The sequence below is a fragment of the Knoellia pratensis genome, from assembly GCF_042666395.1.
Classification (GTDB): domain Bacteria; phylum Actinomycetota; class Actinomycetes; order Actinomycetales; family Dermatophilaceae; genus Knoellia; species Knoellia pratensis.
The window spans coordinates 1-226,425 of the sequence record NZ_JBHTDJ010000001.1; the positions used below are offsets into that span (position 1 = coordinate 1).

At 68.8% G+C, this 226,425-nt stretch carries 211 protein-coding genes, 4 tRNA genes, 1 pseudogene and 1 riboswitch (1 of these 217 only partly in view); of the genes and pseudogenes, 97 read left to right on the plus strand and 119 right to left on the minus strand.

All coding sequences use genetic code 11. The features are described from left to right. The first annotated feature begins 121 nt into the window (after positions 1–121). From ACFQRE_RS00005 to ACFQRE_RS00015, 3 genes are all read left to right on the plus strand, one after another. Positions 122–1,081, plus strand: a complete 960-nt coding sequence (locus tag ACFQRE_RS00005; protein WP_380117487.1) for a carbohydrate ABC transporter permease — start codon at positions 122–124, stop codon at positions 1,079–1,081. Then, positions 1,078–1,941: a carbohydrate ABC transporter permease gene (locus ACFQRE_RS00010; RefSeq protein ID WP_380117489.1), complete on the plus strand. Its 864-nt coding sequence runs from the start codon at positions 1,078–1,080 to the stop codon at positions 1,939–1,941. Before ACFQRE_RS00005 ends, ACFQRE_RS00010 begins: the two co-directional genes overlap by 4 nt. 99 nt (positions 1,942–2,040) lie before the next feature. After that, a complete protein-coding gene (locus ACFQRE_RS00015) occupies positions 2,041–4,566 on the plus strand; it encodes a beta-glucosidase family protein (RefSeq protein WP_380117491.1) in 2,526 nt (841 codons plus the stop codon). Positions 4,567–4,931: 365 nt separating this feature from the next. Here ACFQRE_RS00015 and ACFQRE_RS00020 read toward each other — a convergent pair whose 3' ends face one another. The 4 genes from ACFQRE_RS00020 to ACFQRE_RS00035 form a co-directional block, all read right to left on the minus strand. Further along, positions 4,932–5,756 (minus strand): nitrilase-related carbon-nitrogen hydrolase, encoded by an 825-nt coding sequence (locus tag ACFQRE_RS00020; RefSeq protein ID WP_380117493.1) that lies wholly within the window; start codon positions 5,754–5,756, stop codon positions 4,932–4,934. A gap of 2 nt (positions 5,757–5,758) precedes the next feature. Continuing rightward, a complete protein-coding gene (locus ACFQRE_RS00025) occupies positions 5,759–6,967 on the minus strand; it encodes a hypothetical protein (protein ID WP_380117495.1) in 1,209 nt (402 codons plus the stop codon). A 31-nt stretch (positions 6,968–6,998) separates the two neighbouring features. Further along, positions 6,999–7,997, minus strand: a complete 999-nt coding sequence (locus tag ACFQRE_RS00030; RefSeq protein ID WP_380117497.1) for a nuclear transport factor 2 family protein — start codon at positions 7,995–7,997, stop codon at positions 6,999–7,001. Positions 7,998–8,180: 183 nt separating this feature from the next. Next, positions 8,181–9,182, minus strand: coding sequence for a LacI family DNA-binding transcriptional regulator (locus ACFQRE_RS00035; protein ID WP_380117500.1), 1,002 nt, complete (start codon positions 9,180–9,182; stop codon positions 8,181–8,183). A gap of 148 nt (positions 9,183–9,330) precedes the next feature. On the opposite strand from ACFQRE_RS00035, the gene hisD (ACFQRE_RS00040) reads away from it, so the two are divergent. Genes hisD (ACFQRE_RS00040) through ACFQRE_RS00050 form a run of 3 tightly spaced genes read left to right on the plus strand, consistent with a single transcriptional unit; the run spans position 9,331 to position 12,160 of the window. Continuing rightward, complete coding sequence (gene hisD / locus ACFQRE_RS00040; protein WP_380117502.1) at positions 9,331–10,665, plus strand: histidinol dehydrogenase; 1,335 nt, start codon at positions 9,331–9,333, stop codon at positions 10,663–10,665. Continuing rightward, the gene (locus ACFQRE_RS00045; RefSeq protein ID WP_380117504.1) at positions 10,617–11,417 is read left to right on the plus strand and encodes an SDR family NAD(P)-dependent oxidoreductase; all 801 of its coding nucleotides are present in this window, start codon (positions 10,617–10,619) and stop codon (positions 11,415–11,417) included. The genes hisD (ACFQRE_RS00040) and ACFQRE_RS00045 overlap by 49 nt, the downstream gene beginning before the upstream one ends. Beyond that, positions 11,414–12,160 carry an HpcH/HpaI aldolase family protein gene (locus ACFQRE_RS00050; RefSeq protein ID WP_380117506.1) on the plus strand — a complete coding sequence of 249 codons (747 nt, stop codon included), beginning with the start codon at positions 11,414–11,416 and terminating at the stop codon, positions 12,158–12,160. The genes ACFQRE_RS00045 and ACFQRE_RS00050 overlap by 4 nt, the downstream gene beginning before the upstream one ends. 68 nt (positions 12,161–12,228) lie before the next feature. On the opposite strand, the gene ACFQRE_RS00055 is transcribed toward ACFQRE_RS00050, so the two are convergent. The 6 genes from ACFQRE_RS00055 to ACFQRE_RS00080 form a co-directional block, all read right to left on the minus strand. Next, positions 12,229–12,954, minus strand: a complete 726-nt coding sequence (locus ACFQRE_RS00055) for an alpha/beta fold hydrolase (protein WP_380117508.1) — start codon at positions 12,952–12,954, stop codon at positions 12,229–12,231. Between the two features lies 1 nt (position 12,955). After that, positions 12,956–13,861, minus strand: a complete 906-nt coding sequence (locus ACFQRE_RS00060; RefSeq protein WP_380117510.1) for a carbohydrate ABC transporter permease — start codon at positions 13,859–13,861, stop codon at positions 12,956–12,958. Further along, positions 13,861–14,727 carry a carbohydrate ABC transporter permease gene (locus ACFQRE_RS00065; protein ID WP_380117512.1) on the minus strand — a complete coding sequence of 289 codons (867 nt, stop codon included), beginning with the start codon at positions 14,725–14,727 and terminating at the stop codon, positions 13,861–13,863. Before ACFQRE_RS00065 ends, ACFQRE_RS00060 begins: the two co-directional genes overlap by 1 nt. Positions 14,728–14,772: 45 nt before the next feature. Next, entirely contained in the window at positions 14,773–16,086 is a 1,314-nt protein-coding gene (locus ACFQRE_RS00070; protein ID WP_380117514.1) for an ABC transporter substrate-binding protein, read from the minus strand. 61 nt (positions 16,087–16,147) lie between these two features. Then, positions 16,148–17,467, minus strand: coding sequence for a histidinol dehydrogenase (gene hisD / locus ACFQRE_RS00075; RefSeq protein WP_380117516.1), 1,320 nt, complete (start codon positions 17,465–17,467; stop codon positions 16,148–16,150). Positions 17,468–18,011: 544 nt separating this feature from the next. Continuing rightward, positions 18,012–18,084 (minus strand) — tRNA-Arg (locus ACFQRE_RS00080). Positions 18,085–18,213: 129 nt separating this feature from the next. Here ACFQRE_RS00080 and ACFQRE_RS00085 point away from each other — a divergent pair. Beyond that, complete coding sequence (locus tag ACFQRE_RS00085) at positions 18,214–18,756, plus strand: DapH/DapD/GlmU-related protein (RefSeq protein WP_380117518.1); 543 nt, start codon at positions 18,214–18,216, stop codon at positions 18,754–18,756. Positions 18,757–18,781: 25 nt separating this feature from the next. Here ACFQRE_RS00085 and ACFQRE_RS00090 read toward each other — a convergent pair whose 3' ends face one another. Continuing rightward, positions 18,782–19,150 (minus strand): DUF4267 domain-containing protein, encoded by a 369-nt coding sequence (locus tag ACFQRE_RS00090; protein WP_380117520.1) that lies wholly within the window; start codon positions 19,148–19,150, stop codon positions 18,782–18,784. 83 nt (positions 19,151–19,233) lie between these two features. Here ACFQRE_RS00090 and ACFQRE_RS00095 point away from each other — a divergent pair, with 83 nt between their 5' ends. Next, entirely contained in the window at positions 19,234–19,809 is a 576-nt protein-coding gene (locus ACFQRE_RS00095) for a TetR/AcrR family transcriptional regulator (RefSeq protein WP_380117522.1), read from the plus strand. 29 nt (positions 19,810–19,838) lie between these two features. Here ACFQRE_RS00095 and ACFQRE_RS00100 read toward each other — a convergent pair whose 3' ends face one another. Next, on the minus strand, positions 19,839–20,411 hold the full coding sequence (locus ACFQRE_RS00100; RefSeq protein WP_380117524.1) for a cupin domain-containing protein: 573 nt from the start codon (positions 20,409–20,411) through the stop codon (positions 19,839–19,841). Between the two features lie 408 nt (positions 20,412–20,819). Here ACFQRE_RS00100 and ACFQRE_RS00105 point away from each other — a divergent pair, with 408 nt between their 5' ends. Beyond that, on the plus strand, positions 20,820–22,649 hold the full coding sequence (locus tag ACFQRE_RS00105; RefSeq protein WP_380117526.1) for a phosphoenolpyruvate carboxykinase (GTP): 1,830 nt from the start codon (positions 20,820–20,822) through the stop codon (positions 22,647–22,649). A gap of 320 nt (positions 22,650–22,969) precedes the next feature. Here ACFQRE_RS00105 and ACFQRE_RS00110 read toward each other — a convergent pair whose 3' ends face one another. After that, entirely contained in the window at positions 22,970–23,656 is a 687-nt protein-coding gene (locus tag ACFQRE_RS00110) for a response regulator (RefSeq protein WP_380117528.1), read from the minus strand. Between the two features lie 320 nt (positions 23,657–23,976). Beyond that, positions 23,977–24,555, minus strand: a complete 579-nt coding sequence (locus tag ACFQRE_RS00115; RefSeq protein WP_380117530.1) for a TetR/AcrR family transcriptional regulator — start codon at positions 24,553–24,555, stop codon at positions 23,977–23,979. 114 nt (positions 24,556–24,669) lie between these two features. Here ACFQRE_RS00115 and ACFQRE_RS00120 point away from each other — a divergent pair, with 114 nt between their 5' ends. From ACFQRE_RS00120 to ACFQRE_RS00135, 4 genes are read left to right on the plus strand one after another with little or no spacing between them, the layout of a single operon-like run. Further along, complete coding sequence (locus ACFQRE_RS00120) at positions 24,670–25,890, plus strand: acetyl-CoA C-acetyltransferase (RefSeq protein ID WP_380117532.1); 1,221 nt, start codon at positions 24,670–24,672, stop codon at positions 25,888–25,890. Between the two features lie 37 nt (positions 25,891–25,927). Then, the gene (locus tag ACFQRE_RS00125; protein WP_380117534.1) at positions 25,928–28,114 is read left to right on the plus strand and encodes a 3-hydroxyacyl-CoA dehydrogenase NAD-binding domain-containing protein; all 2,187 of its coding nucleotides are present in this window, start codon (positions 25,928–25,930) and stop codon (positions 28,112–28,114) included. Positions 28,115–28,152: 38 nt separating this feature from the next. Beyond that, the gene (locus tag ACFQRE_RS00130) at positions 28,153–28,977 is read left to right on the plus strand and encodes a CoA transferase (RefSeq protein ID WP_380117536.1); all 825 of its coding nucleotides are present in this window, start codon (positions 28,153–28,155) and stop codon (positions 28,975–28,977) included. Between the two features lie 43 nt (positions 28,978–29,020). Beyond that, positions 29,021–30,205, plus strand: coding sequence for an acyl-CoA dehydrogenase family protein (locus tag ACFQRE_RS00135; protein ID WP_449274542.1), 1,185 nt, complete (start codon positions 29,021–29,023; stop codon positions 30,203–30,205). Between the two features lie 3 nt (positions 30,206–30,208). Here the strand turns inward: ACFQRE_RS00135 and ACFQRE_RS00140 are convergent, their stop codons facing one another. Further along, entirely contained in the window at positions 30,209–30,580 is a 372-nt protein-coding gene (locus ACFQRE_RS00140; RefSeq protein WP_380117538.1) for a hypothetical protein, read from the minus strand. Between the two features lie 252 nt (positions 30,581–30,832). Between ACFQRE_RS00140 and ACFQRE_RS00145 the strand changes: the two genes are divergently transcribed. The 3 genes from ACFQRE_RS00145 (at position 30,833) to ACFQRE_RS00155 (ending at position 33,459) form a co-directional block, all read left to right on the plus strand. After that, positions 30,833–31,567, plus strand: a complete 735-nt coding sequence (locus ACFQRE_RS00145) for a response regulator transcription factor (protein ID WP_380117540.1) — start codon at positions 30,833–30,835, stop codon at positions 31,565–31,567. After that, positions 31,564–33,003: a sensor histidine kinase gene (locus tag ACFQRE_RS00150; RefSeq protein WP_380117542.1), complete on the plus strand. Its 1,440-nt coding sequence runs from the start codon at positions 31,564–31,566 to the stop codon at positions 33,001–33,003. The genes ACFQRE_RS00145 and ACFQRE_RS00150 overlap by 4 nt, the downstream gene beginning before the upstream one ends. A gap of 78 nt (positions 33,004–33,081) precedes the next feature. Then, entirely contained in the window at positions 33,082–33,459 is a 378-nt protein-coding gene (locus tag ACFQRE_RS00155) for a helix-turn-helix domain-containing protein (RefSeq protein ID WP_380117544.1), read from the plus strand. 45 nt (positions 33,460–33,504) lie between these two features. Here ACFQRE_RS00155 and ACFQRE_RS00160 read toward each other — a convergent pair whose 3' ends face one another. Further along, positions 33,505–34,113 carry a ClpP family protease gene (locus ACFQRE_RS00160; RefSeq protein ID WP_380117546.1) on the minus strand — a complete coding sequence of 203 codons (609 nt, stop codon included), beginning with the start codon at positions 34,111–34,113 and terminating at the stop codon, positions 33,505–33,507. Further along, complete coding sequence (locus ACFQRE_RS00165) at positions 34,110–34,730, minus strand: ClpP family protease (RefSeq protein ID WP_380117548.1); 621 nt, start codon at positions 34,728–34,730, stop codon at positions 34,110–34,112. Before ACFQRE_RS00165 ends, ACFQRE_RS00160 begins: the two co-directional genes overlap by 4 nt. 149 nt (positions 34,731–34,879) lie before the next feature. Here ACFQRE_RS00165 and ACFQRE_RS00170 point away from each other — a divergent pair, with 149 nt between their 5' ends. After that, the gene (locus ACFQRE_RS00170) at positions 34,880–37,018 is read left to right on the plus strand and encodes an ArnT family glycosyltransferase (protein WP_380117550.1); all 2,139 of its coding nucleotides are present in this window, start codon (positions 34,880–34,882) and stop codon (positions 37,016–37,018) included. Next, positions 37,015–38,289 carry a glycosyltransferase gene (locus ACFQRE_RS00175; RefSeq protein WP_380117552.1) on the plus strand — a complete coding sequence of 425 codons (1,275 nt, stop codon included), beginning with the start codon at positions 37,015–37,017 and terminating at the stop codon, positions 38,287–38,289. Before ACFQRE_RS00170 ends, ACFQRE_RS00175 begins: the two co-directional genes overlap by 4 nt. Here the strand turns inward: ACFQRE_RS00175 and ACFQRE_RS00180 are convergent. Next, positions 38,206–38,742: a hypothetical protein gene (locus tag ACFQRE_RS00180; protein ID WP_380117554.1), complete on the minus strand. Its 537-nt coding sequence runs from the start codon at positions 38,740–38,742 to the stop codon at positions 38,206–38,208. The two genes, ACFQRE_RS00175 and ACFQRE_RS00180, sit on opposite strands and share 84 nt — an antisense overlap. A 110-nt stretch (positions 38,743–38,852) precedes the next feature. On the opposite strand from ACFQRE_RS00180, the gene ACFQRE_RS00185 reads away from it, so the two are divergent. The 3 genes from ACFQRE_RS00185 (at position 38,853) to ACFQRE_RS00195 (ending at position 39,800) form a co-directional block, all read left to right on the plus strand. After that, positions 38,853–38,941: transfer RNA gene (locus ACFQRE_RS00185), tRNA-Ser, on the plus strand. A gap of 71 nt (positions 38,942–39,012) precedes the next feature. Beyond that, complete coding sequence (locus ACFQRE_RS00190; RefSeq protein WP_380117556.1) at positions 39,013–39,222, plus strand: hypothetical protein; 210 nt, start codon at positions 39,013–39,015, stop codon at positions 39,220–39,222. A 50-nt stretch (positions 39,223–39,272) separates the two neighbouring features. Then, positions 39,273–39,800 carry a methylated-DNA--[protein]-cysteine S-methyltransferase gene (locus tag ACFQRE_RS00195; protein WP_380117558.1) on the plus strand — a complete coding sequence of 176 codons (528 nt, stop codon included), beginning with the start codon at positions 39,273–39,275 and terminating at the stop codon, positions 39,798–39,800. A 16-nt stretch (positions 39,801–39,816) separates the two neighbouring features. Here the strand turns inward: ACFQRE_RS00195 and ACFQRE_RS00200 are convergent, their stop codons facing one another. The 5 genes from ACFQRE_RS00200 to ACFQRE_RS00220 form a co-directional block, all read right to left on the minus strand. After that, positions 39,817–41,352 (minus strand): LCP family protein, encoded by a 1,536-nt coding sequence (locus ACFQRE_RS00200; protein ID WP_380117560.1) that lies wholly within the window; start codon positions 41,350–41,352, stop codon positions 39,817–39,819. A 278-nt stretch (positions 41,353–41,630) separates the two neighbouring features. Next, on the minus strand, positions 41,631–42,020 hold the full coding sequence (locus ACFQRE_RS00205; RefSeq protein WP_380117562.1) for a universal stress protein: 390 nt from the start codon (positions 42,018–42,020) through the stop codon (positions 41,631–41,633). Then, entirely contained in the window at positions 42,017–42,859 is an 843-nt protein-coding gene (locus ACFQRE_RS00210) for an ATP-binding cassette domain-containing protein (RefSeq protein WP_380117564.1), read from the minus strand. The genes ACFQRE_RS00205 and ACFQRE_RS00210 overlap by 4 nt, the downstream gene beginning before the upstream one ends. Beyond that, positions 42,856–43,878, minus strand: a complete 1,023-nt coding sequence (locus ACFQRE_RS00215) for an ABC transporter permease (RefSeq protein ID WP_380117566.1) — start codon at positions 43,876–43,878, stop codon at positions 42,856–42,858. The genes ACFQRE_RS00210 and ACFQRE_RS00215 overlap by 4 nt, the downstream gene beginning before the upstream one ends. Before the next feature lie 2 nt (positions 43,879–43,880). Further along, positions 43,881–44,975 (minus strand): substrate-binding domain-containing protein, encoded by a 1,095-nt coding sequence (locus tag ACFQRE_RS00220; RefSeq protein ID WP_380117568.1) that lies wholly within the window; start codon positions 44,973–44,975, stop codon positions 43,881–43,883. Between the two features lie 143 nt (positions 44,976–45,118). Here ACFQRE_RS00220 and ACFQRE_RS00225 point away from each other — a divergent pair, with 143 nt between their 5' ends. Then, positions 45,119–46,141 carry a LacI family DNA-binding transcriptional regulator gene (locus tag ACFQRE_RS00225; RefSeq protein ID WP_380117570.1) on the plus strand — a complete coding sequence of 341 codons (1,023 nt, stop codon included), beginning with the start codon at positions 45,119–45,121 and terminating at the stop codon, positions 46,139–46,141. 66 nt (positions 46,142–46,207) lie between these two features. Here the strand turns inward: ACFQRE_RS00225 and ACFQRE_RS00230 are convergent. Continuing rightward, positions 46,208–46,295, minus strand: a tRNA-Ser gene (locus tag ACFQRE_RS00230). A gap of 123 nt (positions 46,296–46,418) precedes the next feature. Between ACFQRE_RS00230 and ACFQRE_RS00235 the strand changes: the two genes are divergently transcribed. Beyond that, positions 46,419–46,769: a protoporphyrinogen oxidase gene (locus ACFQRE_RS00235; protein ID WP_380117572.1), complete on the plus strand. Its 351-nt coding sequence runs from the start codon at positions 46,419–46,421 to the stop codon at positions 46,767–46,769. Here the strand turns inward: ACFQRE_RS00235 and ACFQRE_RS00240 are convergent. Genes ACFQRE_RS00240 through ACFQRE_RS00255 form a run of 4 tightly spaced genes read right to left on the minus strand, consistent with a single transcriptional unit; the run spans position 46,719 to position 51,338 of the window. Then, entirely contained in the window at positions 46,719–48,047 is a 1,329-nt protein-coding gene (locus ACFQRE_RS00240) for a lanthionine synthetase LanC family protein (RefSeq protein WP_380117574.1), read from the minus strand. The two genes, ACFQRE_RS00235 and ACFQRE_RS00240, sit on opposite strands and share 51 nt — an antisense overlap. Beyond that, positions 48,044–48,943, minus strand: a complete 900-nt coding sequence (locus tag ACFQRE_RS00245; RefSeq protein ID WP_380117576.1) for a T3SS effector HopA1 family protein — start codon at positions 48,941–48,943, stop codon at positions 48,044–48,046. The genes ACFQRE_RS00240 and ACFQRE_RS00245 overlap by 4 nt, the downstream gene beginning before the upstream one ends. Further along, on the minus strand, positions 48,940–49,878 hold the full coding sequence (locus ACFQRE_RS00250; RefSeq protein ID WP_380117578.1) for a phosphotransferase family protein: 939 nt from the start codon (positions 49,876–49,878) through the stop codon (positions 48,940–48,942). Before ACFQRE_RS00250 ends, ACFQRE_RS00245 begins: the two co-directional genes overlap by 4 nt. 2 nt (positions 49,879–49,880) lie before the next feature. Beyond that, on the minus strand, positions 49,881–51,338 hold the full coding sequence (locus ACFQRE_RS00255; RefSeq protein WP_380117580.1) for a hypothetical protein: 1,458 nt from the start codon (positions 51,336–51,338) through the stop codon (positions 49,881–49,883). Between the two features lie 248 nt (positions 51,339–51,586). On the opposite strand from ACFQRE_RS00255, the gene ACFQRE_RS00260 reads away from it, so the two are divergent. The 4 genes from ACFQRE_RS00260 to ACFQRE_RS00275 all read left to right on the plus strand — a co-directional run bounded on the left by ACFQRE_RS00260 (position 51,587) and on the right by ACFQRE_RS00275 (position 56,831). Further along, positions 51,587–53,167, plus strand: coding sequence for a S8/S53 family peptidase (locus tag ACFQRE_RS00260; protein ID WP_380117582.1), 1,581 nt, complete (start codon positions 51,587–51,589; stop codon positions 53,165–53,167). Further along, complete coding sequence (locus ACFQRE_RS00265; protein WP_380117584.1) at positions 53,164–53,796, plus strand: RNA polymerase sigma factor; 633 nt, start codon at positions 53,164–53,166, stop codon at positions 53,794–53,796. Before ACFQRE_RS00260 ends, ACFQRE_RS00265 begins: the two co-directional genes overlap by 4 nt. Then, positions 53,793–54,296: a hypothetical protein gene (locus ACFQRE_RS00270; RefSeq protein ID WP_380117586.1), complete on the plus strand. Its 504-nt coding sequence runs from the start codon at positions 53,793–53,795 to the stop codon at positions 54,294–54,296. The genes ACFQRE_RS00265 and ACFQRE_RS00270 overlap by 4 nt, the downstream gene beginning before the upstream one ends. A 117-nt stretch (positions 54,297–54,413) precedes the next feature. Continuing rightward, positions 54,414–56,831, plus strand: a complete 2,418-nt coding sequence (locus ACFQRE_RS00275; RefSeq protein WP_380117588.1) for a CHAT domain-containing protein — start codon at positions 54,414–54,416, stop codon at positions 56,829–56,831. Here the strand turns inward: ACFQRE_RS00275 and cysE are convergent. Both cysE and cysK read right to left on the minus strand, forming a co-directional pair. Continuing rightward, a complete protein-coding gene (gene cysE / locus ACFQRE_RS00280; RefSeq protein ID WP_380117590.1) occupies positions 56,824–57,432 on the minus strand; it encodes a serine O-acetyltransferase in 609 nt (202 codons plus the stop codon). The genes ACFQRE_RS00275 and cysE overlap by 8 nt on opposite strands. Positions 57,433–57,451: 19 nt before the next feature. Beyond that, positions 57,452–58,390, minus strand: a complete 939-nt coding sequence (gene cysK, locus ACFQRE_RS00285) for a cysteine synthase A (protein WP_380117592.1) — start codon at positions 58,388–58,390, stop codon at positions 57,452–57,454. 239 nt (positions 58,391–58,629) lie between these two features. On the opposite strand from cysK, the gene ACFQRE_RS00290 reads away from it, so the two are divergent. Further along, a complete protein-coding gene (locus ACFQRE_RS00290; protein ID WP_380117594.1) occupies positions 58,630–62,325 on the plus strand; it encodes a heterodisulfide reductase-related iron-sulfur binding cluster in 3,696 nt (1,231 codons plus the stop codon). 214 nt (positions 62,326–62,539) lie between these two features. Then, on the plus strand, positions 62,540–63,937 hold the full coding sequence (locus ACFQRE_RS00295; RefSeq protein ID WP_380117596.1) for an HNH endonuclease signature motif containing protein: 1,398 nt from the start codon (positions 62,540–62,542) through the stop codon (positions 63,935–63,937). Between the two features lie 63 nt (positions 63,938–64,000). On the opposite strand, the gene ACFQRE_RS00300 is transcribed toward ACFQRE_RS00295, so the two are convergent. From ACFQRE_RS00300 to thiC, 4 genes are all read right to left on the minus strand, one after another. After that, a complete protein-coding gene (locus ACFQRE_RS00300; RefSeq protein WP_380117597.1) occupies positions 64,001–64,672 on the minus strand; it encodes a thiamine phosphate synthase in 672 nt (223 codons plus the stop codon). Beyond that, positions 64,663–65,499 carry a hydroxyethylthiazole kinase gene (locus ACFQRE_RS00305; protein WP_380117599.1) on the minus strand — a complete coding sequence of 279 codons (837 nt, stop codon included), beginning with the start codon at positions 65,497–65,499 and terminating at the stop codon, positions 64,663–64,665. The genes ACFQRE_RS00300 and ACFQRE_RS00305 overlap by 10 nt, the downstream gene beginning before the upstream one ends. Then, positions 65,492–66,901, minus strand: a complete 1,410-nt coding sequence (locus ACFQRE_RS00310; RefSeq protein ID WP_380117601.1) for an MFS transporter — start codon at positions 66,899–66,901, stop codon at positions 65,492–65,494. The genes ACFQRE_RS00305 and ACFQRE_RS00310 overlap by 8 nt, the downstream gene beginning before the upstream one ends. Next, positions 66,898–68,682 carry a phosphomethylpyrimidine synthase ThiC gene (gene thiC, locus ACFQRE_RS00315; RefSeq protein ID WP_380117603.1) on the minus strand — a complete coding sequence of 595 codons (1,785 nt, stop codon included), beginning with the start codon at positions 68,680–68,682 and terminating at the stop codon, positions 66,898–66,900. The genes ACFQRE_RS00310 and thiC overlap by 4 nt, the downstream gene beginning before the upstream one ends. Continuing rightward, positions 68,680–68,787: riboswitch (TPP riboswitch) on the minus strand. It overlaps the preceding gene by 3 nt. A 29-nt stretch (positions 68,788–68,816) precedes the next feature. Here thiC and thiD point away from each other — a divergent pair. Then, on the plus strand, positions 68,817–69,731 hold the full coding sequence (gene thiD, locus ACFQRE_RS00320) for a bifunctional hydroxymethylpyrimidine kinase/phosphomethylpyrimidine kinase (RefSeq protein WP_380117605.1): 915 nt from the start codon (positions 68,817–68,819) through the stop codon (positions 69,729–69,731). A 117-nt stretch (positions 69,732–69,848) separates the two neighbouring features. On the opposite strand, the gene ACFQRE_RS00325 is transcribed toward thiD, so the two are convergent. From ACFQRE_RS00325 to ACFQRE_RS00340, 4 genes are all read right to left on the minus strand, one after another. Next, entirely contained in the window at positions 69,849–70,763 is a 915-nt protein-coding gene (locus ACFQRE_RS00325) for an ABC transporter substrate-binding protein (protein WP_380117607.1), read from the minus strand. Positions 70,764–70,886: 123 nt separating this feature from the next. Continuing rightward, a complete protein-coding gene (locus ACFQRE_RS00330) occupies positions 70,887–71,681 on the minus strand; it encodes an ABC transporter permease (RefSeq protein WP_380117609.1) in 795 nt (264 codons plus the stop codon). Then, on the minus strand, positions 71,678–72,325 hold the full coding sequence (locus ACFQRE_RS00335) for an ABC transporter permease (protein WP_380117611.1): 648 nt from the start codon (positions 72,323–72,325) through the stop codon (positions 71,678–71,680). Before ACFQRE_RS00335 ends, ACFQRE_RS00330 begins: the two co-directional genes overlap by 4 nt. Beyond that, positions 72,322–73,440, minus strand: coding sequence for an ABC transporter ATP-binding protein (locus tag ACFQRE_RS00340; protein ID WP_380117613.1), 1,119 nt, complete (start codon positions 73,438–73,440; stop codon positions 72,322–72,324). The genes ACFQRE_RS00335 and ACFQRE_RS00340 overlap by 4 nt, the downstream gene beginning before the upstream one ends. Before the next feature lie 218 nt (positions 73,441–73,658). Between ACFQRE_RS00340 and ACFQRE_RS00345 the strand changes: the two genes are divergently transcribed. The 3 genes from ACFQRE_RS00345 to ACFQRE_RS00355 are packed head-to-tail and all read left to right on the plus strand — an operon-like array spanning position 73,659 to position 76,892. Continuing rightward, positions 73,659–74,570, plus strand: coding sequence for a carbohydrate ABC transporter permease (locus ACFQRE_RS00345; RefSeq protein WP_380117615.1), 912 nt, complete (start codon positions 73,659–73,661; stop codon positions 74,568–74,570). Beyond that, positions 74,567–75,445, plus strand: a complete 879-nt coding sequence (locus ACFQRE_RS00350) for a carbohydrate ABC transporter permease (protein ID WP_380117617.1) — start codon at positions 74,567–74,569, stop codon at positions 75,443–75,445. Before ACFQRE_RS00345 ends, ACFQRE_RS00350 begins: the two co-directional genes overlap by 4 nt. A 19-nt stretch (positions 75,446–75,464) precedes the next feature. Continuing rightward, complete coding sequence (locus ACFQRE_RS00355) at positions 75,465–76,892, plus strand: ABC transporter substrate-binding protein (RefSeq protein ID WP_380117619.1); 1,428 nt, start codon at positions 75,465–75,467, stop codon at positions 76,890–76,892. On the opposite strand, the gene ACFQRE_RS00360 is transcribed toward ACFQRE_RS00355, so the two are convergent. Then, positions 76,885–78,330, minus strand: a complete 1,446-nt coding sequence (locus ACFQRE_RS00360; protein ID WP_380120370.1) for an amidase — start codon at positions 78,328–78,330, stop codon at positions 76,885–76,887. The two genes, ACFQRE_RS00355 and ACFQRE_RS00360, sit on opposite strands and share 8 nt — an antisense overlap. A 32-nt stretch (positions 78,331–78,362) precedes the next feature. Between ACFQRE_RS00360 and ACFQRE_RS00365 the strand changes: the two genes are divergently transcribed. Further along, positions 78,363–79,802, plus strand: a complete 1,440-nt coding sequence (locus tag ACFQRE_RS00365) for an MFS transporter (protein ID WP_380117621.1) — start codon at positions 78,363–78,365, stop codon at positions 79,800–79,802. 22 nt (positions 79,803–79,824) lie between these two features. Here the strand turns inward: ACFQRE_RS00365 and ACFQRE_RS00370 are convergent, their stop codons facing one another. From ACFQRE_RS00370 to ACFQRE_RS00385, 4 genes are all read right to left on the minus strand, one after another. Beyond that, on the minus strand, positions 79,825–80,340 hold the full coding sequence (locus ACFQRE_RS00370) for an alpha/beta hydrolase (protein ID WP_380120372.1): 516 nt from the start codon (positions 80,338–80,340) through the stop codon (positions 79,825–79,827). Positions 80,341–80,449: 109 nt separating this feature from the next. After that, on the minus strand, positions 80,450–80,800 hold the full coding sequence (gene cutA / locus ACFQRE_RS00375) for a divalent-cation tolerance protein CutA (RefSeq protein WP_380117623.1): 351 nt from the start codon (positions 80,798–80,800) through the stop codon (positions 80,450–80,452). A 10-nt stretch (positions 80,801–80,810) separates the two neighbouring features. Then, on the minus strand, positions 80,811–81,386 hold the full coding sequence (dcd, locus tag ACFQRE_RS00380; RefSeq protein WP_380117624.1) for a dCTP deaminase: 576 nt from the start codon (positions 81,384–81,386) through the stop codon (positions 80,811–80,813). A gap of 9 nt (positions 81,387–81,395) precedes the next feature. Further along, positions 81,396–82,892: an MFS transporter gene (locus ACFQRE_RS00385; protein WP_380117626.1), complete on the minus strand. Its 1,497-nt coding sequence runs from the start codon at positions 82,890–82,892 to the stop codon at positions 81,396–81,398. Positions 82,893–82,954: 62 nt separating this feature from the next. Here ACFQRE_RS00385 and ACFQRE_RS00390 point away from each other — a divergent pair, with 62 nt between their 5' ends. Beyond that, positions 82,955–83,923, plus strand: coding sequence for a helix-turn-helix transcriptional regulator (locus ACFQRE_RS00390; protein ID WP_380117628.1), 969 nt, complete (start codon positions 82,955–82,957; stop codon positions 83,921–83,923). 12 nt (positions 83,924–83,935) lie between these two features. Here the strand turns inward: ACFQRE_RS00390 and ACFQRE_RS00395 are convergent, their stop codons facing one another. Further along, positions 83,936–84,550: a DedA family protein gene (locus tag ACFQRE_RS00395; protein WP_380117630.1), complete on the minus strand. Its 615-nt coding sequence runs from the start codon at positions 84,548–84,550 to the stop codon at positions 83,936–83,938. 198 nt (positions 84,551–84,748) lie between these two features. Here ACFQRE_RS00395 and ACFQRE_RS00400 point away from each other — a divergent pair. Further along, positions 84,749–84,822 (plus strand) — tRNA-Gly (locus ACFQRE_RS00400). Positions 84,823–85,186: 364 nt separating this feature from the next. Here ACFQRE_RS00400 and ACFQRE_RS00405 read toward each other — a convergent pair. Next, entirely contained in the window at positions 85,187–85,774 is a 588-nt protein-coding gene (locus tag ACFQRE_RS00405) for a helix-turn-helix domain-containing protein (protein ID WP_380117632.1), read from the minus strand. Between the two features lie 80 nt (positions 85,775–85,854). Here ACFQRE_RS00405 and ACFQRE_RS00410 point away from each other — a divergent pair, with 80 nt between their 5' ends. Both ACFQRE_RS00410 and ACFQRE_RS00415 read left to right on the plus strand, forming a co-directional pair. After that, entirely contained in the window at positions 85,855–86,790 is a 936-nt protein-coding gene (locus tag ACFQRE_RS00410) for an NAD(P)/FAD-dependent oxidoreductase (RefSeq protein WP_380117634.1), read from the plus strand. A gap of 56 nt (positions 86,791–86,846) precedes the next feature. After that, a complete protein-coding gene (locus ACFQRE_RS00415) occupies positions 86,847–87,134 on the plus strand; it encodes a hypothetical protein (RefSeq protein ID WP_380117636.1) in 288 nt (95 codons plus the stop codon). A 443-nt stretch (positions 87,135–87,577) separates the two neighbouring features. Here ACFQRE_RS00415 and ACFQRE_RS00420 read toward each other — a convergent pair whose 3' ends face one another. From ACFQRE_RS00420 to ACFQRE_RS00440, 5 genes are all read right to left on the minus strand, one after another. Next, positions 87,578–88,339, minus strand: coding sequence for an SDR family oxidoreductase (locus ACFQRE_RS00420; RefSeq protein WP_380117638.1), 762 nt, complete (start codon positions 88,337–88,339; stop codon positions 87,578–87,580). A 94-nt stretch (positions 88,340–88,433) separates the two neighbouring features. Beyond that, positions 88,434–89,057 carry an antibiotic biosynthesis monooxygenase gene (locus ACFQRE_RS00425; RefSeq protein ID WP_380117640.1) on the minus strand — a complete coding sequence of 208 codons (624 nt, stop codon included), beginning with the start codon at positions 89,055–89,057 and terminating at the stop codon, positions 88,434–88,436. A 208-nt stretch (positions 89,058–89,265) separates the two neighbouring features. Continuing rightward, positions 89,266–89,607 carry a TfoX/Sxy family protein gene (locus ACFQRE_RS00430; protein WP_380117642.1) on the minus strand — a complete coding sequence of 114 codons (342 nt, stop codon included), beginning with the start codon at positions 89,605–89,607 and terminating at the stop codon, positions 89,266–89,268. Positions 89,608–89,696: 89 nt separating this feature from the next. Then, positions 89,697–90,677, minus strand: a complete 981-nt coding sequence (locus tag ACFQRE_RS00435) for a polysaccharide deacetylase family protein (protein ID WP_380117644.1) — start codon at positions 90,675–90,677, stop codon at positions 89,697–89,699. A 322-nt stretch (positions 90,678–90,999) separates the two neighbouring features. Continuing rightward, a complete protein-coding gene (locus ACFQRE_RS00440) occupies positions 91,000–91,989 on the minus strand; it encodes a serine/threonine-protein kinase (protein WP_380117646.1) in 990 nt (329 codons plus the stop codon). 262 nt (positions 91,990–92,251) lie between these two features. Between ACFQRE_RS00440 and ACFQRE_RS00445 the strand changes: the two genes are divergently transcribed. Both ACFQRE_RS00445 and ACFQRE_RS00450 read left to right on the plus strand, forming a co-directional pair. Then, positions 92,252–93,001, plus strand: a complete 750-nt coding sequence (locus tag ACFQRE_RS00445; RefSeq protein ID WP_380117648.1) for a phosphatase PAP2 family protein — start codon at positions 92,252–92,254, stop codon at positions 92,999–93,001. Next, positions 93,001–93,705 carry a phosphatase PAP2 family protein gene (locus ACFQRE_RS00450; RefSeq protein ID WP_380117650.1) on the plus strand — a complete coding sequence of 235 codons (705 nt, stop codon included), beginning with the start codon at positions 93,001–93,003 and terminating at the stop codon, positions 93,703–93,705. Before ACFQRE_RS00445 ends, ACFQRE_RS00450 begins: the two co-directional genes overlap by 1 nt. On the opposite strand, the gene ACFQRE_RS00455 is transcribed toward ACFQRE_RS00450, so the two are convergent. Continuing rightward, on the minus strand, positions 93,690–94,481 hold the full coding sequence (locus ACFQRE_RS00455; RefSeq protein ID WP_380117652.1) for a DUF1206 domain-containing protein: 792 nt from the start codon (positions 94,479–94,481) through the stop codon (positions 93,690–93,692). The two genes, ACFQRE_RS00450 and ACFQRE_RS00455, sit on opposite strands and share 16 nt — an antisense overlap. Positions 94,482–94,540: 59 nt before the next feature. Between ACFQRE_RS00455 and ACFQRE_RS00460 the strand changes: the two genes are divergently transcribed. Next, positions 94,541–95,488, plus strand: a complete 948-nt coding sequence (locus ACFQRE_RS00460; RefSeq protein ID WP_380117654.1) for a diacylglycerol/lipid kinase family protein — start codon at positions 94,541–94,543, stop codon at positions 95,486–95,488. A 14-nt stretch (positions 95,489–95,502) separates the two neighbouring features. Here the strand turns inward: ACFQRE_RS00460 and ACFQRE_RS00465 are convergent, their stop codons facing one another. Beyond that, positions 95,503–96,063 carry a hypothetical protein gene (locus ACFQRE_RS00465; protein WP_380117656.1) on the minus strand — a complete coding sequence of 187 codons (561 nt, stop codon included), beginning with the start codon at positions 96,061–96,063 and terminating at the stop codon, positions 95,503–95,505. Positions 96,064–96,239: 176 nt separating this feature from the next. Between ACFQRE_RS00465 and ACFQRE_RS00470 the strand changes: the two genes are divergently transcribed. Beyond that, complete coding sequence (locus tag ACFQRE_RS00470) at positions 96,240–98,126, plus strand: acyl-CoA dehydrogenase (protein WP_380117658.1); 1,887 nt, start codon at positions 96,240–96,242, stop codon at positions 98,124–98,126. 244 nt (positions 98,127–98,370) lie between these two features. On the opposite strand, the gene ACFQRE_RS00475 is transcribed toward ACFQRE_RS00470, so the two are convergent. From ACFQRE_RS00475 to ACFQRE_RS00490, 4 genes are all read right to left on the minus strand, one after another. Further along, positions 98,371–98,631: a DUF6458 family protein gene (locus tag ACFQRE_RS00475; RefSeq protein ID WP_380117660.1), complete on the minus strand. Its 261-nt coding sequence runs from the start codon at positions 98,629–98,631 to the stop codon at positions 98,371–98,373. Between the two features lie 102 nt (positions 98,632–98,733). Continuing rightward, the gene (locus ACFQRE_RS00480) at positions 98,734–100,122 is read right to left on the minus strand and encodes an FAD-binding oxidoreductase (protein ID WP_380117662.1); all 1,389 of its coding nucleotides are present in this window, start codon (positions 100,120–100,122) and stop codon (positions 98,734–98,736) included. Positions 100,123–100,208: 86 nt separating this feature from the next. Beyond that, entirely contained in the window at positions 100,209–101,657 is a 1,449-nt protein-coding gene (locus tag ACFQRE_RS00485; RefSeq protein WP_380117664.1) for a zinc-dependent metalloprotease family protein, read from the minus strand. A gap of 157 nt (positions 101,658–101,814) precedes the next feature. Beyond that, positions 101,815–102,183 (minus strand): MerR family transcriptional regulator, encoded by a 369-nt coding sequence (locus tag ACFQRE_RS00490; protein WP_380117666.1) that lies wholly within the window; start codon positions 102,181–102,183, stop codon positions 101,815–101,817. Between the two features lie 155 nt (positions 102,184–102,338). Between ACFQRE_RS00490 and ACFQRE_RS00495 the strand changes: the two genes are divergently transcribed. Genes ACFQRE_RS00495 through ACFQRE_RS00505 form a run of 3 tightly spaced genes read left to right on the plus strand, consistent with a single transcriptional unit; the run spans position 102,339 to position 103,857 of the window. Further along, positions 102,339–102,659: a DMT family transporter gene (locus ACFQRE_RS00495; protein WP_380117668.1), complete on the plus strand. Its 321-nt coding sequence runs from the start codon at positions 102,339–102,341 to the stop codon at positions 102,657–102,659. Beyond that, a complete protein-coding gene (locus ACFQRE_RS00500; protein WP_380117670.1) occupies positions 102,656–102,997 on the plus strand; it encodes a DMT family transporter in 342 nt (113 codons plus the stop codon). The genes ACFQRE_RS00495 and ACFQRE_RS00500 overlap by 4 nt, the downstream gene beginning before the upstream one ends. A gap of 56 nt (positions 102,998–103,053) precedes the next feature. Further along, positions 103,054–103,857 (plus strand): PIG-L family deacetylase, encoded by an 804-nt coding sequence (locus tag ACFQRE_RS00505; RefSeq protein WP_380117672.1) that lies wholly within the window; start codon positions 103,054–103,056, stop codon positions 103,855–103,857. Positions 103,858–103,878: 21 nt separating this feature from the next. On the opposite strand, the gene ACFQRE_RS00510 is transcribed toward ACFQRE_RS00505, so the two are convergent. Next, positions 103,879–104,688 (minus strand): carbon-nitrogen family hydrolase, encoded by an 810-nt coding sequence (locus tag ACFQRE_RS00510; RefSeq protein WP_380117674.1) that lies wholly within the window; start codon positions 104,686–104,688, stop codon positions 103,879–103,881. After that, positions 104,688–106,679 carry a cytochrome c oxidase assembly protein gene (locus ACFQRE_RS00515; RefSeq protein ID WP_380117676.1) on the minus strand — a complete coding sequence of 664 codons (1,992 nt, stop codon included), beginning with the start codon at positions 106,677–106,679 and terminating at the stop codon, positions 104,688–104,690. The genes ACFQRE_RS00510 and ACFQRE_RS00515 overlap by 1 nt, the downstream gene beginning before the upstream one ends. A gap of 82 nt (positions 106,680–106,761) precedes the next feature. Here ACFQRE_RS00515 and ACFQRE_RS00520 point away from each other — a divergent pair, with 82 nt between their 5' ends. Genes ACFQRE_RS00520 through ACFQRE_RS00535 form a run of 4 tightly spaced genes read left to right on the plus strand, consistent with a single transcriptional unit; the run spans position 106,762 to position 110,248 of the window. After that, positions 106,762–107,184, plus strand: a complete 423-nt coding sequence (locus ACFQRE_RS00520; RefSeq protein WP_380117678.1) for an SRPBCC family protein — start codon at positions 106,762–106,764, stop codon at positions 107,182–107,184. A 9-nt stretch (positions 107,185–107,193) separates the two neighbouring features. Next, positions 107,194–108,045: a maleylpyruvate isomerase family mycothiol-dependent enzyme gene (locus ACFQRE_RS00525; protein WP_380117680.1), complete on the plus strand. Its 852-nt coding sequence runs from the start codon at positions 107,194–107,196 to the stop codon at positions 108,043–108,045. Between the two features lie 59 nt (positions 108,046–108,104). Beyond that, positions 108,105–108,578, plus strand: a complete 474-nt coding sequence (locus ACFQRE_RS00530; protein WP_380117682.1) for a MarR family winged helix-turn-helix transcriptional regulator — start codon at positions 108,105–108,107, stop codon at positions 108,576–108,578. Then, positions 108,575–110,248: an MDR family MFS transporter gene (locus ACFQRE_RS00535; RefSeq protein ID WP_380117684.1), complete on the plus strand. Its 1,674-nt coding sequence runs from the start codon at positions 108,575–108,577 to the stop codon at positions 110,246–110,248. The genes ACFQRE_RS00530 and ACFQRE_RS00535 overlap by 4 nt, the downstream gene beginning before the upstream one ends. A 110-nt stretch (positions 110,249–110,358) precedes the next feature. On the opposite strand, the gene ACFQRE_RS00540 is transcribed toward ACFQRE_RS00535, so the two are convergent. Genes ACFQRE_RS00540 through pdhA form a run of 4 tightly spaced genes read right to left on the minus strand, consistent with a single transcriptional unit; the run spans position 110,359 to position 115,283 of the window. Further along, positions 110,359–111,561, minus strand: a complete 1,203-nt coding sequence (locus ACFQRE_RS00540) for an MFS transporter (protein WP_380117686.1) — start codon at positions 111,559–111,561, stop codon at positions 110,359–110,361. Positions 111,562–111,612: 51 nt separating this feature from the next. Continuing rightward, on the minus strand, positions 111,613–113,103 hold the full coding sequence (locus tag ACFQRE_RS00545; RefSeq protein ID WP_380117688.1) for a dihydrolipoamide acetyltransferase family protein: 1,491 nt from the start codon (positions 113,101–113,103) through the stop codon (positions 111,613–111,615). A 30-nt stretch (positions 113,104–113,133) separates the two neighbouring features. Further along, entirely contained in the window at positions 113,134–114,120 is a 987-nt protein-coding gene (locus tag ACFQRE_RS00550) for an alpha-ketoacid dehydrogenase subunit beta (RefSeq protein WP_380117690.1), read from the minus strand. Further along, complete coding sequence (gene pdhA / locus ACFQRE_RS00555) at positions 114,117–115,283, minus strand: pyruvate dehydrogenase (acetyl-transferring) E1 component subunit alpha (protein WP_420192056.1); 1,167 nt, start codon at positions 115,281–115,283, stop codon at positions 114,117–114,119. Before pdhA ends, ACFQRE_RS00550 begins: the two co-directional genes overlap by 4 nt. 271 nt (positions 115,284–115,554) lie before the next feature. On the opposite strand from pdhA, the gene ACFQRE_RS00560 reads away from it, so the two are divergent. Next, complete coding sequence (locus tag ACFQRE_RS00560; protein WP_380117692.1) at positions 115,555–116,214, plus strand: hypothetical protein; 660 nt, start codon at positions 115,555–115,557, stop codon at positions 116,212–116,214. Positions 116,215–116,319: 105 nt separating this feature from the next. Here ACFQRE_RS00560 and ACFQRE_RS00565 read toward each other — a convergent pair whose 3' ends face one another. Together ACFQRE_RS00565 and ACFQRE_RS00570 are read right to left on the minus strand one after the other, a co-directional pair. Further along, positions 116,320–119,745 carry a S8 family serine peptidase gene (locus ACFQRE_RS00565; protein ID WP_380117694.1) on the minus strand — a complete coding sequence of 1,142 codons (3,426 nt, stop codon included), beginning with the start codon at positions 119,743–119,745 and terminating at the stop codon, positions 116,320–116,322. A gap of 154 nt (positions 119,746–119,899) precedes the next feature. Further along, on the minus strand, positions 119,900–120,802 hold the full coding sequence (locus ACFQRE_RS00570; protein ID WP_380117696.1) for a LysR family transcriptional regulator: 903 nt from the start codon (positions 120,800–120,802) through the stop codon (positions 119,900–119,902). Between the two features lie 72 nt (positions 120,803–120,874). On the opposite strand from ACFQRE_RS00570, the gene ACFQRE_RS00575 reads away from it, so the two are divergent. Further along, the gene (locus ACFQRE_RS00575; RefSeq protein ID WP_380117698.1) at positions 120,875–121,846 is read left to right on the plus strand and encodes an EamA family transporter; all 972 of its coding nucleotides are present in this window, start codon (positions 120,875–120,877) and stop codon (positions 121,844–121,846) included. Between the two features lie 211 nt (positions 121,847–122,057). On the opposite strand, the gene hisC is transcribed toward ACFQRE_RS00575, so the two are convergent. Then, the gene (gene hisC / locus ACFQRE_RS00580; RefSeq protein ID WP_380117700.1) at positions 122,058–123,167 is read right to left on the minus strand and encodes a histidinol-phosphate transaminase; all 1,110 of its coding nucleotides are present in this window, start codon (positions 123,165–123,167) and stop codon (positions 122,058–122,060) included. Between the two features lie 95 nt (positions 123,168–123,262). Here hisC and ACFQRE_RS00585 point away from each other — a divergent pair, with 95 nt between their 5' ends. The 9 genes from ACFQRE_RS00585 to ACFQRE_RS00625 all read left to right on the plus strand — a co-directional run bounded on the left by ACFQRE_RS00585 (position 123,263) and on the right by ACFQRE_RS00625 (position 133,228). Continuing rightward, positions 123,263–123,652 (plus strand): phage holin family protein, encoded by a 390-nt coding sequence (locus tag ACFQRE_RS00585; protein ID WP_380117702.1) that lies wholly within the window; start codon positions 123,263–123,265, stop codon positions 123,650–123,652. A 61-nt stretch (positions 123,653–123,713) separates the two neighbouring features. Continuing rightward, positions 123,714–125,402, plus strand: coding sequence for a substrate-binding domain-containing protein (locus ACFQRE_RS00590; RefSeq protein WP_380117704.1), 1,689 nt, complete (start codon positions 123,714–123,716; stop codon positions 125,400–125,402). Between the two features lie 200 nt (positions 125,403–125,602). After that, positions 125,603–127,069: a cytochrome ubiquinol oxidase subunit I gene (locus ACFQRE_RS00595; protein ID WP_380117706.1), complete on the plus strand. Its 1,467-nt coding sequence runs from the start codon at positions 125,603–125,605 to the stop codon at positions 127,067–127,069. Positions 127,070–127,108: 39 nt separating this feature from the next. Next, complete coding sequence (gene cydB / locus ACFQRE_RS00600; RefSeq protein WP_380117707.1) at positions 127,109–128,149, plus strand: cytochrome d ubiquinol oxidase subunit II; 1,041 nt, start codon at positions 127,109–127,111, stop codon at positions 128,147–128,149. 16 nt (positions 128,150–128,165) lie between these two features. Next, positions 128,166–129,809 carry a thiol reductant ABC exporter subunit CydD gene (gene cydD, locus ACFQRE_RS00605; RefSeq protein ID WP_380117708.1) on the plus strand — a complete coding sequence of 548 codons (1,644 nt, stop codon included), beginning with the start codon at positions 128,166–128,168 and terminating at the stop codon, positions 129,807–129,809. After that, positions 129,806–131,392: a thiol reductant ABC exporter subunit CydC gene (gene cydC, locus ACFQRE_RS00610; protein WP_380117710.1), complete on the plus strand. Its 1,587-nt coding sequence runs from the start codon at positions 129,806–129,808 to the stop codon at positions 131,390–131,392. The genes cydD and cydC overlap by 4 nt, the downstream gene beginning before the upstream one ends. Positions 131,393–131,397: 5 nt before the next feature. Beyond that, on the plus strand, positions 131,398–131,793 hold the full coding sequence (locus tag ACFQRE_RS00615; protein WP_380117712.1) for a BlaI/MecI/CopY family transcriptional regulator: 396 nt from the start codon (positions 131,398–131,400) through the stop codon (positions 131,791–131,793). Positions 131,794–131,808: 15 nt separating this feature from the next. Beyond that, positions 131,809–132,678: a M56 family metallopeptidase gene (locus tag ACFQRE_RS00620; RefSeq protein WP_380117714.1), complete on the plus strand. Its 870-nt coding sequence runs from the start codon at positions 131,809–131,811 to the stop codon at positions 132,676–132,678. 13 nt (positions 132,679–132,691) lie between these two features. Further along, on the plus strand, positions 132,692–133,228 hold the full coding sequence (locus ACFQRE_RS00625) for a low molecular weight protein-tyrosine-phosphatase (protein ID WP_380117716.1): 537 nt from the start codon (positions 132,692–132,694) through the stop codon (positions 133,226–133,228). Positions 133,229–133,370: 142 nt separating this feature from the next. Here ACFQRE_RS00625 and ACFQRE_RS00630 read toward each other — a convergent pair whose 3' ends face one another. Then, the gene (locus ACFQRE_RS00630) at positions 133,371–133,790 is read right to left on the minus strand and encodes a hypothetical protein (RefSeq protein ID WP_380117718.1); all 420 of its coding nucleotides are present in this window, start codon (positions 133,788–133,790) and stop codon (positions 133,371–133,373) included. A 62-nt stretch (positions 133,791–133,852) separates the two neighbouring features. Here ACFQRE_RS00630 and purB point away from each other — a divergent pair, with 62 nt between their 5' ends. After that, positions 133,853–135,262: an adenylosuccinate lyase gene (purB, locus tag ACFQRE_RS00635; RefSeq protein WP_380117720.1), complete on the plus strand. Its 1,410-nt coding sequence runs from the start codon at positions 133,853–133,855 to the stop codon at positions 135,260–135,262. Positions 135,263–135,305: 43 nt separating this feature from the next. Here the strand turns inward: purB and ACFQRE_RS00640 are convergent, their stop codons facing one another. Then, positions 135,306–135,740, minus strand: a complete 435-nt coding sequence (locus ACFQRE_RS00640; RefSeq protein ID WP_380117722.1) for an Rrf2 family transcriptional regulator — start codon at positions 135,738–135,740, stop codon at positions 135,306–135,308. 96 nt (positions 135,741–135,836) lie between these two features. Between ACFQRE_RS00640 and ACFQRE_RS00645 the strand changes: the two genes are divergently transcribed. After that, positions 135,837–136,571 (plus strand): hypothetical protein, encoded by a 735-nt coding sequence (locus ACFQRE_RS00645; RefSeq protein WP_380117724.1) that lies wholly within the window; start codon positions 135,837–135,839, stop codon positions 136,569–136,571. Positions 136,572–136,689: 118 nt separating this feature from the next. Here the strand turns inward: ACFQRE_RS00645 and ACFQRE_RS00650 are convergent, their stop codons facing one another. The 16 genes from ACFQRE_RS00650 to ACFQRE_RS00725 all read right to left on the minus strand — a co-directional run bounded on the left by ACFQRE_RS00650 (position 136,690) and on the right by ACFQRE_RS00725 (position 152,610). Further along, positions 136,690–137,325, minus strand: coding sequence for a VOC family protein (locus tag ACFQRE_RS00650; RefSeq protein WP_380117726.1), 636 nt, complete (start codon positions 137,323–137,325; stop codon positions 136,690–136,692). Positions 137,326–137,411: 86 nt separating this feature from the next. Continuing rightward, positions 137,412–138,227 (minus strand): RNA methyltransferase, encoded by an 816-nt coding sequence (locus tag ACFQRE_RS00655; RefSeq protein ID WP_380117728.1) that lies wholly within the window; start codon positions 138,225–138,227, stop codon positions 137,412–137,414. 41 nt (positions 138,228–138,268) lie between these two features. Then, entirely contained in the window at positions 138,269–139,060 is a 792-nt protein-coding gene (locus ACFQRE_RS00660) for a DUF1206 domain-containing protein (RefSeq protein ID WP_380117732.1), read from the minus strand. After that, the gene (locus tag ACFQRE_RS00665; RefSeq protein ID WP_380117734.1) at positions 139,057–139,854 is read right to left on the minus strand and encodes an HAD family hydrolase; all 798 of its coding nucleotides are present in this window, start codon (positions 139,852–139,854) and stop codon (positions 139,057–139,059) included. The genes ACFQRE_RS00660 and ACFQRE_RS00665 overlap by 4 nt, the downstream gene beginning before the upstream one ends. A gap of 35 nt (positions 139,855–139,889) precedes the next feature. Next, positions 139,890–140,744 carry a siderophore-interacting protein gene (locus ACFQRE_RS00670; RefSeq protein WP_380117736.1) on the minus strand — a complete coding sequence of 285 codons (855 nt, stop codon included), beginning with the start codon at positions 140,742–140,744 and terminating at the stop codon, positions 139,890–139,892. Then, a complete protein-coding gene (locus ACFQRE_RS00675; protein WP_380117738.1) occupies positions 140,741–141,538 on the minus strand; it encodes an ABC transporter ATP-binding protein in 798 nt (265 codons plus the stop codon). Before ACFQRE_RS00675 ends, ACFQRE_RS00670 begins: the two co-directional genes overlap by 4 nt. A gap of 2 nt (positions 141,539–141,540) precedes the next feature. Then, a complete protein-coding gene (locus ACFQRE_RS00680) occupies positions 141,541–142,596 on the minus strand; it encodes a FecCD family ABC transporter permease (RefSeq protein ID WP_380117740.1) in 1,056 nt (351 codons plus the stop codon). 58 nt (positions 142,597–142,654) lie between these two features. Then, positions 142,655–143,638, minus strand: coding sequence for a FecCD family ABC transporter permease (locus tag ACFQRE_RS00685; protein ID WP_380117743.1), 984 nt, complete (start codon positions 143,636–143,638; stop codon positions 142,655–142,657). 89 nt (positions 143,639–143,727) lie between these two features. Next, a complete protein-coding gene (locus ACFQRE_RS00690; protein WP_380117745.1) occupies positions 143,728–144,783 on the minus strand; it encodes an iron-siderophore ABC transporter substrate-binding protein in 1,056 nt (351 codons plus the stop codon). A gap of 123 nt (positions 144,784–144,906) precedes the next feature. After that, positions 144,907–146,139 (minus strand): ABC transporter permease, encoded by a 1,233-nt coding sequence (locus ACFQRE_RS00695; protein ID WP_380117747.1) that lies wholly within the window; start codon positions 146,137–146,139, stop codon positions 144,907–144,909. After that, positions 146,136–147,041: an ABC transporter ATP-binding protein gene (locus tag ACFQRE_RS00700; protein ID WP_380117749.1), complete on the minus strand. Its 906-nt coding sequence runs from the start codon at positions 147,039–147,041 to the stop codon at positions 146,136–146,138. Before ACFQRE_RS00700 ends, ACFQRE_RS00695 begins: the two co-directional genes overlap by 4 nt. Before the next feature lie 35 nt (positions 147,042–147,076). Further along, the gene (locus tag ACFQRE_RS00705; RefSeq protein ID WP_380117751.1) at positions 147,077–147,814 is read right to left on the minus strand and encodes a response regulator; all 738 of its coding nucleotides are present in this window, start codon (positions 147,812–147,814) and stop codon (positions 147,077–147,079) included. Next, positions 147,807–149,225: a sensor histidine kinase gene (locus tag ACFQRE_RS00710; RefSeq protein ID WP_380117753.1), complete on the minus strand. Its 1,419-nt coding sequence runs from the start codon at positions 149,223–149,225 to the stop codon at positions 147,807–147,809. The genes ACFQRE_RS00705 and ACFQRE_RS00710 overlap by 8 nt, the downstream gene beginning before the upstream one ends. A 59-nt stretch (positions 149,226–149,284) precedes the next feature. Further along, positions 149,285–150,553 carry a serine--tRNA ligase gene (serS, locus tag ACFQRE_RS00715; protein ID WP_380117755.1) on the minus strand — a complete coding sequence of 423 codons (1,269 nt, stop codon included), beginning with the start codon at positions 150,551–150,553 and terminating at the stop codon, positions 149,285–149,287. Positions 150,554–150,766: 213 nt separating this feature from the next. After that, the gene (locus tag ACFQRE_RS00720; protein WP_380117757.1) at positions 150,767–152,092 is read right to left on the minus strand and encodes a cation:proton antiporter domain-containing protein; all 1,326 of its coding nucleotides are present in this window, start codon (positions 152,090–152,092) and stop codon (positions 150,767–150,769) included. Continuing rightward, positions 152,089–152,610: a DinB family protein gene (locus ACFQRE_RS00725; RefSeq protein ID WP_380117759.1), complete on the minus strand. Its 522-nt coding sequence runs from the start codon at positions 152,608–152,610 to the stop codon at positions 152,089–152,091. The genes ACFQRE_RS00720 and ACFQRE_RS00725 overlap by 4 nt, the downstream gene beginning before the upstream one ends. Positions 152,611–152,676: 66 nt before the next feature. On the opposite strand from ACFQRE_RS00725, the gene ACFQRE_RS00730 reads away from it, so the two are divergent. Then, positions 152,677–153,867, plus strand: a complete 1,191-nt coding sequence (locus ACFQRE_RS00730; RefSeq protein ID WP_380117761.1) for a diacylglycerol/lipid kinase family protein — start codon at positions 152,677–152,679, stop codon at positions 153,865–153,867. A 39-nt stretch (positions 153,868–153,906) separates the two neighbouring features. On the opposite strand, the gene ACFQRE_RS00735 is transcribed toward ACFQRE_RS00730, so the two are convergent. Further along, on the minus strand, positions 153,907–154,308 hold the full coding sequence (locus ACFQRE_RS00735; protein ID WP_380117763.1) for a hypothetical protein: 402 nt from the start codon (positions 154,306–154,308) through the stop codon (positions 153,907–153,909). Between the two features lie 131 nt (positions 154,309–154,439). Here ACFQRE_RS00735 and ACFQRE_RS00740 point away from each other — a divergent pair, with 131 nt between their 5' ends. From ACFQRE_RS00740 to ACFQRE_RS00750, 3 genes are read left to right on the plus strand one after another with little or no spacing between them, the layout of a single operon-like run. Continuing rightward, on the plus strand, positions 154,440–154,745 hold the full coding sequence (locus ACFQRE_RS00740) for a hypothetical protein (protein WP_380117765.1): 306 nt from the start codon (positions 154,440–154,442) through the stop codon (positions 154,743–154,745). 6 nt (positions 154,746–154,751) lie between these two features. Beyond that, entirely contained in the window at positions 154,752–155,468 is a 717-nt protein-coding gene (locus tag ACFQRE_RS00745) for a hypothetical protein (protein WP_380117767.1), read from the plus strand. After that, the gene (locus tag ACFQRE_RS00750) at positions 155,465–155,833 is read left to right on the plus strand and encodes a hypothetical protein (protein ID WP_380117769.1); all 369 of its coding nucleotides are present in this window, start codon (positions 155,465–155,467) and stop codon (positions 155,831–155,833) included. Before ACFQRE_RS00745 ends, ACFQRE_RS00750 begins: the two co-directional genes overlap by 4 nt. Positions 155,834–155,860: 27 nt before the next feature. On the opposite strand, the gene zwf is transcribed toward ACFQRE_RS00750, so the two are convergent. The 8 genes from zwf to ACFQRE_RS00790 all read right to left on the minus strand — a co-directional run bounded on the left by zwf (position 155,861) and on the right by ACFQRE_RS00790 (position 167,750). Further along, positions 155,861–157,345, minus strand: coding sequence for a glucose-6-phosphate dehydrogenase (gene zwf, locus ACFQRE_RS00755; RefSeq protein ID WP_380117771.1), 1,485 nt, complete (start codon positions 157,343–157,345; stop codon positions 155,861–155,863). Then, positions 157,342–158,439, minus strand: a complete 1,098-nt coding sequence (locus ACFQRE_RS00760) for an esterase/lipase family protein (protein WP_380117773.1) — start codon at positions 158,437–158,439, stop codon at positions 157,342–157,344. Before ACFQRE_RS00760 ends, zwf begins: the two co-directional genes overlap by 4 nt. Then, positions 158,436–159,770, minus strand: a complete 1,335-nt coding sequence (efeB, locus tag ACFQRE_RS00765; protein ID WP_380117775.1) for an iron uptake transporter deferrochelatase/peroxidase subunit — start codon at positions 159,768–159,770, stop codon at positions 158,436–158,438. Before efeB ends, ACFQRE_RS00760 begins: the two co-directional genes overlap by 4 nt. Continuing rightward, positions 159,767–160,900: an iron uptake system protein EfeO gene (gene efeO, locus ACFQRE_RS00770; RefSeq protein WP_380117777.1), complete on the minus strand. Its 1,134-nt coding sequence runs from the start codon at positions 160,898–160,900 to the stop codon at positions 159,767–159,769. Before efeO ends, efeB begins: the two co-directional genes overlap by 4 nt. Then, positions 160,897–161,769: an iron uptake transporter permease EfeU gene (efeU, locus tag ACFQRE_RS00775; protein WP_380117779.1), complete on the minus strand. Its 873-nt coding sequence runs from the start codon at positions 161,767–161,769 to the stop codon at positions 160,897–160,899. Before efeU ends, efeO begins: the two co-directional genes overlap by 4 nt. Before the next feature lie 360 nt (positions 161,770–162,129). Continuing rightward, a complete protein-coding gene (locus tag ACFQRE_RS00780) occupies positions 162,130–165,429 on the minus strand; it encodes a DEAD/DEAH box helicase (RefSeq protein ID WP_380117781.1) in 3,300 nt (1,099 codons plus the stop codon). A gap of 211 nt (positions 165,430–165,640) precedes the next feature. Further along, a complete protein-coding gene (locus ACFQRE_RS00785) occupies positions 165,641–167,035 on the minus strand; it encodes an HAD-IB family hydrolase (protein WP_380117783.1) in 1,395 nt (464 codons plus the stop codon). A gap of 79 nt (positions 167,036–167,114) precedes the next feature. Beyond that, positions 167,115–167,750, minus strand: a complete 636-nt coding sequence (locus ACFQRE_RS00790; protein ID WP_380117785.1) for an isochorismatase family protein — start codon at positions 167,748–167,750, stop codon at positions 167,115–167,117. A 108-nt stretch (positions 167,751–167,858) separates the two neighbouring features. On the opposite strand from ACFQRE_RS00790, the gene ACFQRE_RS00795 reads away from it, so the two are divergent. The 3 genes from ACFQRE_RS00795 to ACFQRE_RS00805 all read left to right on the plus strand — a co-directional run bounded on the left by ACFQRE_RS00795 (position 167,859) and on the right by ACFQRE_RS00805 (position 170,783). Further along, positions 167,859–168,812 (plus strand): GlxA family transcriptional regulator, encoded by a 954-nt coding sequence (locus ACFQRE_RS00795; protein ID WP_380117787.1) that lies wholly within the window; start codon positions 167,859–167,861, stop codon positions 168,810–168,812. 56 nt (positions 168,813–168,868) lie between these two features. Then, positions 168,869–169,681 (plus strand): patatin-like phospholipase family protein, encoded by an 813-nt coding sequence (locus ACFQRE_RS00800; protein ID WP_380117789.1) that lies wholly within the window; start codon positions 168,869–168,871, stop codon positions 169,679–169,681. Between the two features lie 85 nt (positions 169,682–169,766). After that, positions 169,767–170,783: a 1-acyl-sn-glycerol-3-phosphate acyltransferase gene (locus ACFQRE_RS00805; protein ID WP_380117791.1), complete on the plus strand. Its 1,017-nt coding sequence runs from the start codon at positions 169,767–169,769 to the stop codon at positions 170,781–170,783. Between the two features lie 131 nt (positions 170,784–170,914). On the opposite strand, the gene ACFQRE_RS00810 is transcribed toward ACFQRE_RS00805, so the two are convergent. The 3 genes from ACFQRE_RS00810 to ACFQRE_RS00820 form a co-directional block, all read right to left on the minus strand. Beyond that, positions 170,915–171,187: a hypothetical protein gene (locus tag ACFQRE_RS00810; protein WP_380117793.1), complete on the minus strand. Its 273-nt coding sequence runs from the start codon at positions 171,185–171,187 to the stop codon at positions 170,915–170,917. A gap of 115 nt (positions 171,188–171,302) precedes the next feature. Beyond that, positions 171,303–172,235, minus strand: a complete 933-nt coding sequence (gene pheA / locus ACFQRE_RS00815; protein WP_380117795.1) for a prephenate dehydratase — start codon at positions 172,233–172,235, stop codon at positions 171,303–171,305. Next, positions 172,232–172,648 (minus strand): DUF4446 family protein, encoded by a 417-nt coding sequence (locus tag ACFQRE_RS00820; protein WP_380117797.1) that lies wholly within the window; start codon positions 172,646–172,648, stop codon positions 172,232–172,234. The genes pheA and ACFQRE_RS00820 overlap by 4 nt, the downstream gene beginning before the upstream one ends. 101 nt (positions 172,649–172,749) lie before the next feature. On the opposite strand from ACFQRE_RS00820, the gene ACFQRE_RS00825 reads away from it, so the two are divergent. After that, entirely contained in the window at positions 172,750–173,367 is a 618-nt protein-coding gene (locus ACFQRE_RS00825) for a TMEM165/GDT1 family protein (RefSeq protein WP_380117799.1), read from the plus strand. A 387-nt stretch (positions 173,368–173,754) separates the two neighbouring features. Here ACFQRE_RS00825 and ACFQRE_RS00830 read toward each other — a convergent pair. Next, positions 173,755–174,567 (minus strand): annotated as a pseudogene (locus ACFQRE_RS00830) (glycosyltransferase 87 family protein); the annotation flags it as partial. A 217-nt stretch (positions 174,568–174,784) separates the two neighbouring features. On the opposite strand from ACFQRE_RS00830, the gene ACFQRE_RS00835 reads away from it, so the two are divergent. After that, positions 174,785–176,986 carry a hypothetical protein gene (locus ACFQRE_RS00835; RefSeq protein WP_380117801.1) on the plus strand — a complete coding sequence of 734 codons (2,202 nt, stop codon included), beginning with the start codon at positions 174,785–174,787 and terminating at the stop codon, positions 176,984–176,986. Here ACFQRE_RS00835 and ACFQRE_RS00840 read toward each other — a convergent pair. The 5 genes from ACFQRE_RS00840 to ACFQRE_RS00860 all read right to left on the minus strand — a co-directional run bounded on the left by ACFQRE_RS00840 (position 176,913) and on the right by ACFQRE_RS00860 (position 181,590). Next, positions 176,913–178,403, minus strand: coding sequence for a hypothetical protein (locus ACFQRE_RS00840; RefSeq protein ID WP_380117803.1), 1,491 nt, complete (start codon positions 178,401–178,403; stop codon positions 176,913–176,915). The two genes, ACFQRE_RS00835 and ACFQRE_RS00840, sit on opposite strands and share 74 nt — an antisense overlap. Beyond that, entirely contained in the window at positions 178,384–179,193 is an 810-nt protein-coding gene (locus ACFQRE_RS00845) for a glycosyltransferase (protein ID WP_380117805.1), read from the minus strand. Before ACFQRE_RS00845 ends, ACFQRE_RS00840 begins: the two co-directional genes overlap by 20 nt. Then, positions 179,193–180,089, minus strand: a complete 897-nt coding sequence (locus tag ACFQRE_RS00850; RefSeq protein ID WP_380117807.1) for a DUF5926 family protein — start codon at positions 180,087–180,089, stop codon at positions 179,193–179,195. The genes ACFQRE_RS00845 and ACFQRE_RS00850 overlap by 1 nt, the downstream gene beginning before the upstream one ends. A gap of 186 nt (positions 180,090–180,275) precedes the next feature. Then, positions 180,276–180,749 (minus strand): ATP-binding protein, encoded by a 474-nt coding sequence (locus ACFQRE_RS00855; protein ID WP_380117809.1) that lies wholly within the window; start codon positions 180,747–180,749, stop codon positions 180,276–180,278. Between the two features lie 10 nt (positions 180,750–180,759). Beyond that, a complete protein-coding gene (locus ACFQRE_RS00860) occupies positions 180,760–181,590 on the minus strand; it encodes a glycerophosphodiester phosphodiesterase family protein (protein ID WP_380117811.1) in 831 nt (276 codons plus the stop codon). A 76-nt stretch (positions 181,591–181,666) separates the two neighbouring features. Between ACFQRE_RS00860 and ACFQRE_RS00865 the strand changes: the two genes are divergently transcribed. The 3 genes from ACFQRE_RS00865 (at position 181,667) to ACFQRE_RS00875 (ending at position 183,713) form a co-directional block, all read left to right on the plus strand. Then, the gene (locus ACFQRE_RS00865; protein WP_380117813.1) at positions 181,667–182,146 is read left to right on the plus strand and encodes an RNA polymerase sigma factor; all 480 of its coding nucleotides are present in this window, start codon (positions 181,667–181,669) and stop codon (positions 182,144–182,146) included. Continuing rightward, positions 182,143–182,742 (plus strand): methylated-DNA--[protein]-cysteine S-methyltransferase, encoded by a 600-nt coding sequence (locus ACFQRE_RS00870; RefSeq protein WP_380117815.1) that lies wholly within the window; start codon positions 182,143–182,145, stop codon positions 182,740–182,742. The genes ACFQRE_RS00865 and ACFQRE_RS00870 overlap by 4 nt, the downstream gene beginning before the upstream one ends. A gap of 65 nt (positions 182,743–182,807) precedes the next feature. Beyond that, the gene (locus ACFQRE_RS00875) at positions 182,808–183,713 is read left to right on the plus strand and encodes a MerR family transcriptional regulator (RefSeq protein ID WP_380117817.1); all 906 of its coding nucleotides are present in this window, start codon (positions 182,808–182,810) and stop codon (positions 183,711–183,713) included. Positions 183,714–183,867: 154 nt separating this feature from the next. On the opposite strand, the gene ACFQRE_RS00880 is transcribed toward ACFQRE_RS00875, so the two are convergent. The 4 genes from ACFQRE_RS00880 to ACFQRE_RS00895 all read right to left on the minus strand — a co-directional run bounded on the left by ACFQRE_RS00880 (position 183,868) and on the right by ACFQRE_RS00895 (position 186,076). Then, entirely contained in the window at positions 183,868–184,236 is a 369-nt protein-coding gene (locus ACFQRE_RS00880; RefSeq protein ID WP_380117819.1) for a tetratricopeptide repeat protein, read from the minus strand. A 70-nt stretch (positions 184,237–184,306) separates the two neighbouring features. Continuing rightward, positions 184,307–185,494: an acyl-CoA dehydrogenase family protein gene (locus ACFQRE_RS00885; RefSeq protein WP_380117821.1), complete on the minus strand. Its 1,188-nt coding sequence runs from the start codon at positions 185,492–185,494 to the stop codon at positions 184,307–184,309. Then, a complete protein-coding gene (locus ACFQRE_RS00890) occupies positions 185,494–185,616 on the minus strand; it encodes a hypothetical protein (RefSeq protein ID WP_380117823.1) in 123 nt (40 codons plus the stop codon). The genes ACFQRE_RS00885 and ACFQRE_RS00890 overlap by 1 nt, the downstream gene beginning before the upstream one ends. A 10-nt stretch (positions 185,617–185,626) precedes the next feature. Then, a complete protein-coding gene (locus ACFQRE_RS00895) occupies positions 185,627–186,076 on the minus strand; it encodes an EVE domain-containing protein (protein ID WP_380117825.1) in 450 nt (149 codons plus the stop codon). A gap of 78 nt (positions 186,077–186,154) precedes the next feature. Here ACFQRE_RS00895 and ACFQRE_RS00900 point away from each other — a divergent pair, with 78 nt between their 5' ends. Further along, entirely contained in the window at positions 186,155–187,879 is a 1,725-nt protein-coding gene (locus ACFQRE_RS00900; RefSeq protein WP_380117828.1) for an ABC-F family ATP-binding cassette domain-containing protein, read from the plus strand. A gap of 65 nt (positions 187,880–187,944) precedes the next feature. On the opposite strand, the gene ACFQRE_RS00905 is transcribed toward ACFQRE_RS00900, so the two are convergent. Further along, a complete protein-coding gene (locus ACFQRE_RS00905) occupies positions 187,945–188,748 on the minus strand; it encodes a VOC family protein (RefSeq protein ID WP_380117830.1) in 804 nt (267 codons plus the stop codon). 116 nt (positions 188,749–188,864) lie between these two features. On the opposite strand from ACFQRE_RS00905, the gene ACFQRE_RS00910 reads away from it, so the two are divergent. Further along, on the plus strand, positions 188,865–189,386 hold the full coding sequence (locus ACFQRE_RS00910; RefSeq protein ID WP_380117832.1) for a GNAT family N-acetyltransferase: 522 nt from the start codon (positions 188,865–188,867) through the stop codon (positions 189,384–189,386). 8 nt (positions 189,387–189,394) lie between these two features. On the opposite strand, the gene ACFQRE_RS00915 is transcribed toward ACFQRE_RS00910, so the two are convergent. Beyond that, positions 189,395–189,694, minus strand: a complete 300-nt coding sequence (locus ACFQRE_RS00915) for a GNAT family N-acetyltransferase (protein WP_380117834.1) — start codon at positions 189,692–189,694, stop codon at positions 189,395–189,397. Between the two features lie 10 nt (positions 189,695–189,704). Between ACFQRE_RS00915 and ACFQRE_RS00920 the strand changes: the two genes are divergently transcribed. The 9 genes from ACFQRE_RS00920 (at position 189,705) to ACFQRE_RS00960 (ending at position 199,333) form a co-directional block, all read left to right on the plus strand. Continuing rightward, on the plus strand, positions 189,705–190,628 hold the full coding sequence (locus ACFQRE_RS00920; RefSeq protein WP_380117836.1) for a pirin family protein: 924 nt from the start codon (positions 189,705–189,707) through the stop codon (positions 190,626–190,628). 59 nt (positions 190,629–190,687) lie between these two features. Next, the gene (locus tag ACFQRE_RS00925; protein WP_380117838.1) at positions 190,688–192,247 is read left to right on the plus strand and encodes an ABC transporter substrate-binding protein; all 1,560 of its coding nucleotides are present in this window, start codon (positions 190,688–190,690) and stop codon (positions 192,245–192,247) included. Continuing rightward, the gene (locus tag ACFQRE_RS00930; protein WP_380117840.1) at positions 192,244–193,218 is read left to right on the plus strand and encodes an ABC transporter permease; all 975 of its coding nucleotides are present in this window, start codon (positions 192,244–192,246) and stop codon (positions 193,216–193,218) included. The genes ACFQRE_RS00925 and ACFQRE_RS00930 overlap by 4 nt, the downstream gene beginning before the upstream one ends. Then, positions 193,215–194,045, plus strand: a complete 831-nt coding sequence (locus tag ACFQRE_RS00935; RefSeq protein WP_380117842.1) for an ABC transporter permease — start codon at positions 193,215–193,217, stop codon at positions 194,043–194,045. The genes ACFQRE_RS00930 and ACFQRE_RS00935 overlap by 4 nt, the downstream gene beginning before the upstream one ends. Then, positions 194,042–195,490, plus strand: a complete 1,449-nt coding sequence (locus ACFQRE_RS00940) for an ABC transporter ATP-binding protein (protein WP_380117844.1) — start codon at positions 194,042–194,044, stop codon at positions 195,488–195,490. The genes ACFQRE_RS00935 and ACFQRE_RS00940 overlap by 4 nt, the downstream gene beginning before the upstream one ends. A 94-nt stretch (positions 195,491–195,584) precedes the next feature. Then, positions 195,585–195,893, plus strand: coding sequence for a metal-sensitive transcriptional regulator (locus tag ACFQRE_RS00945; RefSeq protein WP_380117846.1), 309 nt, complete (start codon positions 195,585–195,587; stop codon positions 195,891–195,893). A 95-nt stretch (positions 195,894–195,988) separates the two neighbouring features. After that, complete coding sequence (locus tag ACFQRE_RS00950; protein ID WP_380117848.1) at positions 195,989–196,198, plus strand: heavy-metal-associated domain-containing protein; 210 nt, start codon at positions 195,989–195,991, stop codon at positions 196,196–196,198. Next, positions 196,195–197,112: a hypothetical protein gene (locus ACFQRE_RS00955; RefSeq protein WP_380117850.1), complete on the plus strand. Its 918-nt coding sequence runs from the start codon at positions 196,195–196,197 to the stop codon at positions 197,110–197,112. Before ACFQRE_RS00950 ends, ACFQRE_RS00955 begins: the two co-directional genes overlap by 4 nt. Next, complete coding sequence (locus tag ACFQRE_RS00960) at positions 197,096–199,333, plus strand: heavy metal translocating P-type ATPase (RefSeq protein ID WP_380117852.1); 2,238 nt, start codon at positions 197,096–197,098, stop codon at positions 199,331–199,333. Before ACFQRE_RS00955 ends, ACFQRE_RS00960 begins: the two co-directional genes overlap by 17 nt. Positions 199,334–199,453: 120 nt before the next feature. Here ACFQRE_RS00960 and ACFQRE_RS00965 read toward each other — a convergent pair whose 3' ends face one another. Further along, positions 199,454–199,909, minus strand: a complete 456-nt coding sequence (locus ACFQRE_RS00965; RefSeq protein ID WP_380117854.1) for an SRPBCC family protein — start codon at positions 199,907–199,909, stop codon at positions 199,454–199,456. Between the two features lie 54 nt (positions 199,910–199,963). Here ACFQRE_RS00965 and ACFQRE_RS00970 point away from each other — a divergent pair, with 54 nt between their 5' ends. Continuing rightward, positions 199,964–200,350: a hypothetical protein gene (locus tag ACFQRE_RS00970; protein WP_380117856.1), complete on the plus strand. Its 387-nt coding sequence runs from the start codon at positions 199,964–199,966 to the stop codon at positions 200,348–200,350. Positions 200,351–200,352: 2 nt separating this feature from the next. Here the strand turns inward: ACFQRE_RS00970 and ACFQRE_RS00975 are convergent, their stop codons facing one another. Both ACFQRE_RS00975 and ACFQRE_RS00980 read right to left on the minus strand, forming a co-directional pair. Beyond that, a complete protein-coding gene (locus ACFQRE_RS00975) occupies positions 200,353–200,997 on the minus strand; it encodes a mobile mystery protein B (RefSeq protein WP_380117858.1) in 645 nt (214 codons plus the stop codon). After that, on the minus strand, positions 200,963–201,445 hold the full coding sequence (locus tag ACFQRE_RS00980) for a mobile mystery protein A (protein ID WP_380117860.1): 483 nt from the start codon (positions 201,443–201,445) through the stop codon (positions 200,963–200,965). The genes ACFQRE_RS00975 and ACFQRE_RS00980 overlap by 35 nt, the downstream gene beginning before the upstream one ends. A 219-nt stretch (positions 201,446–201,664) precedes the next feature. Between ACFQRE_RS00980 and ACFQRE_RS00985 the strand changes: the two genes are divergently transcribed. After that, a complete protein-coding gene (locus tag ACFQRE_RS00985; RefSeq protein ID WP_380117862.1) occupies positions 201,665–203,029 on the plus strand; it encodes a cryptochrome/photolyase family protein in 1,365 nt (454 codons plus the stop codon). Between the two features lie 87 nt (positions 203,030–203,116). On the opposite strand, the gene ACFQRE_RS00990 is transcribed toward ACFQRE_RS00985, so the two are convergent. The 3 genes from ACFQRE_RS00990 to ACFQRE_RS01000 form a co-directional block, all read right to left on the minus strand. Then, positions 203,117–205,021 carry a penicillin-binding transpeptidase domain-containing protein gene (locus ACFQRE_RS00990; protein WP_380117864.1) on the minus strand — a complete coding sequence of 635 codons (1,905 nt, stop codon included), beginning with the start codon at positions 205,019–205,021 and terminating at the stop codon, positions 203,117–203,119. Positions 205,022–205,133: 112 nt separating this feature from the next. After that, positions 205,134–205,775: a DedA family protein gene (locus ACFQRE_RS00995; protein WP_380117866.1), complete on the minus strand. Its 642-nt coding sequence runs from the start codon at positions 205,773–205,775 to the stop codon at positions 205,134–205,136. 20 nt (positions 205,776–205,795) lie between these two features. Next, positions 205,796–206,209, minus strand: a complete 414-nt coding sequence (locus ACFQRE_RS01000; protein WP_380117868.1) for a VOC family protein — start codon at positions 206,207–206,209, stop codon at positions 205,796–205,798. 154 nt (positions 206,210–206,363) lie between these two features. Between ACFQRE_RS01000 and ACFQRE_RS01005 the strand changes: the two genes are divergently transcribed. The 4 genes from ACFQRE_RS01005 to ACFQRE_RS01020 all read left to right on the plus strand — a co-directional run bounded on the left by ACFQRE_RS01005 (position 206,364) and on the right by ACFQRE_RS01020 (position 210,734). Further along, positions 206,364–207,251, plus strand: coding sequence for a DinB family protein (locus tag ACFQRE_RS01005; protein WP_380117870.1), 888 nt, complete (start codon positions 206,364–206,366; stop codon positions 207,249–207,251). Further along, the gene (locus ACFQRE_RS01010) at positions 207,248–207,829 is read left to right on the plus strand and encodes a mycothiol transferase (protein WP_380117872.1); all 582 of its coding nucleotides are present in this window, start codon (positions 207,248–207,250) and stop codon (positions 207,827–207,829) included. The genes ACFQRE_RS01005 and ACFQRE_RS01010 overlap by 4 nt, the downstream gene beginning before the upstream one ends. Positions 207,830–207,870: 41 nt before the next feature. Next, on the plus strand, positions 207,871–209,058 hold the full coding sequence (locus ACFQRE_RS01015) for a DUF2207 family protein (protein WP_380117874.1): 1,188 nt from the start codon (positions 207,871–207,873) through the stop codon (positions 209,056–209,058). Positions 209,059–209,282: 224 nt separating this feature from the next. Continuing rightward, entirely contained in the window at positions 209,283–210,734 is a 1,452-nt protein-coding gene (locus tag ACFQRE_RS01020) for an FAD-dependent monooxygenase (protein WP_380117877.1), read from the plus strand. Here the strand turns inward: ACFQRE_RS01020 and ACFQRE_RS01025 are convergent. The 4 genes from ACFQRE_RS01025 to ACFQRE_RS01040 all read right to left on the minus strand — a co-directional run bounded on the left by ACFQRE_RS01025 (position 210,727) and on the right by ACFQRE_RS01040 (position 214,320). Further along, on the minus strand, positions 210,727–211,443 hold the full coding sequence (locus ACFQRE_RS01025; protein ID WP_380117879.1) for an ANTAR domain-containing protein: 717 nt from the start codon (positions 211,441–211,443) through the stop codon (positions 210,727–210,729). The two genes, ACFQRE_RS01020 and ACFQRE_RS01025, sit on opposite strands and share 8 nt — an antisense overlap. Positions 211,444–211,492: 49 nt before the next feature. After that, on the minus strand, positions 211,493–212,230 hold the full coding sequence (locus tag ACFQRE_RS01030; protein ID WP_380117881.1) for a GAF and ANTAR domain-containing protein: 738 nt from the start codon (positions 212,228–212,230) through the stop codon (positions 211,493–211,495). Between the two features lie 110 nt (positions 212,231–212,340). After that, the gene (locus ACFQRE_RS01035) at positions 212,341–213,156 is read right to left on the minus strand and encodes an ANTAR domain-containing protein (RefSeq protein WP_380117883.1); all 816 of its coding nucleotides are present in this window, start codon (positions 213,154–213,156) and stop codon (positions 212,341–212,343) included. A 195-nt stretch (positions 213,157–213,351) separates the two neighbouring features. After that, positions 213,352–214,320 carry a cation diffusion facilitator family transporter gene (locus tag ACFQRE_RS01040; protein WP_380117885.1) on the minus strand — a complete coding sequence of 323 codons (969 nt, stop codon included), beginning with the start codon at positions 214,318–214,320 and terminating at the stop codon, positions 213,352–213,354. A 97-nt stretch (positions 214,321–214,417) separates the two neighbouring features. On the opposite strand from ACFQRE_RS01040, the gene ACFQRE_RS01045 reads away from it, so the two are divergent. The 3 genes from ACFQRE_RS01045 (at position 214,418) to ACFQRE_RS01055 (ending at position 216,970) form a co-directional block, all read left to right on the plus strand. Further along, complete coding sequence (locus ACFQRE_RS01045; protein ID WP_380117887.1) at positions 214,418–215,305, plus strand: PhzF family phenazine biosynthesis protein; 888 nt, start codon at positions 214,418–214,420, stop codon at positions 215,303–215,305. An 88-nt stretch (positions 215,306–215,393) separates the two neighbouring features. Beyond that, complete coding sequence (locus ACFQRE_RS01050) at positions 215,394–216,356, plus strand: DMT family transporter (protein ID WP_380117889.1); 963 nt, start codon at positions 215,394–215,396, stop codon at positions 216,354–216,356. A gap of 131 nt (positions 216,357–216,487) precedes the next feature. Continuing rightward, positions 216,488–216,970: a hypothetical protein gene (locus ACFQRE_RS01055; RefSeq protein WP_380117891.1), complete on the plus strand. Its 483-nt coding sequence runs from the start codon at positions 216,488–216,490 to the stop codon at positions 216,968–216,970. On the opposite strand, the gene ACFQRE_RS01060 is transcribed toward ACFQRE_RS01055, so the two are convergent. Beyond that, complete coding sequence (locus tag ACFQRE_RS01060; RefSeq protein WP_380117893.1) at positions 216,967–217,407, minus strand: VOC family protein; 441 nt, start codon at positions 217,405–217,407, stop codon at positions 216,967–216,969. The genes ACFQRE_RS01055 and ACFQRE_RS01060 overlap by 4 nt on opposite strands. A gap of 164 nt (positions 217,408–217,571) precedes the next feature. On the opposite strand from ACFQRE_RS01060, the gene ACFQRE_RS01065 reads away from it, so the two are divergent. Next, a complete protein-coding gene (locus ACFQRE_RS01065; RefSeq protein WP_380117895.1) occupies positions 217,572–219,017 on the plus strand; it encodes a M4 family metallopeptidase in 1,446 nt (481 codons plus the stop codon). A gap of 76 nt (positions 219,018–219,093) precedes the next feature. Here the strand turns inward: ACFQRE_RS01065 and ACFQRE_RS01070 are convergent, their stop codons facing one another. After that, positions 219,094–219,570: a DUF4234 domain-containing protein gene (locus ACFQRE_RS01070; RefSeq protein ID WP_380117897.1), complete on the minus strand. Its 477-nt coding sequence runs from the start codon at positions 219,568–219,570 to the stop codon at positions 219,094–219,096. Positions 219,571–219,687: 117 nt separating this feature from the next. Between ACFQRE_RS01070 and ACFQRE_RS01075 the strand changes: the two genes are divergently transcribed. Further along, entirely contained in the window at positions 219,688–220,329 is a 642-nt protein-coding gene (locus tag ACFQRE_RS01075) for a dihydrofolate reductase family protein (protein ID WP_380117899.1), read from the plus strand. A gap of 296 nt (positions 220,330–220,625) precedes the next feature. Then, positions 220,626–226,425, plus strand: partial view of a GH92 family glycosyl hydrolase gene (locus ACFQRE_RS01080; protein WP_380117901.1) — the 5' portion only. Its footprint extends 188 nt past the window's final position; only the first 5,800 of its 5,988 coding nucleotides appear in the window; its start codon is at positions 220,626–220,628; its stop codon lies off the right edge, out of view.

Sequence of the window (226,425 nt, forward strand, 5' to 3'; positions counted from 1 at the left end):
TCGCAGTCGCTCACCGTCTCGGAGTGAGCAGACGACGTCGCGTCGGTCGGCGAGGTCACTCCTCGCCGACCGACGGCGTGCCCGCGCGCGTGGGCCGCCCGGAGCAGGAGGGAGCAGCGACATGACGGTTCCGCCGCAAGTGGTGACCGAGATCGACCCGCACGGCACGGCGGTGGGACGCCCACGTCGTCTCCAGAAGAGCTCCGGCGTCGGCATCCGCACCAGCCGCCGCCGAGCCGCATTGGGGTTCCTGGCCCCATTCGTGGTGGTCTTCTCCCTCTTCTACCTGGCGCCCATCGGCTACGCGGCCTACCAGTCCTTCCTCAAGGTCGAGCGTGAGGGCACGTTCGGTGCACCCCGCGACGTGTTCGGGGGCGTGAGCCAGTACGCCGAGGTCTTCACGAGCGGGCCGTTCTGGTCAAGCATCGTCAACGTCGGTCAGTTCTTCCTCATCTCGGTTCCCCTGCAGCTCGGCCTGGCGCTGCTCTTCGCGCTCCTGCTCGACTCGCCGGCCTTGAAGGGCAAGCGCTTCTTTCGGCTGGCACTCTTTGCGCCGTACGCGGTGCCCGGAGTGATCGCGGCCCTGATGTGGGGGTTCCTCTACTCCCCCGGCACCACGCCGTTCCCCGGGATTGTCGAGCGCTTCGACCTGCTCGGCCCCGGTGCCGTCATCTTCACGATCTCCAACGTCGTCAACTGGGTCTACACGGGCTACAACATGCTGATCATCTATTCGGCTCTGAAGGCCGTTCCGACCGAGGTCCTCGAGGCGGCCACCGTCGATGGCGCCGGGCAGTTCCGGATCGCCTGGTCGATCAAGATTCCGCACGTGGCACCTGCACTGGTGCTGACCGGGGTGTTCTCGATCATCGGGACCCTGCAGCTGTTCAACGAACCGCAGGTCTTCCGGACGATCTCCAGCGCGGTCAGCAGCACCTACACCCCGAACATGGTCGTCTACGCCACGTCCAGCATTCCCGACTACCACTTGGCGGCGGCCTACTCCGTGGTGCTTGCCCTGCTGACCTGTGCGCTGTCCTTCCTGTTCCTCAAACTCGCCCAACGAAGGGCCTTCCAATGAGCACGTCCTCACCGGCACGTCTGCGGTCGCGTCGCGTCTCGGTCCTCGCCGCGACCGGCTTCATGGTGGTGTGCGTCGCCTACTTCCTCATGCCGCTGTGGTGGCTCGTGGTCGCGTCGAGCACGACACGCGGAGGGCTCACCTCGACGAGCCTGTGGTTCGACGGCAACTTCGAGCTGTTCACCAACATCAAGAACGTCCTCACCTACCAGGACCAAGTTTTCGTGCGTTGGCTGCTCAACAGCGCGCTGTATGCCACGCTCGGGGCCTCCGTGGGAACCCTGTTCGCGAGCATGGCCGGCTACGCATTGGCGAAATACGTCTTTCCGGGGCGCGAGGTCGTCTTCAACATCATCCTGGCCGGCGTGCTGGTCCCGGCTACAGCGTTGGCGTTGCCGCTGTTCCTGCTGTTCAGCAAAGCCGACCTGACCGACTCGTTCTGGTCGGTGCTGCTGCCCAGCACCGTGTCACCGTTCGGCGTGTACCTGGCTCGGATCTATGCCGCCGGGGCTGTCCCCGACGAGCTCTTGGAGTCGGCGAGGCTCGACGGGGCCAGCGAGCTGCGGTCGTTCTTCACCATCTCGTCCCGCCTCATGGCACCGGCTCTGGTCACGATCTTCCTGTTCCAGTTCGTCTCGATCTGGAACAACTACCTGCTTCCACTGGTGATGCTGCAGGACACCCGCCTCTATCCCGTCACCCTGGGACTGGCGACGTGGAACAGCCAGAAGGCTCAGGCGGGCGACTTGCAGCTGTACGTCGTTGTCGGCGCCATGCTGTCCATCCTGCCCTTGATCCTGGCGTTCCTGCCCCTGCAGAGGTTCTGGCAGAGCGGCCTGAGCGAAGGCGGCGGCAAGTAGATCCGCGCAGTCGCGACAGCCCTCTCGACGGGGTGGTGGTGACTGCGCACCTAACCCGCGGCCTCGCGCCGCCCACCCCCAACGCCCGGGAGCCCAGACATGCCCCTGTCCGACCCTGTCACCATCGCCACGACCACAGCAGAGACGTCGGGTACACCGGTCCCGCTCGATCTGAGCGCCCTCCTGGGGCGGCTCAGCCTTGAACAGAAGGTCCGGCTGCTGACCGGCGGACACTTCTGGTCCCTCCACGAAGAACCCACGATCGGGTTGCGCCGGATCGTCATGTCGGACGGTCCCGCCGGGGTGAGAGGCGAGCTGTGGGACGAGCGGGACCCGTCGGTCAACATTCCCTCACCCACCGCAGTCGCGGCAAGCTGGGACCCGCGGCTGGTCGAGGAGCTCGGCAGCCTGCTGGCGTACGAGGCGCGGCGCAAGGGAGTCGACGTCGTGCTGGCCCCCACCGTCAACCTGCACCGCTCCCCCTACGGCGGGCGGCACTTCGAGTGCCTCAGCGAGGACCCACTCCTGACGTCAAGCATCGGAGCGGCGCTCGTGATCGGTCTGCAGGCGCAGGGTGTCGCGGCCACCGTCAAGCACTTTGCGGCCAACGACTCCGAGACCGACCGCCTGTCCGTGGACGTCCAGGTCGACGAGCGCACCTTGCGCGAGCTGTACCTCGCGCCCTTCGAGTCACTCGTCAGGGACGCGGGCGCGTGGTCGGTCATGGCGGCATACAACGGCGTGAATGGCTTCACCATGACGGAGAGCCCGCTGTTGCAGACGGTGCTCCGCGAGGAATGGGGCTTCGACGGCGTCACCATGACCGACTGGTATGCCGGTCGGTCGACGCAGGCAGCCGGGCGCGCAGGTTTGGACCTGATGATGCCCGGTCCCACCGGTCCTTGGCGGGAGGCGTTGGTGGCGGCCGTACGCGCCGGCGAGGTCGCCGAAGCCGACGTCGACGAGAAGGTGATCCGCATCCTTCGGCTGGCACTGCGGGTGGGTGCCCTGGCCTGCGGGCCGGCGAGCCAGCAGGCGGCCGAATGGTCGACATCGCAGAGCAGCGAGCTCGTCCGGCGGTCGGCGGCTGCGGGCTTCGTCCTGCTGCACAACGACACCGTGGAAGGTGCCCCGGTCCTGCCCCTGCACGCCTCTGGCCTTGGTCGCGTGGCTGTCATCGGCCCGAACGCCCGGCAGGCTCGCTATCTCGGTGGAGGTAGTGCGCTGGTGTTCCCTCCTGCGACCGTCTCCCCGCTCGAAGGCATCGGTACGGCTCTCGGTGCGGACGTGGAGGTGACCTACTCGGCCGGCGCTCGTGGGCAGGACCGTGTCACTGCGGCATCCCCGGCCTCACTGAGCACCCCGGACGGTGAATCAGGCATCCTCGTGGAGTTCTGCGGCGCCGAGGGGGAGGTGTTGGGCACGGATCGCCGGTTGGGATCGGCGTTCAACTGGAACAACGCGTTCAACGGGGTCGACCCTGCCCAGCTTACGACGATCACGCTGCGGACCAGTTTGACCGCGGATACCCAAGGTGACTACCGCATCGGCGTATCTGGCGTCGGGCAGTTCACCCTCCACCTCGACGAGGAGCTGGCGTTCGACACCCTGCTCGAGCTGCCCGCGCACGCCGACCCTGTCGAGAGCCTGATGCGGCCTCCGCAGGAGTGGTCCGCCGTGGCCTTGGACCAGGGCCAGTCCGTCGACATTTCCCTGACGCACGTGGTCAAGGACCGGGAGCCCGGTCAGGACCTGATCGTCGCGCTCCAGCTCGTCGCCGACTGCATTGTCGAGGACGATGAAGCAGCCATCGGGCGGGCAGTGCGCGAGGCAGAGCGTTCTGATGTCGCGATCGTGGTCGTGGGCACGACCGAAGAGGTCGAAAGTGAGGGCTTCGACCGCCGCGATCTCACCCTGCCCGGACGCCAGGACGAGCTCGTTCGGCGGGTGGCCGCGGTGTGCCCCAGGACTGTGGTGGTCGTCAACGCGGGGGCACCGGTGCTGATGCCGTGGCAGGGCGAAGTCGCAGCGACGCTGCTCACGTGGTTCCCAGGCCAAGAGTTCGGTGCGGCGCTGGCGGACGTGCTGCTCGGTGTCGTCGAGCCCGGCGGTCGGCTACCGACCACCTGGCCGGCAGCGGAAGGCCCGGCACTGCCCACGACTGTCCCCGAAGCGGGCAAGCTGCTTTACGACGAGGGCCTGCACATCGGATACCGGCGGTTCCTGCGCGACGGCGTCGAGCCCGCGTTCTGGTTCGGCCACGGACTGGGCTACACCCAGTGGTCGTGGGACGCAGCCTCGGTCTCAGAGCCGGATGAGCAAGGAGATGTCGACGTCGTGGTCAGGGTGAGCAACGTCGGCCAGCACCGTGGTCGGGAGCTGGTGCAGATCTACCTCTCTCGGGCAGACAGCCGACTGGAGCGGCCGGTGAGGTGGCTGGCGGGGCACAGGTGGATCGACGCCCCGACCGGCACAACGCACGAAGTCGTTGTGACCCTCCCTTGGCGAGCATTCGCCCACTGGGACATCGATGCCCACATGTGGGCTGTCGAGACAGGGCGCTTCACCGTTGAGGTGGGTCGCTCCGCGGGAGACATCATTCTGCGAGCCCCTGTCGACCTGTGATGCGTCCGCTCACCACATGTTCGGACAGACCACGGTGAAGCCTGCGCTCGCGAGGCGGGGCGACTTTGTGCCAAGTGGCGTCGGTGCGTGGGTGCCCGTCACCGGAAGCGACGAAGGTCCGGCCGGAGGTGGTCGGCGACGCGCGTCAGAACTCCTTTCAAGCACGTCGACCGTGCGCGAGCCATGTGGCGTTGGTGTCGTACAGGGCGTTGATCGTTTCAGGGCGATCAACGCGACGTGACGAGGAACGACTCTCGACCAGCCGCTCGACGGAGGGCCCGGCCCCTGCGGGCCTGGGCTCTCTTGTCCCCAGAGGGCCACGTCTCACCGGTGGAGCATCACCGAGGGTCACGATGGCGCGGACCTCATGTCGCGGAGTAGAGGTCCGGCCGGCGGTCGCGCATCAGGTGGTTGTGGGTGCTGACCTGCTTGTCGTCGGCAGCGCCGAGGTCGACCTCGGCGAGGACGATCCCTGGCCGCGCCAACTCGCCGGGCGGCGTCGCTGGACCGGCGAGCAGGTAGCCGGTGCTCTCGCACACGAGGCTCCCCCCGACCCAGTCGACGCCCCGCTCGGTGCCGCAGCGGTCGGCGACGACGACATGCACGCCGTAGGCTGCGGCGACGGCCTGCGCCTTGGCTACCTCGATCGCCGGCACCCCCTCGGGTCGCGGCAGCAGCGGCCAGTTCACGGGAACCGCGAGGAGCTGCGCTCCGGCCTCGACGGCCATCCGCCCCCACTCCGGGAACTCGAGGTCGTAACAAATCATGACGCCGACGCGACCCAGGTGGGTGTCGACGACGAGGGGCGGGCCGTCGCTGGGGACGAATCCTTGGTGCTCGGCGTCCCACAGGTGCACCTTGCGGTAGACACCCAGCACCTCGCCGCGGTCGGCGATGACGGCGGCGTTGTGCACCGATTCCCCTGCCAGCAGTGCGAACCCAGCAACGACGACGATGCCGAGCTCACCCGAGAGCCGCTGCACGAGCTGCGCCGTGCGACCGTCCTCGAACTCGGCATGGGTGCGAGCCTCGGCGACGTCGGCGAAGCACGACCCGCCAAGGGCGAGCTCGGGGAGCACGACGAGCCGTGCTCCGGCGCGCGCTGCGGCGACTACCGACGCGGCGAGCGCGTCCTCGTCAGGACCAGCGTCGACGTCCGCGCTCAGCTGGCAGGCTGCGACAGTCACCATGCTCAGTCGTCGTCCGTCGCTGTCCGGACCACTGACGCCGGAGCGACGTAGCCGTTGGCGTCGAGGACCTGGCCGAAGGCCGCGGCCTCTCGCACGACCGCGGGGCTCCACTCCAGGCGCACGCGGTCGTCGCCCGCCGCGACGACGAGCAGCTCGGCGTACTCGGGGTCGGCCGACTGACCAGCCTGCGTGTCGATCACCTCGAGGGCGCGCCAGGCGCCGGCGGGGACCGAGAAGGAGTCGAGGGGACCGAGGTCGACGTGGGTGGCGTTCGCCCCCTCGTTGAGGTGCACTCGCCACGTGCCGGACTTGGCGGTGACGACCTGCGGCCGGTCGTGACGGTGGCTGAGCATGCCGTCACCGCTGCGGCCGCGCAGCCACGCGACGCTGAAGCCGTGCTGCTCGTGCAGCTGCGGAGTCGCGCGACGGTCCTCGACCATGCCGTAGCCGATGACGGGTGCGAGGTGCACGCCGCCTCCGGAGAGGCCGGAACAGAGGAACGGGTGCTCGACGAAGCGCCGGTCCGCGGGGGTGATGGCCCGTCCGCGGAACTCGTCAGGGGTGTAGACGTCGAGCTTGTCGATCGCGACCTGGTCCATCGGGGTGATGAGCTGGACGTCGTCAGGGATGACGTCACCCGCCACGGTGTCGATGAGGCGGTTGTCGGCCGAGAGGTACAACCCGTGAGTCGCAGCCTCCTTCAGCACCGACGGTCCCCAGATGATGCCGCCGGTGTCATCATGTCCGAGGATCGTCAGCAGGATCCCGTCGTCGGCTCCCTCGTTGGTGAACCCGCGGAAGATCCAGGTCGGCACCGAGATGATGTCGCCGTCGTACGTGACGAACTCGCCCTGCTGGCCGTCTGCACCCCATCGCAGCCGATAGGTACCGCCGAAGTTGATGAACACTTCCGCGGTGAAGTGGAGGTGGAGGTTGTTGGTCACGCCCTTGGGCATGCCCGCTGCTCCCAGGTTGAACCCGTGGGGGTCCTCGAGGTTGACGAACTGCTCGGCATTCTGCGAGACGCCGGTGCCGATGAACGAGTAGTTGTCCTTCTTGTCCGAACCCGGGGTGCGGCAGTCGATGAACGCCGCCTTGCAGGGCACCCAGTCTCTGCGCAGGATGGTGCGTCGGCGGAGCTCGTCAGGGGTGACGTCGGTGGACCCTGTGTCAGCGGGTTCGTCGGTAGTGGTGGCGTCGGTGGAGGTCATGGTCCTTCTTCCTCGGTGCTAGCCGCAGCGGTCAGTAGATGTTCTTGGTGACAGTCGAGTCAGGGGTGCGACCGGCGTCGATCTGTGCACGCAGTGCGATGTCGTCATAGACGCGCACCTCGCGGACGATGCGCCCGTCCTGCACGAGGAACTGCGAGACACCCATGAGGTTGACGAGCGCTCCCGTGCTCGGACCGTAGGCTTCCGTGCCGCGGTAGGTGCCCTTCATCTGCCAGAGCACCGCGATCCGCAACCCGGCGTAGCGGACGTTGTCGTTGGTCTGTATGTCCCTCACGGAGAAGTGCGCGTCTGGGAAGGGCGCGACGAGGCTGAGGAGGTCCCGCTGGTAGCCGTCGGGTCGCACGACGGTCTGGTCGCCGACGGTGTGCAGGAAGAGGTCGCGGACCATGTAGTCCTGCACCTTGTTGAGGCGGCGCTCGTTCCACACCTCGTCGATGAAGTCCAGGACGAACTCGCACTCCTTGCGGAAGTCGTCGGGGCGAGGGCCGCTGTCGCCGACAGCGAGGACGTCGCTCGGGGGGTCCTGGGTCCAGGATCCGGTGAAGCCCTGGAACTGGACGTCCTTGGCTGCCTCTGCTGGGTCGATGCCGAGCTGGAGCGTCTGGGCGAGGGTGTCGCGTACGACCCACTCCTCGACCATCCGGCCCCGGCGGTAGAGGCAGTTGGCGACGGTGCGGCTGCGCACCCGACGGGTGCGGCCGTCGACGAGGTGCTCGTCGGAGCCGAAGACAAGGTGTGAGCTGAGGAAGGCGTCGTCGCCACGCTGCTCCCAGATGACGTCCTCAGCCTGGCCCACGTGCTGGGGCGTACTCGCGATGCGCATGAGGCTGCCCTCGATGACGCCGTCGCGGCCGACCGTCGTCCCGAGCCCCCCGTGGACGATGGAGTCCGGCTCGTAGTTGTCGACGATGTGGGAGATGTCGCGCTGCACCCAGATGAGATCAGTGACCTCACGGATGAAGTCATCGGGGTCACTCCAGGGTTCGTAGGCGACGGGGTCGAGCGACATACGGTTCCTCCTCGTGGCGACGGTGGCCCGGACAGGCCGACGACCGCGCTCGATCGAAAGTGTATGCGTATGCACAAGAGGGTGGCAAGAGCTGGGCGAGGGCACGGGTCGGTGAGACTGGGAGTGCAGCCCTCAACAGTCGAGCGAGGTGGGCGTGCGAGCGAGAGGGAGGGAAGTCGCGCCTCAGCCCCGCGGCGCCAGGCCGAGGGTGCCGCGCACGACGAGGCGCGAGGTGAGGACCTCGTGACGAGGAGGCGCGTCGGCGCCACCCGTGACGCGCGAGACGATCTGTCGTGCCGCGGCCCGGGACAGCTCCTCGATGTCATAGGCCACGGTGGTGAGGTCGAGCAGGGGCCAGCGCGAAAGGGGCAGGTCATCGAAGCCGACGATCGACACGTCGCCCGGCACGTCGAGACCCAGCTCGGCAGCGCCGTTGAGGGCACCGAAGGCGACAACGTCGTTGGCGCACACGATCGCGGTCGGAGGGTTCTTGGCCGCCATGAGCTCTCGGCAACCGGCGTGTCCGGCCTCGCCGTCGAACGCGCCGTAGCGCGTCAGCCGACTGGGAAGGACGATCTCGTGCTCCTCGAGAAGGGAGCGCAGGACCTCCTCGCGCTGCTGCCCAGTGCTCGTGTTGCGCGGGCCGAAGAGAGCACCCACGGTGCGGTGCCCATGGCCCACCAAGGCATCGACGAGCTCACGCATGCCGGGCTCGGGGTCGGTGGTGACGGAGTCGGCCATGACCGAGGCCGCGACCCGGTTGAAGTACACGAAGGGCACACCGCGGTCGCGAAGCCGGACCGGAACCACGGAGTCGATCGTCGTCGTCGCCAGCACCGCACCACACAGCCCGTTGGCGACGATGTGGTCCGCGACCTGGGCGCCCTCGGAGCTCTCCGTCACGAGGACGAGCTCGTAGCCGAGCTTCTCGAGCTCATCGTGCATGGGCGCGATGAGGTGGGAGTAGAACTGGTTGCGCAGGTCGGTGACGACGAGCCCCACGCGGGTCGAGTGCCCCACCGACAGGGCTCGCCCGATCGGGTCCGGCGAGTAGCCCAGGGCGCGAGCGGCCGTCTGCACCCGCTCACGCGTGGCCTCAGCGATCCGAGAGTCCCCTCGCAGCGCTCGCGACACGGTCGGTTGCGAGACACCAGCGAGTTTGGCGACGTCACGACTGGTAACCACATGGACCTCCGTTCCTGCGGGCCACGCCAGCCCCCACGCAGCATTTCACAACCGGCAACTCGTCCCGCGACATGTCGAGGACTTGACGAATCATACGCGCAGCGCTTCACTTGTGCATACGTATTCGCTACCAGTGATTGGACCCGCCATGGCCCGGATGCTCAAGTCCGCCACCTCGAAGACCTTCCAGGACGGCGCTCAACTCGACGTCTCGAGCCGCGTGCGCGAGATCATCCAAGATATCCGTAGCCACGGCGACGAGGCGGTGGCTGCCTACTCCCGCGAGTTCGACAAATGGGACCGCGAGGCCTACCGCCTCGGCGACGACGAGATCGCCGAAATCATCGCCAGCCTGCCCCCGCAGGTCATCGAGGACATCGAGTTCGTGCAGGCCCAGGTGCGCAGGTTTGCGCAGGCCCAGCGCGACTCGATGACCGATATCGAGATCGAGACCCTCCCCGGCGTCCACCTCGGACACCGCCACGTGCCCATCGACGCCGTGGGTGCCTACATCCCCGGCGGCCGCTACCCACTCACCGCCTCCGCCCACATGACGATCATCACCGCCAAGGTGGCCGGCGTGCCCCGCGTCGTCGCGTGCACGCCGCCGATCAAGGGTGAGATCCCGGCCGCCACCGTGGCTGCGGCCAAGCTCGCCGGTGCGGACGAGATCTGGATTCTGGGAGGCGTTCAGGCGGTCGCGGCGATGGCCGTGGGCACCGACTCCATGGCCAAGGTCAACCTCCTCGCCGGGCCCGGCAACGCCTACGTCGCTGAGGCCAAGCGCCAGCTCTTCGGCGAGGTGGGCATCGACCTCTTCGCGGGTCCGACCGAGATCCTGATCCTCGCCGACGACGACGCCGACCCCTTCACCATCGCCGTCGACCTGCTCTCGCAGGCCGAGCACGGCCCCGACTCGCCCGCAGTGCTGGTCACGACGAGCGAGGCGGTCGCGACCCAGGTCATGGAGCTCGTCGACCGCATCCTTCCCGGTCTGTCGACCAACGACCTTGCGGGCCCCGCATGGCGCGACCACGGCCAGGTCGTTGTCGTCGACGACCTGGACGAACTCTGGACGGTCGGCGACTCCTACGCCTCGGAGCACGTCCAGGTGTTCACGGTTGACCCTCGCCAGGCCCTCGAGCGGATGCAGAACTACGGCGCGCTCTTCCTTGGCGAGAACACCTGCGTCTCCTACGGCGACAAGGTCATCGGGACCAACCACGTCCTGCCCACCCTCGGAGCGGCCCGCTACACCGGCGGCCTCTGGGTCGGGAAGTACCTCAAGACCGTGACCTACCAGGAAGTCACCGACACCGCGAGCAGCTCCGAGCTCGGGCTTGTCTGTGGCCGTGCGGCACGCGTCGAGCTCTTCGAGGGCCACGCTCGATCCGGTGATGTCCGCGCATGGCGACACGGCAACAAGTCCTTCGAGTGGATCGAGGCGGCGACGGCGTCCTCGTCGTCGTCGGTGTTGGCATGACCCTTGCTGGTCGCACCGCGGTCGTTACCGGTGGTGGCACCGGGCTCGGCGCCTCGATCAGCCGCCATCTGGCCGACAACGGTGCGCGCGTCATCGTCGTCGGCAGACGGATCGAGCCGATCACCGAGCTCGCGGCGAGCCTGTCGGTCGAGGCTCGTGCAGAGGTCTGCGACGTCGCCGACCCTGCCTCAGTCGACCTCCTTGTCGGTTCCCTGGCAGGCGAGGAGGTCTCCGTCCTCGTCAACAACGCCGGGATCGCGGGCCCGGTCGCCCCACTCGTCGACGTCGTGCCCGACGAGTGGGACGAGGTCTTCGCGACCAACGTCCGCGGCACCTATCTCATGTGCCGTGGCTTCCTTCCGGCGATGTGCGAGCGCGGGGACGGTGATGTCGTCAACGTGGCGTCGGTCTCCGGCAAGCGCCCGCTCGAGCGGCGCACGCCCTACGTCGCGTCGAAGATGGCGGTCATCGGCCTCACGAGCACGCTGGCCTTCGAGGTCGGCGACGCGGGAGTGCGGGTCAACGCCCTGTCGCCCGGACCGGTCGAGGGGGAACGCATGCACCGCAACTTCACGTTGGAGGCCGAACGCACCGGAACCTCGTATGCCGGGGCGCGCGCAGCCTTCGTGGGCCGGTCCGCCCTGGGGCGGATGGTCACCGAGGACGAGGTCGGCGCCGCTGTGGTCGCCATGCTCGCCATGCGCGGCATGACGGGTGCCGACGTCGACCTCTCCGCGGGGATGATCGCGTGAGTGGCGCGCCCAGTCTGAGGTCACGACTGCTCGCGGGCGAGCAGGTCGTCACGGCCCTCGTGCGCATCCCCAGCGCCGAGATCGTCGAGATGCTCGCCGTGGCCGGCTTCGACGCCGTCGTCATCGACTGCGAACACGGCCCGGTCGACATCAGCGCACTGCGCGAGCACATCGCCCTCGCGCAGCTGCACGGCATGGAGGCTCTCGTCCGACCGGGTCACGCCGACCCGTCGACGGTGCTCCGCGCGCTCGACCACGGCGCCACCGGGATCGTGGCGCCCCACATCGACTCGGCCGCCGAGGCACGCGCCCTCGTCGAGGCGTCGCACTACCCCCCACTGGGGAACCGTGGCTTTGCGACCTACTCCCGCGCCGGCCGGTTCGGAACCTTCGACGCGGCCGAGCATCGCCGCCGCGCGCAGGAGAACACGCTCGTCCTCGCGATGATCGAGTCCCCGTCTGCAGTCCTGGCGACCGCCGACATCCTCGCGGTCGAAGGCATCGACGGCTTCCTCGTCGGGACCTCCGACCTCGCCGCGAGCTCCGGGCCCGATGACCCAACTCTCGACGACGCTCTCGCGGCCGTCCGCGCCGCGGGCCGTGCCTGTGGCGCCGTGCGCGCAGATCTCGCTGGAGGCGCTGAGCAGGCGAGCGCCCTTCTCGCAGACGGCTCCTCGATGGTGGTCTACAACCTCACCCAAGTGCTCATGGGCATCTTCAAGGACCTGCGCGTCCACCCCTGACCCCACAACCGACTCATAACCTCGGTGGGTCTGACCACACGGGCAGTATGTCGGAGTTGGTGGCCTCGTCAGGGGTGGACCGCGGCGGTGACGCGTTGCATCCACCGGCCCAACGCTCCCGCGACCTCGTCCGGGCGCTCCAACGGGGACAGATGACCCGTCGCGGGCAGCACCGTGAGCTCCGATGGCTCTCCGACCAACTCATGGATGAGCTTCTGACGCTCGACGGGACAGAGCAGATCGCTGTCGCCCACCACGACGGCCGTCGGAACGGACACCGACGGCAGAGTCACCCGTTCGTCGACCCGCGTGGACTGCAGCCGGAGCTGGTCGGCCAGTGCGCCGTCGCCCACCTGGTCGGCCATGTCCAAGGTAGCCTCGCGCAGCGCGGGCAACGCGTCCGGATGCAGCAGGCTGGGCAGCAGCGTCACCTGGACCTCGCGGGCAGTCATACCCTCGGCCAGCTCGCGCAGGGTGCGTGACCACGACTCGTGCTGAGCCGGCGTCGGGGGAAGCGGGCTCGTCGCCACGAGCCCCAGTCCGAGGACCCGCTCGGGGGCCATGCGGTGCAGGGCCATGGCGACGATGCCACCGAGGCTGAGACCGGCGATGGCGAAGCGCGGCGGCAGCCGGTCGAGCAGCAGCTCGACGCAACTCACGAGATCGGGACCGTCGAGCGGCACCTGCGTGACGGCATACCCCTGCTTCGCGAGTTGTGACTGCACTGCTCCCCACAGGAGTGGGGAGCAGTTCATGCCCGGCAGCAGGACGAGCGGTGGAGGAGGGCTGGACACCTCAGCCCTTGACGGAGCCGGAGGCGAGCCCGGCGACGAGGTACTTCTGGGCGATGAAGGCGAAGGCCACCACGGGGATGGTGAGCAGCATCGCCGCAGCGCCAGCCTGCTGGAGCATGGGCAGGGTCTGTCCGAGCTGGGTCGCGATGAACACCGGGACGGTGCGCGCCTCGACATCGGTGAGGATCAGCGCGGTGAGGTACTCCTGGAAGGCGAAGAGGAACACGAAGATCCCCGCCGTGAGGATGCCCGGCCCCATGAGCGGGATCATGACGCGTCGCAGCACCTGGAAGCGGGTGCATCCGTCGAGCATGGCCGCCTCGTCGAGCGAGGTCGGGATCTCCGCAAAGAAGTTGCGCAGCAGCCAGATGCTGAATGGCTGGTTGATGGCCACCAGGGCTGCGGCCACGGCGAAAGTCGTGTCATAGATGCCGAGCGCCCGGGAGATGTCGTACATCGGCAGGACCACCGCGAACCGCGGCAGCGCACGGAAGATCAGCGCCAGGATGAGCAGCGCGGCCGAGATCCAGCCCGGCATACGAGAGAGGGCGTATGCCGCCGGGAGACCGATGACCAACGCCGCCACCGTGCTGAGGAGGGCAACCACGAGCGTGTTCATGAGGTACTGGTAGAAGTTCGTCGTCTGCCAGAGGTTGACGAACGCATCGAAGTTCGGCGTCCAGCTGAAGACGGGCGGGTCGAGGAAGGCGACATCGGTCGGCTTGCTCACCGCGGCCGCCGTCCACAGGACCGGCAGCAGCATCGCAAAGCAGATCAGGACGAGCATGCCGCCGATGAAGAACGACTTCGAGGTCGTGATGGAGCCACGACCTCGAGGGGTGCGTGCCGACTTCGACACGTCGCCGGGTCGCACGACGTCCACGATCTCGGGTGTCAGAGCAGTCATCAGCTGTGTCCTTCCTTGGCGGCGTCCCGGATGAACGGGAAGAGCAGGACGACGATGAGACCGATGAGCAGCACATTGATGGCGCTGCCGAGGCCGAGGTCCTGCCCCCCATCCCGGAACGCCGCGTTGTAGATGTAGAGCATGATCGACTCATTCCCGATCTGGACGGCCTGCGGGGAGAGTGGGACAAGGCTGTCGAATACCCGCAGCACGTCCATGATCGAAATGAGGGCGACGAAGCCGAGGACGCCGCGGATGCTCGGGATGATGACGTTCCAGTGGATGCGCCATCCGCTCGCGCCGTCCATGACCGCCGCCTCCATGATCTCCTCGGGCACGCCCTGGAGTCCGGCGAGGATGACGAGCATCGCGAACGGCAGCATGTGCCACACGGTGTTGGCCGCGATGAGGAGGCGGTTGGGCCACACATCGGTGAACCAGAGGATCTCGGCGCCGGTGAGCTCCGAGAGCGCGTAGCTGACCACTCCCCCGAAGTTCGAGTCGAAGAGCCACGCGAACATCGAGGCTCCCACGAGCTGGGGCACGACGTAGGAGACGAGCAGGATCCCGAGGACCCAGGGGCGCATGCGTTTCAGCCGGTTGACCATCACGGCGAGCCAGTAGCCGGCCACGACCATGAAGGCGACCACGGCTGCGGTGAGGCCGACGGTGAAGATCACCGAGTCGTGAAACCTGCTGTCGGACAAGGCCTGGGTGTAGTTCGCGAACCCCACCCAGGTCCCGGCCTCGCCGTAGTTGACATCTTGGAAGCTCCACTGGACGGTGCGGTAGAGCGGGATGGCGAGCAACCCGACCATGACGATCACACTGGGCGAGACGAGCGCCCAGAAATGGCGTCGCGTCATTGCGTACTCCTCAGGTCGGGAACGGGGACAGGAAGCCCGGAGCGGCTACTTGTACTCGGAGAGCACCTTGTCAGCCGCAGCCTGCATCTGCGCGGCGCCGGCCTCTGGCGTCAGCTTGCCGAGGACCACCGAAGCGATGATCGGCGTGATGGCGTTGCTGACCTTGGCGGTCCAGGCGTGCGGCTCAGCCGGGGGCGCCTTGGCGATGGACTCGTTGGCCGCGGCTGCGTAGGGGCTGCTGCCCTCGGTGACCATGCCCTCACGGGCGGGGTATGCCGCGGGGAGAGCCGCCTTGGACGCCTCCTCGCTCACCGAGGAGGAGATCATCTCGAACAGCGTGGACTTGTCGGCCACCGCGTTGGTCGGGAGGGACCAACCGTCGACGGAGAGGGCGTTGTAGAGCAGGTCGCCGTCCTTGACCACCGGCGGCGCCGCGAACGCGAAGTTCGGTGCGAACTTGGTGTTGGCCGTCTGGGTGAGGTCGTTCATGCGGCCGCTGAACATGATCGCGATGGCGGCCGAGCCGTTGTACATCTGCTGCTGCACGGCCGGCTGGTCGAAGGTCGTGACCTCCGGATCCATGAACGGCTTGAGCGCCAGCATGGCCTTGAGTGCCTCGATGGTCTCGGGCTTGTCGAAGTTGGCCGTCTTGTCGTCCGGGTTGGTCAGCGGCATGCCGAGGCTGCCGAGCGTGGCGTCGAAGCTGGTGACGATGTCGCCGCTGGCCAGCCACGGCAGGGCCACCGGGTGCTTGATCTTGCCGTCGGCCTGGATGGCCTTGGCAGCGGTGGCGAGCTCCTCGAAGGTCGTGGGTGCCTTGAGGCCGAGCTTGTCGAAGACGTCCTTGCGGTAGGCCATGACATACATCTGCGCCTGCATCGGCAAGGCGTAGAGCTTGCCCTCGTAGGACATCGCCTCGCGCATGGGCTCGCTGATCTGGTCGAGCTTGTACTCGTCGCTGAACTGGGAGAACAGCTGGTCCAATGCCTGGATCTTGCCCTCCTGTGCCAGCTGTGGGATGACGAAGCCATAGGTCTCGACGACGTCGTAGGTCCCGGTCTCGCCCGCCAGGGTGGCGGTGGTCTTCTGGACCTGGCCGCCGAAGTCGATCGGCTCGTGCTTGAGGGTGACCTTGCCCTTGGTGCAGCTTGTCACCATGGTGTTGGTGAACGGGTCGATCGCGGACGAGTTGTAGGCCAGGACGTTGACGGTCAGGTCCTTGTCGGGCTGGGGCACGTCACAGGCGACCTTGGTGGCGGTGTTCGCAGCGGTCTTGCTGCCAGCGCCGCACCCGGCGAGTGCCAAGGCGAGGACGAGGCTGCCAGCCGTCGCCGTGAGGGTGGTGGTACGACGCGTCATTGCGTTCTCCTTGGTTGATGGTCAACGGATGTAATACGTATGCATTTTGCTCTGGAGAGGGTCAGCGGTCGAGCAGGTCCATCCGCAACTGGGCGCTGTCGCGATGGGCGTCCAGCTCTTCGAAGTCGGACATCGTGATGACCGGCAGAGCCTGAGCCTTGGTCGACTCGACCGTCGCTCGCTGGTAGGTCAGGGCCTTGAGGAAGCCGGCCACGGAGAGGCCACCGGTGAACCGGGCGTTGCGGCCGGTGGGGAGCACGTGGTTGGTGCCCGACATGCCCTTGTCCGCGTAGGCGACGGTCGACCACGGCCCGAGGAAGAGCGAGCCGTAGTTGGTGAGGTTCTCGAGGTACCAGTCGAGGTCGTCGGTGAGGACCTCAAGGTGCTCAGGGGCGAGCAGGTCCATGATCGCGACGGCGGTCTCACGGTCCTCGGCGAGGTAGATCGAGCCGTAGTCCTCCCAGGCCGGGCCGGCGATGTGGTTGGTGGACAGGCCCTTGAGCTGCCGCTCGATCTCGGGTCCGACCTCGTGCGCGAGCCGCGCGGAGGTGGTGACCAGGCTTGCGGGCGAGGTCGGGCCGTGCTCGGCCTGGCCGAGCAGGTCGGCGGCAACCATCTCGGCGGTCGCGGTGTCGTCGGCGATGACCGCGACCTCGGAGGGACCGGCGAGCACGTCGATACCGACGCGGCCGTAGAGCTGGCGCTTTGCCTCGGCCACGTAGGCGTTGCCCGCACCGACGAGCAGGTCGACCTCGGGTCCGTCGAGCAGCCCGAACGCCATCGCGGCCAGGGCCTGCACGCCACCGATGGCATAGACACGCTCAGCGCCGGAGGCGCGGGCGGCATACAGAACGGCAGGGTGAGGGGCGCCGTTGAGGCTCGGCGGGGTGCAGCTGATGATGTCGCTGACCCCGGCCACCTTGGCCACCCCCACCGTCATGAAGGCGCTGGCGAGGAGGGGGAAGCGGCCCGCGGGCAGGTAGGCACCCACGCGCGCCACGGGCACGTAGCGGGTACCGCAGATGAGACCGGGAAGCACCTCCTCCTCGTGGTCGACGAGGCTGCGTCGCTGGATTTCGGCGAAGGTCCGGGTGCGCTCGGCGCCGGTGTCGAGGGCCTCGCGAAGGTCGGCGGGCAGGGTGCGCGCGGCGTCCTCGAAGGCCGACTCGGGCACCTCGAGGGAGTCACCAGTGAAGCCGTCGAGCTGCTCGGCGTAGCGGCGGACGGCGTCGAGCCCACCCCGCTCGATCTTGCCGAGCATCTCGGAGACGGTGGCGACGACCTTCGGGTCACGCTGCGCGGGGAGGTCAGGCGTCGGCGGCTCCTTGACGACGGTGAAGGGGCCGGGGATGTGCGGGAGGTCAGAAGAGCGCAAGTGCATACGCATACATTGACATAGGGTTGAGAGGTGCGCAAGAGGCGATCCGTGCCTGCTGGGAAGCGTCTGCGAAATGATGACGCGGTGGCCGGCGACCTAACGATGATCGACCACGCTGGTGAGGCAGGAACGCACATGCCGTACTTTCTGCGTGCGACTGGTCCGGCCACGCTGCGGCCGGCGACTCGCAGGAGGCCCGCCCGGGGCGGCCACCTCGTGGTACCACCCACCCAGCCGACCAGGCACCAGCTGGCGCTGTGCCGCCTCTTCCGTGAGGACGGCCACCTTGAGCCACCGGCAGAACGGCCGCAGGCCGCCTGAGCGCAAGCAGCCTCCAAAGTGGCCTCAGGCCCGAGGTGATCCTCGGGCCCACTCCGGCAAACTGCGGCGGCTCGTCGCCGCGCACCTGCCGGCGGCAGGCTGAACCTGGCGGAGGGACGCCACGAGGGACGAGGGGCGCCTCGTCGGTGTCGCACCGGCCGGGACGAGCAAGGCCCTGACGGCGTTTCCGCTGGTCAGGGCCCATTTCGTCTGTCTCAACACAGAGTGCGCCCGAAGGGATTCGAACCCCTAACCTTCTGATCCGTAGTCAGATGCTCTATCCGTTGAGCTACGGGCGCATGTCGCGCACTTGGCGCAACGATCGGCAAGCATACGCGAGCACCTGCCCACCTGAGAAATCCGTTGTATGCCGTCCGCTCCCCTGTCGTTCCCGGGCGCCTGTCACACCGGGCTGGGAGGGTCGCGGCATGCCGAGCGAGAACCTCCTGCGGATCCACAGCGACGAGTTCCGGGCCATGTCCGAGCGGGTTCTGCGCGCCACCGAGCTCACCTCGCGCCTCAACGTCCTGCCGTTCGACGACGAAGTCGGCAGGGTGGCGCTGTTCGAGCAGATCCTGGGCCGCCCCCTCCCCGTAGGCGTCACGATCTACCCGCCCTTCTACACGGACCACGGACTGAACCTCGACCTCGGTGAGCGCGTCTTCATCAACCAGAACTGCACGTTCCTGGACTACGCCGGCATCCGGGTCGGCGAGCGCACGATGATCGCCCCCAGGGTCACGTTCATCACCATGGGTCACCCGGTCGACGTCGACGAACGCCGCGAGTGGCTGACCGGCGCCCCGATCGACGTCGCCGAGAACGTCTGGATCGGGGCCGGCGCCACGATCCTTCCGGGCGTCAGCATCGGGTGCGATGCCGTCATAGCGGCGGGAGCGATCGTGGCCGACGACGTGCCCGCTGGCGCGCTGGTGACCGGCATCAAGGCGGCCGTCCACGGACATCACTGACGAGGCGCCGCACAACGATGAGGCGTCAGATCAGCAGCATTGCCGCGGCCAACATCATCGCGACAGACGTCGCTCCGTGGACGCCGAAGGCCACGCTCCGCCGCCCACCGTTGGCGAGGACGAGGACGGCGTCGCCGAGCGGGATGATCGCCTCGACCAGGATGACCCAGCCCAGAGCTGCCGGTGCGGCAAAGATCATCACGATGACGATGAGCCCGCTCCCGATGTCGCGAATCCCCTTGACCTGCCACCAACCTCTCGCCTCGGGATGGGGCAGCACGGGGAGGCCGAACCCCACGGCGTTCGATTCACTGCGCCTCCAGTAGGCCATTCCGATCCCGATGATGCCAAGGCTCACGATCCAGCTGATGACAAGTCCGACGGTGTGCAACACGGCGCCTCCAAAGCGGTTGATCTAGCAGTGCTAGAAACCTAGCGGTGCTAGATCCGAATGTCTAGCGGTGCTAGATTTGGCGCATGCGTGCACGGACACAGAAGAGCGTCGAACGCCAGGAGCGCGCGGAGCAGATCATCGGGCGCGCTCGCACGATCGCCGAGGCCGAGGGGTGGGGTGCGGTGACGACGCGGCGACTGGCCGACGAGATCGGACGCAGCCAACCCGTGCTCTACGGCCACTTCGAGGACGGGAAGACCGGCATCGTGCGGGCCGTGGCGCTGCGAGGATTCGTCGATCTCGGCGTGTCCATCAGACAGGCACTCGGCAAGACGCGCGAGGACGAGAGAGTCCTCGCGGTCGTCACCGCCTATCTCGACTTCGCCCGTCATCACCCAGCGGTCTACGAGGCGATGTTCTCGATGCCGCTCGGCCTGTCGTTCGGGGAGCGCACGGCGCCTCCGGAGCTTCGCGAGTCCTTCATCGCCCTTTCCGACGGGTTGGCGAGTACGAAGAAGCTGGGCGACTCAGACCAGGAGACGCGCACAGAGGTCGCGTGGAGCGCCATGCACGGACTGATCACACTGTCCCGCGACGGCCGGCTACGCCCTCGCGCACGTGCGGCGCGGATCGCCGCGCTGGTCGCACTACTGACCTGACGGGTATGCCGTCCGCTCACCTACCGCGCTCAGCAGCCCTCTCCCGCACCGGCTTTCGCGGCAAGGTCGACCTCGGACCAGTCCAGTCCTTCGAGGTTGACGACGATGGCTTCCTGGGTGGTGCGGGCGATGACGACGACCGCCTCGCAGTCCGGGTCGGGGTTCTCCTCGCGGTGCGGCACCCACGGCGGGACGAAGACGTAGTCGCCGGGACCGGTCTCGATTCGCCGCTCCACGGGTTCGTCGCCATCGACCTCGAGGAAGACGAACACCGGCGCCCCGGACACGACGTAGATCGCCGTCTCGGAGGCACCGTGGTGGTGGTTGCCCGAGTTCGTGGAGGCGGGCACATGGGTCTGTCCCATCCACAATCCCTGCGCTCCAACGGTTTTGCCGCTGATCGCCTCACGCCTGGACATCCCGGTCGTCTGGCTCGTCTCGGTGATCAGCGAGCCTGGTGCGATGTGATGCAGCGCCCGATGGAAGGGGTCGATCACGGCCGGGACGAGGACACCGCTCGGGGTGCGGATGAACTCGCCCTCGGCGGTCTCGACCCGGGCGCCGGGCTCGGCGGAGTCAGCGGGGACGTGGAGGGCGGGCATCAGGCTCCTTCGGCAAGGGACAGACGGGCTGCCAGTCCAGTGTGGGCGCTGACCAGCAACGGCCGCAGGGCGTCGCACGCCGTGCGCGCGTGAGTGGGCCGGGTGGTGCGGTTGACAACGGAGGCGGGCGGACGGCATACCCGCAGGTAGGGCTGCGTGTGAGAGACCTCATAGGTGCGGAAAGGTTTCCACCGCCGTCCCTGTCCACCAGACCTCCTACGGTGGACAAACGGTTCCCTCAGGAACCTCGATCACGGTGCTCACCGACGAGACAAGACCCGTCTCAGCATGCGAGTACCGTGGTCACATCCAGCAGGTCAGTCGTCGGATCCACTTCCGAGGTGGCTCCGGCATTGGCCGGGCCCACAACCGAGCACTCGCTCGGAACCGGAAGGACAACGGACGCAGATGACCGCACCCGCCGCACCCGTTCAGGGCACCACGCACGCAGGCCTCCAGGCCTGGGTCGACGAGGTCGCCGCGATGACCACCCCCGACGAGGTCGTGTGGGTGACGGGGTCCGACGAGGAGTGGACCCGCGTCACCGACAAGCTCGTCGCTGCCGGCACGTTCATCAAGCTCAACGAGGAGAAGAAGCCCAACAGCTTCTATGCCGCCTCCGACCCCAGCGACGTCGCCCGTGTCGAGGACCGCACCTACATCTGTTCTCTCGATGAGAAGGACTCGGGGCCCACCAACAACTGGATGGAGCCCGAGGAGATGAAGGACATCATGCGCGGGCTCTACGCCGGCTGCATGAAGGGCCGCACCCTCTATGTCATCCCGTTCGTCATGGGTCACATCGAGTCCGAGCACCCGATGTTCGGCGTCGAGATCACCGACTCCGAGTACGTCGTCGCGTCGATGCGCGTCATGGCCCGCTGTGGCACCGCGGTCCTCAACCGCATCGAGGAGCTCGGCGAGGACGCGAAGTACGTCCCCGCGCTCCATTCGCTCGGCGCCCCCCTCGAGGAGGGCCAGGCCGACGTCAAGTGGCCCTGCAACCCCGAGAAGTACATCGTGCAGTTCCCCGAGGAGCGCACGATCTGGTCCTACGGTTCCGGTTACGGCGGCAACGCCCTGCTCGGCAAGAAGTGCTACTCGCTGCGCATCGCCTCGGTCATGGCGCGCGACGAGGGCTGGATGGCCGAGCACATGCTCATCCTCAAGCTCACCTCGCCGGAGGAGCAGGTCTACTACATCGCGGCCGGCTTCCCGAGCGCCTGCGGCAAGACCAACCTCGCCATGCTCAAGCCGACGATCCCGGGCTGGAAGGTCGAGACCCTGGGTGACGACATCGCCTGGATGCGCTTCGGCAAGGACGGTCGTCTGTATGCCGTGAACCCGGAGTTCGGTTTCTTCGGCGTCGCGCCCGGCACCAACGAGCACACCAACCCCAACGCCATGTCGACGATCAACAAGGGCAACTCGGTCTTCACCAACGTTGCACTCACCGACGACGGCGACATCTGGTGGGAAGGGCTCGAGAACATGCCCGACCACGCCACGTCGTGGAAGGGCGAGGACTGGACCCCGGCCGATGGTGAGGCCGGCGTCCTGTCGAGCCACGCGAACTCTCGCTACTGCACCCCGATCAAGCAGTGCGACATCCTCGCGTCGGAGTACGACGACCCGCAGGGTGTGCCGATCTCGGCGATCTTCTTCGGTGGCCGGCGCAAGACCACCGTGCCGCTCGTGACCGAGTCCCGCGACTGGACCCACGGCACGTTCATGGGTGCCACGCTCTCGTCAGAGACGACTGCTGCTGCGACGGGTCAAGTCGGCGTCGTCCGCCGCGACCCGATGGCGATGCTGCCCTTCATCGGCTACAACGCCGGTGACTACTTCCAGCACTGGATCGACATCGGCAAGGGCGCCGACGCGTCCAAGCTGCCGAAGATCTTCTACGTCAACTGGTTCCGTCGTGACGAGGAGGGCAACTTCGTGTGGCCCGGCTTCGGCGAGAACGCTCGCGTCCTCAAGTGGGCCATCGAGCGCATCGAGGGCAAGGCTGCCGCGGTCGAGACCGCCATCGGTCACGTCCCCACACCGGAGTCGATCGACACCGAGGGCCTCGACATGGACCTCGACGAGCTCGCCAAGGCACTCACCGTCGACAACGACGAGTGGAAGGCCGAGATCCCGGAGATCGAGGAGTGGTTCGCCAAGTTCGGCGACAACCTCCCGACCGCCCTGCAGGTCGAGCTCGACGGCCTGAAGGCTCGCCTCGGAGTCTGAGTCCAAAAGAACGCCGACGAGGCGCCGCTTCCCTTCCGGGGAGCGGCGCCTCTCGCGTTGTGCACCTGCTGCGGCGGGTATGCCGGACGGTGACGTGGCGATGACGGTTCGGACACGTTGGGGTGAGCAGGGCGCTCCGGGGGCGGGACGGCATACTCCGGGATTCACTGAAGGGCATGAAGGCGACCAGGTCGGGACGTGGGCACGGATGCTCGCGGCACTGACAGCGGCGACCACTTGCACCTGGCGACGCGGGCCATGAGGCCATGGCGAACGCCGTCGACCTCAAGGCCCTGGACTGCCGCCCCTGACCCGTCCGTTCAGTCCTCCGCCTCGGCGAACCCGTTTTGCAGGCCGAACAGCGCGACCTCGACCCGGGAGCTGACCTGCAGTTTGGACGTCAGGGCGCGCACGTGGCCCTTGACCGTGTTCTCGCTGATGCACAGTCGGGAGGCGATGTCCTTGTTGGCCCTGCCACCGGCCACGAGCCGCAGGACGTCGAGCTCACGTTCGGTGAGCAGCCCGGACGGCGCCTCGAAGCGTGCGCGCTCTCGCAGGCTCGCCAGCTCGGCGTGGAGCAGGCTGGCCATGTGTGCCGGGATCACCGACTGACCGCCGCGCAGAAGACGAACGGACTCGACGACCTGCGGGGCCGGGGTGCCCTTGAGCATGTAGCCGGTGGCGCCTGCCTGCAGCGCGGCAAACAGGTCGTCGTCGTCGGCAGCGAGGACCAGGATCTTGGTGTCCGGCGACCTCCTCGAGATCGCCTCGCACGCCCCGATGCCGGCGGTGCCGGGCATGCGTTGGCCGAGAAGCACGACGTCAGGCGTGAACCTGATGCACTTCTCCACGGCTTCGACGGCGGACCCGGCCTCGGCCACGATCTCGAAGTCAGTCTCGAGTTCAAGGACGACCTTCATGCCCTGACGGTAGAGATCGTGGGCATCAGCGATCACGACGCGGATCCGCTCGCGAGGGTCCATCACCCTCGATGGCATCGCCGCCATCCGCGCTCGCTTCTCGTCCAGACGCGTTCCTCGTCGCAGACCTGGGGCCCCGGCCCAGGAAGCAGGCTCTTCGCCAACGGCTGGTCGAGGCAGGGAATCTGGCGTGGCGACAGAGTCAAGCATCAGGAGAACCCCACGTGAGGGCCGTCTGACGACTCGACAGGTGTGCGAGCGCGGCGCTGGTGGCGGGGGGTGATCCCCGACGTTGGGCAGTTCACTCTTCTTGTTCGGAGACCTTCGCAATACGGATTGGGGTGCAAGGCAGTGAGCACGCCCTCAAGGACACTTGCCGGGGTCGAGGCTGACGAACGGGAGCGAGGTCAGTCGTTGTCGCGCTGCAGGCTGACCCGCACCGTCGGCACGGGTGACGGCGCCTGCGCCTGGGCCCACAGCCGTTCCAGGGCCGGTTGCAGCAACAGCGTGCCCAGCTGTCGGATGAAGACAGCCACCGCCTGCTCCTCGACGGGGATCCGGCTGCGGGCGATGCCGTGGTCACGCAGCGTCTGGGTCCGCCGAATCGTCTCTTCCATGAGCAGGCGCGCCAGCCCCTCGGCACCCGGGTCGGGCGTCACGACGGCTCGGCGCAGGTAGTCGACCGCGTGCGGGTTGGCCTCGAACATCTCCGCCGCCGCGTGATCTCGCGCCGCGACCACTTCGTCGGCGGGCCCCTCGAGCGGCACGGAGTCGACGGCCACCCGGAAGAGGTCGACCACGGAGTCGTCCACGGCCGCGCGCAGTCCGTCCTTGCCACCGAAGTGATGGACGACGAGCCCGGGTGCGACGCCTGCCGCACGCGCCACCTCACGCAGGCTCGTCGCCGCAGCGCCCTGGGCAGCGAAGAGTCGGAGCGCGGTCGTCAGGATGCGCGAGCGGGAGTCGATCGTCGTCGAGGCGGTCATGGTGGGTGACAGTCAACACGCGACCCCGCCATTGCACAAGTGTTCAATGCGTGCGTATCGTGCCAAGGAGAAGCGAAATCGCTCACCTGCGAACACCTCAGAAGGAGCCGGTCCATGCCCGAGCAGCCCCAGGCGGTCATCTATGACGCCCTCCGCACCCCCCGAGGAAAGGGCAAGTCGTCCGGCTCCCTCCACGAGGTGAAGCCGATCGACCTCGTCGTCGGACTGATCGACGCCGTCCGCGAGCGCAACCCCGGCCTCGACTCCGCCCAGATCGACGACATCATCCTGGGCATCGTGTCGCCCGTCGGCGACCAGGGTGCGGTCCTCCCGCGTGTGGCGGCGATGTATGCCGGCCTGCCCGAGCCCGTGGCCGGCGTCCAGGTCAACCGCTTCTGCGGCTCCGGTCTCGAGGCCGTCAACCAGGCCGCCTCGCGCGTCCGCTCCGGCTTCGAGGACCTCATCCTCGCCGGTGGCGTCGAGTCGATGTCCCGCGTTCCGATGGGCAGCGACGGGGGCGCCTGGGCCATGGACCCTGCCACCGCACTCGCGACCGACTTCGTGCCCCAGGGCATCGGGGCCGACCTCATTGCCACGCTCGAGGGCTACGACCGCGCCGAGGTCGACCGCTTCGCCGCGCAGTCGCACGCCCGCGCCGCTGCGGCCTGGGAGGCCGGCCACTTCGGCAAGTCGGTCATCGAAGTCAAGGACAAGAGCGGCCTGACGATCCTCGACCGCGACGAGACGATCCGCCCCGGCACGAGCGTCGAGTCCCTCTCGGCCCTCAAGCCCTCGTTCGCCGGCATCGGCGAGGCTGGCGGGTTCGACTTCGTCGCCCTGGAGAAGTACACGCAGGTCGACCAGATCAACCACATCCACCACGCCGGCAACTCCTCGGGCATCGTCGACGGGGCCGCCCTGCTGCTGATCGGGAACGAGCAGATCGGCAAGGAGATGGGCCTCACGCCTCGCGCGCGCATCATCTCCACGGCCGTCATCGGCTCCGAGCCGACGATCATGCTCACCGGCCCGGCTCCCGCCTGCCGCAAGGCGCTCGATCGCGTCGGCATGACTGCTGCGGACATCGACCTCGTCGAGATCAACGAGGCCTTCGCCGCCGTCGCCCTCAAGCTCATGCGCGACATGGGTTGGAACGAGGACCAGACCAACGTCAACGGTGGAGCCATCGCCATGGGTCACCCGCTCGGCGCCACCGGCGCGATGATCCTCGGCACCCTCGTCGACGAGCTCGAGCGCCGCGACCTCGAACGCGGCATCGCCACCCTCTGCATCGGCGCCGGCATGGGCATCGCCACTGTCGTCGAACGCATCTGAACGCGCATCTGAGACACGGACAGGAACCCCACAAGCCATGAGCGACAACATCATTCATTACGAGCGCGACGACGAGGGCATCGTCACCCTGACGATGGACGACCCCAGCGCGGGCGCCAACACCATGAACGCGGCATACAAGGCCGCCATGGGCGAGACCATCGATCGGCTCGAAGCCGAGCGCGACGACATCACCGGCGTCGTCCTGACGTCGGGCAAGAAGACCTTCTTTGCCGGCGGCAACCTCGCCGACCTGCAGAAGATCACGGCCGAAACCGTCGGCGACTCCTTCCGGGAGGTCGAGGACATCAAGGCCCAGCTGCGTCGCCTCGAGCAGTTCGGCAAGCCCGTCGTGGCCGCCATCAACGGCGCCGCGCTCGGTGGCGGACTCGAGATCGCCCTCGCCTGCCACCACCGCATCGCCGTCGACGACGACAAGATCAAGCTCGGCCTCCCCGAGGTCAGCCTCGGCCTGCTTCCCGGTGGCGGCGGCGTCACCCGTCTCGTGCGCATGCTCGGCATCACCGAGGCCCTCATGAGCTGGCTGCTCCAGGGCCAGCAGCGCACGCCGTCCGAAGCGCACGCCAAGGGAGTCATCGACGAGCTCGTCGCCACCCGTGAGGACCTGGTCCCGGCCGCCAAGGCGTGGATCCTCGCCCACAAGGACGACGCCACTGCCGCCACCAAGCCGTGGGACGTCAAGGGCTACAAGATCCCCGGCGGAACCCCCACCACCCCGGCGTTCGCGGCCAACCTCCCGGCGTTCCCGGCCAACCTGCGCAAGCAGCTCAAGGGCAGCCCGATCAAGTCGCCGCGCGCCATCATGTCGGCAGCGGTCGAGGGCGCCCAGGTCGACTTCGACACCGCGAGCCGCATCGAGTCGCGCTACTTCGCCGAGCTCACTGCCGGACGCGAGTCCACCGCGATGATCCAGGCGTTCTTCTTCGACCTGCAGTCGATCAACTCCGGTGCGCTGCGCCCGGCCGGCATCGAGCGCTCCAAGGTCAACAAGGTCGGCATCCTCGGCGCCGGGATGATGGGCGCCGGCATCGCCCACGCCTGCGCCACCTCCGGCATCGAGGTCGTCCTCAAGGACGTGTCGATCGAGGGCGCCGAGAAGGGCAAGGCCTACACGGCCAAGCTGCTCGACGCCAAGGTGGCCAAGGGTCGGTTGTCGCAGGAGGACCGTGACGCGACCCTCGCCCGGATCACTCCGACCGCCGACGCCGCCGACCTGGCCGACGTCGACGCCGTCATCGAGGCCGTCTTCGAGGACCACGAGCTCAAGAAGAAGGTGTTCGCCGAGGTCGAGGCCGTCGTCGGACCCGACACCCTCCTCTGCTCCAACACGTCGACCCTGCCCATCACCGGCCTGCAGGGCTTCGCCACCCGTCCCGCGGACTTCATCGGGCTGCACTTCTTCAGCCCGGTCGACAAGATGAAGCTCGTCGAGATCATCCGCGGCGAGCACACCTCCGACACCGCCGCGGCCCGGGCGATCGACCTCGTCCAGCAGATCCGCAAGATCCCGGTCGTCGTCGGCGACGGACGCGGTTTCTACACGAGCCGCGTCTTCGGCACACTCATCATCGAGGGCGCCCAGCTCCTCGCCGAAGGTGTCGACCCGCAGACCATCGAGCGGGCCGCGACGTCGGCCGGCTTCCCGGCCCCGCCGCTCGCCATGCTCGACGAGGTCTCGCTCACCCTGACGCAGCACATCCGCTCGGAGGCAGCGAAGGCTGCCGCCGCCGAGGGGCGCGAGCTCGCGTCAACGCCCGGCGAGGAGGTCATCGACAGCCTCGTGGCGCTCGGCCGCAAGGGTCGGGCTGCGGGCGCAGGTCTCTATGACTACCCCGAAGGTGCGCCCAAGGTGCTGTGGCCCGAGCTGCGCCAGCGCTGGTCCAAGAACACGCAGATCCCGTTGCGGGACCTGCAGGACCGCTACCTCTTCCGGATGGCGCTCGAAACGGCCACGTGCTTCGAGGAGGGCGTGCTCACCGACGCCCAGTCGGCCAACATCGGCGGCATCTTCGGCATCGGCTTCCCGCCGCACACCGGTGGCCCGGCGACGTTCATGACCAACTACGAGGGCGGCCTCGCCGGCTTCGTGGCCCGCGCCAACGAGCTCGCCGACACCTACGGTGAGCGGTTCCGTCCGTCGGCGTGGCTCTCCGAGCGCGCCGCAACCGGAACGCTCGTCGACGCGAGCGCGCCGGCAGCCTGATGACCGCGCCGCTCGGAGTCCCTGGACCACTCAGCGGCGTGCGCGTCCTCTCGATCGCGATCAACCTCCCGGGGCCAGCCGCCGTTGCGCGGCTGGCCTCGTGGGGCGCAACCGTGACAACCGTGCTCCCGCCGACGGGCGACCCCCTGGAGCATTTCGCCAAGGCCTACTTCGACGAACTGCACGAGGGGCAGACCATCGAGCTCGCCGACCTCAAGAGCGACGAGGGTCGCGCGCGTCTGGATGAGCTGCTCGCCGAGACCGACATCTTCTTCACGAGTTCTCGCCCCTCTGCCCTGGCGCGGTTGGGACTCGACCACGCATCGGTGAGCGGGCGGCATACCCACGTCTGTCAGGTCGACATCGTCGGCCACCCCGGCGACGGCGCCGAGATCGCCGGGCACGACCTCACCTACCAGGCGGGGACCGGTCTCGTTCGAGACGGGCGTATGCCGACCACGACAGTTGTCGACCTCGCCGGCGCTGAGCGCGCGGCGGCCGAGGCTGCCGCGGCTCTCGTCGAACGCGCCCGCACCGATCGTGGCTCACGACGCGAGGTCGCCCTGTCGGACCTCGCCCACGCCATGGCGCGTCCGGTCGTGCACGGGCTGACCGTGCCGGGCGGACTTCTCGGTGGCGGACTTCCCGTCTACGACGTGTATGCCGCGTCGGAAGGTCACGTGGCGCTCGCCGCGCTCGAACCGCACTTCACTGAACGGCTGCTCACGGCGCTGGAGCTGGACCCCGACAAACTCAGCCGGGACCGTCTCGCGGAGGTCTTCGCGACGCGCACTGCCCTCGAGTGGCAGGCGTGGGCCGACGAACACGACATCCCGCTGGCCGCCGTTGCTGCCCCTGCTTGATCGTTCTGCCTGATCCTCAGCTCGACCCGACAAAGGAGTCACCGTGCCCGAGATCGTCCCTCCCCCGACCTATGTGTCCCCCTGGATGGAGCACGACGAGGTCTCCGATGTCCTGACCCTGGCCCGCACCTTCTTCGAGCGCGAGGTGACGCCGAACGTCGAGCGCTTCGCCGAGCAGCACCAGGTCGACAAGGAGACGTGGCTCGCGGCGGGCGCGGCCGGGCTGTTGTGCATCTCGATCCCCGAGGAGTACGGCGGCGGTGGCGGTTCGTTCGCCCACGAGGCCGCCGTGATGTGGGAGCAGGGGCGGGCCGCCGACGACTCGCTCGGCTACTCGGTGCACTCGTCGATCGTCGCGCACTACCTGCTCAACTACGGGTCCGAGGATCAGAAGCAGCGGTGGTTGCCGCGCATGGCCACGGGCGAGCTCGTCGGCGCCATCGCGATGACGGAGCCGTCGACCGGGTCCGACCTGCAGCGCATCCGCACCACCGCCAAGCGCGACGGTGACCACTACGTCATCAACGGCAGCAAGACCTTCATCACCAACTCGTCGCACGCCGGGCTCGTTCTCGTCGTCGCGCGCACCGGAGGTGAAGGGGCACAGGGGGTTTCGCTCATCGTCGCGGAGGTTGGTGGCACTTCAGAGACGCCGGGACCCGAAGGCTTCGAGCGAGGTCGCGTGCTGCAGAAGATCGGGCAGCACGGACAGGACACCCGCGAGCTGTCGTTCACGGACATGTTGGTGCCGGTCGGCAACCTGCTCGGCGACTCCGAGGGGCAGGGCTTCTATCAGCTCATGCTGCAGCTGCCACAGGAGCGCCTGGCCATCGCGGTCGGTGCCGTTGCCTCTGCCGAGAAGGCGGTCGAACTGGCCATCGCCTACTCGAAGGAGCGCGAGGCGTTCGGGAAGCCGATCGGCTCGTTCCAGGCCCTGCGCTTCACGCTCGCGGAGGTCAGCACCGATGTGTTGGCGGCGCGCACCTTCCTCGACTACTGCATCGGGCTGCACGTCGAGGGTCGGCTCGATGCTGCGACTGCCTCACGGGCGAAGTACTGGACCACCGATGTTCAGTGCGATGTCATCGACCGGTGCCTGCAGGTGTTCGGCGGCTACGGCTACATGCTCGAGTACCCGATCGCCCGCATGTATGCCGGCGCGCGCGTCCAGAAGATCTATGGCGGGACCAACGAGATCATGAAGGAACTCATCTCCCGCACCCTCTGACGCTCAGGTGGTGGTGGCGCCCGGCTGGCTCGACTGGCCGGGCACCTGCTGGTTCTGCTGGCCGGGCTGGAACTGTTGGCCCATCTGCCCCTGCTGGCCCTGCTGGCCCTGCTGGCCCTGCTGTCCGGGGAAGCCACCCTGTCGCCCGTCCTGCGTCGAGGCGGACGAGCCTCGCTCGTGGGCCGCGGCCGCGCCGACGGCACCGATCGAGGAGAGACCGAGTGCCAGGGCTGCGGCGACGGCGGTCTTCTTGCCCGACCAGCGCACCGGGTGCACGGTCGGGGCCGTTGCGCTCTCGAGGGTGCGCGGGGACTCGGGGGCAGCGGACCCCGACCAGTCCACTGAGGTGCTCGATGTGGTGTCATCAGTCGTCATGAGAGCGACCGTGCCCGGCGCCCCTGTGGCGAACCTGTGGTCAACATGTCGAGCGGCTACGACCAGGCACTACGACGAGCCGGGCGAAGTGCGACTTCGTGCCCCGCACGGACACGCTCCCTCGGCCGAAGGCCTCGTCGGCGTGTCCGTGCGGGGCACGAAGTCGAAGCGGGGTTGGAGTTGCTCCTGTTCACAGGAGTCGCACAGCCAACACATGGGCAACACTGAAGGCATGACGGTCTACTGGATGTCATGAGCACAGCCCCGACCTCGTCCGCCAGGCTGCAGCGCCCCGACGGGAGCCCTGTCCGAGTCCTGGTCGTCGACGACGAGTCCAACCTGACCGAGCTGCTGTCGATGGCGCTGCGCTACGAGGGTTGGGAGGTCCGCTCGGCGGCCACCGGGCTCAAGGCGGTCAAGGCGGCGCGTGAGTTCCAGCCCGACGCAGTCGTGCTCGACATGATGCTGCCCGACTTCGACGGCCTCGAGGTGCTGCGCCGGATGCGTGCCGACGACGATGCCGTTCCCGTGCTCTTCCTCACGGCGAAGGATGCCGTCGAGGATCGCGTCGCCGGTCTCACCGCGGGTGGTGACGACTACGTGACCAAGCCCTTCAGCCTCGAGGAGGTCGTGGCCCGGCTGCGTGCCCTCATGCGTCGCACCACGGTGGTCGCCGACCAGTCGTCATCGGTCATCGCCGTCGGCGACCTCACGATGGATGAGGACAGCCACGAGGTGACCCGTGGAGGCGACGAGATCCACCTCACCGCAACGGAGTTCGAGCTGCTTCGCTATCTCATGCGCAACCCCAAGCGAGTCCTGTCGAAGGCGCAGATCCTCGACCGCGTGTGGAACTACGACTTCGGCGGGCAGGCCAATGTCGTCGAGCTCTACATCTCCTACCTGCGCAAGAAGATCGACGCCGGGCGCACCCCGATGATCCACACGATGCGCGGCGTCGGCTACGTCCTCAAGCCAGCGGAATGAGCACGGCGCAGCGCTCCCGCCTCGATCCCGCCGGCTGGTCGCTCACGACCAAGCTCGTCGCCGCCGTCGTCGGTCTCTTCCTCGTCATCACGGCGGCGACGTCGGCCTTCACCGTCATCGCCCTGCAGAACCACCTCGTCAACCAGATCGACCAGGACGTGACCTCTTCCCTGTTCCGCGCTGGCGGACCGCGCGGTCCCGGCGGCGGCGGAGGCCCCATCCCCGGCGGTGGAGGCGAATCCCTCCTCCTCGTGCTGCGCGACGGGGACGTCGTGCGCAACCAGGTCGAACACGGCCGCGAGATCGGCGAGCTCAGCGCGGCCCAGATCGCCGCGCTCCAGGATGCCGGTATCGGTTCGACGCCCACGACGGTCGAGGTGGAGGGGTTGGGCGAGTACCGCGTCGCGTCAGCTCTCGGCAACGCCGGCAACACCGTCATCTCGGGCCTGCCGATGAGCGGCATCAGCCGCATCGTCGATGCCACCATCGGTCTCGTCGTCGGCACGGCCATCGCCGGTCTGGCCCTGGTCGCACTGGGCGGGCAGTGGATCATCCGCCGCAACCTCGCCCCACTGTCACGCGTCGCCCACACCGCCACTCAGGTGAGCCAACTCAAGCTCGACTCCGGTGCCGTGGCACTGGCGCAACGCGTGCCCGCTGCCGACACCGACGCACGGACGGAGGTCGGGCAGGTGGGACTCGCCCTCAACAACATGCTCGACAACGTCGAGGGCGCGCTCCGGGCACGGCACGAGTCGGAGACCCAGGTGCGCCAGTTCGTCGCCGACGCCTCGCACGAGCTGCGGACGCCGTTGGCGTCCATTCGTGGGTATGCCGAGTTGTCCCGCCGCGAGCGAGAGCCCGTTCCCGCTTCGGTCACCCATGCGCTGACCCGGGTCGAGTCAGAGGCGGTTCGGATGCAGGGCCTCGTCGAGGACCTCCTGCTGCTTGCTCGCCTCGACGCGGGACGTCCCCTGGACCGCGAGCCGGTCGACCTGTCCCTGCTGGCCATGGACGCGGTGTCGGACGCGCACGCCGCGGCGCCCGGTCATCACTGGGAGCTGGACCTGCCCGACGAGCCGGTCGAGGTGACGGGGGACCAGGCCCGGTTGCACCAGGTCGTGGCGAATCTCCTGGCCAACGCGCGCACGCACACCCCCGAGGGCACCCGCATCGTCACGTCACTCCGGCAGGAGGACGGCTGGGTGCGACTGGCTGTCAGGGATGACGGCCCAGGAGTGCCAGAGGAGCTGCAGGAGAACGTTTTCGAGCGATTCACTCGCGGCGACGAGGCGCGCAACCGAGCGAATGGGTCGACCGGCTTGGGACTGTCGATCGTCGACGCGGTCGCGAAGTCCCACAGAGGCAGCGTCGACCTCGACAGCCGCCCGGGCCGCACGACGTTCACCGTCTCACTCCCCACGCCGCCCGCCTGAGCGTGACGCCCCCGGTTGCTTGTGCGCGCTGAGCGAACACGAGGGCTCACTGCCATGAGCGTGGCTAGCATGCAGAGCATGGCCAACGTGGTTCCTCTCTTCCCCTCAGGTGGGCCTTCGCGGCCCAGATCGAGCACGAGCGGTGACAAGGGCACACGGGAGCGTCGGCCCAGCCCTCAGGCGGCAGCCCCGCTGTGGCGGCAGATGCTCGGCCAACAGCTGCGCACGGAGCGTCAGGCCCGGCGGGCCCGCATCAGCGACGTCGCCGGACGGGCAGGCGTGTCGCCCCAGTATCTGTCCGAGATCGAGCGAGGGCTCAAGGATCCCTCGTCCGAGATCCTCGATGCACTGGCGGGTGCTCTCGATCTGCCGGTCGCCGACCTCACCGGGCGAGCGGCCCGCCACCTGCGGGCGGCCCCCACCGACCCCGGCACTCCCCTCTGCCTGGCCGCGTAGCCGCCCGACCCGCCCTCATCTCGGCTGTCCCAACAGCGGGCCGCGTCACGAGGCCATGGGGGCGGCGGCGCGAGAGCTGATCACGGAGTCCACGACGCCGTAGTCCACGGCCGCCTCCGGGGCAAGGATGAGGTCTCGCTCCATGTCGATGCGCAGCTGGTCCGGTGTGCGCCCGGTGTGCGCGGCGAGAATCGCCTCCTGCAGGGCCCGCACCCTCTCGACCTCATCGGCTTCGAGAATGAGGTCGGGGATCGTGCCCCGCCCTTCCGCGGCCGGAGCATGGATGACGACTCTCGCGTGCGGAAGGATCGTCCGATAGCCCGCGTCGCCTCCGGCCAGGAGCACTGCTGCGGTCGCGACTGCCTGCCCGACGCACGTGGTCTCCACGCGCGGGCGCACGAACTGCATGGCGTCATAGATCGCGAGCGTCGCAGGGATCGAACCACCGGGTGAGTTGATGTAGAGGGAGACGGGCCGGTCCGGGTTCTCGTTCTCGAGGTGCAGCAGCTGGGCGATGACGGCGTTGGCGACCCCGTCATCGATGCCTGTGCCGAGGTAGATGATCCGCTCGGCGAGCAGGCGACTGTAGATGTCCACGGTCCGCTCCCCCGCAGAAGTGCGGGTCGTGACGTAGGGGATTGCGTAGGTGCTCATCGACCGACGCCCAATCCCATGGGACCTCGACGCGTCGGCAGGACGTCATCGATCGAGCTCACGATGCCGTCGATGAATCCGTAGGCCATGGCCTGCTCCGCCGTGAACCAACGATCCCGACGAGAGTCCTCCTCCACCTGCGCGAACGGCTGTCCGGTGTCCTCCGCGATGCAGCTCAGAACCGTGTCCCGTGTGTGTCGTAGGTCGTCTGCCTGGATCGCGATGTCCATCGCGGTGCCGCCGATGCCGGCAGAACCCTGATGGAGCAGAACCTTGGAATGCGGCATCGCGTAGCGCCTCCCCTTCGTCCCGGCCGACAGCAGGAACTGGCCAGCGCTGTAGGCCATCCCCACGTTGATGGTTGCCACGTCGTTGGAGATCATCCGCATCGTGTCGCGGATGGCCAGCATCCCTGGCACGGACCCGCCCGGGGAGTTGATGAGCAACCTGATGTCCTCAGTCGGGCTGTTTGCGGACAGCACGAGGAGCGCGTTGCACAGACGGTTGCTGTTCCAGTCCTCGAGAGGTTCGCCGAGGAGAAGCGTCCGGCGCTCGAACAACGCCCGATAGAGCTCCTGGTCGAGCCCGTGGGCGGAAGGGGTGGTCGTTTGCGTCATGCATCCACGATGGGGGGCCCACGACCGCTACGGAAGCCAGGGCTGCCCGGGGCAGCGCTGCTCTGAGCAGCCCGAGCAAAGCCGGCGCTCACTCCCCTGCAACAGGAGCGTCACAGCAGCGGCACAGCCGGCGGCTCGACGGTGGAGCCATGAACGCGATGACCTTCTCCCCCGGCCCCGCTGGCTCCTCCCCCTCGCCCAGCTCGACCAGTTCGGCCAGCCCGGCCAGCCCGGCCAGCCCGGCCAGCCCGGCCACCGAGCCCTACGCGAGCACACCCACGGGGAGCCCGCACGCCCGGACCTCGCGCCTCCAGCGGTTCGTCCGCGGGAACGCCGAGGACCCCAGGTGGGCTCGACCCGCGCTGCTGGTGCTGTTGGCCGTGACTGCGGTGCTCTACACCTACGGGCTCACGAGCAACGGCTGGGCCAACAGCTTCTACTCGGCGGCCGTCCAGGCCGGGAGCGAGTCGTGGAAGGCGTTCTTCTTCGGGTCCTCGGACGCGGGCAACTCGATCACGGTGGACAAGCCGCCCGCAGCCCTGTGGGTGATGGCGCTCAGCGTCCGCGTGTTCGGGTTGAGCTCGTTCGCGATCCTGTTCCCCGAAGTCCTCATGGGCGTCGCGACCGTCGGTGTCGTCTACGCGACCGTGCGCCGCTGGTGGGGCGCTCCGGCCGGGCTCATCGCCGGCGCCGTCATGGCGCTCACCCCCGTCGCCGTCCTCATGTTCCGGTTCAACAACCCTGATGCCCTGCTCGTCCTCCTCATGGCGCTCGGCGCCTGGGCGACGATGCGGTCCATCGAGCGCGGCTCGGCCCGCTGGATGGCCCTCGCCGGTGTCTTCATCGGCCTCGGCTTCCTCACCAAGACCCTCCAGGTCCTCCTCGTCGTGCCGTTCTTCGGCATCGCCTACCTCGTCGCCGCCGACACCACCCTGCGCCGCCGCATCGTCGGTGCGGCCGCGGGCGTCGGCACGATGCTGCTCTCGGCCGGTTGGTGGGTCGCCATCGTCGAGCTCATCCCCGCGAGCAAGCGCCCCTACATCGGGGGCAGCCAGACGAACTCCTTCCTCGAGCTCACCTTCGGCTACAACGGGCTCGGCCGCATCAACGGCGAGGAGACCGGCTCCGTCGGCGGCGGGAACGGTTGGGGCTCAACGGGTCTCGGCCGCATGTTCAGCAGCAGCATCGGTGGCCAGATCTCCTGGCTCATCCCGAGCGCCATCATCCTGCTCGCCGTCGGCCTCTGGCTGCGCGGCCGGGCGCCTCGCACCGACATCCGTCGGGCCGGCTACATCGTCTGGGGCGGCTGGCTCGTCGTCACGATGCTCACCTTCTCGCTCATGGCTGGCATCTTCCACGAGTACTACACCGTCGCCCTCGCTCCCGTCGTCGCCGCACTCGTCGGCATGGGCTCCGCCGAGGCCTGGGAGCGCCGCAACTCCTGGCTCGGCGTCGGAGCCCTTTCGCTCGCAACCCTCGCCGCAGCGATCTGGAGCTTCGTCCTGCTGAGCCGCACCACGGCATACGGCGACTGGTTGCGGGTCAGCGTTCTTGCCCTCGGCATCACCGCGGCCCTCGGCTTCCTCATCCTCGATCGGCTCCACCGCCGCGCCGTCCCGGCCGTCATCGCAACCGCACTCATCGCAGCGCTCGCCGGCCCCGCGGCATACAGCGTCACGACCGTGGGCACGAGCTACACCGGATCGATCATCACTGCGGGCCCGAGCACCGGCGGCATGGGCGGGCCCGGAGGCGGCGGCATGCCGGGCGGCACGATGCCCACCCTGCCCGGCGGGACGATGCCCACTCTGCCCGGCGGAGGCGGCGCACCGACCGGTGGTGGCGGGATGGGCGGTCTGCTCGACGCCAGCACCCCGAGCACCGAGGTCGTCGCAGCACTGTCCGAGGGCGCGAGCAACTACCGCTGGGTGGCAGCCGCCATCGGCTCGCAGAGCGCCGCAGGGCTCCAGCTCGGCTCCGGCCTGCCCGTCATGGCGCTCGGTGGGTTCAACGGGTCCGACCCGAGCCCGACGCTGGTGCAGTTCCAGGAGTACGTCGACCAGGGCCTCATCCACTACTTCGCGTCCAGCGGCAACGGCGACGGCCGGGGAGGCGGTGGCATGGGCGGCAGCGGCAGCGGCAGCGGCACCGCCTCCGAGATCTCCGCGTGGGTCCAGGCGAACTTCACCGCCGTCACCATCGGCGGCACGACGTTCTACGACCTCACGGCGCCGGCAGGGAGCGCGACGACGACCGGATCCACCACCAGCACGGCGACGACGGTATGACCACCACCGTCCTCGACGTCGTCATCCCGGTCTTCAACGAGCAGGGCACGGTCGGGGCGTGCGTGCGCCGACTCCATGCGCACCTCGTCGCGACCTTCCCCTACCCGTTCCGGATCACGATCGCCGACAACGCGAGCACGGACGCGACGTGGGCGACCGCGCAGGCGCTCACCACCGAGCTGCCGGGCGTCCGAGCCCTCCACCTCACCGAGAAGGGTCGCGGTCGCGCCCTGAAGCAGGCGTGGCTCAGTTCTGACGCTCTCGTCCTCGCCTACATGGACGTCGACCTGTCGACCGACCTCGACGCACTGTGGCCGCTCGTCGCACCGCTCATGTCAGGCCACTCGGACGTCGCCATCGGGTCCCGTCTGGCCCGGGGTTCCCGGGTCGTGCGCGGCGCCCAGCGTGAGGTGATCTCGCGCTGCTACAACCTCGTCCTGCGCGTAGCGCTCCGTGCCCGGTTCACCGATGCCCAGTGCGGCTTCAAGGCCATCCGCGGCGATGTGGCGCGCGAGCTCCTGCCGCTCGTCGAGGACCCGACGTGGTTCTTCGACACGGAGCTCCTCATCCTGGCCGAACGCGCCCAGCTGCGCATCCACGAGGTACCCGTCGACTGGTACGACGACCCCGACAGCCGCGTCGACGTCGTCAGCACCGCGCGCGACGACCTGCGCGGAGTATGGCGAATGCGTCGCACCCTCTCGGCGTCGTCCGCGCCCGTCGCCGCCATCGCGGAAAAGATGGGCCGGCGTATGCCGGGTGCTCGCGTCGCGCGTCAGGCCGCCAGTTTCGCGGTGATCGGCGTCGCCTCGACGGTGTTCCACCTGGGGCTCTTCGCCCTCCTGCGACAAGGCCTGGCGTCGGCCACCCTCGCCAACGCCCTCGCCCTGCTGGTTGCCACGATCGCCAACACGTCCTGGAACCGGCACTGGACGTTCGGCCTGCGCGGACGTGAAGGTGCCGGGCGACAGCAGGTGCAGGCCCTCGTCGTCTTCGTCATCTCGCTGGCCCTCACGACGGCGGGCCTGGGCCTGCTGCACAGCGTCGCCCCGCGAGCCCCCACGTGGCTCGAGACCACTGCCGTGGCGATCACGACGGCTCTGTCGACCGCGGTGAAGTTCGTCCTCATGCGGACCTGGATCTTCGCGTCCGCGTCGACCTCCACCCCAGCGCCACCGAAACCGCCCTCAGTACAGGGTGGCGAGATACCCACCGTCGTCGTCAAGGAAGAACAGCACGACCGTCGAGTCCAGCTCGTCGACCAGGGCTGAGCAGGTCGCGACCGTGTCCTTCTTCGGCGCGGGAAGGGGCTCACAGAAGACCTCTTCGACGGGGATGCCATCTTCGAGTCCGTCGACAAGAGCCTCGGTCACGCTGTTGGTCAGGGCGAGCTCGGTCGCGGCACCGGAAGGCGCCAGGTCGACAGAGCCCCAGGACGGCATACCGGCGTCATAGAAGAAGTCCTCGCTGGACCCCGACCCACCCAGTCGCTCCACGGCATAGATGATCCCGATGCTCATCGTGATGAGGAACGTCAGTGCGCTGAGCGCCAACGCCGTCCACGCCACCCACGAGGGGTGTGCACGACCAGCGGTGGGAGGCGCCTGGGGCGGGCCCGACCACGGCGAGTCGGCTGCGGCTGCGGGAGGGGACGGGACGGCATACGCCGGAGGTGCCGAAGGCACGCGGTACGGATCGCCTGCGGACGGCGGGGTGAGGGTCATGACGGACTCCTGGAGGAGGGCAAGGGCAGCGGCTCATTGTGTCCTGCGAAGCCTCTGCAGGCGGCCGCTTTGCTCGGCGCGGTGCAGGACGGTTACCCTGATCCGGCTGAGGAGGCGTCGCCTAGCCCGGTTTATGGCGCCGCACTGCTAATGCGGTTTGGGTTCACACCCATCGGGGGTTCAAATCCCCCCGCCTCCGCACACCGGACTGGCCCTGGGAGCTTCATGCGCCCAGGGCCTTTCCCGTACTCGTCCGGCACACTGGCGCACATGCTCGAGTTCCTCAAGCGACCCCGCTCGCCGCGCGTGCTCATCGGCACTCTGGTCCTGGCCTGGGTCGTGATGATCACGACGAGCCAGGTGGGTTCGCCCGACCAAGGACTTCTGATGACCGTGGCGCTGGTGGTCGTGGTCGGCATCGGACTGCTGGTCGTCGCGTTCTGCCTCGTCAAGCTCGCCCTCCACGCCCTGCGGCGCTGAGGGGCGGGCGTGACTCACAACCGTCGGTGCTGCGTCGTTCAATGGGCATCATGACGACGACCCAGCCCCCACGGCGCCACACGACCCTGACCACAGACCTGGGCGATCTCCTCGCAGTGGCCGAGGGGGACGCCCTGGCCGGCCTCTACTTCCCCGCCCACTGGCACCCACCCGCGGCGGACGCGATCGGCCCGCAGGTCTCACCCACCGGCGACGCGGTCTTCGAGAACACGGCGCGCGAGCTCGCGGAGTACCTCCGGGGCGAGCGGACGACGTTCACCGTCCCCACCGTGACGCACGGGGACGCCTTCTCGGAGCGCGTGTGGGACCACCTCGCGACGCTCGACCACGGCACGACGACGACCTATGGCGCGATCGCCCGCGACTTCGGCAACCCCGGGCTCGCCCAGCGCGTCGGGCAGGCGGTGGGACGCAACCCCATCAGCATCCTGATCCCGTGTCACCGGGTCGTCGGTGCCGACGGTTCACTGACCGGGTATGCCGGTGGGCTGGATCGCAAGGCCCGTCTCCTGGCGCTGGAGGAACCACCTGAGGTGGTCGAGTCCCGGCTCTTCTGAGCGTACGAGTCAGGCCTCAGGAGCAGAGGTCGGCGTCGGCCTTGCGGGTCTGGATCGTCCCCGACGAGGTCGGCGTCGACGACAGGGTCGGGGTGGGGATGGGTTGGGTGCCGAGGCGGTTGGGGACCGCGACGACGTCGGGCGCACCGACTCCGAGAGTCACCCGGATCCGCTGACCGAGGTCGACTGCGGACTTCTTCACCGTGGCTCCGGGGAAGGCCGCGGCGACGGTACGGGCGGCTTCCGCGCGGTCGCCGGAGAACTCGATCGTGGCGCCCTTGGCCGCACCGTCTCCGTTGACCGACGTGGGGTGGTCGAAGCCCTGCACCGCCAGCGCCGCCACTGCCTGCTTGGCCAGGCCGGACACCCCGGATGCGTTGACGACCCGGACCTGGATCTTGTCGGGCGTCACGGTCAGCGGGACGGTCGAGGTGGGGCTGGGGGCGGGGGCCGGAGCGCTGAGGTCACGATCCGTGCGGATCGCCTCCCACAGCTCGTCGGCCGCGGGTGCCCACTGGACCCGGTTCTCGTCCTCGGGGTAGACCTCGGTGGGCACGGTGACGAACTGGATCTTGTCGACGCCGATGTTCTTGACGCTGGCTGCGATGTCCTTCATCGGCCCCAGGCCGAAGTCCTCGTCCATCTGCAGCGAGCTCGTCGCCGCCCCGAGGAAGCGCAGCAGCTTGTCGGGGCGCAGCAGGAGTTTGGAGTCCGTGGCCTGTTGCGCCACCGAGGACAGGAAGGCCTGCTGACGCTTGATGCGGCCGATGTCGGAGCCGTCGCCCACCGAGTAGCGGGTCCGGACGTAGCCCAGGGCCTGCTCACCGTCGAGCGTGTGTCGGCCCGCGGAGAGCGTGAACTTGGCCTTCGGGTCGTCGATGGCCTCAGGTGTGCAGACGGGGACGCCACCGAGGGCGTCGACCATGTCCTTGAAGCCGCTGAAGTCGACCACCGCGAAGTGGTTGATGAAGATGTCGGTGTTGCCCTCGAGGGTGCGGATCACGCAGCCGGGGCCACCGGTGTTGAAGTTCTGGTTCCACTGGTGGACGCGCCACGCCTGCGTGGGCGCGGCAGCGTCGCAGTCCACCGGCGACGGGACCATCGAGTCGCGCGGGATCGACACCATGGTCACGGACTTCCGGTCACCGGAGATGTGCATCACGATGTTGGTGTCCGAGTGCTGGCCCGGCTCCCAGTTGCCGGTGCCGTAGTCCTCGTTGCCGTCGCCCTCGCGGACGTCGGAGCCGATCAGCAGGATGTTGAGTGGGCCAGTGGCGAGGTTGCCTGCCGGCGTCGGCCGGTTCGTGCCGACCATCTTGGAGACGTCGATGCGGTCGATGTTGCCGTTGAGCCTCAGATACGTCCCCACCATGGCGATGACGAGCAGTGACGCAACGGCACCCACGATGACGAGGACGCGTCGGCGTCGGGAACGTGGACGATCGCGAGGCCCCGTGCGCAGGGCCGCCCTCCACTCGGCTCTGCGGCGGGCGACGCTTCGACTCAGCTCGGTGTCGTCGACACCAGTCTGGTCGTCAGGCTCGAACTGCACGGAGTCCTCTTCATCCGGGGGCATCATGAGGCGGCGCCCCACCCCCGTACGACGCCGCAGATGGCCGAGTGTAATGGCCCACCCTGAGAGGTCTCTGAGACCCAGGGGTGCCCGGGTCGGGTCCTGGACCACCGGGTGTTCACGAAGCGAAGGAACGACGAAAGGCGGCGTATGCCGGGTGCGCACCACCCGGCATACGCCGCCTTCTCGTCCGGTCGCCCTTGCGTCTGCGGATGTGGCGGCTAGAACGACCACATCCGCAGACGCAAGGAGGGAAGTCAGGCCTTGACCGCCAGGACGGCGCAGGTCGCGTCGAGGAGCACCTGTTGAGCGGTGCTGCCCGTCACGAGCTTGCCCAACGGTGAACGCTTGCGAACTCCGATGACGATGAGCTCCGCGTCGACCTCGGCGGCGACCGCCAGGATCTCGTCGGCCGGAGCCAGGCCACGCGTCATCTGCCGGACCTCGTGCTCGATGCCTCGCTCGGTGAGCTGGGCATCGAGAGCATCGAGGTCCTGCGGCTCCGCGAAGCTCGGCCCGGAGTAGTCACCCAGGACCCCGGAGTTCACGACGACGAGCCGTGAACCACGTCGCTCGGCCTCCTCGATCGCGACATCGACCGCAGCGAGTCCCGGAGGGCTCGGAATGTAGCCGACGACGATGGTCACGGTGCGTCCTGGCTGAGCTTCGTGGCGCCGGTCATGATTGCCACGCCCTCACCCATGTCGTGGGAATCGGGGGTGATGACCCCGGCCCGACCACCGAGCCGCTGGATGTGGATCCGGTCGGCGACCTCCCACACCTGCGGCATGTTGTGCGAGATGAGGATGACCGACAGCCCCTTGTCGCGCAGCTGCTTGACCATGTTCAGCACCATGCCGGACTCCTTGACGCCCAGGGCAGCGGTGGGCTCGTCGAGGACGATGACCTTGCTGCCGAACGCCGCGGCACGGGCCACGGCCACCGCCTGGCGCTGACCACCGGAGAGCGTCTCGACGGCCTGGGACATGTTCTGGATCGTCTGGATGCCGAGGTTCTGGACCGACTCGCCGGCCCGGCGCTCCATGCCCTTCTTGTCGAGCATCCGCAGCACCGACCCCAGGGGGCCCTTGCGCCGCTCCTCGCGGGCGAGGTAGAGGTTGCTCGCAATGTCGAGCGCCGGGATGACCGCAAGCTGTTGATACACCGTCTCGATACCGGCTTCTCGCGAGTCCTGCGGCTTCTTGAACGCCACCGGTTGGCCGTTCAGCGTGATCGTCCCCGAGTCCGGGACATAGGCCCCGGTGAGGCACTTGATGAGGGTCGACTTGCCGGCACCGTTGTCGCCGATGACCGCGAGCACCTCGCCCGGGTACAGGTCGAGGTCGACACCGTCGAGTCCGACCACTCGGCCGAAGGTGATGACGAGGTTCCGGGCCGAGAGCACCGGGTCCTGCTCGTAGATGTGCTCCTTGCCCACGGGGACGCCGCCGTGGGCGACCTCGAGGTCGGATGTGGTGGTGCTCATGCCTTCACCTTCCTGATCCACTGGTCGATGGCGACCGCGACGATGACGAGGACACCGGTGGCGAGCACGCGCCACTGCTGGTCGACTCCCATCTGGGAGAGCCCGAACGCGAACGTCTGGACGATGAGGGCACCGATGAGCGTCCCCACGAGCCGTCCGCGTCCGCCGAACAGGCTCGTGCCACCGATGACGACGGCGGTGATGCTGGCCAGGTTGGCGTCCGGAGCGGCGTTCGGCGTCGCAGCGCCGGCACGTCCGATGAGGATCCAGGCGGCAATGCCGTAGATGAGACCGGCCACGGTGTAGACCGCGAGCAGCATCCGCTTGCTCGGGACGCCGGAGAGGCGAGCCGACTCGGCGTCGTCGCCGACGGCATACACATAGCGGCCCCACGCGGTCTGCGACAGGACGAAGCCCATCACCACATACAGGAGGATGACGACAACGATCCCCCACGTGAGCCGGAACTGACCGATCCCGAATCCCTCACCGAGGAAGTTGAGGATGTCCGGCATGCTGTCGGCCTGGATGCTCGAGCCACCCGAATAGAGGAGCGCGATCGCCGTGAAGATGCTCAGCGTCCCCAGGGTCACGATGAACGGCGGGAGGTTGATCCGGGTGACCAGGAAGCCGTTGAGGAACCCAGCCGCCGTGGCCAGGGCGACGCCGATGAGGATGGCGAGGATGCCCGGCATACCGTCGTCCCGAGACAAGGTGCCCATGACCATCATCGACAACACCATGATCGCGCCGACCGAGAGGTCGATGCCGGCGGTGAGGATCACCAGGGTCTGCCCGACGGCAAGCGCCGCGACAACAGCTGTCTGCTGGAGCAGGATGCCCATCGAGTTCGCCGTGAGGAAGGTCGGCGTCGCGACGAAGAACACGAGGAACGCGACGAGCAGGAGGAAGAGCGGGCTCAGCCACGGCTTGCCGTGGAGCTGGTGCTGCAGCCTCTGCACCGGCGACTGCTGCCGCCGAGCGAACTCGGCGGCAGCAGACGTGACGTCGGCACTCATGGTCACTTGCCCCAGCAGATCTTGGAGCCCTCGTCGGCGGTGATGCTCTCGACGCCATCAACCTTCTTGTCGGAGACCAGCGCGACACCGGTGTCGAAGAAGTCGAGGCCCTCACTGGGCTTCGGCTTCTCGCCACCGCGAGCGATCTTGGCGATGGCCTCCATGCCGAGCGTTGCCATCTTCAGCGGATACTGCTGGGCGGTGGCCCCGATGACCCCGCTCTTGACCGACCCGACGCCCGCGCAGCCACCGTCGACCGAGACGATCGTGGCCGTCTTGCCTGCAGCCTTGAGGGCGGCGTTGGCGCCGACAGCGGTCGGCTCGTTGATCGTGTAGACGACGTTGATGCCGGGGTTCTTGGCGAGGCACTTCTCCATGGCCGAACGGCCACCTGCCTCCTCGCCGTTGCCGGCCTCGTTGCAGACGATGGTGTAGTCGCCGCCACCGGCCGCGGTGTACTTGCCGGTCTTGGCCTCGTCACCGTTCTTCTTGCCGTCGGCGACGTCGATGCCCATCCCCTCGAGGAAGCCCTGGTCGCGGTTGTAGTCGACCGAGACGATCTTGTCGCTGAAGAGGTCGATGAGGGCGATCGTGGCCGGCTTGCCTGCGACCTGCGCCGCGGCCCACTGGCCGATGAGCTTGCCGGCCTGACGGTTGTCGGTGGCGAAGGTGATGTCGACCGTGTCGGCCGGGTCGGGCGGGGTGTCGAGGGCGATGACGAAGAGACCGGCGTCGCGGGCCTTCTTCATGGCGGCGTTGACGCCGGTGCTCATCGGGGTGATGAGGATGCCCTTGTCGCCACGGGCGATGGCGTCCTCGATGGCGGTGATCTGGCCCTGGTCGTCACCCTCCTGCTTGCCGGAGGCGATGGTGAGCTTGACGTTGTTCTTCGTCGCGTCGGCCTTGCCACCTTGCTGCATGGCGACGAAGAACGGGTTGGTCGAGTCCTTGGTGATGAGGGCGACGCCGACCGCGGCCTCGCCGCCGGTGCTACCACTGTCCGAATCGCTCGAGCGGTTGCAGGCTCCGAGACCGAGGGCCGTCGATGCGGCCACCGCACAGACGAGGGCGCGGGATGCACGAGGGGGAATGCGCATGAGGTAACTCTCCTTTGAGTGTCCGATGACAACGTTGTCAAAGCCATTAATACGCCTCTCTTGCGCTCAGGTCAAGGGATAGCGTAGAACTCGGTACATGTCCGTGACATCGTTGTCAGCGTCGGCGCCCACTGCCGGTCACCATGAGTGACCAAGGTGGACGCGCGACGATGCGCGATGTCGCGGCCCTGGCAGGCGTGAGCATCAAGACCGTTTCCAGGGTCGTCAACGCCGAGCCCGGAGTCGCCGATGGCGTGCGGGCCCGAGTCCAGGACGCCGTAGGGCGCCTGGACTACCGGCACAACCTCGGCGCGAGCAACCTGCGTCGCGGCAAGGGTCGCAGCGGCCTCATCGGCGCCCTCCTCCAGGACGTCAGCAACAGTTTTTCCGCCGCGCTGCTCCGCTCGCTCGAGGACGCGGCTCGTGACCGTGGGACAGCCATCCTCGCGGCCAGTCTCGACGAGGAGCCAGCTCGCGAACGATCCCTCGTCCACAACCTCGTGACCCGGCGCGTCGACGGGCTCGTGCTCATGCCATCCACCGACCGGCAGGACTACCTGTCGTCGGAGGTACGAGCCGGATTGCCGGTGGTCTTCGTCGACCGCGAACCCCGCGGAGTGGCTGCAGACTCCGTCACCGTCGAGAACTTCGAGGGCGCGCAGATGGGCGTCGAACACCTTCTCTCGCAAGGGCATCGACGCATCGCGTGCCTCACCGACCTCGGTGAGATCTACACCGCTCGCAACCGACGCGACGGCTTCGTCGAAGCGTTCCGGGCGCGCGGCATACACCCCGATGACAGCCTGGCTGTCTCGGGACTGCGTGGACCCGGGGCCGCCGAGGCTGCGGTGCTCCACCTGCTCGATCTCGCGAAGCCGCCGACCGCGGTCTTCGCCGGACGCAACGACCTCACCCAGGGCGCGGTCCGGGCTCTGAGGCAGCGTGGCCTCAGCGATTCCGTGGCGCTCGTGGGCTTCGACGACTTCCCGCTCGCCGACCTCGTGACGCCGGCTCTCACCGTCGTTCGTCAGGACGTCGGTCGCATCGGCCGACTCACCGCCGACCTGCTCATGGCCCGCCTCGACGGCGACACGTCGCCACCGCAACGCATCGTCGTCGAGCCGACGCTCGTCGTGCGCGGCTCCGGCGAGATCCCACCTGGCTGAAGCTCGACCTACCGCACCGTAGGAGGGGCGATCACCCCACCTACGGTGCAGTAGCCGCCACACATGTGGCGGCGGGTGTGGGATTTGAACCCACGAGAGCTCTCACTCTGGTCGCTTTCAAGGCGACTGCACTAGGCCACTATGCGAACCCGCCAGGCGCATCGGCATGACCGATGACCGAGAGACAGGGTATGCCGGGAGTGCCCCGGATGCGGAACCCGGACTCCCGCTTCCGACAGGTAGGGTCGGGGGGGCCTGAACGGAAGGGACACTCCCCATGCCCAAGTTGAGCTTCATCGTCGGCCTCACGGCTGGCTACGTCCTCGGCGCTCGCGCCGGCAAGCAGCGTTATGCCCAGATCAAGAAGGTCTCGGGCAAGGTCTGGCAGAGCAAGCCCGTCCAGAAGCAGGTCGCTGCCGTCAAGGAGAGCGCCCGCACCAAGGCCGCCCCCGTCGTCGCCGACTTCGTGGCGGACGCCGCCAAGGCAACGAGCGAGAAGCTGCGCGCCTCCAGGACCATCCCTTCCCAGGTCAGCAACGGGCGCGACCGCTCCACCGCTGGCGACCCGTGGGTGGCGTCACCCACGACCCGCGGCGACGACCCCTGGGCCACGGCCACCAAGCGCTGACGCTTCACCCCTCGGCCTGACGCCCCCGAGGCCGAGCAGCACGAGCGAAGGCACGGTCCCGGGCCGGGCCAGGTCGGCGAGCAGCATCGCGGTGCCCGCGACACCCGTGGCGAGCGAGACGTCCCCGTCGGCGCCCTGCAGCCCGGACGGCCACTCCTCGGGGTCGGTCGGCGCGACCCGGACCTGGGCAGCGGCAGCTGCGACGGCGCCTTCGCGGTGTTCAGGTACCCCGAAGACGTCCGCCGCGAGCGCGACGACGCCCGCAGGTCCGCCGACCCCGTGACAGAGCGTCCAACCCCCAGCGACAGCATCCACCCCGTGTGACACCGCCCGGTCGGTCGCCTCGTGCATGGCAGCTCCGCACCTCTGCACGGCCATCTCGGCCTCGGCCCGGGTCGTGTCGAGCGACCACGGCACCTCGAGACCCGCGGCCGCGAGTTCGAGGATGCGCAGCCTGACCGCACCGGCCCCCGCCGCGCCATGGCACCACAGGTCGGGCCAGGTCACGTCTCCCTCGCGCAGGTCGGGCCACCCGCCGCGGGCCGGATCCGACCAGGACGACTCCCACGCCAGCGCCTCGCCTGCGAGCTCGAGGGCCGCCGGCGCGACTCGAGGCCACACGACGGCCGCCTCGACCAACGCCCACGCGATCCCTGACGCGCCGTGGGCCAGACCGCACAGGGGCCGGCCGGACTCGCCCGGCAGCCGCGGGTCGGGCCAGCTGCGACCCCACCCCTCCTCGCGCGAACGGTGGCGCAACTCGGCGACGATGCTGGCCGCGTGACTCCCGTGGCGGCGGACTCGGGCCAGCGAGAGCAGGATCCCGGCAAGACCGTCGGTGAGGTCGCTGCCCCCGGACCATCCGGCCGCGACCCGATCCCCCGCACGGGCCAGGACGTCCACACCTGCCTCCCCCACGAGGAGACCTGCAGGCGCGTCCCGGTCGGTGGGGCGCGCCTGCAGGAGTGTTCGGGCTCCGGACGCGGCGAGCTCACTCGCGTCCGGGCGGTGAAGGGCGGTGCCGAGATGGGTCAGAGCCCACACCACCCCGGCATCGCCGTCATAGAGGGAGCGTCGCCCCGCGACCACCCCCATGGCGTGGCCGTCAGCGCCGAGCTCCCACGCTGGCCACGTCGGACCCGCCCGGTCGATGACCGCAGTCCGCACGAGGAGATCGACGCACCGGTGGGCGGCATCGAGCACCCGCTCGCGATCCTGTGAACCTGGGCCTGTCGACATGGCGCTCCCAAGCTCTCGGTCGTTCGTGGCGGCGCTCATGGCGACACCCCAGCGGTCAAGGGCGATCGGTGCGGGCCAGCGGGGTCGAGTCCGCGACGACCGAACTCGGCCGCGACAGCGTCGAGCCACACCCCTTCGGTGAGTGCGTTGCCTTGCAGACCCGCGTATGCCGCCGCGATCGCCGCACAGCGCACCTCACCGAAGCTTTCTCCCGTCCCGGGATCATCGGCCCACGCGACGCCGTCGGCGAGGCGTTCGGTGAGCGGGGGCGGCGTCCCACCGGTGAGTCCGACCACGGCGGCCACCACGCTGTCGCGGTCCATCTCGCGCGTTGGGCCGGCGATGTAGGTGACGACGGCATCGGGGCGGGCGAGCCCTTCGGGCGTGGGTGCCAACTTGAGCAGCCACGAATCTGCCTCTGCGAGAACGCTGGTCACGGCATGGACGAGCGGTGCCCCAGCTCCGGGAAGGGGCCGGAGGTAGACGCGCACGAGCGGATCCGGGTGGTGTTGCGGATCCCACCCAGCCCCCCACGTGCGCCACCACCCATCCTGGACAACGGCACCGAGCCGGCGCGGGCAGCGCACCCTGTCCCCGACCCGGGGCGGGAAGCCGGGGCGACCGCTCGTCGTGACGTACTCCCCACGACACAGTGCCCTTCGACCGCGCGCTGTCGCCACGACGACGACTCCGGCGATGCCCGTCGCGAGCACCTCGACCTCGTCCCCGGCCCAGTCGGACAGGCCGCGGTGGGCCGCCCGGGCAGCCGAAGCGGCCGGCGGATCCCAGCGACGGGACGCGGAAGTGTGAGGCGAGCCGACGGCATACCACTGGCGGTAGAGCAGTTCGGCGGGTGCGCAGTCGTCGGATTCGTGACGAAGGACGGCGTATGCCGCGAGCAATTGATCGGCGTGGTCGCGCCGCCATGCGCTCATGGCGTGACCTCCGAGGCTGCCGCGACGGCCCGCGCCAGGAGACGGGTCACGTCGGGAGCCCCGTCCTCACCGTGGGTGAGCGCGACCTGCCAGGCCGTGAGCAGAGCGCGCACGCACCGCCACGGTGCGGTCACCGCAGCGGGTCCACACGCGGCCCAGTAAGCATCGAGGCAGAGCTTGGCAAGGTCGTCCCCGACCGGCGAGAGCTCGCCGAGCAGGGCCGCCGCGGAGGCCAGATCCATGTCCGGACAACCCTTCCCGCCGAGCTCGAAGTCGACCAGCCCCACTCGCACGTCCCCCGACGGCGAGATCCGCACGATGACGTTGCCGGGCGAGACGTCGCCGTGGATGAGGTGCGTGGGGCGCCACTGCCTGCGCGCCGCATCGAGGGTTCGCCGGACCGTGGGTTCGGCAAGAGTGTCGAGGATCGGGCGGGTTTCGGCGCGCTGCTCCCCGCCCTCCATCGACGTCGGGAGCCGGTCGAGCAGCGGCCACGGGCGTGGGGCGTCCGGAACTCCCGCACCCCCGCCCCCCTCGGCGACCTGGTGGCAGTGCAACCGTGCCAGGGCACGGCCCAGGTCGACTGCAGCCGGCCGGAGAACCGCCGGGTCGTGGACCGTCGCAAGCTCCACACCGGGCAGTGGAGTCATCCACACCGACCCCGATCCCCCCTGAAGGATCGGGGTCGGTGCGAGCTGGAGGGGCGCGATCGCGCCCAGGAGTGCCGCCTCGACCGCGACGGTGTCGTCACCGTCGAGGCGGGCGGCTGCCCCGGCCTGCTTGACGTAGCCCACGGGGGCACCCTCGTGCTCGATGACGTGCACAGCGTTGCTGCGCGACACCGCGCGCACGCGGACCCGTCCGGCGCGGACGTCCGCCACGGGCACGAGCCCGTGACGGACGGCCGCACCGAGCAGGCTGGGGGAGGAAGCCACGGTCAGGCCCCTCCGCCAGGGGTGCCGGACCCGGGGCCGCCGGATCCTTCTGAGTCGAGTGCGTCGATCTCCTCGAGGGCGGCAAGGTAGCCGCCCCAGTAGGCCTCGTCGGCCGCGGACTCGATCTCGGCAGCGGACGCTCCATAGCCGCCGCCACCACCGCGGAACCACTCCTCAATCGGGGGTCGCTCCCAGTCGCCACCACAGGCACGGGTCGGCAGGTTGCAGCCCGGCCGCGTGTACTGGAGGTCGCAGATCGGGATTCGAGTGACGTCGCACGTCGCCGGTCGCGTGATGAAGTCGCAGATCGCCGGCTTCGTGACCAGCGTCGGGCACAGGGCCGGGATCCTGGTCTTGATCGTCGGACAGCTGAGGTCGACGCGCGTCTTGAGGCAGATGACGATGCGCGAGTTGAGACAGGTGCTGATGGGTCGCGTGATCGGCACGACAGCCGGGACGAGCAGGTCCACGCCGAGTTCGTCGAGGACGGCCTGCACCGGGTTCGCGAAGGTCATCGACCCGTCGTTGCTGCCGGCGAAGAGGAGCCCGACGACGTTGCGCGAGTTGTCGAGGACGACCGACCCGGAGTCACCGTGGTCCGAGAAGCGCGGGTTGCGCGCCGTGTCGGTGTCGATACGGATCTGGTGGCGGAGCGTCTGCGACCCCACGTCACTGCCGTAGTTGATGGTGACGGTGAAGTCGGTCGACGCGACGGTTCCGAAGGTGTGCTCGGTGGTGCGTCCGCGCTTCTGCACGGCCATGCCGACGGTGGCCGGCGTGCTGCCGGCGACATCACCCACGCCCGTGACCGTGGCGGTCCAGGGCTCGGTCGTGTCGACCGTGATGACGGAGCCATCGACGTTCTCGGAGAGGACTGCTCGCGTCAACGACCCGAACTCTCCCGTCGGTGCGCCACCGTCCACGAGGGACGGCTGGACCTGGCGGTCGCCGACGCTCCACGTGTTGTTGACGCAGGCGACGTGGAAGTTCGTCAGCGCCATGGTGGCCCCGCTGGCCCGGTCACGAACCATCGCGCCGAGGGTGCCGACAAAGACATAGTTGCCGGGCGCGGGTACGTCCGGCGGAGAGAGGAAGACACTGCGACGCGGCCCGATGCCGATGCCACCGGCCAAGGTCGGGTAGTCGGCCGGGTCGACCTGCAACTCCCCGTCGACGAGCTGGCGGTAGGCCGGTTGCAGCTCGATGACGAGCTCTTGGACGTCGGTCTTGATGCCGTCGATCTCCTTGGGGATCACAGCACCCTTGGCAAGCTTGGACGTCGGCTTCTTCTGCTCGACGAAGACGACGATGCTCAGCTCGCCGGTCTTCTTGCCGTCGGTCTCCTTTTCCGCGATGTCGACGGCGACGACTCCCGGCTTGGCGATGAGCTGGTCCTCGACGGACTCCTTCACCGGCCTGATGGCCGCGCGCTGTGCGGCCTGTTCGTGCTGTGTTGCCATGGCGTGCTCCTAGAGGTGATGCGGAGCCGCCCCTGCGCGGCCCCGACGCAGACAAGGAGTGCGCCTGCCCCTGCCAGATACGTCCTGGCCCAAAGTTTTGGCGGCCGAGAAGGTCCGCAGAAGAAGTTCTGGCAAACGTGTATCTGGATCGCTCCCCAGAACTCCTTTCCCTGTGACCGGACCAGTCCCTACGCTGAGTCGACGGCACCAGCCGACGGGGTTCAGCAGCGAGCTCACGGAGCATCCACATGGCACATGACGACCGTCGCGAGCAGAAACCGCGACGCATCCCGCCCCTCTTCATCCCCGACACTGCTGTGCGACGTCTTGGGGCGCGGGTCCTCGACCCGGCCACTGCCGCAAGGGTCACGGGTGACGCGATGCCCGAGCCCACGGCATACATCGGAGACGTTCTGATCGTCCCCGGCATCGTGGGGCGCTCCGCGGACCGCGGACTCGGGGTCCTCGAGGGTGTTGCCAAAGAACGTGGGTATGCCGTCGTGCCCCAGGACGATCCGTCCCTCACCTTCGCGACCAGGAACGAACTGCTCGACCTGCTCGACAAGGTCGGGCACACGGTGGTGCGCCTCATCCCGCTCGACGAGGGCGACCGGGATCGCCGGGTTTCCACCACCCCCGTGGACGCATGGGAGGTGCTGCAGGCAGCGCGGGCAGCCGATCAGGCCGCCGTGGCCGGCATCGGCCTGTCCCACGTCATGACCGCCAGCGGCTGGGGTCAGGGCGTCGGTTGGGGTCAGGGTGTGGGCTGGGGTCAAGGCGTCGGCTGGGGTCAGGGCGTCGGTTGGGGTCAGGGCGTGGGCTGGGGTCAGGGCGTCGGTTTCGGTCCGGGCGACCGCATCCCGGTGGTCTGGTCGGCTCCGCCTCCGGCGCGATCCAAGGGCGGCCCCGTGGTCGCGACACTCGACACCGGACTGGGGGAGCACGAATGGTTCGTCGAGGGCGACGGTGCGGAGCGCCTGCCCGAGCCCCTCGGAATGCCTCACGAGGACGACGGCGTGACGATCGACCTTGTCAACGGTCAGCTCGACCCGCTCGCGGGTCACGGCACCTTCATCGCCGGAGTGGTGCGCCAGCACTGCCCGGACGTCACGATCCTCTCGGTTCCGGTGATGTGGGGTGACGGGGTCGCCGATGAGACTCAGGTGGTGCAGGCCCTCGCCGGTCTGTGTCTGCGCCAGGAGCTTGCACTCCGCGCGGACGGCGATCCGAGTTCAGCGATCGACGTCGTAACCCTCTCCCTCGGCTACCGGCACGAGACCCCGGGAGCCTTCGACGACGAGCAGGCCCTCTTCCGGGTCCTGCGGGGTCTTGCCGAGCTCGGGGTGACGATCGTGGCGGCGGTCGGCAACGACGCGACCGACGTCGAGTTCTACCCTGCGGCCCTGGCCTCCCAGATCACGACGGGCGCACCGATGGTCAGCGTCGGCGCGCTCAACCCCGACCGCCGCACGGTGTCCATCTACTCCAACACCGGGGCGTGGGTGCTGGCCTACGCTGCCGCGACCTCGGTCGTGAGCACCATGCCGACCACGTTCAACGCGTCCCGCCACAGCGAACTGCTCCGGCAGGCCAATCCGGCCGTCTTGCCCAAGGTGCCCACCCGTGGTGCCCCCGACTCCGACGACTACAGCGGTGGTTTCGGTCTGTGGAGCGGGACGTCCTTCGCCGCACCGGCCCTCGCCGGTGACATCGCCTCACGGCTTGGGACCGACCAATCTGCTCCGGCTGACAAGCGCAGTGAGCGGGCCCGCGAGATCGTTGCTGCAGCTCTTGGGTCCGCGGCAAAGGCCATCGAGGATCGGCCATGAACGCCGGCAGGGTGGAGCGGACGGATCGCGCCGGACACACCGCTCCCAGTCTCGCGGCCACCGCGGCAAAGGCCTTCTCGCTGCATCGTTCCGGCGACTCGAGTGCCATGGCTGGCCTGGTCGACAAGGTGACGCCGCTGCTCTGGCACACCGCCCGATCGCAGGGTGCCGACGCCGCGACCGCCGAGGACGTCGTGCAGACGACCTGGCTGCGGCTCGTCGAGCACACGGACGACATCAGCGATCCGCAGGCGGTGCTCCAGTGGCTGCTCATGACCACGAAGCGGGAGGCCTGGAGCTCCGTGCGACGCGGGCGCCGGACAGTGCCCCAGGAGCCGTGGGAGGAATCCCCACCGACCGACCCGACGGGGCCCGCCCCGGTCATCGACCCGGTGCTGGCCACCGAGGACGCCGAGTCGGCACGGACCGTCTGGCGTCACGTCGAGAGCCTGCCCGAGCGCTGCCAGCAGCTGCTCCGCCTCGTGGCCTTCGTCGACCGCCCGGACTACGGGGTCGTGAGCGCTGCGCTCGGCATCCCCGTCGGCAGCATCGGACCAACCCGCGGTCGCTGTCTGGCGAAACTACGGTCGGCCCTCATGTCCGACCCGACGTGGGAGGTGACGGCATGAACGCCCCCCAGAACCGCGACGAGGCCCTCGCCGCGCAGCCGTTCGACCCCACCGACGAACGCACCCTCGCGCTCATCCGCACGCACCTCGAACTCACCGACCCCGTTCCGGTCGACCTCACCGAACGCGTGAAGTTCGCGATGACGGTGGCCAGCCTGGAGGCCGAGATCGCCCACCTCATGAACGACAGCGCCTTGGCTGGTGCCACCCGCACCACGGAGTACGACCGCGCATCGACGGTCACCTTCGAGAGCGCCGGCCTGAGCATCATGGTGACGCTCGAGCCCGTGGGGAACGACCTCACCCGGGTGCGTGGCTGGGTCACGGCACCCGGCGCAGACGTGGAGCTCCGCGAGCGCTCGCGCACCCAGGAGGCGACCTCCGACGACGAGGGACGTTTCGTCTTCGAGCGGGTCGAACACGGCACCGTGCACCTCGTCATCCGGCGGACCGATGAGCCGGGCGCCCGCCCGGTCATCACGCCGGGGATCGAGATCTGAGAGGACGTCTCGACGACACTCGACGCAGCTCGCGAACTCCACGCCCGGGGCCGGTCAGAGAACACTGCCGGTCACTACCGGCGAGCCGATGCTGCCCTGACCCGTGCCCTGGCGGCGTTGGAGAGCCCCGACGCGGAGTGGCTGGACACCTCGGAGGTGCTGCCCCTGCGCGCCAGGATCCACATCACTCGGGCCATGTCGCGCTTCGGCATCGATGGCCCTGAAGCGGGGTTGGCCGTGCTCGATGACGTCCACCGGATGCTGGAGGGGAAAGCCCCGACGGTGCTCGGGGCCATTGCCCACATCCAGGCCGGGGCGATCAACGTCATGGCGTCGAACTGGGGCGCCGCCCTGACGGACCTCGCCCAGGTCGAGCCCCACCTTCACGAACTGGCCCCGCACGAGCAGTGCGCGACGTTGATCAACCGAGGGTTGGCACATGTCTCGCTCCACCACCTCGACCGCGGCCGTGAGGATCTGGAGGCTGCGGTGGCCCTGGCCGTGGCGCACTCCCTGCCCATGGAGGAGTTCAAGGCACGGCACAACCTCGGCTGCCTCGCCTATCTCGCCGGAGACATCCCCGGCGCGCTGCGCCTCATCGGCGAAGCAGCCGAGATGGACGTCGGCATCACGAGCGCGCGCGGCCACCTGGACCACGGCAAGGTGCTGCTGGACGCGGGACTGGTCGACGACGCCGAACTGGTGCTCACCCGTGGTTTGGACGCGGCCCGCCACGACCAGCAGCCCATCGAACGCGGCGAGATCCAGCTCGACCTCGCCCGGGCGGCCCTCCTGCGTGGAGAGCTGAGTCAGGCACGCTCCTGGGCAGGGCGCGCCGCCCGAACCTTCCGGACGAAGCACGCGGCCAGTCGCGCGGACGAGGCCGAGCTCCTTGGCGCAGCGATCGACATCGGTTTGGGGCGCAACCTCACTCGGGCCGCCTCCGTCGCGGAGCGCTGGTCGACTCCGGTCCCGGTCCTGCCCAACGAACGACTCGGCACCCGCATCCGCGCCGAGATCGCTTTTGCGAGGCACGACCTCGAGACGGCTCGACGCGAAGTGTCCAGCCTCGCGGGCACGACGTCCGTGCCTCTCGGAGTCTTCCTCCACGAGCAGCTGCTCGCGGCGCGCATCGCCACAGCGGACGGTGACCGCGACCGCGCCGCGTCCCTGCTCTCGGCGGCGGCCCAGAGGTTGGCCCGCGACCAGGGCTCCGTCCACAGCCACGAGATGCGGGCCGGGCTGGCCCTTCACGCGGCCCGCATCCGCGACGCGGACGTGGCGATCGCCACCGACTCGGGTTCCCTGGAGGAACTCTTCGACGCCACCGAGCGGTGGCGCGCCGCGTCGTTGCGGTCGGCCCCCATCCGCCCGCCCGACGATCCCGAAGTGGCCGAGCTGGTCGGGCGACTTCGCCAGTTGCGGCGCCGACCGGGCGCGAGCGACGTCGCGGCCGGTGACACACAGGGCACCTCCTTCGAGGTCATCCGGCTCCAGGGCAAGATCTCCGAACGCCTCCGACGGACGGCCGGCCCCCGCGCCGACGCCGACGTCCAGGCCATGACCCTCATCGACACGCACGCCCTCGTGAACCGACGCCGAGTCACCGTCGTGACGTTTCACGAGGTACGCGGGACGGTCGTGCGACTGGTCGTGGGCGAGAGGGTCCACCAGAGCGTCATCGGTCCAGCGGTGGACGTGGCTGCCGCGACCAGTCGGGCCGTCGCCGATGGGCGGGCCGTCGCGCTGGCTCGCCCGTCGATGGCCACCTTCCTCGCCAGGGCCCGCGCATCCTCCTTGGTTCGGGTCGACGAGATGCTTCTGGCCGGTCTCGAGCTCGACCGACCCGTCGTCATCGTGCCGACGGTCGGCCTCGCCTCGATCCCGTGGCGGGCGCTGCCCTCGCTCGCGGACGTCGCGGTCATCGCAGCACCGTCGGTCACCGCGTGGGCACGCCGCAGCACCACCGCCGTCCGTGTCCCCGACGTCGTCGCCCTCGCCGGGCCGGGCCTCCACCGGGCCCACGAGGAGGTGAGCGGTGTCGAAAAGGCGTGGGGGCGGCATACGCGAACAGCTTCCGGAACCACCAATACGGCGTATGCCGGCAGCGCAGACGTGCGCACCTCGCTCGCCTCCGCGAGTGTCGTGCACCTTGCGGCGCACGGACACCACGTCGACCAGAGCCCTCTGTTCTCCAGCCTCGACATGGGCGACGGGCCCGTCTTCGCCCACGAACTGACGGCCCCGCTCGCCGCGGAACTGGTCATCCTTTCGGCCTGCGACGTGGGCCGAAGCCGCGGACGCGTCGGCGACGAGCCCCTCGGGCTGGCCGCTGCGCTCCTCAGCCTCGGCGTGCAGACCGTGGTGGCCGCGACGAACCCCGTGCCCGACGACGTCGCAGCCGCGTCGATGACCGACCTGCACCAGCGGCTCGCGGCCGGCACGGACGTGGCGACGGCGCTGCAGCAGACAGCGGCGAATGTCGCTGGCGCAGAGGCGTTCTGCGCCTACGGCAACACGTGGTCGATCAGATGAAGAGGGCGGGCTCGTTGAACAACGCCTCGTAGGGGTCCTCGCCCGGATGGTGCGGGAAGCGGATGACGGCGGGGATGCCCGTGGCGATGGCTCCGTCCGGGATGTCCTTGACCACAACGGAGTTGGCGCCGATCTGCACGTCGTCGCCGACCTCGATGGGTCCGAGGATGCGAGCGCCGGCGCCAATCGTGACGCGGTTCCCTACGGTGGGGTGGCGCTTGATCTTGGCCAGCGAACGACCGCCCAGTGTGACCCCGTGATAGAGCATGACGTCGTTGCCGACCTCAGCCGTCTCGCCGATGACGACACCCATGCCATGGTCGATGAAGAAACGCTTGCCGATGGTCGCCCCGGGGTGGATCTCGACGCCGGTGACCGCCCGAGTCACGGTCGACAGGCTGCGTGCGACGGGCTTGAGGTGCTCACGCTTCCAGAGCTTGTGAGCGAGCCGGTATGACCAGATCGCGTGCAGGCCAGGCGAATTCAGAACGAGGTCCGAGCGGGACGCCGCAGCCGGATCGCGGGCGATCGCGGCGTCGACGTCCTCCCGAACGCTCGCCGCGGCCCGCTGGACGCGGGACCGGAGGCGAGCGAACGGCATACTCGAAAGCTTCGGAAGGTCAGTCAACGAGTCCCTCGAAGAGGATCGTCGAGAGGTAGCGCTCGCCGAAGCTCGGGATGATGACGACGATGGTCTTGCCCGCATTCTCGGGGCGCGTGGCCACCTGGTTCGCGGCGGCGAGGGCGGCACCGGACGAGATGCCGACGAGGAGGCCCTCCTGGGTCGCGGCCTTGCGCGCCCACTCGACTGCAGTGCCGGCGTTGATGTCGATGACCTCGTCATAGACGCTCGTGTCGAGGATCTCGGGGACGAAGTTGGCGCCGATGCCCTGGATCTTGTGCGGGCCGGGGGTGCCGCCGTTGAGGATCGCGGACTCCTCGGGCTCGACGGCGATGATCTGGACGTCGGGCTTGCGCTCCTTGAGGACCTGGCCGACGCCGGTGATCGTGCCGCCGGTGCCGATGCCGGCGATGACGATGTCGACCTTGCCGTCGGTGTCGCGCCAGATCTCCTCGGCGGTCGTCTTGCGGTGGATCGCCGGGTTGGCCTCGTTGGCGAACTGACGGGCGAGGACAGCGCCTTCACGCTCGGCGACGATCTCGTCGGCCTTGGCGACGGCGCCCTTCATACCCGTGGACGGGTCGGTGAGGATCAGCTCTGCGCCGTAGGCCCGCAGCAGGGCGCGGCGCTCCTTCGACATCGACTCGGGCATCGCGAGTACGACCTTGTAGCCGCGGGCCGCGCCGACCATCGCCAGGGCGATGCCGGTGTTGCCCGAGGTGGCTTCGACGATGGTGCCGCCCGGGGGAAGCTCGCCCGACGCCTCGGCAGCGTCGACGATCGCGACACCGATGCGGTCCTTGACCGAGCTGGCCGGGCTGTAGAACTCGAGCTTCGCGGCCACGGTCGTGCCCGAGTCACCGGTGTCGATGATCCGGTTGATGCGCACGAGGGGCGTGTTGCCGACTGCCTGGGTGACGTCGTCAAGGATGGGCATGAGTTCTCCGTGTCGGTATCGGGGGGCCGCCCCAGCAGGGCCGCACTTATGACTATTCAAACATTGAGTTATCAATCAGCACAAGCAATGGGTGGGGCCGCTCGTCGCCGGCGAAAATGCGCAGCTGTCGAACGAGCACTTCAGCGGCTCGCGCAGCGCCTCGTGAGTCGCGACACAACCGCTGCGAGAGGGGTCACTGAACGGTATGCGCGCGCTTAGCCGTCAGTAGAGTTGCCGCCATGTCCGCGCTCCAGATCGTCGCCTCCGCCATCTGTTTCCCGCTGATGCTCGTCGGGTGGGCTCTGCTCTTCCGACAGATCGGGCGTTTCGTGGCGCTCTACCGTGTGGGACAGGCGGATCCGCGCCGCACGGATGCACCGCTGGCGCGCTCCTGGACGCTGGCCAAGGAGTTCCTCGGCCACACCCGGATGTCACGTCTGCCTGTCGTTGCGGTCGCTCACTGGTTCACGGCCCTGTCGTTCATGTTGCTCTTCGGGACGCTCGTCACCGCGTTCGGCCAGCTCATCCAGCCCGACTGGCAGCTGCCGATCATCGGCCACTTCGCGCCCTATGAGTGGGTGACCGAGTTCTTCGCGTGGACCGGACTCGTCGGCATCGTCGTGCTCATCGCCATCCGCCAGCTCAAGCACCCGCGCTCGGCGGGCGGCGACGACGGGCGGCGTTCGCGCTTCTTCGGGTCGACCTGGTGGCAGGCCTACTACGTCGAGTTCACGATCCTCGGCGTCACGCTCTGCATCCTGGCCCTGCGGGTCCTCGAGGCTGCACTGACCACGCTCGAGCAGCCGGGCGAGGGTCTGGCGCTGCACTTCCCGCTCACCGGGTGGCTGTCCGGGATCTTCTCCGGTCTCTCCGCCGACGGCATCGAGACGGTCATCGTCATCGTCGCGACGATCAAGATCATCATCTCGTTCGCGTGGATGATCACCATCTCGCTCACCCCGACGATGGGGGTCGCGTGGCACCGGTTCCTTGCCTTCCCCAACATCTGGTTCAAGCGCGAGTCGTCAGGTCGCACCGCTCTGGGCAACCTCAAGCCGATGACCATGGGTGACGGCCAGCCCTTCTCGATGGAGGCCATGGAAGCCGCGTCGGAGAACGAGGACGAGTCTGCTGCCGAACCCGTGCTGGGCGTCGGCAAGATCGAGGACTTCACCTGGAAGGGCCTGCTCGACTTCTCCACCTGCACCGAGTGCGGTCGCTGCCAGTCGCAGTGCCCGGCCTGGAACACCGACAAGCCGCTCTCCCCCAAGCTGCTCATGATGACGCTGCGCGACCACGCCAACGCAAAGTCGCCGTGGCTGCTCGCGTCCGAGGAGACGCGCGCGTCACTCCCCGCAACCACGACGGCACTCGCGGAAGTTCCCCTCGTCGGCGAGACGGGCTACGACATCAGGAACCCCCTCACGGCATACAACCCGCATGGTCCGGACGCCGTCATCGACCTGGACGTGCTCTGGTCGTGCACCACCTGTGGCGCCTGCGTCGAGCAGTGCCCCGTCGACATCGAGCACGTGGACGCGATCGTGGACATGCGCCGCTACCAGACCCTCATCGAGTCGGCGTTCCCGTCCGAGCTCGGTGGCCTCTTCAAGAACCTCGAGTCCAAGGGCAACCCGTGGGGCATGGGCTCGCGCGCCCGCCTCGACTGGGCCAAGGACCTGCCGTTCGAGGTGAAGATCCTCGGCAAGGACATCGAGTCCGCCGAAGAGGTCGACTACCTCTTCTGGGTGGGTTGCGCCGGCGCCTATGAGGACCGCGCCAAGAAGACCACCCGCGCTGTGGCCGAGCTGCTCGACACGGCTGGCGTGACCTTCGCCGTCCTGGGCGATGGCGAGACCTGCACCGGCGACTCGGCCCGCCGCGCGGGCAACGAGATCCTCTTCTCGATGCTCGCCCAGCAGAACATCGAGACGTTCGGCGAGATGGGCGTCCAGAAGATCGTCGTGACCTGCGCCCACTGCTTCAACACCATCAAGAACGAGTACCCCGACCTCGGAGGCAAGTTCGAGGTCGTCCACCACACGCAGCTGTTGAACCGGTTGGTCCGGGACAAGAAGCTCGTGCCCGTGGCTCGTCCTGCCGATGCGCCTGGCTTCTCGTCGGCCAAGAACGCTGCGTCGACGGCCGCGACCGTGACCTATCACGACCCGTGCTACCTCGGCCGTCACAACAACGTCTACGCCCCGCCGCGTGAACTCCTCGGCGCCCTCCCCGGTGTCGAGCTGCGCGAGATGGAGCGCTCCAAGGAGAAGTCGTTCTGCTGTGGCGCCGGTGGTGCCCGCATGTGGATGGAGGAGAAGCTCGGCGGTCGCATCAACATGAACCGCACCGAAGAGGCTCTCGCGACCGGTGCCGAGCGCATCGCCATCGGCTGCCCGTTCTGCCGCGTCATGATCTCCGACGGTCTGACGTCCAAGCAGGCCGAAGGCATCGGGGAAGACGTCGAGGTCGTCGACGTCGCCCAGATGCTGCTGGCGGCCGTGCGCCGTGGGCAGGATTCCGATGGTGAGTCCGGTTCCGTGGACGAGGCGGCTGCCGCTTCGGTCGCCTCCGAATCTGCCGCGTATGCCGCAGAGTCACCTACCGCGCCCGCCGCCGGCGCCGCTGCGGCTGGCGCCGGCGCCGCCGGAACTGCGGCTGTCGCTGGATCTGAACCCGCAGCCGACGAGGCCTCAACGGGTACCGCCCAGGAAAGTGCCTTTGCTTCAGATGGTGAAGCAAACCCGGCGGAAGCTTCGTCTGTCGGATCCGACCCGTGGGACGAGCCCGCAACCGCAGCACCCGCCGCCGAAGCCAAGCCCACCGAAGCCCCAGCTGAACCTGCCACTGAAGGCGACCCGTGGGACGAGCCTACGACTGCGGCACCCGCAGCCGAGGCCGAGGCCGAGACCAAGCCCGCCGAGGTTGCCGCTGCTCCGGCTGAAGCCGACCCGTGGGACGAGCCTGCAACCGCAGCACCCGCCGCCGAGGCCGAGGCCGAGACCAAGCCCACCGAGGCTGCCGCTGCTCCCGCGCCCGAGGCAGACCCGTGGGACGAGCCTGCAACCGCAGCACCCGCCGCCGAAGGCCCAGCTACACCTGCCACTGAAGGCGACCCGTGGGACGAGCCCGCGACTGCGGCACCCGCAGCCGAGGGCGAGACCAAGCCCGCCGAGGCTGCTGCTGCTCCCGCGCCCGAGGCAGACCCGTGGGACGAGCCCACGGCAGCAACTCCGGCAGTGCCCGCCGCGGAAGCAACGGCACCTGTCGACGCACCCCCAACAGAGGAGCCGTCAGCCGCCGCAGAGGAGCCCGCCGCACCGGCAGCGACCGACGACCTCGACCCCTGGGACGAGCCCGCCGAAGCAACCCCCGCAGCGCCAGCCGGCAAGGAAGCAACCGCACCCGTCGAGGCACCAGCCGCAGCGCCGGTCGCTGAGGAGGCGGCGGTGACCGAGGAGGTTTCGGACGACACGGCGACGCCAGTGCCGACCGAATCTGCATCGAGCGAGTCGACATTGCCTGTTGCGGACGACGTGCTCTCCGCACCCGACCCGTGGGACGAGGTCGACACACTGTCCGAGCGTTCCGCCGTGACGACGGATGCGGCCACCGAAGCAGCCCACACAGACGACGAGTTGGCGACGACTGAGTCCACCGAGGGGCCCGAGACAGCGGCTGAGCCCGAAGACAGCGTCGAGTCCAGTCAGGAACTCGCGAATCCAGAGTCAGAAGCCAGCCCTGATCTCGAAGGTCCCGAGCCCCACGAGAGCAACGAATCCAAGGCTGCCACGCCCGACGCCGCCGACGATGCCGCGACAAAGGTCCCGTCGAGCGACGAAGCCGAGGAGAAGTCGGCTGCGCCCGAGGCGTCCACGCCTGCCAAGCCCGCCAACGCGGACGAACTGCTCAACGCCCCCGACCCCTGGGACTGAGCAGCCCCGCCCTGATGAGCCCCGCCGACATGACTGTCGGCGGGGCTCAATGAATTTCCATCCAGTTTCATACCGGATCTTCCCGGGTGAGGCGCAACCCACGGGGTCTGTTGTGACAGGCGTGACGGTCAGCATGCAGTCAACCGAATAGTGTTGCAGCGCAGCCCAATTCAGCCCTCGATGGCTGTCAGTCGTGGTCCGTAGCGTTCCTTCCATGACAACGGCACCGGTGCTGAGCTACGCGGACTGCGTGGACCGGTTGCGTGCTGCCCAAGAAGCCGCAGCCGCGTTACCTGCCGTGCTGTGGCAAGCCACCGGGGCGGAACTGGCCAAAGGCCTCGAGGTGTTGGGTGAACTCTCTGCCGTCGCCGAAGGCGCCGAAGCCGCCATCACCATCAACGCGTTGGACCGGGGCGAACCCGCAACGACCACCCCACCGGTCAACGCCCGCGAATGGGTCGCCCAGCACCACCGCCGCTACGCCCAAGCCGGCGCCGGACAGGTCGCAACCGTCGCGCAAGCGTGCCAGGAGCCCCGCCACACGATCCTGCGCGACGCTGTCGTCACCGGTCGGGTCAGCATCGCGACCGCCCACGTCATCCTCAAAGAAATGCGCCTGCTCAAACCCCACCTGAACCCCGACGCCATCGACACCATCTGGCACGCGTACATGACGTTGGGCGAACGCCACGACGCCCGCACCATCCGCCGCCTACGCGACGAACTCCTGTCCCGCCACGGCCTCGACGGCGAGTTCGACGACACCGAAGACCGCGCGACGAAGGGCGAGTCCCTGACCCTGGGCAAGGAGATCGCCCCGGGACTGTGGGAATACGTCCTACGGATCACCCGCGAGGGACGCGCAAGCCTGGAAGCCGCGATCGGACCCCTGTCCGCACCCACCCCCACCCCCGCCGACGAGCACGGACCCGCCGAACCCGACCTGCGCCCCCACGACCTGCGCCGAGCCCACGCCCTGCTCGCCCTCATCGGCCGCGCCCAAAAAGCCGGAGACACAACCTGGTCATCCACCAAGGCGCAGATCTTCGTCCAGATCAGCCTGCAAGACCTCCAAGCCCGCGCCGGAGCCGGATCCCTGCTCGGCGGCCTGACCACCGGCGAACTCGTCACCCCCGACACCGTGCGCAAATGGGCCTGTGACGCCACGATCATCCCCACCATGCTCAACTCCTGCGGCGAAGCCGTCGACCTCGGCACAGCCGAACGGTTCTTCACCCCCGCCCAGATCAAACACCTCTGGCTACGCGACCGGCACTGCACCTACCCAGGCTGCGACGCCCCCGCCGCATGGACCGACGCCCACCACCTCATCCACTGGGCCGACGGCGGACCCTCCAACCTCACCAACGCCGCCCTGCTCTGCCAAAGACACCACACGATCGTGCACACCCAGCGCTACCACGGATGGATCGAACCCGACCACCAAGGACGCCAACACGTCGTCTGGGACCGCACCCGCGGCGCCTACGACCACGCCCTCTCCCGACTCGACTCCGCCCAAGGCCGCACGGGAACAACAACGGCACCCGGCCACAGCGACCACCAACACCGCCGAGCTTCCGGCGACCCCGACCTCTGGCACCGATCATGACACCGCCCCCAGACCCGGATACCACCACGGTGACGGGGTCAGAGGGCTGTCGCCCGCCAGCGGTCAGCGCACCCCGGTATCCCATGCGTCCAGACAAAGCGCAGCAACAGCACCCGGGTCGGGCGCAGTCATCACGGCACGTACGACCGCAACCCCGGCCACACCGGTCGCAGCCAGATCACCGACGTCACCCAGCTGCACGTCACCGATGGCGATCAGAGGGAGCGAGGTCAGCCCGGCGAGTACGGGATAGCCAGCCAAGCCAATCGGTGGTCGGCCAACGTCCTTCGTGGGAGTCGGACGGAAGGGCCCGCCGCCGAGGTAGTCCGGCCTGCCCGGCCCCCGACGCGCTTCCGCTTCAGCAACGAGCTCGGGCGTGCCCGCGGTCAATCCGATGAGCACGTCCGGCCCGAGGACGGCCCGCGCGTGCTCCACCGGGAGGTCCCGCTGACCGAGGTGCACGCCATGGACCCGCGCACCCCGTCGGCGCGCTGCGTCCGCGACATCAACCCGGTCGTTGACGATGACCTTCGTGCGGGAGGTGACGGCGGCAACGGCGTCGGCGACACGGCATACGAGCTCGAGAAGATCCGCCGCCAGGAGCTCCTTGGCGCGGACCTGGACGATGCCGGCGCCAGCCCGCGCGGCTCCGGCTGCTGCGGTCACGGTCGCGGCCCCGGATCCGGACGTCACCACGTGGAGCCGCCAGTCGATCGACTCCGACATCAGCCCCATGTCAGCCTCACCCGGGTTGCCACCTCATCGGCGCTCACGGCATTGAGCGCATCGAGGAGGCCGATGCGGAAACTCCCCGGCCCCTTCGCCGAAGCCACCGCCCGCTCAGCGGCAACCGTCAGCAGGGCCGTCGCCGCGACGACCGCTCCGAACGGACTGACCCGGGCGGCGCCCGGACCAGTCCGCACGCCGAGGTGTGCCGCCGTGAGCGCACCCAAGAGGCACCCGGTCCCGCTGACCTGCGCGAGCCACGGATGCCCGTTCGCCACTCGCACCAGAACGTCACCGTCGGTGATGGCATCCACCTGGCCAGAGACAGCGACGATGCAGCCCTGCGCCACCGCCAGGTCACGGGCGGAGTCGACGGCTGTGTCCGGGCCGACCGTGCTGTCCGCGCCACGACCGCTCTGCCCGGCTTCCGACCCAAGGTGCAGGGTCAGTACCTCAGAGGCGTTTCCTCGCACGGCGTCTGGCCCGAGCGCAAGGAGCTCGGCAGCCAGAGGAGTCCGTACAGGAGCCAGCCCGATCGCGGCCGGGTCAAGCACCCACGGGATGCCGTGTGCCGCCGCTGCCCGAGCCGTGGGCACTGCGCTGGCCCGGGCGTCACTGGCGAGCGATCCGACGTTGACGAGGAGGGCACGGGCCGCGCTCGCCAACGTGGGGGACTCATCCGGCGTCGCCGTGAGCATCGGTCTGGCACCGGCAGCCAGGAGCCCGTCCGCGACGAGCCCCTGGGTCGCTGTACCGGAGATTCCGAGGACGAGGGGCAGCTGCGAACGGACGGCCGCCACTGACCCGGCGATCTCGGCCCGCAGCGCCTCAGCCACCGACGCCGATGGTCACGGGCTTCGCGGGGTTCGTTCCCTCCTCCGGCACCGCAGCGTGAGAGTCCGGACCTGTCGTGGACTCCGGGTACGGCTCGCGGGCCCCCGCCTCAGCCGGTAGGTCGAGATCCTCGGGTGACAGCCGTGGCCCGACGGCACCCCACCCGGCAACAAACAGTCCACCCGTGACGAGGACGGCCATGACGGACCCGTTGTGACCGAGAAGGCGCTCGAGCTGCGGCAGCCAGAACGGCCAGAGCGCAGGCCCGACGATGGACAGCGAGTATGCCGTTCCGTAGCCGGTTGAGCGGACGTGTGCCGGGAAGCGTTCGCACAGGTAGGCGCCCACCGGTCCGTAGCCACAGACGGTGAGAATCTGGAGGAGGGCGGTGCCCACGATGACGGGGATGACCTGGGTGGCGATGGTGCCCATCCACAGCACTGGCGCGGCCACTGCGGCCACCCCGCCCCAGATGACGAAGAACCGGCGACGGCCCAGCAGGCTCGACACGTGACCGGTGACGGCCATGACGACCGCCTGGGCGATGGCCGCGACACCCATGACGACGCCCACCTCACCACCGGTGAGTCCCAGTTCACGAGCGAGCCGCCCGGCGAGGACGATGACGACCATGTTGGTCATGAGCCACAGGCCGGTCATGAGCCCGAACACCTGCCAGAACGCCCCGGCGTGGGTACCACCGAGGACACCTCGCAGACCACAGGACCTCGTGTTGTCGACCACCCTGGCCACCTCGCGACCGCGCACGACGTCGGGGGCGTCGGTCACCTTCGACGAGTAGTAGGCCAGCAGCGCCAGACTCGCCGCGCCACCGATGACAAAGGTGACGCGCCAGCCCCACGCCGCGTAGGCGGGCAGTCCCAACACGGCGATGAGACCGGCCGTGGCGAAGGCGATGGTCGCCTGAGCCGAGGGCGCCATCGACATGATCAGCCCGGACACCAGTCCGCGACGGCGAGGCCGCGACCACTCCATGGCGAGCGGGATGGCCGAGGTGTACTCACCAGCGAGGAAGGCCCCGGCAACGAACCTCAGCGCGATGACGACGGTGATCGCCCACGCACCGATGGAGCCGTGGTCGGGAACTGCGGCGATCGCAAAGCTGGTGGCCGCTGTTCCCGCGATGGCGATCTTCGTCGTGGCTGTGCGACCGAGACGGTCGGAGACGCGGCCGAAGATCATCGATCCCACCGGGCGGCCGAGGAGAGTCGCCACGATGACGAGGGCGCCACCGGTCACCCCGGCGTGCGGTCCCGCGAGCGTCGCCAGAGCGGGTGCGAGGGCGACGACGGGCAGGAAGATGTTGAACTGGTCGACGTAGTTGCCGATGACACCAGCCCGGACCGCCGCCCGCCCTTCAGGGGGCAACGTCGCCGTGCTCACCGCGCCACCTCGACGCTCTCGACGCTCTCGACGCTCTCGACGCTGTGAGGACCTTCGGGCAGGTAGACACTCGACCCGAGCTCGACGAACTGGCGTGACTTCTCCGCCATGCCCTGCTCCACGACCTCGCGTTGCTGGGCCGCGGAACCATACGCGTCACGAATGTCCTGGCTGATGCGCATCGAACAGAACTTGGGGCCGCACATCGAGCAGAAGTGCGCCGTCTTGGCGGGCTCGGCAGGCAGCGTCTCGTCGTGGAACGCCATCGCCGTCTCCGGGTCCAGGGACAAGGCGAACTGGTCGTGCCAACGGAACTCGAACCGGGCCTTGCTCAGCGCGTCATCACGCACGCGCGCTCCCGGGTGACCCTTGGCGAGGTCTGCGGCATGGGCGGCGATCTTGTAGGTGATCACGCCGGTCTTGACGTCATCACGGTTGGGCAGACCGAGGTGCTCTTTGGGTGTGACATAGCAGAGCATGGCCGTTCCATGCTGCGCGATCGTCGCCGCGCCGATCGCCGAGGTGATGTGGTCGTAGCCCGGCGCGATGTCGGTGACGAGCGGCCCGAGCGTGTAGAACGGCGCGCCGTGGCACCAGTCCTGCTCGAGGTCGACGTTCTCCTTGACGAGGTGCAGCGGGACGTGACCGGGCCCCTCGACCATGACCTGCACGTCGTGCGCCCACGCCCGCTGGGTCAGCTCGCCAAGAGTGCGCAGCTCGGCCAGCTGGGCCTCGTCGTTGGCGTCGGCGATCGACCCGGGACGCAGCCCGTCGCCCAGGCTGAAGGCCACGTCGTAGCGCGCGAAGATCTCGCACAGCTCGTCGAAGTGCGTGTAGAGGAACGACTCCTCGTGGTGCGCCAGGCACCAACCGGCCATGATCGACCCACCGCGCGACACGATCCCGGTGACCCGGTCGGCAGTCAGTGGCACGAACGCCAGCCGCACCCCCGCGTGGATCGTCATGTAGTCCACGCCCTGCTCACACTGCTCGATCACGGTGTCCCGGAACACATCCCACGTGAGAGCAGATGCCTCACCGTCGACCTTCTCGAGCGCCTGGTAGATCGGCACGGTGCCGATGGGCACGGGGCTGTTGCGGATGATCCACTCACGGGTCGTGTGGATGTCGTCGCCGGTGGACAGATCCATGACGGTGTCGGCACCCCAGCGCGTGGCCCAGGTGAGCTTGTCGACCTCCTGCGCGATCGAGGAGGTCACGGCCGAGTTGCCGATGTTGGCGTTGATCTTCGTGAGGAACGCCCGCCCGATGATCATCGGCTCGGACTCGGGGTGGTTGATGTTGGCCGGGATGATGGCGCGGCCGGACGCCACCTCGTCGCGGACCAGCTCGACGCTGCAGCCCTCACGCAGCGCGACGAACCGCATCTCCGCGGTGATCTCGCCCCGCCGTGCGTAGTGCATCTGGGTGACGTTCGCCCCGTCTGAAGATCGCAGTGGCGCCCTCACCTCGCCCCGCCAGAGGCTGCTCGCCTCACCACGACGCATCGCGGCACGCCCGTCGTCAGCGAGGTCGCGCGGCCTCCCGTCATACGTCTCGACGTCACCGCGCGCCGCGATCCACTCGGCGCGAGCCGAGGGCAGCCCCACCTCGGGGTCGCCACCCGGGCCGGCCGTGCGATAGACGAGAACGTCCTCGTTCGGGCTGCCGTCCGGGCTGGCGGCCAGGCTGATCGCCGTCACGGGGACGACGATGTCGCCATCGCCGACGGTGGTCACGCGATGCTGCGGGTGGACTTCGGACGGGTGATGGGTACGCACGGAGGCGCCTCCTCTTCCTTCGCCGGCATGATCCGGACAGGTTCAGACGGTCCGGACAGCATCAGTCCGATCTCAGCCCGTGCTCGGGCCCCCGTGGGGTGCGCCCACCGTAGCGTCCCCATTAGGTTTGCGCCATGTCGCCCTCCGCCCGACCCGTTCCCGCAGAAGCGGCCAGTGATGCGTATGCCGTTGCGAGACAGGGCAATTCACCCCAGACCGTGGTCCTCTCGATCGCCGGAAGCGACCCCTCTGGTGGTGCCGGCATCCAGGCCGACCTCAAGACCTTCGCCGCATTGGGCGCCTACGGCACGTGCGTCATCACGGCGCTGACGGCGCAGTCGACCACCGGAGTGACGGGGGTCCATGCCGTGCCCGCGGCCTTTGTCGCGGAGCAGCTCGAGACCCTCCTGGCCGACGTCAGGATCGACGCCGTGAAGATCGGGATGCTCGCCAACGCCGAGGTCGTCGACGCCGTGACCCGCGTGATCCGCGAGCACCCAGCACTCGTGGGAGTGCCGACCGTCCTCGACCCCGTCATGGTCTCGAGCGCGGGCTCACGCCTGCTCGCCGACGACGCGGTCAGTGCCCTGCTCGAACTCATCCCACACGTCGACGTCATCACACCCAACGCTCCAGAAGCGGCTGTCCTGCTCGGCACCGATGGGGCCGTCGATGTTGCCGATCTGCGCACTCAGGCAAGAGCACTGCACGGCCTCGGGGCTCGTCGGGTCCTGCTCAAGGGCGGCCACCTCGACGGTGGCGAGTCGGTCGATGTGTGGAGCGAGGGCCCGGGTGCCGACGCCGTTGACCTGTCGGCGCCGCGCGTTGCGACCACGAACACCCACGGCACCGGCTGCACCCTCAGCTCCGCCATCGCCGCCCTCCGCCCACATCACGACGACTGGCTCTCAGCGGTCCGCGCCGCCAAGGACTACGTCACGGGCGCCCTCGAGCACGCCGACGAACTCAGCATCGGCCAAGGCCCCGGCCCCCTGAACCACGCCTGGCCCCAGACACATGTCTCACTCAGGCTGAGCGACCACGACTGAGCCAGCGGCAAACCTCAGCCGGAATGCGAAATAGTGCCGTGCGTGCGTTTGCGACGAAGGAGCAACTGAGCGCACACGGCACTATTTCGTATTCGGGCGATCCGGGTATCGGGGCGATCAGCCCAGGTTGTTGGACTTGAGGAACTCGGCCGCCACGTCCTTGGCGTCCTTCTTGTCGGTCACCGTCTGCTTGAGCAGGCCGGAGATGACCTCGGTCGTGAGGGCCTTCGACACCGCGTTGAGCGTCGGCGCCAGCTCCTCGGAGCGGTCCTTCGCGACGAGCGGCACGATGTTCTGCGAGCCGAAGAGCTTCTTGGTGTCCTCGAGGGAGACGAAGCCGTTCTCGGCGATCGACGGGTCGGTGGTGAAGATGTTGGCCGCGTCGACCTGACCGTTCTTGAGCGCCTGGACGAGGCCCTGACCCGTGAGCGCACGGAAGGACTTGAACGTCACTCCGTAGGTCTTCGTCAGTCCGGGCACACCCTGCGGACGCGCCTTGAACTCCGGCGGGGCCCCGAGCGACAGCTCGCCAGCGACGGCCTTGAGGTCGTCGATGGTCTTGAGCGACTTGGAGTCGGCCGTCTCCTTGGTGACGACGATGGAGTCGTTGTCCTCGGCCGCAGACTTCTCCAGGAGGGCGAACTTGGCCGGGATGAGCGACTGGATCGCGGTGTAGACCTTCTCGGGATCGGTTTCCTTGAAGTTCTTGTCGTAGAAGAAGCCGAGCGCGCCGGTGTATTCGGGGATGGCCTGGATGGAGCCGTCCTCGAGGGCCTTGAGGTAGATCTCGCGCGAGCCGATGCGGGGCTTCGTCGTGGCGTCGATGCCCTTGGCCTTGAGCGCACCGGCATAGATCTCGGCGAGCAGCTCGGACTCGGGGAAGTCGGCGGAGCCGATGACGACGGCGCCGCCACCTGCTGAACCGCTTGCGGAAGGCGAGTCCGAGGACAGCGGGTCGCCTCCGCCGCCGCAGGCAGACAGGCCGAGGATCGCAGCGGTGGTGAGAGCGAGTACGGAAGTCATGCGCTTCATGAGGACGTCCTTCGGTTGCGATCGCTCGTGCGATCGGTCGTGCGTTCGGGCTGGGCAATGACGAGCTGAGCAGTGAAAGCAGGGACAAGTCGTGGCAGGTCGAGCATGCGACATCGCCGGAGGTCAGGCCGCATCAGGATCAACTCCACCACGGCCCACCGACATTCCGGCCTGGGGCAACGAGTCGGTCTCGGCCGCGACGACATCCGGGCTGGCGCGCCCCCGCAGGGCCCGTCCCTTGCGCCCGCCCGTGAGCCCGGGCGAGACGACGAGACGCTGCACGATCGCGAGGATCCCGTCAACGATCAGCGCGAGGAGGGACACGACGAGCGCTCCGCCAGCCGTCGAGACGTAGTCACCGGTCTTGATCCCGTCGACGAGATACCGGCCCAAACCACCCAGACCGACGTATGCCGCGACGGTCGCCGTGGCGATCACCTGCAGGAATGCTGAGCGCAGGCCAGAGAGAATGAGCGGCAAGGCGTTGGGGATCTCGACCTGCCGCACCACCTCGAAACCCCGCATACCCATGCCGCGGGCAGCGTCACGGGTGGCGGGATCGACAGCCTCGACGCCGGCATACACGCCGGAAAGGATCGGCGGGATGACCAGGACGACGAGGACGACGATGCTCGGGATGAGGAAGGCGAGGTCCGACTGGAACTTCGGGCTCAGCCACAGGGCCACAGCGAAGAGCAGACCGAGGGTCGGCACGGCTCGCAGGGAGTTGGCCAGGGTGACGAGCCACTTGGCCCGACCGGTGTGACCGACCCACAGACCCAACGGGATCGCGATGACGGCCGCGATGACGACGGCGAGCAGGGAGTACCAGATGTGCTGCACGAGACGAGCACCCAGACCGGTGTCACCGGACCACGTTGCCGACGAGGTCAGCCACTGGAAGATGTTGTTGATCATGACCGGCCTCCCTGCGCTCGCAGCCACGGAGTGAGAAGTCGTTGGCCCAGGAGGATGACGCCGTCGAAGAGGAGCGCGAGGACGACGCACGAGACGATGCCGATGACGATCTCCGGCGTGATGAAGCGGTCATAGCCATCGGTGAGCAGGTTGCCGAGCTGGGAGACGCCGATGAGTGAAGCGACCGAGACGATGCTGACGTTGCTCACGGCGGCAACCCGCAGCCCGGCAGCAATGACCGGCACGGCGAGTGGCAGCTCGATGCCGAAGAAGCGCCGGAAGCCGCGATAGCCCATGGCCCGAGCCGCCTGGAGGACGGGATCCGGAACGGAGCCCAGGCCATCAGCCACGGTGCGCACGAGCAGCGCGACGGTATAGACCGTCATCGCCACAACCACGTTGACGCGATCCAGCACTCGAGTGCCGAGGATCAGCGGCATCAACACGAACAGGGCCAGACTCGGGATCGTGTAGAGCAACCCCGACGCCGAGATGAGCACCGGATAGAGCCGCGACCAGCGTCGGGCCGCCCACCCGAGCGGCAGGGCGATCAGCAACCCGAGGACCAGCGGGACCCCGGCGAGCCACACGTGGCTGCGCGCCAGCGTGAAGATCTCGCTCCAGTGGTCGTTGATCCAGGTCATGGGGAGGGCTCCGCGAACTCCTCCGCCAGGTCGACGTCGGGCCGGTCAGCCGATTCGATGAGGGACAGCACCTCGTGGGCGCGCACCGTTCCCACCAGGGACCCCGAGTCGTCGACGATGACGCCACGTCGCGAGGGTGATGACAGGGCGGCATCGAGAGCGCCACGCAACGACCCAGAAGCGCGGGCCACGGTGCCACCGCGGTGCAGCGCCTTGGATGTCACCTCACCGCCGACGCGCTCCGGCTCCACCCAGCCCAGCGGCCGACGCTCGTCATCGACGACGAGCACCCAGTCACCGGACACCCCGGCCGTGGACTCCCCGACGACCAACGTGCGCTCGGCAGCCAGCGGCAGCTTGGGGGCGGGCTGGAACTGCAGCGACCGGTAGCCGCGGTCGCGACCCACGAAGTCCGCGACGAAGTCATCGACCGGGTGCGCCAGCAGGAACGCGGGGTCGGAGATCTGGGCGAGCGTGCCGCCCACGCGCAGTACCGCCACCTGGTCGCCGAGCTTGATGGCCTCGTCGATGTCGTGGGTGACGAAGATGATCGTCTTGCCGAGCTCGGACTGCAGGTCGAGGAAGACCTCCTGCAGCTGGTCGCGCACGACGGGGTCGACCGCGCTGAACGGCTCGTCCATGAGCATCACAGGCGGGTCGGCCGCGAGGGCCCGGGCGACACCGACGCGTTGCTGCTGACCACCGGAGAGCTGCGACGGATAGCGATCAGCCAGCTCAGGCGCCAACCCCACGCGGTGGAGCAGGTCGCGGGAGCGCTCGAGCGTCTCCTTCTTGTCCCAACCGAGGAGGCGCGGCACAGTGCCGACGTTGTCGACGACGGTCCGGTGCGGGAAGAGCCCGGCGTGCTGGATGACGTAGCCGATGCCGCGGCGCATCTGCGCCTCGTTCATCGTCGCCGTGTCCAGGCCATCCAGGCTGATCGTCCCGCTGGTGGGCTCGATCATCCGGTTGACCATGCGCAGCGAGGTCGTCTTGCCACAGCCAGAGGGCCCCACGAGGACCGTGATCCTGCCGGTCGGTGCCGTGAGGCTCAGGTGGTCCACAGCCACGGTGCCGTCGGGGTACTTCTTGGTCACGCCGTCGAACCGGATCATGCTCAGCCCCTTGCCAAACGAATGGTGAGGTCAAACGTAACCGGCGCGAACGGCATACGCGCAGTTCAGAGCCTTGACAATCCCCTATGGAGAAAAGCGACCTTGATTGGCCCCATGTCGTCAGAAAGTGGAAGAAGCGGCCTAGCATCAAGCCGACTGCCCACAACGATGAGGACATGACGTGACGCTGACTGCCCACCGCCCCCGGGTGGCGATCGATGAGTAACCCCGTCACCAGCACCGTCGGTGCGGAGGGGCGCCGCGAGCGGTGGGTCGCGGTGGGATATCTCCTGCCGGCGCTCGTCGTGTTCGGCCTGTTCATCTTCTGGCCGCTCGTGAAGTCGATCCTGCTGTCCGTGCAGGGCACCGACATCCTCGGCAACCCGAGCGGCTACGTCGGTTTCGTCAACTACACGCGGATGTTCAGTGACCCGGACTTCCTCCAGGTGCTGTGGGTGACGTTCGCGTTCACGCTCCTCACGGTCATCCCGAGCATCGCCATCGCGTTGGTCATCGCCCTGCTCCTCCAGTCGCGCATCCGCGGAGTGCGGTTCTTCCGCACCGCTTTTGCGCTGCCGTTCGCGTTCTCGGTGGCGACGGCCTCGGTCATCTTCGGCGTCCTGTTCAACCCGGCGTCGGGTGTCCTCAACGGCATCCTCAGCCACCTCGGGATCGACAAGGTGCAGTGGCTGACCAACCCCGACCTCGCGCTCTGGTCGGTGTCGGGCGCGACGGTGTGGATGCAGGTCGGCTACAACCTGCTCGTCCTGTCGGCCGGTCTCGGCGCCCTCCCCGAGGACGTCATGGAGGCCGCCCGGCTCGACGGGGCCTCCGGGCTGCGGCTCCAGCGCTCCATCGTCATGCCGCTGCTCACCCCGCAGCTGTTCTTCCTCATCGTCGTGGGCACGATCCACTCGCTGCAGAGCTTCGGGCAGATCAAGATCCTCACCGTCGGTGGGCCCGAGGACCGCACGACGACGCTCGTCTACTCGATCTACGAGCAGGCTTTCGCCAACAACAACAGCAACTACGGCTACGCCTCGGCGCAGGCCATGGTCCTGCTGCTCATCGTCCTCGTCATCACGGCCTTGCAGTTCGGGGTCCTCGAGAGGCGGGTGTTCTACCGATGAGCACTGACACCACTGTGAAGCCGACGACGGCAACAGAGTCCAAGCCGACGCGCAGCCCCCGCAAGCCGGGCAACATCGGGACGTACCTCATCCTCGGAGTGCTGTTCCTCATCGTGCTCTTCCCGGTCTACTACGGGCTCGTCGGCTCACTCATGGGCGAGCGCGACACCAACAGCTTCCCCCCGGCGCTGTATCCCAAGAGCGGCGTCCACCCGGAGAACTACTCCAAGGCGCTCGACATCATCCCGCTGGGCAACCAGTACCTCACGAGCGTCCTGCAGACCCTGGGCATCACGATCGGCCAGATGATCACGAGCGCCCTTGCGGCATACGCATTCGTCTTCCTCAACCTCAAGTGGCGCGGATTCTGGTTCGCCGTGTTCCTGGCGACGATGATGATCCCGTTCGAGTCGATCATCATCCCGAACTACCTGCTCATCTCGCAGTGGGGACTCAAGGACACGATCGCCGGTCTGACCCTGCCGTTCCTCGCGACCGGGTTCGGGACGTTCCTGCTCCGCCAGTCCTTCCTGTCGTTCCCGATGGAGCTGCGTGACGCGGCCCGAGTTGATGGCGCCGGGCACTTCCGGTTCCTCTTCTCGATCCTCATGCCGCTGAGTCGTCCCAGCCTTGCGGCGCTCGGCATCTGGTCGGCGCTGTCGGCCTGGAACATGTACTTCTGGCCGCTCCTCGCCACCGAGGACCCGAAGCACCAGACGATCCAGATCGGCATCAGCCAGCTGCAGAGCTCTGACTCCGACTCCCCCGGCATGGTGCTCGCCGGCGTCATGCTCGCCCTCTTCCCCACCCTGCTGCTCGTGATCTTTGGGCAGCGATTCATCGTCCGCGGTCTCACCACGGGTGCCGTCAAGTGATGCGCAAAGGAGTGCACGAATGAAATCAACAACCTCAGGTGGCACAGGCCGCCGACTCCGGTATGCCGTGCCGGCAGGTCTGGCGACCGTGTCGCTGTTCCTCGCCGCCTGCGGCGGCGGCAGCGATGGAGACGGGGGCGATGGTGGCGGCGCGTCCGGTGGGGCACCGGCAGCCGACGTCCTCGACAAGGCGAGCGGTGTCACGACCGTCGCGTTCTGGCACGCCATGGACGGCACCAACGCCGAGGCGCTCGACAAGCTCGTCGCCGACTTCAACACGGCCAACAAGGGCAAGATCGAGGTCAAGTCGACCTACGCCGGCAAGTACGACGACGCCATCACGAAGTACAAGGCGGCCATCCAGAGCAAGTCGACCCCGGACGTCATCCAGATCTACGACATCGGCAGCCGCTTCATGATCGACGCGAAGCAGACGATCCCGATGCAGTCGTTCATCGACCGCGACAAGCTCGACGTCTCGGACCTCCAGCCCAACATCACGGGCTACTACAGCATCGACAAGAAGCTGAACTCGATGCCGTTCAACACCTCCATGCCGGTCCTCTACTACAACAAGACGCTCTTCAAGAAGGCCGGCCTCGACCCCGAAGCCCCGCCGCAGGACCTCGCCGGGATCCGTGCGGCCGCCGAGAAGCTCGCCAAGAAGACCGGCGGTCCGGCGGACTACGGCTTCGGTGCCGCGATCTACGGATGGCTCCTCGAGCAGTTCATTGCCACGGACGGCAAGGAGTACTGCGACCAGGGCAACGGCCGTGACGGCAAGGCGACCAAGGTGCTGTTCGACCAGCCCGAGAGCGTCGAGGTCGTCAAGTGGTGGCAGCAGATGGTCAAGGACGGTCTCGCCGCCAACACCGGTCGCGACACCAAGGCCGCCCAGGCAGCCTTCAAGTCCGGCCAGCTCGCCATCACGCTCGAGTCCACCGGCCAGCTCGGCGGCTTCAGCAAGGCAGCCAAGGAGGGCGGCTGGGAGCTCGGTGCAGCCAACTACCCGCACATCAAGGCGGACACCGGGGGTGGCCCGATCATCGGTGGAGCCTCGTTGTGGATCAACGGCGAGAGCCACAAGGACGTCAACAAGGAAGCCGCCTGGCAGTTCGTGAAGTTCCTCGCCGACAAGAAGAGCCAGTCACAGTGGCACATCGGCACCGGCTACTTCCCGATCAGCAAGGGTGCTCTCGACGAGCCGGCTGACGTCGACTACCGCAAGGCCAACCCGCTGTTCGACGTCGCCGTCAAGCAGCTCGAGGGCACCAAGCTGAGCAAGGCCACCCAGGGTTGCCTCCTCGGTGTCATGCCCCAGGCGCGCAAGGCGTCCGAGGACGGCCTCGAGGCTGCCCTCAACGGCACCGACGCGCAGGAAGCCATGACCAAGGCGGCCGAGTCCCTCACCGCTCAGATCAGCCAGTACAACAGCTCGGTCAAGTAGCACTCGCCAGCGAGGCGAACGGTGACGCCTCCTCGAGATCGAACGCGATCTCGAGGAGGCGTCGTTCGTCTCCGAGGCGTCCAGACAGCATGACCCCGACGGGCCGGCCGTCGGCGGCCCGACCCAGCGGCAGCGAGATCGCGGGAGCGCCGGTCGCGTTGGCGAGCGGGGTGAACGCGGCGTACTTGACCAGCTTGGCGAAGTGCTCCTCGAACGTCTGGTCCGCCGTGAGCTCCCCGATCGGCGGCGGCGTGTGGACGAGCACCGGTGAGAGCACCAGGTCCACGTCGCCAAAACGCCTCTGCTGCACCGCCCCTGACGCCGCTAGCCGCGCGATGAAGAGCGGAGCGCGGTGGGCGCGCCGGCGGAAGCGCTTGGCGAGACCGAGCGTCAGCGGATCGAGCTTTGTCGCGTCGAAATCGGAGCCGAAGAGGCCCCCGCGATTGGACGCCACGGCATACGCAAGAAGTGACCAGTAGTCCTCGAAGTCCGACTTGAAGAACGCCGGGACCGGCGCCACGTAGTCAACAACGCTGTGCCCCAATGCTTCCAGCAGGTCACGGGTGCGTTCGACCGCGGCCCGAGTGTCGGTGTCGGACGGTGGCGCGAAGGGTGAGTCGGGCTGGTAGCCGATGCGCAACGGGCGCGCCGGACCGTCCTCGACGTGCCCTATGGGCTGGAGGCGCGGGTTGCGATGGCTCCGCTCCGCCGCCTCGAAGAAGCGGGCCGTGTCGCGGACCGACCGTGTGAGGACGCCGTCGACGACGACCTTGACCGGCATCGTCGCGTTGCCCTCGTCGAGACGGAGGCGACCGCGCGAGGGCTTGAGGCCCACGAGTCCGCAGGCGGCCGCCGGGATGCGGATCGAACCGCCACCGTCGTTGCCGTGAGCGATGGGCAGCGCGCCCGACGCGACGAGGGCGGCAGAGCCGCCGGACGAACCACCCGTGCTGTATGCCGTGTTCCACGGGTTGCGGGTCACGTCACCGCCCACGCGTTCGGTCGTTGCGGTCCAACCGAACTCGGGCATCGTCGTGGAACAGATGGGGATCACGCCGGTGTCGAGGAACTGGCGGGTGAACGCACCGTCGAGGTCTCCCGGCCGGGACGAGACGGCCTGCGAACCCATCGTGGTCGGCATACCGGCAACGTGGATGTTGTCCTTCGTCGCACTGGGGACACCAGCGAAGGCGCCGCGAATTCGGGTGGCGCCAGCCCGGCGGCGGGCACGGTCGTGGTCGGTCGCGGCGACGGCATTGAGAGTCGCGTTGACCGACTCGACCCGGGCAATGGCCGCGTCGACGGCCTCGGCGGACGAGATTTCGCCCCGGGCAATGCGCTCGGCGACACCGGTCGCGTCATCGGTGCCGAGCGCGTCGTCGGTGAAGGCGCTGACGCGCTCGGGCAGGAGGCCGGTCGACTCGGGTGCGGAAGTGATGCCCCAGTCCTACCCGACGGTAGCCAGTGACAATGGGCCGTGTGACCGAACTCCTCGCGCGCGACTCGACTCGCGGCCGCCTCACCCTCACAGCAGTGACCCTCGGATCGGGGATCGCGATCCTCGACGGCTCGGTCGTCAACGTCGCGCTGCGCACGATCGGCACCGAGCTCGATGCATCGCTGGAGCAGCTGCAGTGGGTCATCAACGGCTACATGCTGGCGCTCGCCTCGCTCGTCCTCGTGGGCGGCGCGCTCGGTGACCGGTTCGGGCGTCGGCGGATCTACCTGTGGGGAATGGGGTGGTTCCTCATCGCGAGCGCGCTGTGTGCCGTGGCCCAGACGCCTGGTCAGTTGATCGCGATGCGGGTGCTGCAAGGTGTGGGCGCGGCATTGCTGACACCCGGCGGGCTCGCGATCATCCAGTCGGTCTTCCGTCGCGAGGACCGGGCCGCGGCGATCGGCACCTGGGCGGGCCTGTCCGGGATCGCGGCGGCGATCGGCCCGTTCGTGGGCGGGTGGCTCGTCGACAACGGCGGCTGGCGCTGGATCTTCGGGATCAACGTGCCGCTGTGCATCGCTGTCATCGCGCTGACCCTCTGGGCGACACCGGAGTCCAGGGATGAGACACCGGCCGAGGAGGGCGCCGCCCGCGGCTTCGACATCCCGGGAGGAGCCCTCACCGTGCTGTCCCTCGGTGCCCTGACGTACGCCCTGACCTCGTCGGCGACGATGAGCCGGGGGCTGCTCGTGGCCGTCGTGGCTGTCGCCATCGCTGCGGCAGTGGGGTTCGTGTTCGTCGAATCCCGTTCTCGCACACCTCTCGTGCACCTCTCCTTGTTTGGTGACCGGGTGTTCTCCGCGGCGAATGCGATGACCTTCGTCGTCTATGGCGCGCTCGGTGTCGTCTTCTTCATCCTCGTGCTGCAGCTCCAGGTGTCGGCGGGCTGGTCGGCGCTGTCTGCGGGGCTCACCGGACTCCCCGCGACGATCGCACTGATGTTCCTGTCGTCGCGCGCGTCCCAACTCTCGGAGCGCATCGGGCCGCGCTTCCCCATGGCGGTGGGGCCGATCATCTGCGCGGTCGGCGTGCTCCTGCTGCTCCCCGCCGGGCGTGACGCGACGTGGTGGACGGTTCTGCCGGGGCTGGTCATCTTTGCGCTCGGGTTGGCGCTCCTGGTCTCGCCGCTCACCTCGACCGTGCTCGCGGCTGCGCCGGATCGGTATGCCGGTGTCGCCAGTGGTGTGAACAATGCCGTCGCGCGCGCCGGCTCGCTCATTGCGGTGGCTGCCTTGCCCGCGCTGGTGGGGCTGTCCGGTGACGACTACCTCGACCCGACGGCGATGACGTCAGGCTTCCGGGCGGCGATGGTCGTCTGCGCCGCCCTGCTCACGGTCGGTGGCGTCGTGAGCTGGTTCGGCCTCGCCCACACCTCGCCTCGTGTGCATCAGCCGACCCAAAGCTCGCGCTGAGGCACACGAGCGAGGGTTCAGGTCAGCGCAGCAGGGAGTCCGTGACGAAGTCGGCGACCTCGCGGTGCCACGTCAACGGGTGCCGCAGCATCGCGTGGCCCTCGCCCTCGACCGGCCGCCACGTCACGTCAGCCCCCTGACCACGCAGCACCTCGCCGAGCGCCTCGGTGCGTCGCGGGTCCGTCGTCTTGTCGTTCACACCGTGCATGAGCAGGACCTTCAGCCCGGGCCGACCCAGTCGCGGATCGCCGTTCTCGACCCAGGGCGCGAGGGCCACCACCGTGGTCACATCCGCCTCCCCCGCGAGGTGCGTCGCGACCCGGCCACCCATGGAGTGACCGATGAGCGCGATGGGCTGCCCGGCATACCTGCCGCGGATCTCGTCCAGGGCCCAGCGGGCATCCGTGAGTGGCGTCTGCTCCTCGCCGTTCCACCCGAAGTGGCGGTTCCTAGCCTCACGACGGCGATGCGGTCGCCAGCTCGGCGCTCGATGGCCGCCGCAAACGGGCGCATTCGCACGACCGGGCCCTTGAGCCAGGACATCGGCGCATGGCCATGCTCTCCTCCGCCGTGCAGGATGAGGGCAACACCTTCAGCCCCCACAGGCGTGGTTCCCCGCAGATCCGCGAGGTGAGCGGGCGGAACGGTCACACGCGCTCGCCGGAGGCGAGCTCGCCGAGCAGCCACGCGGCATACGCGGCACTGGCATCGAGGATCGGGACCGCGATGATCTCGGGTGTCTCGTAGGGGTGGATCTCGCCGACGCGCTCACAGATGCGGTCGAAGCGGCCGCGGTGCGACTTGGCGAGGACGAGGTGTTCCTGCGCGGTGACGACTTCGCCGCCCCAGCGGAAGGTCGACGTGATCCCGGGCAGGACCTGGGCGCAGGCGGCCAGCCGCTCCGTGACGAGGAGCCGCGCGATGATTGCGGCGTCCTCGGCGGGAGCGGTGATCCGCACCTCGAGGATGCCGTGGTCGGTTGCGTGGTCGCTCGTCATGCGGGCCGGGTCAGACCTGGGTGCGGTGGAAGTTCTTGAACGAGCGGCTGGCAGTCGGGCCACGCTGCCCCTGGTAGTGCGAGCCGTATTTCGCTGAGCCGTAAGGGTTCTCGACCGGGCTCGACAGGCGGAAGAAGCACAGCTGGCCGACCTTCATGCCCGGCCACAGCTTGATCGGAAGGGTCGCGACGTTGCTCAGCTCGAGCGTCACGTGACCGGAGAAGCCCGGGTCGACGAAGCCGGCGGTCGCGTGGGTGAGCAGGCCGAGCCGCCCCAGGCTCGACTTGCCCTCCACGCGCGCAGCGATGTCGTCCGGCAGGGTCACGGCCTCGTAGATCGACCCGAGGACGAACTCGCCAGGGTGCAGCACGAACGGCTCATCCGGCTCGACCTCGACGAGGCGAGTGAGGTCGGGCTGGTCCTCGCGCGGGTCGATGTAGGGGTACTTGTGGTTGTCGAACAACCGGAAGAAACGGTCGAGCCGCACGTCGATGCTGCTGGGCTGGATCATCTCCGGATCCCAAGGATCGAGGACGACCCTTTGGGAGTCGACCTCGGCCTTGATGTCTCTGTCGCTGAGCAGCACCCGCCAAATCTAGCCTTGATCGCCGAACTCGTGGGCGTCGGCCGGGATGAGTCGGGTGGCGAGGGCCACGAAGCCGAGGAGCACGGCGGCCACGACGAGGACGACGAGGTATGCCGGCCGGAACAGATCCACGGGGACCTGCGCCTTCTGCGCGCTGGCCACCTGGAAGAACAGGGTGCCGATGGCTGCGGCTCCGACGGCGTTGGCGAGCTGGGTCGTCGTGTTGAACAGGCCCGAGGCCGATCCGGCGTGACGTCCGTGGACCTTGCCGAGCGCGAGCGGCGCAATGGACGAGACCATGAACCCGAAGCCGAGACCGACGACCGCGAAGGCCCCGGCGAACACCCAGAAACTCGTCGTGGTCGTGGCTCCACCCACGACGATCCCGAGGAGTCCGAGGCCAGCGGCCATGATGACCGCGCCCATGAGGAGCACCTGCCGACCCATCTTTGCCAGGAGAACTGCCGCGCCGGTGCCCGCGCCGATCGTCGCCGTGACCGCGAAGGGAATGTTGACGAGTCCGGCCTTGAGGACCGACCAACCCAGACCGACCTGGAGGTAGAGGGTGGTCGAGAGGAAGTAGCCGGCGCACACGATGAAGAGCAACGAGCCGACGAGAGTGGCACCGCGGAAGCCGCGACCGGCATACAGCGACGTCGTCACGAGCGGTTCGCCACCGCCCGACTCGACGCTGCGCTGGGAGCGGAGGAAGACGGCGAGCACGGCGAGACCGCCGGCCATCACGGCATACGTCCACATCGGCCAACCCAGTTCGTGGCCCATGGTCAGCGGGTAGAGGACACCGAGCAGACCGACCGCGAGGATGAGGACGGAGCGGATGTTGATGGGCGCCGGGTGTTCCGAGCGCGATTCGGGGATGAAGCGCAGTGCTGCGGCGAGGGCGATGACGCCGACCGGGACGTTGACGAGGAAGACTGCGCGCCAGCCGCTGACGTCGGTGAGGACCGCGCCGAGGATGGGGCCAGCGACGCTCGCGAGACCGGCCAGACCGGAGAAGATGCCCATGGCCTTGCCGCGTTCGGCCGGTGCGTACATCACCTGGATGCTCGTGAGGACCTGCGGCACCATCGCGGCGGCGGCGATGCCCTGGATGGCGCGGAAGGCGACGAGAAGTTCGATGTTGCCGGCGAATCCGCAGGCGGCCGATGCGATGGTGAAGCCGACGAGGCCGGCGATGAAGAGGCGCTTGCGACCGAAGCGGTCACCGAGTCGCGCGCCGGCGATGAGGGCGATGCCGAACGCGAGCGGGTAGGCCGCGACGACCCACTGGAGCATCGACGCACTGGCGTTGAGGCTGCGCTCGATGGTCGGGAGGGCGACGTTGACGATGGTGACGTCGATGAGTTCCATCGTCGAGGCGAGGAGGAGGCTGACGAGCGCGAGCGTGCGCGCCCTTCCGGAGATCGGGGTATGCCGCCCGCTCACCTCGTGCACTTCGGTCTCGGAGGTCCGGGCGGTCGTGGGTTCGGCTGTTGTCGTGTCCATGTCGTCGACGCTAGAAGTCCTTCCGGTCACTTTCTGTCCGCTATTCCTGCCAGTCTTGATTCATGGCCAACACGAGCTCTCGCACCCTTCGGTTGCTCTCTCTGCTGCAGACCCACCGGTTCTGGCCCGGGGTGGAGCTGGCGTCGCGACTCGACGTCTCGGACCGCACCCTGCGGCGCGACGTCGAGCGGCTGCGCGAACTCGGCTATCCGGTGACGTCGTCGCGGGGAGTCGAGGGCGGTTACCAGCTGGGGTCGGGCGGGTCGATGCCACCGCTCGTCGTCGACGAGGACGAGGCGATCGCGATGGTCGTGGCGCTGGGGCAGACGGCTTCTGCGCAATCCGGTGCGTTGGCCGACTCGACGTTGTCTGCCCTGTCCAAGGTGGTCCAGGTGCTGCCGGCGAAGTTGCGGCGACGGGCGGAGGCTTTGCGGGCCGTCACGGTGGACTCGCCGTTTGCCGAAGCGCCCGAGGTGGAGGCGTCAGTGCTCGGGGCCATTGCGCAGGCGATTCGCGACACAGAGCGAATTCGGTTCTCCTACACTGCTCGTGGCGGCGCTGCGGCGGGCGAGATGGCTCGGCGACACGTCGAGCCGCACCAGCTCGTGACGGTGGGGCGCCGCTGGTATCTCTTGGCTTTCGACCTCGAGCGTGCCGACTGGAGGTCGTTCCGACTCGACCGACTCACCGACCCGCTGGGGACGAAGTCGTTCTTCCGAAGGCGAGAGATCCCGGGAGGTGACGCGGCGGCATACGTGCGGGCTGGCCTGTCCGGCCGCGTGCAGGGGCACCGGCTCGTCACTGTCGTCCATGCCCCCGCGGCCGATGTCGAGAAGCGGATCGGGCGATGGACGACGGTCGAGGACCTGGGCGAAGGGCGCTGCCGGGTGACCGGCGAGGCGCGCGACGTCGGGTTCCTGCTGCTCGGGATGGGGCTCGTGGCAGCGCCGTTCACGATCGAGGAAGCGGGTCCAGAGGTGCGCGACGCGATGGCGTCCTGGGCCGCGCGCTTCGACGCGGCGGTGCGCTGACACGCCAGCCGATCAGGCCTCTCGCGCAGCCTCGCGGCGCTCGCGGACCTTCCACACGACGATCCCGATGACCACGATGGCGACGACGACGAGAGCGGCGTCGCGGCCGACGACCTTCTCGACCTTGGCGTAGGACGCTCCCGCGGCGTAACCCACGGAGACGACCACAGCGCTCCAGAGCACCCCGCCAGCCGCATTCCAGGCGAGGAACCTGCGGTACGGCATACGCGCTGTTCCGGCGAGCGCCGGCATGACGGCCCGAAAGAACGCCGTCCACCGCCCGAGAAAGACTGCGGCACCGCCGCGCCGAGCCAAGAAGTCCTGAGCGCGCGTCAGCCCTGCACTTCGCTTCGCGAGGATGGGCCACGCGAGGATCCGCGGCCCGAGGTGGCGACCCACCTCGTAGCCGACGGAGTCGCCCACAACCGCTGCCACGATGACAGTCGCGAGGACAGCGGTGAACGAGACGTGCCCCAACTTGGCTGCGACACCACCGAGGATGGCAGCGGTCTCACCCGGGATGACGAAGCCGACGAACAGCGCGTCCTCGGCAAAGACCACGAGCCCGACGATCAACAAGACCGCCCAGGCGGGAGCCCCGAGGACTTGGTCCAGGAACGATGTCACAGGGAGCCTTCCCGAGGCAGAGCGGGGCTTGAGAGTACCGAGCCGGGGTGTCGGCGGCAGACCATGACATCAACGCTAGAACGGCTTGGCGTATGCCGCGTGCTCCCGTTTGGTGCGATCGCGGACCCAGACTGTCGTCGGGTTAGACTGCCTGCCGCGCCGCAATCCGGTGTCCTGAGAAGGCTTCGGGCGGCGCTCGCCGGTGTAGCTCAATGGTAGAGCGCCAGCTTCCCAAGCTGGACACGCGAGTTCGATTCTCGTCACCGGCTCCAGCGTTTCCGCAGGTCAGGGGGCCTATTTTCACTCGCAGCCGGGCCGATAATCCAGTCGACTAGCGATTCCCAGAGCGTCCAGATGTGGCTCCCCAAAGGCATTTGTGCAGGTCAGGCGACTGAAGAACCTGGAAGCCAAGCTGGACACGTTGGATGTCGATGACGCGGCCAGTCCGCTGGGTATGGCTCGGTCGGGAAGGTGGTGCGTCGATGACGCCGACTCATGAGTGTGGTCGGTCGGCTCGATCCGGGCCAGGTTTGGTGTCCGGAAAAGCGGTCAGGCTCCGCTGGACTCAACTCCGCCTCCGGTGAGCTCGGCCATGGTCACACCGATCTGTTGCCATGGCCTGACTCGGACGCCGGCTCATTCCTTCGTGGGCCGCGGCTTTGCATGGACGCGTTCACCTTGCGGACCGAACAAGCTAAGCACCTCCGCTGCGTTGGCACCGTCGCTGCCGAACCAGTGCGGCACCCGTGTGTCGAACTCAGCCACCTCTCCCGGGCCAAGGACTAGGTCGTGGTCGCCCAGGACGAGCCGCATGCGACCGGACAGCACGAACAGCCACTCGTATCCGTCGTGGGCTTTCGGCTGGGGGGTGCTGTTGCTTGCCGGGACGATGATCTTCCACGCCTGCACCCCACCGGGCTGACGGGTCAACGGCATCACCGTGCGCCCGTTGCGTTTGGTCGCCTTCAGGCGCACCCTCGGGTCCCCGACCTCGGGGGCGCCTACGAGGTCGTCCAGCGGCACCCGGTACGCCTGCGCCAAAGGCAACAGCAGCTCCAGGCTGGCCCGGCGCTGTCCCGTCTCGAGGCGCGACAACGTGCTCTTGGAGATGCCCGTGGACTCGGACAGCGCCGCCAGCGTGACGCCACGGTGAGCCCGAAGCTGCCTAAGCCGCGGACCGACCTGGTCGAGAGCCTTCGCGATGACAGTCATGGTGTCGTCCATGCCCGCATTCTGCCGCACCCGTTCCCAGAAACGGCAACGAAGATTGCGTCCCGCTGGGTGGCGGTTCCACAGTTGGCGACATGAACACCTACGACGTCCTGGTCATCGGCGGCGGGGCTGCCGGCCTTTCCGCATCGTTGGTCCTGTCCCGGGCACGGCGAAACGTCGTGGTCGTGGACGCCGGCACCCCACGCAACGCCCCCGCCGCCAACATGCACGGGTTCCTGTCCCGCGACGGCATGCCGCCCGCAGAGCTCGTTTCCGCCGGCCGCGAAGAAGCCACCGGTTACGGCGCGACCATCACCGCCGGCACCGTCGCGCAGCTCGTCCACTGTGGCCCGTCCGGCTTCCAAGCCCTTCTCGACGACGGGCAGCGAGTCAAGGCACGCAAGGTCCTGGTCACCACCGGTCTGCGCGACGAGCTCCCTGACATCCCCGGCCTCGCTCAACGGTGGGCGAAGGACGTGCTGCACTGCCCGTACTGCCACGGCTGGGAAGTCCGCGACCAACAGCTCGGCGTCCTGTGGAACGGCCCGGAAAGCGTCCGCTACGCCCAGATCGTGCGGCAGTGGACCCACGACCTCGTGCTCTTCGCTCCCGACAACACGCTCACCCCAGCAGACCGTTCCCAGCTCGTCGCCCGGGCCGTCGGGGTCGTCGAAGGAGACGTCGACTGTGTCGTGGTGCACGACGACCAGCTGACCGCCATCGCGATGGTCGACGGCCGCAGAATCCCCAGACAAGCACTGTTCGTCCCACCGCGATTCATCCCCAACCACGCCCTATTGACCGATGTCGGGTGCGACCTGGACGAGCAGGGCTGGGTCATCACCGGACCCAACGGCACCACCAACGTCCCCGGCCTGTGGGTCGCCGGCAACGTCACCAACGCCCGCGCGCAGGTCATCACGGCGGCAGGCGAAGGGTCAGCCGCAGCCATCGCCATCAACACCGACCTCGTCGGCGACGACGTGCGCACCGCAGTCAGCCACTTCAACCAAGGCTTCCCCGTCTGAACCCTCGCATCTGTGACACCCCACCCACACATCCGCACCACAGAAGGAGCTTCACCATGTCCAACCCCGCAACCGGCCCTGCCTCAACGACGGCGTCGAGCCCCGCCGCCCCGCCGCGGCCGGGCCCACCCAGCAAGCACCAGCTGGCGCTGATGATCTGGCTCGCCGTCTTCCCCACGCTGACCATCATCAACCTCACCCTCGGTGACTGGCTTCGCCCCATGAACCCCGTGCTGCGCACCCTCGTCCTGGCCACCATCGCTGTGCCCATCGTCATCTACGGGCTCATGCCCCAACTGCACAAGGTGCGCGCACGCCTGGTGGCACGCTCCGCAGCACGCTGAGCACCAGCCGCACCACCACACCGGTGCCATGTGGCGGCCACGAACAGCCAGGACCCTCGAACCCCCTGCCGAGGGTCCGGGCCCCCGGCCTGCTGGATCGCATCCCGCACCTGGCCCTCCCCGACTGCCCTCAGCCGTGCAGGTCAAGGCACGACCATCAGGAGTCGAGAACATCCGAGAGGCCAGAGCCGACGACTGGTCCCCCGTGGCGAACGGGTCACTGCCATCCACGAGCACAGTGGGTGACCCAATGAACCCCAGACGTTCGGGGTCCTCGAGCGTCTCCACCAGGGCATGCTGGATCGTCTCCTCTCCCCGCCCGACCATGGCCAACATCGACTTCAACCGCACCTCAGCGACAGTGACGTAGGAACACACCTTCGATGTACAACAACCGTCTGTCCATGACCCCCTCATGAGCCTCTGCCGGGTTCAGCGAGGACTCACGGCCAGCCCTGCTCCAGCAGCGGCGTGACCGTCACCTCGTTCAGCACCGGCCGACCCGGGGAGGTGGCCATCCACGTCACCAGATCAGCCACGACGCCGGGGTCCAGAGACTCACGCTCGTCGTGCACCGGTGTGCTCGACCCTCGCTCCGCAGCCGGGTCGAAGGTTCCCCAGTTCGTCGCCATCGCACCCGGATACAGGACACAGACCCGAATGCCGTCGGCACGACCCTCGGCGGCGAGTGACTGGGTCAGCCCGGTGAGAGCGAACTTCGTCGAGCAGTAGGCCGAGGCGTTGGCCCAGCCCCGACGGCCCGCGACCGACGAGACGTTGACGATCAGCCCACCACCGCTGCGCCGCATGTGCGGCATGACGGCCCTCGCGAGCATGAAGGGCGCGGTGAGGTTCACCGCGACGACGCGGTTCCAGTCCTCGAGGTCGAGATCCTGAACCGAACCGGGCGCGTCGGTCGCTCCGGCGTTGACGAGTACCGTCGGAGCACCGAACTGCGCCACCACGTCGTCGACAACCTGGGCCAAGGCCTCTGTGTGGGCCAGGTCGACCCGCACGGGCATCGCTCGGACCCCGAGGTTCCTGACCTCGCGCGCAACCCGGTCGAGGTCAGCCTCTCGACGCCCGAGGAGCGCCACGTCGGCGCCCTCCGCTGCAACGCGAAGCGCTACCGCCCGACCGAGACCGCTCGTGGCCCCGGTGACGATGACGGCTTGACCCGACAGGGTGGATCTCGTGGTGGGCATGCTTCGATCCTGCCGTCACCATGAATCGGGGCACAACCTCAACTGACGGCGGGCCGCGCGGCCAGGCCGGGCCCTGTGTCTCACAGCGCCGCTGTCACGCCATCTCAGGGAGGTGAAGGTGAGCGAAGGCCACTTCCATCTCTGCCACATCGTCGATGGTGGCTCCGATGTCCCTGCTGGCAGTTTCGCGGAGCGCCTGAGCGGCATCGCGGCTGGCCTCGAGCTGCTCGCGGCGCTCGAAGGTGACAGTGCCCACCGCACGACCGGTCTCCCGGTTGATGAGCAGACTGGCGCTGCAGAAGCCGTCGAGTTCCTGAGCCTTGGGGAGAACGACCATCCTGAACACGTCGGCGGCACGTTCGGCATGGTCGTCCATACCGCTCAGCCAGGTGACGCGGGCACAGGCACCTTCGGGCATGGCGTGGTCGCGGTGGACGACTGCGGCCTCCCACGTGTCAACCGTGCTGGTGCTGCCACCCATGGCCTGCATCGCTCCCTCACGCAGCGAGCGAACCCTTTCTGCACTGTCCTTCAGCGCAGCTTCTGACTCCCATGACGACGTGGCGATGCAGCGGCCGGACGCGCGGTCCGCAAGCATGGACATCCCGACACACCCATCCATTGCGGTGATCACCGGTGTGACCTGGCCACTCATATGGGCGATGCCGTCGTCGATCTTGGACGGATCTGCCTGAATGGTGGTGGTGCGTGCATACACGACGAACTCCTCTGCTCGGGGCAGCGCCCCGACGGCGCTACCGTCAACTTCCAACACTGCTCCGACGGAGGCGCCGCGGCAAGAGTGATCCTGAATTTCTTGGGCCAACCCTGAGGCTGCTTTGGGTCCAGGGACCCGGTGCGACCGCAGCCGTGGTGTCGCCTCACGGCGTGTGGAGCGCGGCGGAACTGCTCCTCCAGTGACCGACTCAGCCCTGCTGCTTGGGCGGCAGTGCCCGTACGAACGCGACCCCGCGCTGCACCCACCGGGCCAGGGAGTCGTCGTCCGCCGTGGGGGACGAGCCAACCAGCACCCAGCCGTGCAGGCTGCGGCCACCCATCTCCATGTGGGTAACCGACTCGCCATCCACGAGATCGGCAGCGTCGTCCGGATCCACCCGCACCATGAGCGACCCGCCGCTGCCGGCGGCCACCGCGATGTGTCCGTCGAGCATGAACCCCAGCCCGCCGAACATCGCACGCTCGGTCAGTCCGCTCTCGTCGGACAGGACCTCCCGGATCCGATGCGCGAGCTCCTCGTCGTAGGCCACGACAGCAGCGTATGCCGGGTGCCCGCGTCCGTGACGTGATGCGCGGCTGTTCGTCTGCCGACGTCCCTCACCGGACTGGAAGCCTGACGTCAGCAGGCCACGCTGCTCGGTGAGACTGCGGTCGGTCCCCGGTTGGCGCACACTGCCAACCCACGGCTGGCCAGACCGGACTTCATCTGCGAAATGGCGGTGGCGTTGAAGGCCCGCCACTGCATGTGCATCAGCACGGTGCTCCCGGCGCGCGAGTTGGACACGGCATACGAGACAACGGAGGACTGGGTCTTGCCCGTCCAGTCACGGGTGTCGACGGTCCACGTCCAGACCCGAATGCCCTTCGATGCGTAGGCGTTGAGGACCGTGTTGTTGTAGGCGCCGTACGGAGGCCGGCCGTAGGTCGTGACGACGCCTGGCGCGCTCAGTTGCGAGCGGACATTCGCATAGCTGAGCGTCGTGAGGTCTGGGTGCGATACCGAGTGATTGAAGACGTAATGTCCGTGCGCGCGTGCGTAGGACGCACTGAACTTGCCCGACGTGATGCAGTTGCCGGTCGGGAAGAGGACGAGCGCGACGCCGATGCGTTCGGCTCCGAGCACCGCACCCTGGAAGGTGGAGTAGCTGGACGGGCAGTCGTCGAAGCTCAGGACGACCCGGCTCGTCCGGTTCGGCCCGGCTGACCGCGAGTAGCGGGTGCCCCCGTTGACGAGGGTGCCCCACGTCTGCTGGCCGACCACGCCGTCAACCTTCACGCCGACGTAGTCTGACTGGAAGCGCCTCACGGCAAGGTCGGTCGCACTGCCGAACGACCCGTCCGCACCGGACCCCCCGACCGAGTACCCCTTGGCGATGAGCGCTCGCTGGAGGACGGTGACGCAGCTCCCCGTGTCGCCGCGACGGAGCTGCGGCCGCGAAGCCACCGGCGTCGTCGACGAGCATGACCAGACCGCAGCGTGAGCCGAGGGCGCCATGCCAGGCGACGCCACCGTCGGCATCGTGACGAGTGCAAGCGTGAGCATCGCCACGGATGCGGGCCTGCGGAAGGAAGAAGGACGGGTCGATGTCGTGATGGACATGGTCAGACTCCCCTGGGCCGGTGAATCCCCTAGGGGGCGCGCGTTCCGGTGGTCCTGGCCGAGCGTCCTCTGTCGTCCACCCAGCGGTGGAGACATCCCCAGTCTCCGACTGGCTAGGACCCCCGCCCAGAGCCCGATGTGACCTGGGCGTCGTCACTCCAGTGAGCGACATATGTGACGACAAAAGGACCAGGTGTTACTAGACGTCTACCTCCACCAAGTAGCCGCTGTACCGGTGCGCAGGTCGCGAACCTGCACACAACCTCCACCAGCTGCTGACGCATTCGCGCGGCGGTCGGCCCAAGCGGGGCCCGGACGGCGGTCAGGCCTCCGAGGCGGTGTCGACGCGCGCCGGCGGGTAAGGCGTGAACATCCCGTCCGGGAGCCCGGCCACCACGGGGCTGACGGCGGACGCGGCCCCCTCGACCAGGTGAGCAGGTGCCGTCCCTGCCGGCAGGCGCAGAGCCTCCGCGAAGGCCGCAGCGTCCGCCGGACGCTGCTCGGGCAGCTTGGCCAGGCCAGCCAGCACGGTCGTGCGCAAGGGCTCGGGCACGGAGTCCGGCAACTCCGGCGCGGGCTGACCCACGTGCGCGAGCGCGGTCGTGACCATCGACTCCCCGGCGAACGGCCGCGTGCCGGTGATCATCTCGAACCCGACGACCGCCAGCGCGTAGATGTCGCTGGCAGGTGTGGCGGGGCGGCCCTGGACCTGCTCGGGAGCGAGGTAGTGCGCCGTGCCCAGCATCTCGCCGGTCTGGGTCAGGGCGGAGCCCGACATCGCCTTGGAGATGCCGAAGTCCGTCAGCCGCGCGTAGCCGTCGTCATCGACCACGATGTTCGCCGGCTTGACGTCACGGTGGACGACACCGGCCTCATGAGCGGCCTGGAGCGCCGACGCGGTCTGGTGCAGGATCTCCGTGACCTCCTCGGCGGGCATGGGCCCCTGCTCGGCGATGACCGCGGACAGCGGCTTGCCCTCGATCAGCTCCATGACGAGGAAGGCTGAGTGCTCGCCCTCGCCGAAGTCGTGCACGGTGACGATGTTGGGGTGCTGGAGGGCGGCGGAGTTCACTGCTTCGACGCGGAACCTCTCGACGAAGGCCTCGTCGCCGTCGCCGCCGGGTCGCAGGACCTTGATGGCGACGGGCCGTTGCAACGTCTCGTCCATGGCGCGCCAGATCTGACCCATACCACCCTCGGCGATGAGCTCCTCGAGGCGGTAGCGGTTGCTCAGGAGCAGTCCGGGAGCGTAGATCATGAGCGAGCATCCGGGACGCCCGCGGCGGGAGATGCGCCGGGTGTCGAGAGGCACGGGGAAACGGTGGTCACGAGAGTCCTGAGCGGGTGGGCTCCCTCCGGAGTGGAGGGATGACTGGAGACCATTGTCGCAGGTCGCAGGCCTGCAGCGGGCGTCAGAGCACGACGCATGAGCGGCCCCCGGCCAGCCGTCGACCACCGCCTTGCGAGCCGCGCCGGCCGGTGTCGGCCCGGCCCGCACCCCCCATTTCCCCGTCCCGTCGTACGCGGTCGCCGTCAGCGGTCCATTGCCGTAATTCCTCTGGTAGACAGGCCCGGTGACCAGCGCAGATGCCGCAACCCGGGCTCGCAGTCGCCTGCGACGCGTCGCTCGGGCCGTGGCCTATGGCCTCGTCGTCGCGCTCGTCGTCACGGCACTCGCGTTTCTCGTGCGCACCCAGTTCGACCCGCTCATCGATGCCGACAGGGCCGCGATCGGGTGGGCGACCGACGTCACGAGGGAGCACCCGGGCTTGCTGCGCCTCCTGCTCACCTGGCAGCGGCTCAGCAGCCCCACCTGCCTCTATGCCGTCGCCACCCTGGTCTGCCTGTGGGTGTGGCGCAGCCTGCACCTCACGACCCGCGCGCTCTGGGCGTTCGTGACGATGATGGTGGGCTGGAACCTCGCGCTCGACGTCAAGTACCTCGTCCAGCGCGCCCGGCCCGTCGTGCCCGACCCCGTCTCGCACGCTCCGGGCTACTCCTTCCCCTCCGGGCACGCGGCCAACGCGACGATCGCGGCGACGACGATGGTCCTGCTGCTCTGGCCGAGCCTGCACCGCAGTGCGGCCAAGGTCGCCGCGGTCGCCGTCGCCTCAGTCCTCGTCCTCCTGACCTGCCTTGACCGGGTCTTCCTCGGCGTCCACTTCCCCTCCGACGTCACGGCCGGCGTCCTGCTCGGAGTGGGCCTCGTCGGCGCGTCCTACGTGGGCTACGTCGACTGGAGGCCACCGTCCCCCGACCCCGACCCCGACCCCGACCCCACCACCACCACCACCACCACCACCACCACAAAGGAGCGCACCTGATGGCCTTCCTCACCCGCTACGAGGACGACACGAGGAGGCCGTCGGTCGGCTCCGCCCTCAAGGACGCCGCCGTCCGTGCCGTCGCACCCTCGCTCCTCCTCTTCGCGGGAATCGTGGGCATCGGGCTGCTCCTCGCCGGTCCCCTCAAGAGCGTGGGGTCGAGCGAGGAGTCCGTCAACAGGGACCTGGCCGCCGGTCGCACGCCCACCTGGGACTCGGTCACGATGGTGTGGTCCCACATCGGCAACACCGAGTACGTCATCGGCGTCGCAGTGCTCGTGGCGCTGATCGTGTGGTGGCGCACGAAGCAGTGGTGGTATGCCGTGGTCCCGGTCCTCGCGATCACGCTCCAGGCAACGATCTTCGTCATCGCGGCAGCCATCGTCGGGCGTGCCCGGCCGGAGGTCAGCCACCTCGACCCCGCACCGCCGACCTCCAGCTACCCCAGCGGTCACCAGGGGGCCTCCACGGCGCTGTACCTCTCGCTCGTGCTCATGGCCAGCCGCATCACCCACCCGGTCCTGCGCACGGTGGTCACCGTGCTGTGCGGGATCGCGCCGTTCCTCGTGGCGTATGCGCGGCTCTATCGCGGGATGCACCACCCGAGCGATGTCGCCATGGGAGCGGTCAACGGCATCCTCAGCGCCCTGCTCGCCTGGGGCTACCTGCGTCGTGAGCGCCCCAGCGGTCAGACCCGGGCGTAGCGCGCCCGTGCCCCGCAGTACACGCCGAAGGCAGCGAGGCCCACGGCGACGAGGGTGAGCAGGACCGACCCCGCAGGCGCCTCGCGCAGGGTTCGCAGCCCGCCGTCGAGACCGGTGGCCTCCGAGGGCGCCTTGCGCACGGCAGCGACGACGAACAGACCGCCGACGACGATGAGGGCAACGCCCTTGGCGACGTAGCCCGCACGACCCGCCTGAACGGCCCAGTTTCCGGGGTGCTCCGTGAGGTCCTCGAGGAACTTCTTCTTCCACCCCTTGTAGATGTGGTAGCCACCGACAGCGGCGACCCCCACCCCGAGAGCGCCGACGAGGAGCCGGCCACCGGTGTGCCCCATCAGGCTGGCCGTGAAGTCTTTGGTCTGGCCACCGCTCGATGTGGACGACCCCGTCGCGAACGTGAAGGCAGTCCAGGTCAGCGCCGCATAGGCCACGAGTTTGCCCAACGCCTTGACCCGGTCCCCGGGCTCCGCACCGTGCGCTCCGGTGATGGCCTCGGTGAGCTGCCACACCGCAAGCAGCGCGAACCCGACGACGGTCACCCAGAGGATGAAGGGCCCGCCGCTGCTGCTCGCCAACGTCGCCAGGGCGCCGGACTGGTCTGCGCTGCCTCCACCCGAGGTCCAGGCGACCTTGAGTGCGATGTAGGCGATGAGCAGGTGGAGCAGCCCACTCACCGCGTAGCCGAGCCTCGCCCCCCGCTCTACGATGGCGGAGTTGCCGGCCTCGTGTGCCGCACTCTTGACGTCCGGGGTGTTCACGGCTCCAGCCTCCCACAACAGCGCAGGTCAGGGGGCCTTTGGTGGCGTACGGTCAGCCCATGCCCAGAGCTGTGGTAATCGCCAACCCGACGAAATTCGAGGACCTCGGTGCGGTGCGGCGGACGGTCGAGTCCGCGGCGAGCGCCGTGGGGTTCGGCACGTCGTCGTTCGTCGAGACCACCGAGGACGACCCGGGCTTCGGCCAGACGCGTGACGCGCTGCTGGACGGGCCCGACATCGTCTGTGCCCTCGGTGGCGACGGCACCGTGCGGGCGGTCGCACAGGTCCTCGCAGGCACGGGTGTGCCTCTGGGCCTGCTGCCCGGCGGCACCGGCAACCTGCTGGCCCGCAACGTCGGGGCTCCGGTGGACGACCTGGCCGATGCCGTCACGAGTGCCCTCACCGGCGTCGACCGCACGATCGACGCGGGCTGGCTGTTGCTCGATCCCACCGAGGACCAGCTGGCCGACCCGACACCGGTCGTTCACCGGCCCGCCAACGCCCACCTCTTCACGGTGATGGCCGGCCTTGGCTTCGACGCCGCGATGATGGACGACGCGCCAGAGGGTCTCAAGGGCACGGTGGGCTGGGCGGCCTACGTCATGGCCGCGACCAAGAACCTGCGCGGGGAGGGGTTCCAGCTGTCGGTCACTCTCGACCGCGTGAAGTCCGAGCCGGTCACGGCGCGCACCTTGGTCGTGGGGAACTGCGGAACGCTCACCGGAGGCATCACGCTCCTCCCTGACGCCGTCCTCGACGACGGACTGCTCGACATCGCGACCCTCACCCCCAAGAGCCTTGCGCAGTGGGCCGGTGTGGCGTCCACGGTCCTGCGAGGACAGACCGACGACGGTCCGTCCATCGAACGCCGCCAGGGTCGCGACGTCGTGGTCACCGTCAGCCCGGGGCAGAAGGTGGAGGCCGACGGCGACGTCCTGGGGCTGGCCACGCGGCTACGGCTGGTCGTCGATCCCGGCACCTTGGTGGTCCGCGTGAAGCGGCGCTGACCCGCCCGCGCGTCTCAGCCTCCGGGGACCATCCAGCGCAGGACCTGCACCAGCCCGACGATGGCGCACACGACGACGAGCGCCGCGATGACCCACGCGATGATCTGGGCCGCGTCGATCCCGCCACCCGAGGACGAGCTGACGGACGACGAGCTGCCGGCAGGATCACTCGCCCCGTCGGCGGCCTCTCGCGCCTCGAGCGCCTTGCCCCGCAGCGCCTCGACCTTCTTGGAGCGCGGCTCCTGACGGATCGAACGGGGCAACGAGCGCCACATGGCACCGAAGTCGTCGCCATGATCCGCACGCCACGCCGCGACCGCAGCCTCGACCTCGGGCCCCTTCACCCCGGCACCGAACCAGGCCGCACCCGCCGCCGGCAGGTCGCCCATGCCGTGGTGCACCTCACCGAGAAGTCGCAGCGCCTCGACGTCGCGCTCCTCGCGCACGTGCGCGGCCAACAGGTCACGCGCCACCCACAGCTGGTGGTTGTCGATCGCCCGCGTGGCCTCCCCGACCACCGGGCTCGGCTCGGGCGTGGTCTCGGGTGCTGCGACCTTGCGGTCCTGGTCAGGCATGAGATCCAGCGAACCACATCGCCGCACCGGTCGCGTTGACCGGCACACGGCATACCCGCCGTTTGCCTGTGTATGCCGTCCACTCACGACCGTGACCCAGCCCACTAAGCGTGCGCTTAGTCACAAAGGCCCCAGCCGCCTTGCTCGCCTCTACTCGTGAGTAGCACCATGGAGGCATGGGCCACTACAAGAGCAACCTGCGCGACATCGAGTTCAACCTCTTCGAGGTGCTCGGTCGCGGTGACGTCCTGGGCCACGGGCCCTACGAGGACCTTGACGCCGACACGGCGCGCGAGATGCTCAAGGAGATGACGCGCCTCTCGGAGAACGAGATCGCCGAGTCCTTCCAGGACTCCGACCGCAACCCGCCCGTCTACGACCCGCAGACGCAGGTCGTCACGATGCCGGAGTCGTTCAAGAAGTCCTACGCCGCGTACCGCGACAGTGGCTTCTGGGGCATCGACCTCCCCGCCGAGCTCGACGGCACCGTCGCCCCGCCGAGCCTGCGCTGGGCCATGAACGAGCTCGTCCTCGGCGCGAACCCTGCGCTGCTGATGTTCAACGCCTCCTACGGTTTCGCCAAGCTCCTCCACATCCTCGGCAATGACGAGCAGAAGAAGCTCGCCCGCTGGATCGTCGAGAAGGACTGGCACTGCACGATGGTGCTCACCGAGCCCGACGCGGGTTCCGACGTCGGCGCCGGCCGCACCAGGGCCACGCAGAACGAGGACGGCACCTGGGACATCACCGGCGTCAAGCGCTTCATCACGAGCGCCGAGTCCGACATGGTCGACAACGTCGTCCACTTCGTCCTCGCTCGTCCCGAGGGCGCTGGCCCCGGCACCAAGGGGCTGTCGCTCTTCATCCTCACCAAGTACGAGGTGGACCTCGAGACCGGTGAGCTCGGCGAGCGCAACGGCGTCTACGTCACCAACGTCGAGAAGAAGATGGGCCTCAAGGTCTCCACGACCTGCGAGCTCACCTTCGGCGGCGAAAAGCCTGCCACCGGAACCCTGCTCGGCGACGTGCACGACGGCATCGCCCAGATGTTCCGTGTCATCGAGAACGCCCGCATGCTCGTCGGCACCAAGGCCATCGCGACGCTGTCGACCGGCTACCTCAACGCGCTCGAGTACGCCAAGGAGCGCGTCCAGGGCGCCGACCTCACGCAGCAGACCGACAAGGCCGCGCCTCGCGTGACGATCACCCACCACCCCGACGTGCGCCGCAGCCTGATGCTGCAGAAGGCCTACGCCGAGGGCCTGCGCGCACTCGTCCTCTACACGGCCGCCCAGCAGGACATCGTCGACTCGGCCCAGCTCGAGTCGGGCGCCGAGACCCTCGAGCACGGCTCCCCGGCCGAGCTGGCCAACCGCGTCAACGACCTGCTCCTCCCCATCGTCAAGGGCCTTGGCTCCGAGCGCGCCTGGGTGCTGCTGGGCACGGAGTCGCTCCAGACGTTCGGTGGCTCCGGCTTCCTCCAGGACTACCCGGTCGAGCAGTACGTCCGCGACGCCAAGATCGACACCCTCTACGAAGGCACCACCGCCATCCAGGGCCTCGACTTCTTCTTCCGCAAGATCATCAAGGACAAGGCCCAGGCCCTGACGACGTTGTCCCAGCAGATCCAGGAGTTTGCCAAGGACCTCGGCGGCCACGGTGGCAAGCTCGACCGCGAGCGCGAGCTCCTCGGTGAGGGCCTCGAGAACGTCCAGGGCATCCTCGGCTACATGGTGGGCGAGCTCATGAAGTCCGACCCGCGCGGTGGAAATCCCGCTGGGGACAGCGACATTCGCAATTTGTACAAGGTCGGCCAGAACACCACGCGCCTGCTCCTGGGTGCTGGTGACCTCGTCGTCGGGTGGCTGCTCCTCAACCAGGCCGACATCGCGCTCAAGGCTCTCGAGGGCGTGGTCAGCGACAAGGATCGCGACTTCTACACCGGCAAGGTTGCAGCCGCGCAGTTCTACGCCCGTCAGGTCCTCCCGCGTCTCGCCGCCGAGCGCGCCATGGCCGAGGCCACGGACAACGAACTCATGGACGTGCCGGAGTCAGCCTTCTGACAAACCTCGACTTCGTGCTCGTGACGGACGGCGAGCGCCAGCGAGTTGTCCGTCACGAGCACGAAGTCGAGAAACAGATGCTGGGGAGCCTGCGCTCCCCTCCATGCGCAGGCGCCCCGATCTGCCCTCATACCAACCCTTGCAGTGCCGGACGCACCTGTCGATGGGGAGCACTCCCCGGACAGACGACGGCCCCGGTGACCGTGTGGTCACCGGGGCCGTCGGCGTATGCCGTGTGCTCGCCTCAGAGGCGCGAGTCCGGGTCGATGCGGGTCTCGTCGACACGCGAACCGGTGGTCGGGTCGACCTGCGAGGAGCGGGTCGCCGTGTAGCCCACCGGACGGGTCCGGGCGCGCATGGCGAAGGACAGCAGGATCGCGATGGCTCCAGCCCCGATGAGGATCCAACCGAGCATGTTGTCATCCATGCCGGGGATGTCCACCTGCAGGACGAACGCGAGGATCGCGCCGATCACGATGAGGACAATTCCGAGTCCGATGTACATGGTCACTCCTTGTGGCCGGGTCCGGGACAGGGGCCCGGATCGGGTTCAATTCTACGCTCACCAAGCCTCTGACCTGCGGATCTGTCGTCAGGGTGTTTCGAGTCAGCGAGCGGCGAGCACAGCACCCGGATTGAGCAGCCCGTCGGGGTCGAGGGCGTCCTTGATGCGCTGGTTGAGCTCCATGACGTCCGGGCCGAGCATCGCCGGGAGCGCGTGGCGCTTCAGCCTGCCCACGCCGTGCTCGCCCGTGATCGTGCCGCCGAGCTCGATGGCAGCGGTCATGATGTCCTCGAATGCCGCCCGGGCGCGCTCCGTGGAGTCCGCGTCCGAGGCGTCGTACATGACGATCGGGTGGGTGTTGCCGTCACCGGCGTGGGCGACGCAGACGATGTCGACGCCGCGTTCGACACCGATCTGTTCGACGCGCGCAACGAGGTCGGGGAGCAACGGCACGGGCACCCCGACGTCCTCGAGCAGCAGGGATCCCGCGGCCTCGGCTGCCGGGAACGCGAGTCTGCGGGCACGCACGAACGACTCACCCTCGGCCGCATCGTGCGTCACGAAGACGTCGACCGCGCCGGAGTCTAGGCAGGCTTTCTCGATGACGTCCATCTCGCCGGCGCGAGCACCCTCGGGAGCATCTGACTGGACGAGCAGCAGGGCGCGGTCCCGGTCGAGACCCATCGGCGCGAAGTCCTCGACCTGGTTGACCGTCGGCCTGTCCATGAGCTCGACCATCGACGCGCGCACGACCCTGCCCATGGCGACGACGGCCTCGGCTGCCGCGCGCACGGAGTCGAAGGTTGCGACGAGCGTCGACGGTGCGAGCTGAGCAGGGATGAGCCGCAACGTTGCTCGCGTGACGATGCCCAACGTGCCCTCACTGCCGACGAAGAGCTTGAGCAGCGAGAGGCCAGCCACGTCCTTGATGCGCTTGCCCCCCAACGTGATCAGCCGCCCGTCGGCGAGGACGACGTCGAGCCCGAGGACGTAGTCGGTCGTCACGCCGTACTTCACGCAGCACAGCCCACCCGCGTTGGTCGCGACGTTGCCGCCGATGGAGCAGATCTCGAACGAGCTCGGGTCCGGTGGGTACCAGAGGCCGTGCTCCGCCGCGGCCTTCTTCACCGAGGCATTGAAGGCGCCGGGCTCGACGACGGCGCAGCGTGCGGCCGGGTCGATCTCGATGGCGGTCATGCGCTCAAGGCTCACGACGAGTCCACCCTCGACGGCGGACGATCCCCCACTCAGCCCGCTGCCCGCCCCACGCGGAACGACGGGTATGCCGTGACTCGCCGCCCAGCGGACGGCCACTTGGACGTGAGCCGCGCTTTCAGCGCGAACGGTGGCACACGGCATACCGGCATCGGGATCCCGCGCCCAGTCCTGGCGGTACTTCTCGAGAGCCTCAGGTGTCGTCGCCACCACCCCCGCGGGGAGGGCGGCGACGAGTTCGGCGACGGCAACGCTGCGATCGGTCACATCGCCCATCCTAGGAAGGAGTTGCAGCGCAGACGACGAAGCGGGGCCTTCTCGAAGGAGAAGGCCCCGCTCGCGGTGCAACAGGGAGTGGATCGTCAGTCGACCCGGACCGAGAAGGCGCCGATGCTGCCGTAGGCGGTGTAGCCGGTGGTCAGCGGGTCGGCGAACCCGGAGCCGTCGACGCGCACGTAGTACGTGCCTGCAGCCAGGTTGAGCGTGCCCGCCGCACCGAGCCCGGTCGCCGTGCTGGCCGAGGTCTGCCCCGACGCGGGGTTCCACTTCCCGACCTCGCCGCCGGCGCTGTCGAGGACCGCCAGCTCGATGTCGACGTTGCCTCCGACCGCCGCGGGAGACGCGGTGAAGGTGTGCGAGCCAGCGGAGAGCTGCACCCGGAAGTGGTCGACGTCGGCCGCAGTGGTCGTGACGCCGTTGACGGTCGCACCGGGCGTGATGGCGGTGGCGGTCGCCGCCGTGGTGCCGTGATCAGCAGCCTTCACCCCGGCACCGTTCTGGCCCATGACGACGATGTCGTCCTGGAGCTGGTTGGCGTCGGCGTACTCGCCCTTGCTCCACTGCGAGATCGCTTTGGAGTAGCCAACACCCATGATCGGAGCCCAGGCGCCGTGCCCGCGGTAGTAGCCGATGGCGGACGTGCCGTCGTGGCTGAGGCCGAGGTTGTGACCGACCTCGTGGCTCCCGGCCTCCGCGATGTTCTTGGCGCCGGTGCCGACACCTTGGGTGAAGACGAGTGCGGGCTGGTTGTAGCCGCTGTTGGCCGAGTCGAAGACACCGACGTAGGCCACACCGCCGCAGCCGCAGCCTGCCTGGTACCAGGACGTGGGGTCGACGAGGAGCCTGGTTCCGTAGTTCAGGTCGGTCGAGCTCGACCGGTTGATGGCGTCGGCGCCGGGGTCGACCGTGGTGACGTTGACGTTGAAGGGTGCGTAGTCCTCCGCGATCCGCTGCCACGTCTCGGTGATGACGGCGTTCTCTGCGGCGCTGAAGGTGGCCGGGGCGCCGTCGGTGTCATACGGGGTGACATTGACCGACGCGGGTCCGCCGTTGGCGTTCCACGCGGTGCCCGAGATCGTGTGACCGTTGAAGTCGATGTAGATGACCCGGCTGGCGCCGGGCAGGCTCGACAGCGCTGGAGCGATGGGGCCCGCGCCCGTGGGGGGCTGCGGGGGCTTCGGAGGTCGCCTGGTGTTCGCCCTGGCGCGGGAAGCCGCCTGGGCCACCATCTCCGGGCTCATGGGCTCGACGTAGTAGAGCCGCGCGTCCTCGTCGACCCAGCTGGTGCGGTCCGAGGCCAGGATCTCGCGCAGCTGGGTGGCCGGCAGGCCGTTGTGCCGCGCCAGCTCGTCGATCCGTCCGGCAAAGAGGCGGCCGGCCTGAGCTCCCGGGGTCGGCCGGTCGATGAGGGCGGCGACACCGCGCTGACCCGGCGCGGGGTCGCTGGCGCTGGGGGCCGCCACCGCCCCGGCGGCCGGGATGATGAGCGCGGCGCTCGCGCCGACAATGACTGCAAGGCTGAGCTTCGACATGGATGTGTCGCTCCTTGGGGCAGGGGTGGGGCCGGACGGCCCACCCGCAGGGTGGCGGAACTGCGCGCGACCCGCCAGAGGCACGGGCATTTCCTGACCGGACTTTTACTCAGGCGCCTTGGGTCCGATCCCTCCGCGGGTCGTCAATCCCGTTGTGTCACAGCGCAACAGATGAGCTGGTGGCGATCACGGTGTCGTTGCGGAGAGCCTTGAGGGTGTCGAGCTCACGGTCGATGTCGCGGCGCTTGGCTTCCAACCGCCGGACCTCACTGGCGAGCAGCTGCTCCATGACACCGGTGCGGTCCTCCGGCGGCGCCTCCAGACACGGCAGGAGCTCATTGATGATGGCGCTGCCCAGACCGGCGGCGAACAGGTGCTGGATCATGACGACGCGCTCGATCATCGACCGGTCGAAGTCACGCCAACCCCCGGCGGTGCGTTCCGACCGGATGAGCCCGTGGCCCTCGTAGTAGCGCAACGAGCGCGCACTGACTCCGCTCGCCTGCGCGAGTTCACCGATGCGCATCGTCGTCCTCCGTCCTGTCCGCGGCGCCGCGACCGCAGCGTTCTGTCCCAGCGGGACTGTCCTCAGCGTCCAGTCTTGCAGTTGACACCGATGTGAGGTTGCACGCTGGTGCGGCCGCATCCGCCCAGGGTGCGGAAGCAACGAAAGGACCACTCGTGCACTGGCTCCACCTCGGCATTGCCGTGATCTTCGAGATCACCGTCGCCCTCAGCGCCGAACGGGCGAGAGGATTCACCCGACCGTCATGGACAGCGGCAACTCTGGCCAGTGGTGCGGTCGCCACGTACTTCCTGAGCCGGGCGCTCCTCACGTTCGACGTCGGCGTCGGCTACGCGATCTGGACCTCCTTGGCCGGCGTGGGGATCGTCGTCCTCAGCGCCCTGGTCCTGCGCCAACGCCTCGACTGGCGCAAGGCCCTCGGCATCCTCGCCGTCATCGGCGGAGTGGTCGGTCTCCAGCTCAGCGGTGCAGCGTGATCACGCGGGCCTGGCCGGTGCTGCTGCTCGCCGGTGCCTTCGAGGTGGGCTACGCCCTGTCCGTGGGAGGGAGCGAGGGCTTCACCCGGCTGGGCTGGTCGCTCGTGGCTGTCGTCTTCTTCCTGTTGACCCTCTTCACCCTGAGCCTCGCCCTGCGCACCATCGACGTCGGCATCGGCTATGCCGTGTGGGCCGGCATCGGCGCCGTCGGTGCCGCCATCCTCGGCCCGGTCTTCTTCGACGAGACCCTGACCCCGGCGCAGGCGATGTGGCTGGCCGTCATCATCGCCGGCGTCGTGTGGCTCAAGCTGTCCGATCGTCCCGCCAGCGAGGGCTGACGGGCTTGCGTGCTCCGGGTGTCATCGGTGTCGGTGGCACGGGGCAGGATGGACACATGGCCACGATCGTCTTCCTCCACGCACATCCCGACGACGAGGCCTCCGGGACCTCCGGCACGATGACGCGCCTCTCGCGCGAAGGGCACCGCGTCGTCGTCGTCTATGGCACGGGCGGCGAGCACGGCAGCGCACCCGAGGACCTGCCCGAGGGCATGAGCCTGGCCGACCACCGTCGCGGCGAGGCGGAGGCATCCGCGCGCGTCACGGGGGCCGAGCGCATCGTGTGGCTGGGCTATCTGGACTCGGGCATGCACGGCTGGGACCAGAACGCGCACGAGGAGTCCTTCCACAGCGCCGATCTCGACGAGGCCGCGGGTCGGCTCGTGGAGGTGCTCGACGAGGAGGACGCCGACGTGCTCGTGACCTATGACTGGCACGGCGGCTACGGCCACCCCGACCACATCAAGGTGCACCAGGTCGCCTACCGCGCGGCCGACCTCGCCACCCAGCGGCCCCGGCTGCTCGAGACCACCATGAACCGTGACGCCATGCGCGCTGGGTGGGAAGCGGCGAAGGCGGCCGGCCAGGAGGGCGGCTTCGATCCCGACGAGCCCATGGAGGACGGCGAGCCCATCGGCACCCCCGAGGCCCAGATCCACTGGCGGGTCGACGTGTCGGGTGACATCGAGTCGAAGCGGGCCGCGCTCGCATCCCACGCGAGCCAGGTGAGCGACGTCGGCATGATGCTGCAGCTGCCGCCCGAGATCTTCCTCGCGTGGTTCGGCACCGAGTTCTACATCGAGCCGGGCCGCGCGGCGGGCATCGTCGACGCGTGGCCCTTCGCCGACCTCGACGCCTGACCGTTCAGTCAGCCGTGCGGGTCAGAGGCGGCGGTCGGCGAGGACCGGGAAGCCCTCACGGGTGCTCGTGACGAGCGCCGGGTCGATGTCGACGACGAGGACCTCCTCGTCGACACCCGCCTCAGCGAGCACCTCACCCGTCGGCGCGACGATCTGGCTGTGCCCACCCATCTCGGTGCCGGCATGCGCGCCGGCGGTGTTGCACTGGACGACGAACGCCTGGTCCTCGACCGCGCGAGCCCGCCCGAGCAGGGTCCAGTGGGCGACGCGGGCCGCAGGCCACGCGGCTGGGATGACATAGGCCTCTGCGCCGGCGTCGAGTTGTTGGCGATAGAGCTCGGGGAAGCGCAGGTCGTAGCACGTGGACAAGCCGATGCGCACGGATTCGCCTGTGCCGGAAGCGATCTGGGTTGTGACGATGTCACTGCCGGCCTCGAGGAGTTTCGGCTCACCGGAGCCGAATCCAAAGCGGTGAATCTTGCGGTATGCCGTCCGCTCACCCCGCGATGTCACGAGGACTGACGTGTTTGCGAGGGTGTGTCCGTCTGGCCCGGCCTCGGGCAAACGCTCGATGAACGACCCTGCGTGGAGGGTGACTCCGATGTCGGTGGCGAGCTCGGTCATCGCCCTGACCCAAGGACCGTCGAGGGCTTCGGCGAGCCCCTCCCAGTGGCGGTAGTCGAATCCGGTCGGCCCCCACAGCTCGGGGAGGACGACGAGGTCGGGATGGTGCTCGTCGGCCACGTCGTGCACGAGCGCGGTGACCCGGTGGACCCGCTCCGGCATCGACTCCTCGTCGCCGTAACCCACTTGGATGACCGCGATGCGCATCAGTCGCTCTCCTTGCTCTTGTCGCCCTGGGTCTCCTCGCCGAGACGACCCAGTCGGGCGTTGTAGGCCCGAAGCGCCGCATCGTCGTCGCGCTCGGCCTGACGGTCGAGTCGCACCGTCTCCTGACGGTCGCGGCTGAACCATTGTCGCGCCACGAGGATCGCCAGGATCAGGGTCGGCGCCTCACCGAAGCCCCAGGCGATCTCACCGGCTCGCTCCTGGTCGGCGAGGAGCTGCGGCCCCCATGGGAGGTTGATCTGCTCGAAGAAGCCGGGCGCGAGGACGAACTGCGTTCCGGTGAGGGCAACCCCGAAGAACGCGTGGAACGAAATCGTCGCAAAGAGGATGAGCAGGAGCATCGCGGGCGTCCACTTCGGTGGGCCCGGATCGATGCCGATGAGCACCCAGGTGAACAGGTACCCGGTGATGAAGAAGTGGGCAAGCATGAGCAAGTGGCCCGAGTGCGTGGTCAGCGCCAGCTCGAACAGCGGGGACCAGTAGAAGGCGGCCAGGCTGCCGAAGAACAGCGCAGCAGCGACGACCGGGTTGGCCAGGACCTTGAGCGCGCGCGAGTGGACGACCTGGAGGATGACCTCGCGCGGACCCCACGTGCGGTCCTGACGTGAGGGCAGGGCCCGCAGCGCGAGGGTCAGGGGCGCGGCCGGGACCAGCAGCAGCGGTACGACCATCGCGACGACCATGTGCATGACCATGTGGACCGAGAAGAGAACACGACCCCAGATGTCGGGGGCGCCGCTCGTCGCCCAGACGAACATGAGCCAGCCGAGGGTCCACAGGATCGTGCGGTGGATCGGCCACGCGTCGCCGCGCCGTTGGAGCTTGGTGACGCCCGCGACGTACAGCCCCACGGCGAGCACCGCGATGCCGACCATGAGCCAGTTCGGGCGCCAGGCCGAGAACCAGTCCGCGGCCGCCATGGGGCCCGGGTCGGGGAAGCCGGTGATCGCGAGGACCGCGCTGGGCGACTGCTCGGCGTCGGGCACGGGCGGCGGGGTGCGGCCGAGGACCGCCCCGAGTCCCATCGCCGCGGCCATGAGGGCGAGCTCGACGAGCACGAGGCGGCTGAACGCGTTGCCGCCCTGACCGATGCTGGCGATGACGCGGCGGCGCTGCTGCCAGCCGATGACGCCGAGCACGACGATGATCGCGGTCTTGGCGACGATCATCGCGCCATAGGCGGAGGTGATGCCCGAGAACGAACCCAGCCGGATGACCGCCTGCTGCAACCCGGTGATGGCCACGGCGGCATACGACCAGCCCGCCAGCACCGAGTAGCGCGAGACCGTGGCGCCGAGGTCCTTGCCGATGCGCGGTCGCATGAGGGCGATCGCGAGGAGCCCGCCGACCCACACGGTGACGCCGATGAGGTGGACACCGAGCGAGTTCACGGCGTCCTCGTGGCTCGCACTCCCGGCGGAGTGCCCGGTGAGGGCGACGATGACGATGCCGGTGAGTGCCAGGGCAGCCAACCAGGCGTATGCCGCGCGCGTGCGGGCCAGCATCGCTCCGCCGGTGACGACGAGGGCCACCGCCGTCGAGATCGAGAGCACCCTGGTGACCTCGAGCGACCACACGAACGTGAGGAACTGACGCCCCAGCTCCGGGTTGCCCAGGCCGAGCCCGGCGAGGGAGGCGAAGGTGAGGAAGACCCCGAGGCCGGCCGCGACGAACCAGATGACCCCGGTGACGGCGGCGAGACGCGAGGCCTGGATGCGGCGCTCGGTCGTCCTGCGCTCCGGCACGAGGAACGCCGCGAGGATGAGCAGACCCAGAGTGGCGGCCGAAGAGAGGTCGCTGACGACGCGCACCAGCGGCAGTGCCCACCGCACGACGGGGCCCGGGTCATCGAGCACGAGCGGGGACAGGACGCCCGCCAGGGTGGCCGCGACCAGGGCGACGACGAGCCCACTCACGGTCACGACGGCCACCGGGCCCAACGGTGTGCGCGAGGCGGTGGGGGCAGTGCTCATGTGAGACAGCGTAGGCAGCCCGGGTCGGCCGCGCGGTCGTGCCCCGCCCCGCGCGACCATGATCGGTGCCAGAGTGGCGACGATGAAGCTCTCCCCGCCTCCCCTCACCCTCGGACTCGATGTCGCGGCGGACGCCGAGATCGTCTGGGACCTGCTCGTCCGGGTCGAGGAGTGGCCGCGCTGGGGTCCGTCGGTGAGCCGGGCGTCCGTCGACGGCGGCGGCAGCCGAATCGGTCCCGACGCCACAGGGACGGTGTGGACCGCGATCGGACCTGCGGTCAGGTTCCGGATAGATGCCTGGCAGGGCACGGGGCCTGTTCGTCACTGGTCGTGGCGGGTCGCTGACCTGCCCGCGACCGGGCACACCGTCCGGGCCCGTGACGGCGGGTGTCGCGTCGAGATGACGGCTCCGTGGTGGGCCCCGGCCTACGCACCAGTCCTGTGGTGGGCGCTGCGCCGTGTCAGGGCTCTCGCCCAGGATCCCTTGGCGACCCCCACTCGCTAGGGTCGGTCCATGCCCCCGAACACGACGGCCCCGCAGGACCTCCCCGAACTCACCACGGCCTACTCCCACACCGTGCAGGCCATCGTCGACCTCGGGCACTCCCTGCGCGAGGGCGACGAGGAGCGCGAGACCGACTGCCCCGGCTGGTCGGTCAAGGACCAGTTCGCACACGTTGTCAGCCTCGAGGCGTGGGTCCAGGGTGAAGACCTCCCTGACATCGACGTGAGTGGGCGCGCCCACGTGCGCAGCGGGCTCGGTGCCGTCGTCGAGAAGTATCTCGAGTCCCGACGGGACCGCTCACTCGAGGAGCTGCTCGAGGAGCTCGACAGTCTCTCGACCGCATGGATCGCCCACCTCGAGGCCGAGACCACGTCGGCCAACGATCCTGCACTCGGACCCTACGGTCCGACGACGCTGCTCGGACTGATGCAGAGCCGAGTGTTCGACCTCTGGGTTCACGAGCAGGACATCCGCGAAGCCATCGGGCGCCCCGGCAACCTCGACTCCCCCGGGGCAGCGCTCACGGTGCACTCCCTGTTCGCTGCCCTGCCCAAGGCAGTCGCCCGCACTGCCCGGGTCACGCCCGGGGACGCCGTCATCCTCGACCTCACCGGGCCGGTCGTGGGCAGGGCCGGCGTGCGGGTCGAGGAGCGCGACGGGAAGCCACACGGCATACCCCTGTTCTCCGGTGGAACGCAGGAACACGAGGACGCCGCGGTCACGACGACCATCACCTTGTCGACGCAGGCGGCCACTCGCCGCGCCGCCGGTCGGGTCGCGACGGCCGACACGCACTACACGGTCGTCGGGGACGAGGACGTCGCCCGCCGGGTCCTCGACGCGCTCGTCATCGCTCCCTGACCGAGCGGCACCGAACCGACAGTTGCGCTCTACAACCATGTGGGTGCAAACTTGCTTGTATGCCGCAAGCAACAGAACCAACGGACCCTCGCGAGGCGTTCGGAGACGCGCTGGTCCGCGCCATCAAGCTCATGAGCGCGGTCAAGCAGCGCGCCCCACGCGTCCACCCCAAGGTCGACCCGATCGGCTACCCGCTCCTGTTCAACCTGCGCGACGAACCGCGTCGCGTGTCCGAGATCGCCGAGCGCGTCCACCTCGACATCTCCACGGTGAGCCGTCAGGTCAACGCCCTGGTCGGGCAGGGGCTCGTCGCCAAGGTCGCTGACCCCAGCGACGGGCGCGCTCAGATGCTCACCCTCACCGACGAGGGCCGTCAGATGCTCATCGACGTCCGGGCCCGCCGCAACGCCTGGCTCGCCGAGGTCGTCACCGGCTGGTCCGACGCCGATCTCGCCACCTTCGACGCCCTGCTCAGCCGCTTCGCCGACGACGTCGAGGCCCACCCTCTCTTCGCACCGAAGGACCCCGCATGACAGCCACCACGCCCGCACCGGACCAGCCACTGACCCACCGTCAGATCGTCACGATCCTCGTCGGGCTCATGTCCGGCATGTTCCTCGCCGCGCTCGACCAGACGATCGTCGCGACCTCCATCCGCACCATCGCCGACGACCTCAAGGGCCTCGAGCACCAGGCGTGGGCGACGACCGCGTACCTCATCACCGCCACGATCGTCACGCCGCTCTACGGCAAGCTCTCCGACATCTATGGCCGCAAGAAGTTCTTCGTCACGGCCATCAGCATCTTCATCGCCGGCTCGATCCTCTGCACGTTCTCGACCTCGATGCTGGAGCTCGCGGCGTTCCGCGCCATCCAGGGCCTCGGCGCCGGTGGCCTCTTCTCGCTCGCCCTCGCGATCGTCGGTGACATTGTTCCGCCGCGTGAGCGCGCGAAGTACCAGGGCTATTTCCTCGCCGTCTTCGGCACCTCGTCGGTGCTCGGCCCGGTCGTCGGCGGGTTCCTCGCCGGCACCGACTCCATCCTGGGCATCACCGGCTGGCGCTGGGTCTTCCTCGTCAACGTCCCCATCGGCATTGCCGCCCTCGTCCTCGTGTCCAAGACGCTGCACCTGCGCCACACCCGCTTGAACCACCGCATCGACTGGACCGGCGCCGCGCTGCTGTCGGTCTCGCTCATCCCCCTGCTCCTCGTCGCCGAACAGGGTCGCGACTGGGGCTGGAGCTCGGGCAACGCGATCACCTGCTACGCCGTCGGTGTCCTTGCTGCCGCCGCCTTCTTCTGGCAGGAGGCCCGGATGGGCGAGGAAGCGATCCTGCCGCTCGCGATGTTCCGCAACCGCACCGTCGGTGTCGCGTCGGCCGCATCGGTCCTCATCGGTATCGCGATGTTCGGTGGGCTCGCCTCGCTCCCGCTCTACCTCCAGATCGTCAAGGGGGCGTCGCCGACCGAAGCCGGGCTGCTGCTCCTGCCGATGACGCTCGGCATCATGTCGGGCTCGATCGTGTCGGGCCAGATCATCAGCCGCACCGGTCGCTACCGGATCTTCCCCGTCATCGGCGTCGCGCTGCTCATGGTGTCGCTCTTCGTCTTCCACTTCATCCACTTCGACACCCCCCTGTGGCAGACGATGATCGTCATGGTCTTCTTCGGTCTGGGCCTGGGCTTCAACTTCCAGCCGCTCACCCTCGCCGTCCAGAACGCCGTGCCGCCGCAGCAGATCGGCGTCGCGACCTCGACCGCGACGTTCACCCGTCAGATCGGCGGCACCATCGGCACCGCCGTCTTCCTGTCGATCCTGTTCTCGCTCGTCCCGGACAAGATCGCCGGCGCGATGAAGGCCGTGGTTCCGACTCCGGAGTTCCAGCAGGCCCTGCGCGACCCGGCCAACGCGGCCTTCGCGAAGCAGCTTGCAGAATCACAGGCCGGCGGGTCAGCCGCAGCCAGCAGCGGTGTGCTGCAGGACAGCTCGTTCCTGACCAATCTCGATGAGCGACTGGCCAAGCCTTTCCTCATGGGCTTCAGCGAGGCGATGGACCACGTGTTCCTCGTCGGCGCAGCGGTCATGGTGCTCGGCTTCATCGTCATGTGGTTCCTGCCCGAGGTCGAGCTCCGCAAGGGATCGGCCTACCAGGAGCGCAACGACGACGCCGACGCAGCAGCAGCGAACGCCGCCACCCCCTGACCACCCGCGCCAAGTCCGACTTCGTGCCCCAAACGGACACTGGGTCGGTGGCCTTCGGCCGCCGGACCGTGTCCGTTTGGGGCACGAAGTCGCGGAGGAGGGGGGCTGGTTCAGGTGGCGCGGGTGGCCCGGGTGGCGCGGCCGATCCTGCGGCCCCAGGCCGCGGCGATGAGTGCCGCAAGGAGAGCTGCGGTCACGGGGAGCGCGAACGTCTCGTGGGCGCCCCACGAGTCGACGAGTATGCCGCTCAGCGCCGTTCCTGCGGCCACGCCGACGAGGAGGCCGGTGATCGCCACGGCGATGCCCTCGGTGATGAACGCGGGTGGGACGAGTTGCTGAGCCAGCGTGATGCCGGTGATGAGGGTCGGCGCCGTCGCAGAACCGGCGACGAACATCATGGCGGTGAGTCCCCACAGGTTGTCGATGAGGAGCACGGGCGCCTCGAGGACGAACATGGCCAGGGCGCACCACACGAACCGCCGGGCGATCGTTCCAGTGAACTTGCGGGTGCCGAAGACAATTGCTGACAGGGCCGAGCCCAGGGCGAACGCCCCGAGGATGACCGAGCTCATTCCGGTGCGGCCTGCCTCGTCGGCGACGGCAACGGCCACCACCTCATTGCCTCCGAAGACGCAGCCCACCATGAAGAGTGCAAGTCCGACCGCGGCGACGCCGGGGCGCCCGATCGCCAGTCCGTGTGGCCGCTCATCGTGCGGGACGACGGGCGGCTCGGACCGACGCTGCGCCAGGAAGAGCAGGGAGCCGGCGGTGAAGATCACGTAGGCGAAAAGGAGTCCCGCCTCGGGGAAGAGCATCGTGGCGGCGACGACTCCGAGCACGGGCCCGAGAACGAACGTGCCTTCCTCGACCACCTGCTCCAGCGACATGGCTGCGTGCAAGGAGTCGGGCTCGTCCCGCAGGAGGTACGCCCATCGCGCCCGGGACATGGGCCCCATCTCGGGAAGGAAGGCCGACACGGCATACGAGACAAAGAGGGTCCACGCGGGTGCACCGGCAACGGACAGGGCCACGGTGAGCAGACCCGCCACGAAGGTGAGCAGGATGAAGGGCGTCGACGCGCGGCGTTGGCCGTGCTTGTCGACGAGGCGCCCGATGACGGGCCCGGCCACAGCAAGGACGATGATGCCGCCTGCGGAGATTGCGCCTGCGAGACCGAAGGAGTCGCGGCGGGTGGCAATCATGACGATGATCGCGACACCAAACATCGCGCCGCCCACGCGCGAGAGTGCGCTCGCCGCGAGGAACCGCCACGCACCCGGAATCGCGAACAGGGGACGGTAGGTCGAGAGCACGCGCCAACTCTGTCATGCAGTGGCGCGTGCCCTCGACCGACTTCTGGCTGGTCAGCCCCAGACGAGGGCGCGGGCCGGGTCCTCGAGGATCGCGGCGACGTCGGCGAGATAGCGCGACCCGAGCTCGCCATCGACCAGTCGGTGGTCGAAGCTCAGCGCGAGCGTCGTCACCGAACGCGGCACGATCGTCTCGTTGCCATCGCCATCGGTGACGACCCACGGGCGGCGCGCGATCGTGCCGAACGCCAGGATCGCCGACTCACCCGGGTTGAGGATCGGCGTGCCCGCATCGATGCCGAAGACACCGATGTTGGTGATCGTGATCGTCCCGCCGGACATCTCGGCCGGCTGGGTGCGTCCCTCGCGGGCCGTCGCCGTCAGCCCACCGATCGCCTCGGCGAGCTCACGCAGGTTGAGCCGGTCAGCGTCCTTGATGTTGGGGACGACGAGCCCACGCGGCGTGGCTGCGGCGATGCCGAGGTTGACGTAGTTCTTGAGCACGATCTGCTGAGCCGCTTCGTCCCACGCCGCGTTGATCTCGGGGTTGCGACGGGCAGCCAGGATCATCGCCTTGGCAAGGATGAGCAGCGGCGTGACCTTGACGTCCTTGAACTCGCGATCCTTCTTCAGCTTCGCGACGAGGTCCATCGTGGCCGTGACATCGACGGTGACCCACTCGGTGACGTGCGGCGCCGTGAACGCGCTGCCGACCATCGCCTGGGCGACCATCTTGCGCACACCCTTGATGGGTACGCGGACTTCGCGTTCGCCTCCGGCCCATACCGATTTCCGTTCGCCTCCGGCAAAACCACCGCCGGCGTATGCCGGTGTGCCAGAACCGATTCCGACTGCCGGCGCCGCCGTGGTCCCGGCCGAGGCGGCGGGTGCGGCAGCAGCGGAAGGGGCGCCTGCGGCATACCCCTCAAGGTCGGCCCGGGTGACGACTCCGCCCTCACCCGTCGCCACGACGGAGCCCAGGTCGACGCCGAGGTCCTTGGCGAGCTTGCGGACCGGCGGCTTCGCCAGCACCTTCGCGCCGGAGGCCACGGGAGCAGGTGCTGCCGCCGGGGCCACGGGTTCGGGGACGGGCGCCGGAGCGGCAGCCACCGGAGCGGCGGTGGTCTTGCGGGCGCGGCGTGCTGTCCCACCGGCCTTGGGGCCGTAGCCGACGAGCGTCTTGACCGGCTCCTCCTCGACCTCGGCGCCGGCGGCCGCAGCCGCGTTGCCCGGCCCGACCTCCACCGAGCTCTGCGCGCCGGCCTGGACGTCGGGGGCGGTGGCGGGCGCGGAGTCCCCGCCCAGGCCGTCGTCGATGGAGATGATCGGCGTGCCGACCTGCACCTCGTCGCCGACGTTGACGAGCAGCGCGGACACCGTGCCGGCCCACGGGATGGGCAGCTCGACGAGGGACTTGGCCGTCTCGATCTCGACGACGATGTCGTTGACCTTGACGCTGTCGCCCACCTTGACGTTCCAGGTGACGATCTCGGCCTCGAGGAGACCCTCACCGGGGTCCGGGAGGTTGAAGTGTTTAAGAGCCATAACGAACGCGTCCTCTGTCTTTCCGGATTCTCAGTAGGCCAGGGCGCGGTCGACACCGTCGAGCACGCGGTCGAGGTCGGGCAGGTAGAGCTCTTCGAGCTTCGATGCCGGGTAGGGCGTGTTCCAGCCCGCGACCCGGATGACCGGCGCCTCGAGCGAGTAGAAGCAGCGCTCCGTCACCATCGCCGCGATCTCCGACCCGACGGACACGAACGACGGCGCCTCTTGGGCGACGACGAGCCGGCCGGTCTTCTCGACGGACCGCGTGATGGCGTCGATGTCGAGCGGGCTGACCGAGCGCAGGTCGATGACCTCGAGCGAGCGACCCTCCGCCTCGGCGGCAACGGCCGCGTCGAGGCAGACCTTCACCATCGGGCCCCAGCAGGCCACGGTCACGTCGGTGCCCTCGCGGACAACGTGCGCCGAGAAGAGGTCGCGCGACGCGGCAGGCGCGTCGAAGTCGACCTCACCCTTCTCGTGGTAGCGGCGCTTGGGCTCGTAGAAGATCACCGGGTCGTCGCACTCGATGGCCTGCTGGATCATCCAGTAGGCGTCCTCCGGGTTGGAGCAGAACACCACACGCAGCCCGAGGGTGTGCGCGAAGTAGGCCTCGTTGGACTCACTGTGGTGCTCGACCGCGCCGATGCCGCCACCCATGGGGATGCGGACGACGACGGGCACCTTGATGGCTCCGCGCGAGCGCGAGTGCAGCTTGGAGAGCTGGGAGACGATCTGGTCGAACGCCGGGTAGACGAAGCCGTCGAACTGGATCTCGACGACGGGCCGGTAGCCGCGCAGCGCCAGGCCGATCGCGGTCCCCATGATCCCGGACTCGGCGAGCGGGGTGTCGATGACCCGGTCCTCGCCGAAGTCCTTCTGGAGGTGCTCGGTGATGCGGAAGACGCCGCCGAGCTTGCCGATGTCCTCGCCCTGGAGGATGACCTTGGGGTCGTTCTCCATGGCCTTGCGCAGACCAGCGTTGAGGGCCTTGGCGATCGTGGACTTGGACGTGGTCACGCCTGCGCCCCTTCCGTCTCGAAGGACTCTTGGTAGGCCGTGAAGGTCGCCTTGTCGTCCTCGACCTGCTGGTGCGGCTCGACGTAGACCTGGTCGAAGATGTCGCCCACCTCCGGGTCCGCCATTCCGACCGTGGCCGCGCGCACGTGCTCGCCCAGCTCGTCGGCCTCCTGCTCGATGGCGTCGAAGAATGCAGCGTCGGCGATGCCTTCGGAGGCCAGCCAACGCTTGTAGCGAGCGATCGGGTCGCGCAGCTTCCAGATCTCGACCTCGGCCGAGATGCGGTACTTCGTCGGGTCGTCGGAGGTCGTGTGGGCGGCCATCCGATAGGTGAAGGCCTCGATCAACGACGGCCCATCACCGGAACGGGCACGGTCGAGCATCGCGGTCGTCACGGCATACGACGCAAGAACGTCGTTGCCGTCGACCCGGATACCGGGGAAGCCGAAGCCGTCGGCGCGCTTGTAGATCGGGGCGCGGGTCTGGCGCGCATTGGGCTCGGAGATGGCCCACTGGTTGTTCTGGCAGAAGAAGACGACCGGGCTGTTGTAGACGCCGGCGAAGACGAAGGCCTCGTTGTTGTCGCCCTGCGCGGTCGCGCCATCGCCCATGCAGGCGATGACGGCGGCGTCGCGCGCGTCGTCACCCGTGCCGACGGCTCCGTCGCGCTGGATGCCCATGGCGTAGCCGGTGCCCAGCAGGCTCTGGTTGCCGATGACGATGGTGTAGCTGTGGAAGCCGAACTCGGCCGGGTCCCAGGCGCCCTTGTCGACCCCTCGGTACATCGCGATGAGGCGCATCGGGTCGAGGCCACGGGCCCAGGCGAGGCCGTGCTCGCGATAGCCGGGGAAGGCGTGGTCCTGCTTGCGCATCGCGCGGCCGGCGCCGATCTGGGCGGCTTCCTGGCCGAGGAGGGAGGCCCACAGGCCGAGCTCACCCTGCCGCTGAAGCGAAGTCGCCTCGAGGTCGAAACGGCGCACGAGGACCAGGTCGCGATAGAGATCGCGCAGGTCATCGTGGCTCAGTGCGTCGACGATCTCGTCGTACTCCGCATGGGGAATGCGCTCACCTTCAGGGGTGAGGAGCTGGACCATGTCGGGGCCGCCATCGGCGGCTGCGCGGGGCTCTACTGCTGCGGGATCCACTGACACGTGGTGATCCATTCCGCCGACGGGCGGCGTTGCAGCGACGTCAATGTCGCTCACGGGCACTCCTGTTCCCTGGGGCGCCACTTGTGACGACGCCCGGCTCGGGCCGCCGGCTCCACACGCTCGTGCGCGCGCGGCCCGGACGGCGGTGTCTGGCAAGTTCCTCGGGGTGTGAGGGGGCTCACCAAGCCTGCTGGGCCAAACCGTACCGCGAGGGTGGCACTGCCTCCCAAACGCGCTGGTCGCGGAACCCTTCCCCGCCTCGCGACGTCCTAGGTTCATGGTTATGCGAACTTCCCTGGGCCGACGACCGATCGGGTATGCCGTGAGCGCACTGTGCGCTGTTGCCCTCCTGTCCGCGTGTGGTTCCGGAGAGGGCGCTGGCACGGGCGCGACGCAAAGCCCCGCTGCGACGACGTCCCCGAGCCCCAGCGCATCCGGCTCGCCCACCATGTCCATGCCCTCGAACGGGCGGGCGCGACCGACGGTGATGTCCGGGAGGGTGACATCGATCAAGGACGGGTGCATCGTGTTCAAGAACGACCAGGACGCACACCGGTGGGTCCTCGTCGGTGAGACGAAGAGTCTCATTGGCGGCACGGCATACGTCATCCAAGGAGTCGCGATGGACAGCATGGACGCGAACTGTTCCGACGCGTTGCCCTTCCAGGTCAACGACGCCACGGTGCGTATGGAGGATGACCCCGTGCCCCTGCCGTCCTCGAGTCAGGCCGGTCAGGTGATGACGCTGACGGGCACCGTCTCGGACGGGGTGGAGGCCGGGTGTCGCGTGATGCAGTCGGACCAGGGCACCTTCGTCCTCATCGGCGCGGTCACGGTCCCGAACGGCCGGGTCACGGTGACCGGGACCCGCAGCACCCAGATGATGTCCTACTGCCAGCAGGGTCCGCTCTTCGAGGTCCACACGGCCAAAGCCGCGCCCTGACTCAAAAGCAGCACCTCCCGAACGAACTACTGCACCGTAAGTGGGGCTTTCACCCCGCTTACGGTGCAGTAGTTGTTGCTGCAGTAGTTCTTGTTGCAGTAGCGCCTAGCTGACCGAGCCGATCAGGACCTGGCCGGTGCCGAGGAGCGCGCCCCCGGAGGACAGGACCGACAGCTCGCCGGACACCTGACGCCCAGCGGCCGGGACGGCTGCGACGGTGACCGTACCCGTGACCGGCGCCGAGGCACCCGTCGCGAGGTCGGTCGTCGTCGCCGGCACGGTGAGGGTGCCGAGCCCGGTCGAGTAGAAGACGTCGAGGTAGTCGTACTGCGTCGAGCCCGAGGGGATCGAGTAGCCGTCCACCTCCACGGTGTAGGTGCCAGCGGCCGGGGCGTTGATCGTCACGGCCTCCTCACTGTCACCGTCGGCCTGCTGCGCGACAACCGCACCGGCTGCGTTCCTGACCGTGAGGTCGAGGTCAGCGCCGGGGTCGGACGGGTTGCCGATCTTGGCCACGAGCTTGGTGGCGCCCGACGGGACGGTCACCGTGAACTTCTGCAGCGCGTGGTTGGCGATGGTCTTGCGACCCGCGACGGCCGAGCCGAGCGGCCCGCCCTTCGGAGCAATCGTCACCGGGGCGAACTGGTTGGTCACCGTCCACGAGACCGGAGCCGGAACCCCGACCTGCGCCGTGGCGATGGTCTGGACGGCCGGGTCGACGACAACACCCTGGGCGCTGGCGGTGAGCTTGAACGCGTTGGTCAGCGTCGGCGTTGTGCGACGCGCCTCCACCTGGAGCTCCCAGATGCCCGGGAGCGGGTTCGAGTAGCTGCGCGAGGTGGCGTTGCAGCCGCCGCCGCCGTTGTAGTTCGTGAAGCACACGAGCGACGACGTCGACTCGACAGGGTTGCCGTAGGGGTTGTAGGCGATCCAGCGCACCTGCGACCCGTCGGCGTAGTCGCCGAGGTTGACCTGGAGGGCCTTGGCCCCGACCGGGACGTTGACGAAGACGCGCTGGAAGAGGTTGCGCTCCACCGTGCCCGTCTTCGACACGGCGAACGATGGTGCCTTCGCGTCCTGCGCGAGGACGACGGTGAGCAGCACCCGCTTGTCGACGACCGACGTGGCCGGGTCGTCGATCTCGAGGATCGCCGAGTGGACACCCGGCGTCGAGGTCTTGACCTTGACCGGGATGTCGACCGTGCCACCGAGCGGCTGCGGTCGGTTCGAGACCGGCAACGCGAACGTGCCGTCGTTGCCGACGAGCCGCAGGGCGTGCTTCACGTTGCCCTTGGCCCCGGACGTGCGGGTCGAGGTGATCGTGAAGGACTTCTCGACTCCCGCAGTGAGACCACCGGAGTCGGCGGCGCAACGGTTGTAGAGGCCGGTGCCCTGGTTGGGCGTGGCGAGGAAACCGGACAGCGGTGTGCAGACCGGAGCCGTCACCGTGTAGTCCTGCGACGCCGGCCGAGTCTTGAGCAGGGTCCACGCGTTGGGGACGTCCACGAGGCCAGCACCCTGACCGAGCGCCTCGACGTTGGCCTTGTAGTCGGCCGTCGTGTAGATCGAGTCACGGATCTGGCGAGGCGTGATCGCGACAGCGGTCGCCTTGGCCGCCGAGATGAGCAGGGCCGTGGCGCCTGCCGTCTGCGGGGAGGCCATCGACGTTCCGTTGAAGTGGGCGTAACCCGGGGGCAGGGAGTAGCCGGCCTCGGGGACCGCGCTGCCCGGCTGCCAGGTCGGGATGGACGAGACGGCCGAACCCGGTGCCATGACGTTGGGCTTGAAGCCGCCGTCCTCACGCGGACCACGCGAGGAGTAGTTGTGCAGGGCGACGTCCGAGCTCACGTCGGCGCCGTAGTTGGACTTCCACGTCTCCTTGGTGATGGAGGAGGCGACGGAGATGACGTCGGTGGCCACGGACGGGTCACCGATCGAGTTGATCCCCGGGCCGCTGTTGCCGGCCGAGATGACGATCTGCACGCCGTACTCGGAGATGAGTGCGTCATAGAGGCGGGCGCGGGCGTTGTTGCCGTCGTTGAGGGCGGGCAGGCCACCGATCGACATGTTGACGACGTCGACGCCGCGGTTGGCGACGAGATCCTCCATGCCGTCGGTCAGGGCGACCGTGGTGCAGCCGCCACCCCAGGAGCAGCCACGGCTCGACACGATCTTGGCGCCGGGCGCCTGACCGTCCATGGCCCCGCCGAAGAGGGAGTGGGCCGCGGTGATGCCGGCGACGTGGGTGCCGTGTGCAGCCTGGACGATGCCGATGTTGACGAAGTCGGCCTTCTGGCCGGGGAGGTTGGCCGGCGTCAGGTCGACGTCCTCGCGGTACTCGACGACGAACGGCATCGACTCGGCGATGGCGGTCGCGGGGTTGTCGACACCGAAGTGGCCGATGTCGAACTTCTCCTTGTAGGGGCGCATCTTCTCGGCGTCGGAGAAGATGAAGTCCTGGTTGGCGTCGACCCAGATGTCGTGGGTCGTCTCGTTGTAGAGGATGCCCCAGCGGTCGGTGGTGTCACCGTCTCGGTTGAAGTCGCCACGGGCTTCGTCGGCCAGGGAGATGCTTTCGGCGACGCGCTGGAACTTGTAGGTGCCGGCCGGCGCGGTCCACGTCGAGCCCGAAGCGGAGAAGCTCGGACCGGTGACGGTCGTGAGCATGGCTCGCCACGACCCGTCGCTCTCGAGGAGCGGGTCCGTGCCGGTGACCCAGTCGACGATCTTGCGCTCGCCGGTCGACGTGGTCTGGAGGGCCGGGTGGTCGAGGTCGACACCGGAGTCGAGGATCCCGATCGTCGTGCCGCGGCCGTCGAAGGTCGGGTTCGCCTTCTTGAACGCGATGGAGCCGATGTCACGCGTCGGCATGTAGGGGTTGTCGTCGGGCGTGGCAGCACCCGGACCGGCAACCGCAAGGGTCGAGACACCGGAGGCCTTCTCGTCCTCGGGCTTGGGCAGGGCAATGCGCTCGTTGAGGTCGACCGCGACGATGGCGGCGTCCTTGGCGACGGCGTCGACCTTGCCGGTCGGCACGCTCGCGCTGATGTAGCCGACGCGGTCATTGACCGTCGCGACGACACCACCGTTCGCGGTGATGGCCTTGACGGCGGCGGCCGTCTCGCCCTTGCCGGTCGAGATCATGACGACGACGCGCGAGGTTTTGGCGTCGACGGCCTTCTCGAGGAGATCCCGGTCGTGACGACCGAGCTTGTCGGCGGACTTGGCCGCCTTGACCTTGCTGATCTGCGACTGCGCGCTGGGCGCCTTCGCAACGGTGATCTCACGGTCTCCGGGGTGTGCCATGGCAGGGGCAGCAGCCGTGGCGGCGAGTGCCGCTGCGGCCAGTCCGGCGACCGTCGTGAAACTACGGCGCAGGGGGCGTCGGGTCACGTTGGGTCCTCTCATCACGGTCGCGCGCACCTGGTCGGGGCGCGACTCACCGTTCGCGGTCGCGGACGGGGTGACGACAGTGTTGCCGCCACAGCCGCGACCCGCCAGACCCTTGGCAAAGAAATCTGTGCGAAACATGAAAGTGCCTCCCCTTCGTGGTTCGAGGTCGCGCCCACCAACTGGTCGTGAGCGGTAGCGTCCGAGCCTGCGTCGCCGCCGCTGGCCCCGCCTCTTTGCCGGACCGGACCTGGCCGGTGAGGATCCGGCCATCGCGCCTCTCGTGGCCGCCCTCTCACACTGACGGGCCGGCGGCGCGACCGATCTCCCTGAGGGCCGTCACGGTGCGGCGGACGACGGCTCGCTCGGCGCGGTCCGGGCGAGACAGGGCGACGATCCACCGACGGGCGTCGACGCCACGCAACGGCCGGAGCACGACACCTTCGCGGGGGCGCGTGGTGAAGCGCGGCAGCAGCGCCAGACCGACCCCGGCAGCGACGAACGCCTCGACGACGCGGTTGTCCCTGACCCGCTGGACGACGTGCACCCGCTGGCCGGTGACGCGCTCAACGCCGTCCAGCACCGTCGCGAACGGATAGCCGGCGGGCACCCCGATCCACGGCTCGCCCACGACATCGCGCGGGCTCAGGTGTTCTTTCGCGGCGAGCGGGTGGTCGGCCGGGAGCGCGACGTCGAGGGGTTCGCGCGCGAGGACCGTGTGGGTGAGCCGCTCGGAGCCACGCGGGATCGCACCAAGGAGGCTGTGCCCGATGACGATGTCGTGGTCGGCGGCGAGCGACGCGTAGTCCTCCTCCGACACATCGGTGTCGCTCAGCTCGATGTCAATCCCCTTGGCCGCGAGCGCCACCAGGGCCGACGGGACGAGGAATTCGGCCGCACTCGTCAGCGACGCGATCCGCACGCGGCCCGTCGGACGCCCACGGAACTCGTCCAGCCGCGCCTCCACCCGGGCCAGGGACGTCTCGACATCGACGGCCGCGTCCGCCAGGAGCCGCCCGGCGTCAGTGAGCCGGAGCCCGCGTCCGACGGGCTCGACGAGCCGGACACCGAGATCTCGCTCGGCAGTGCGCAGCTGCTGCGAGACGGCGGAGCCGGTGCGGTGGGTCGCGAGCGCCACCGCCGTCACGCTGCCGCGGTCCGCGAGCTCGCGCAGCAGGGCCAGGTGACGAACATCCATGAAGTCACCCTAAGGACTAGAACAAGAAAGATTCAGTAGACCGAAGCAATGTATGCCGGTCACGCTGGACCAGTGCCCACTCGCCACCGCCTCCTCGCCATGCTCGTCGCCGTCCTCTGGGGCGTGAACTTCATCGCCATCCACGCGTCGCTCGAGCAGTTCCCGCCGTTCTTTGCCGTCGCCCTCCGCTGGCTGCCCCTGGCGATCGCCGCCGTCCTCTTCGTGCCCAAGCCGGACGTGGCCTGGCGCTGGATCCTGCTCTACGGGTTGGGGTTCGGGATCCTGCAGTTCACCTTCCTCTACTGGGGCATGGCGACGGGTATGCCGGCCGGTCTCGCCTCGCTCGTCCTGCAGAGTTCCGCTCCGTTCACCGTCGTCCTCGGTGCCCTACTCGGCGAGCACCTGTCGCCCCGACGCGGGCTCGGCGTCCTCATCGCGGTGGGCGGGCTCGCCGTCGTGGGCTCTCAGCGCGGGGACGTGTCGGCGGTGTGGCCGTTCGTGCTCACGGTCCTCGGCGGGCTCGGCTGGGCGGTGGGAAACCTCGCCGTGCGTCGGGCGCGGGCGACGCAGCCGGTGCGCCTCACGATGTGGATGAGTGTGGTCCCACCGATCCCGATGCTCCTGCTCAGCCTCGTCGTCGAAGGGCCCACCCGAATCGGCGACTCCCTCACGACCCTGGGAACCTCGGTCGGCTTCGCTGCCGTGATGGGCCTGATCTACACGAGCCTCATCGCCACGGTCATCGGCACCGGCATCTGGTCCTGGCTCATGGCCCGGCACCCGGCGGGCACCGTCGCGCCGTTCTCGATGCTGGTCCCGGTCACCGGCCTGACGTCCGCGTGGCTCCTGCTCGGCGAGCGGCCCTCACTCGTGGAGTGGCTGGGGTGCGCGATCGTGGTGGTGGGCGTACTGCTCACGGCGGGCGCGGGTCCCACGCTCCGCGTGGGCCAGCCCACCGCCGCGCCAACGCTCGCGAGGTCCGTGATGTCCTCGACCGCATCAACTGAGGCGGCCCTCGCGTCGACCTCTCCGGAACCTCGATAGGCGTTCGTCTTCGTGCCCCGCACGGACGGCGAGCGCCAGCGAGTTGTCCGTGCGGGGCACGAAGACGAACGAAGAGTCGGACGGCGAGCGCCAGCGAGTTGTCCGTGCGGGGCACGAAGACGAACGAAGAGTCGGACGGCGAGCGCCAGCGAGTTGTCCGTGCGGGGCAAGAAGACGCACGAGCACCGCGCCCCATCGGAGCGGCGAGCGGTCAGGAGCGGGGGAACGCCGCGGTGGCCTCGAGCAGTCGGTCGTTGGCCTCGCGTTCGGCAATGGTCGCCCGCACCCCGTCGGTGCCGTAGGGCCGGACCGTCAGTCCCACGGCCTGGCACGCCGCCGCGAACTCGGCCGTGCGCTCACCCACCGGGAACCACACGAAGTTGGCGTCGGTGTCGGGGATGGCCCAGCCCTGCTTGGTGAGCTCGGCCACGACCCGGGCGCGCTCGGCGACCAGCTCCTTGACCCGGACGTCGAGCTCGTCGAACGCCTCGAGTGAGGCAATCGCGGCCACCTGCGCCAGCGAGTTCACGCCGAACGGAATGGCCGCCTTGCGCAGGGCCTCGGCAATCGGTTCGTGCGCCACGGCATACCCGATGCGAAGCCCGGCCAGGCCGTAGGCCTTCGAAAAGGTGCGCAGCACAAGCACATTGGGACGCGCGCGGTGGATCGCGAGGGCGTCCGGGGCGTCGTCACTCGCGACGAACTCGAGGTAGGCCTCGTCGAGCACGACGAGAACGTCATCCGGCACGCGGTCGAGGAACGCCTCGAGCTCAGCGGTCCGCACACTCGGGCCGGTCGGGTTGTTGGGCGTGCAGACGAGGACGACCTTGGTGCGGTCGGTGATCGCGTCGGCCATGGCATCGAGGTCATGCCGCGCCTCGCTCGTGAGCGGCACCTGGACGGCCTTGGCACCCGCGAGCGCGACGAGGATCGGGTAGGCCTCGAAGCTGCGCCACGCGAAGACCACCTCGTCGCCAGCCTCGCAGAACGCCGTGATGATCTGTCCGAGGACGCCGACACTGCCCGGCCCGGTCGCGATCCGCGCAGCCGGCACGTCGAGCCGCGCGGCGAGCGCCTCGGTGAGGGCAGAGACGCCCATGTCGGGGTAGCGGTTCATCTGCCCGGCCTGCTCGCGCACGACATCGAGGACCGACGGCAGGGGCGGATAGGGATTCTCGTTGGAGGAGATCTTGTATGCCGTGATGCCGGCCTGCGCTGCCGCCGGTCGCCCTGCGACGTAGGCCGGAACGGCGTCCAGCGCCCCCCGGAGGCGGACGCGGGGAGCAGAGGGCCGCGACTTCAAGGCATCACCGTCGGTCATGCCCGCCACTGTAGAGGCCCCTCGAGGGAGCGACGAACGCCACGTACGTCACATGCACAGGCCATCCGGGGCCCTCTTCGTGGGAACATGACCCCGTGCAGAACTTCCTGATCAGAGTCCTCATCAACGCCGTCGCTCTCTGGGCAGCAGCCGGCCTCCTCGCCGGCATCAGCTTCGGCACCGACGACGCGTGGACGAGCAAGGTCGTGACGATCGTGCTCGTGGCACTCGTCTTCGGCCTCGTCAATGCCGTCATCCGGCCGATCGCCAAGGTGCTGTCGTTCCCGGCGATCGTGCTGACGCTGGGGCTGTTCACGTTCATCGTCAACGCGTTCATGCTGCAGATCACCGAGTGGATCGCCGAGCCCCTCGGGCTGGCGTTCACCATCGACGACTTCTTTTGGGACGCGGTGTTCGGCGCGGTCATCATCACCATCGTGTCGTGGCTGCTGAGCGTCGTCCTGCCCGACGGCGACGACGACTGAGCCTGTCGCTGAGTTCGGCGCAGCGCCACCTCCTCCCTCCTCACTGAGCAGCGTCGTTCCCATGGGTCGTCACCACCACGCAGAGAGTGCTCCGAGCCAGCGCGGAGTCATTGCCGCGCTCGTCGCCGGTGCCGTCGTCATCGCGGGAGGCGCCTACGCCCTCGGCAAGGGCACCGGCTCGGGCTCCGACGGCTCGGGCGACACAGCTTCTGGTGCGGGGTGCACCTCCGCACCGTTGCGCGTCGAGGTGACGCCCGAGGTCGTCGACCTCGTCAAGGCCCAGCTGGCCACGGCGACCGAGGCGAACCCGTGCCATCGCTACGAGGTCACCGGCCTGCGGTCCTCGAGCGTGGCGAGCCGCATCCGTCAGGGCCGGGCGCCCGATGCGTGGATCGCCGACTCGTCCGTCTGGCTGGACCAGACGACCGCCGGCAGCACCGGCTCCGCGGTCAGGGCCGACTGGGTCTCCGGCGGCTCCCTCGCGCACTCCCCCGTCGTCCTCGCCAACCCGGTCCAGAGCAAGGACAGGTTCAGCGGCCAGCTGACGTCATGGACCGACCTCGTCAACAAGGACGGCGCGATCCACCTCGCGAACCCGCACCTGGACACCGCCAGCCGGCTGGCCTTCCTCGCCTCTCGCGGTGACGCCCCGACGACCAAGGACGTCGAGGCCGGGCAGCGGATCATCCTGCTCTCACGCTTCGCGGCCACCGGCGCCGCCGACCTGCTCGCCGGCGTCCAGGACCCGACGAAGTCCAACACGACCCGAAGCGAACCGTTCCCGCTGAGCGAACAGGCCCTCGCGGCATACGCCAAGACGGCGCCGGGCACGCTGGTCGCGGTCACACCCAGGTCGGGCACGCTCTCGATGGACTACCCGTGGGTGCCGGCACCGAACCTCAGCCCGGCCCTCAAGGAGACTGCTGACGCCGGGTTCCGGGCGCTGACTTCCGCGGGCGCCGTCGACGCCTTCACCCAGGCCGGATTCCGCACGGATGACGACGCCGGTGGCCCGACGATCGACGGGGCCGCACCCGCATCCGTCACCGCCCCCACACCCATGGCTGCTGCTGCCCGACTCGATGCCCTGCGCCAGTGGGACGTCCTCAAGGCAGACGCCCGCATGCTCGCGATCGTCGACGTCTCCGGCTCGATGACGACGGTCGCCAAGGACACCGGCGGCAAGACCCGCGCCAAGGTGGCGCAGGAGTCGCTCATCACCGCAGTCCAGAAGCTTCCCGACGGCAGCCAGGTCGGCGGGTGGATCTTCTCCACCGACAAAGGAGGCAAGGGCAAGGACTGGGCGCCCATCGCTCCCGTGGCACGGCTCGACGAACCCGAGGGCCAAGGCACGCACCGCGAGGCCATCGTCGGGGCTCTCAACAAGTTCCCGAGCTACATCAGTGGCGACACCGGGCTCTATGACACGACCGCGGCGGCGTTCGACGAGATGACGAAGACCTACGACGCGGAGTACTTCAACTCCGTCGTCATCGTCACCGACGGCAAGAACGACGACCCGGGCGGCGGCCTCTCCCTCGACCAGTTGCTGGCGAAGATCAAGAAGGACCACGACCCCGCCCGCCCGGTGCGCATCATCACCATCGGCATGGGCGAGGCCGACACCAAGGTGCTCAAGACCATCTCGGCAGCGACCGGGGGCACGAGCTACACCGCGAACACCTCGGACGACCTGCTCACGGTCTTCGTCCAGGCGCTGCTGGCGCGCGAGCCCGCCCAGGCTCCCTGAGGCCCGTCAGCGTCTGCGCCGCTGGCACCAGCGGCGCTCAGCCTGACGGCCGGCGTCCCCATGGGAGCGCCGGCCATCAGCGTCTGCCCCGCTCGTGACGGAGCCCACCCACACCTCGGTTGATCTACTACGCGCCGTCGTATTACTATCAGTCGTAGTAGAGCCTTGAGCCCCCCGAGGGACCGATCTGCAGGAGAGCCATGGACCCCGTCGACCTCGCCCGGTGGCAGTTCGCGATCACCACCGTCTACCACTTCCTCTTCGTCCCGGTGACGATCGGTTTGTCCTTCATCGTCGCCGTGACGCACGTGCTGTGGGTGCGGACGCGACGACCCGAGTGGCTGCGCCTGACGAAGTTCCTCGGCAAGCTCTTCACGATCAACTTCGCCCTTGGGCTCGTCACGGGCATCGTCCAGGAGTTCCAGTTCGGGATGAACTGGTCGGACTACTCGCGCTTCGTCGGCGACATCTTCGGGGCTCCCCTGGCGCTCGAGGCCTTGCTGGCGTTCTTCGTCGAGTCGACGTTCCTCGGGCTGTGGATCTTCGGGTGGGGCCGCATCCCCGAGAAGCTGCACGCGGCGACGATGTGGGTCGTGCACATCGGCACCCTGCTCTCGGGCTACTTCATCCTCGCGGCCAACTCGTTCATGCAGAACCCGGTCGGCTTCCGCTACAACCCCGACTCCGGGCGGGCCGAGATGACCGACTTCCTCGCGATCCTCACCAACAAGGTCCAGCTCGTCGCCTTCCCGCACGTCATCACGTCGGCCTACATGGTCGGCGGCGCCGTGGTCATGGGCGTGGGCGTCTGGCTCTGGCGGCGAGCGGCCCAGCCCGGTGCGTCGGACGCTGCCGACGTCCCGATGTATCGCAAGGCCACCCGGCTCGGCGCCGTCCTCACCCTCGTCGCGAGCCTCGGCGTCGTCATCACCGGCGACGTGCAGGGCAAGATCATGACGGAGGTCCAGCCGATGAAGATGGCTGCGGCAGAGGCGCTCTACGAGTCGGAGACCGGGGCCGCGTTCTCGGTCTTCACCATCGGATCGCTCGACGGCACCGAAGAGGTCTTCGCGATCAAGGTGCCCAAGGTCCTCGCGTTCATGGCGACCGGCAACCCCAACGGCACCGTCGAGGGCATCAACGAGATCAAGGCCCGCAACGCCGAGATGGTCGCCGGGATCGAGCGCACCTATGGGTCGGACGTCGCGCGGGTCGCGGCCGACGGCGACTACACCCCCAACGTGCCCCTGGCCTACTGGACCTTCCGCATCATGATGGGGCTCGGCTTCGCCTCGATGGGGTTGTCGTTGCTGCTGCTGTGGGTGACGCGCGGACGCTCGCGACCGCCGGTCTCGCGGCTGTGGGTCTGGGCCGCGATCGCCGCGCCGTTGCTGCCGATCTTCGGCAACAGCTTCGGTTGGATCTTCACCGAGACCGGGCGCCAACCATGGCTCGTCAACGGGTTGATGACCACTGCCTTCGGCGTCTCGCCGTCGGTGTCGGTGGCCGAGATCTGGACATCGATGACGGTCTTCACCCTTCTGTATGCCGTGCTCGCCGTTGTCGAGGTACGTCTCTTCCTGCGTTACGTCGCCCACGGCGCCGAGCCCTTCCACGAACCGGAGGATGCGCCCGCCGAGGACGCACCCCTCCAGTTCGCGTACTGACACCCTCACCCGACAACGCTGCGAGAGAGCGAGATCGACATGGACTACCCGTTCATCTGGTTCATCCTCATCGGGGTGCTCTGGACCGGCTACCTCACCCTCGAGGGCTTCGACTTCGGGGTGGGAGCCCTCCTGCCCGTCCTCGGCGGCCGGCCGCGAGTCGGTGCTGCCGTGGAGGAGTCCGAGAAGCGCCGCCGGGTCATGCTCACCGCCATCGGGCCCCACTGGGACGGCAACGAGGTCTGGTTGCTCACCGCCGGCGGAGCGATGTTCGCGGCCTTCCCCCACTGGTACGCGTCGATGTTCTCGGCCTTCTACCTACCCCTCCTCGTGCTCCTCGTGGCCCTGATCGTGCGCAACATGGGCCTGGAGTACCGCCACAAGCGCGACGACGACACCTGGCGTCGGCGGTGGGACATCGCGATCGTCGCGGGTTCGGTCCTCGCGCCGTTCCTCGTCGGTGTCGCACTGACCAACGTCGTGCGAGGCGTTCCCCTCGATGCGGACTTCGAGTATGCCGGCTCGCTCTGGACCCTGCTCAACCTCCCGAGCCTGCTCGGCGGGGCCACCTTCGTCGCCCTCTCGGTGACCCACGGCGCGCACTTCCTCGCCCTCAAGACCGACGGGTCCATCCGCGAGGACGCCCGCCGGATCGCGTGGCAGGCGGGCCTCGTCGCCGCGGTGCTCGCGGTCCTGCTGCTCGGCTGGCTCGTCACGACCCAGGGGTCACTGGCCGTGGCCGCCCTGGCCGTCGTCGCCGCAGCCGGCCTCGTCGGGGGGCTGCTCGCGGGCCGGGCCGGACGCGAGGGACTCGCCTTCGGTGGCACGGCCCTCACCTGGGTCGCCGCCACCGCGTCCTACTTCGTCGCGCTCCACCCGGCGGTCATGCCCACAACCCTCTCGGGAGGCGCCTCGCTCACGATCGAGAACGCCGCCAGCACGACGATGACGCTGCAGATCATGACCGTCGCGGCACTGCTCTTCGTGCCGATCGTCCTGCTCTACACGGCATACACGTACTGGGTCTTCCGACGGCGTCTCTCGACCCACCACATCCCCGAGCCCGTCCTCGTGAAGTGAGCGGACGGCATACGCGATGAAGCCTTTTGACCCTCGACTGCTGCAAGCAGTCCCGGCCGCGCGACGGCCGGTGGCCGTGCTGGCCACAGTCGCTGCCCTGCAGGGTGTGGCCGCGATCGGTCTGGCCGTGTCACTGGCGCGCCTCGTGACCGACGTTGTCTCACAGGGCAACTGGCATCGCGGCGCGGTGTGGGTGGGCATCGCGTTCCTCGCGCGAGCAGCACTGGGGGTGCTCGTCGAGCGCATCGGAGCGAGCACGTCGAGCGCGATCAGCTCGGCCCTGCGCCGGCAGTTGCTCGCCCGTTGGTTGGATGCGCCAGCCGAGGGGCGGCCCGAGGCCGAGCAAGCGTCGACCCTGGCCGTGCAGGGCGCCAACGCCGTGGAGCCGTATGCCGCCCGCTACCTCCCAGCGCTCGTCGCCGGTGCCGTCGTGCCGGTGCTCGCCGTGGTTGCACTCGTCGTGGTCGACCCCCTGAGCGCGGTCATCGTCGTGGTGACGCTGCCCCTGCTGCCACTGTTCGCAGCACTCATCGGGCGGACGACACAGGACGACACGATGAGCCGGTGGCGCGCCCTCGAACAGCTCGCCGGTCACTTCGGTGATGTCATGCGGGGGCTGCCGACCCTCGTGGCGTTCGGGCGGGCACGGCGCCAGGTCGAGGTCGTGGGCGCGGTGTCGGAGCAGCACCGCGTCGCGACGATGCGCACCCTGCGGCTGGCCTTCCTGTCCTCGGCAGCGCTCGAGCTGCTCGCGACGATCTCGGTCGCCATCGTGGCGGTGTCCGTGGGCCTGCGCCTGACTCACGGATCGATGACCCTGCAGGCTGGGCTGCTCGCGATCCTCCTTGCGCCAGAGGCCTATTGGCCGATCCGCCGGGTCGGCGCCGAGTTCCACGCCGCAGCCGACGGAGCCGCCGCCATCGACACCATCCTTGAGCGTCCGGCGAGGCCTGGGGGAAGCGACTTCGTGCCCGAACTGGACACGATCCGCGGGCCGAAGGCCCCGCTCAACACGTCCAATTCGGGCACGAAGTCGGGGTTGGGGGTGGTGGCGGAGGGCGTCAGCTACATCTACCCCGGGTCGGAGCGCCTGGTGCTCGACGGCCTCCCCTTGACGGCGGGGGTCGGGCTGACGGTGGTCACGGGTGAGTCCGGGTCGGGGAAGTCGACCCTGCTCGACGTCATTGCCGGCGTGCGCACGCCCACATCGGGCGAGGTCACGACGGGGCGGGTGCACTACGTGACACAACGACCGTTCCTCCCCGACGGGACCATGGAGGAAGCGATCCGACTCGGCACCGAGCCCGAGCTCACGGAAATCGACGTGTGGGCGGCGTTGTCCCGGGTCGGGCTCGACGACTTCGTCTCGGGTCTCCCGGATGGCCTTGCCACGCCCCTCGGCGACGACGGGTTCGGCTTGTCCGCGGGACAGCGACTGCGACTGGGCCTGGCCCGGGCCGCCCTCTCCGACACCCCGGTTCTCCTGCTCGACGAACCCACGGCCCACCTCGACCGGGCCGGCACGGACCTGGTCGTCACCTTCATCCACACCTTGGCCCAGGAACGCTGCGTCATCGCGGCGACCCACTCCTCGGAGCTCGTCTCCGTCGCCGACGAGCACCTTCACCTCGGGCACGCGATGGCAGAGGCGACGTCATGAAAGGCGCGCTCGCTGGCGTGTGGGGTGGGCTCGCGCTCACCTCCGGCGTCGCCCTCACCGCGACCTCGGGCTGGCTCATCGTGCGCGCCGCCGAGCGCCCCGTCATCCTCACCCTGCTCACCGCGATCGTGGGGGTGCGCGCCTTCGGCATGGCGCGTCCCTTCTTCCGCCACCTCGAGCGACTCCGCTCCCACGACTCGGCCCTGGCGGACCTCGCGTCTGCCCGAACCGCGGTGTATGCCGCCCTCATCCCTCTGACCCCGGCTCGCCTTGGCCGTCGCTCGCGCAGCGCCGTCCTCAGCGGCGTGGTTGACGACCTCACCGACGTCGTCGAGGCCCATGTCCGAGTGCGCGTGCCCGTGCTCTCGGCCACCGTCGCCGCCCTCTTCGCTGTCCTGCTGACGGGCGCCCTGGAGCCGACCGCTGGCATCGTCGTCGCAGTCTGGATGATGATCGTGGCTCTGACCTCCCGCGTGGGGCTGGCTCTCGAACGCGACGCCCAGCCCCTCCTCTCAGCGGCGCGCGCCGAGGTGAGCCGAGCGGCAGAGCTGGTGGCGCGGCATACGCCGGAAGTGCAGGCGATTGGCGCGACGGGTGACGTCCTCGACCGCCTCGACCGGGCGCACGCCGACCTGGCCCAGGCCCTGAGTCGGCAGAGCCGCGGACGAGCCCTGGTCACGGGAGGTGTCCTCGGCCTGACCGGCGCGGCAACGGTCGTCATGGCGGCCGTGGCGACGGCCTCGGACCTTCCCCCCGCCGTCATGGCGCTCCTCGTCGTCGTGCCGGCTGCCCTGGCAGATGCCGTCCTGCCGCTCGCCGACGCGGTGCGCGCCAAGGCCCGGGCGGAGCAGGGTCGCTCACGCGTCGAGGCGCTGCTCCACCAGGAGCCCGCCGTGGGCAGCACCGGTGCGGGAACGCTGGAGTCGTCCGCACCGCACCTTCGTCTCGAGGGGATCGTCGCCGGCTGGGTCGAGGGCCGGGTCGACGTCGGACCGGTCGACCTCGACCTCCCCCCGGGCCGCCGGGTCGGACTGGTCGGCGCGAACGGATCCGGCAAGTCCACCCTGCTCGCGGTCCTCGCCCGCGCCCTCGACCCTGCTGCCGGTCGATATCTCATCGACGGTCGGGCCGTCACCGACCTGGACGCAGATGCTGTCCGCGACCTTCTCGCGATCGTCGACGATGAGCCGCACATCTTTGCCACCGACCTGCGTGCCAATCTCGTTCTGGCACAGCCGGATGCGGGCGACTCGGAAATCATCAACGCCCTGCAGGTCTCGGGTCTGGGCGCGTGGTTCGAGGGGCTGCCCATTGGTCTGGACACCCGACTGGGCGCTCGCGGGCGTGGGGTGTCCGGCGGCGAGCGTGCCCGGCTCGCGCTGGCCCGCGCGGTGCTGTCGCGGCGACCGGTCATCCTGCTCGACGAACCCGTGGCCCACCTCGACCACGCCACCGCGGTGAGCGTCATGCGTGATGTCTGGGCGGCCACCTCGGGGCGTACCGTGGTCGTCGTCAGCCACCGCCACGAGGGCCTCGACGCCGTCGACGAGATCCTCGGACTCTCACTCCCCCGCAAGGACTGATCGCTGTGCCATCCCCCTCGTCAGCTCCCCGCCTCGGTGATCTCGAGCGCGCCATCATGGAGCAGCTGTGGGAGTCAGCGGCGCGCCGGCCCGAGGGCGCGAGTGTGCGGGACGTTCTCGAGGCCCTGCCCGGGGACCGCAACCTTGCCTACACGACCGTGATGACCGTGCTCGACCGCCTGTCCAAGAAGGGACTGGTCACGCGCGAGCGCGACGGACGGGCCTGGCGCTACACCCCGGCTGGCACGCGCGCGTCGCTCACCGCCGAGACGATGCGGGCGTCCTTGGGGGACGCGAACGATCGTCGGGCGACCTTGCTGCACTTCCTCGATGGTGCGACACCCGAGGAGCTCGACGACCTGCGCGCAGCGCTCTCCGAGGTCGAGCAGCGACGCGGCTGAGGGTCGAACCTCAGCATGTACGCCCTGCTCCTCGCCGCACTCACCGTCGTCCTTGCGGGCGCTGCACCCCGGGCGATGTCCCGGCTCGTCCGCTTCCGTCGAGCACCTCGCCCTGCCCTCGTGGCCTGGCAGGCCGTCTCCCTCTCCGCCGTGCTCGCCGCGCTCTGTGCCGCTCCCGCCGCGGTGCCCTATCTCAACGAAACCACCCAGCGCTGGCTGGTCTTCGCGATCGCCGGCGCCGTGACGCTGATCGTCCTCGGCCGACTGCTCCTGTCGGGCCACCGCATCGGCACGCGCCTGCGCGCGGCCCGGGCTCGCCACCGCGAACTCGTCGACGTCCTCGCCGCACCGACCTCCTTGTCCAGCCAGGTCGAAGGGCGAGCGGACGGCATACGCGTTCTCGATCACGCCACACCGACGGCCTACTGCCTTCCGGGGCGACGATCACGAGTCGTCCTGACCCAGGGTGCGCTCGCCGCCCTCCCCGACGACGAGCTCGAGGCGGTTCTCGCCCACGAACGCGCGCACCTGCGGGGCCGCCACGACCTGCTCATCGAGTACTTCACCGTCCTGCACCACTCCGTCCCCAACCCGGTGCGTTCACCCGAGGCCCTGGGCGAGGTGCGGCTGCTCGTCGAGGCCCTGGCCGACCGTGCCGCCGTGCGCCAGTCCGGTCCGGTCACCACCGCCCGGGCGCTCATGACCCTCGCGCAGGGGCAGGCACCCGAGGCCGGACTCGGCGCCGGTGGCGACGGCACGACAGCGGCCCGGATGCGGCTCCTCGCCGCCGAACCCCTGCCCTCGCTGACCGTCGCGCTCATGTACGCGTATGCCGCAGCTGTCCTGATCCTTCCCCTCGCCCTCCTCGGCCTTGCCTGGCAGTGAGAGGCTGCGGGACATGAGCGAAGGCACGCAAGGTGGGCGGACGGCATACCGGATCTCTGTGGTCTGCACGGGCAACATCTGTCGGTCACGGATGGGTGAGTGGCTGCTGCGCGAGGCGTTCGAGGACGCGGGGCTCGACGTCGACGTGACCTCGGCCGGCACCTCGGCGGAGGAGAGCGGCAACCCGATGGACGCCCGTACCCTGGCCGTCCTGCGTCGCAACGAGCACGTCGACCGGGGCTGGGGCGAGCACCGGTCGCAGCGGTTCGCTGCTGAGGACTTCGCCGAGCTCGACCTGGTCCTCGCTGCCGATCGCGGGCACGAGCGGGCTCTGCTGCGGCTCGCGGGAACCGAGAAGGACCGCTCCAAGGTGCGGCTGATGCGCGCATTCGACCCGGAGTCGGTAGCCGCCGATGACCTCGACATGGACGACCCGTGGTGGGGCGATGACGCCTCGTTCGACCAGACCTATGCCGAGGTGCAGGCAGCGCTGCCCGGCATCGTCGACCACGTGCGCGCCAACCTCGGGCCACAGACGGGTCGCGGCTGAGGTCGGAGCGGTGCCGCTCAGGACGTGCCTTTGCTCCACCATGTGGTGCAAAGGCACTCCTCGTGGCGACGCGCGAGGACCTCGTCCTCACAAACCGGTTGTCCCGAGGATGGCCCCGCATCCATGCTGTTCACCGTCGCCGTCAGGTCGAGGCAGGGTCAAACGCGCGCTTGAGGACGTAGTCGAGGACCACGAAGTCATCCACCGTCCCGCCCACGACGTCGTCCGGGATGACGTCATTGAAGTCGACGAGGTAGATGAGGGCCGCGAGGGTCATGTGCCGTCGGGCGACAAGGGCAGCTGAGTCGCCGGCCTCGAAGGCCGATTCGCTCAACCAGTCCACGGCCTGGGCAACGAGCCCTGCCAGGGGTGCGAGGCGGGCGTCGTTCTCCACCTGGCGCAACCGCACCAGGTCCAGCAGTTCCTCGAGCATGACCGGGTCGGTGTCGAGCCGCTCGGCGAAGCGCCGGCTTCTCGCGAACGGCTCAGAGTGCAGCAGACGCCGCACGACCTCGGGGTGAACCGGCGTGGACGGGCCGGGCTCGCGGGTGGGGATGGACACCTTGGGGAGTCTAGGTCGACGCGGCACCGGGTCCCAGCCCAGCCAATGGGAGAATGCGCCCCATGGGCTCTCTCGCTGACGTCACTCCATCCATCGCGCTCGGCGCCCTCGACGGCCGCTACCGCGGCGCGGTGGCTCCTCTGGTTGACCACCTGTCCGAGCCGGCGCTCAACCGCCAACGGATCCACGTCGAGATCGAGTGGCTCATCCACCTCACCGACCGCAAGGTCGTGCCCGGGGTCCGCACGCTCACCGACGACGAGAAGGCCAAGCTGCGCCAGATCGTGACGGACTTCGGACCCGACGAGATCGCCGAGATGGCCGACACCGAGAAGGTCACCCAGCACGACGTCAAGGCGGTCGAGTACTTCCTCAAGAAGCGCCTCGCGCAGATCGCGCCCGCCGGCGACGACAGGGGCCTCGCCGAGCTCATCCACTTCTGCTGCACGAGCGAGGACATCAACAACCTGTCCTACGCCCTCATGGTGCAGGGTGCCATCGAGCAGGTGTGGCTGCCGCGCGCCAGCGCACTCGTCGAGGCCGTCTCGACCATGGCCTCCGACCTGCGCTCAGTGCCCCTTCTCTCTCACACCCATGGACAGCCCGCGACGCCGTCGACCCTGGGCAAGGAACTGGCCGTGCTGGCCTGGCGCCTGCAGCGTCAGCTCCGTCGCGTCGAGGACGCCGAGTTCCTCGGCAAGCTCAACGGCGCCACCGGCACCTACGGCGCGCACCTCGCTGCCGTGCCCGAGGCCGACTGGGAGGACATCAGCGAGACCTTCGTCGAGGGCCTCGGCCTCACGTGGAACCCGTTGACCACCCAGATCGAGAGCCACGACTGGCAGGCCGAGCTCTATGCCGACGTCGCGCGCTTCAACCGCGTGCTTCACAACCTGTGCACGGACGTCTGGACCTACATCTCGATGGGCTACTTCGCACAGGTGCGCGGTCAGGGGACCGTCGGTTCCTCGACCATGCCGCACAAGGTCAACCCCATCCGCTTCGAGAACGCCGAGGCCAACCTCGAGGTCAGCAACGCCCTCCTCGACGTCCTCGCCTCGACGCTCGTGCAGTCCCGCCTCCAGCGCGACCTCACCGACTCCTCGATGCAGCGCAACATCGGTGTCGCACTGGGCCACTCACTCCTCGCCCTCGACAACGCGACCCGCGGCCTTGCCGGACTCGACGCCGTGCCTGCCGCGATGGAGCGCGACCTCGACGGCAACTGGGAGGTCCTCGGCGAACCCATCCAGTCGGCGATGCGTGCGCTCGGCGCCCAGGGAGTGCCCGGCATGGAGGAGCCCTACGAGCGCCTCAAGGAACTCACCCGCGGCCGTCGCATCGGCCAGCCCGAGCTCGTCGAGTTCGTCCAGGGCCTCGGTCTCCCGGCGGATGTCGAGGAACGCCTCGCCGCGATGACGCCGCAGAGCTACGTCGGGATCGCCCCCGCCCTCGTGGACCACCTCGACTGACGCAGGCTCAGCGAGGGAGGCGAGCAGCTCGCCCTGTCGACTGCTAGCTCGGCTTCAGGATCCTGTCGAGCACGTCCGCGACCGTCCGACCATCGAGCTCTCGGGCAATCGCCGCCTGCACATCGTCATAGACATCGCCGAGCACCGGGCGGATGCCTGCACCAACCGGACATTCCGGATTGGGCGCGTGCGGGTGCAGGGCGAACGGGCGCTCCTCGCCGATGGCGTCAGACACCTGCTTCAGCGTGATCATCTCGGCCGGCCGGCCCAACGCCCAGCCGCCACCGGGCCCTCTCCCGACGACCTGCACGAGGCCCGCGTGCCGCAGGGGCGCCAGCTCTCGCCTGACCTGGACCGGATTGCTGGCAAGGCTTGAGGCAATCTCCGCCGAGGTCAGCTTCGTACGACCGCGGCGCGCCGCCAGCTCAAGCCAACACAGCGCATGAACCGCTGTGGACAGGTGACTGCTGACGCTCATCTGGCCATCCTTCCAGTGATCGAGGGCGCACTCCTTGCCCCGGGTCATAACGCCTGAGTAATGTGTAACTTCTCATGTTACCTATTAGGAGTTGTCGTGAGCGACCCACACCGTCCAGGTTTCTCGTCCTCGCCCGTGGTCGAGTTGCGCCAATACACCCTGCGACCCGGGACTCGAGACACCCTCGTGGGCGTCTTCGAGGAGCATCTCGTGGACGGACAGGAGGACTGTGGGATGGCCATCGGGAGCGTCTGCCTCGATGAGGCGGACCCTGACCGCTTCGTCTGGATGCGTGGCTTCACCAACCTCGAACAGCGCACCGAGGCACTGGGGGGCTTCTACCTCGGTCCGGTGTGGGGCAAGCACCGCGACGTCGCCAACGGCACGATGATCGACAGCGACGACGTGCTCATGCTCAGGCCGACCGAGCCTGCGCATCCGCCGGCCCAGCCGCGAAACGACCTCGGCGGGCCCACCGACCGCATCCACCTGTCGGTCTACACCTACGCCCCGGACCATGTACTCGACACCCACCTCAGCACCGATTTCCACGAGGAGCTGGAGTCCCTGCTCGGCGTACCCGTGGACACCTGGCGCTCTCACTGCGGGCCGAACGGATTCCCGCAACTTCCGGTGCGCGACGATCACGCGTTCGTCTGGGCCGCGACGTTCGCCGACGCCGAACAGCGACAGGAGGCCCTCCAGCGGTTCCGCGATTCCGGCCGTCGCGACGACCTGCTGAGTCACGGCTCGCCCGTCGGGATCCAAGAGCTGAACCTGCGCCCCACCCGACGATCCCGCCATCCCCACCCCAACGCCCCACCCCTCTGACCCGGCCGGTCGAGAGTAGACAGATTCCCGCCTCCAGATAACGGAGGCGGGAATCTGTCCACTCTCGACGGTTTGAAGCGTCGGGTATGCCGGCTGGCTGGCCGGGGTTTTCAAGGGTTCAGACGGTGACCGGACCCTGAGGGGTCTCGAAGGTCACCGACAGGATGCCCGGGTTTCCGCGGGGGGCGATGAAGTTGAACTCGACGTCGGCGGGGACGTAGTCCTCATCGACACCGACCCACTCGCGCACGCGCTCAGGGTCGCCAGCGATCTCGAGCGAACGCAGGGCCACCTTGGTGGCGCCGACACCGGACGGGTGCTGCGTGCCTTCGGCCCACTGGACGAAGAACGGTAGTTGTGGGTCCGACTGCAGACCCTTGACGCCGAGCTGCTGCCACCGCAGTTCGACACCGTCGGGTCGGTGGCGGTTGCCCGTGACCGACTCCCGGCCGAGGCGCTGCTCCTGCTGGGTGATGTCGTCGACGCTCACGACCCACCCGAGCCAGCCACCGCCGGCCAAGGAACGGGCCCGCACGACCTGGCCGAAGGGGGCCTTGTCGGAGGCCGGGTGGTCGAGCACCTCGACAACTTCGAGATAACGGTCACCGAGGAGAGGAAGGATGACGTTGCGCGTCCCGAAGCGCGGGTGCACACCCCCGTCGACGGCTGCTACCCCGAGCTGCTCGGCCAGACGTCCGGCCGTGGCTCGCGCCCCGTCGTTCTCTGCGGCATAGACAACATGGTCGACTCGCATGCCGATAATCGTGACACACCCCAAGGGGTGCTCTTGACACGGGTGGGGCTGAGGGGGAAGCAGGGGCTCCCGGGGGGGCCCATACGTCACTGGGCGCGCTGCCTCAGCGCTTCGTAGACGACGATCGCCGCGGCCGCTGACGCGTTGAGTGAATTCACCTGACCATGCATGGGGATGCGAACCTGCAGGTCAGCCGCCCGGAGCGCTTCATGGGTCAGTCCGAACTTCTCGGTGCCCACGGCGATGGCCACACCTCCCCTGAGGTCGGCGTCGGTGTGCAGCGTCTCGGTGCCGGGGGTCGTCGCGATGAGGCGTATGCCGCCCTCCCGCAGCCAGGCGATCGTCTCACCGAGCGTGGCGCTCGCCACCGGGATCGAGAAGACCGTGCCCTTGGAACCGCGCACGACGTTGGGGTTTCCCCAGTCGGTGACGGGGTCGACGGCGATGACGGCATCGACGCCGGCGGCATCGGCGGTGCGCAGCATCGCGCCGAGGTTTCCGGGCTTCTCCAGACCCTCACACACGAGCAGCAGTGGCGCGGAAGGGAGTTCGAGGTCGGCCAGCACGGCGTGGACGGCGGGAACCAACGCGATGAACCCGTCCGGACCCTCGCGATAGGCGACCTTCTCGAACGCCGACCGCGAGACCTTGATCGTCTCCACGCCCGAGGCGCGCACGTCATCGACGACTCGCAGCTGCTCCTCGGCATCGAGCATGAGCTCCGGCGCATAGAACAGCGTCCGTGGTCGCACACCCGCATCGAGCGCCAGCCCCAGCTCCTCGAAGCCCTCGACGACGGTCACCCGGGCCTCGTCGCGCGCACGGCGACGACGCAACGCCACGAGCTGCTTGAGGCGAGGGTTGGCAGGTGAGGTGATCTCGAGATCGGGACGGGACGGCATACCCGTCATTCTTCCTTGCGTCGCCGGATGCGGTCACACCCTCAGAGCTTGGCGTGACGCGCCCGAGCGAAGGAGTACAGGCCGTAGGCCGCGATACCGAGCGCAACCAACGTCAACAGATAGGGCCCGAAAGGCTGGTCGCGCAACTCCTTGAGAGCAGCATCGAGCCCGCCGGCCTCGGACGCGCGCGATGACGCTGCAGCCCCGATGAAGAGCGATCCCGCGACGGCGAGGGCAACGCCCTTGGCCACGTAGCCCACGCGACCGAAGCGCACGACCCAGTCGCCCGGGTGGCGCTCGAGATCATCGAGGAAGGCCTTCGTCCAGCCCTTCCACGCGTGGTAGCCAGCCACGGCGAGGATCGCGAGCCCGACGAGGCCGACGAGGACGCGTCCGCCCGGGTTGGACATCAGCGACCCCGTCAGCGAGTCCGCCTGCTTCTCGTCGCTGCCACCAGTGCCCTGGGTGACCTTGAACGCCGACCAGGCGAAGAAGGCATACATGACCCCCTTGCCCGCCGCCTTGGCGCGGTGCCGCAGCTCGCCGTGGCGTCCGACCACCACTTCGGTGACCTCCCACACCGCGAGCAGGAAGAAGCCGACGACGGCCAGCCACAGGAGGAACGGACCGGTGGTTCCGCCGGCGACGGTGGCGAGCGCACCCGACTTGTCGGCGCTACCGGAGCCGCCACCGAAGCCCCACGCCACATTGAGGGCGATCCAGCCGATGAGGAGGTGGATCACGCCGCTCATGGCATAGCCGAGCCGGGCGCCCTTCTCGACGATGTCGTTGTTGCCGATGTTCCGGGCGGTGTCGTGCGCTGCGATGGTCACAGGAGTGATTGCAACACGGGCACGAGGCCGTCGTCGTCCACATCAAGAGTGGTCTCGTCCGCGACCGCCTTGACCTCGTCGGGCGCATTGCCCATCGCGACTCCGCGCGCGGCCCAGTGGAGCATCTCGAGATCGTTGCGCTGATCGCCCACGGCGACCGTGTATGCCGGTTCCACACCGAGGTGGCGCCGCACCAGTTCCAGCGCGGAGCCCTTGCTCACGCCCTCGGGGTTGATGTCGAGCCAGGCCGTGAACCCGACGGCGTAGTTGACGCCGTGCAGACCGATGCGTTCGGCGAGGGCCATGAAGTCCTCGGCCGTGCCCGCCGGGTCGCGGAAGGTCACACGGGTGACGGGGTGGGCGAGGAGCTCGTCCCACGGCACGATGCGCTGCTCACCACCGAGCTCGCCGTCGGGGAAGGGGGCGCTGACCTTGAAGCCCACCCCGAGCTCCTCGACCGCGACGACGGCCTCGGGCCAGGCGTCCTTCAACAGGTTGAGGGCGGGCGCCGCGTCGAACGTCACGGCCTCGGTGATCTCGTAGCCTCCCGCGACCGCAGGATCGAGACGCAGGGTGACAGCGCCGTTGGAGCACACGGCATACCCGGTCTCGATCCCGAGCAGGGCGAGGATCGGCATCGTCGCGACGATCGAGCGACCGGTCGCGATCGTCACGTGGTGGCCAGCGTCCGCGACCGCGCGCACGGCGTCACGAACCACCGGTGACATCTCGCCGGCGTGGTTGATCGTCGTGCCGTCGACGTCGAGCGCGACGAGGTGTGGGGTGAGCGTCATGCGGCCAAACCTATCGATGCCCGGGGACGGGCGAGTCAGCCGCGTTCCTGCCCCAGCTTCCAGTAGCCGGAGAACAGGACCTGGCGCCGGTCGACACCCACGCCCTTGACGAGATGGCGACGGCCCTCGGTGACCATCCCCGACTCGCCGCAGATCCACGCGTAGTCGAGTTTGCCGAGGTTCGCGTCGCGCAACGCCGGCAGGACGACCGATCCCGGGACACCGTCCGTGCGCACGTGCACCGTGACCTCGGCTCCGCCGAAGGCGTATGCCGCGAGGATGGCTGTGTCGGCCACCTCCACGTGGATCGTGGCTCGGTCGAGAACCGTCGGATGCGCGTCGACGATGGCGGCGAGGGCCGGGAGTGCCGTCTCGTCGGCGACGAGCAGCATCGAGCCATCGCACTCGTGACCACGGAAGAGGGCCCCACCGGAGCGGAACCCGACGCGGTCACCCACCTGCGCGGCGCAGGCCCACGCGGAGCCGGGACCGGAGTCTGCCCCTGACTCGCAGTGCGTCACGATGTCGACGTCAATGGTGCGGTTGACGGCGTGGTGGGCGCGGACGGTGTACCAACGCAGGTCCGGGCGGTCGGCTTCGGGCATGTCGGCGATGGCCGCGCGCACGTTCTCGCGCGAACCGTCGGGGAGGGTGAGCGCGGCACCGGGGCGCGGCATGAGGAGCCCGAAGTACTCGTCGCAGCCGACGAGCCGGAAGTCGCCGAAGGCCTCTGCGGAGAAGGTGATTCGGCGCATGCCACCACCGAGGTCGCTCACGGCGGCGACCGTCATCTCGAACTGCGAGTCCCCGTCGCGATAGATGGGCGATGCCATGGTGAGACGGGCATAGGCGGTGGCGGCCTTCATGGCGACCCGGTCGAGAACGGTCATGACTTCTCTCGCTTCCTGCGGTGGGGGATGACGACGGGGTCACCGGTGGTCGGGTCGGCGACGACGGACGCCGCGATCCCGAAGACCGACTCGATGACCTCTGGGGTGACGATCTGGGCGGGCGCGCCCTCGGCGACGATCGCGCCGTCGCACATGGCGACGAGGTGGTCGGCGTAGCGGGCAGCCATCGCGAGGTCGTGCAGGACCATGACGACGGTCGTGCCCTCGGTGGCGTTGAGGTCCCGGACGAGCTCGAGGACGTCGATCTGGTGGGCGATGTCGAGGAACGACGTCGGCTCGTCGAGGAGCAACACCTGGGTGCGCTGCGCGAGGGCCATCGCGATCCACGCGCGCTGACGCTGTCCGCCGGAGAGGCTGTCGACGGGGATGCCCGCGAGGTGGACGAGTTCGGTGACCTCGAGGGCGCGGGCGACGACCGACTCGTCCTCACGAGACCACTGCTTGAAGAGTCCGTGGTGCGGGTGCCGCCCGCGCTCGACGAGTTCGGCGACGGTGATGCCCTCGGGGACGATCGGCTGCTGCGGGAGCAGCCCGAGCCGCTTGGCAACCTCCTTGGTGGGGAGGTCGCCGATGACGTTGCCGTCGAGGAGGACCCGACCGGCAGTCGGTGACAACAGGCGCGAGAGTCCCCGCAGCAGCGTCGACTTGCCGCAACCGTTGGGTCCGACGATGGCGGTCACCTGACCAGTGGGCACGGCGAGGTCGAGGCCCTCGACGATGACCCGCCTGTCGTAGGCGAGCGTGAGGGACTCCGCGGTGAGAGTGGCGGTCATGGCTACTTCTCCTGGATCGATCGGCGCCCGGCGATGAGCAGCCAGACGAGGACGGGGGCGCCCGCGAGGCCGGTGACGACGCCGACGGGGTAGGCAGTGCCCGGGTTGGCATAGGCGCTCACGTAGTCGGCGGCGAGCACCATGGCGGCCCCGACGAGCGCCGCGGCCGGAATGGACGTGCGCCCGCGCGTGAGGCGTCGCGCGATCGGACCGCTGAGGAAGCCGACGAACGCGATCGGTCCACACACGGCGGTGGCCGACGCGGTGAGCAGGACGACGAGGGCGGTGATGAGGATCCGCAGCCGATGGGCGCGGACCCCGAGGCCGGCGGCCAGGTCGTCGCCGAGGCCGAGCACGCCGAGCTGCCGGGTCACGATGGTGAGGAGCGGCAGGCCGACGAGGACGACGACACCCAGGCGAGCGATCTCCCCCCACGAGACCGAGCCGAGGCTGCCGGTGAGCCAGACGAGGGCGTCCTGTGCACGATAGATGTCGGCGCGCAGCAGGACCCAGTGCACGACCGAGCTGAGGACGGCGGCGAGGCCCACCCCCACGAGGATCATCCGCCCCGTGGCCGCTCCCCCACGGCCGGCGAAGCCGTGGATGGTGACCGCGACGGCAACCGCACCGGCGAATGCGACGAGAGCGACCGGCATACCCGTCCATCCGAGCAGGACCACGGCGAAGACGGCGGCGGCGCTGGCCCCGAGATTGATTCCGAGCACGTCCGGGCTCGCGAGCGGGTTGCGGAGCATGGACTGGAACGCCGCACCCGCCGAGGCGAACGCCGCGCCCGCGAGGACCGACATGCAGGCGCGAGGAAGCGTGGACTCCATGAAGATGAACGACGCACCCGGGATCGTCGTCCCGGAGATCATGCGTATGCCGTCCACGAACGACACGCGGTAGTCCCCGAGGAGCGCTCGGGTTAGGAACAGAGCGACCACGAGGGCACTGAGTCCGAGCAGGAGCAGGAGCTGCCGCCGACGCACGCCGCGACGCACGGCGCGCAGCGTGGCAACCGTCGACTCGGACTCGGCGAGGGAGATCGCGCTCATGCGGGGTCCCCGCGAAGTATCTGGGGGAGCGCAGCGGCGGAAGAACTTCGTGGGGTGCTCATGCGACGTTCATCCTCCGGACCAGGGCGATGAGGAACGGGGCGCCGACGACGGCACACACGATGCCGGCTTGGACCTCGCTGGGCGCAGCGACGACACGACCGATCGTGTCGGCGACGACGACGAGGACGGGGCCGGCAAAGAGGGTGCCGAGCAGGATGCGGCGATGATCGGGCCCGACAAGGGCTCGCACGACGTGAGGGACGACGAGGCCGACGAAGGCGATCGGACCCGCCAGAGCCGTGGCGGCCGCGGCGAGCAGGATCGCGCCGGTGGCTGCGAGGAGCCGGTGGACGAGCACGCGCTGGCCGAGACCGCGCGCAAGGTCGTCACCCAGGGCCACGGTGTTGAGGAGGGAGCCGGACGCGAGCGACAGCCCAAAACCGACCAGCAGGAAGGGTGCGACGTCGAGGATGATCCCGGCCTCGCGGCCTGCGACCGAGCCCACCTGCCAGAAACGGAAGACGTCGAGAGCGCCCTGGTCGGAGACGAGGATGGCGCCGACGATGCTCGTCGAGGTCGCCATGACAGCGGCGCCTGCGAGGGCCATCGTCACGGGCTGGGCCCGCACGGGCGCGAGCAGGGCGAGGAGCTGGACGACGATCGCGGTGACCACGGCTCCGATGAGGGCGAACCAGACATAGCCGCCGACGCTCGAGAGCGCGAAGAGCTTGATGCCGATGACGACGGCGAGCGCGGCTCCGGAGTTGATGCCGAGGATGCCCGGTTCGGCGAGCGGGTTGCGGGTGAGGCCCTGGAGGACGACACCGCAGATGCCGACGGAGGCCCCCACGACGAGGCCGATGAGGGTGCGGTCGATGCGGGAGTCGACGATGCCGCTGACCTGCTCCGTGACGGGCTTGCCGAGCAGGGCCGCGACGATGTCGGACGGCGCGACCGACTGGGTGCCGATGAGCAGCGACAGGGCTGCGGCGGCCCCGACTGCGAGAGCGCCACCGAGGACGATCACGGCGACGGGCACGCGACCGCCCCGGCTCACCTTCCCTGAGAGGTGAGCCGGGGCCGCCGGCTGGGGATCCTGCCTACCGGGCGCAGTGGTGGCCCGGATCGTCACTGAGCCGGAGTTCCGTCCACGGCCGAGGCGATCTTGGGCAGGAACTTCTCGAGCGCGACCGGCATCGAGAGCGGTGACGGCGAGGACATCGTCAGGGCCGTGGCGTTGTCGGCGCTCGCGACGTAGTGGTTGCTCTTGAGGGCCGGGATCTGGCCGAGCAGCGGGTGCGCCTTGAGCTGGGCGACCTGCTTGGGGTCGTCCACGTAGAAGATCAGCGCGTCGGCGGTGAGGGTCGAGGACTTCTCTGCCGACAGGTTGGCGCTGAACTGGTTGTTGCCCTTGCTGAGCGTCGTGACGGTCGGGGCGTCGACCATGCTGAAGCGGCGAAGGATCTGCGGGCGCAGGTCGTGGGTGGTGTAGAGGCTGACGACGGAGAGGTCGGTCGGCGTGAACCAGGCCCAGGCGGCGGACTTGCCCTTGATCTGGGGGTACTTCGCGACGGCGTCGTCGATCAGCTTGTTGGTGTCAGCGGCGATCCTGGTCGCGGCGCTCGAGCGACCGAGGGCCTGGCCGACGACCTTGAGGCTGTCCTCCCACGACGTGCCCCAGGCCGCGCCCGGGTAGGCCACGGTCGGCGCGATCTTGGAGAGCTTGTCGTAGTCCTCCTGCGTGATGCCGGAGTTGACTCCGAGGATGAGGTCCGGCTTGGTCGCCGCGATCTTGTCGAGCGGGATGCCAGCCGTGTCGTCGTAGCGGGTGATGTCGGCCGTGGCGTCGAGCTTGGCGACACCGGCGTCGAACCAGTCGGTCGAGCCCTTGGCGTTGCCGCCCCAAGTGATCTTGGTGGCGCCGACGGGCAGGACACCGAGCGAGACGACGATGTCCTGGTCGTTCCAGCCGACGGTGGCCACGCGCTTGGGCTCGGCGGCGATCGTGGTCTCACCGAAGGCGTGCTTGATCGTCGTGGGGAAGGCGTCCTTGTCCACGGCGGTCGAGGTGGAGGTCGCCGGGTCGGCGTTCGCCTCCGATGTCGGGCCGGTGGAGCAGGCGGTGAGGGCGAGCGCGGCGACGCCGGAAGCGGCAGCGGCGACGAGGGAGCGGCGTGTGAACATCAGGCCTTCTGGGGTTTCGGGGCCGCGCAGGGGAACGCAGCGACAAGGTCAGTAAGGCCAACCTAATTTAGGTAAGCCTCACCTTGTCAAATCCTGTCCACGGCCTGCCCCCCATCCCGCGGCCTACCGCACCGAAGGTGGGGCGATCACCCGCCTTACGGTGCGGTAGGTCCGCCGCAAGCTCGACTCAGGTGGCGTGGACCAGGCCTGTCTGATGCTGAGTCGACCCTGCGTCTGCAGGAGCGAGCGCTGGTAGAGCCGTGCGGCGGCGCGGACGATCAGCCCGGCCGTGAGCAGGAGGATGGCCAGGGCGACCAGTGCCTGCCACCACGGGGCCGTCCCCTCGAGCACGCGCATCGGCATGATGATCGACGAGAACGGCGGCACGAACGACAGCACCGTCTTGGCGGTCCCGTCGACGAGCAACGCGGCAAAGAACATCGCCATCGTCAGCATGGTGAGCGGCGTGGAGGTCGACTGGACGTCCTCGGTGCGACTGGCCAGGGCGCCGGCGACGGCCCAGAGGCACGCGACGAGCCCGAAGCCGACGACGAAGAAGATGACGAACCACCCGACGGCCCCGGAGATCATCGGCAGGAAGCGGTCGTACTCGGTGAACGTCAGCCCGATCAGCCCCACCCCGACGAAGAGCGCCATCTGTGCGAAGGCGAGGGCGAGGTTGCCCATGACCTTGCCAGCGAGCAGCTCACGCACCGAGATCTTGGTCGTGATGATCTCGACGATGCGGCTGGCCTTCTCCTCGACGACGCTGTTGGCGAGCGCCAGTCCAAAGGTGAACGAGGCGAGGTAGAACATCATCGCCAGCGCGAAGCCGACGGCCTTGGCCACACCTGCGCGGTCGGCGTCGCCTTCGAGAATGCCTGTGGTGACGTCCGATCCGCGCGTCAACTCGGTGACCGTGGTCCCGGCCGCAGCGGAGTTCGTGTTGAGAGTGGCATCCCGGATGGCGTCGGTCGCGGCGCTCGTCAGGTCACCGGGGACCTCGTCGCGCCCGGTGAGGATCCACCCGTCGTCGCTCTGGTGGAGCCACGCCGTGGCGTCGTCGTCCTTCACTGCTGCGGAGGCGGCGGCGTCGTCCCCGACCGTCGTCAGCTTCACCGTCGTCTTGTCGTCGGCGGCCTCGGCGGCCGACTTGACCTCCCGCGCCATCTGCTGCGCCGCGCTGGAACTCGTGACGACGGCATACTCCGTCGCCTTGCTCGCGACGAACGCCTGCACGCCGAACACGGCGGCCAGGATGGCGATGAGTCCGAGCGTGCCGAAGACGAAGGCGCGGTCGGTGAGCTTGCTGACGATCTCGCGGCGAGCCACGATCATCCACGCGGTCGACTTCATGCCGTCACCTCACGGTAGATCTCGGACAGGGCAGGAACTTGGCGGGTGAAGTCGAGGACGTCGCCCCGGTCAACAGCCGCGCGCAACAATGCGGGTCGGGCGCGTTCGTCGGTGAACTCGAGGAGCGCGGTGGTCCCGGCGACGTCATGGACGTGTATGCCGGCCAGGTCGCGAAGCCATCCCGCGTCACCTCCCAGCGTGATCCGGTAGCGCTCCGTCCCGCGGTTGCGGAGCTCATCAACCGTGCCGGCCGCGACGACGCGACCCTTGGACAGGACGACGAGTCGGTCGCAGAGGCGTTCGACGAGGTCGAGCTGGTGGGAGCTGAAGAGGACCGGGATGCCGCGCGCAGTGTGCTCGCGCAGGAGGGCGACCATGGAGTCGACGGCCTGCGGGTCGAGGCCCGAGAACGGCTCGTCGAGGATCAGGGCCTGGGGCTTGGTCATGAGCGCGGCGATGATCTGGACGCGTTGCTGGTTGCCGAGCGAGAGCTTCTCGACCTTCTCGCCGAAGCGGTCCTCGAGGCCGAAGCGAGCGAGGTTCTCCATGACCGCAGCCTTTGCGTCACCGGGCTTCATGCCGGAGAGCTCACCGAGGTAGACGAGCTGGTCGAGGACCTTCTGCTTGGGATAGAGGCCGCGCTCCTCGGGCATGTAGCCGACACTGCGACGGTCGGCCGCCGTCATCGGGCGCCCGTCCCATCGGACCTCACCGGCATGGGTCGCGAGCAGCCCCATGATCATCCGCATGGTCGTGGTCTTGCCCGCTCCGTTGCCACCGACGAACCCGGTCATCAGACCACCCGGGACCGTGAAGCTCACATCGTCCACGGCTTTGAGGTCGCCGAACGACCGGCTGAGCCCGTCGACCTCGATGAGTGCTTGGTGCCCTCTGACTGTCATGGCCACAACGCTAGGTGGAGCCTTCGGGGTCCGGATCAGCCGAGCGGGTGACTGCCGCTCTCCGTCGGACGGATGAGACCCACCTCGTAGGCGAAGACCACGGCCTGGACCCGGTCGCGCAGATGGAGCTTGGCCAGGCAGTTGGACACGTGGGTCTTGATGGTCGCCTCGCCGAGGAAGAGGTCGGCGGCGATCTCGGCGTTGGAGCGACCGCGACCCATGAGGGTGAGGACCTCGAGCTCGCGATCGGTGAGGCGCGAGATCTGGTCGGCCGAGCCGAGGGAGGTCGATCCGTTGGTGGGTGTCGTCGGCGCACCAGCACCTGCCCCGACCATGGCCGCGATGACCCGCGTCGTCACCTCGGGCGCGAGGAGGGCGTGCCCACCGGCGACCGAACGGATCGCGTCGACGAGCTGTTCGGGGTCGGAGTTCTTGAGGAGGAAGCCGCTTGCCCCGGCACGCAGTGCGTCGAACAGGTAGTCGTCGCGGTCGAACGTCGTGAGCATGACCACCCGCCCGAGGTCGGCGGCGACGATCGCGCGGGTCGCCTCGATGCCGTCCATCACCGGCATCTGCACGTCCATGAGGATCACGTCGGGCGCGAGCTCACGGGCGGCCGCGAGGGCGAGTTCGCCGTTCTGCACGTCACCGACCACCTCGATGTCGTCCTCGACGGAGAGCATCATCGTGAACCCGGAGCGCACAAGGTGCTGGTCGTCGACGATGAGCACGCGGATCGGCGCTGCCGAGTCAAAGGCACGGAACTCAGACATCGGCGACATCACACTCCCCCAGCGGAATTCGCACCCGCACACGGTATCCACCCGTGGGCCGGACACCGATCTCGACCGTCCCCTTGTGCGAGGCCGCGCGCTCGCGCATGCCGAGCTGGCCGAGTCCGGAGCCCGAGGTCCCGACTCGCGCCCGCCCGTTGTCGAGCACCTCGACCTCCGCGTAGGCGGTGCCGCCCGGGGCGTCCTCGACCACCCGCACGACGACGTCTGAGGTCGTCGCGGTGGAGTGCCGGGTGATGTTGGCCAGGGCTTCCTGGGTGATCCGGTAGAGCGTCAGGGCGATCGGTGGGGCGACGCGGGCATGCGCACCTTGGCGCGTCTCGACCAGCTCGTATGCCGTCGTCAGGCCGTTCGCGGTGCGCTCGGCGATGAGGTCGGGCAGGTCCGTGAGCGTCGGCTCGGGACGGCGCGAGGGCTGCGGTGCTACGCCGTTCGCGCGCTGGGCCCGAGTTTCGTCATCGGTGTGTGCCTGGTCGACGTCCGCCGTCTCCTGGATGTCGCGCAGGGTTCCCAGGAGGCTGCGCATCTGCGAGACGGCGTCACGCGAGGTCTCCTCGATCTGGCCGAGAGCCTTGGCCGCCTCGTCGGGACGCTTGTCGATAACCCGTCGCGCCGCCGCAGCCTGGATCCCGATGACGGAGACGTGGTGCCCGACGACGTCATGGAGCTCGCGGGCGATGCGCAGCCGCTCGTCGACAACCGCACGGCGCTTCAACGAGTCGGCCTGACGAGCGATCGTCTCGGCCTGCTCCTCAAGGCGGGCCCGCTGACGTGCTCCTCGCCAAGCGATCTGCCCGACGAGAATCGCTCCGACGAAGTAGAAGGCGTTGATCGCGATCGTTGTCGCGACCGCTCCGACCGTGGGGCTGAACCACCCGTCAGCACCGTCCGCGCGCGCGTCCTCGGTCATCTCGGCAAGGCCGCCACCGAGGGCGAGCTGCCAGCCCACCCACAACAGCATGAAGACGGTGATGCCTGCGACGACGAGGAGGGCCGAGCGCCGGTGTCGGGCGTAGGCCACAGCGGCATAGATCGCGACGAAGTAGACGGTCTGCAGGGCGAGCTGGGCCATGACCATCGGCATCGTGACGCCGACGATGAACATGTGGGCGGCGGCCAGCACTCCGACGAGGATCGGGTGCTGCCGCCGCCAGACCATGAGCATTGCGCCCGAGATGATCGCGGCCCACTGCACCCACAGAGGCTGCCCCCCGGCGTGGATCTCGGTGACGCTGCGGGCCAGCTCGAGGAAGAGGATGCCGACGATCGAGAGCACAACGCCCACGAGCCAGTCGCGCCGCCCGATCGGTGGCGCGGGCCGTTCCCAGTCGTCGTCGATCGCAAAGAACTCGCCGACGAGAGTCGACAGCGAGCGGCGGGCGGACGGCATACCCCTCAGCCTAAGGACGGAGACACCATCGGCGGATCCGTCGCTCGACGGAGCGGACGTCAGGCGGGCGTGAGGACGTCGAGCCCGATGAACGGGCGCAGCGCCGCTGGCACGACGATGGAGCCGTCGGCCTGCTGGTGGTTCTCGAGGATCGCGACGAGCCAACGCGTGGTGGCCAGCGTGCCGTTGAGCGTCGCGACGATGTCCGTGCCGCCACCCTCGACGCGGTAGCGGGTCTTGAGGCGACGCGCCTGGAACGTCGTGCAGTTGGACGTCGACGTCAGCTCGCGGTGGCGGCCCTGGGTGGGGACCCACGCCTCGCAGTCGAACTTGCGCGCGGCCGGGCCACCGAGGTCCCCGGCTGCGGTGTCGATGACGCGGTAGGGCAGCTCCATGAGGTCGAGCATCTCCTTCTCGAACGCAAGGAGCTTCTGGTGCTCGTCATTGGCGTCCTCGGGACGGCAGTAGACGAACATCTCGATCTTGTTGAACTGGTGCACGCGGATGATGCCTCGGGTGTCCTTGCCATAGCTCCCGGCCTCGCGGCGGTAGCAGGTCGACTGGCCGGCGAACCGGATCGGGCCCTTGGCCAGGTCGATGATCTCGTCGGCGTGGTAGCCCGCGAGCGCCACCTCGCTCGTGCCCGTGAGGTAGAGGTCGTCGGCCTCGAGGCGATAGACCTCGTCGGCGTGGTGGTCGATGAAACCGGCGCCGGCCATGACCTCGGCCTTGACGAGGGTCGGCGTGATCATCGGGACGAAGCCGGCCTCGATGGCGCGCTGCATCGCGAGCTGGAGCATGGCCATCTCGAGGCGCGCGCCGACTCCCTTGAGGAAGTAGAAGCGTGAGCCCGACACCTTGGCGCCGCGCTCCATGTCGAGAGCCCCCAAGCCTTCGAAGAGGGTGAGGTGATCCTTGGGCTCGAAGCCCTCGGCAGCAAAGTCGCGGGGCGTGCCGATCTCTTCGAGCACGACATAGTCGTCCTCGCCACCGACCGGGACCCCGTCCTCGATGACGTTGCCGATGCTGCGCTGGAGGGTCGCGAGCTCCTCGGCGGCCCCCTCGGCGGTGGCCTGGTTCTCCTTGACCTGGGTGGAGATCTCCTTGGTGCGCGCGAGGAGGGCCTGCTTCTCCTCGCCCTGGGCCTGGGCAACCTGCTTGCCCATCGCCTTCTGCTCGGCGCGCAGTTGCTCGAAGGCCGTGAGGCTGTTGCGCCGCTTCTCCTCCGCGGCCAGGACGGCGTCGACGACGGACTCGTCCTCACCCCTGGCACGTTGCGAGGCGCGCACTCGGTCGGGGTTGTCGCGGAGCAGCTTGAGATCAATCACCGGCCCAGCCTATCGAGGTGCGCCAAGTGCCCTTGTCACCGTGACGGCACTCTGCTCCCGATGTGATGCAGGACGCGCGATATGCCGCGCGTTCTGCAACACACCCGTCGGGGCGCAGCGCGCCGACCGCCGCCGAAGCGCGGCTCGGTCAGAGTTAGGTCCCACAGATCGCGGGCTCTTGGCCGCGTTCTGTGGGACGTAGATCTCGAAGTCCTAGGTGCGGGCGTCGGCGCGGCGCCTCGACTGCTCGCCGCGCTCCTGCCAAGCCATCGCCCACGGCGCAGTGAAGCCGTGAAGGTAGACCGAGACGACCACCGTGAACGCGACCACTGACCAGAGCCAGCGGACCTCGGGGAAGTCGGCGTGCGTGGCGGCATACGCCAGATAGAACAACGAGCCGATGCCGCGCACACCGAAGAGCGCCGCCACGACCCGCTCGCGTTTGTCGAAGCCCTGCAGCCCACGAGAGCGGCGGTGCCCGATGAAGGACGCCAGGCCGGCCAAGGGGCGAATGACGAGCAGCAGCGCCAGGGACAGCACCACCCCCTGCCCGTCAAGGTTCGCGAGCAGCCCGTTCGTCAGCGCCATCCCGAGGACGAGCAGGACGACGAGAGTCAGCAAGCGCTCGAGTCGCTCGATGACTTCGTGCATGTCGTGGTGGTACGAGTGGGCGCGCTCGAAGCTGCGGATCGCCATGGCGCACGTGAAGACCGCGAGGAACCCGTAGCCGCCGACAACCTCGGCGGCGCCATAGGCCGCGAGCAGGGCCGCGATGGCGACGAGCGGCTCACCCGTGGCAGCGAACCGCAGGTCCTCGGACCGAGCCGTGAACGCCAACCGGGTGATGGCCCAGCCAATCGCGACCCCCACCGCGACACCGAGGGCGATCTTGCCGATCCCCTCCCAGGCGACCCAGTGCGCGCCCCACTCCGAGAACGCACCGACCGTGGCGAGCAGGATCGCGGCATGGACGAACGGGAAGGCCAGTCCGTCATTGAGCCCGGCCTCGCTCGTGAGGGCGAAGCGCACCTCGTCCTCCTCGTCCACCTGTTCCGCGTCACCATCGGCAGTGTCGGCAGCGTTGGGCCCTCCGACCTGAACGTCGGAGGCGAGCACCGGGTCAGTGGGCGCCAACGCGGCTCCCAACAGCAACGCAGCGGGGGCGGCCACACCAAACGGCCCCCACGCGAGCAAGGCCACCCCGGCGATGGTCAGCGGCATGGCGACTCCGAGCAGGCGCCACGTCGGCGACCAGCTGCGCCACGACCCCCGGTCTCGGAAGCTCAGCGGCCGGTCCAGCGCGAGCCCCACACCCATGAGCGAGACGAGCACCGTGAACTCAGTGATGTGGGTGATGGCCGACCCGTGCGAGACGGGGTCGAGGTCGAGGTCGCGGAACCCCGGGAGCAGCCCGACGACCAGTCCGAGCGTCACGAGAACCATCGGGGCGTTGACCCGCCACCGGTCAAGGACGGGGGGGAGGATGACGGCGAGGAAGAGCGCGAGCCCGAGGGCGACGTAGATCCAGGCAGCGCTCACGCGCGAACGTCCCAGAGGTGGTGCGCGAGGTCGTGCAGGACATATCGACCCAGGCTCAGCACGGTGAACTCGGAACCGTTGGACCGCAGACCCCGGCGGTCCCAATCGGAACCGGACAGGCCGGCATACGCCGCATTGAGACGGGCCGCAGCGACAGGGATCTCGTCGGCAACGACGGCGGGCGACTGTTCGGCATACCGGCCCTCGATCGCCGTGACGTCCTGGTCCCAGTTCGCGAAGCGGGCACCGTCCTCGTCGAGCATGATCTGCACCCTCGCGGCGAAGAGATCGCAGACGTCTCGGACGTGGCAGGCGTACTCAAGGGGGGACCAGGTCGTGGGGTCCGGTCGGGTGGTGGCGCCCGGTCGGGCGAGCACATCAGCCCACGGCGACGTGTATGCCGTGACAAGACTCGCGATCTCGGCTTCGCCGACCGCTGCGGCGTCGAACCCGCAATCCGGGCAGGTTCTCTCAAGGGTCCAGGTCCAGTCCTTGTCGTCCGGGGCGATCTCACTCATGTCGACAGACTAGGCCGACGTGCGATGCGATGAGCACGGCTCTGAGCTTGGGGTACGGTCCCTGTCGTGAACGACTCCTGGCCCACGATCGTCACGATCGCCGCGCTTCTGCTGCTCATCCTGCTCGGGGTGACGCTGGCGATCGGCCTGAGCCGGTCCAAGGGACGCCACGCCTCGCCGAAGCGCCCGACCCGGTCCTCGTTTCGCCCGGCCCAGGATGAGGACACACCGCTGCCGCCCAAGAAGCGCGTCGCGGTCATCATCAACCCGACGAAGTTCGACGACGTGGCGGCGGCCCGCGACCTCGTGACCCGCACCGTGCTCGCGCACGACGACTGGGACGAGCCGATCATCCGCGAGACGACCCTCGAGGACCCCGGGTTCGGACAGACCCGTGAGGCCCTGGCCGAGGGCGTCGACCTCGTCTGCGCCATCGGTGGCGACGGCACGGTGCGGACCGTGGCCCACGTCCTCACCGGCACCTCCACGCCGATGGGCCTCATCCCTGCGGGGACGGGCAACCTCATGAGCCGCAACCTCGGTCTCCCCCTTGACATCGCCGGTGGCCTCGACGTCGCCCTGACCGGGCGCAACCGGCACATCGACGTCGGCTGGGTCACGCTCGACCCGACGTTCGAGCAGGCGTCCGACGAGGAGCTCAACCCCGAGTACGACGGCCCGACCGAGCCCGACGTGGGCGCCGACGACACCCACGGATCCGACCCGGCGGCCAACCAGCACGCGTTCCTCGTCATGGCCGGGCTCGGTCTCGACGCGAGCATCATGCACGGCACGACCGAGGAGGCGAAGGCCCGGATCGGTTGGGGCGCCTACGTTGCGACCGGCGCCAAGAACCTGCTCGGGGCTCGTTTTGCCACGCGGCTTCGGATCGACGGCGGCGACCCGATCGCCCACACGGCGCGCACCATCGTCGTCGGCAACTGCGGCCGCCTGACCGGTGGCATCACGCTCATGCCCGATGCCGAGGTCGACGACGGCATCCTCGACGTCGTCGCCATCACCCCCAAGGGCATCGTCGGCTGGGCCGGTGTCGCGGTGCACGTCCTCGCCAAGCGGGGCCAGAACCACCCCAAGCTCGACCGCTACCGCTGCCAGTCGATCCTGGTGTCGCTGGACGAGCCGCAGATGGTCGAGATCGACGGGGACGTCATCGGCAAGGCCAGGCGGGTCCGCTTCGAGGTGCGACCCAAGGCCCTCATCGTCCGCACCCAGGCCCCGGTGTCGACCCTGGCCTGACCCACGCCAGCCCTGGTCTGGCCGTCAACGGGTTGCGGCCTACGGCTCGCCGATCCGACGGACCCGGCCGATGTCCTTGACCAGGCCGGCGACGACGAGGAGGGGTGCGATCGCGAACGCGATCCACGGCAGTTGCGCGTTGAGCACCCCCACGACGGTGAGGATGAGTCCGATCAGGGCGAGAGCGACCCAGCACACGGTGAGCATCTGAGCACCCTGCGCGCTCTTGCCGTGCCGCAGCCCGCTGAAGATCACGGCGGCCAACCCGAGCACGATCAGCCCGACGGCCAGTGTGATGAACACACCCACCGCGTTCTGCGCCTCGTCGTCGACGGTCGTCTGCAGGAAGACGCTGAGGGCCACGAGGAGGGCCCCACCGATCGCGGCACCGATCGCGACGAGGGTGCCCTTCTGGCGAGTCATCTGCTCCTGCTGCACCATCTGGTGAACTCCTCCGCGTCGCGACCCAATCCTGTCAACAAGCACCACTAGGGTAAGCGTGGCTTGGACCGTGCACCCGATCTGCGCGGCAAGCACACCGAACCACAGCACTGCACGAGGGGTGAATCCGCATGTCATTCAGGGTTGTTCCCGCTTCCGTCACGAAGTTCGGCACCGAGCTCGAGGCTCTCAAGACCGACGCCGACGAGGCGAAGACCTACGCCACCAAGACGAAACCTGCCGTCTCCGGCGTCGGCGCCATCGTCCGGTTCCTGAACTCCTGTCAGGACGTCCGACCGGCGGTCGAGGAGTTCTTCGGCCACCTGTCGTCGATCTCGCAGACTTCCGGCGCGGAGCTGAACGCCGCCGCGAAGAAGTACAAGACGCTGGACGCCGAGGCCGCAGCACGTCTCGACGCCAAGTACCCGAAAGGATGATGCGGCATGGGTGACCCGGCAGCAGAACTGACTGATCCCGTCGCAACACCGCTGATCCCGCCGGCGATGGACGTCTTCCTGCACATCGGCGACCTGATCTCGCTGGGCCACTGGGCAATGGTGGCCCTGGACAAGATGGGCGGCCCCAACATTCCCGAGGAGGTCGGTGAATGGTTCGCCGGCGACTGGGAAGAGGTGTCGAAGTCCGCCGACGCACTGCGCAACCTCGGAGCCTTCTGCAACGTGGCGGGCACCAACCTCAAGACCCAGAACACGACCGCCATGGCCCACTGGGACGGCAAGGCCTCCGACGCCGCCTCGACCTACTTCCTCAAGCTGGCGGGCGAGCTCATCGAGCAGAAGGCCAACTTCGACGACATCGCCGACCAGTACGAGACAACGGCGTTCGGGGTCAAGGAACTCGCCAACGCCTGCGGCTCGCTGGTCGAGTCCCTGGCCGACTGGGCCATCACCATCGGCATCACCCTGGCCGCAGCGGCGACGAACTTCTGGAACCCCGTCGGATGGGGTGCTGGCGCCGGCGCCGGCTACTCCATCTATCGCGGCGCGAAGGTCGTCAAGGAGATCCTCGAGATCCGCGCCAAGGTGTGGACGGCGTGCGAGGCGCTCCTCGGCCTCATCGCCGGACCCCTCGGATCGATTCACGGCTTCACGAGCGTTGCCCTCCCGGGCGGCTACGACCACAAGCAGGTGACCGCGTGAGCGACGACCCGCAGAACGATCTCGACGACAAGCAGCCCAAGCCGCTCCTCGAGACGCTGCGCTTCGAGCCGCGGATGGAGGCGCACCTGCGCGAGAGCCTCATCGTGCTCCGGGACGACAGCGACGATCGCGCGCTGCGCAAGCGCATCGACGACGTGCTCGCCGGTCGCGCCTCACTTCGTGACCTCGCTCGCTCGGCCGACTTCACCGCGGTGATCGACTCCAAGATCGACCGTGCGGTCGAGGAGTTCGACGCGATCCCTGAGGCCGAGCGCGAAGCCGATCTGGAGCGCGCCATCGCCGAGGCTCACACGCCGCCGCCCTCCGAACCACCGACCCGTCGAGACGACCCCGGCACCTGGTGAACGGCGTTTGCTGACACGGTCCCGCGATTAGCCTCGCGCGCCGCCTTCGGCCGGAGACTGCGGCCCCGGGTCCGGGTTCTTCTGCCGCCACTTGCGCTCGAACGGCAGCCGCCACGTGTGCGGTGCGACGAGCTGGTGGATCTGGTTGGGTCCCCACGTGCCAGGTGCATAGGGCCGCACGACGGGCGGGTTGTCGAGGAGCGGCTGACTGATCTTCCACAGCCGCTCGATGCCCACCGCCGAGGTGAAGAGCGTGTGGTCGCCACGAACGGCGTCATAGATGAGCCGCTCATAGGCCTCGAGCACCGCGCCCGCCCAGGAGGTCTCCTGCATCGCGAACTGCATGGACAGCTTGTCGAGCTTCATCCCCGGACCCGGCCGCTTGCCATAGAAGGACAGCGACATCCGCGCCTTGTCGGCGAGGTCGAAGGTCAGGTGGTCAGGGCCGTGGTCGCCGACACCGGACCCGGGCGGGAACATCGACTGCGGCGGCTCGTTGAAGGCGATCGAGATGATGCGCGCCCCCTCGGCCATCCGCTTGCCGGTCCGCAGGAAGAACGGAACGCCGGCCCAGCGCCAGTTGTCGATGTAGCACTTGAGCGCGACGTAGGTCTCGGTGTCGGAGTCGTGGGCGACGCCCGGTTCGTCGAGGTAGCCGTCGTACTGCCCCCGAACGACGTCAGCCGGGTTGATCGGCTGCATGGACTCGAAGACCTTGTTCTTCTCGCGGCTGATCGCCTCGGGCTCGAGCGAGGTCGGGGGTTCCATCGCGGTGAACGCGAGGATCTGGAAGAGGTGGGTGACGACCATGTCGCGGTAGGCACCGGTGTTCTCGTAGAAGTCGCCGCGCGTCGACAGGCCCAAGGTCTCGGGCACGTCGATCTGCACGTGGGCGATGGAGTTGCGGTGCCAGATCGGCTCGAACAGCCCGTTGGCGAAGCGGAACGCGAGAATGTTCTGTGCCGGTTCCTTGCCGAGGAAGTGGTCGATCCGGAAGACCTGCTCCTCCTTGAACACCTCGTGCACCCGACGGTTGAGCTCGACTGCGGACGCGTAGTCGGTGCCGAACGGCTTCTCCATGACGATGCGGCTGCGGTCGACGAGGTCGGCCTCACCGATCGTCTGGATCGCGGAGAGGGCGGCCTTGGGCGGCACCGAGAGGTAGTGCAGGCGCAGCTCGGTGTCGCCGGGGAACAGGGCTTCGGCCGCACGCACGGCATCGCCGAGGGCCTGGGGTCCAGCCGACAGTGGCACGTAGTCGAGCCGCTGCGCGAACTCGTGCCACTCGGCCTCGTCGAGGACGCGGGTCGAGAACTCCTTGATCGCCTCGTGCGCCAGGTCCCGGAACTGGTCGGCCGACATCTCGTCGAGGGAGGTCCCGACGACGCGCAGGTCGTCGAGCAGCCCGGACTGGAAGAGGTGGAGCATCCCCGGGATGAGCTTGCGTTTGGCCAGGTCGCCCGTCGCACCGAAGAGGATGACAGTCGTCGGCGCAGTGGTCGGCTCACTCATGGGTCCACTGTGGCAGCAAGACGATCTCTGACGGCGGCATAGACCGACTCGTGGTGGACGAGCGCGACGTGGCTCACTCCAGGGAGGACGACGACGTCCTCGCGCGCGAAGCGCCTGCCCTGCGGGCCGCGCCGGCCCGACCCACCGGCGCTCGCGGGGGTGACCATGCCGTCACCGAAGAGCTGGGCGACCTTGCCGTCGATTTTCTTGCCGAGCAGTCCGACAACAGCAAAATGGCGTATGCCGGGGTGCAGTGGGACGTTGACCCGTCGCCCTCGGTGGTCGGTCGGATCCAGACCGTCCCACTCCTCGTCGAGGATGTTGCCGTGCCTCAGGTCCTGGATCCCGACGCTGCGGATACCGAGGATCCGAGCCAGGGGGCGCACGTGGCGCAGCGCGCCCGCCGCCCTCGCGGCCTGGTTGACGCCCCGCTCGAGCGACGCACCGAGGTGGGGCGCCCCGAGGGTCACGGTGTCACTCACTCGGCTCACCCAGTCCTGCGCTCCGGTGGCCTCGACATCGGCCTGCGCGAGGGCGCTGTGGACGACGAGCCCACCCATGGAGTGGCCCATGAGGACGAGCCGGGTGACCGGGGCCGGCCAGTGGGCGACGAGCGCAGTGAGGATGCGCTCGAGCTCGTGTCCGTTGCGCGAGATCCGCAGCCCCGTGTTGTAGCGGACGACGACCGGCGTGAGGCCGAGGTCCTCGAGCAGTCGCTCGCCGAAGCGGCCGGCGTCCCACGCGGTCTCGGTGAGCAGGAGGCCGTGGACGAGGACAACCACCTCACCACTCGCCCCGGGGAAGGCCTCTGCCAGACCATCATCGGAGAGGTCCACGACGCGACCCCGCACACGGACGCCCATGCCGTGCGACAGGACCGAACCGGCTGTGTCGAGCCGGTCACCGAAGAAGGCGTTGACGACCGCGCGAGCCCCGTTGGGCACCCAGTGGTGGACGATCTCGTCACTCACGCCGCCCACGCGGCGGATGCCGCGCATGACGGTCTCCTCGACCGCAGTCGGCCCGGAGGGCTCCGCGGACTCGGTAGGCCCGATCGACTCGGTCCGTTCGGGCCCGTCCCGGTGCTCGGTCATGAACCGAAGAGTTGCACACCCCAGTCGTCGCTGTCGCGCAGTCCGGGAGGGCAGGCGAAGAGCGCCGAGCCCGTGTGCTCGATGTATTCGTTGAGCACGTCCGACTTCGCCAGGGCCTGCTGCATCGGGACAAATTGCTTGTGGGCGTCGCGCATGAAAGCCACGAAGAACAAGCCTGCGTCGAGGTGCCCGCTGCCGTCGCTGCCATCGGTGAAGTTGTAGCCGCGGCGCAGGATGCGCACGCCCTTGAGCTGGCTCTCGTGAGCAAGGCGAACGTGCGCGGTGATCGGGATGCGCGGCTGGTTGTCCGCACCCTTGGCCGTGAAGTCGAGGGGGGCGAACTCATCGCGCTTGTCGACGGGCAGGTGGAGGGAGGCGCCCACCGCCTTGTCGCGACCGAAGATGTCCTCCTGCTCCTGCAGGGGCGTGCGGTCCCAGACCTCGACGTGCATCCGGATGCGACGTGAGACCAGGTAGGAACCACCACTCATCCAGGCGGCCGCGCCGGGAACCTCGGCCGGGTCGATCCACACGTGCTTGCTCAGCGCGTCGGTGTCCTCGGCCTTGATGTTGGCCGTGCCGTCCTTGAAGCCGAAGAGATTGCGGGGGGTGGCCTGACTCGTGGACGTCGACGAGGTGCGACCGAAGCCGAGCTGGCTCCAGCGGACCGAGATGACACCGAAGCCGATCCGGATGAGGTTGCGGATGGCGTGGACCGCGACCTGCGGGTCATCGGCGCAGGCCTGGATGCAGAGGTCGCCGCCACTGCGGGCCGGGTCGAGGTCGTCGCCCACGAAGCCGGGCAGTTCGTGCAGAGCCTCGGGCTTTCGACCCGCGAGGCCGAAGCGACCGTCGAAGAGCGACGGGCCATAACCGATGGTGATCGTGAGGTTGGACGAGGAGAGGTCGAGGGCCTCACCGGTGTCGGCCGGCGGACGGTAGGGCCCGCCGCCGACGACTCCACCGGGCGAGGCCTCGGCGCCGTAGGTCATCCGCTCAGCGGCCCGCGTCCACTCCTTGAGGAGCAGCTTGAGCTCCTGCGGGTCCTTGGTGACGACGTCGAGAGCGACGAAGTGCATCCGGTCCTGGGCAGGCGTGACGATGCCGGCCTGGTGCTCCCCCCGGAACGCCACGGGGTCCGGGCCCGCCGCGGCGTCAGCCGCGTCTGTTGCGGACGAGGACTGGTGTGCCGCAGCGGAACTGGTGCCGGCGGCATACGTCAGGCCCGCGGCAGCGCCAGCCATGGCGACGCCGGCACCCGAGGCGAGAATGTTGCGGCGGGTGGCATTGAAGTCTCCGGACTCGGATCCGGATTCGGTTGAGGTGCTCATGTGGCGGCGACGACCCCGGCAACCTTTGAGACGTCCTCGGCGACGGCGTCGAGGGCGTCGCTCAGGGCGCGGATCTCGACGGGGGTGAGCTCGGTGTAGAGCTCGTAGCCGTCACCCTTCTGGTGCTTGGCCACGAGGGCATCGAGGGCGGCCGCGCGCTTGTCATAGGACGCCACGAGGGCTTTGTCGCGCTCCTCGAGGACCGGGCGAAGCGCAGCGATCGCGCCCTTGGAGCCTTCCCAGTTGGCGGCGAAGTCCCAGAGATCGGTGTGGCTGTAGCGCTCTTCCTCACCGGTGATCTTGCCGGTGGCCATCTCGTCGAGCAGTGCCTTGGAGCCGTTGGCGAGCTGAAGTCCGTTGAACTTCACCTTCTTGGCCTGCGTGACGATCGTCGTGACGTCGGCGAGGAGCTGGTCGGCGATGGCGTTGCTGTCGGTCTGGAGGCCCTTGACCCAGAGGTCCTGCTCGAGGCGGTGGTAGCCGGTGAACTTCATGCCCTCCTCGACGACGTCCTCACGACCGTCGATCTTGGGGTCGAGGTCACCGAACGACTCGGCCACGGGCTCGATGCGCTCCCAGTAGGAACGAGCGACCGGGTAGAGCGCCTTGGCCTCGTCGACCTTGCCGGCCTTGACGAGTCCGACGAACTCGGTGGTGCGGGCGAGCAGGGCGTCGGACTGGCTGGCGACGAAGCGAGCGTAGGACGCCGTGGCGGCGTTGAGCTTCGCATCGTCGGTCTGCGGGGCGGCACTCGCACCGGTCACCGTGAAGGTCGAGCGGATGCCCTTGCCGACCATGCCGGGCTTGCAAGCGGTCTCGTACTTGCCAGGCTCAGCGATCTCGACGTGGAAGGTGCGGCTGAGTCCTGGCGAGATGTTCTCGACCTCGCCCATGATGCGGTCGCCCGCGGCGTAGACGTAGAACTCGTTGACCTTGGTGCCCTTGTTGGACACGGTGAACTCGATCTGCCCGGCCGGCGCCTCGGTGCGAGCGACCTCGCACGCGGAGTCGTTGGCGGTCACGGTGATCGGACCCTTGCCGTCGGCGGTCTTGGCGTCGGAGTTCCCGCCGCAGGCCGCGAGGGCGAAGGTGGCGGGGATCAGGGTGAGCGCGAGGGCGCGACGGGTCATGCGGATTCTCCTGGCTGCGAAGCGGTGACGGGGGTGGACGATGCGGGCGCCTGCGCCGGGGCGGGCGCCTTGGCCGGGCGAAGGAAGAGGATGAGGACGATGGCCACGTAGGCCGTCCAGGCGACGGCCTGGAGGACGGTGGTCGCGGGGGTGAAGTTGAAGATTCCCTTGAGCAGGGCGGCATACCAGCTGTCCGGACGGATCACGCTGGAGACGTCGAAGGCGAGGGTCTGCAGGCCCGGGAGGAACTGGGCTTCCTGGAGGTCGTGGATGCCGTAGGCGAGGATCCCGGCGGCGACGAGGATGAGCGCGATCCCGGTCCACTTGAAGAACGAACCGAGGTTGATCCTGACGGCGCCGCGGTAGATGAACCAGCCCAGGGCGATGGCGCCGGCGAGGCCGATGAGCCAGCCGAACAGCGGGGTGTTGTTGCCGGCACCCGCCGCCTCGGTGGTCGCGTAGAAGAAGATCGCGGTCTCGAGGCCCTCGCGGCCGACGCCGAGGAAGCCCACGAGGGCGACGGCGAGCGGGCCGAGGTCCAGGGCCTTGTCGAGGCGGCCCTTGAGCTCACCCGAGATGGTGCGTGCCGCCGTCTTCATCCAGAAGATCATCGCCGTGACGAACGCGACGGCGAGGATGCTCGCGCTGCCGCCGATCAGTTCCTGCGTCTCGAACGAGAGCTGGCGGGTGCCGAAGGTCAGGAGCGCGGCAAGTCCGGCGCTCAGGACGACGGCTGTGGCGACGCCCAGCCACACGTAGCGCAGAGCCCACCGTCGGTCGGTCTTGACGAGGAACGCGACCAGGATGACGACGACGAGTGCGGCTTCGAGCCCTTCCCGAAGACCAATGAGGGCGTTGCTGACGAGCATGGAACCTGCGATTCAGGGAGGCTAGGCTTACTTAGGTGAGGGTTACCTCAGCGAAGGTACGCCCACCTCCCCTACCTGCGTCAATCTGCCCGCGTCTCGACTGCGTCACACCGGGCTCGTCGGGCAGATCCGCCGGTCGTCTTCGTGCCCCCCACGGACCATCTTCGTCTTCGTGCCCCCCACGGACGATCTGCGTCTTCGTGCCCCGCACGGACCATCTGCGTCTTCGTGCCCCGCACGGACGTCCGTGCTCCATGTCCGTGCGGGGCACGAAGTGGATCGACCGTGGACCGGCATGTCCGTGCGGGGCACGAAGACGCCAGGGGCCTGCCGGGATGGGGGCTCTGTACGAGGCCGCCGTCAGCGGTCGAGCAGGCCGCGCAGGTCGTCGGCCGTGAGGGCGCTCGAGAGCAGGTTGCCGTCGTCGACGACCCGGGCGAAGAGGTCTCGCTTCTTGTCCTGGAGGGCGACGACCTTCTCCTCGATCGTGTCGGTGGACACGAGGCGGTAGACGTTGACCGACTTGGTCTGCCCGATGCGGTGGGCGCGGTCGATGGCCTGGTTCTCGGCGGCCGGGTTCCACCATGGGTCGAGCACGAAGACGTAGTCCGCCTCGGTGAGGGTCAACCCGAAACCACCCGCCTTGAGCGAGATGAGGAAGACCGGCGCCTCGCCCTCGCGGAACTCCTTGACCACGTCGGCGCGGTTGCGCGTGGACCCGTCGAGGTAGGCGTAGGCGATGCCCTCCTCTTCGAGCCGGGCCCGAACGATCGACAGGAAGCTGGTGAACTGGCTGAAGACGAGCGCCCGGTGACCCTCGGCCGCGAGCTCTGCGACCTGCTCGACCAGCGCCTCGACCTTGGCGCTCGGCGCGGCGCCGCCATAGGCCTCCGCATCGACGAGCGAGGGGTCGAGCGCCATCTGCCGCAGCACGGTGAGAGCGCGCAGGATCGCGATGCGGTTGCCGTCGAGGTCGTCGATGAGTCCCAGCAGGCGCTGGCGCTCGCGAGCGAGGTGGCGGTCATAGATGGCGCGGTGCTTGGGGTGGAGCGCGACGTGGAGGATCTGCTCCTGCTTGGGCGGCAGGTCGGAGGCGACGGCTTCCTTGGTGCGCCGCAACATGAGCGGCTTGATGCGCCTGCGCAGGGTGGCGAGCAGCTCGGGCGAGGAGCCGTTCTCGATCGGCTTGGCCCACTGCTCGCGGAAGGCCATGGGTCGCGGGTGGAGGCCGGGCGCGACGAGCGACAGCAGGGACCAGAGGTCCATGAGCGAGTTCTCGAGCGGAGTGCCCGTGAGCGCGAAGGTGACCCGGGCCGGCAACCGGCGCATCGCGGCATACGTCTTCGATTGGTGGTTCTTGACGAACTGGGCCTCGTCGAGGACCGCAGCAGACCACGGGACCGCCCGGAACTCCTCGGCGTCGATGCGACCCACCGCATAGGTCGTCACGACGAGGTCGGCCCCAGCGATCGCCTCGGCCATGGGAACGCGCGCCTTGCCGCGGGTGCGGTCGAGGACGGAGACGGTCAGGTCGGGCGCGAACTTCGCGACCTCGTCGACCCACGTGCCGAGCACCGAGGTCGGCGCGACGATGAGCATCGGCTCGGTCAGCTCGCCACGCTCCTTGGCTCGCAACGCCATCGCGACGACCTGCAGGGTCTTGCCGAGACCCATGTCGTCAGCAAGCACCCCGCCGAGGCCGAGGTCCCAGAGGAGCGAGAGCCAGCGGAAGCCCTCCTCCTGATAGGGACGCAGAGTCGCCTTGAGCGCGATCGGCAGCTCGGCCGGAGGCGGCGTGTGGGCGGCATCGACCCCGAGCAGGGCGTCGACCGACCGCTGCCAGCGATCGGACTGCTCGTCGACGACGCCAATCTCGACGAGGTCGTCCCAGAGCCCGGCATGCAGGACCGAGAGGCGCAGCGGGTCGGACTGCTTGTCCTGCAACGCCCGTGCCTCCTCGACGAGCGCACGCAACCGGTGCAGCTCGGGGTGGTCGAGGGTGAACCAGGCGCCGTCGGGTAGGAGCATCCGCTCCTCGTCACGGGCGAGCGCGGTGACGAGGTCGGCGAGCGGGACAGTGTGGCGACCGACGGTGACGGTGATCCTGAGGTCGAACCAGTCGTTGTCACCGGATTCGCTCGTGCCGAGCGCGATCCGTGGAGCTTCGGTGACTTCGGCGTATGCCGCCGGCTCACCGACGACGTCGACCTCCACCCTTTCGTGTGCCTCGATCTCGGGCAGGAGCTCGGCGAAGGCGACCGTGTCAAAACCGCTGAGGGACACCGCATCTCGCGGCACCCACCCCTGGCGGGTGAGGTCCCACAGGGCGGGGATCTCGCCCCGGGTCGGCACGGCGGCCAGCAGCTCGGCCTCGACTGCGCCGTCGCGGAACGCGTTGGGGTCGCGGTGGGTCGGCGGCTGACGGGTGAGCGGCACGGTGATGGGGGTTTTGCGCGGGCCGTAGCGGAAGGACCACGTGATCTGGGCCGTGTGCTTCTTGTCGAAGCGGACGGCCAGGTGGAGTCGGGGCGGCACAACCTCGGGCAGCGTGAGGCCGTCGTGAGTGCGCACCGTGGCTCGACGCTGCAGGACGGGGAGCTTGTCGACCGCGAAGCTCGACCAGTCCTCCTGCGGGATCGTGAACGGTCCACGCTCGACGACACGGGCCGCGGCCAGGTCGACGTCGGCCCCGAATCCACCCAGTCGCAGGTGGCGGCCTTCCTGGCGGAACCACCCGGTGGGCGGGTCCCCGACGATGACCACCTCGCCGGACCCCTCGGGCAGGTCAAGGCTCGGGACGGCCCGCACTGCCCCCTCGTCGGTGGGTGAGAGGTCAAGGACGAAGTGGCCCTCGGTCTCCTCGAGGCGCACCTCACCCGTGTTGGTCGCGTGGGTCAGGAGGACGACGCCGGCATCGCGGGCCTTGGTGAGCAGCTCGGCCCAGCGCCGACCCATCTGGCTCAGCGGGATCGACGCCGGCATGCGCCCGTAACCCGACATCCGGCTCCCCCGCCGGTGGGAGTCGGCGATGGCCGTGAGGGCATCGAGCGGAGCGCCCTCGAGCCGGAAGCTGTTGTAGGAGGAGTAGTAGCCGCCGGCCACGGCCTCCCACGAGATGCCGGTCTTGATCCAGCGCCCCGGGGCCGCCCCGGGGATCATCGGCCGTAGCTGGATGCTCGAGATCCCCGGATCGTTCTGCCAGGACGACGGTCGTCGCGGCCCCTCGACGTCGAGGAGCAGCCCGACGACACCAGCCTCCGGCTCCGGCTCCGGCACGTCGAGCAGGTCGTCAAGGGCGTCACGCCAGGAGGGAGAGCGCGTGGGGTCGGCGGTGCTCTCGTCGCTGCGCCACGGGCGTTGGGTGCGCAGCGCGATGAGCAGGCCCGCGGCGTGCTTGCAGGCCACTCCGATGGGGCAGGTGCAGTCACTGCCCACGAACGTCCCGTGCGCATCGGTCGACAGCGTCACCTCGGTCCGATAGATAGCTGCCCCACTGCCAATGACCCGCGCGGCCGCTCGAGTGCCGTGGTCGGCGACGACGATGCTCGTGACCCGCCCCGCGCGGGCATAGTCGCCAGCGCGCACCAGCGTCATGCTGTCGAAGGCTGCCGCCAGCTCACGGTCCGAGAGGTCGTCCAGCGTGTGTGCCTCGTGCTCCATCGCGCTACCCACCTCCTTCGTCCGCGCAGGACGACAACGGTATGCCGTCCCACGGACATTCCCGACCCGTCATCCACAGGTGCCCCTTGGGTTCGCGCTGATGGATGGGTTCGCGACCGATCGCCCGGACGTGCCGGGTATGCCGCCCGCTTGTGTCTGCGGATGTGGCTGCTCTAGCCGCCACATCCGCAGACACAACGGGTGAGCACAGTTATTCGTCGCCGGGGAGGCGCCCGTGGGGATAGGTGGTGCGCAGCTCCTCGTCGGTGGGCACGTGACGATCACGGGACTCCGGCGGCAGGAGGTCGGCGATCGCCGCCATGATGCGCTTGGTGTCGGCGGCGGGCGAGCGGTACTTGAGGTCGACCGGCCTGCCGACCCGGATCGTCACCTGGGGCGGGTGAGAGAGGTTGAGCAGGTTGGGCATCGAGGACGAGCGCGGCCAGACCTTCTCGGTGCCCCACATGCCGACGGGAATGACGGGAGCCCGGCTGACCGACGCCAGGCGAGCAGCGCCACTCCTGCCCTTGAGGATCGGGTCGAAGAAGGCCTCTCCGCGCGGGATCGTGCCCTCGGGCAGCAGCCCGACCATCTCGCCACCCTCCAGGGCCAGGGCGGCCATGTCATAGGACTCGGTGCCACCCTCGCCGCGGTCGACCCGGATGCCACCGGACGCCGCGAAGAACGACCCCAGCACGGGGATGTCGAACAGCTCCTTCTTGCCGAGGAAGCGCACGCTGCGTCCCGATTTGCGCACCACGTTGGCCATGGCGACGGCGTCGAAATAGCTGCGGTGGTTGCCCACGAGGATGACGGGACCGTGGCGCGGGATGTTCTCGAGGCCCCTGATGTCGAAGCGCGCGCACGGGAACCACGTCGAGCGGAGCCCCTCGAAGAGGAACCGCTGCAGCTCGATCCCGATGACGGGGACCTTGAAGACACCCGGCGACACGTCAAAGTGCACGATCGGCCAACGGCGAGCCACGGCATACACACTCAGTCTGGGATCGGGATTGACCGCAGCCGGCTGCCCGACCGCCTCGAGAAGGGGTAGGTCGAAGATCGAGTCCGAGTAGGCGTAGCTCTCGGCGAGGTTGATGTCGTGCCTCTCCGCGAAGTGCTTGACGGCTGCGAGCTTGCCGGTGGACCACACGAACGGGCCGCGGATCGAGCCGTCGAACGTGCCGTCGTCCTTGGTGTTGTAGCGCGTGGCGATGACGTCATCGAAGCCGAGGCGATCCGCCAACGGCTGGATGAGGTGCGTCGGCGTCGTCGTCGCCATGACGGTGAGGCGACCCTCGGCCTTGTGCTGCTCGATGAGGGCGAGGGCGAAGGGGTGGATGTGCCCGGCGATGACTCCGGCCGCCTTGGCTGCGGCCTCGTCGAAGCTCTTGGAGTCCCTGCCGCGCGCGACAAGCGTCGCCTGTCGAGCGAGGAAGATTGACGGAAGATTCTCGCCGAAGAGGTCGAACGCCTTGAAGAGCAACCCTTGACCAGGGAGCGACCTCGGCACGAGACCGAGTTCCACCATTGCCTGCGACAGGTGGGGGCCGGTGCCGCCCTGGAGCAGCGTGCGGTCGAGGTCGAAGAACGCTGCGCCTGGCATGGCCTCACCCTATTGCGACCGGGTTGCTCACGACCCGCCCTCATGGTGAGCCCCATGACGACGGCCTGTGCGTCGTACGTCAGTCACCAAAGTGAGCGCGGCCCTGCGTTGCGGAGGTGCCGAGATCACTCTTGGGGAGCTCGCGCCCATCGCGGACCGCCTCGATCCACGCATCGGTCGTGGCCACGGCGGCGAAGTTGGAATGCAGCAGGACCATCAGGGTCTGGTGGAGCTGGTCAGCCGCAACACTCCCCACGTCGTTGCTGAGGTGGATGGCTCCGCTGGCATCGGACAGGACCTCCGCCGCGAGGCCCAGGCCCTCGGCTTCCACGGCTGTCGCAAGGTCACAGTTGTTCGTCATGTAGCCGACGATGGTGATCGTGTCGACTTGGTGATCCGCCAGCCACGCCGCGACGTCCGTTCCGGCGAAGACACTGCTCCAGATCTTCGTGGCGCGCTTCCACGTCGGCTGCAGGCGTCGCTCGATCTCAGGGTGGAGCTGCCAGCTCGGCGACCCGACGGCGAAGACAGGAGCACCTTCTGGCAGCTCGTGCTGCACGACGACGACGGGGATGTCGTGCTCTGCAGCGGCCTCCATGGCGCGAACCGCGTTCGAGAGCGTGTCGTCGCGCGGCGGGTACTGCAGCTGAAGGATTCCGTCGAAGTACTCCTGCTGGATGTCCACCACGATCAGGGCTCTGCGAGGTGCGGTCATGTTCTTCTCCTTGGTGCTGCGATGGGAACTGGTCCTCCCATCCTCTGGCGCCGGTGCGACAATCGTGAGAGGCACAAATGCTGACTTCCGATGAGATTGGGACAAGAAGTGAAGATCGCCATCCACGCCTTCGAGGGCATCAGCCTGTTTCACCTCGCCACCCCGTCGCTCGTCTTCGGAGAGGTCATGCGCCTTGGCCTGGACGAGACCTGGCAGACCCGACTGTGGAGCGAGGATCGACGGGTCACCACGATGGATGGCGTTGTCCTTGACGACCTCGCTGGACCAGCCGACGTGCTGGACGCCGACCTGCTCGTCTTCCCCTCCTGGCACGACGACCTGCGCCCCGCCGACGACGAACTGCGCGAGTCGGTGCAGCTCGCCCACCACAGGGGCGTGAGCCTCGCGGGGCTCTGCCTCGGGGCGTTCCCGGTCGTGGACAGTGGGCTGCTCGATGGCCGCGAGGCAGTCACCCACTGGGCTGTGGCGGCAGAGCTCGCAGCGCGACGCCCATCGGTTTCCGTCAACGCGGATGCCATCTACGTCGACCACGGCGACATCCTGACGTCGGCCGGAACCGCCTCATCGATCGACGCCTGCCTGCACATCGTCCGTACGAGGCTCGGGGCGGATGCCGCGTCGATGGTCGCGCGTCAGCTGGTTGTCGCACCCCATCGTGACGGCGGCCAGGCGCAGTACGTCAGCCGGCCCGTGCCCGACACGGGCGGAGTGGGGCAACTTGGGGCGACCATCGACTGGGCCCTCGCACATCTGGACCAGTCCCTGAGCATCGAGGCCCTCTCCGCCCATGCCGGGATGAGTCGACGCAACTTCACGAGACGGTTCATCGAGGCCACGGGATCCAGTCCGGGTCGTTGGATCGTGAGCCGCCGCCTCGACGAGTCACGACGACTCCTGGAACGAACGGACATGTCGGTGGAGCACGTCGCCCGAGCCTGCGGGTTCGGAAGCGCGGTGACCTTCCGCCAACGGTTCAGCGGCGCGTATCGAACCACTCCATCGTCATATCGACACCGGTTCAGCACGTCGGAGAGCGGGTAGTCGACGCGGGGAAGCCCGAACACCGAACTCAACGGCTCGCACCTATGGTGGGCGTCATGACGACGGCATTCGTTCTCGGGGGAGGTGGCGTCCTCGGCACGACCCAGGTGGGAATGCTGCGCGCTCTGGCCGAGCAGGGGGTGCGGCCCGACCTCGTCGTCGGCACGAGTATCGGCGCGCTCAACGGTGCCTTCGTCGCGGCCGACCCGTCGGTCGAGGGGATCCGCGCCTTGGGCCGGGCGTGGGAGGCGGTGAGCGCGAGCGGGATTTTCCTCGACAACCCCATGAAGTCGGCCGCTCGCATCGCGCGCTTCCGCACGCACGTGCTGTCGAGCGCGCCGCTGAGGTCGATCGTCGATGAGCACCTCCCGGTGGCCACGTTCGAGGAACTCGAGGTCGAGTTCCAGTGCGTGGCCGCCTGCATCGAAACCGCTGACGCGCAATGGTTTTCGTCGGGCGAACTGGTCGATCCCGTCGTGGCGTCGTGCACCGTGCCGGGGCTCTTCCCGGCGGTGAAGATCGACGGTCTGCACTACCTCGACGGTGGGTTGGTCCACTCGATCCCCGTCGGTCGCGCCCTCCAACTCGGCGCCACGCGCGTGTTCGTCCTCCAGGTGGGCCGAGTCGAGACGCCCCTCATTCCACCGCGTCGCCCGTGGGAGGTCGGCGTCGTCGCGTTCGAGATCGCCCGGCGCCACCGCTTCGTCCACGAGATGGCGTCCATCCCCGACGACGTCGAGGTCCACGTCCTTCCCAGCGGGGCACCCGAGACGCCGTCGGTCTCATTGCGCTACGGACGGGTCTCGCGGCTCCGAGAACGAGCCGAACAGGCGTATGCCGCGAGCACGGCATACCTGTCCCCTCCCTGACGCTTGCGTCTGCGCATGTGGTCGCTAGAACCACCGAATCCGCAGACGCAACGAGAAGGTGAGGGGACGGCATAGGGTCGCTCCCATGGGTCTTGCGGGAATCCCGAAGCCACCGCTGTTCGCCCGACGCGCGCTTGCCGTCGTGTGGCCGGTCGGGGCTGCTGCGCTCACGGGGCTCGCGACACCCGTCATCGTGGTGGGGGCGTTCCACTCGTTGGTCGACAAGAGGGCGCGGTTGTTCCGGGTGAGCGTGCTCGGCGTCGGGCTGGTGTGGGTCGATGTCCGGATGCTCATGGAGTGCTGGCGCCTGTCGCTCAAGGACCCCAAGGGCGTGGGGCCGACATGGGAGGACGACCACGAGGCGGTGTTCCTCGCCGGCCTCAACAGGGCGATGATCCTCGCGAAGCTGTGGGTCGGCTTCGAGGTCAGGCTCGATGACCGGATGCACTTCGGGCGCGAGTCGGCTCCGCTCGTGGCGTTCGCGCGGCACGCCGGACCCGGTGACTCGTTGGCGTTGGCGTGGTTGCTCGGACACACGGCCGGTCGCATGCCCAAAATAGTTCTCGCAGAGGCACTTCGGTGGGATCCGACGGTTGACACGCTGCTGACGCGGATGCGGTCCTACTTCGTTCCGTCGCGCACGGGTGCCGGCGACGACCGTGTCGCGGGAGTGCGTGAGTTGGCGAGCGGCCTCAAGCACGACGACGTCCTCCTGCTGTTCCCCGAGGGGCAGAACTTCTCGAAGGATCGGCGGCGTCGGATCATCGACCGGATGCGCGAAGCAGGGCAGGAGTTGCGCGCCCGTCGAGCCCTGTCGCTCTGGAACACGTTGCCACCGAAGACCCGTGGCGTCATCGCGGTCCTTGATGAGCGGCCCGACGCCGACGTGATGATCGTGGCGCACGCAGGGTTCGGGCAGCTCTCGACACCGAAGGAGATCTGGAACGCGATCCCGTTCACGGATCGGCCCTTCCTCGTGCGCACCCACACCTACTCGGGCGACGAGATCCCCGATGACCCGGCGGGCATCGAGCAGTGGATCGAGGACCACTGGACGAAGGTCGACGAGTGGGTCACTGCTCACGAGGGCCGTCAGGTCTGAGTCGGCCTCGCCGTGGTGCGCCCCCATCGTCACCACCGGCGCAGAAGCTGCCCCGGGGCGCTCCCATGGCTGTGCCCTTCGCCAGGATGAGCGCCGCCCGCGCCACCGGCGCAGAAGTTCGGCTGCTGCAATCAGACCGTGGCCGATGCCTCGGCCGACGCACCCCGCGACGGGAACGTCGCCAGGCCGGCACCGCTCAGGCCCGCAGCCACCGCCAACGCCGAGACGGGAAGCCAGTGGAACCCGTCCCGCTGCAGCCTCAGGACCATCAACACCACCCACAGGATCGGAAACAGCAGGTCGATGCCAGCCTTGAGGCGCGGGTGCAGGTCCATGAAGGTCGGTGGGTCGACCCGGGGCGGATACGAGTGGACCGCATGCTCCAGCGGCGGCATCGGGTCCATGACGGCACGTTATCCCGAGTGCGAGAGGGCAAAGGCGCCTTCGCCGCGAGGGGTGCACACGGCATACCGGCGTGTCGCGTGCCTTTGGGGGGAATTGGTGAGAAAAGTACGTGAGTCAGGGGCGGCGGAGGGAGTGGAGCCACTCGCGGGCGGTGCTGAAGTCGGCGTCCCCCGTCAGCGGCGCGACCTGGACCTGGGCGCCGTCCTCCCGCGGATAGGAGCCCAGGAAGCGCACCTCGGCACAGACCCGCTTGAGCCCCATCAGCGCCTCGCCGACCCGCTCGTCCAACACGTGCCCCTCGAAGTCGATCGAGAAGCAGTAGGACCCGAGCGTCGACTTCGTCGGGCGCGACTCGAGCCGCGTCATGTTGATGCCGCGCACCGCGAACTGCTCCAGCAGCTCGAGCAACCCACCGGCGCGGTCGTCGCGCTGGAAGAGCATGACCGTCGTCTTGTCGGCGCCGGTGCGCTCGGGCAGGACACCCGGTCGCGCCACCAGGACGAAGCGGGTCACGGCACCGGCGCGATCGCCGATGTTCTCGGCCAGCACCTCGAGGCCGTGGTTCGCAGCGGCGATCGGCGCACACACAGCCGCCTCGTAGCCCTGCTCCACCTCGCCGGAAAGTCCCGCCGCTGCGGCGGCCGTCGACAACGTCGGGACGTAGGTCGCTGACGGCAGGTTCGCGTCCATGTAGCCGCGGACCTGGGCCCAGGCATGCGAATGCGTGCCCACGGCGGTGATGTCCGCGAGCGGCATACGCGTCCGCGCAGCCAGGACAAAGGTGATCGGGACGTTGACCTCGCCGATGACGACCAGCGGATCACCCGACGCCAGCGCATCCAGCGTCGCCGACACACCACCCTCGACGGAGTTCTCGATCGGCACCATAGCGGCGTCAATCTCGCTGCGCCGCAACGCATCCAGCGCAGAGTCCACAGAACCGAACGGCACCTGCTCGCCACCGTGCGACGCCGCCCACGACAGCAGCGCCATCTGGGTGAACGTGCCCTCGGGTCCGAGGTAGCCGTAGCGGGTCGTGGCGCTCATCGCTGCCTTCCTGTCCGCGCTGCACTGAGCGCCTGCTGTTCCTCGGGGGTGAGGGTCGCGTCGGAGCCCCCCTCGGTGATGCCCTTGGCATAGGTCCGGGATTCGCCGCGAGCGTGGATCGAGGACAGCACCACGCCGTCACCCCGGTCGTCGACGATGGCGGCGCTGAAGCTCAGCCGGCCACCCATGTCACCGAACGCGTCGTAGCGCACGACCGCCACGTGCCGAAGCGCTTGGCCGATGTCAGCACGCAGGGCTTCGAGGTCGCCGGCCCCCACCGGTCGCTGGCGTTCGAGATGGTCCACCCGGGCGCGCAGCCGGGCGATCGCGACGAACAGCGCGACGATCACGGCCAACGGCAACAGCACGAAGACCAGGAGGACGAGCACCTCGGCTCCGCTGATCCCGAACATGACCGCCAGCGTATGCCGTGTGCTCACGCCCCGCGGGCGCGTCCCGTTCCGTGGGTGTGGGTCAGTTCCGTGGGAGTTCGGCTCGTAGGCTCGTCGCCATCATGGGCATCGACTTCACCACCATCGCCATCGTGTTCGCGACGATCTTCGTCGTCGAACTTCCGGACAAGACCTTCATCGCGACCCTGGTGATGTCGACGCGGTTCCGGCCGCTGCTCGTGTGGATCGGCGTCGTCGCGGCCTTCTTCGTCCAGACCCTCGTAGCCGTGGCGATCGGCGGCGTGCTGTCGCAGCTGCCGAAGCGGCCGATCGAGATCTTCGCAGCGCTGATGTTCCTCGTCGGCGGCATCCTGCTGATCCGCGGCGCGGGCAAGGCCGACGCGGAGGAGGCCGAGACCGAGGAGGAGTTCGGGGAGAAGGCCTCGGCGAAGCAACGCGCTGGCTGGAAGGTCGTGACGTTCTGCTTCACGGTGCTCTTCCTCGCCGAGTGGGGCGACCTGTCGCAGATCCTCACGGCGTCGATGGTGGTGCGCTTCCACGACCCGGTGTCGGTGTTCATCGGGGCGTTCCTCGCGCTCGCCGCCGTCTCAGGGCTGGCGGCCGTGCTCGGCCGCACGCTCCTGCAGCGCATCAGGCTCTCGACGATTCGACGCGTCGGCGGAACCGTGTGCCTCGTCCTTGCCGCCGTCAGCGTCCTCCAGATCACCGGCGCCTTCTGACATGATGGTGAGTCGACCAGTTCTTGGCGAGCCGGCCACCTGGACCTGGTCGACTCGCTCAGAAGTGGTCGACTCGAGGGCCGTGCCAGCACTGGGGTCGCGGTTGACCCACCACAGCAACCCGAGCGCGACGAGACCACCCGCAACGTCGGCGTTCTGGAGGATCCGGCCCGGGAGCTCGGGCCATTCGGGGTGGTCGAGGTAGGTGATGCCCCACCACGGCATCCGCATGAGGAACCACACCCCGATGACGACACCCGCCACAAGGCGCCGCGAGCGCCACCAGGCTCCCGCCCGAGACCGCGTCAACGGCGAAGCCCCCAGCAGCGCGAAGATCACGACGACGATCCAGTGGTAGTGGTGGATCCAGGCCACCGGCGACAACAGGCACGCGAGCAGCCCCACGACCGCGACCTCACCGATCGAGTCGCCACGCAGCCACATCTGCCGCGCCAACCGGAACCCGAAGACACCCACCACGACGACGAGCACCAGCCAGATCGCGGTCCCCACGCCACCCTCCGGCCCGACGCGCAGCAGGAACCCGCGCATCGACTGGTTCGACGTCCCGAAGTTCGGCCCCAACCGCGCCGGGTCCTGCAGCGCCCCGCCCCAGAACGCGAACGACGCCTCCGGCAGCAGCACCCACGACCCGAGCGTCACCCCGACAGCGGTCCCCACGGCCGTCGCGGCCTCACGCCACCGCCGGTTCACGAGGTAGTGGATGACGAACACACCGGGCGTGAGCTTGATCGACATGGCCAGGCCCACGAGCACCCCCGGCGGCACGTGCTTGAGCAAACCCGGCCGCGGCCGCCGCAGGTCCATGAGGCACGCGAGCACCATGAACGCATTCACCTGGCCGAAGCGAATCCCGTCCGACACCGGGTGCAGCCACAGCATCGGCGCGACCAGCGCAGCCAACGCGAGGGGCACCCAACCGCCGGCGCGATGGATGAGCCGCCACCCGGCATACCAGACGATGGCCGTCGTCGCCGCGACCTGGGCGGCCGTCCAGAGCCAGCCGGTCACGCCGAAAGGCACCCAGGCCAACGGGATCGCCAGCAGGGCCGCGAACGGCGGATACGTGAACGGCAGCAGTTGCGGGGCTTCGGTCATCGCCGCATAGACCGGGCGGCCGGTCATGATCGAGACACCGGCCTCGCGATAGACCTCGACATCGACCTGCCACTGGTCCATCGGCCAGAACACGAGGTAGCGCAGCACGCCCGGCACCGCCGCGAGGGCGATGAGGCCGATGGCCAGGGGCCACTGCCATCGCAGCGGCACGTGTCTCGGGGTGGGCTTCGTCAGTGGCACCCCGCCATTGTGTCGGTATGCCGGCCGCACACGATCTCCACACGCCCTTCACCTCCTCGGCAGGGCGCCACCGGAGGGCCCCCGTAGGATCCGTGAGGTGTCCAGACGATCACTCGCAGCCCTGTTCGCCGCCCTTGGGACAGTGCTCGGTCTGAGCGTCGCCGCGTTCCCCCTCACGGCCCACGCCGCGAAAGCCAGTCTGGCCACGAGCAAGCCGGCCGCACCCCACGACCCTTTCGGGGCCACGGTCCTCATCGGCACCGGGGGCATCACCTGGACCGACGTCTCCGAGAAGGAGACCCCCAACCTCTGGATGCTCCTGCGGGACGGCTCGAGCGCGGCGATGTCGATCCGTTCGGTCGAGTCCAACACCTGCCCCATCGACGGCTGGCTCGCACTGTCGGCGGCCAACCGCGCCGCCGCCCCGCGCACCGGCACCGGCCCTGCGCCGGAACGTCCGTGCAGCCCCATCGGGGAGCCGACAGGTGGCGTCATCCCCGGGTGGGACACGTTCGTCAAGGCCGCCGCTGACCGCAAGTTCGACAGCAAGCTGGGCCTGCTCGGTGAGGCCGCCGCGAAGTCGGACGTCTGCATCAAGCCGGTCGGCCCGGGCGCCGCGGTGGCCGCGGCCCTGCCCGAGGGCACGGTTGATCGCTACTCCCCCTACTCCGACGCGAACCTGCTCGTCGACATGAACACGTGCCCCGTGACCATCGTCGACGTGGGCAGCGTGCGCGACCCCGCCGACCTGGCCGCCGGTGAGCAGCCCGCGGAGGGCAGCCGGGCGGCTCAGATCGCGGCCATCGACAAGAAGGTCGGCGACATCGTCAACGCCGCTCCCGGGGGCGCCGACTTCATCGTCGCGAGCCTGTCCGACGCCGGCGTCACCGAGCGCCTGCGCCTCGCCGTGGCCCGCGGCCCGCACTACGGCCCGGGCCAGCTCAACGCCCAGTCGACCCGCCAGCCCGGTCTCATCCAGGCCCAGGACCTCCCGATCACGCTCATGTCGATCACGGGCATCACGATCCCCGGCAACCTCGGCGGCACGCCCCTCACGAGCGACCCGGCCCCGGACAACTCCGAGAAGCGCGCGGCCGACCGGCTCCAGAAGCTCGTCGACTACGACCTCGCCAGCCACGAGGTGCACAGCCTCGTGCCGCCGTTCTTCAGCGTCTTCGCCTATGGGCAGCTCGTCATCTATCTCCTCGTGCTCCTCGTCTGGAAGGGCAAGATCGGCGGCCCCGACACCCGTCGCCGGGTCCTCGGCATCGTTCGCATCATCGCCGTGGCCGCCGCGTCGGTGCCGGCCTCGACCTTCCTCGCGAACCTCCTGCCCTGGTGGCGGTTCCCGATCCCGATGGTCTCGATCGTGGGTGCGGTCGGCATCTTCGTCGCCCTGATTGCGTATGCCGCACTGCGGGGTCCGTGGGGACGCGCCGCTCTCGGTTCCCTCGCCTTCGTCGCGGCCGTCACGGTCGCTGTGCTCGCCGGGGACATCCTCACCGGCTCGAGGCTCCAGCAGTCCTCGCTCATGGGCCTGCAGCCGGTGGTCGGCGGCCGGTTCTATGGCATGGGCAACGTGACGTTCGCGCTCTTCGCCACGTCGTCGATCCTGCTCGCGACGGCGGTGTCGAGCTATCTCGTCAGCCACCGCCGACCGCGTGTCGCCGCGGCCGTCGTCCTCGCCATTGGCGTGGGCACGGTCATCGTCGACGGAGCGCCGTTCTGGGGCGCCGACGGTGGAGGCCCGCCGGCCTACATCCCGGGCATCGCCTACCTCATCCTGTCGATCCTCGGCCTGCGGATGACGTGGCAGCGCGTCGCGATGATCGGACTCGGATCCGTGGGCCTGTTCTTTGCCGTGGCCGGCCTCGACTGGCTGCGCGCCCCCGATGACCGCAGCCACCTTGGCCGCTTCATCCAGGCGATCATCGACGGCAACGCCCTCGACATCGTCATCCGCAAGGGCCAGCAGAACTGGAGCATTCTCACCGGCAATGCTCCGCTCACCCTGCTCGTACCGGCGGCCCTGCTCTTCGTCATCTACGTCCTCGCGAAGCCGACCTCATGGGGTTCGCGCGGACTCAGCAAGGCCACGGAGAAGGCACCGACGCTGCGCGCAGGTCTCGTGGCCCTCGTCATCACCCTGACGGTCGGCTTCCTCATCAACGACTCCGGGACGGCCATCCCGGCCGTCGGCGCCACAGTTGCCGTGCCGCTCATCGTCAGCGTCGTGGTGCGGACCCTTCAGGACGATCTGCGGGCTGTTGCCGGGACCCGCCGCGCCCGGCGCTCCTGACCAACCAGGCCCACACCGCGAGCAGGACTGCGGGCGCCACCTGCGTCCGGACCGTCATCGTGACGTCCTCGACGGCGGGCGTCATGCCGAGCACTCGCCCCGGGGTGTAGGCCATCGTCATGATCCACAGCCGGGCCAACAGGATGAGGTCGACGACCGCGACCGCCGCAGCGCCCACTGCCGGCAGGCCAGCCCAGACGATGACGTCGTACCAGGGCAACGAGTAGGGCGCCGCCAAGGCATAGGCACCGGTGAGAACCACAAGCCAGGCCAGCGCTCGAGCCCCCACCGTGGACTCCCGATGAGGTCGGATGAGGCGGAAGAAGCAGAAGGCGAACCCGATGGCCGCGACGGCTGCCAGCGCCGAGATGAGCGACCGCACGGTCGGGCCACCGTTGAACGCTTCGAGGAACCAGCGCCACGGCGATGCCAGGGCCACCGCCTTGGCCGATCGCCCGATCTGGTCGTAGACATTCGGCCCTGCCCAGAGCTGCAGGGCGCCGGCGACGACCGCGGTCGATGCCAGCAGCACACCACCGCGGGCCAACCGTCGGCGCTGGAAGGCGAGGAGGAGCGCGAGCAGCACGACGGCATACGTGAACTTCGATGACACGGCGAGCGCCGCGAAGGTGCCGGCGAGGGCGGCGCCGCCGAGGCCGGCATGGCGGTGAGCGGCCCAGACGGCGAGGACGACGAGCGCCGTGGCGAGCAGGTCGACGTGCGCGCCGAGGACGCCGACGGAGAAGACGAGCGGGTTGGCCGTCCAGATCGCGTCGATGCGTGCCTCGCGGCCGGGGAGCATCCGCCGCAGTGCCCAACGGACGGCGAGCCACGAGGCAATGACGATGAGCTGCCACAGCCACACGGTCTGACGCAGGTTGTCGCCGCCACCGTGCGACGTGAGCCCTTGGATGAGCGTCGCGAACGGCCCGTAGACGCTGGGCTCCTCGGTCCAGGGCGCCTCGACCCGGCTGACGACCGGGTCGGTGCCGCCGCGCCAGGTGTTCGGCGAGACGAGCCAGGGGTTGTCGCCGAGCGCGAGAATGCGTCCGTATGCCGCGTAGCTCACGTGATCGCCCGAACCGAACGGCGTCGCGAGCGCTGCGAGGAGGGCGAGGACGGCGACCACGGGACGCGGCAGCTCACGGCCACCGCTGCCGGTCACCGCGAGGACGATGGCCGCCGCGCCCAGCACGTAGGCCGTCCACATGGCTGCCGTGACGAGCGCCGGGTCGAGGGCGAACGGGAGCAGGTGGCCCGGCGCCCAGCCTCGCGGGCCGAGGTCGGGGGCGGCGGCGTGCGGGAGGCTCAGCCCGACGACGAGGAGCAGGGCGAACGACGCGACGAGGAAGCCCAGGCGAACTCGGACACGGGTGACGCCAGCGCGGTCGCCGGCGTCAGAAGCGTTGTGCGACACCGGGTGCACGCTCGGTGAGAACCTTGCGCACCCTGCGGCGGGTGAGGGCGCGCCAGACGTCGCGGTACTGCTTGGCGCGGTGGACCTGTCCGCGCCAGTCCTTGCCGGAGACTCGGTGCTGCAGCTCGCACGGCACCTCTGCGATTCGCAGTCCGGCGGAGAGGACGTCGACGGTGAGGCCGACCTCGACCCCCCAGCCGGGGGCGAGGGGGCTGGCCGCGTCGAAGGCCTCGGCCGTGAGGCAGCGCATGCCCGAGAGCGGCTGCTTGGCGGTCCAGCCGGTGAGGTTCGTGATGCCGTCGCGGGCGAGCCGGACGACGAAACCGTGGCCACCCCCGACCTTGGACTGGGGCGGGAGCGTCGCGATCGTCATGTCGGCCCGACCCTCGAGCACCGGCGGCAGCAGCACGTGAAGGTTGCTCGCGGAGGACTCGAGGTCACCGTCGACGAAGAGCAGGTGGCGGGGTGAGTGGGTGTCGGTGGCGTTGAAGGACTCGAGCTCGCGCAGGTGGCGCACGCCGGTCTCGAGGGCTGCGGCCTTGCCGAAGTTGCGGGCGTGGACGATGACGTCGGCCCCGGCGGCATCCGCCACGGCGGACGTGTCGTCGCTGCTGCCGTCATCGACGACGACGACCTTGTCGACACCGTCGAGAGCGAGGACGGCCTTGACCGTCGCGACGATCCGGTCGGTCTCGTCCTTGCACGGGATGATGGCCGCGACCGTCCGCCGGTCCGGCGACTGGCCCGTCGAATGCCCCGTCGGTGCGCCCGTCCCCACGCCCCCCACCATCAGCGCAGGGTCACCTGGCGGCTGAGCAGACCCGAGCGAGCCCGTCGTTCATCGGCGGTGAGGGATTCAGCGGAAGCCAGCGCGGCGGCATACCGGTCGCCGAAGGCCTTAAGGGCGTCCTCGTGAGCGGCGGGTTCGCTGTCGGCGGGGATCTCGAACACGGGCACGAGCAGGCCGCAGGCGCGGAAGGCGCCGAGGAGGCGGGTGCCGTCGCCGAGCCCGGACTCGCCGGCTGCGTGGAGGCGGGCGAGGGCGTCGGTGGCGACGTCCTCGTCGTCGGGAAGGACGAGGCGGATGTAGGTGCGCTCGCCGATGCGGACCCAGTAGGCGGACGTGAGGGCGGCCATGCGCACGGTGGGCACGACGGACTCGTTGGCGCGCTCGAGGGATTCCTTGCCCGCGTCGTCGAGGTCCTGCTCGTCGACCCAGAAGTCGAAGCCTTCGTGCACCTGCACCTCGAAGGGGGCGTCGAGGTCGAGGACGTCCTGCAGGCGCGGGCTGTCGGCGGTCGGCGTCGGGACGTGCTGCACGGCGCTGCCCGGTTCGGCGGCCGCGGCGGCGAAGAGCTGAGCGGCCAGGTCGCGGCTCGGGTCACCCGAGGTGGAGCCCGCCTGGGTACCGACGAGGACGGTGCCGTCGGCACGGCGCAGGGCCGGCCACGCCATCGGCAGGACGGTGGCGACGGTCGCCGTGTCGGCGCCCTCGGGTCCCTTGCCCGCAGCGAAGCTCACGCTCACCGTGGCGGCCGGGAGGATCTCGCGGATCGCCACCCACTCGGTCTCCTGCGGCAACCCCTCGAAGGGGCGGTTCACATACGGAGCGGCCGCGGCGCGTGGCCGCTTGGCGGGTGCGCCGGAGTCGTCGGTGGTCCTGCGTCGTCGAGAAGCCTTGCCCATGGCCGTCAGCGTAGTGGTGCGCTGCGGCCTCCTCCGCCTTGCGTCCGCAACTTCAGCGGGTATGCCGTCACCGCGCCCGCCCCTGTCCGTTTCCCGCCGCCCCCGGAAAAGGGGACTCAAGCAAGGGAACAGTTCCCTTGCTCGGGGCGCGTTTCCCGCCGCCCCCGGAAAAGGTGTGGTGCCGGCTCAGGTGGCGCGGCGGCGGCTCGGGCCGCCCATGGCGGCCCACACGGTCTGGCCGCCCTTGTCCTCGCCGAAGCCCCACTCGTGGGCGAGGGAGCGGACGATGCGCAACCCTCGACCACTCGACACCCACACCGCCGCGGGCGCGGGACTCGGCAGGCTGTCGCCGCCACCGTCGGTGACCTCGACCTCGACGACCTCGCCACGGACCTTCCAGCGGACCCGGAGGCAGCCGTCAGCCAGCGGCCGGGCGTGGCGGATGGCGTTGGTCATGAGTTCGGAGACGACGATCTCGGACTCGTCGATGGTCTGCTCGTCGAGGTCGCGGGCGCGCAGGTCGGCGACGACGGCCTTGCGCACCCGGGTGACCGTGCTCGGCCCCCAGGGCGCGCGGATGGTGCGGACCTGGCCCTGGCCGATGGCACCGCCGAACTCGTCGAGCTTGGGCTCGTCGGCCTTCTTCTCCGCTGCAGTCACGCCGGGAACTCTAATCGAGCATGGCCATGACGTCTCGCGGTCGATCGCTGATCATGACGTCGACACCGAGCTCGGCACAGCGTTCGACGTCCTCGGGCTGGTTCACGGTCCACACGTAGACCTCGTGGCCGCGACGCTGGTGCGCCTTCACGAGGGACGGGGAGCGCCGGACGATCCGCATGTCGAGACCGACGATGTTGACGCCGTTGGGCAGCGACCCATCCCACGAGAGTCGGGGCGCTGACTGTGCGACGAGATGGACGAGCGGGACCTGCGGCGCGAGACCGCGCATTCGCAGGAGAGCGAGCAGGGAGAACGACATGACGCGCACGTGCGGCTGCTGCGTGAGGTCGCCCGTCGTCAGCCCGAAGGCATGCAGGGCGGTGACGAGCTGACGCTCCACGAGCCCGCCATAGCGCGTCGGATGCTTCGTCTCGATGAGGGTGAGGAGCTCCTGGCGCTGGCTGGTGAGCGAGTCCAGCAGGCGGTTGAGTGTGAGGATCCGGCCGCGCTCCGGGTCGCGGTCCATCTGTTCGCTCGCGGTTCCGTCGTCGAGCTTCTTCCAGCTGGCCCAGTCGAGCTCTTCAAGCCGGGCCAGCTCCAAGGTGGAGATGACCCCCCTGCCGTTGCTCGTCCGATTGGCCCGACGGTCGTGCACGCACACGAGGTGGTGGTCGGCGGTGAGCCGCACGTCGCACTCGATGCCGTCGACGCCCTGGCCGAAGGCGGCCATGTAGGCCGCGAGCGTGTGCTCCGGCTGCTCGGCGCTCGCTCCCCTGTGCGCCACCACCCGAGGCCGTCCGTCGGTCTCGCGCTTCTCTCCCAGGTACGGAACGGCCACGTGTCCATGGTGGCAGCGCACGAGACCCGGTGAGCGGAGCGACTCACACAACCCCACGGCATACCGTTGAAGGATCGTGAGCCTTCCACCCTTCCAAAGCCTCGTCGACGCGCACTGGCGCGATGTCGGCCGACTCGCGCACGCCCTCGCCGGGCCGAACCTCGGCGACGATGTCGCACAACAGGCGTGGACCCAGGCGCTCGCGGCCTATCCGCGGGTGACCTCGACGCGCAACCTGCGTGGCTGGCTGCTGACGATCACGCATCGATGTGCGATGGATGCGCACCGGGCGGGTCGACGGACCGTGGCACACGAGGATCCCGCCGTGTTGGCGGCGGCGCCGGTCGTGGATGGGCCGTCGGTCCCGGACGACGGGTTGTGGGCGCGGGTGGCTGACCTGCCCGAGCGTCAACGCGAGGCGGTCGTCCTCAAGTACGTCGCCGACCTCGACCACCGTGCTGTTGCGGCGACGCTCGGCACGACCCCTGCGATGAGCCGCCGACTGGTCTCTGACGCGTTGGCCACCCTTCGCCTCGATCTTGAGGAGCTCCGATGAGTACTGCCTTTGATTCCTTCGCCCCTGACGTGCGTCCACCGGTCCTCCCGGAGACCGACATCTCGTATGCCGTCGAGGACACCGCTGTCGGTCGCCTCCTGCTGGCGGTGCGTTCCGATGGTCGGCTGGTCACGTCCGCCTACATCGCCACCGACGTCGACGAGGAGGTCTGGCTGCAGCGGCTGGCCGACGGCGTTTCGCCCCGGGTCCTTCGGCAGGCGAAGCCACTCGATACAGCGCGACGTGAGCTCACGGCATACCTCGAAGGAAAGGCGACCGGCTTCTCGGTGCCGGTCGACCTCGCTCTGGCGAGCGAGTTCCAGCGGGCGGTCCTGGCGGGGTTGGCGTCGCGGGTGGGCTACGGCTCGTCGACCACGTATGGCGCGCTGGCGGCGGCCATTGACCGGCCGCGGGCGTCGCGGGCGGTGGGGACGGCCCTGGGCGCGAACCCCCTGTGCGTCTTCGTGCCATGTCACCGAGTGCTGCCGGCGGGCGGTTCCGTGGAGGGCAAGATTCGCAACGTCGGCGGGTATGCCGGTGGGCCGGCTGCCAAGGAATTCCTCCTCACGCTCGAGTCCGGGCACGGCGAGCGCTGAGCGCTGAGCGCCAGCACCTCGCGCTCCACCCTCGTGGCGAGGTCGACGCCTACGCTGTACAGACCATGTACACGATCAAGCGCGTCGCGGAACTCACGGGCATCGGACTGTCGACCCTGCGCGCGTGGGAGCGCCGCTACGGCGTCGTGTCACCGGCCCGGTCGGAGGGGAGCTACCGCCTCTATTCCGACGCCGACGTCAGGGCGCTGGCGATCATGGCCTCGCTCGTCCATGACGGTTGGACCGCGAGCGAGGCGGCGGCTGAGACCTTGGCGCGCACCGCAGGAGACGCACGTTCGGCGTACGTGGGCTCGGGTCCCTCAGACGAGGTCGAGGCGCCGGCGGGGCTTGAGGAACTCCTCGCCGCGGCGCAGGGCCTTGACGGCCCCACGGTGAGCGCTCTCCTTGCCCGGTCACTCGGCAGGGGCGATTTCGCGGACGTGGCGAGCCAATGGCTCATGCCGATCCTTGCGGGAGTGGGCGACGCGTGGGCTGATGGGCGACTCAGTGCGGCGGGCGAGCACTTGGTCAGCTATGCCGTGCAACGTCAACTCGCGGGTCTCTATGAAGCCGCGATACGAAGCACCACCGGCCCAGTGGTCGTGTTCGGCCTTCCATCGGGCGCTCGACACGAGCTCGGCCTGCTCGCCTTCAGCGTCGCCGCGCGGCAGGCAGGCATCACGACTGCCTATCTGGGTGCCGATCTGCCATCGCACGACTGGGAGGTGGCTGTCTCGGGCCTTCAGGCCGGCGGCGCGGTGCTGTCGGTGCCACGCCCCGCCGACGTCGTGTCGGCGCAGGAGGTCATCGACCAACTGGGTCGGAGCGAGTCGGGAGTGGTGGTGGCCATCGGTGGCCGCCATCAGGACGACGTCACGGGTGCCTTGCGTCTGGGGCACGACCTCGCGACCGGTGTTGCTCTGCTTCGGGACGGCCTGGTGCGCGGTCGGGGCGGCAAGCCCGGTCACTGACCAGCCAGGACCGCACCCGCGCCAACGGCGAAGGGCACGGGTGGGCGGGTGCGGTGCACCCGGGTTGCACAAGCCCCTCGGCGCGACCAGTTCTTCGCGGCGCGACCACCTCTGCGTGGACGTCTCAGCAAGAACTGGACGTCTCGAGCTGCCGTCAGGACTCGGGGAAGTCGGGACCGTCGATGTCGTAGCCGCCGAGCAGTTTGGCCATCGCGAGGTGCGGCTTGGCCTCGTCGTGCCGGCTCTGGCGCTGCAACGTCCGGCCGAGCATCAGCAGCGCGTAGTGGTCGTCCGGGTTGTCGACGAGCATCGCGCGCAGGATCTCCTCGGCGCGGGCGAGCTGGGCCGAGTGGTAGTACGACCGAGCGAGATAGAGCCGCAGTTCGGTGGTGCCGTGCAGTGGCGGTTCCAGCACGCTGCGGTCGACGAGAGACGCAAACAGTGGCGCGGCGCCGGCATACTCCCCCGCGTCGAAGCGCGCCCGAGCCGCCTCATAGTCCGCAGCAAACGAGTCCTCACTCATGACAGCTCTCCTTCGATGTATGCCGCTAGCGCCATCTATGCTTGAACCTAGAGATCACTAGCAAGACCGATCAGCGGAAGGCCGGCAGCCCGGTGAGGGCCTGGCCGATGACGAGTTGATGGACCTCGGACGTGCCCTCGTAGGTGAGGACGGACTCGAGGTTGTTGGCGTGCCGCATGGGTGAGTACTCCCCCGAGATCCCGTTGGCGCCCAACAGGGTTCGGCACTCGCGCGCGATCTTGATCGCCTCACGGCACGAGTTGAGCTTGCCCAGCGAGACCTGCTCGGGCCGCAGCGTCCCGGCGTCCTTGAGCGCGCCGAGGTGCAGGGCGAGCAGCATGCCCTTGCCGAGCTCGAGCGTCATGTCGGCCAGCTTGGTCTGGGTGATCTGGTAGCCCGCGAGCTTCTTGTCGAACATGTCGCGGTCCAAGGTGTAGGCGATCGTCGTCTCGAGCGCATCGCGAGCCGCACCGAGCGCCCCGAAGATGATCCCGAACCGCGCCTCCGACAGGCACGACAACGGCCCGGACAGTCCACGCGCCTCGGGCAGCATCGCCGAGGCCGGCAACCGCACGCCGTCCAGCACCAGCTCGGCAGTCACGGACGCGCGCAGCGACAGCTTGCCCGTGATCTCGGGCGCAGAGAACCCGGGCGCGGAGGTCGGCACGACGAACCCGCGGATCGTCTGGCCATCGCTCGCATCGGTCCGCGCCCACACCACCGCGACATCGGCGACGGACCCGTTGGTGATCCACATCTTGGAGCCGTCGAGGATCCAGTCCTCGCCGTCGCGGCGCGCCCGCGTCCTCATGCCAGCGGGGTTGGAGCCGAAGTCCGGCTCGGTCAGCCCGAAGCATCCGACCGCCTCGCCTGCAGCCATGCGCGGGAGCCACTCCTGCTTCTGCTCCTCGCTGCCGAACTGCCAGATCGCGAACATCGCCAGCGATCCCTGGACGGAGACCAACGAGCGCACACCCGAATCGACCGCTTCCAGCTCGGCACAGGCGAGTCCGTATGCCGTGGCGCTCGTCCCAGCGCAACCGTAGCCCTCGAGGTGCATGCCGAGCAGCCCCAGCTCACCGAGTCGCGGAGCCAGCTCGCGGATGGGCACGGACGCCGACTCGAACCACCCCGACACGTGCGGCCGCACCTCAGAGGCCAGGAAGGACCGCACCGTGTCACGCATGTCGCGGTCCTCGGCGCTGATCAACCCTTCGATACCGAAGAGTTCGAGCGGACCCTGCGTGGTGTCAGCCATCAGACGGCCCGCCCCTCGGCTTCGCGCTTGATGCTCTCGAGGGTGCTCCGCACGCCGGTGTTGAGCTCGGCGATCTCGATCTGCTCCTCGAGCGTGGGCTTCATTCGCGAGGGATTGGCCATGCAGCCAAACCTAGTCGGCAGCCCCGGCGGGAGTCATGCGCCCGGTGATGAGCTCGAAGTCCGTCTCGGGAATCTCGAACAGACCGCGACGGAACACCATGCCCCAGCTCGGTGCGCCCGCGATGAAGGACAGCTCCCCGAGCATCGGACGGATGGGCACGGCCGCCGCTTCACGGAAGTCCACCCGGCGCCGCCACGGCCGAAAGTCTGGCGACATCTCCACCTGGTAGATCGGGTCGGCGGTGAGGAGGCCCCAGGCCGTGAACTCCTGCAAGGCCTCGCCCGCCCGCATGGCCGTGCGCGGCGAGTAGAAGAGGATGCCGTCGCCGGCCGCCAACTTCGCAAGTCGGGTGGGCTTGCCGTGGTCGGCCTGGGTGAAGCCGCCCTCCACCCCGAGCAGCACGTGCTCGCGGCTGATCGTGTTGACCCAGAAGTGCTGACCTGCATCGTCGTTGCCCATGTTCGGCAACCTACGACGCGGCGGTGACAGAAGAACTCAGTTGGTCGGACGGCATACCGGAAGGGAGACTCGACTCTCGTGGCACATCTCGAGGTCAACCAGGTCGGGTTCACGCTCCCCGACGGACGCCCCCTGCTCGACGGCGTGCAGTTCCGCGTCGGCGAGGGGCAGCGCGTCGCTCTCATCGGCCCCAACGGCACGGGCAAGACGACCCTGACCCGGATCATCTCCGGCGACCTCACGGCCCACGAAGGCGCCATCACGACCTCCGGCACGCTCGCCGTGATGAACCAGTTCGTCGGCAAGGTCCGCGACGACTCGACCGTGCGCGACCTGCTGATTTCCGTTGCGCCGGAACCCATCCGGCTGGCGGGCTCTGCACTGAATGCCACCGAGCTTCGGATCATGGAGGTCGACGACGAGCCCTCGCAGATGGCCTACGCCCAGGCGCTCGCGGACTGGGGCGATGCCGGGGGCTACGACTACGAGACGACGGTCTGGGACACGGTCACGACCCAGGCCCTGGGTATGCCGTTCGAGCAGGCTCAGTGGCGCGCCGTCACCTCCCTGTCGGGAGGCGAACAGAAGCGCGTCGTGCTCGGGGCCTTGTTGAACGGCCCGGCCGACCTGCTCCTCCTCGACGAGCCGGACAACTACCTCGACGTGCCCTCGAAACGTTGGCTCGAGGACCGACTCATCGCGAGCGACAAGACGGTGCTCTTCATCAGCCACGACCGCGAGCTGCTGTCGCGGGTCGCCACCTCCGTCGTCACCCTGGAGCCGGGGGCCAACGGGGCCACCGCGTGGATCCACCCGGGCTCGTTCGCGACGTGGCACCAGGCCCGGATCGACCGCAACGACCGCCTCGACGAGATGCGGCGTCGCTGGGATGAGGAGCACACCAAGCTCAAGGCCCTCGTCCTCATGTATCGCACGAAGGCAGCCTTCAACGACGGCCTGGCCTCACGGCTCCACGCCGCCGAGACCCGGCTGGCGAAGTTCGTCAAGGCCGGCCCTCCCGAGAAGGTCGCCATCGCGCAGAACGTCACGATGCGGCTCACCGGTGGGCGCACGGCCAAGCGCGCCGTGGTCTGCACCGGCGTCGAGCTGTTGGCGCCCGGCGACTCAGACTCCGTGTCGGGTGACGCCGATTCATTGATGAAACCGTTCGACCTCGAGGTCTGGTTCGGCGAGCGCGTTGCCGTCCTCGGCTCCAACGGGTCAGGCAAGTCGCACTTCCTGCGGCTGCTCGCCGCGGGTGGGAGCGACCCTGACATCGAGCACCAGCCGGTCGGCGACGTCGCCATCGAACACGTGCGGCACAGCGGAACTGCGCGCTTGGGCTCCCGCGTCCGGCCCGGATGGTTCGCCCAGACGCACGACTCGCCGCAGCTGCGCGGGCGAACCCTTCTCGAGATCCTGCATCGCGGCGACGAACACCGCACGGGACGCGGTCGCGAGGAGGCGTCGCGCGTGCTTGACCGCTACGAACTCGCGCACCAGGGCGAGCAGACCTTCGACACGCTCTCCGGCGGGCAGCAGGCGCGCTTCCAGATCCTGCTGCTCGAGCTGAGCGGCGCAACCCTGCTCCTCCTCGATGAGCCCACCGACAACCTCGACCTCCACTCAGCCGAGGCCCTCGAACAGGCTCTCACCGCCTTCGAGGGGACGGTGCTCGCCGTGACCCACGACCGGTGGTTCGCGCGCACCTTCGACCGGTTCCTCGTCTTCGGCAGCGACGGTCGAGTCGTCGAGACGCCCAACGCCGTGTGGGACGAAGCCCGGGTCAGCCGCGCCCGCTGAACGCAGCACCTACTGCAGCACCTACTGCAGCACCTACTGCACCGTAAGGGGCGCAATCACCCCTTCTACGGTGCAGTAGGTGCTGCGTCGTCCGGGGTCTTCGACGTCATGAGCGAGAACTCCTCGCCGTCAGGTCCCTTGACCGTGGCGAGACGGCCGAACTCGAACTCCCAGGGGTCCTCGGGTGCCGAGCCGCCCGCGTCGATGACCCGTTGCCGAGCGGCATCGACGTCATCGACCTCGAACGTCACACACCACCGCGGGCCCAGTGCGTCGTCGGGCGGCTGGTCCCCCATGCCACCCGCCGGCCACTCGGCGCCGGGCGGCGTGAAGGTCGCATAGCTGATCCCGCTCATCGACATGTCGTCGTAGGCGAAGCCGAAAACGGTGCCGTAGAACGTCTTTGACGCCTCAAGCCGAGCCGACGCGAGGTCGATCCAGCCGACGGCGCCATGTGCGTTGCGGGCCTCATAGCCCGTGTGCTCGCGCGCCTCCCACGCCCCGAACGCCGCCCCAGCGGGATCCACCCACAACCCCATCCGTGCGAACGCCCCGACGTCCGTGGGCTCCATCAGCGGTTCGGCACCCGCCGCCTCTGCCGCCCGCCCCGTCGCGTCGACGTCGTCAGTGGCGAGATACGTCGTCCACACAGTCGGCCATTCTTCGTCGCCCTCCATCGGCGGGGACATCCCCGCAACGCGACGGCCCTCGACGAGCGCGTTGTAGTAGTGGCCGTACTCCTCGCCACAGTCCTCGAACTCCCACCCGAGCACGACGCGATAGAACCCCTGGCTGCGCGCGAGGTCGCTGACCATGATCTCGCTCCAGCACGGCGTCCCCGCCGGCCACTTCTCCCCCTGCGTCGCCATGGTTCGAGGCTAGGCCCTTCCCAAGCCGAAACGCGCGTATGCCGTGTGGTCCCGCAAAGGGGACCACACGGCATACGCGTGTCCGGGTTTTCAGGCGAGGCGCGAGGATGTCTGCCATGACCGACGAGCTGACCCTGCGTGACGCAACCGCTCTTGACGCTGCAGCGTGCGCCGCGATCTATGCGCACTACGTCGAGCAGTCGACTGCGACCTTCGAGGAGGTCCCGCCCACGGTCGACGAGATGGCGGCCCGGATCGCCTCGGCCCAGGAGCGACACGCCTGGATCGTGGCCGAGCGGGACGGCGCCATCGTGGGATACGCCTACGGCGGACCGTTCAAAGCCCGTGCGGCATACCGGTATTCGTGCGAGGTGAGCGTCTACCTCGACGTCACCTCACGCGGTGGCGGAGTCGGCAGGACCCTGTATGCCGCCCTGCTGGCTCGCATGGAATCGCTCGGCATGCGCATGGCCTGTGGCGGCGTGACGATGCCCAACGACGCGAGCGTCGCGCTGCACCTGGCGATGGGGTTCGAGAAGGTCGGCACCTATCGCCGCATCGGCTGGAAGCACGGCGAGTGGCGAGACGTGACGTGGTTCCAGAAGCCATTCGGCGCCGACGGCCCACCGCGTGACTGAAGAGCGGGTCAGGGCGCGAGGAGGTCCTGGTAGTCCTCGTGCTTGGCGATCCAGCCCTTGATGAACGGGCACAACGGCAGCACCGTGAGCCCGCCCGTGGCACGCACGTCATCCAGGGCGCCGCGAGCCAGGGCCGAACCGACGCCCTTGCCCTCGAAGGCCTCGCCCACCTCCGTGTGCGTGAAGGTGATCCGCCCGTCCTCGAGCCGATAGGCCGCGAAGCCGGCGAGCTCGTCACCGAGTCGGGCTTCGTAGCGCAGCAGGTCCGGGTTGTTCGTCACGACGACGTTCTCAGCGTTGTCAGTCATGCTGTTCATCATGACCCAGGTCCAGGTGTTGAGCCCACGTGAGGTGCCACTGGGTGGCCCGCGGTCGATGACCGTGCGGCGCACCCTGCCCCACCGGGACCGGTCCTTCATCGGGGCCTGGTGCTTCGTCGACCACTACGGGCCGGACGACGTCGCGGCGACCGGCGGCATGGACGTGCCGCCTCATCCGCACACCGGCCTGCAGACGGTGAGCTGGCTCTTCGAGGGCGAGGTCGAGCACCGCGACAGCGGCGGTGCGCACGCCATGGTCCGGCCGGGCGAGGTCAACCTCATGACGAGCGGCCGCGGCATCGCGCACTCCGAGGTGTCGACGCCCTCGACGACGGCACTCCACGGCGTCCAGCTCTGGGTCGTCCTGCCCGAGTCCGATCGCGGCCTCGAGCGTGAGTTCCAGCACCACACAGCGCCGCTCGTGCGTTTGGGTGATGGCGTGGAGGGCCGCGTCTTCATCGGTTCCCTCGCTGGCCACACCTCCCCGATCACGACCCGGACCCCGTTGCTGGGGGCAGAGGTGACCCTCGCGGAAGGTGCGACGTGGACGATTGCAGCCGACGCGGCATACGAGCACGGTCTGCTCATCGACAGCGGAAAGGTGACGTTCAACGGCTCGGTCCTGGAGCGGGGCGACCTCGGGATCGTCGACGCCGGGCTCACCGAGCTCACCGTCGTGGCGGCCGAGCCCACGCGCGTCGTGCTGCTCGGCGGCACCCCCTACGACGAGGCCATCGTCATGTGGTGGAACTTCATCGGGCGCGACCACGACGAGATCGTCGCCTTCCGCGACGAGTGGCAGTCGCGCTCGGAGCGCTTCGGTGAGGTCGACGGGTATGCCGGCCGGCTGAGTTGGTTGCCCGCGCCCGAGCTCCCGGGCGGTCGGCTCCGCAACCGCACCCGCCACGGTCGCATGAGTTGACGATGAGAATCATTCGCATCTAGGGTCTGCCGCGAGTCCACCAGCGGAAAGGCCCGTTCATGAACACGCCCTCACGCCGTCGCGTCGTCGCGCTCACCGCGACGATCACGGCCACTCTCATCACGACCTCCTGCGGCGGTGGTGGTGAGGGAGATCGGCCCCGAACTGTCGCGCGGGTGGTCGGGCCATTCGAGATCCACAGCCTCGAGCCCACAGCCAGCAGCGGTCTCTTCACCCGGCTGGAAGTGGCCGAGACCCTCGTGAGCAGCGACGTCGAAGGCACCCTGGCGCCGGGGCTGGCCACGACGTGGCGGCCTTCTGCGGACAAGCTGACCTGGACCTTCGGCCTCGTCGACGGAGCATCGTTCCACGACGGCACACCGGTTGACGCAGGCTCGGTCGCACGCTCACTGACGAAGACCGCGGCCGACGCGGCCAGCCCGCTCGCCTCGGCGCCCATCAAGGCGATCGCCCCCGTCGGCGAGGACCTGACCATCAGCCTCACCACGCCCGACCCGACCGTGCCCGCGCTCCTGACCCACTACAGCGCCGGCATCCTGGCCCCCTCGTCCTACGACGGCGAAGGCCGCGTGACCAAGGTCGTCGGGTCCGGCCCCTTCGAGATCAGCCAGCTTGAGCTGCCGTCCTCGATCACGACCCGGCGCTTCGCGGACTACCGGGGAGCGAAGCCCGCGATCGAGGGCGTCGAGTTCTCGGTCGTCGGGCGCGCCGAGACCCGCGCGGTGATGGCGGCAAGCGGTCAGGCCGATGTCGTCTTCGGCCTCGAACCCGCCGGTCGCCAGCGCGTCGACGCAGCCGAGGGCGTCTCGATGGCCTCCGCCCTGCAGCCCCGGACCGTCCTCCTCAAGATCAACGACGCTCACCCGGCCCTCAAGGACATCCGCGTCCGCCACGCCCTCTCGCTCATGCTCGATCGCGAGCGCATCGCCGAAGCGGTCCTGCGCGAGAGAGACCTCGCCGCGACCCAGCTCTTCCCACCCGCTCTCGCAACGTGGAACCAGCCCAACCTCGAGCCGCTCACCCAGGACGTCGAGCGAGCCCGGGCCCTGCTCGCCGAGGCCGGCTTCAACCGCAGCGCCGACGGCACGACGCTTGAACGCGAAGGCAAGCCGCTCCGGCTCACGCTGACGACCTATCCCGATCGGCCCGAGCTGCCCCCGTTGGCCACGGCGATCCAGGAGGCTGCGCGCGCCGTCGGCATCACCATCGACGTCGCAGTCGGAAACTCCAGCGAGATCCCTGCCAAGCACGCCGACGGCACGCTCGAACTCGCGCTGCTCACCAAGCACTTCGCGCTCGTCTCCGATCCGTACGTGTCGATCGCCGAGACCTTCGCTCCCGGTGGTGCCGAGTGGGGCGTCATGAACTGGGAGGACCCCGCCCTCACCGCGGCCCTGTCGACCGTGGCGCAGCAACCCACAGGCCCGGCCGCGGACGCCGCCCGCCGCGAGGTCGCGAGCATCATCCAGGAGCAGCTGCCCGTCGTGCCCGTCGCGTGGTACCGCTTCAACGCGGCCGTCTCCGATCGGCTCGACGGCTTCGTCATCGACCCGATCGAGCACAGCTGGCGGCTCAGCGAGACGAGGTGGGCTCCGTGAGGGGCGCGCCGTGCGTCCCCCGCACGGTCCGCATCCTTGGCGCACGCCTCGGCCAGGCCTGTGGAGTCGCGCTCATGGTCTCGGTCGTCTGCTTCCTCGTCGTCCAGCAGCTGCCCGGTGACGCGGCGTATCGCATCGCCGCCGGACGCTACGGTGCCGACCTCGTCGACTCCGCTGCCGCGCAGGGGGTGCGCCGGGAACTCGGCCTCGACCGGCCGATGTGGCAGCAGCTCGGTGACTGGTGCACAGACCTCTTCACTCTCGACCTCGGTCGCTCCCTCGTGACCTCGCGAACGGTCGTCGACGAGCTGGGTCCGGCTCTGCTCGCCACTCTCCAGCTCGCCGCCGCCGCCCTCGTGGGGGCCGTGCTCATCGGCGTCGTCCTCGGCACTGCTGCGGCGCGCCGGCCGGGCGGACTGGTCGATCGGTTGTGCGCCGCCTGGGTCGCAGGGTCACGCGCCGTCCCGCCGTTCCTCCTCGGCATCGGCCTGATGGTCGTGCTCTCCGGACACGCAGGCTGGGTGTCCGCGGCGGGCGGCGACGGGCTCTCGGCCCTGGCGCTGCCCGCGCTCACCCTCGCCGTCTGCCTCTCCGGGCTCTTCACGAGGATCATCCGTGACGCGCTCATCGAGGTGACCCAGTCGGCCTACGTGCAGTTCGCTCGGACCAAGGGACTGCCGGAACGGGTGGTGATCCTGAGGCACACGGTCCGCAACGCCCTCGTCGCCGTCGTGCCCTATGTCGGCGTCCAGGCCGTCATCCTCATCGAGGGGGTCGTCGTCGTCGAGAGCCTGTTCTCGTGGGACGGCTTGGGGCACGCGCTCGTCCATGCGGTCTTCTGGCGTGACGTCCCCGTGCTGCAGGGCGCCTCCCTGGTCCTCGCCCTGATCATCGTGGCGATCAACACCGGGGTCGACCTCGCCGTCGCCGCCCTCGATCCCCGCCCCCGCCACGCAGGAGTGACCGCATGACGCAGCTGACGGTTTCATCCCGGTGGGCACGCCGCCGCTCGGCCAGACCTGCCAGTCTCGTCGCCGGCGCGGTCCTCGCACTCCTCGTCACCTTCGCGATCGCGGGGCCCCTCGTCTGGCCCGAGGCCGCCACGCAGGACCTCGACCGCTATCTCCACGCACCGACGTGGAGCGAACCCTGGGGGCGGGACGACTTCGGTCGCGACATCACCGCCAGGCTTGCTCACGCCACGCGGCTGTCGCTGGTCCTCTCGGCTCTCTGCGTCGCGACCGCCCTCCTTGTCGGAGGCGCCACGGGCATCCTTGCGGCGTGGGCCGGAGGCTGGTGCGACACCCTGCTGCGTGGCATCGCCGAGACGGCATCGGCTCTGCCGGCGCTGCTCATCGTGCTGCTGGTCTCGGCCCTCGCGGCGTCTGGCGCACTGTGGCCGCTGTATCTCGGGATCGCCGTCGCCGCGTCCATCGAGTATTTCCGGGTCGTGCGCTCCCGCGCCTCCCGGGTGCTCGCCACCGACGCAGTCGAGGCAGCCCGGCTGCTCGACCTCGGCAGGTGGCACATCGTGCGACGCCACCTCTGGCCCGACCTGCGTCCCACGCTCGTGACCCTTGCTTCGCTCGGGATGGTGACCTCCATCCTCGCGATGTCGACCCTTGGCTTCGTCAAGGTCGGCGTCCAACCGCCTCGCACCGAACTCGGGCTGATGCTCTCCGAGGCCCTTCCGTTCTCCGATGTCGCACCGTGGATGGCCCTGGCGCCTGTCACGGTTCTCTTTGCCCTGACGCTCAGCTTGTGGGGCCTGCGATCGCAGGAGGTGGTGTCCCGATGACCACGACCGTCATGGCCACGAGTCTCGAGCTCACCGCCGTCGAGGTGCGCTCCGGTGGACGCGTCCTCGTCTCCGTACCGGAGCTGCGCGCCGAACCGGGCCGACCCCTCACGATCATCGGCGAGAGCGGCGCGGGCAAGTCGCTCCTGGCACACGCCGCCATGGGCACCCTCGACGCAAGCCTGACCGCATCCGGGACGATGCGCCTCGGGGAGGCGACGTTCGACCTCTCGAGCAGCACGTCTCGCCGCGGCCTGTGGGGACATTCGCTCGCCCTGCTGCCGCAGGAACCCTCACTCGCCCTCGACCCGACGATGCGCGTCCTGCCCCAGGTCGCGGAGGGCGCTCCCGTGGCCGACCGTCGCGGCGCTCGATCGTCGGCAGTCGCCTTGCTGGACTCGCTCGGCCTCACGGACGTGGGGCAGCACTGGCCCCACACCCTGTCCGGGGGCATGGCCCAGAGAGTGAGCTATGCAGCGGCGACGATCACCGAGCCGGGGGTGTTGCTCGTCGACGAACCCTCCAAGGGTCTCGACGCCCGGTCCCTTGACCTGCTCGCAGAGCTGTTGCTTCGACACACTTCGGCCGGCGGGTTCCTCGTGACCATCACCCACGACCTCGGGCTCGCCCGCCGTCTCGGTGGCGACGTTGCGGTGATGAGGGACGCCGAAGTCATCGAGACCGGGGCCATCGAGGACGTCCTCGGGCGCCCGGCCCACGAGCACACGCGCCGCCTCGTCGGAGCAGACCCCGCGCTCTGGCCCGCTCGCTCCGCCAAACCACGCTCAGCCGTCCGGTCGGCCGGGGCGCCGCGCTCCGGCTCCAGCGGTTCGTCAGCGCTCATCAGCCTCGAGCAGGTCGGTGTGGTGTTGGGCGGTCGCCCGGTGCTGAGGAGCGTCGACCTTCGCATCGGCCACGGCGAGCGCTGGGCGCTCGTCGGCCCGAGCGGCTCCGGCAAGACAACGTTGGGCCACGTGCTCGTCGGCGTCCAACCCGTTGACTCCGGACGAGTGGTGCGGGACGCGAGCCTGCGTCGTGGGCAGGTCGTCAAGCTCTACCAGGACCCCCAGGCATCCTTCCCTCACAAGGTCCCCCTGCTGGCAGGACTGCATGACGTCGCTCGTCGATTCGACGTCGGCTGGTCCCGGGTCATCGGCCTGCTCGACGAGGTAGGTCTGTCGGCGCGCCTGCTCGAACGTCGTCCTGGACAGGTGTCCGGGGGCGAGCTGCAGCGCATCGCGATCGTCCGGTCGATGCTCGCGTCGCCGCGCCTCGTCATCGCCGACGAGGCGACCTCACGGCTGGACCTGCTGACGCAGCAGGCGACCGTGCGTGCCCTGCTCAGCGAGGTCGACGCCTCGGGCAGCGCCCTCGTCCTCGTGACGCACGACCGGGATCTCGCCCGCGCCTGCACCGACCGCGTTCTCGATCTCGACCCCGGGTGAGGTCGTCGCCTTCGCGGTCGCTCCCGGGCGCACACCTCAGCAACGTTGACCCCGCCTTCTCGACATATACCCAAGGGGGGTATAGTATCGAGGTATGAGCGAGCACGAGACCCACCAGCACTCCTACATCGCGAGCGGCCACAAGGACGACTACCTCAAGCGGTTGCGCCGCATCGAGGGCCAGGCCCGTGGCATCCAGAAGATGGTCGACGAGGAGAAGTACTGCATCGACATCCTCACCCAGATCTCCGCGATGACGAAGGCGCTGCAGTCGGTCGCGCTCGGCCTCCTCGATGAGCACATGGGCCACTGCGTCGCCGATGCCGCGCGCAAGGGAGGGCCCGAAGCCGACGCCAAGCTCAAGGAAGCCAGCGAGGCCATCGCCCGCCTCGTCAAGTCCTGACCCACCCCCAAACCCCCGGCCTTGTGTGCCCCACCGGTCCCGAAATGGAACCGCACAGGCACACAAGGCGAGTTGAAAGAGAGAGCGAGCCACTCATGAGCACCTCAACCCAGACCTTCACCGTCACCGGGATGACCTGCGGCCACTGCGTCGCGTCCGTCACCGAAGAGGTCAGCGAGATCGCCGGCGTCGAGAACGTCGACATCGACCTCGCGACCGGATCCGTCACCATCACCAGCACCACGCCGCTCGAGGACGACGCAGTGCGCGCCGCCGTCGAGGAAGCCGGCTACGCGCTGGCATGAGTACGCCCACCCGCGTCATCGGCTTCATCGCCGCCCTCGCCGCCATCTTCGGCATCACCCTGGGCGCGGGGCGCCTGTTCGGGCCTGTCGAGGCGACGCCCGCGAGCGCCGGTCACGACGCCCATGCCTCGACCGAGCCCACTGAGCCTGCCGACTCGGCAGGCGCCGACCACTCCGCCCACCTCCCCGGCGGGCTGCAGGTCTCGCAGGACGGCTACACCCTGCGCCTGAACCATTCCGAGCTGGCCGCCGGCCCCAAGACCCCGCTCGACTTCGTCGTGGAAGGTCCGGAGGGCAAACCGGTCACGGCCTACACGCCACAGCACGAGAAGGAGCTGCACCTCATCGCGGTGCGCCGCGACTTCTCCGGCTTCCAGCACGTCCACCCGACCCGCGCGGCCGACGGCACGTGGAGCACGACGCTCGCGCTGACACCGGGCACGTGGCGGGTGTTCGCCGACATCGCTCCCCAGGGTGCGCAGCCCCTGACGCTGGGTGCCGACGTGTCCGTGGCCGGTGCCTATGCCCCCGCCGGTGCGCCCGCCGAGGACGTCCGCACCGCGACCGTCGACGGCTACACGGTGACCCTCAAGGGCGACCTCGCCCCCGGCGCCGACTCCGCCCTCACCCTCTCGGTGAGCCGCAGCGGCAAGCCGGTCACCGACCTCGACCCGTATCTCGGCGCCTACGGTCACCTCGTGGCCCTGCGCACGGGCGACCTCGCCTACCTCCACGTCCACCCCGAGGGTCACCCCGGCGACGGCACCACCCAGCCGGGCCCGGACATCACCTTCGGCGCCGCCGTACCCAGCGCGGGGACCTATCGCCTCTTCCTCGACTTCCAGCACGAGGGCGTCGTCCGCACAGCCGCCTTCACCGTCACCGCAGGAGGTACCAATGGCCACCAGCATTGAGCTCGACATCACCGGGATGACCTGCGCGTCCTGCGCCAACCGGATCGAGCGCAAGCTCAACAAGCTCGACGGCGTGGTCGCGACGGTCAACTACTCCACCGAGAAGGCCAAGGTCGAGTACCCCGAGACCGTGTCCACCGACGAGCTGCTCGAGACCGTTGGACAGGCCGGGTATGCCGCCAGCCTGCCTCCCGCTCCCGACGCACCCTCCGTGGTCGGTGGGGATGGCGACGCCTCCGACCCGACGCGGGCCCTGCGCGACCGGCTGCTCATCTCGCTGGTCCTCACCGTGCCGGTCATCGCGATGGCCATGGTCCCGGCGTTCCAGTTCACGTACTGGCAGTGGGCGTCGTTGGCGTTGGCGGCTCCCGTTGTCGTCTGGGGAGCCTGGCCGTTCCACCGGGCCGCGTGGGTCAACCTGCGCCACGGCGCGACGACGATGGACACCCTCATCTCGGTCGGGACCCTGGCCGCGTTCGGGTGGTCGCTCTACGCGCTCTTCCTGGGCACGGCCGGCACGCCCGGCATGACGCACCCGTTCCGCTTCACCATCGAGCGGAGCGACGGTGCGGGCAACATCTATCTCGAGGCCGCGGCCGGGGTGACGACCTTCCTGTTGGCGGGTCGCTATGCCGAGGCCCGGGCGAAGCGCCAGTCCGGTGCCGCACTACGCGCGCTGCTCGAGATGGGCGCCAAGGACGTCGCCGTCCTGCGTGATGGCGCGGAGGTCCGCATCCCGGTCGAACAGCTCGCCGTGGGTGACGACTTCGTCGTCCGCCCCGGCGAGAAGGTCGCGACCGATGGCGTCGTCACCTCGGGCTCGTCTGCGGTCGACGCGTCGATGCTCACCGGCGAGTCCGTGCCGGTCGAGGTCACGTTCGGCGATGCCGTCGTCGGTGCCACCGTGAACTCCGGCGGGCGACTCGTCGTGCGCGCCACCCGCGTCGGCAGCGACACCCAGCTCGCCCAGATGGCGCACCTCGTCGAGGACGCCCAGAACGGCAAGGCCCAGGTGCAGCGGCTCGCCGATCGCATCTCGGGGATCTTCGTACCGATCGTCATCGGCCTCGCCGTGGGAACGCTCGGCTTCTGGCTGGGCACAGGTTCGGGCTGGACCGCCGCCTTCACCGCCGCCATCTCCGTCCTCATCATCGCCTGCCCGTGCGCCCTCGGCCTCGCGACACCGACCGCCCTCATGGTCGGCACCGGACGCGGAGCCCAGCTCGGCATCCTCATCAAGGGCCCCGAGGTCCTCGAGTCCACCCGTCAGGTCGACACGATCGTGCTCGACAAGACGGGCACGGTGACGACCGGACAGATGAGCCTGCGCGACGTCGTTGCCGCCCCCGGCGAGAACCGCGACGAGGTCCTGCGCCTGGCGGCCTCCCTCGAGCACGGATCCGAACACCCCATCGCCCGGGCCATCGTCACCGGCGGTGAGGACCGGGGCATCGCCCGCGTCGGCGTCGAGAGCTTCACCAGCATCGACGGACTCGGCGTCCAGGGCGTGGTCGAGGGTCATGCGGCTGTCATAGGCCGGCCGCAGCTCCTGACCGACTGGTCGATCGTCGTCGGGCAGGAGATCGCGGCCGCGCTCGCCGAGGCCCGCCAGAGCGGCACGACGCCGGTGATGATCGGCTGGGACGGGCAGGCACGCGGCATACTCATCGTCTCTGATGCGGTGAAACCCACGTCAGCACAGGCGATCTCGCGACTCAAGGACCTCGGGCTGACGCCCTACCTGCTCACCGGTGACAACGGCGAGGCCGCTCGCACCGTCGCCGCCGAGGTCGGCATCGACCCTGCCCACGTCATCGCCGACGTCATGCCCGCCGACAAGGTCGCCGTCGTCCAGCGCCTCCAGGGCGAGGGCAAGGTCGTCGCCATGGTCGGCGACGGGGTCAACGACGCCGCCGCCCTCGCCGCGGCCGACCTCGGGATGGCCATGGGGACCGGCACCGACGTCGCCATCGAGGCCAGCGACCTCACTCTCGTGCGCGGCGACCTGAGGGTGGCCCCCGACGCGATCCGCCTCGCCCGGCGCACCCTGTCGACGATCAAGGGCAACCTGTTCTGGGCGTTCGGCTACAACGTCGCGGCCATCCCCCTCGCAGCGGCTGGGCTGCTCAACCCGATGCTCGCCGGGGCAGCGATGGCGCTCTCGTCGGTGTTCGTCGTGACGAACAGCCTGCGGCTCAGAGGCTTTCGCGCCGACGCATGACGTTCGCCCCCCCTTCGTCTTCGTGCCCCAAACGGACATGAAATGGGCGCCTTCGGCGCGCGAGCATGTCCGTTTGGGGCACGAAGACGGTTGGGTGCGGGGTGCGGACCGGCGTCAACCTCAGGTGGTGAGGGATTCCGCGAGGGTCGCCAAGCGGTCGAGGGACGCGCGAAGCTGCGGTTCCTGCGTGGCCCGGGCACGCGGCATACGCGCTTCGTCGGTGAGCTCGGTCCAGTCGTAGGTGTGCGTGACCCGCGACGTGACGTCGTCCAGGGGCTCGACCTCCCACCGCCACTCGTGACCGGCCGGCGCCTCGCCCTCGTTGCCGGGACGCCACGCGATGCGGCGCCCCTCTTCGAAGTCGACGACGAGGTTGTCGCGGTGGTTGCCCTTCGTCGTCCGCATCGCGAAGATCTCGCCCACTGCGCGGATGCGTTCACCCTTGATGACTTCGACGAGGTTGTCGTTGCCGTCCCACTCGGGCTGCCGTCGCGGATCCGCGATGAGCTCGAAGACGGTCTCGGCGGGAGCGGCGATGTCGCGGGTGGAACTGACGACACGGGTCTCGTTGTCCATGACTCCATCGAAACACGTGCGACGCGGGGAATGTCGCCGGACCACAATGGCCACATGACCGAATCCAGCCCTGCCACGACCGTCGACGAGGTGCGTGCGTCGATGCGGACCTCGCTCAAGGAAGCCATGCGTGCCCGCGACAGGCTCGCGGTCTCGGCACTGCGCTCGGGCCTCAGCGCCATCGACAACGCCGAGGCGATCGCGACTGAGCCACCGTCCACGAGTGACGGTCACTCACCGATCGCTGGCGCGGCTATCGGGCTCGGCGTGACAGAGGCGGAACGACGCGACCTCACAGTCGACGACCTGCGGGCTCTGCTGCGCACGGAAGTCAAGGAGCGCCGCGAGGCCGCCACCGAGATCGAGGGAGCCGGGCACCCGGACCGTGCCGCTGACCTCCTGCGGGAGGCCGACGTCCTCGAGTCCGTCGTCACCAACTGACGTCAAGAGCGCACGAAGCGGCTCAGTGGTCCGTAATCATCACGGTCCGCAGCGCGAAGCGCCTCGATGTACGCAGCGCGCGTCTCACCAGACCCCACAAGGTTCGTTCGACCCCAAGTAAATGGTTGAGCCCCAGACGCACGGAGAAGCAGATCTGTCATGGCGCGCGAGTGTCGACCGTTGCCGTTCGGAAAGGGATGGATGCGCACGAGTTGGTGATGGAACCTCGTGGCCGCCTCGTCGAGCTCCATCGAGGATTGCGGTGCAAACCAGGAGCGGGCGTCCTCGACAAGAGTCCGCACCTCCACTGAGATGCGGCGCGGATCCACACCAATGTCGCGCTCCGTCCGACGGTACGTTCCGGCCCACCGCCACACGTCTCCGTACATGTCCCTGTGAAGGTTTCGAAGCGTCAGATCGTCCAGCAGTTTGTGTGGCTCAAGCTTGCGCCGCCACTTGCGCGAGGCGAGCGCCCGAACGATGTTGGCCTGCTCTTCCGCATCCAACTCGTGCCGGGTGACGACGTAGGCCGGAATGAGTTGATCCACCTCGTCAGGAGTCAGCGGCGTTGCGCCATCGGGACGCACGTCATCGAATCCAGCGCCGAGAGGTCTAGTAGACATCCGCCCAGAGACCTGGTTGGTCACGTACCTCCCGCAACTGCTCGGAGAACTGCTCAGCCGTCACACTCTGCGACACACCCTGCGCTTCCAGGCCCATGGAATGCCCTACCTCGACCATGGTCACTCCAAGTGAAGCGGCAGCCTGTCTGTCGACCATCTCGTCCAGGCGACGACGCGGCACGAGCGCGTAGACGATGTCACAGTCCAGCGCCTCTGCTGAGCGTGCGAGCGTGGCCAGGCGGATGCGGCCTTCGCTCTCATTCGCCTCCATCTTGGACACGGCGTTCGCTCCGATTCCGAGTCGCTCACCGAGCTCCCCTGCGCTCATTCCCAAGGCCTCACGCAGCGTCCGGACCCAACCGCCGCGAGGCACGCTCATGTCTGGCGCGACCGAACGCATGGTGTCGAAGCGTCGATCAAGCCCCGTCCGAGCTCGCGCGCGCGCCCGTGCCGTTCCAACCGTCCGGGCCATCACATCTCCTCCACGTAGTCGTAGTTTTGACTACTAGTATGACACGGATAACCGGAGTTATAACTACCGTTTAGCGCATCTTTTGGGTAGCCACGACTACCATTATCGTTCCCGCGGGCTTTTGCGAGGCGCACGTTCGAGCGGATCTGGCCGGCGACCTGAGCCACGCAGGCCGACGTGCCGGAGTCGGTGCTCGACGGAAACTGGCACGATCGGGTCGTGACCTCGATCCTGTGGCTTCGCCGCGACCTGCGACGCAGCGACCACCCCGCCCTGCTGGCCGCACGCGACGCCGCGGCCGGGGATCTCGTCGTGGCCTACGTCCTCGACCCGACCCTGTGGTCTGGGGCGGGGGCCGCGCGCCGGGCCTGGCTCGCGGCCACCCTCGAGGCGACCAGCGCCGAGTACAACGAGGGGCTGACCCTGCTCTGGGGCGATCCCCGCGAGGTCGTCCCAGCCCTTGCCGAGCGCGTCGGCGCCACATCGGTGCACGTCACCCGAGAGACGACGCCGTTCGGTCGACGCCGGGACGAGCAAGTCGCCAGTTCGCTTGCGGCACAGGGCATCGAGTGGGTCGAGACCGGCACCCCGTATGCCGTGGGTCCGGGTCTCGTGGTCAACGGCAGCGGGACGGCCTACAAGGTCTTCACCCCGTTCGCGAAGGCCTGGCGTGGGCACGGCTGGCCCGACCCCGCACCCCGCCCGCGCGAGCTCCCGATACGGCACGTCGGGGACGACGAAGCTGCGACCCGGGCCGTCCGTGAGGCGCTCGCCGCACCGGACCTTCCCGACCTTCCGGCCGCCGGGGAGAACGCCGCCCACGCGCGGTGGCGCGAGTTCTGCGAGACGGGATTGACGGCATACGCGACCGATCGGGACCTGCCGGGCACGGACGGGACGTCACGACTCTCCCCCTATCTCAAGCTCGGCGTGGTCCATCCGCGGACGTTGCTCGCCGACCTGGCGGGGCGGCGCGGTGTGGGGGCGCAGACGTTCGTCGACGAGATCGCTTGGCGCGAGTTCTATGCAGATGTGTTGTGGCACAACCCTTCCAGCGCATGGAAGGACCTGCGGGATCCGTTGTCGGGGATGGCCTACGACGAACCCCACGACGCGATCGAGGCATGGCAGACGGGCACGACGGGCTATCCGATAGTCGACGCGGGGATGCGGCAGCTACTCGCCCAGGGGTGGATGCACAACCGGGTTCGGATGATCACGGCGAGCTTCCTCACCAAGGACCTGCACGTGTGGTGGCCGGTCGGCGCGCGGCACTTCCTCGAGCACCTCATCGACGGTGACATCGCGTCGAACAACCACGGGTGGCAGTGGGTGGCGGGGACAGGTACGGATGCGTCGCCCTACTTCCGCGTGTTCAACCCGGTGACGCAGGGCGAGAAGTTCGATGTGGACGGCGACTACGTGCGGCAGTGGGTGCCCGAGCTCGCGCACCTCTCCGGCAAGGCCGCGCACCAGCCGTGGGAGCACCCGGATGGCTACGCCCACGGCTATCCGCGGCGCATCGTCGACCACGCCGAGGAGCGGCGCGAAGCCCTCCGCCGGCTGGACGAGCTCAAAGACTGACTGAGCACGCGACCTACTGCACCGTTGGCGGGGCGATCACACCTCCTACGGTGCAGTAGGTCATGCAGAACGTGGTGGCACTGGGGCTCAGGCCACTGCGCGCAGGAATGCCTCCAGCAGGGGGCCGGCTGTGGTCGCGCCACCCTCGCCCTCGTCGACGAAGACCGCGACCGCGAGGTCGCCCTGGATCCCGATCATCCACACGTGCTGCTTCAGGGCTTTGGCGTCGCCGAACTCCGCCGTTCCCGACTTCGCATAGACGGGTTCGCCCGGAACGTCCGCGAGGAACTTCCCGCTGCCTTGCTCGACGACGCCACGCATGAGCGCCTTCAGCAGTGCCGACTCGGCGGCGGTGACCGGCTTGGCGGGGGTCTGGGGTGCGTCAGCCTTGGCCCCAGCGACGAGAACCGGAGCCACCGGTTTCCCGGCGGCGATCGATGCGGCGACGGTGGCCATCCCGAGCGGGGAGGCCTCGACCTTGGACTGGCCGATCATCGAGGCGGCCTCGTCCGTACCCGGCTTGGGCTCAGGCACCGATCCAAGGAAGCCGGGAACCCCCAGGGCGGCTTTGGCGGTGAGGCCCAGACCCGCTGCGGCAGTGGGGAGTTCGGCAGGTGCAAGCTTCTCGCCGGCGCGGATGAACGCGGTGTTGCACGAGTTCGCGAACGCCGTGCTGAACGGCACCGACCCCAGGGCCGACGTCGGATAGCTGTCGACGTTCTTGAACGTGCGCCCGTCCACGGTCACCGTCGGAGTGCACTCGACCTTGCTCGCCGGTGTCACACCCGAACGGAGCAGGGCGAGGCTCGACACCATCTTGAAGGTCGAGCCCGGGGCATAGCGGCCCTGCGTCGCGGTCGACACACCCTTGCCGCCCGGGCCACTCGCGGCCGCAAGGACGTTGCCCGTCGACGGCTGGATGGCCACGATCGCCGAGGCGGGGACGACCTTCTCGAGCACGACTTCGGCGGCCTCCTGCTTCGCGATGTCGAGGGTCAGGGTCACCGGCTTGCCGGGCGTCGACGGCGTGTTGAAGAGCGTGCGTTCCTGTGCCCCACCGGTCGCGAGGACGGCATAGCTCGGCTGACCGGACAACTGCGTGTCGTATGCCGCCTGCACACCTCCGATTCCGACCTCGTCTCCCGCGACGGTGCGGCCTTCGGACTTCTCGACGATCTCGGCGGTGGCGTCGCCGACGATGCCGAGGAGGGGTCGAGCGAACGTGGCCGTCGGCGCCAGCGGCAGTGTGTCGGCCACGAGGAAGACACCGGGGGCGTCGAGGGCTCGGGCCTCTGCCTCCTGCGCGCTGCCCTGGCGCACGGTGATCGCCTCGACAAAGGCCTTGGGCCCCGCGTTCTTGACGGCGGTGACGTAGTTGGCGCTGTTGATCCCCACCGCTTCGGCGAGCACTGGCGCACTCGAGAGAGCCTCGGCGGCAGTCGCCTTCGTCTTGTCGATCCCGATGCGGGAGACGGCGCGTGGCGTGACGATCTGCTCGTTGTTGGCGCCGAGGATCTCGGCGCGGGTCGGCTGCTGGCGCTTGATCCGGAGCGTCTCATCACTCGTCAGGCCCGGCGCAACCACAGCGGGATCCCACTCGCCACGCCAGCGGTCGGTGCTCTTCCACACCCTCAGCTTGGTCTCGTAAGTCCAAGGGGCCTCTGACCCGGGCAACGTCCATGAGTGGCGAAGCGTGGCGAGAGCGGCGCCATCCTTGGGTTCGGTCATCGACTTCACCTCGACGGTGTGCTTGGCCTTGCTCATTCCTTTGACCACCGGCGCAAGGTCGGGGGTGTCGCCAGAGTCGTCAACGATGGAGTCGAGCGTGTAGACACCCTTGGCGAGCCCGTCCGCAACGAGTTCTGCGGCGACTCGCGCGGCCTTCCCCTGGCGGTCCGGCCACCACTTCAGCCCTCCCCAGGCTGCTCCCCCGATGAGCGCCACCACGACGACTGCGATCCCGACCTTGAATCCCCACCCACGCGAACGCACCTGCACAACCCCTCACGATCCGAGCGCCGGGGCTGTCTGCCCGGCCTGACCCCGTCACTCTTTCATCGGCCGCACGCCAAAGCAGGCGCAGCAACGCCGACGTCGATGATCCTCACCGGATCTTCACATGCGGGGGCGCCACCTCGGCAGGGTCAGGAGCAGGGCGTCCGGGCAGAAGTCGGGTGGCGCGCTCGATGAGAACGGCCACGACCAGCGCGACCCCAACACCGACGATCGCCGCGAGCAACGGGTTGTCCTGCACCCAGTGCCCGGCGAGAGTGCCGACCCCCACGGACCACGCCGCCCACGTCACCCCCGAGAGGAACGAGAAGAGCATGAACCGCCGCTGCGGGTAGCGCGCCGCGCCCGCCGTGAGGTTGACCGCCGCGCGCCCCACCGGCACCCAGCGTCCGACGACGATGATGACGGCACCGCGCCGATCGAGGTGACCTCGCGCCCAGGCGAGCGCGCGGCGGCCCGGACCAGAACGCTCCAACAGTCGGTCAAGCGACGCATGCCGTCCCAACAGATAAGCGAGGTTGTCGCCCACCCACGCGCCCGCCGCTGCAGCGACGAAGAGCGCGAGCCAGTGCGGAGTCCCCGTCGACGCACCGACTGCGGCGAGCCCGATGAGCACGCCTTCGCTGGGCAACGGAGGCAGCACTCCATCGATCGCGAAGAAGACGAACAGCGCCGGCAGCAGCCACGCCGAACCCGCGTGGAGCTCGATGAACGTGTTGATCGCGTCGACCATGCGCCAAGTGTGTCGGAGCCCTACCCCACCAGGAGACAGAAGGTGTGACCTGCGGGATCGACGAGGACATAGAGGGGTTCCTCCTCGTCGTCGCTGCGGTCCAGCCGCAAAGTGGCGCCGAGGCCGACAGCCGTGGCCTTGTGTTCCTCGAGCTCCTCCACGCTGCCGACCAAGTAGTCGACGTGCAGCTGCTGCGGCACCGCGTCGTCCGGCCAGGTCGTCGGCTCGAGCCGCTCGACCTGTTGGAACGCGAGCTGTCGCGTGCCGTCCGGCTGCGTGAGGACGAGCCAGTCGGCCTCGTCCGCGCTCCCGTCGGTCGGTGGCTCGTCGCCCGCTCGATAGACGAGCCCGAGGAACTGCCGATAGAACTCGGCGAGTTCACGGGGCCGCTCGCAGTCCAGAACGGTGTGCACGTATGCCGGGTGCTCGCCCATCGCTGTCGCCTCTCGTCCGTGTCCCGTCCGTGTCATCGGGCTCGTGGAAGACCACTACCAAGACACCGTAGGCGCACCCGCTCGGGGTCATGTCCTCCCACCCGGGTTTCCTTTGCGGAAGCCTTTCGTCCGGAATGGGTTCTACGGTTTCCCCATGACAGAGAAGCAGGCGACGCAGAACCAGGCCCAGGGGCGCATCTTCCGGGACGAGCAACTGCTGGGCGCGACGTTCGAGCACGTGGACCTGTCGGGGTCGCGGTTCGAGCGGGTCGACTTCGGTCGGTCGACGTTCCGCTCCATCGACTTCGACGCTGCCGACATCCGCAACGCCTCCCTGTCCGACGTCCGGATGCGCGGCGTCGAACTCCGCCGCGTCGAGATCTGGGGAGAGCTCGGCGACGTCCTGGTCAACGGGGTGGATGTCGCGCCCCTCGTCGAGGCGGAGCTCATCCGGCTCCACCCCGAACGCGCCCGTCTCCATCCCACCAATGCCGACGGCTACCGGGACGCCTGGACCGTCATCGACGAGCTCTGGTCCGGCACCGTCGAGCGCGCCCGGCGGCTCGCGAAGGACGACCCCGCCCTACTCCACGAGAGCGTTGACGGCGAGTGGTCCTTCATCCAGACCCTGCGCCACCTCGCGTTCGCCACGAGTTCATGGCTGAGCCGCGGCGTCCAGCGCGACCCTTCGCCGTGGCACCCGCTCGAGCTGCCCTGGGACGAGATGCCACCGACAGAAGGGATCCGGCACGACCGAGACGCCCGACCCACCCTCGACGAGGCGCTCGAGCTGAGGCGCGCCCGATTCGAGCGCGTGCGAACGCATTTGGCCTCGCTCACCGACGAGGCGCTCGCCGCCCAGACCGAGGTACCTGAGGGCGCAGGGTGGCCGCCCGCAGGCGAGACCTTCCCGGTCAGCGACGCCTTCGACACGCTCCTCAACGAGGAGTGGTGGCACCGCCAGTTCGCCGAGCGCGACCTCGCCGCGCTGGAAGCGCGCACACGGCATACCCACGAATCGACGACACCGGAGGAATCGTGAACGACCCGCTGCCCGGCAGCGAAGAGACCCCGTGGGAGCCGCCCTTGGCGGGGACCGAGGTCGAGCAGGTCATCGGTGCGCTCGACCGGCTGCGGTGGACCTTCCGCTGGAAGACCGACGGCCTGTATGCCGTGGGGCTGGGTCAGCGTGTCGGCGCATCGTCCCTGACCCTCGGGCGCCTGCTCAAGCACCTGGCCGTCGTCGAGGACCACACCTTCCAGGTGAAGGTGGCGGGCGCTCCGATGCCACCGGTGTGGGATGACAACGGCTGGGACGATGACGACGACTGGGAGCACACCTCGGCCGACGCTGATGACCCAGCCACGCTGTATGCGTTCTGGGACAGCGCTGTTGAACGATCGCGCGCCAGCGTGGCCGAAGTGCTGGCCAGCGGCGGGCTCGACCAGGAGGTGCACGTCAGCGCCCACGGTCAGCATGCGAGCCTGCGGCGACTGCTGCTCGACACGATCGAGGAGTACGGCCGTCACCTCGGGCACGCCGACCTGTTGCGCGAGGCTGTCGACGGTCGCACCGGCGAGGACCCGCCGCCCGGCTGGCGACCGACGGCAACGGGCTGAGGCCACCGCCTTTCGCCGACGGCGCGCCTTAGGGTGTGCGGGTGCCTGCCGACGTGACGCCGCTCGAGCTCCTCGGTGGGCTCATTCCTCTGGTCGCTGCCGTCCTGACCCTGCTTGCGTTCCGGTGGCGCAGGCGTGACGAGGTCTTCACCGACGTCACGCCCGGCGAGATGCCGCGGATCGGTGACGGCAGGGGCAGTGCCCGCGTGCGGCGCGGCGTCGAGTGGGCCGGCTCGGTCGCTCCCCGGTTCCACGCTCCCGACGAGTCCACGCCGGCGTTGTCCGGGGCGGTCGTCGACGGGATCGTGCACGGCCGGGATCTGACGGCGACCCTTGTCGACCTTGCCCTGCGACAGATCGTCAGCCTCGAGAAGGACGGCGACGACTGGAGGGTGAGCCGCACCGGTGCCGGCGACGACTCCATGGCCGAGCACGAGCGGGTGCTCCTCGATGCCCTGCTCGGTGGGTCGACTTCGGTTCGGCTCGGAGAGCTGCGGCAGGCGGACGTCGCGCAACGTTGGCGCGTGGCCGAGATTGCCGTGTATCGCGCCGTCGTCGACCGCGGTTGGTACGCCAAGCACCCGCGGTCACGCAACGGTTGGGTGGCCGCCCTGGGAGTGCTCCTCATCCTCGGGGCGGGAGTGGCCGGCGTCGCTTCCGGCATCTCCGACGACCACTGGCGCTGGGTGCCACTCGGTGCCGGGCTCGGACTCGGCGGCGCGCTGCTCATGCGACTGGGACGTGGCCGGACGCCGCGCACCGCACTGGGATCCGCGGCCCGGATCCAGGCCCTCGGTTACGAGAAATACCTCGCGACCGCCGAGGCGAACCAGCTCCGTCACGAGGAGCTGGCCGGCGAGGTGCGTTCCATGCTTCCGTATGCCGTCGCCTTCGGTGTTGCCCCACATGTCGCCTCCGTCCTCGGGGACGCATTGCGTGCCGCGCGCCTGGCGGAGGGCGCAGAGACGGCACTCGCGGCAGTGGTCGACGGCGCCCTCGATCCGGGCGTGTTCGATCTCGTCGCCGGCCTGGTCGACCTCGGGGGTGGGCTCGAGGTCCCCGACCTCGGAGCCCTCGCCGACGTCATGCCCGACGACGCCTTCGCCGCACTGCTCGACGGCTTTGACGGGCTGGGATCGGCGTTGTCGTCCTTTGCCGGAGGCATCGGGGACGTCATCCCCGACGGCGACGTCCTCGACGGCTGCGATGGGGGCTGCATCGACTTCTGATGCGGCTCAAAAGACCCTCGTCGCAGGGGCGCTCACGGAGTTGGCGTGTATCCGGACGCCAGTTCCTGCCCCGGGCATGACAGTGGCAGGGAGATCAATCTCCCTGCCACTTCCAAGATATAGCGCACCATGGGGCTTGCCGCAAGGCCCCCTCTTTGGTTCACCATGGTCGCCGTGCCGCGAAATGCGTTGGCGCACAACCACTTCGTGGAACGGGGAGACACATGGACGACGTCATCGTGGTGGGAGCCGGACCCACCGGTGTGATGCTCGCGAACGAACTCGCGCTGCATGGAGTCAAGGTCACGATCTTTGACAGGGACATCGAGCCGAACATGACGGTCCGCTCAATGGGCCTGCACGCCCGCAGCATCGAGATCATGGAGATGCGTGGCCTGCTGGCACGCCTCCTGCCCCAGGGGACGAAGTACCCGACCGACGGCTTCTTCGCCGGCATCAGGACGAGCGAGCCGGTCGAGCTGGACACCACGCATCCCTACACCCTTGCCATCCCGCAGTCCCTCGTCGAGGAGGCGCTACGCGAGCGCGCCACCGAGCAAAGGATCGAGATCCGCCGCGGCGTGGAGGCCATCGGTGTGACCCAGGACGACGCTGGCGTCGACGTCGAACTCTCCGACGGCACGACACTGCGAGCCGCGTGGGTGATCGGCTGCGACGGCGGTCGGAGCGCGGTGCGCCGACTGCTGGACATCAACTTCCCCGGAGAGTCCGCTCGTCGCCAGTGGATCCTCGGGGAGGCCGAGGTGACGACTCCTCACGACGAGGTCATGGCCGTCATCCAGCGGGTGCACCAGACCCATCGCGGCTTCGGTGCCGGACCGGTCTGCGACGGCGTCTATCGCATCGTCGTCCCCGCCGCGGAGGTCGCCGATGAAGGTGCCCCACCACCCACTCTCGACGACCTGCGAACCCAGCTCACGGCATACGCGGGAACGGATTTTGGTGTCCACTCGCCGCGTTGGCTGTCGCGCTTCGGTGACGCGACCCGACTCGCCGAGCACTATCGCGTCGGGCGCGTGCTCATCGCCGGCGACGCCGCGCACGTCCACCCGCCGCAGGGTGGTCAGGGCCTCAACCTTGGTATGCAGGACGCCTTCAACCTCGGGTGGAAGCTCGCCGCCACCATCGCGGGCTGGGCGCCGAAGGGGCTGCTCGACACCTACGAGTCGGAGCGGCACCCAGTGGCCGAGGAGGTCCTCACGCTCACTCGCGCGCAGGCCGAGCTCCAGTCACCCGAGCCCGGAGCACAGTCCGTCAAGACACTCTTCGCGGAAGTCATGGAGTTCCCGGGGGTGCACGTTCACCTGCTCGGGAAAATCACCTCCCTGGGACTCCGGTATGCCGTGGGCGATGGCTCTGACCTGTTGGGTCGCCGTCAGCGGGATCTGACGTTCGCCAGCGGCGGGTCTCTGTATCCGCTGCTGCACAGCGGGCGGGGCACGTTGGTCGACCAGACCGGGGCGTTGTCGGTCGAGGGGTGGACCGGTCGCGTCGACGTCGTCACCGAGGAGAGCGACGAGCTCGCAGCCCCCGCCGTGCTGCTGCGACCGGACGGGCACATCGTCTGGGTGGGCACAGACGAGACCGGACTGCACGAGGCGTTGGAGCAATGGTTCGGCCCTGCTGCGGACCGGCCCGGAGGTCTCGCTAGCTGAGGCCGGTCAGGCCGCGGTGGGACTTGGGATCCGCGATCACCGCATGAGCCACATCGCTGAGACGGTGGTTCCGACGCCGGGAGTAGTCACGCATCAGGACGAAGGCCGAGTCGACGTCGATGCCGTGCATGCGAGCCAGTGCGCCCTTGGCCTGCTCGATGACGATCCGGCTGTTGAGCGCGCCCTGGAGCTGTTCGGAGAGGATCTCCGAATTGCGCAAGGCGCGCTCCTGCAGGAGCCCGATCGTGGCGACGTCGGCCAGGGCCTGAATGATGCGCATGTCCGCCGGTCCGAGCCGGCCGGTGGCGGTGCTGAACAGGTTCAGCGCACCGATGACCTTGTGCCGATGGCGCAGCGGGAAGGCGTGGACGGCCTGGAACCCGGCCTCGATGGCACGCGGTGCGAACAGTGGCCATCGCTCGTTCGCCGTCCTCAGGTCCGTGTTGACCACAGCCTGACCCATCCGGAAGCAGTCGAGGCACGGTCCCTCTCGGTACTGCAGCTGGAAGAGCTCCAACAACATCACTGACTCCGCCGAGGACGCCATGTATTGCAGCTGGCCGTGCGGATCGGCCAACAACAGACCCACGGAGGCCGAGGAGCTCACGGCTGCGGTCTGTTTGGTCAGGGCCTCGAGGAACTCGATGACGTCGAAGTCGTCGACGAGGGTGTCCGCCAGCTCGACGAAGATCTCGGCCAGCTTCTCCATAGCGATCATTGTGTCGGCCGATCTGTCATCGGGATGCCGGCCGCTGCGGTCATGGCATGTCCCTGTCAAGTCTGATTCTACCGCTGATGATGTCCGTCGCGACATCGCTGATGTAACGACCCGAGGCAAAGGAGTGTCCACGGATCCGGGCCATGGCCTCGTCGATACTGACCCCGAGATCGACCATGACCATGCCCTGCGCCTGGTAGACCTCGAGGCGATTGGCCAGGACGTCATCGAGGTCCATGGTCGTGGTGCCGTCCTCGGCCCCATTCTGCCCCTCCACCAGCACGTCCATGGCCACTTCGGCAAAGGTGAAGGCCTGGGTGAGGGCCCGCCCGGACAGAGGCCCGGGCCTGTCCCGGTAGACATCCATGGCCCCCGCTCGCGCCGCCCCGACCTGGAGGGGGAAGGCAAAGACGGCTCGCACCGCCTGGTCGTGCGCGGCCGGTGCATACCCGGGCCATCGTGAGGAGCCGTGAGCGAGGAGGTCAGCGACCAGAACCGGACGACGAGAGGCGAAGGCGTCGATGCCGGGGCCCTCACCGAGCGAGAACTGCAGCTCCTCCAACCTCCTGCTGGACGGACCCGAGGCTGCGATCGTGGCGCCGCCGTAGTTGTCGTCGGTCAGCATGCTCACCCCGACGCCGGTCGCCGGCAGTGCCCTGGACAGCGCCGAGCACAGCCGCTCGAGTCGACCGATGGCGCCCGGGGCCTCGTGCACGGCAGGTGGCTCGTCGTCGATGAGCCGGTTGGCGCGCGCGAACCGGGACGCGTGGTCATCCACGGCAGTCGTCCGGCTCGGCGCGTCCCATGGGCCCACCTCTCGGATCGATGCCGATGGTCGCGTTGGTTGACAAGGTCCCGGACTCACTACATGCCGTCCTTCGGACGACCCTAGCCCCCGGCCTGGACCTGGAAGGTCACACCCAGCTGGCTGAGCCAGGCGTAGGCCGACCCGAGATCCTCCCGTTCGAGGACGTCGGACACGATCTGTCCGCCCTCGGTGGAGCCCACGACTTCCTCGGCCAGGCCTCGCACCGTACGGCCGTGGCCGTTGCTCGCACCTTGCAGCAGCGCGAAGGCGCCAGCGGCGCTGATCTGGTAACGCTCCATCAGGATTCCCTGGGCGCGGCCTATCACCGACTGAGACTCAAGGGCTGCACGCAGCTCCTCGACGACGTCCTGTTTGGACCGCTCGGCGGCCTCGACGCGTGCCTTGGCCATCAGACCGAAGGCGAAATGAGACGTCTCGGAGAGCACGATGTCAATGACTCTCTGGGTGAACGCGTCAGGACGCGAGGCATAGAGAGTGAGGGACCCACTGGAGGCGCGGTGTCCCCGCCTCGGAAGGACGAGCATTGGCGCATAGAAGGCCAGACCCACGGACAGCACCGAGCCGACTCCCAGTTGGTCTGCCGCCGCCGTCAGCTCAGGGCACGCCCGGGTGGCGATGAGATCGCCCAGCGGCGCAGCCACCCAGGCAGTGCCGGCCGCAGCGTCCGTTGACGGGCCGCTGTGCGCGCCGAACTGGACGGCGTCCAACTGTGCTGCGGACCGGTCGCTCGACCACACATTGCGCGCGCACCGGTCCTCGACGACGGTCAGTGCGATCCTGGCCGCCGCGGGGCCCACCTGAAGAGCAAGCCGACCCAGTTCCACGAAGCTCGCCTCGGCGTCCCTGTGGCGCACATCAGAGAATTCCGCCGTCATGACCCCACCAGCTCGGCCGGTCGGCCGTCGGGGGCTCCCTCTCGCGTCTGACCTCATGAACTTGCCTTCCCAGCATGGAGCGGTGACGGGGGTCACCAAGGTCTGGGATGGCCATGAATCACTCCCAATAGTAGCCCTCTGGCGGGCGCATGGGGAGGTTCGGTTCAGGGGCTTTCGGAGCGCTGGTTCGGCTCCTCAGCGGTATGACGCGAGGTCGAGGGACGGCGACTCGGGCCGGGACAACGTGACGATCGCGTCCTCAATCATGTCCTGACGCTTGATCGCGTCGGAGACGTCGTGGAGCTGCTCGGCCACGCGGGTCTCGACGTCGTCGCCGACGAGGTCAACGGCCGCGACGACGAGGATGCGCGCGGCCCCGACGAACTCGAGGTGCAGGAAGGTGACCCGTTCGACGGCCGGGTGGTCGAGCAGCCCTTCGAGTGCCTTCCGTCGCAACGCGGGTGAGGCCGCCTGGCCGACGAGGAAGTCACGGTTGCGTCCGATGAGGAAGAAGGCGACCACACCGAGCAGGAGGCCGACGGCGATGGATCCGACGGCGTCCCAACGGGCGTCGCCGGTGGCCTGGTGCAGGCCGATGCCCGCTCCCGCGATGACGAGGCCGACGAGTGCTGCGGCGTCCTCGAGGAAGACGGCGCGCAACGTCGGGTTCGAGGTGCGCGCGATGAACGGTAGGACGGTGAGCCCGACGCGACGGGCCGCGAGGCGGGTCTGGCGGCGCGCCTGGAGGAACGACGCACCTTCGAGGACGAACGCCAGGGCGAGAACGGCGTACGCCCATCGGTAATCGACCTCGGCTTCCCCTTCAGCGGCGGACCAGCTCTGGATGCCGTGCCAGATGGAGACGACTGCGCCAGCAGTGAACAGGCCGAAGGCAGCAAACATCGACCAGACATAGGCCTCGCGGCCGTAGCCGTAGGGGTGGGCCTCGTCGCGCGGCTGCCCGGCCCGGCGCTCGGCCACGACGAGGAAGACCTCGTTGCCTGCGTCGGCCCAGGAGTGGGCCGCCTCGGCGACCATCGACGCCGAGCCCGTGATGACCGCGACGACGGACTTTGCGGTGGCGATGAGGACGTTGGCGCACAACGCCACCAGCACGGTGAAGAGGCTCTCGCCGCCGACGGGTTTGGTGCTCTGGTCAGTCACGTGATCACTCTGGCACGCGACCATGGTTGACTTCCGGCGAAGATGCACCTGCAACGTGCTCTCACTCGCCAAGCGACCACCACCCTCAGGAGAGACCATGGCTGATCCTCGTCGCATCGCGTTCTCCATGGTCGACGTCTTCGCGCCGCGGCCCCTGACGGGCAACCCCGCAGCCGTCGTTGCGGACGCCGCCGGGCTGACGCTCGAACAGATGCAGGCCCTGGCTCGCGAGTTCAACCAGTCAGAGACGGTCTTCATCGTGGCGGCTGACGATGACCGGGCCGACTGGCAGTTCCGTTCGTTCACCCCGATCGGCGCCGAGGTCGGGGGCGCTGGACACAACGCCCTCGCTGCCTGCCTGTGGCTGGTCGACCGACGACTGCCCGTCGACCGGACCGAGTTCGTCGTCCAGATTGGCGCCGATCTCTTGCACACCGCCGTCACCCGCCCGACCGATGGCCCCGCGATGGTGACCGTCCAGCAGTCACCTCCCGCCTTCGGGACCGTGCTGACCGACCGCGACGCGCTCACGGACGCCTTGGGCCTCACCCCGGCGGACCTCACGGAGGACGCCATCCAGGTGATCTCGACGGGAGCTGGCCACCTCCTGGTGCCCCTCGTCGATCGAGCCGCAGTGGACCGGGCGCAGCCCGACACCCGCAGGTTGGCCGCAGTGCTGAAAACCGTTGCAGGAGAGGGCTGCTACCTCTACAGCCTCGATACGGCCGAAGGTGACTCTGCGGCATACGCCCGCTTCTTCAATCCCACGATGGGAATCACGGAGGACCCGGCGACCGGCACGGCCGCGGGTCCCCTTGTGGCAAAGCTCGTCGCGGAGGGCCGCGTCGCCCCGGGCGCTCCCGCCATCGTGGAGCAGGGCCACTCGTTGGGACGCCCCAGTCGCATTCTCATCACCGTCGACGGTGCCAACGTGAGGATCAGCGGCGCTGGCCTCATCGTTGCCGACGGCACGGTGCTCGTCTGACCGTTCGTGTCCGTCATGGCGGCAACTCGTCCTCATCTGGCCGAAATCCGCTCGAAGACTGACACCGGTCCCGCCTACTGTTGAACGAGTGACAACCCTCTCCGACGACACCACTCCGCCCCCTCTGGAGACACCGGTCGAGCCCAGCAGCACGGCTGGCAGAGGGGCCCCGTTCGATTGGCGGGTCCTGCTCGCGATGGCCGTCACCTTGGTCCTCTGGGCGTCGGCGTTCGTGGCCATTCGACACCTCGGCAAGGACGTGCCCGCGGGGGCGCTCTCCCTCGGAAGACTGCTCGTCGCGTCAATTGCGCTGTCGTTCTTGGTGTTTCGTCGCCGACCGACCTGGCCGAAGGGCCGCGACTGGTGGCTTCTCGTGCTCTGCGGAGTCGGGTGGTTCGGGATCTACAACCTTGCCCTCAACGAGGCCGAGCGCCGGATCGATGCCGGTACCGCCGCCCTCATCGTCCAGATCGGCCCATTGATCGTGGCCCTGCTGGCGACCGTGTTCCTCGGCGAGCGCATGACGAGATGGCTGCTCGCCGGCATGGTCGTCGGCTTCGCGGGGGTGGCGGTCATCGCGCGCGGCTTCTCCGGCGAGAGCTCGGGCGACACCGTGGGCGTGTGGCTCACGGTGTTGGCCGCCGTCACCTATGCGATCGGCGTGCTCGCCCAAAAGCCACTGCTGGGACGTATGCCGGGTCCTGAAGTCACGTGGATCGCGTGCGTCATCGGGACGGTGGTCTGCCTGCCGTGGGCCGGCGATCTCGTCGATGTGGTCAAGGTGGCCGATGCAGGCACGCTGTGGTGGATCGCCTACCTCGGGATCTTCCCGACCGCCATCGCCTTCACGACGTGGGCCTACGTCCTGTCCCGTGGCGATGCCGGCAAGGTGACCCTCACGACGTTCCTCGTCCCGTTCATCGCCACCCTGATCGCGTGGGCGCTGCTGTCCGAGGTCCCGCCCGCGCTCACGTTCGCCGGGGGCGGCCTCGCGATCGTCGGCGTCCTGCTGACTCGGGTCAGCCGAGCCGCTCGGCCAGCGCCACGATGATCCCCTCGGGCCAAGAATTGTTGGTGTGAGCCAAGGATTGTTGGAACGACTTCCATTGTGGATAACTCACCGAGCGTGACCACCGATCGACGTAGCGTTCTGACATGAGAAGACACCCGAGGAAACAGCGCGTGAGTCCGCGCGACCTGAACCTGGTCTCCGTCGATGGAATCGTCCCCAATCCGGAGTTCGATCACGATCCACTGCCAGAACAGATCCTCGGCATCGCCTTGGATCAGCGCGCGTTCGGACCTCGAAAGCTCATGGTCGCCTTCGCGGCCTACGACGGTCGGTTTCTGGCGCTGCTGCACGCCCAGCGCACGGACCCCATCGCGTCAGCACTTGAGGGCTGCCTGCTTCACTTCGACTCGCTCGGTCGAGGTGGGGAGGCGCGTGCTGCCGCCGTTGTCCTGTGCGACCAACCAGTTGAGGATGGCGCGCCTTCGCCGGAGTTCCTCGCCACATTCGAGTTCGCTCAGGGAATCGCCCGGAAGCACGGCGTTCACCTGGTCGACTGGATCGCCTGCGACGACGATCAGTTCCGCTGCGCACGACTACGCACCTTCGCTCCGGGGACTGAAACCGGGTGGTGGGACGTGCCCGAGGCGGCTTAGCCGAGCCGCTCGGCCAGCGCCACGATGATGCCCTCGGGTCCGCGCACGTAGGTCATCCGCCAGGCGTTCTCCCACTCGCCGATCCCGCCGACGAGCTCATAGCCGTCCGCGCGCACCTGTTCGACGATCGCGTGCAGGTCTTCGACCTCGAACGCAACGTTGCGAATCCCGATCTCCGTGGACATGGCATGGGGCGATCCCGGCTGGAGGTCCGGTCGGATGAAGGTGCAGATCTCGATGGTCGTGCCGCCACCTGGCAGACGCAGCATCGCGACCTCCGTGCGCGAGTTGGGGATGCCACAGACGGTGTCGAGGAACTCACCCTCCATGAACGTGCGGCCCTCGAGCTCCATCCCGAGGCTCACAAAGAAGTCGAGCGCAGTGTCGAGGTCGGCGACGGTGATGCCGATGTGGTCGAAGTGCTTGATGTGTGCCATGTGAACAGTCTCCATTCGTCTTGGGGGGTCGTTGCACCTCAGAGACGCCGCCGGAACGCGATTCTCGACATCCCCCATTGGCGGAAGTTCGCCGCCCTCCAAGAGGTCACGGACCGCCGATTTCTGGTTGTCTCGACCCACCTCCTGTCCCGAAAGGTTCACCCATGCGAAGCACCACCCCCCGGTTCACCGCCGTCGCGCTCCTCGCCGTCTGCGGCGCGGTGATGGCACCAGCCGCCACCTCGGCCGCAACGACGCCCGCCACCGCGAGCGCGACGACCACCAGAGCCACGGTCACCATGTCCGTTCCGTCCGACCTCGCCCTCATCCGTACGCGGCAGAGCCTCTTGGGCAGCCACACCTGGTACGCCCAGACCTACCGCGGCATCCCTGTCGTCGGCGGCTTCTATGCCGTTCACACCACGAAGGGGAAGGCGAGTGTCGACGATGGCCGCAAGGTCGTCACCGATCTGGCCTCGACCAGCCCCAAGATCAGCAAGGCGCTGGCCAACGGCAAGACCACAGCGCACGGCAAGGCCGTCACGTCCCGCCTCGTCGTCGTGCCGGGAGCGTCCGGCGCCGCCGCCACGCTTGCGTGGGAGGTCGTGACGGACCAGGACAAGAAGGTTCTCGTCGACGCCGACAAGGGCTCCGTCACCAAGGTCACCGACGAGCGGATCTATGCCGACGGCCAGGGCAAGGTCTTCGACCCCAACCCGGTCGTTGCCCTGCAGAACGAGTCCCTCAAGGACGCCAACAACGCCGACTCGGCCGTACCTGCCGCGGCATACAAGGCGGTGACGCTCAGCAACCTCACCGGCAACGGCTACCTCCAGGGCCGATTCGCCACCGTGGCGAACAACAAGAAGGGCAAGGTCCCGGCGGCCTACTCGGCCAACAACGTCTTCTCCTACACCCGCAGCGACAGCCGCTTCGAGCAGGTCAACGCCTACTACGCCGTGGACCGCCTGCAGACCTACATCCAGGGCCTCGGCTTCACCAACGTCAACAACGAGGCGCAGGACCTGCTCGTCAACACCACCACCGCCGACAACTCCTTCTACTCCCCGAATGCCGACACGATCACGCTCGGCACGGGCGGCGTCGATGACGGTGAGGACCAGGAGGTCGTGTGGCACGAGTACGGTCACGCGGTCCAGGACGACCAGGTGCCCAACTTCGGCTCGTCCAACGACGGCGGAGCCATCGGCGAGGCGTTCGGTGACTACATTGCGGCCACCATGTCACAGGCGAACTCGAGCGACACCGCGGTGACGCCGTGGGCCTGCGTCATGGACTGGGACTCGGTGTCCTACACGTCCACGACGCCGCACTGCATCCGTCGCCTCGACACGAGCAAGACCGTGGCCAACCGCACCGGTGAGGTCCACGACGACGGCGAGATCTGGGGCCACGCCCTCTGGGACATCAACAAGGGGCTGGGTCGCGACAAGGCCACGAAGATCATCCTCGAGGCCCAGTTCTCCTACTCGCCGACCACGACCTGGGCAGCAGCCGCCCAGACCACGGTCGACACCGCTGCGGCGCTCTACGGTGCGACCGACGCAGCGACCGTGAAGTCTGCGTTCCAGGCTCGCGGGATCCTCTGACGAGAGAACCCATCATGCCTGTGGCCACATCCCTTGCCGGGGTGTGGCCACAGGCATTTCAGGCGGCGTATGCCGTTCAGACGGCGCCGAGTGAACGCCAGTAGTCGTTGAGCGCGCCGTTGGTCTTGACGAACCACACGATGATGCCGACGAAGGGCAGGAAGATCCAGCACCCGGTCGCAGCGCTGACGGGCTGCCGCTGCCCTCGGGCCGCGTACATCGCGCTCACTTCGGACGGGGTGATGAAGAACATCACGACCGGCAGGAAGAGACCGAGGAGAAGGGCCACCCCGCCGCCGACACCAGAGTGGCGGTGCCGCTGCATCTCGGCATGCGTTCCGTAGAACCAGAACACCGAGTAGAGCCCCAGCGTCACGACCATCAGCAGGAAGCACATCCCGGTCGAACGCACCTTCCCGATGTCGTGTCTGGGCGGCGGGAGCGTCGCGAGGTGCGTCGGTGGTGCCTGGACCATGCCCTGGCCGTGGGGCGGTGGAGGGGTCACGTCGGACAGTCCCCCACGCACCCCGGTTTCATCGGGTGTCTGCGTCATGCGCGAACGCTATCCGCCGCGAGCCGCATTCGCCCTGCTCTTGGCGGAACCCGTGTTCCGCACTATTCTGACCAAGTGGTTGCAGATTGCAATCGCTTTCACCGAAAGGCTTCGCGGATGTCCAAGGCCAGAGTCCACAACTTGTTCGTCTCCCTGGACGGCTTCGCTGCCGGCGATGAGGTCACGTTCGAGAAGCCGATCGGTGAGGCCGGGGCACTGTTCAGCGGGTTCGACGGCAGATTCATCCACGGCTTCGGTCCCGTCGACGCACCCTTCACGCTCGAGAGGGCACTCACCTCCACCTGGGGCCAGGGCATCGGTGCCGAGATCATGGGCCGCGGCAAGTTCGGACCCCAAACCGGCCCGTGGACCGAGGACGGGTGGCGTGGCTGGTGGGGAGACGAGCCGCCCTTCATGACACCGGTTTTCGTCCTCACTCACTTTGAGCGCGAGCGGATCGAGTTCGCCAACGGCACCGTCTTCCACTTCCTTGACGCCACGCCTGCGGAGGCGCTCGAGGTCGCAAGTGAGGCCGCGGGCGGTCAGGACGTGCGCATCGGCGGAGGCCCCACCTCCGTGCGGCAGTTCCTGGAGGCGGACCTCATCGACACCATGCATGTGGTGAATGTGCCCGTGGTGCTCGGCAGCGGCAAGTCGCTCTGGCAGGGGCTCTCCGGAATCGAGGACCGCTTCGACATCGGCTCCATCTCCGGAGCAAACGGCTACACCCACCAGATCTGGAACCGCCGCTCCCGCTGAGCCGAGGGACGGAACGCTGGCATCCGTCAGCACGTTTCGACCCGTCGGCGCGGCGTTCCGGGTCGAACGCCGCCACTGGTGAGTCATGCAGGTGCGGCGTTCGCCGGGCTCGAAGTTCGCCCTCTCAGGCGTAGACCCGGCGGCCGGCCCGCGGGGGGCCCAGCCCGATGCCAAGCCTGCGTGCTGTCCGATGTCGCGCGTGGATCGGACAGCACCCCTGTCCCGGGTTGACGCGCTCTGTCTGACGCCACGACCCTCGGGCTAGACATCGTCGTCGCCCATGAAGGAACCTCCAGATGCGCACCGTGCCCCGCTCGCTCAGCATCATCGTCCTCGCCGCCACTGCTCTCGGCCCGGTCCTGCCCTCGTGGGCGACACCGACCGCGGCGGCGCACAAGCCACGTGCCGCAGTCATGAACGCCACGACCGCCCGGACTGCGAGCAGCACCTCCGTCCCCGGCGCTGGACCAGCGGCCGTGGCCCCCACGACACCGGGCTTCAGGACCTCCTTCGAGGAGGGGGATGTGCAGCCAACCTGGGTCAACACCCCGGACCTTGACGCGCAGGGCAAACCGCGGGCGACCGGCGTCACCGGCGGCTCGGTCCTGGGTCGTGGCCCCAGCACCCCCACCGGCCCCGACCTGCTCGCGGCGCCCACCGACCAGCTCGGTTGGGAGGGTCCGTTCCAGAACGGTGTCGGGTCCGTTCCCGGCACGATCGCCCCGACCACCACAGCGGCCGGCGAGCCCGCGGTCCGGTGGTCGATGACGTCAGCGGGTGAGACCTGGATCCAGGTGCCTATGCCTCAACTGGTGCTGGGGACGACCTACCGTGCCCAGGTCACCCTGCAGGGCGCCGGCGAGCTCTTCCTCAACGTCTACAGCGGCTCGAGCGACGTCGGCGGCGAGGCCGTCACCCTGACCGACACGCCCCAGACGCTCACAGTGGATCTCACGACTCCCGGCAACCAAGGGGGGACACCGCAGTTCCAGATCCGCACGCGTGCCCGCGGCGCGATCAACGCCGTCGTCTCTGCCCCATCGGTGCATAAGCTGGTCCCAGGAACCGTCGACTTCCCCGGCGACATCACCGACCAGGTCGTGAAGGTCAGCGCCAGCAGGGAGAACGCACCGAACGAGACCGCAGCCAGGCTGGCCGACGGCGACGTCGGCACCAAGTGGCTGGCCGGAGGCCGGAGCAACTGGGTGACCTACGAGCTCGCGGCGCCGACGGCCGTCGTCGCCTACGCACTGGGATCTGCCAACGATGCCCCGGGGCGCGACCCGCGGGACTGGGCCCTGCAGGGCTCCAACGACAGCACCAGCTGGACGACTTTGGACACCCGCGCCAACCAGGGCTTCCCCAACCGATTCCAGACTCGGCAGTACTCCTTCACCAACACCACGGCATACCGCTTCTACCGCCTGAACATCACGGCGAATGCCGGTGACGACGGCACCCAGCTCGCCGAGTGGTTGCTGTCGACCAGAGCAATCCCGCCCTCGGACATGACGACGACGGTGGGCTCGGGTCCGAGCGACGCCTACAACGCCCGACCGAATGTCGGGTTCACCGGCACGGCGGCCCTGCACTACATGGGCACCCACACGGCCGACGGACGCGGGTACTCCTACAACAAGGTGCTCGACGTCGACCTCCCGGTCACCGCGACGACCGAGCTCGCCTACAAGATCTTCCCGGAGCTCACCGGCGGCGACCTCACCTACCCGAGCACGTACGCAGCCGTGGACCTTGCTTTCACCGATGGGACTCATCTCAGCAACCTGCAGGCACGCGACCAGCACGGCAGGGCACTCAGCCCGCAGGGACAGGGCGCTGCAAAGGTCCTCTACGCCAACCAGTGGAACTCCGTGGTGTCTCCGATCGGCGTCGTCGCCGAGGGCAAGACGGTCGACCGGATCGTGGTGGCCTACGACAAGCCCGAGGGTCCCGCTGACTTCGGCGGTTGGATCGACGACATCTCGGTGGGCGCAGCCAAGGCGGCAACCACGTCGACCCGACCGTCGGACCACGTCGTCACCACCCGGGGCACCAACTCGAGCGACCGCTTTTCTCGGGGCAACACCATTCCCGCGACGACGGTCCCGCACGGGTTCAACTTCTGGACCCCCGCCACGAACGCGGGCACCACGCGTTGGTTGTACGACTACGCCAAGGGCAACAATGCGCAGAACCGCCCGCAGCTGCAGGCGCTCTCCCTGAGCCACCAGCCCAGTCCGTGGATGGGTGACCGCCAGACGTTCCAGGTCATGCCGTCCGCCAAGAGCGGCGTCCCCGCGGCTGGACGAGCTGCCCGCGCACTGCCCTTCAGCCACGACAACGAGGTTGCGAAGCCGCACTACTACGCCCTCACCTTCGACAACGGCCTGAAGGCGGAGATCACGCCGACCGACCACGCCGCGATGATGCGGTTCACCTACCCCGGCGACCAGACGAGTCTGGTGCTGGACAACATCACCGATGCCGGTGGACTCACCCTGAACCCCGCTGACCGGTCGGTCTCCGGCTACACCGACGTCGGCAGCGGCGACAACTCCTTGGGCATGACGCGGATGTTCGTCCACGCCACCTTCGACGCCGCGGTCACGGACAGCGGAAAACTCGACGGAGGGGGCGGGGGCGGCGTCACCGGCTACCTGCGCTTCGACGCGGGCGCCGACCGAACCGTGACGATGCGGATCGCCACCTCGCTGATCAGCCTTGAGCAGGCGAAGAAGAACCTCGCGCTGGAGATCGCCCCGGCCGACACGTTCGAGGACGTGCGCGAGCGGGCCCAGGCCATCTGGGACCAGAAGCTCGGTGTCATCGACGTGGAGGGCGCCACTCCTGACCAGCTGACCACGCTCTACTCGAACCTCTACCGGCTCAACGTCTATCCGAACTCGGGCCACGAGAACGTCGGCACCGCCGCCGCTCCTGTCATGAAGCACGCAGTGCAGTCCTCGGTCTCCACCGACCCGTCCCCCGGTGGGACCACCCCCACCTCCACGGGCGCCCGCGTCACCGACGGCAAGGTCTACGTCAACAACGGCTTCTGGGACACCTACCGCACGACCTGGCCCGCCTACTCGATGCTCTATCCCACCCAGGCCGGGGAGATGGTGAACGGCTTCCTCCAGCAGTACAAGGACTCGGGGTGGGTCTCCCGTTGGTCGGCCCCCGGCTACGCGAACAGCATGACCGGCACCAGCTCGGACGTGGCCTTCGCCGACGCGTACCTCAAGGGCGTGCCGGGCATCGACGTGCAGACGATGTACGACGCAGCGCTGAAGAACGCGGAAGTGGCGCCGCCGAACGAGAACGTCGGCCGCAAGGGTGCGGACCGGGGGCTCTTCCTCGGCTACACACCGACCTCGGTCTCCGAGAGCGCGTCCTGGTCGCTCGAGGGCTACGTCAACGACTACGGGATCGCCAACCTGTCGAAGAAGCTCTACGACACCACCGATGCGAGCGACCCGCGCCACGCGGAGTACAAGCAGAACTACGACTACTTCCTCAGCCGGGCCCAGGACTACGTCCGCCTCTTCAACCCCAAGGTCGGCTTCTTCCAGGGCCGGACGGAGAGCGGCGCCTGGCGGCAGTCCTCGGCGGACTTCGACCCGAAGGTCTGGGGCTTCGAGTTCACCGAGTCCGACGGGTGGAACTTCGCTTTCCACGCCCCGCAGGACGGCAAGGGACTGGCCAACCTGCTCGGCGGGAGGTCTGCCCTGGGCGACAAGCTCGACGAGTTCTTCGCCACCCCGGAGACTGCCGAGCTGCCCGGCTCCTACGGACGCCCGATCCACGAGATGCTCGAGGCGCGTGACGTGCGCCAGGGGCAGTGGGGCCTGTCGAACCAGCTGTCGCACCACATCCCCTACATGTACAACTACGCCGGCGAGCCGTCGAAGGGCGCGGCCGTCGTACGCGAGGCACTCGCTCGCAGCTTCACCGGCAGCGACATCGGACAGGGCTACCCGGGCGACGAGGACAACGGCGAGCTCTCGGCGTGGCAGGTGTTCAGCTCACTCGGCATCTACCCGCTGCAGATGGGCTCCCCGACCTACGCCATCGGCTCCCCACAGTTCACCAAGGCGACGTTGCACCTCGAGAGCGGCAAGTCGCTCGTGATCAGCGCGCCGAAGAACAGCGCTTCCAATGTCTACGTCCGGGGCGTGCGCGTCAACGGGGTTGCGCAGTCAAGGACCTGGTTGTCCCACGACCAGATCACCGCCGGCGGGAGCATCGAGTTCGACATGGGCGCGACGCCGTCGGCGTGGGGCACTGGTCCGGACGACGCGCCGCCCTCGATCACGCAGGGCACCCGGATCCCGACCCCACTCACGGACGTGACCGGACCGGGTAAGGGCACCTCCCGCAGCAGCGAGACGGGCAAGGATGGGTCGTCCCTGTTCGACAACACCTCCGGCACCCGGGTCACCTTTGCGGGCACGTCCCCGCAGGTGAGCTATGGGCTGGGCGGAGTGACCGCACGGGTCACGAACTACACGGTCACCTCTCCGGACACCCAGGACGAACCGAGCAGCTGGGTCCTTGAGGGGTCCCAGGACGGCAGGACATGGACCCCGCTGGACAGGCGCACGAACGAGAAGTTCGCCTGGCGCCTGCAGACCAGACCCTTCGCCGTCGCCACTCCGGGGGTCTACCGCCACTATCGGCTGTCGGTCACCGGCAGCCGAGGCACCGCCTCCACCTCACTCGCCGAGGTGCAGCTGCTGGCGCGCGCTCCGCAGGTCGCGGAGCTCCAGTCGGCCGTCGACCAGGCGCGCGCCTCCGGCGGGCTCAACCCCAGCACCGCTCGGGACCTCTCGGCACTGCTCGCCGAGGCCACGCAGGCCGAGGCGGCGAACGACACCGCTGCGGTGATGGCTGCGCTGCAGAAGGTCCACGTGATCCTGGTCGAGTCCCCGTCCAACCGGCTCACGCCGGCCGCGCGTGACGCGATCCTTCTGGTGCTCTCACAGTGGCTGAGCCCGGCCACGGGTCTTCCGCAGCTGCGTGAGCAGGTGGCTGCACTGGAGCGCAGCGGGGACATCCAGAAGGCCACCGCGACCGAGCTGCTCGCCATCCTGACCAGGGCCCAGCAGGCTGAGGCCGGAAGCCATGCGGTCGAGCTGCGTACGCAGCTGAGGGCCCTGCGCTCAGCTGTGGCTGACGCACCGGCGAAGAAGGTGAGCGCGAAGGCCAAGGGAATCCTCCTCCCGCTGGTCGACGTCCTGCTCGCCACCCCGACCTCGGTCACGCGGACCAAGGACGCCGTGGGCGTGCTGATGGAGTCCTACGACCCGGCGAAGGCATGGTTCCCGTCGAGCTGGTGGAACTCAGCGGTCGCCCTGGAGACCGTCGGGGACTACATGCAACGGACCGGTGACCGGCAGTACCTCGATGAGATGGACCGGACGTTCGAGAGGAACAAGGGCGTCTTCCCCGCCGGAGAGCTGTCGGGTGACCCGTTGCTGGGGAACTTCACCTCACGGGCCATCGACGACTCGGAGTGGTGGGCGCTGACCTGGCTGCAGGCATACGACCTGACCAAGGACAAGAAGTACCTGGACATGGCCGTGACCATCGGTGACTACGTCCAGGGCTACTGGGACACGACGTGTGGCGGTGGCGTGTGGTGGGACGCGGAGAAGACGTACAAGAACGCCGTCACCACTGGTCTGTACGTGCGGCTCACGGCCGAGCTGCACAACCGCATCGCGGGTGACACCGTGTGGCTCGAACGCTCGCAGGCCGGGTGGAAGTGGTTGACGGGAAGCGGGATGGTCAACGCGGACGGGCTCGTCAACGACGGTCTCAACGGGGCCTGCGCCAACAACGGCGGCACGGTCTGGAGCTACAACCAGGGTCTTGCCATCGGTGCGGGACTCGAGCTCTGGCGGGCGACCGGCGACGCCCAGGTGCTCGCGACCGCCCGTCGGCTGGCCGACTCGGCGATCACCTCGCGGACGCTTGTCACCGACGGCGTGCTGACCGAGAAGTGCGACGCCGTCGACGCGACCTGCGACGACAACGCCAAGCAGTTCAAGGGCGTGTTCATGCGCTACTTCATGGACCTGAACGACACAGTCA

Bases quoted from the DNA above. Each gene is read 5' to 3' on its own strand.
- ACFQRE_RS00260 (WP_380117582.1), top strand. From the start codon at position 51,587: ATGGCACATGACGACCGTCGCGAGCAGAAACCGCGACGCATCCCGCCC.
- ACFQRE_RS00520 (WP_380117678.1), top strand. From the start codon at position 106,762: ATGAAGCTCTCCCCGCCTCCCCTCACCCTCGGACTCGATGTCGCGGCG.
- ACFQRE_RS00095 (WP_380117522.1), top strand. From the start codon at position 19,234: ATGCGTGCACGGACACAGAAGAGCGTCGAACGCCAGGAGCGCGCGGAG.
- ACFQRE_RS00825 (WP_380117799.1), top strand. From the start codon at position 172,750: ATGGGCATCGACTTCACCACCATCGCCATCGTGTTCGCGACGATCTTC.
- ACFQRE_RS00545 (WP_380117688.1), bottom strand. From the start codon at position 113,103: ATGGCTCTTAAACACTTCAACCTCCCGGACCCCGGTGAGGGTCTCCTC.
- hisC (WP_380117700.1), bottom strand. From the start codon at position 123,167: ATGACCGACGGTGATGCCTTGAAGTCGCGGCCCTCTGCTCCCCGCGTC.
- ACFQRE_RS00235 (WP_380117572.1), top strand. From the start codon at position 46,419: ATGCCCAAGTTGAGCTTCATCGTCGGCCTCACGGCTGGCTACGTCCTC.
- ACFQRE_RS00265 (WP_380117584.1), top strand. From the start codon at position 53,164: ATGAACGCCGGCAGGGTGGAGCGGACGGATCGCGCCGGACACACCGCT.
- ACFQRE_RS00195 (WP_380117558.1), top strand. From the start codon at position 39,273: ATGACGACGACCCAGCCCCCACGGCGCCACACGACCCTGACCACAGAC.
- ACFQRE_RS00910 (WP_380117832.1), top strand. From the start codon at position 188,865: ATGACCGACGAGCTGACCCTGCGTGACGCAACCGCTCTTGACGCTGCA.
- ACFQRE_RS00290 (WP_380117594.1), top strand. From the start codon at position 58,630: ATGTCCGCGCTCCAGATCGTCGCCTCCGCCATCTGTTTCCCGCTGATG.
- ACFQRE_RS01025 (WP_380117879.1), bottom strand. From the start codon at position 211,443: ATGGAGAAGCTGGCCGAGATCTTCGTCGAGCTGGCGGACACCCTCGTC.
- ACFQRE_RS00570 (WP_380117696.1), bottom strand. From the start codon at position 120,802: ATGGATGTTCGTCACCTGGCCCTGCTGCGCGAGCTCGCGGACCGCGGC.
- ACFQRE_RS00105 (WP_380117526.1), top strand. From the start codon at position 20,820: ATGACCGCACCCGCCGCACCCGTTCAGGGCACCACGCACGCAGGCCTC.
- ACFQRE_RS01075 (WP_380117899.1), top strand. From the start codon at position 219,688: ATGTCCAAGGCCAGAGTCCACAACTTGTTCGTCTCCCTGGACGGCTTC.
- ACFQRE_RS00915 (WP_380117834.1), bottom strand. From the start codon at position 189,694: ATGACTGACAACGCTGAGAACGTCGTCGTGACGAACAACCCGGACCTG.
- ACFQRE_RS00030 (WP_380117497.1), bottom strand. From the start codon at position 7,997: ATGTCGCTCGACCCCGTCGCCTACGAACCCTGGAGTGACCCCGATGAC.
- cysK (WP_380117592.1), bottom strand. From the start codon at position 58,390: ATGCCCATCCTTGACGACGTCACCCAGGCAGTCGGCAACACGCCCCTC.
- ACFQRE_RS00345 (WP_380117615.1), top strand. From the start codon at position 73,659: ATGAGTAACCCCGTCACCAGCACCGTCGGTGCGGAGGGGCGCCGCGAG.
- ACFQRE_RS00355 (WP_380117619.1), top strand. From the start codon at position 75,465: ATGAAATCAACAACCTCAGGTGGCACAGGCCGCCGACTCCGGTATGCC.
- ACFQRE_RS00670 (WP_380117736.1), bottom strand. From the start codon at position 140,744: ATGACCGTTCTCGACCGGGTCGCCATGAAGGCCGCCACCGCCTATGCC.
- ACFQRE_RS00125 (WP_380117534.1), top strand. From the start codon at position 25,928: ATGAGCGACAACATCATTCATTACGAGCGCGACGACGAGGGCATCGTC.
- ACFQRE_RS00220 (WP_380117568.1), bottom strand. From the start codon at position 44,975: ATGCGCATTCCCCCTCGTGCATCCCGCGCCCTCGTCTGTGCGGTGGCC.
- ACFQRE_RS00060 (WP_380117510.1), bottom strand. From the start codon at position 13,861: ATGACTGCTCTGACACCCGAGATCGTGGACGTCGTGCGACCCGGCGAC.
- ACFQRE_RS01070 (WP_380117897.1), bottom strand. From the start codon at position 219,570: ATGACGCAGACACCCGATGAAACCGGGGTGCGTGGGGGACTGTCCGAC.
- ACFQRE_RS00350 (WP_380117617.1), top strand. From the start codon at position 74,567: ATGAGCACTGACACCACTGTGAAGCCGACGACGGCAACAGAGTCCAAG.
- ACFQRE_RS00180 (WP_380117554.1), bottom strand. From the start codon at position 38,742: ATGACCCTCACCCCGCCGTCCGCAGGCGATCCGTACCGCGTGCCTTCG.
- ACFQRE_RS00475 (WP_380117660.1), bottom strand. From the start codon at position 98,631: ATGTACATCGGACTCGGAATTGTCCTCATCGTGATCGGCGCGATCCTC.
- pdhA (WP_420192056.1), bottom strand. From the start codon at position 115,283: ATGGATCACCACGTGTCAGTGGATCCCGCAGCAGTAGAGCCCCGCGCA.
- ACFQRE_RS00165 (WP_380117548.1), bottom strand. From the start codon at position 34,730: ATGACGCAAACGACCACCCCTTCCGCCCACGGGCTCGACCAGGAGCTC.
- ACFQRE_RS00365 (WP_380117621.1), top strand. From the start codon at position 78,363: ATGGGCCGTGTGACCGAACTCCTCGCGCGCGACTCGACTCGCGGCCGC.
- ACFQRE_RS00240 (WP_380117574.1), bottom strand. From the start codon at position 48,047: ATGAGCGCCGCCACGAACGACCGAGAGCTTGGGAGCGCCATGTCGACA.
- ACFQRE_RS00675 (WP_380117738.1), bottom strand. From the start codon at position 141,538: ATGACCGCCACTCTCACCGCGGAGTCCCTCACGCTCGCCTACGACAGG.
- ACFQRE_RS00695 (WP_380117747.1), bottom strand. From the start codon at position 146,139: ATGAAGTCGACCGCGTGGATGATCGTGGCTCGCCGCGAGATCGTCAGC.
- ACFQRE_RS00625 (WP_380117716.1), top strand. From the start codon at position 132,692: ATGAGCGAAGGCACGCAAGGTGGGCGGACGGCATACCGGATCTCTGTG.
- ACFQRE_RS01020 (WP_380117877.1), top strand. From the start codon at position 209,283: ATGGACGACGTCATCGTGGTGGGAGCCGGACCCACCGGTGTGATGCTC.
- ACFQRE_RS00820 (WP_380117797.1), bottom strand. From the start codon at position 172,648: ATGTTCGGGATCAGCGGAGCCGAGGTGCTCGTCCTCCTGGTCTTCGTG.
- ACFQRE_RS00995 (WP_380117866.1), bottom strand. From the start codon at position 205,775: ATGGTCGACGCGATCAACACGTTCATCGAGCTCCACGCGGGTTCGGCG.
- ACFQRE_RS00935 (WP_380117842.1), top strand. From the start codon at position 193,215: ATGACGCAGCTGACGGTTTCATCCCGGTGGGCACGCCGCCGCTCGGCC.
- ACFQRE_RS00805 (WP_380117791.1), top strand. From the start codon at position 169,767: ATGGGTCTTGCGGGAATCCCGAAGCCACCGCTGTTCGCCCGACGCGCG.
- cysE (WP_380117590.1), bottom strand. From the start codon at position 57,432: ATGCCGTTCGCTCGCCTCCGGTCCCGCGTCCAGCGGGCCGCGGCGAGC.
- ACFQRE_RS00025 (WP_380117495.1), bottom strand. From the start codon at position 6,967: ATGACCTCCACCGACGCCACCACTACCGACGAACCCGCTGACACAGGG.
- ACFQRE_RS00595 (WP_380117706.1), top strand. From the start codon at position 125,603: ATGGACCCCGTCGACCTCGCCCGGTGGCAGTTCGCGATCACCACCGTC.
- ACFQRE_RS00650 (WP_380117726.1), bottom strand. From the start codon at position 137,325: ATGCGAGTCGACCATGTTGTCTATGCCGCAGAGAACGACGGGGCGCGA.
- ACFQRE_RS00760 (WP_380117773.1), bottom strand. From the start codon at position 158,439: ATGACCGAGCACCGGGACGGGCCCGAACGGACCGAGTCGATCGGGCCT.
- ACFQRE_RS00340 (WP_380117613.1), bottom strand. From the start codon at position 73,440: ATGATCCGGTTCGACGGCGTGACCAAGAAGTACCCCGACGGCACCGTG.
- ACFQRE_RS00415 (WP_380117636.1), top strand. From the start codon at position 86,847: ATGTCCAACCCCGCAACCGGCCCTGCCTCAACGACGGCGTCGAGCCCC.
- ACFQRE_RS00155 (WP_380117544.1), top strand. From the start codon at position 33,082: ATGGCCAACGTGGTTCCTCTCTTCCCCTCAGGTGGGCCTTCGCGGCCC.
- ACFQRE_RS00295 (WP_380117596.1), top strand. From the start codon at position 62,540: ATGACAACGGCACCGGTGCTGAGCTACGCGGACTGCGTGGACCGGTTG.
- ACFQRE_RS00330 (WP_380117609.1), bottom strand. From the start codon at position 71,681: ATGATCAACAACATCTTCCAGTGGCTGACCTCGTCGGCAACGTGGTCC.
- ACFQRE_RS00960 (WP_380117852.1), top strand. From the start codon at position 197,096: ATGGCCACCAGCATTGAGCTCGACATCACCGGGATGACCTGCGCGTCC.
- ACFQRE_RS00530 (WP_380117682.1), top strand. From the start codon at position 108,105: ATGCCGCAAGCAACAGAACCAACGGACCCTCGCGAGGCGTTCGGAGAC.
- ACFQRE_RS00010 (WP_380117489.1), top strand. From the start codon at position 1,078: ATGAGCACGTCCTCACCGGCACGTCTGCGGTCGCGTCGCGTCTCGGTC.
- thiD (WP_380117605.1), top strand. From the start codon at position 68,817: ATGTCGCCCTCCGCCCGACCCGTTCCCGCAGAAGCGGCCAGTGATGCG.
- ACFQRE_RS00565 (WP_380117694.1), bottom strand. From the start codon at position 119,745: ATGTTTCGCACAGATTTCTTTGCCAAGGGTCTGGCGGGTCGCGGCTGT.
- ACFQRE_RS00510 (WP_380117674.1), bottom strand. From the start codon at position 104,688: ATGCGCATCGCGGTCATCCAAGTGGGTTACGGCGACGAGGAGTCGATG.
- purB (WP_380117720.1), top strand. From the start codon at position 133,853: ATGGGCTCTCTCGCTGACGTCACTCCATCCATCGCGCTCGGCGCCCTC.
- ACFQRE_RS00525 (WP_380117680.1), top strand. From the start codon at position 107,194: ATGCCCCCGAACACGACGGCCCCGCAGGACCTCCCCGAACTCACCACG.
- ACFQRE_RS00665 (WP_380117734.1), bottom strand. From the start codon at position 139,854: ATGACGCTCACCCCACACCTCGTCGCGCTCGACGTCGACGGCACGACG.
- ACFQRE_RS00925 (WP_380117838.1), top strand. From the start codon at position 190,688: ATGAACACGCCCTCACGCCGTCGCGTCGTCGCGCTCACCGCGACGATC.
- ACFQRE_RS01060 (WP_380117893.1), bottom strand. From the start codon at position 217,407: ATGGCACACATCAAGCACTTCGACCACATCGGCATCACCGTCGCCGAC.
- ACFQRE_RS00015 (WP_380117491.1), top strand. From the start codon at position 2,041: ATGCCCCTGTCCGACCCTGTCACCATCGCCACGACCACAGCAGAGACG.
- efeO (WP_380117777.1), bottom strand. From the start codon at position 160,900: ATGACCCGTCGCGCCCTCGCGCTCACCCTGATCCCCGCCACCTTCGCC.
- ACFQRE_RS01035 (WP_380117883.1), bottom strand. From the start codon at position 213,156: ATGACGGCGGAATTCTCTGATGTGCGCCACAGGGACGCCGAGGCGAGC.
- ACFQRE_RS00920 (WP_380117836.1), top strand. From the start codon at position 189,705: ATGACCCAGGTCCAGGTGTTGAGCCCACGTGAGGTGCCACTGGGTGGC.
- ACFQRE_RS00020 (WP_380117493.1), bottom strand. From the start codon at position 5,756: ATGGTGACTGTCGCAGCCTGCCAGCTGAGCGCGGACGTCGACGCTGGT.
- cutA (WP_380117623.1), bottom strand. From the start codon at position 80,800: ATGACGAGCGACCACGCAACCGACCACGGCATCCTCGAGGTGCGGATC.
- ACFQRE_RS01065 (WP_380117895.1), top strand. From the start codon at position 217,572: ATGCGAAGCACCACCCCCCGGTTCACCGCCGTCGCGCTCCTCGCCGTC.
- ACFQRE_RS00640 (WP_380117722.1), bottom strand. From the start codon at position 135,740: ATGAGCGTCAGCAGTCACCTGTCCACAGCGGTTCATGCGCTGTGTTGG.
- ACFQRE_RS00070 (WP_380117514.1), bottom strand. From the start codon at position 16,086: ATGACGCGTCGTACCACCACCCTCACGGCGACGGCTGGCAGCCTCGTC.
- ACFQRE_RS00405 (WP_380117632.1), bottom strand. From the start codon at position 85,774: ATGGACGACACCATGACTGTCATCGCGAAGGCTCTCGACCAGGTCGGT.
- ACFQRE_RS00450 (WP_380117650.1), top strand. From the start codon at position 93,001: ATGGCCTTCCTCACCCGCTACGAGGACGACACGAGGAGGCCGTCGGTC.
- ACFQRE_RS00970 (WP_380117856.1), top strand. From the start codon at position 199,964: ATGACCGAATCCAGCCCTGCCACGACCGTCGACGAGGTGCGTGCGTCG.
- efeB (WP_380117775.1), bottom strand. From the start codon at position 159,770: ATGAGCACCTCAACCGAATCCGGATCCGAGTCCGGAGACTTCAATGCC.
- ACFQRE_RS00160 (WP_380117546.1), bottom strand. From the start codon at position 34,113: ATGAGCACCTACGCAATCCCCTACGTCACGACCCGCACTTCTGCGGGG.
- ACFQRE_RS00175 (WP_380117552.1), top strand. From the start codon at position 37,015: ATGACCACCACCGTCCTCGACGTCGTCATCCCGGTCTTCAACGAGCAG.
- pheA (WP_380117795.1), bottom strand. From the start codon at position 172,235: ATGAGCGCCACGACCCGCTACGGCTACCTCGGACCCGAGGGCACGTTC.
- ACFQRE_RS00115 (WP_380117530.1), bottom strand. From the start codon at position 24,555: ATGACCGCCTCGACGACGATCGACTCCCGCTCGCGCATCCTGACGACC.
- ACFQRE_RS00885 (WP_380117821.1), bottom strand. From the start codon at position 185,494: ATGGCTGACACCACGCAGGGTCCGCTCGAACTCTTCGGTATCGAAGGG.
- ACFQRE_RS00420 (WP_380117638.1), bottom strand. From the start codon at position 88,339: ATGCCCACCACGAGATCCACCCTGTCGGGTCAAGCCGTCATCGTCACC.
- hisD (WP_380117502.1), top strand. From the start codon at position 9,331: ATGGCCCGGATGCTCAAGTCCGCCACCTCGAAGACCTTCCAGGACGGC.
- ACFQRE_RS00875 (WP_380117817.1), top strand. From the start codon at position 182,808: ATGTACACGATCAAGCGCGTCGCGGAACTCACGGGCATCGGACTGTCG.
- ACFQRE_RS00780 (WP_380117781.1), bottom strand. From the start codon at position 165,429: ATGGAGCACGAGGCACACACGCTGGACGACCTCTCGGACCGTGAGCTG.
- ACFQRE_RS00515 (WP_380117676.1), bottom strand. From the start codon at position 106,679: ATGAGCACTGCCCCCACCGCCTCGCGCACACCGTTGGGCCCGGTGGCC.
- ACFQRE_RS00710 (WP_380117753.1), bottom strand. From the start codon at position 149,225: ATGCCGTCCGCCCGCCGCTCGCTGTCGACTCTCGTCGGCGAGTTCTTT.
- ACFQRE_RS00945 (WP_380117846.1), top strand. From the start codon at position 195,585: ATGAGCGAGCACGAGACCCACCAGCACTCCTACATCGCGAGCGGCCAC.
- ACFQRE_RS00490 (WP_380117666.1), bottom strand. From the start codon at position 102,183: ATGCGCATCGGTGAACTCGCGCAGGCGAGCGGAGTCAGTGCGCGCTCG.
- ACFQRE_RS00680 (WP_380117740.1), bottom strand. From the start codon at position 142,596: ATGAGCGCGATCTCCCTCGCCGAGTCCGAGTCGACGGTTGCCACGCTG.
- ACFQRE_RS00120 (WP_380117532.1), top strand. From the start codon at position 24,670: ATGCCCGAGCAGCCCCAGGCGGTCATCTATGACGCCCTCCGCACCCCC.
- ACFQRE_RS00965 (WP_380117854.1), bottom strand. From the start codon at position 199,909: ATGGACAACGAGACCCGTGTCGTCAGTTCCACCCGCGACATCGCCGCT.
- hisD (WP_380117516.1), bottom strand. From the start codon at position 17,467: ATGCACTTGCGCTCTTCTGACCTCCCGCACATCCCCGGCCCCTTCACC.
- ACFQRE_RS00790 (WP_380117785.1), bottom strand. From the start codon at position 167,750: ATGACCGCACCTCGCAGAGCCCTGATCGTGGTGGACATCCAGCAGGAG.
- ACFQRE_RS00385 (WP_380117626.1), bottom strand. From the start codon at position 82,892: ATGGACACGACAACAGCCGAACCCACGACCGCCCGGACCTCCGAGACC.
- ACFQRE_RS00225 (WP_380117570.1), top strand. From the start codon at position 45,119: ATGAGTGACCAAGGTGGACGCGCGACGATGCGCGATGTCGCGGCCCTG.
- ACFQRE_RS00460 (WP_380117654.1), top strand. From the start codon at position 94,541: ATGCCCAGAGCTGTGGTAATCGCCAACCCGACGAAATTCGAGGACCTC.
- ACFQRE_RS00170 (WP_380117550.1), top strand. From the start codon at position 34,880: ATGAACGCGATGACCTTCTCCCCCGGCCCCGCTGGCTCCTCCCCCTCG.
- ACFQRE_RS00950 (WP_380117848.1), top strand. From the start codon at position 195,989: ATGAGCACCTCAACCCAGACCTTCACCGTCACCGGGATGACCTGCGGC.
- ACFQRE_RS00980 (WP_380117860.1), bottom strand. From the start codon at position 201,445: ATGGCCCGGACGGTTGGAACGGCACGGGCGCGCGCGCGAGCTCGGACG.
- ACFQRE_RS00150 (WP_380117542.1), top strand. From the start codon at position 31,564: ATGAGCACGGCGCAGCGCTCCCGCCTCGATCCCGCCGGCTGGTCGCTC.
- ACFQRE_RS00785 (WP_380117783.1), bottom strand. From the start codon at position 167,035: ATGCCAGGCGCAGCGTTCTTCGACCTCGACCGCACGCTGCTCCAGGGC.
- ACFQRE_RS00700 (WP_380117749.1), bottom strand. From the start codon at position 147,041: ATGACAGTCAGAGGGCACCAAGCACTCATCGAGGTCGACGGGCTCAGC.
- ACFQRE_RS00620 (WP_380117714.1), top strand. From the start codon at position 131,809: ATGTACGCCCTGCTCCTCGCCGCACTCACCGTCGTCCTTGCGGGCGCT.
- ACFQRE_RS00065 (WP_380117512.1), bottom strand. From the start codon at position 14,727: ATGACGCGACGCCATTTCTGGGCGCTCGTCTCGCCCAGTGTGATCGTC.
- ACFQRE_RS00590 (WP_380117704.1), top strand. From the start codon at position 123,714: ATGGGTCGTCACCACCACGCAGAGAGTGCTCCGAGCCAGCGCGGAGTC.
- ACFQRE_RS00940 (WP_380117844.1), top strand. From the start codon at position 194,042: ATGACCACGACCGTCATGGCCACGAGTCTCGAGCTCACCGCCGTCGAG.
- ACFQRE_RS00110 (WP_380117528.1), bottom strand. From the start codon at position 23,656: ATGGCGGCGATGCCATCGAGGGTGATGGACCCTCGCGAGCGGATCCGC.
- ACFQRE_RS00505 (WP_380117672.1), top strand. From the start codon at position 103,054: ATGGCCACGATCGTCTTCCTCCACGCACATCCCGACGACGAGGCCTCC.
- cydB (WP_380117707.1), top strand. From the start codon at position 127,109: ATGGACTACCCGTTCATCTGGTTCATCCTCATCGGGGTGCTCTGGACC.
- ACFQRE_RS00880 (WP_380117819.1), bottom strand. From the start codon at position 184,236: ATGAGTGAGGACTCGTTTGCTGCGGACTATGAGGCGGCTCGGGCGCGC.
- ACFQRE_RS01000 (WP_380117868.1), bottom strand. From the start codon at position 206,209: ATGGGCGAGCACCCGGCATACGTGCACACCGTTCTGGACTGCGAGCGG.
- ACFQRE_RS00270 (WP_380117586.1), top strand. From the start codon at position 53,793: ATGAACGCCCCCCAGAACCGCGACGAGGCCCTCGCCGCGCAGCCGTTC.
- ACFQRE_RS00735 (WP_380117763.1), bottom strand. From the start codon at position 154,308: ATGGTGCAGCAGGAGCAGATGACTCGCCAGAAGGGCACCCTCGTCGCG.
- ACFQRE_RS00535 (WP_380117684.1), top strand. From the start codon at position 108,575: ATGACAGCCACCACGCCCGCACCGGACCAGCCACTGACCCACCGTCAG.
- ACFQRE_RS00335 (WP_380117611.1), bottom strand. From the start codon at position 72,325: ATGACCTGGATCAACGACCACTGGAGCGAGATCTTCACGCTGGCGCGC.
- cydC (WP_380117710.1), top strand. From the start codon at position 129,806: ATGAAAGGCGCGCTCGCTGGCGTGTGGGGTGGGCTCGCGCTCACCTCC.
- ACFQRE_RS00485 (WP_380117664.1), bottom strand. From the start codon at position 101,657: ATGTCGAAGCTCAGCCTTGCAGTCATTGTCGGCGCGAGCGCCGCGCTC.
- ACFQRE_RS00845 (WP_380117805.1), bottom strand. From the start codon at position 179,193: ATGGTGGGGGGCGTGGGGACGGGCGCACCGACGGGGCATTCGACGGGC.
- ACFQRE_RS00705 (WP_380117751.1), bottom strand. From the start codon at position 147,814: ATGTCTGAGTTCCGTGCCTTTGACTCGGCAGCGCCGATCCGCGTGCTC.
- ACFQRE_RS00560 (WP_380117692.1), top strand. From the start codon at position 115,555: ATGCGAACTTCCCTGGGCCGACGACCGATCGGGTATGCCGTGAGCGCA.
- ACFQRE_RS00300 (WP_380117597.1), bottom strand. From the start codon at position 64,672: ATGGGGCTGATGTCGGAGTCGATCGACTGGCGGCTCCACGTGGTGACG.
- ACFQRE_RS00895 (WP_380117825.1), bottom strand. From the start codon at position 186,076: ATGGGCAACGACGATGCAGGTCAGCACTTCTGGGTCAACACGATCAGC.
- ACFQRE_RS00190 (WP_380117556.1), top strand. From the start codon at position 39,013: ATGCTCGAGTTCCTCAAGCGACCCCGCTCGCCGCGCGTGCTCATCGGC.
- ACFQRE_RS00245 (WP_380117576.1), bottom strand. From the start codon at position 48,943: ATGAGCGCATGGCGGCGCGACCACGCCGATCAATTGCTCGCGGCATAC.
- ACFQRE_RS00905 (WP_380117830.1), bottom strand. From the start codon at position 188,748: ATGGCGACGCAGGGGGAGAAGTGGCCGGCGGGGACGCCGTGCTGGAGC.
- cydD (WP_380117708.1), top strand. From the start codon at position 128,166: ATGAAGCCTTTTGACCCTCGACTGCTGCAAGCAGTCCCGGCCGCGCGA.
- ACFQRE_RS00410 (WP_380117634.1), top strand. From the start codon at position 85,855: ATGAACACCTACGACGTCCTGGTCATCGGCGGCGGGGCTGCCGGCCTT.
- ACFQRE_RS00435 (WP_380117644.1), bottom strand. From the start codon at position 90,677: ATGTCCATCACGACATCGACCCGTCCTTCTTCCTTCCGCAGGCCCGCA.
- ACFQRE_RS00145 (WP_380117540.1), top strand. From the start codon at position 30,833: ATGAGCACAGCCCCGACCTCGTCCGCCAGGCTGCAGCGCCCCGACGGG.
- ACFQRE_RS00470 (WP_380117658.1), top strand. From the start codon at position 96,240: ATGGGCCACTACAAGAGCAACCTGCGCGACATCGAGTTCAACCTCTTC.
- ACFQRE_RS00725 (WP_380117759.1), bottom strand. From the start codon at position 152,610: ATGAGTGAGATCGCCCCGGACGACAAGGACTGGACCTGGACCCTTGAG.
- ACFQRE_RS00390 (WP_380117628.1), top strand. From the start codon at position 82,955: ATGGCCAACACGAGCTCTCGCACCCTTCGGTTGCTCTCTCTGCTGCAG.
- ACFQRE_RS00140 (WP_380117538.1), bottom strand. From the start codon at position 30,580: ATGACGACTGATGACACCACATCGAGCACCTCAGTGGACTGGTCGGGG.
- ACFQRE_RS00210 (WP_380117564.1), bottom strand. From the start codon at position 42,859: ATGAGCACCACCACATCCGACCTCGAGGTCGCCCACGGCGGCGTCCCC.
- ACFQRE_RS01005 (WP_380117870.1), top strand. From the start codon at position 206,364: ATGACAGAGAAGCAGGCGACGCAGAACCAGGCCCAGGGGCGCATCTTC.
- ACFQRE_RS00890 (WP_380117823.1), bottom strand. From the start codon at position 185,616: ATGGCCAATCCCTCGCGAATGAAGCCCACGCTCGAGGAGCAGATCGAG.
- ACFQRE_RS00465 (WP_380117656.1), bottom strand. From the start codon at position 96,063: ATGCCTGACCAGGACCGCAAGGTCGCAGCACCCGAGACCACGCCCGAG.
- ACFQRE_RS00255 (WP_380117580.1), bottom strand. From the start codon at position 51,338: ATGGCAACACAGCACGAACAGGCCGCACAGCGCGCGGCCATCAGGCCG.
- ACFQRE_RS00005 (WP_380117487.1), top strand. From the start codon at position 122: ATGACGGTTCCGCCGCAAGTGGTGACCGAGATCGACCCGCACGGCACG.
- ACFQRE_RS00690 (WP_380117745.1), bottom strand. From the start codon at position 144,783: ATGTTCACACGCCGCTCCCTCGTCGCCGCTGCCGCTTCCGGCGTCGCC.
- ACFQRE_RS00325 (WP_380117607.1), bottom strand. From the start codon at position 70,763: ATGAAGCGCATGACTTCCGTACTCGCTCTCACCACCGCTGCGATCCTC.
- ACFQRE_RS00810 (WP_380117793.1), bottom strand. From the start codon at position 171,187: ATGGACCCGATGCCGCCGCTGGAGCATGCGGTCCACTCGTATCCGCCC.
- ACFQRE_RS01045 (WP_380117887.1), top strand. From the start codon at position 214,418: ATGGCTGATCCTCGTCGCATCGCGTTCTCCATGGTCGACGTCTTCGCG.
- ACFQRE_RS00100 (WP_380117524.1), bottom strand. From the start codon at position 20,411: ATGCCCGCCCTCCACGTCCCCGCTGACTCCGCCGAGCCCGGCGCCCGG.
- ACFQRE_RS00215 (WP_380117566.1), bottom strand. From the start codon at position 43,878: ATGAGTGCCGACGTCACGTCTGCTGCCGCCGAGTTCGCTCGGCGGCAG.
- ACFQRE_RS00850 (WP_380117807.1), bottom strand. From the start codon at position 180,089: ATGGGCAAGGCTTCTCGACGACGCAGGACCACCGACGACTCCGGCGCA.
- ACFQRE_RS00655 (WP_380117728.1), bottom strand. From the start codon at position 138,227: ATGCCGTCCCGTCCCGATCTCGAGATCACCTCACCTGCCAACCCTCGC.
- ACFQRE_RS00955 (WP_380117850.1), top strand. From the start codon at position 196,195: ATGAGTACGCCCACCCGCGTCATCGGCTTCATCGCCGCCCTCGCCGCC.
- ACFQRE_RS00800 (WP_380117789.1), top strand. From the start codon at position 168,869: ATGACGACGGCATTCGTTCTCGGGGGAGGTGGCGTCCTCGGCACGACC.
- ACFQRE_RS00870 (WP_380117815.1), top strand. From the start codon at position 182,143: ATGAGTACTGCCTTTGATTCCTTCGCCCCTGACGTGCGTCCACCGGTC.
- zwf (WP_380117771.1), bottom strand. From the start codon at position 157,345: ATGAGTGAGCCGACCACTGCGCCGACGACTGTCATCCTCTTCGGTGCG.
- ACFQRE_RS00085 (WP_380117518.1), top strand. From the start codon at position 18,214: ATGCCGAGCGAGAACCTCCTGCGGATCCACAGCGACGAGTTCCGGGCC.
- ACFQRE_RS00745 (WP_380117767.1), top strand. From the start codon at position 154,752: ATGGGTGACCCGGCAGCAGAACTGACTGATCCCGTCGCAACACCGCTG.
- efeU (WP_380117779.1), bottom strand. From the start codon at position 161,769: ATGCTCGTCAGCAACGCCCTCATTGGTCTTCGGGAAGGGCTCGAAGCC.
- ACFQRE_RS00480 (WP_380117662.1), bottom strand. From the start codon at position 100,122: ATGGGCGATGTGACCGATCGCAGCGTTGCCGTCGCCGAACTCGTCGCC.
- ACFQRE_RS00740 (WP_380117765.1), top strand. From the start codon at position 154,440: ATGTCATTCAGGGTTGTTCCCGCTTCCGTCACGAAGTTCGGCACCGAG.